Below are 227,365 nucleotides of genomic sequence, written 5' to 3'. Positions count from 1 at the left end.
CTGGTCGCGGTGATCGCCGTCGTCCTGGACCTCGCGCTCTCCGTCCTCCAGCGCTTCCTCGTCGTCCCCCGCTTCCGGCTCCGCTCGAGCGAGGGCATCCCTACCCGCACTGTCTAGGGAGTTCCCCTTGAACCGCAGGACCCTTCTCGGCGGCCTGTTCGCGGCCGCCTCCGTACCCGCCCTCTCCGCCTGCGCGAGCGGCATCACCTCCCTCGACAACCAGGGCACCACCACCGGTGGCGGCGGCTCCAGCAAGGGCGGCGTCACCATCGGCACCGCCAACTTCACCGAGAACCAGGTGCTCGGGTACCTGTACGCGGCCGTCCTGGAAGCGGCCGGTGTCCAGACCACCGTCCGCCCGAACCTCGGCACCCGCGAGATCCTCATCCCCGCGCTCAAGGGCGGCGACATCGACCTCCTCCCCGAGTACCAGGGGGCGCTCCTGCACTACCTCGATCCGAAGGCGACGGCGACCGAGGAGGGCGCGATGCAGAACGCGCTGACCATGGCCCTGCCGAAGGGACTCCAGGTCCTCCCGTACGGCATGGCCGAGGACTCGGACGCCTTCGCCGTCACCCGGGAGACGGCACGCAGGTACGGCCTGGCCTCCCTCGCGGATCTGAGGAAGCAGAACGGCAAGCTCGTCATCGGCGCCTCGGCCGAGGTGAAGAAGCGCCAGGTCGGTGTGGTCGGCCTCAAGGACGTGTACGGGGTGGAGTTCAAGGAGTTCAAGTCGCTCGACTCCTCCGGCCCGCTGGTCAAGGGCGCCCTGAAGAAGGGCGACGTGGACGTGGCCAACCTCTTCACCACCGACACGGACATCCGGGCCAACGACTGGGTGGTGCTGTCGGACCCCAGGAACCTGATCCCCGGCCAGCACGTCGTCCCCCTCATAGCCGACCGCAAGGCCGACTCCACCGTCCGCAAGGCCCTGGCCGCACTCGGCAACGTCCTGACCACCGCCCAGCTCACCGAGCTCAACCGCCAGGTGGACAAGGACAAGAAGGACCCGCAGGACGTGGCGGACGCCTACGCGAGGCAGCACGGGCTGATGAAGTGAGCGAAACCCCCGGCCCACAGGGGGGATATCCCCAGTGCGGCCGGTGCCCCCACTCCCTACCGTGGACCGCATGACCGGAATGGACGCGCGGGACACCGAGCTGAAGAAGGAACTCGACGCCACCCTGCACGCGCGCAGGGAGCTGGGCGAGGAGTACGAGTCCGCGCTGGTCGACTCGTTCCTGGAGAAGGTCGACCAGCGGATCGACGGCGCGGTGGACCGCCGGGTGCGCCGGCAGCTCGCCGAGCAGCAGATGCAGACGGCCCGGGACTCCCGGGCGCCTCGGCCCACGGACTCCTGGGGCGAGCGCTTCGGCTTCGGCATCGTCTCCCTGGTCCTCGCGGTGCCGCTGTCCGCGATCGGCGGGGGCGTGGCCCAGCTGCCCGGCATGCTCGTCGCCTGGGCCGGCATCGTGGGCGTCAACCTCGTCCAGGCCGTCCGCACCAACCCGGAACTGTTCGGCCGCAGCAAGTCCTCCCAGGCCGGTGGCTGGGAGGACTGAGCGGGCGCCCGCCGTTCAGGCCTGCCGGGTGGGCAGCGCGACGATCTGCCGCAGATTGACCCGGCGCGGCCGGCTGGTCGCGTAGGCCACCAGGTCGGCCAGCTCCTCGGCGGACAGCGCGCCCACCTGGTCCCGCAGCTCCGCCACCTGCCGGGCCAGTTCCGCGTCGCCGATGTGGGCGAGCAGCTCGCTCTCGACGAACCCGGGCTCGATGTTGGTGACCCGGACGTCCCGCGGCCCGAACTCGCCGCGCAGGGACTCCGACAGATAGGTGACGGCCGCCTTGGTCGCGCCGTAGACCGCGTAGTTCGGGAAGCTGACGTGCGCGGCGATGGACGAGATGTTCACGATGTCGGCCGTACGGCCGTCCGCGGCCGCGCCCACCAGGTCGCCGGTGAAGGCGCCGATGATCCGCAGCACACCGGCGACGTTGGTGTCGAGCATCCGCTGCCACTCGTCGGCGCGCCGGGCGTCGACGGGGTGCGGCAGCATCACGCCGGCGGAGTTGACGACCAGGTCGACGGGCCCGAACTCCGTGTGGATCCGGTCGGCGGCGGCCGCCACGGACGTCTCGTCGGTGACGTCCGCGACGACGGTCAGGGCCTGCCCGCCGTCGGCCCGGATCTTCCCGGCGAGCGCCGTCAGCCGTTCCTCACGCCGGGCCAGCAAAGCCACCCGGGCGCCCCGGTCGGCCAGCAGGACGGCGATGGCCTCACCGATCCCGCTCGCTGCTCCGGTGACGACGGCGGTACGGCCGGCCAGGTTCTCGTACGACATGGGAGATCCCCTCGGTGGTGGCCGGGGCGTCTCCCCGGCCTCGTCCACCACCCTCGGCACCGTCGGCCGCCCTACCCAGGGGGGCGCTTTTCCTGGGTCTGCCAGTACCAGGTTCGCCTCGCGCGAGGCGCCTAGGCTCGAAGGCATGGACGGAGAACTGGGAGATTTCCTGCGCTCGCGCCGTGCCCGTATCCAGCCGGAGGAGGTGGGGCTGCCCTCCTACGGCCGCCGACGTGTCCCGGGGCTGCGCCGTGAGGAGGTGGCGCAGCTGGCCGGGGTGAGCGTCGACTACTACGTCCGTCTGGAGCAGGGCAGGGGGCCCGGGGACCCGTCCCGGACGAAGTCCGGTGGCGTGTCGGACGCCGTGCTGGACGCGGTCGCGCGGGTGCTGCGGCTGGACGAGGCGGAGCACGCGTATCTGCGGGCGGTCGCCCGGCCCCGCCGGGTCGAGAGCGCACCGGCCTCGTCCGCTCGGCCCGGGCCCGGGGAGGCCGCGTCCCGGGTGCGCCCGGGTGTCCAGTTGATCCTGGACGGCATGGACCGCAATCCGGCGTACGTCCTGGACCACCGCATGGACGTCCTCGGCTGGAACGCGCTCGCCGACGCCCTGCTCGACTTCGGCGGACCCGGCTGCGAGGAGCTCAGCATCCCGCGCCGCGTCTTCCTCGACCCCGCCGCCCGCGAGATCTATCCGGACTGGGCGGCGATCGCGGGCCAGACGGTCGCCCATCTGCGGCTGCAGGCGGGCCACCACCCCGGGGACCCCGCCACCGGGGAACTGGTCGCCGAACTCTCCCGTGCCGACGAGGACTTCCGCAGCCTGTGGGCCGATCACCGGGTCAAGCCCTGCGACCACGGAGTGAAACAGCTGCGGCACCCGGTCGCCGGCCTGCTGACCCTCCCGTACGAGACCCTCGCGATCCCCGGGGCTCCGGACCAGACGATCGTCGCCTACACACCGGAACCGGGCTCGGAGACGGCGGAGCGCCTGGCGCTGCTGGGGAGTTGGGCGACGAGCCGGGCCGGCTGAGTCCGGGAAGAAAATGCGCGGGGACCGCCGCACCCCCTGTTCGGGGGGCGGGACGACGGCGGTCCCCGCGAGAGACGCGGGCCTGGTCAGGGCCGGGCTGGCGCGTCAGTAGGGTCCTTGGAGGTCCGGGAGCCGCTCCGGAGGTCCTTGACGCCTACGGCGTCGACCCGGGCGGGGAGCCGCTCCCGCCCTGCCGACACCCACCAATGTGCAGGACCCGTGTTAAGCGGGTGCTGCGCGAACGTGACACCCTCGTACCACTTCCGCGAAGTCCACGAAGATCACGGACGCCCCGAGTTCACCCGGTTCACGGGTGGTTCACCGGGTGTTCGCCGCCGCTTTCCCGGTCCTGGCGAGGAAGGACAGCAGGTCCTGCCGGCTGACCACACCGGTCGGCTTGCCCTCGACCAGGACGATCGCCGCGTCCGCCTTGCCCAGCACGGCCATCAGGTCCTCGACCGGTTCGCCGGAGCCGACCTGGGGCAGCGGGCCGCACATGTGCTTCTCCAGCGGGTCGTCGAGCGAGGCGCTCTTGCTGAACAGCGCGTCCAGCAGCTCGCGTTCGACGACCGAGCCGACGACCTCGGCGGCCATGACGTCGGGGTGGCCCGCGCCCGGCTTGACGACCGGCATCTGCGAGACGCCGTACTCACGCAGTACGTCGATGGCCTGGCCGACCGTCTCCTCCGGGTGCATGTGGACGAGGGAGGGCATGCGGTCGCCCTCCTTGTCGGCCAGGACGTCGCCGACGCGGGCGCTCGGGCCCGAGTCCTCGAGGAAGCCGTAGTCGGCCATCCACTCGTCGTTGAAGATCTTGCTGAGGTAGCCGCGCCCGCTGTCCGGCAGCAGGACCACCACGACGTCGTCCTCGCCGAGCCGGGCGGCGACCTCCAGCGCGGCGACGACCGCCATGCCGCAGGAGCCGCCGACCAGGAGGCCCTCCTCCTTGGCCAGGCGGCGGGTCATCTGGAAGGAGTCCTTGTCGGACACGGCGACGATCTCGTCCGCGACGGTCCGGTCGTAGGCGGTCGGCCAGAAGTCCTCGCCGACGCCCTCGACGAGGTACGGCCGCCCGGAGCCGCCGGAGTAGACGGAGCCCTCGGGGTCGGCGCCGACCACCCGCACCTTGCCGTCGCTGATCTCCTTCAGATAGCGCCCGGTCCCGGAGATGGTGCCGCCGGTGCCCACGCCCGTCACGAAGTGGGTGATCTTCCCCTCCGTCTGCTCCCACAGCTCGGGGCCGGTGGAGTGGTAGTGGGAGAGCGGGTTGTGGGGGTTGGAGTACTGGTCGGGCTTCCAGGCGCCCGGCGTCTCACGGACCAGCCGGTCGGAGACGTTGTAGTACGAGTCCGGGTGCTCGGGGTCCACGGCGGTCGGGCAGACGACGACCTCGGCGCCGTACGCGCGCAGCACGTTGATCTTGTCGGTGCTCACCTTGTCGGGGCACACGAAGATGCACTTGTACCCCTTCTGCTGCGCCACGATGGCGAGCCCCACGCCGGTGTTGCCGCTGGTCGGCTCGACGATCGTGCCGCCGGGCTTGAGCGCGCCGCTCTCCTCCGCGGCCTCGATCATGCGCAGGGCGATGCGGTCCTTCACGGATCCGCCGGGGTTGAAGTACTCCACCTTGGCCAGGACGGTCGCCCTGATGCCTTTGGTCACGCTGTTGAGCCTCACCAGCGGGGTGTTGCCGACGAGGCTGATCATCGAGTCGTGGAACTGCACCGTTGTCTCCGGATGCCGCAGAAGAAGTGGTCTGTGTGGTGCCGCCAGCCTATGTGCTGCCCGTGGTCCGTGACGGTCGTTCACTCCGCGTTGAGATTGGGCGACGGCCTGTACGGGGCAAGCACTGGGTGTACGGGTTCGAGGAGGTGGCGGCGACGCATGACGAGCATGTCGAGGGCGAGGGTGGCCCGGCGGATCGCGGCCGGCGCGGCGTACGGCGGCGGCGGGATCGGTCTGGCGGGGGCGGCCGCCGTGGGGCTTGTGCTGGCGGAGGTGCAGCTGGCGCGGCGCCGGGTGGGCAACGGCACGTCCGGGCACGTGCCGAACGCGGACGGGCTGTACGGCCGTGCGTACGCCGGCTCCGGTGAGTCGCCGCTGCGGCTGACGATGCTGGGCGACTCCACGGCCGCGGGCCAGGGCGTGCACCGTTCCGGGCAGACACCGGGTGCGCTGCTGGCGTCGGGGCTCGCGGCGCTGGCGGAATGCCCGGTGCGGTTGCGCACGGTGGCGACACCCGGGGCGCGTTCGGACGACCTGGACCGCCAGGTGGCCCTGGTGCTGGCCGACTCCGATCCGGTGCCCGACATCTGCGTGATCATGGTCGGCGCGAACGACGTCACCCACCGCATGCCCCCGACCCGCTCGGTCCGCTGCCTGGCGTCGGCGGTACGGCGGCTGCGCACGGCCGGCGCGGAGGTGGTGGTCGGCACCTGTCCCGACCTGGGCACCATCGAGCCGGTCCGGCAGCCGTTGCGCTGGCTGGCGCGACGGGCCTCCCGCCAGCTGGCGGCCGCCCAGACGATCGGAGTGGTCGAGCAGGGCGGCCGCACCGTGTCCCTGGGCGACCTGCTGGGCCCCGAGTTCGCCGAGAACCCGCGCGAGCTGTTCGGCCCCGACAGCTACCACCCCTCCGCCGAGGGATATGCGACGGCGGCGATGGCGGTCCTGCCGAGCGTCTGCGCCTCCCTCGGCCTGTGGCCGGCCGAGGAGGAGCGGCCGGACGCCTCCCGTCGCGAGGGCTTCCTGCCGGTGGCCCGGGCGGCGGCGGAGGCCGCGTCGGAGGCGGGCACGGAGGTCGCGGCGGCGATGCCGAGCGGGTCGCGGGGACCCTGGGCCCTGCTCAAGCGCCGGCGGCGCAGGCGGGTACCCGAGCAGGAGCCGGCGCCTGCCACGCCCTCGAACTGAAGGCAGGGAAAGCAAGCGCTTAGTAAACTGCGGCCAGGGTCACACCGCGAGACCCGTGACCCAGCCCATACGTACGGGTAACTTCCCAGACAGCCCAGCCAGACCACCCGGTACGTCAATGGAGCCGTGATGCCCGAAGCCGTGATCGTCTCAGCCGCCCGCTCCCCCATCGGCCGCGCCGTCAAGGGCTCCCTCAAGGACCTCCGCCCCGACGACCTGGCCGCCACGATCGTCCAGACCGCCCTGGCCAAGGTCCCCGAGCTGGACCCGAAGGACATCGACGACCTGATGCTCGGCTGCGGCCTGCCCGGCGGCGAGCAGGGCCACAACCTCGGCCGCATCGTGGCCGTGCAGATGGGGATGGACCACCTGCCGGGCTGCACCGTCACCCGGTACTGCTCCTCCTCCCTGCAGACCTCCCGCATGGCCCTGCACGCCATCAAGGCCGGCGAGGGCGACGTCTTCATCTCGGCGGGCGTCGAGACCGTCTCCCGGTACGCGAACGGCAGCTCGGACATCCCCGGCACGCACAACCCGCTCTTCGCCGACGCCGAGGCCCGCACCGCCGAGACCGCCCAGTCCGAGGGCTCGACCTGGCACGACCCGCGCGAGGACGGCCTGCTGCCCGACCCGTACATCGCGATGGGCCAGACCGCCGAGAACCTGGCCCGCGCCAAGGGCGTCACCCGCCAGGACATGGACGAGTTCGGCGTCCGCTCGCAGAACCTCGCCGAGGAAGCCATCAAGAACGGCTTCTGGGAGCGCGAGATCACCCCGGTGACGCTCCCCGACGGCACGGTCGTCGCCAAGGACGACGGCCCCCGCGCCGGCGTCACCCTGGAGGGCGTCCAGGGCCTCAAGCCGGTCTTCCGCCCCGACGGCCTGGTCACCGCCGCCAACTGCTGCCCGCTGAACGACGGCGCCGCCGCGCTCGTGATCATGTCCGACACCAAGGCCCGGGAGCTCGGCCTCACCCCGCTCGCCCGCATCGTGTCGACCGGCGTCTCCGGCCTCTCCCCCGAGATCATGGGCCTCGGCCCGGTCGAGGCGAGCAAGCAGGCCCTGGGCCGCGCCGGCCTGACCATCGACGACATCGACCTGGTCGAGATCAACGAGGCGTTCGCCGCCCAGGTGATCCCCTCCTACCGCGACCTGGGCATCCCGCTGGAGAAGCTGAACGTCAACGGCGGTGCCATCGCCGTCGGCCACCCCTTCGGCATGACCGGCGCCCGCATCACCACCACGCTCATCAACTCCCTCCAGTTCCACGACAAGCAGTTCGGTCTGGAGACGATGTGCGTCGGCGGCGGCCAGGGCATGGCCATGGTCATCGAGCGCCTCAGCTGAGCACCGCACCGTAGCCGCCATAGCACCGGCTGTGAGGCGTTGGCCCGGAACCCCGGAAACTCCAGGGTTCCGGGCCGTTTTGTGATCCAATCTCCCCCAGGATGTGACGTATCTCCCTCCGCCCGGGGAGAAGCGCAGGTCACAGCAGCCACACCCCCTCCCCCGAGGCCGAAGCCCTGTCCGTTTCGTGACGTTACGCAATGACAGCTGGTTAGTCCGCCCTTCAAGCTGATGTAGGAAGTCGGGGGTCGACTTTGAACCGGGAGTACGTCAGTGAGCGCCATGCCGATCGCGTTGCTGGTCACCACGGCCGCCACGGGCGCCGTGGGCGTTGCCGTCCTGCGCACCGTCCTGCAGCTGCGGCGACAGGTCGCGGCCCTGCACACCGCACTGGCCGAGAACCGCGCCGCCGCCACCCGCGCCCTGCTGCCGGCCGCCCGCACTGCCGACACCGAGGAGATACGCGCCGCCGTCGCGGCCGCGCTGGCCGAGGAACGGGAGCGGGAGCTCGCCGAGGCGCGGGCGTTCTGGGCCGCCCAGGAGACCCGTGACGCCTCCGACGCGCCCTCCCTGCTGGGCCTGCCCGAACACGATCTGTTCCTGCCCCGGCAGGCCGATTTCGCGGGTCTGGAGTCGGTGTCCGAGCCCGGCGCCGAGACCGAGGAACCGGCCGAGTCCCCGGAGCTGGCCGCGGCCCGCCGCCGTCACCCCTCCCACCCGGACTTCGTGCCGGCCCAGTCGCCCGTGGTGAACGACCACGAGCGCACGGTCGCCACCCTGGAGGAGCTGGCCTCCTCCCGCGTGGAGCTGACGGACGTCCGCCCGGGCCCGCTGGGGACCCTCGACGTCTACGTCTTCGCCGACGGCACGACCCTGTGCATGACCCCGGGCCACCGGGAAACCGCGGAACGCCTCGCCGCCGCCCTGCGCGCCGGCGAGACTCCGACCCTCCTGGGCGGCTCAGGCGTGTCAGGCGCGTACTCGCTCACGTTCGAGTGCGGCGAGGAGAACGTCTACATCCTGGCGGACAGGGTCATCTCGTCCCTGTAGTGGAGCGCCCCCTTCAGGGGCGCGGGGCTGTGTCGATGTGCGGCTCCGCCGCGTGGGCGCGAGCAACCACGACGCACCCCGCACCCGCGAACGACGCTCAGACCCCCGCCCGCTTCTGCGCCTCCTCCACCAACGTCACCGCTTCACCGACGTCGGCGTCACTGGGAACCACGACCGCCAGATCATGCCCGGCCACGGTGATCTGATCTGCGGCAGCAAACATCCCCGCATCCGGCATCTCCCGAGGCTCCACGCCCGGCTCCTCGAGCAGCTGCGCCCTCCGGGCCAACTCCCGGGCCAGCCCGAGAGCCTCAGCGGCAGCGCCCCGCTGCAGCCGGCTCTGGGGCGCGGCCCTCAAACGATCGGCGAAGTGATCCACCGCACGGGTCAGAGGCGTCGTATCAACCACGTCGCGAGCGTACGCGTCGCACCGGGACTGTTGCCAACGGGCGAACACTCAGGCACGGTGACCTGAAGGACCGGCTTACATCCCAGCGTCCGGAGGCGCCGATGTCCCAAGTCTTCTCCGAAGAGACCCATCGCAACCTGCTAGCCCGCATCCCCCACTGCACCGGTCGTGAGATCACCGACTGGCTTCGCACCGTCGAAGATGGCCCGGCGCTCTTCCGCTTCGAGGAAAAGGTCAGCTGGCTCCGGCACGAACACAACCTGGCCTACGGCCACGCCAAGGCGATCATCCACGAGTACGACCTGAGGAGGGCCGCGCGCAAACTGCTCTAGGCGCGGACAACGAGAAGGGCCCCGGCCGAAGCCGGGGCCCTATCGCGTACGACTGTCAGGACTGGCCGTACTAGTCGTTGCTGTTGAGGATCGAGATGAGCCTCAGGAACTCCAGGTAGATCCACACCAGCGTCAGCGTGAGGCCGAAGGCCGCGAACCACGCCTCCTCGCGCGGAGCCCCGTAGGCGATGCCGTCCTCGACCTGCTTGAAGTCCAGGGCGAGGAAGCAGGCGCCGAGGATGATGCCGATGACGCCGAAGATCACGCCGAGGGCACCACTGCGGAAGCCGAGGCCGTCACCGCCGCCGAACACCGCGAACAGCAGGTTCACGGTCATCAGCAGGATGAAGCCCAGCGCGGCCGCCATCACGAAGCCGTAGAAACGGCGGTTGACGCGGATCCAGCCGGCCTTGTACGCGACCAGCACACCGGCGAACACCGCCATGGTGCCGATCACGGCCTGCATGGCCGCGCCGTCGGCGATGCGGTTGTCGACGATGTTGGAGACGACGCCGAGGAAGACACCCTCGAACGCGGCGTACGTCAGGATCAGCGCGGGCGAGGCCTTGCGCTTGAAGGACTGCACGAACGCCAGGACCATGCCGATCAGCGCGGCGCCGATACCGATGCCGTAGCTACGGCCGATGTTGGCGTCGTCGATCGGCAGCAGGGCCCAGGAGAGCGCGGCGGTGAGGATGAGCACACCGAGCGTGCTCGCCGTGCGCAGGACGACGTCGTCGATGGTCATCCGGCCGGTGGTGGCCGGCGCCTGCGGCGGTGCGCCGTGCTGCAGGTCCTGCTGGGCGTAAGGGTTCTGCGCGTACGGGTTCTGCGCGTACTGGTCGCCCGTCGGCTGCGCGTACGGGTTGCCCTGCGTGGCGACAGCGGGACCCCCGGCCTGCGGCGCGGTGTTGAAGCCCGCGTAGCCGTTGTCGCGGCTGAACCCCCGTCGCGAGAAGACCGGGTTTCTGCTCCTCATTTCACTCCTCCATGGCCACCAGGCGTGGCCTTGGCTCAAGAGTAATAGGTAGGCAAAGGAATGACCCTACTGCTTGGGGAGGATCTTTCCCTCGTCATGCTGCGCAACACGCTACGTGGCTTCGTGATTCCCCTCACCGGAGGGGGTCATTCATCAGCTCGCCCGAACCTCGTCCGAGCCCGGCCCGAAGGGGAACCCCGTGTACCCCTCCGCCAGGTCGGTCTCGGCGGCCCGGTTGGAGGCGATCCGCTCCAGCCGGGCGAGCTGGAGCCGGTCCTCGAAGCCGGTCGCGCCCGGGGCGCGGTGCAGCAGGGTCGTCATGTCGTAGGAGAACCGCTCGGCCTGCCAGATCCGGCGCAGGCAGGTCTCCGAGTAGGCATCCAGCAGTTCCGCCGAACCGGTCACCTTGCGGTGCGTCAGGGCCCGCGCGAACGTCACGACGTCGCCGACGGCGAGATTCAGCCCCTTGGCGCCGGTCGGCGGCACGATGTGCGCGGCGTCACCGGCGAGGAAGAGGCGGCCGTGGCGCATGGGCTCGTGGACGTAGGAGCGCATCGGGGTGACGGACTTCTGGGTGATGGGGCCGCGCTCCAGAGTCCAGTCGTCGGCGGTCTCGAAGCGGCGCTCCAGCTCGTCCCAGATCTCCTCGTCGCTCCACGCCCCCGCGTCGGTGCCGTCGGGCACCTGGAGGTAGAGGCGCGAGACGGACGGCGAGCGCATGGAGAGGAGGGCGAAGCCGCGGTCGTGGCGGGCGTAGACCAGCTCGTCGTGCGAGGGGGGCACGTCGGCGAGGATGCCGAGCCAGCCGAAAGGGTACGTCCGTTCGAAGACCTGGGTCAGTTCGGCCGGGATCGCCTTGCGGGCCACGCCCCAGAAGCCGTCGCAGCCGACGACGTAGTCACACTCCAGGACGTCCTCGCGGCCCTCGTGCCGGAAGCGGACGCGCGGGGCGTCGGTGCCGGCGTCCTCCACGGCCAGCGCCTCCGCCTCGAACAGCAGCGGGCCGCCCTCCCGGAGCTGGAGGGCGATGAGGTCCTTGCAGACCTCGGTCTGGGCGTAGACCATCACGGACCGGCCACCGGTGAGGGCCGGGAAGTCGACGCGGTGGCGCCGGCGGTCGAAGCGCAGTTCGATGCCGTCGTGGCGCAGGCCCTCGCGGTCCATGCGCTCCCCGGCGCCGGCCGCGCGCAGCACGTCCGCCGTGCCCTGCTCCAGGATCCCGGCCCGCTGCCGCCGCTCGACGTAGGCACGGTCGTGGCTCTCCAGGACGACGGAGTCGATGCCGGCGTTGTGGAGCAGCCGGGCCAGAAGGAGGCCGGCGGGGCCGGCTCCGATGATGCCGACGGTGGTGCGCATCGGGCACCTTCTCTCGCTCTTGTTCGTGTGGTGAAAATTTTTTCACCAGTACCGGATGTGAGTTTCCGACGGCATGCTCCCGCTGTCAACGGGCATGCCGTGAACTCTTCAATGAACCATGCAGGAGTCGGAAGGGTGCCCGGAGCCGGACTCGAACCGGCACGCCCGCGAAGGGGCAGCGAGGTTTAAGCTCGCCGTGTCTGCATTCCACCATCCGGGCAGGCCATGGGCTCCGCGTCGAGGTCCCGAGACTATCGGGACGGATCCCCCGAACAGCGGAAGCACGGACCGATGTTGTCTTATTTTATTGACGTCTGAGGGTGCATCAGCACACGGAACGCGCCATCCGCACTTGCCAATAGCCTTGCGTGCGGCGTTGGGCGCCGCATACGGAATGACGGAATTTCACCGCCTGAACGAGGGCACTCCACCTGTTCTCGACATCCGCCCCTCACGGGCCCCCGACACCGGGCCCACTCAGGGGCGTTCGTCATCCCCAGGTATGACACCGCCGCTCGCGGTCAGACCGAAGTCGGCCCCCGGAACGGGAACTGCGGGTGACTACAGGGGGGCGGGGGACCCGGACGATGGATCACGTCCTCACGACACCATCGCCGTCCCGACAGGAGTGCCATCCCGTGACCACCGCTTCCCTCGCCGACCGGGCCACCGCCGTAGCCGCGCGCGCCACGGATCTGTCGAAGATCTACGGGCAGGGTGAGACCCAGGTGGTCGCCCTGGACCGGGTCTCCGCCGACTTCCGGCAGGCCGAGTTCACCGCGATCATGGGCCCCTCCGGCTCCGGCAAGTCGACCCTGATGCACTGCGTGGCCGGTCTCGACTCCTTCTCCTCCGGGTCGGTGCGCATCGGCGACACCGAGCTCGGCTCCCTGAAGGACAAGCAGCTGACCAAGCTGCGCCGGGACAAGATCGGCTTCATCTTCCAGGCGTTCAATCTGCTGCCGACCCTGACGGCCCTGGAGAACATCACCCTTCCGATGGACATCGCGGGCCGTAAGCCGGACAAGCAGTGGCTGGATTCCGTCATCCGGATGGTCGGCCTGGCGGACCGGCTGGGCCACCGGCCCTCGCAGCTGTCGGGCGGTCAGCAGCAGCGCGTCGCCGTGGCGCGGGCGCTGGCGTCCAAACCCGAGATCATCTTCGGGGACGAGCCCACCGGAAACCTCGACTCGCGCTCCGGCGCCGAGGTGCTGGGCTTCCTGCGCAACTCCGTGCGGGAGCTGGGCCAGACGGTGGTGATGGTGACTCACGACCCGGTGGCCGCGGCCTACGCGGACCGGGTCGTCTTCCTCGCGGACGGCCGGATCGTGGACGAGATGCACGGGCCGACGGCCGACTCGGTACTCGACCGCATGAAGGCGTTCGACGCCAAGGGCCGCACCAGCTGATCCCCCGTCAGGACCGACAGGACTGAGAAGAAGAACCCATGTTCCGTACCGCCTTGCGCAACGTGCTCGCGCACAAGGCCCGGCTCCTGATGACCGTCCTCGCCGTGATGCTCGGCGTGGCCTTCGTGTCGGGGACCCTGGTCTTCACCAACACCATCTCCGACGCCTTCCAGAAGAGTTCCGCCAAGGGCTTCGACCAGGTCGACGTCGCCATGACGGCGGACTACCAGGACGGCGAGGGCGACCGGGTCGGCAAGCTCCACGAGCTGGACCAGGCCGTCCTCGACAAGAGCGAGCGGGTCCCCGGGGCCGCGTCCGCCATCGGCGTCGTGCAGAGCTTCACCGCCATCGCCGACAAGGACGGCAAGCTGATCGGCGAGGGCTTCCAGTCGCAGGGCGGCAACTACTGGGGCGCCGAGGACCCGCGCTACCCGCTGGCGAGCGGGCACGCGCCCAAGGGCCCGGGCGAGATCCTCATCGACTCCGAGACGGCCGAGCGCGCCGGGTACGAGGTCGGCGACACCGTACGGATGTCGGTGGACGGCCCGGTGCTGACCCCGAAGATCAGCGGCATCTTCACCACCGACGACGGCAACGTCGCGGCCGGCGGCAGCCTCACCCTGTTCGACACGGCGACCGCCCAGAAGCTGCTGGGCAAGCCGGGCGTGTACGACCAGATCGTCGTCAAGGCGAAGCCGGGCGTCACCCAGGCCGCGCTGAAGGCGGAGCTGGACAAGGCGATGCCCGAGGGCACCGTCGCCACCACCACCGGCCAGCAGCTCGCCGACGACCAGGCGGAGTCCATCTCCCGGTCGATGAGCGGCATGCAGACGGCCCTGCTGGTCTTCGCCGGCATCGCCCTGTTCGTCGGCACGTTCATCATCGCCAACACCTTCACCATGCTGGTCGCCCAGCGCACCAAGGAGCTGGCGCTGATGCGGGCGGTCGGCGCCTCGCGCCGGCAGGTGACGCGGTCGGTGCTCATCGAGGCGTTCGTGGTCGGGGCGGTCGCCGCCGTGACCGGTCTGGCCGCGGGCATCGGCATCGGGGCCGGACTGCGCGAGCTGATGGGCTCGTTCGGCGGGACCGTGCCCGACGGGCCGCTGGTCGTCAAGCCCGCCACGATCGTCGCCGCGCTCGCGGTCGGCATCCTGGTGACCATGCTGGCGGCGTGGCTGCCCGGCCGCCGGGCCGCGAAGATCCCGCCGGTGGCGGCCATGAACAGCGTGCACGCCAAGGCCACGACCAAGTCGCTGGTGCTGCGCAACACGCTGGGCGCGCTGGTCTCGGCCGCGGGCGTCGCGGTGGTCCTGGTGGCCTCCACGATGGACGGCTCGGACGGCCAGCTGCCCATGGGCCTCGGCGCGGTGCTGCTGATCATCGGCGTGTTCATCCTGACCCCGCTGCTGTCCCGCCCGCTGATCGCCGCCGCGGCACCGGTGCTGCGCGTCTTCGGCGTCTCCGGCAAGCTGGCCCGGCAGAACTCGGTACGCAACCCGCGCCGCACGGCCGCCACCGCCTCCGCGCTGATGATCGGCCTGACCCTGATCACCGGGATGACGGTGATGGCGGGCAGCCTCCAGCAGGCGATCGAGAAGATGGCGTCGTCGTCGGTCAAGGCCGACTACGTGGTGTCCATGGCGAACGGCAACCCGCTGTCGCCGGACGTCGAGCGGAAGCTGAAGCGGACCGAGGGCGTCAGCGCCACCAGCCCGATGCTCAACGCCGAGTCCCGGATCGACGGCCAGAGCGAGTACCTGACCGGCGTCAATGGCGCCGCGATCGGCGAGCTGGCCGGACCGAAGGTCGACAGCGGTTCCTTCAAGGTCGGCGGCGGCCAGGTCGTCGTGGACAGCGAGACCGCCAAGAGCTACGGCTGGAAGGCCGGTTCCAGCTTCAGCGCCTCCTTCGAGGACGGCGAGAAGCAGAAGCTGACGGTCGCCGGGACCTACGAGAGCAACGAGTTCCTGCGCGGCATCCTGCTCGACGAGAAGGTCCTCGCCCCGCACGTGTCGGACCCGTACAACATGAAGGTCATGGTGAAGACCTCCGACGGCCCGTCCGGCGCGACGCAGGACAAGCTGGAGAAGGCCCTCGGCACCAACCCGGCCATCAAGGTCCAGGACAAGCAGGACATCACCAACGAGATCGCGCAGATGTTCACGCTGATGCTGAACATGGTCTACGGCCTGCTCGCCATGGCGGTGATCGTGGCGATCCTCGGCGTCATCAACACCCTGGCCATGTCGGTCTTCGAACGGTCCCAGGAGATCGGCATGCTCCGGGCGATCGGCCTGGACCGCAAGGGCATCAAGCGGATGGTCCGCCTGGAGTCCCTGGTGATCTCCCTGTTCGGCGCGGTGCTGGGCATCGGCCTGGGCGTCTTCTTCGGCTGGGCGGCCGGTGAGCTGCTGGCCACGAAGCTGGCGACGTACGAGCTGGTCCTGCCCTGGGCGCGGATGGGTCTCTTCCTGCTGCTGGCCGCGACCGTGGGTGTCCTCGCGGCGCTGTGGCCGGCCCGGCGGGCGGCCCGGCTGAACATGCTGGAAGCGATCAAGGCGGAGTAGCGCGACACCGACGCGAGGGCCCCCTTTCCCGCCGGGCGGGAAAGGGGGCCTTGGTCGTGTCAGTTCCAGGTACGGGCGCGCAGGGGCATGCCCGACTCCCCGGATTCGGGGACCCGCACGGCGAGGATCTGGTTGACGCCGATGCGGTTGCGCTCGAAGGCGACCGCGCTGGCGGCCATGTACAGACGCCAGACGCGGGCGCGGCCGGGGCCGGTGAGCTGGACGGCACGCTTCCAGTCGGCCTCCAGGCGGTCGACCCACCGGCGCAGCGTGAGGGCGTAGTGCTCGCGGATCGACTCGACGTCGCGCACCTCGAAACCGGCGCGCTCCAGCTGGGTGACGGTGACACCGACGGGCTGGAGTTCACCGCCGGGAAAGACGTAGGAGTCGATGAACGCGTCGACCTCGTACGTCGACTCGTCCCGCTGCGGGCGGCGGGCGATCTGGTGGTTCAGCAGCCGGCCGCCGGGCTTGAGCAGGTCGTACAGGCCGTCGGCGTACTCCAGGTACCGTTCGGCGCCGACGTGTTCGGCCATGCCGATCGAGGAGATCGCGTCGTACGGGCCGTCGCGGACGTCCCGGTAGTCCTGTACGCGGATCTCGATCCGGTCGGTGAGGCCCTCTTCCGCGACGCGCTTGCGGGCGTAGGCGGCCTGCTCCTGGGAGAGCGTGACGCCGACGACGCTCACGCCGTGCTCGCGGGCGGCGTGGATGGCCATGGAACCCCAGCCGCAGCCGACGTCGAGCAGCCGCTGACCGGGGCTCAGGCCCAGCTTGCGGCAGACGAGTTCGAGCTTGTCGTGCTGCGCCTGTTCGAGAGTGGCGTCGGGGCCGGGCCAGTAGGCGCAGGAGTACACCATGGACGGGCCGAGGACGATCTCGTAGAAGTCGTTGCCGACGTCGTAGTGGTGGCTGATGGCGCGTCTGTCGCTGCGCTTGGTGTGCAGGTGGCGGCGGGGGGCGCGGGCCTCCTCGGGGGGCGGGGCGGGCGGCAGCGGGGTCCCGGCGAGCTTGATGAGCCCGCGTACGGCGGAGCGGACCTCGGGGTCGCGCAGGGCCTGGGCGAGGGTGCGGGCGTCCTCGCCGCGCTCCCAGATGTCTCCGGCGAGCAGGTCGAGAGCGGTGTAGAGGTCGCCCTCGATGTCCAGGTCGCCCGCCACCCAGGCGCGGGCCAGACCCAGTTCGCCCGGCTTCCACAGCAGGCGGCGCAGGGCGCGGCGGTTGCGTACGACCAGGGTCGGCGCGCCCGGCGGGCCCGCCTGCGAACCGTCCCAGGCGCGGATGCGCACCGGGGGCGGTGCTCCCAGCAACTGTGCGAAGAGGCCCTGCAGCCGCTGCGCGGCGTCTGCCATGGTGTACACCTCCGTGACGGGGAATCCCGGAATGTCCGACACCACGTAAACACCCGCGGGGCCTCAGCGCAGTCCCCGGCACGCGTCATGTCTGAGCAAAACCGCCACTTCGCCCACCCGGCGGTGAGTTCGTACAACGCCGAAGGACCTCCCGCAACGCCGAAGGACCTCCCGCACCACGGATGGCGGGAGGTCCTTCGGTTCGGTGCGGGCGACCGTGGGTCAGGAGGCCTTGGCCTTCTCCTCGGTCTTCTCCTTCGGCGCGGCGGCGACCGGGGCCGGCTTGGCGGCCTCGTAGAACTCTTCGCGCGGCGTCTCCATCGCGCCGAGGGAGACGACCTCGCGCTTGAGGAACATCGCCAGGGTCCAGTCGGCGAAGACGCGGATCTTGCGGTTCCAGGTCGGCATCGCCAGACCGTGGTAGCCACGGTGCATGTACCAGGCGAGACGGCCCTTGAGCTTGATCTTCATCTTGCCCATGACGATCATCGCGACGCCCTTGTGGAGGCCGAGACCGGCCACCGCGCCCTTGTTGGCGTGGGCGTAGTCCTTCTGCGGGAAGCCCCGCATGCCGGAGACCACGTTGTCGCCGAGGACCCGGGCCTGGCGCAGCGCGTGCTGGGCGTTCGGCGGGCACCAGGCGTTCTCGTTGCCGGCCTTGCGGCCGACGAGGTCCGGGACCTGCGCGTTGTCGCCGGCGGCCCAGATGTAGTCGGTGCCCTTGACCTGGAGCGTCGGCTCGCAGTCGACGTGACCGCGGGGGCCGAGGGGCAGGCCGTAGCGGGACAGGGCCGGGTTGGGCTTGACGCCGGCGGTCCAGACGATGGTGCTGGAGTCGACCTCGAGGCCGTTCTTCAGCACCACGTGGCCGTCGACGCAGGAGTCCATGGAGGTGGACAGGTAGACCTCGACACCGCGGCCCTCGAGGTGCTCCTTGCCGTACTTGCCGAGCTTGGGACCGACCTCGGGGAGGATCTTGTCGGCGGCGTCGACCAGGATGAAGCGCATGTCCTCACGGGACACGTTCTTGTAGTACTTCGCGGCGTCGCGGGCCATGTCCTCGACCTCGCCGATGGTCTCCGCACCGGCGAAACCGCCGCCCACGAAGACGAAGGTGAGCGCCTTGCGGCGGATCTCCTCGTCGGTGGTGGAGTCGGCCTTGTCCAGCTGCTCGAGGACGTGGTTGCGCAGGCCGATGGCCTCCTCGACGCCCTTCATGCCGATGCCCTGCTCGGCGAGACCGGGGATCGGGAAGGTGCGGGAGACCGCGCCGAGCGCGATCACCAGGTAGTCGAAGGGCAGCTCGTAGGCCTCGCCGACCAGCGGGGAGACCGTGGCGACCTTGCGGTCCTGGTCGATGGTGGTGACCCGGCCGGTGAGAACCTCCGCCTTGGGCAGCACGCGTCGCAGCGGGACGACGACGTGGCGCGGGGAGATGTTGCCGGCGGCGGCTTCGGGGAGGAAGGGCTGGTAGGTCATGTACGACCGGGGGTCGACGACCGTGACGGTCGCCTCTCCGTAGCGCATCTTCTTCTGGATGCGCCGAGCTGCGTACAGGCCTACGTACCCACCGCCTACTACGAGGATCCTGGGACGCTCCGTGGTGCTCATGCCATCGAGTATCCACCCGCCTCAGGGGGGTGGCTCGTGCGCCCCTTCACAAGCTCGGGCAGGGTGTGTGTTATCCTCCGCGGCCCGCGTGATCCATGTCATGGTGACAACCGGGATCCTTTGTGCACCCCGGGCCGTTGTCAATGCCGCGTGAGCTGCCTCTCTGGGCGGAAAGGGCCTCCGTGAGGCCACCCCGGAGTCCCGCTCCGGACTCCTTCCCAGACCTCTCCATACCATGCTTCTGAACATGTTCAAAGGCGCCTTGGGGCCCCGGATGGGTCAACCGGACCCTTCTTGTCGCTCTCGCGGGCCGAATTCCTTGTGAAGAACTTCACGAACTTTTCCGACGAGCTGTCGCCGGAGGGTTCACCAGAGCCCCCCGGACGCGCTCAAACGTGATCCATGCCTGCTCAGAAGCCGCCTACGCGACCGACCACGCGATGCCGTCGAGGATGTCGTGCTCGCTCACGACGACCTCCTCGGCGCCGATCCGCTCCATGATCGACAGCAGCACGAGGGCCCCCGCCGCGATCACGTCGACCCGGCCCGGGTGCATGGAGGGCACGGCCGCGCGCTCGGCGTGGGTGGAGCGCAGCAGCCACTCGGTGATCTCGCGGACCTTCTCGTGGGAGACGCGGGAGTGGTGGATGGCGGCCGAGTCGTACTCGGGCAGTTCCTGGGCGATCGCCGACACGGTCGTCACGGACCCGGCGAGCCCCACCAGCGTGCGGGCCTCGCGCAGCGGGACCGTCTCCTCGGCGAGGTCGAGGGCGGCCTCGATGTCCGCCCGCATCGCCGCGATCTGCTCCTTCGACGGCGGGTCACTCACCACGCCGTCCCGGACCAGGTGGCGCTCGGTCATCCGGACGCAGCCGATGTCCACCGAGCGGGCCGCCCGGACATGGTCGTCGCCGACGACGAACTCGGTCGAGCCGCCGCCGATGTCCACGACGAGGTAGGGCTTCGGGAGATGGTCTGCCCCGGCGAGCTCCTTGGTGGCGCCGGTGAAGGAGAACTCGGCCTCCTGGTCCCCGGAGATCACCTCGGGCTCGACGCCCAGGATGTCCAGCACGCCGCGCACGAACTCGTCGCGGTTCTCGGCGTCGCGGGAGGCGGAGGTCGCCACGAACCGGAGCCGCTGCGCCCCGTGCTCCTTGATGATCGCGGCGTATTCGCGGCACGCCGCGAAGGTCCGCTGCAGCGCCTCGGGGGCGAGCCGGCCGGTGCGGTCGACGCCCTGCCCGAGCCGCACGATGGTCATACGGCGGTCCAGGTCGACCAGCTCACCGGTGGTCGGGTCAGCGTCCGCGACCAGGAGCCGGATGGAGTTCGTACCGCAGTCCACGGCGGCGACACGGGTCATCGGTCGTCCTCCTCGGCGGTCGTCGCGCCCGTCACGCACGGGCCCTTGCGCCACCACTCCGGCAGCATCTCGATCGCCTCGTCCCCCAGCGGGTTCACCCCGGGCCCCGCGGCCAGCGAGTGGCCCACGAGCACGTGCAGGCACTTCACCCGGTCCGGCATGCCGCCCGCGCTCGGGAAGTTCTTCAGCTCCTCGATCTCGTCGCGCCGCCGGATGTAGTCCTCGTGCGCCGCCCGGTACGCCGCCGCCAGCTCCGGGTCCGAGGCCAGACGCTCGGTCATCTCCTTCATCACGCCGTTCGCCTCCAGCGTGCCGATGGCCGAGGCGGCTCGCGGGCACGTCAGGTAGTACAGCGTCGGGAACGGCGTCCCGTCCGGCAGCCGGGGCGCCGTCTCGACGACGTCGGGCTGCCCGCACGGGCACCGGTGCGCGATCGCGCGCAGACCGCGCGGGGGCCGACCGAGCTGCTGCTTGAAGGCCTCGACGTCCGCGTCGGTGGGCTCGGTGCGCGGGGTGGTCGGCGGGGGCGTTTCCATGACTGTCTTCAGGCTGTCTTTCTTTGAGTCAGATATCTGGCTGGGGTCCGGGTTCACCGGGCGGAGGCGTCGGACTTGTCGACGCCGTCCCACACGTTCGCGTACCAGACGCGGTCGGCCGTCCCGAGCACGGCGTGCGACTGCCGCGCCGCGTGCGGGTCGACGACGATGAATCCCGTCTCCCCCGGCATGACGTAGTGCAACCGCTGCCGGATCTGCTGTTCCGCGTATGCGTCGTCCTGCCAGCGCGCCTTCTGATCGCGCAGCCGTTCGACACGTTGGCGGGCCTGCTGCTGTTCGCGCTGGAGGTCGTCGATCTCGGCGCGCTGGGAGACGTACTCCCGCATCGGGTAGGCCAGCGCCACGATCAGTGTGCACATCACCAGGGCGAGCAGCGCGGCCCGGCCGGTCAGCCGGGAGCGGCGGGCCTGGCGCCGGGTCTGGGAGCGGTAGACCCGGGCCGCGGTCTGCTCGCCGAGCAGCCGGATCCTGGTCGCGGTGGAGAAACGGTCCCGGTCCTTCACGGCCATGATCTCCCCGCTCTCCCGCTCTCCCGCTCCACCGTCCGACGCGCGTACGTCCCCGGACACGGTACGGGACCGAGTACGGGGACGTACGTACGACTGGCTCAGGCTTGACCCTTATCGGGTCAGCCCGGTCAGCCCTTGAAGCGCGGGAAGGCGCTGCGGCCGGCGTAGACCGCGGCGTCGTCGAGGATCTCCTCGATGCGCAGCAGCTGGTTGTACTTGGCGACGCGCTCGGAGCGGGCCGGGGCGCCGGTCTTGATCTGGCCGCAGTTGGTGGCGACAGCCAGGTCGGCGATGGTGACGTCCTCGGTCTCGCCGGAGCGGTGGGACATCATGCACTTGAAGCCGTTGCGCTGCGCCAGCTCGACGGCGTCCAGGGTCTCGGTCAGCGAACCGATCTGGTTGACCTTGACCAGCAGGGCGTTGGCGGCGTTCTCGTCGATGCCGCGGGCGAGGCGCTCGGGGTTGGTGACGAACAGGTCGTCGCCGACGAGCTGGACCTTGTCGCCGAGCTTCTCGGTGATGGTCTTCCAGCCGTCCCAGTCGTCCTCGAACAGCGGGTCCTCGATGGAGACGAGCGGGTACGCGTCGACGAGCTCGGCGTAGTACTCGGTCATCTCGGCGGCTGAGCGCGTCTTGCCCTCGAAGGTGTAGGCGCCGTCCTTGTAGAACTCGGACGCGGCCACGTCGAGGGCGAGGGCGATCTGCTCGCCGGGGGTGTAGCCGGCCTCCTTGATCGCCTCGAGGATGAGGTCGAGGGCCTCGCGGTTGGAGCCGAGGTTCGGGGCGAAGCCGCCCTCGTCGCCGAGGCCGGTGGCCAGGCCCTTGCTCTTCAGGACCTTCTTCAGCGTGTGGTAGACCTCGGCGCCCCAGCGCAGGGCCTCGGAGAAGGACTCCGCGCCGATCGGGGCGATCATGAACTCCTGGATGTCCACGTTGGAGTCGGCGTGCGAGCCGCCGTTCAGGATGTTCATCATCGGCACCGGCAGCAGGTGCGCGTTCGGGCCGCCCAGGTAGCGGAACAGCGGCAGGTCGCTGGCCTCGGAGGCGGCGTGGGCGACGGCGAGGGAGACGCCGAGGATGGCGTTGGCGCCGAGGGAGCCCTTGTTGTCGGTGGCGTCCAGGTCGAACATCGCCTGGTCGATCAGGCGCTGCTCGGTGGCGTCGTAGCCGACGAGCTCCGGGCCGATCTGCTCGATGACCGCGAGGACGGCCTTCTCCACACCCTTGCCGAGGTAACGGTTCGAGTCGCCGTCACGCAGCTCGATGGCCTCGAAGGCGCCCGTGGAGGCGCCGGACGGGACGGCGGCACGACCGGTGCTGCCGTCGTCGAGGCCGACCTCGACCTCGACCGTGGGGTTGCCTCGGGAGTCCAGGATTTCCCGGGCTACGACGACGTCGATGGACGGCACGAGCATCTCCTTCTTATGTGACGCGGGTACGCGGGTCGCGGGGACCCGGCGAGGGCGGGCCGTGGTGGCTCGCGACATGAGCCTAACCGGCTCCGGCCGATCGGCCACCGGGTCGCCCACCCCATGGACAGAACCGAGCGTAAATTGTTTCCGAACGGAACAAAGACGGTTGTGGAAAAGCGGGGCAGAAAAAACCCCGCCCCGGCGCGTACGGGGGAACACGCACCGGGGCGGGGAGCCCGTGGGGACGGGGGCCGCCCCCCGAGGGGGGCGGAGGGCCGCTGCTTACTTCAGGTGCAGCTGCTGGCCCGGGTAGATGAGGTTGGCGTCCGAGACGATGTCCTTGTTCAGCTGGAACAGCTTCTCCCAGCCGCCCTCGACCTTCTCGTCCGACGCGATCGAGCTCAGGGTGTCGCCCTTGACGACCTTGTACTCGCCGTCGCCCTTCTTGACCTTCTTGCCGGTCGGGGTGGTGACGGTCTTCTTGGCGGCCGGGCGGTCCTCGGAGCGCGAGGCCGGCTGCTGGGTCTCGCGGGACTCGGTGCTCTGCTCGCTCTGCTGCGAGGAGCTGCCGGAGTCGTTCGAGGAGGAGCCGCCGCCGTTGTAGCCGGCACTCGACAGGCCCTTGCCGCAGACCGGCCAGGCACCCTTGCCCTGGCCCGCGAGGACCTTCTCGCCGATCTCGATCTGCTGCTCCTTGGTGGCCTGGTCGGCGGTGGCGGCGTACTTGGTGCCGCCGTAGCCGGACCAGGTGGAGGCGGAGAACTGCAGACCGCCGTAGTAGCCGTTGCCGGTGTTGATGGACCAGTTGCCGCCGGCCTCGCACTGGGCGACGGCGTCCCACTCGGAGGCGGTGGCGGCGGAGGCGCCGCCGGCGGCCATCAGCGGGGCGGCGACAGCGGCGCCGGTGACACCGGCGACGGCGATGGCACGGCTGGCCTTGGACGGACGGCGGTGCTTGCCCTTGCTGGAAAACAGCATGGAAGGATCCCCTCACCGACGCCTGCGAGGTGAGCTGTCGGGTTCGGGCCGGTTGAGTTGCCCGGCCGCGCCCCTCCCGGGACACGGCTTCACCCCAAGCCCTTCCGGCGCAACTGGCCGGTCGGGCACCTACCTTGGGTCCCCCGCTCCTGCCTACGGCGCTTGACGCGACGACTGTTCCCGTACGGCCGCTGGCAGGATTCGGCGTTGCGGCAGCCGGGGCTCGTGGTGACGAGCGGTCCCGACCGTAGCCACGCGATCCGCCGAATTTCAAAGACGATCAGGGCTTCTGAGATCTATCTCTCACGGACCCCAAACGGGACATTCACTGCGAAACAGGACGCGAACTCGAGCGGTTTCGGGGCGACTTCCGCCCCCGTTTCCGCACTGCCCGAACAACTACTTCCCGTCCGCTTCGCCCTCTACCGTGAGCTTCTCACCGGGGCGAATGAGGTTCGGGTCGGCACCGACGGCCTTCTTGTTGCCGTCGTAGAGCTCGTGCCATCCGCCGCTGATATCAAGGGAGTCGGCGATGGACCAGAGACTGTCGCCGATACCCACGATGTAGGCACCCTCGGACGAGTCGTCGGAGCCCTCGTCGCCGCGCGAGGCGTGACGGCCCGTGGACTCGCCCGTACGGCCGTTCTCGGGCGTGGGGGTTTCGTCGGCACTGGGACCACGGTGACGGCCGGAGCCGGTGTCGGTCCCGGTCTCGGTGCGCGCCGAAGAGTCTTCGTCCTGCTGGGAGTTGCCGGACTTGTCAGGCTCGGGCGTCGCCGACGGGGAACCTGACTCCTGGTCCCGCGAAAAGGAGTCCTCGGAGTCGGGCGACTTGTCCGAGTTGCCGCTTTCATCCTGCGAGGTCGACGGCGCGTCAGGAGACGGCGAGGCGGACGACGAAGGGGACGAACCGAGAGAGTCGAGCAATCCGTATGATTCCGAAGAATCGGATGAGTCACTCGAGTCGGACGACTTCTTGTCCTGCTCGAGGCCGGAGAGCAGTCCGCAGGTGCGCCAGGCACCGGCTCCCTGCTCGGCGAGGATTCTCTCGGCCACGGCTATCTGCTGGGAACGGCTGGCCAGGTCGGCGCTCGGGGCGTAGTCCAGGCCGCCGTGGCTCTCCCAGTCCTCCTGCGACAACTGCAGGCCGCCGAAGTATCCGTTGCCGCTGTTCTGGCTCCAGGCGCCGCCGGTCTCACAGTCCGCGACCCGGTCCCAGGTCGTGCCGTCGGCAGCGCTGGCGCCGGAGGCTCCGAGGAGCGGGATCGCGATGGCGGAGCCGGTCACTCCTGCCGCGACGAGGAGAGCCGGAGCCTGGCGGGGGCGACGGTGCCGACCGTTCCCGGAGAGCATACGGAGACCTTTCGCGAAGACAGCAGTGACCTGCGCGGCGCAGGTTTGACTGGCTCGCGCTGATGATGGGTGAACGTATAGGCAGACGATCACTTGTCACAAGTTAATGCCGCGTAGATCACGTGAAGATCACAACCCTGACGGCGTGTCACCTTTGGATGCGGGCGTGAACTCCACCGGCAGGGTGCGCAGCCCGCGCATGATCAGCCCGCCGCGCCATCTCAGCTCGGCCGGGTCGGCCGCGAGCCTCAGGTCCGGGAGACGGGTGAGGAGCGTGGCGAGGGCGGTCTGGCCCTCCAGGCGGGCGAGCGGGGCGCCGAGGCAGTAGTGGATGCCGTGGCCGTACCCGAGGTGCTGGTTGTCGCGGCGGGCGAGGTCGAGCACGTCCGGATCGGCGAACCGCTCCGGGTCCCGGTCGGCGGCGGCCAGGACGACGAGGACCGGGTCGCCGGCGTCGATGTGCTGCCCGCCGATGGTGAGGGGCTGTGTGGCGAAGCGCCAGGTGGCGAGCTCGACGGGGCCGTCGAAGCGCAGCAGCTCCTCGACGCCGGTCTCCAGGAGGCCCCTCTCCCCGGCGGCGAGGGACGCCTGGAGCCGGGTGCGCTGCTCGGGGTGGGTGAGCAGGGCGTAGGTGCCGTTGCCGATCAGGTTCACGGTCGTCTCGAAACCGGCGAACAGCAGGATGAAGGCCATGGCGGCGGCCTCGTTCTCGGTGAGGTGCTCGCCGTGGTCGGAGGCGCGGATGAGACCGGAGATGAGGTCCTCGCCGGGGGCGGCTTCGGCGGGGAGCGCCTCGCGCTTGCGGTGGATGAGGTCGGCGAGGTAGCCGCGCATCTTCTTCACGGACCGCGCCACGCCGCCCCGGGGCCCGCCCTGGTGACGGATCATCATGCCCGCCCAGTCCCGGAAGTCGTCCTGGTCCTCGCGGGGGACGCCGAGCATGTCACAGATGGCGTAGATGGGGAGCGGGAAGGCGAACTCGTGGATCAGGTCGGCGGACCCCTGCTCCGCGAACCCGTCGATGAGACCGTCGGTGAGCTCCTGCACCCGCTGCTCGAACTCGGCGACCCGGCGGGGCGTGAACGCCTTGGACACCAGCCGCCGCAGCCGGGTGTGGTCCGGCGGATCGATGTTGAGCAGATGCGTCATCAACTCGGCCTTGCGCTCACCGGGGATGCCGGTCTTGCCCTTGGCGTGCGCGGGTTCGTGATGATGCGCCGGGTCCTTGGAGAGCCGGTTGTCGGCGAGGGTCTGCTTGGCGTCGGCGTACCGCGTGACCAGCCAGGCCTCGACGCCGCTGGGGAGCTTGGTCCGGTGCACGGGGGCGTGTTCGCGGAGCCAGGCGTAGGCGGGGTAGGGGTCGGTGGCGAACTCCCACGAGAACAGTTCGGGCACCCCGGGCACATCAAGTCGCATGCCTCAGCCCTCGGTCTCCCTGATCGCGTCCCGGTACGCGCGGGCCGCCGCTCTCAGGGCCGCCTCCGGGTCCACGCCCTCCGACTCGGCGCGGACCGCCAGGGCCAGGAGGTCGTAGCCGATGCCCTCGACGGGTGGGAGCGGTATGTCCAGCTTCGCTGTGCGGGCCCGGGAGGCCAGCTTGGCGGCGAGGGCCAGGCCGGGCTGGCCGAGGGGGATGCCCTCGGTGACGGAGGTGCGCTGCTTCTCGACCGCCTTGGTGCGCAGCCAGTGCTCCTTGACCTCCTCGGGGGTGGTGGCCGTCTCCTCGCCGAAGACGTGCGGGTGGCGGTGGATGAGCTTGGCGACGATGCCGCCGGCGACGTCGTCGATGGAGAAGGGCGCCTGCAGGTCCTCCTCGGCGATGCGGGCGTGGAAGACGACCTGGAGGAGGACGTCACCGAGCTCCTCGCGCAGTTCGTCGCGGTCGCCCTCCTCGATCGCCTCGACGAGTTCGTACGCCTCCTCGATGCCGTACTTCGCCAGGCCCTCGTGGGTCTGGCGGGACGACCAGGGGCACTCGGCGCGGATGCGGTCCATGACCTGGACGAGGTCGAGGAGGCGGGCGCCCGGCAGGTCGTAGGAGGCGGGGAGCAGCTCCAGCTCGGGCATGTCGACGCGGCCGGTGCCGGCCAGGCGCGCGAGGCCGTCCGTGAGGGCCGGCTCGCCCTCGCCCGTCGCCACGACGACCACCGTGCGGCCCCCGGCGCAGGCGTCGATCAGCTCCTGGGCGGCCGGGGAGGCCTCGTCGACGGTGATCCCCGCCTCGCGCAGATACGGCAGCTGCGGGTGGGTGCCGTCCGCGCACAGCACCTGGTCGGCCGCGTGCAGCGCCTGCCAGGCGGGCCAGGAGAGCAGGCCGGGGGCGACGCGGTGGCTGGTGGTGAGCAGGACGACGCGGCCGGGGGCGGTGGCCGTACCGGGGGCGGCCTGCTCGGGTCGCGGGGTGGCTTCGGGGCTGTTGGCGTTCACGATTCGAAGCTATCCCACGTCGCCGACAGCCCCCGAAGTTATCCACAGGCCCCGCAGCGGGGGGCGCGCTACATGCCCTGCTGCGTCTGGGCCGTCGTCACGTCCCGCACCCACGGCGTCTTCGCGTCGGCGCGGCTGCTCTTCTGGACGTCCCAGGTGCCGTAACGCGGGTTGAGGTCGACGTTCAGGTCCTTGGAGGCGTCGGACAGGGCCTTCCAGAACTCGGGACGGCTGGTGTCCGTGTTGAGCTTCTCGGCGAGCTTCTGGGCCTCGAGCTGGAGGCGGAGGTTGTCGTCCAGGCGCTCCGGCGGGATGCCGTACTGCTGGAGCCAGGTCGTCTCCAGCGCCTTGGCGCCGCCGGCCTGCTCCTCCAGGCCGGACCGCATCTCCTGGATCTCCTTGCGGGTGACGGTCACCCCGGCGTTCTCGGCGGCGCGGTGCAGCACCCGGTCGAGGATCATGGTGTGCAGGGTGTCCCGGGTGAGGGTGCCGGTCCGGGCGATGGCCTGCTGGTACTGGGCGTCGTTCGGCACGGTCGCCCGCTGGGCCGCGCGTACCTCGCCGACCCGCTCCTCCAGCTGGGAGACGGTGATCCGCTGCCCGCCGACCACGGCGGCGGCGCCGGGATGCGCGTCGTTTCCGCAGGCGGTGAGGAGGGGCGCCGCTGCGGCGATCGCGGCGGTGAGGACGAGCGCGGTGCGACGGCGGCGGTGCAAGGAAACCTCCCGAGGAGATTGTGCGACGGTGCACAAGGTCTTGCGTTGATCGATGTTAGGCAGTGAGCAGGCTCTGGCCAACCCATTCGACCAACGATTCACCAGGACTTCCGGCACCGCCGCGCCGCCCCTGGGCCGGTGGTCAGCCTCGGACCTGTCCCAGCCACTGCAGCGTCCGGCGGATCTCCGCGCCCAGCGGGTGCCCGGGGCCGTGGGTGCGCTCCACGTCGTGCAGCAGCCGGGCGAGGGTGTCGTGGGCGGCGCCGCGGTCACCGAGGGCGAGCAGGAGGTGGCCGATGCGGCGGCGGACGTCGTGCGCCAGTTCGGGGCCGCCGGCGGCGACGTACTGGTTCTCGTAGTAGGGCAGCACCGCCCGGTACTCGGCGAGCGCGGCGGCCGGTTCGCCCAGCTGTTCAAGGCACTGGGCGGCCTCGTAGCGGAAGCGCAGGGACTGCGGGTCGGCCTGGCCGGCCTCGGCGGCGCGTTCGTCGGCGAGGCGGCGCAGCTCGGGCAGGGCGCGCCGGTACTGGCCGTCGTCGAGGAGCGTGGCCGCGTACTGCTTGCGCAGGGTGCGTACGACCGGGGAGTGCTCGCCGTGCTGTTCGGCGGCGGCGGGCAGGGTCGCGCCGAGGATGTCGACGGCCTGGGTGATGCGGCCCTCGCCGAGGAGCCGTTTGACCTCGTCGACGGCGCGGGCGATGTCCGTCTTGCCGGGCGCCTCGGGGACGGGCGTGGCGGGCGCGGGCTGGGGCGCCGGGGTGCGCGCCCGGTCCGGCCAGGGGGCGTGCGGGCGCAGGAACGGGCGGGTGGGGTCGAGGGGTGCTCCGCTGGGCGTCCCGCGCGCGGGCAGGAGCGGCTCCAGATGCTCGTACACCTCCTGCGCGGACGCCGGCCGGTGCTGCGGGTCCTTGGCGAGGAGTCGCAGGACGAGGGCCTCCAGGGCCTCGGGGACCTCGGGGCGGACGCGGCGCACGGGCAGCGGGGGCTCGTACAGATGCCGGTGCAGTACGCCGAGCGCGGTGGAGCCGGAGAAGGGGACGTCGCCGCTGAGCAGTTCGTGCAGGACGACACCGAGTGCGTACAGGTCGGTGTACGGGCCGACCGCGCCGCCCATCGCCTGCTCGGGGGCCATGTAGGCGGGCGAGCCTATGGGGGTTCCGGTGTGGGTGAGGCGGGTGGTGTCCGTGTCCATCACGGAGGCGATGCCCAGGTCGAGGACGGTGACCGTGCCGTCCTGCTTCACCATCACATTGCGCGGCTTGAGGTCGCGGTGGACGATCGGCACGGCGTGCACGGCGCTGAGCACGGCGCACAGTTGCGCGGCGACCGCCACCGCCCACTGCCAGGGGTACGGGTCGTGCTCGGCGAGATGGCCGGCGAGGTCGGCCCCGTCGATGTACTGCATGACGAGGAACAGCTCCTCGCCCTCACTGCCCGCGTCGTGCACCGTGACCAGGCCCGGGTGGTCGACCTGCGCCGTCACCCGGCACTCGCGCACGAAGCGGCGGCGCAGTTCCTCCGCGTCCTGCCCGGCCACCTTGTCGGGGCGCAGCAGCTTCACGGCCACGCGCCGGTCGAGCCGCTGGTCGTACGCCGTCCAGACCTGGCCCATGCCGCCCTGGCCGAGGAGCGTGGACAGCTCGTAGCGGCCGGCGACGACACGTCCTGCCGCCGCGCTCACCTGCCGCCCTCGGGGGTGCCGTCCCGGTGCCCTTCGCCCTCGTGCCGGCGCAGGTAGTCGCTGAGTTCGTCGAGTTCGGCGCGTACCTGGTCGATGCGGGCGGGGGCGGGGCGCTGCGGTGACGGCGGTACGGGGCCGGACGGCGGGGTGTCGCCGGTGACGGGTGGGTGCGGCGGCTGCCGCGGGACGGGCGTGGACGTGGGGGCGTAGGGCGGCGCGGGGTGCGGATAGCCATACGGGGTGTGCGTCGCCGTCTGCGCGTGGGGCGAGGGGTAGCCGGCGAACTGCCGGGGTGCGCTGTGGTGGCCGATGTCCACGATCAGGAAGTAGATGGAGGAGCCCAGGCCGAGCAGCAGCATCACGGCCAGCGCGATGTCGGTCCGGTAGTCGCCCTCCGGCAGTACGCCGATCACCGCGAAGCACGCGATGGACAGGGGCAGGCTCACCCAGGCCAGCGCCCAGTCGAGGCCCCGTCCGCGCAGGACGGCCACCCGGAACAGCGGTACGCAGGCCAGCACCCCGCACGTGAGGAAACCGGCGGCGGCGAACAGCACGCGCAGGGAGATGACCGTTGCCGCGCTGCGAGGAGGCGGCGCCGCGCCGTGGCCGTACATGACTGCTCCTGGACCGGTGTAGCCGATGGGGACGGGTGTGCGAGTGACAGAGCCCGGTGGGGAGTCCGAGCGTATAGCCCGACACGGACAACCCGTCACGGGTTGTACCGAACCGTTGTCGTGCTGATCACTTCGCGCCGGTCACACCTCCCTGCCGGCACTCACAAGGGGTGCCGCATCCACACGTTGGGCTCGACGTACACCGCGTACCCGCGCGCCGGCTCGCAGCGCACCGGCACCAGGCCGCCGGGCACCTCGATGTCGCCCTCGGTGTCGAAGGGCAGCCCCGTCCAGCGGCGCCAGTGGCCCAGCGAGGCGGCCACCGTCATGGACGCGGGCGCCACGGAGTCGATGGTGGCTCCGGCCCGGGCGTGGACGCGCAGCCACGGGTCCTGCGGCAGGCCGTCGGGGCGTACGCGGCGGGCGTACTCCTCGATGGGGGTGTGCGGTTCCAGGTGCTTGGCGCTGGGGCGGACCGGGGCGACGACCTCGCAAAAGCCGCGGGCCCGGGCGGTTTCGCGCATGGCCGAGAGCATCACCGCGGACAGGCCGCGGCCCTGTGCGTGCGGGGCGACGGATATCGAGATCGCGCTGACCGTGTCGGGCCGGACGCCGCGACGCAGATCGGAGAAGGCCCATACGAGGACCGTGTCCCAGCCGCCCGCGGGCAGTTCGCCGCGGCCCTCGACGCCGAGAGCGAAGGGCACGCTGTAGGCGTTCGCGACGATCTCGCCCCGCTCGTCCTCGGCGAAGAGGACGTATTCGGGGAGTTCGGCGGCGATGCGCGGGAAGTGCGCGGCGCCCACGAGGTCCTGGATCACGAACTCCGGCCAGCTGTCCGCCATTCCGACGATCCGCTCCAGCATGTCCGGGCGCTCGGCAAGGCTCGATGTCTTCGTCTGCATGCGGGTCACGCTAGGCGTCCGGGCGCCCACCCGGAACCGAATTAGCCGGTGGGGACCCGGTCCGCTGTCCGGGGCGACCTGGCCTGGCGTGCGGCGACCGCCATGACGGCGACCGAGGTCAGCGCGATCCCGGCGCCGACGTAGAGCGGTGCGGTGTAGCCGAGGCCCGCCGAGATGGCCAGGCCGCCGAGCCAGGCGCCGAGGGCGTTGCCGATGTTGGACGCCGAGACGTTGGCACTGGCGGCCAGTGCCGCCCCGCCGGCGACGTCGGTGACGCGGGTGATCATGCCGGGCACACTGGCGAACCCGGTCACCCCCATCAGGAACACCAGGACGACGGACGCGACGGCGCTGTGGGCCAGCAGCCCGAACAGGGCCAGGGTGAGGGTGAGTCCGAGCAGGGCCAGGAGCAGGGCACGGTCCCGGTCGCGGTCGGCCGCGCGCCCGCCGACCAGGTTCCCGGCCACCAGGCCGACGCCGTACACCATCAGCAGCCAGGCGACGTCCGCCGGGGCGAAGCCGCTGACCTCGGTGAACGTGTACGCGATGTAGCTGAACGCGCCGAACATGCCGCCGTAGCTCAGCGCGGTGGCCGCCAGGGTCAGCCAGACCTGCGAGGACCGGAAGGCGCGGAGCTGCTCCCGCAGGCCGCTGGGCGGTGCCGACCCCTGCTCCCCCGCCCGGCCTGGGACGAGTGCGGCGATTCCCGCCAGTGCGAGCACGCCGATCGCGGTGACCGCCCAGAACGCCGCCCGCCAGCCCCAGCGTTCACCGACCAGCGCGCCGAACGGCACACCCAGCACGTTGGCGACCGTCAGCCCGGCGAACATGACGGCCACGGCCCGGGACTTCTTCTCCGGTGCGACCAGACTCCGCGCGACCAGCGAGCCGATCCCGAAGAACGAGCCGTGGCACAGCGCCGCGACGATCCGCCCGAGCAGCATCACCGGGTAGCTCGGGGCGACGGCGGAGAGCAGGTTGCCGATGACGAACAGCGCGACCAGGCCGACCAGGACCGGCTTGCGGGGCAGCCGTGCCGTCGCCGCGGTCAGCGCGATCGCCCCGACCGCGACACTCAGCGCGTACCCGGAGATCAGCCATCCGGCGGCCGCCTCGGACACCTCGAAACTCGACGCCACCTGGGGCAGCAGGCCGGCGATCAGGAACTCGGTGAGCCCGATGCCGAAGCCGCCGAGGGCCAGGGCTATGAGTCCGGTCGGCATCCTTCGCCCCCCTCCCTGCCGTACGCACTAGCGCGTGCGCACGAATCGTGCCCGCTCGCCCGCCGGAAGAAGCTCGGTAGCGTACCGCACAGTGACGCGCGGCAGTTCGGCCTGGTGGCGTTCGAGGAACGCCACCAGCAGGGGCGCGTCCCGGCGGCCGATCTCGCGCAGCATCCAGCCGAGCGCCTTGTGGATCAGCGGTTCCGGATCCCGGCACAAGACGCGCACCAGGCGGAGCGTCGGCTCGAAGCGTCCCTCGCGGATCAACGCCAGCGTGGCGACCACGGCGATCCGGCGGTCCCACAGCCACGCCGACCCGGCGAGCCGGTCCAGGATCTCCGTGGCGTCCGGCGGCCCGTCCACCAGCCACGGGCCGAGCACGACATGCGCGGAGCCGTCCACCAGGTCCCAGTTGTCCACACAGCCGGTGTGCGCCAGATAGAAGTCGACCAGCGCCGCACGCTCCGCCCCGCGCGCCGTCCGCATCCGCTCGGCCAGGACGAGGAGTCCGGCGAGCCGCTCCTCGTGGACGCGGCTGCGCAGCAGCACCTCCACGTCCGCCTGCGCCAGGTCCCGGTGGGTCCGGGCCATCCGGCGCAGCACGGGCACGCGCACGCCGAGCAGTTCGTCGTCCTCCGCAGGACGGAGCACCCGCAGTTGCTGCGCTCTGACCCCCGGCTCCGCCAGGCCCCGGAGCTCGGTCCGCAAGCTGTCGAGCGAATCGGCCGTCATGCCGAAGGACGGTAGCCCGTTCACCCCCCGCACTGCCGCAGCATCATCTCCTTGTCGGCCGCCGTCACCGGCAGGTCGTACTTCAGGGACACCTGGGCGAAGCGCACCGAGTAGGAGCAGCGGATCGCCTTGTGGGGCGGCAGCCAGGACGCCGGGCCGGAGTCGCCCTTCGCGCTGTTGGTCGGGCCGTCCACCGGGACGAGATTCAGCGGGTCGTTGGCGATGGACTCCCGCTTGTCCTTCGTCCAGCGCGAAGCGCCCATCTGCCAGTCGTACGACAGCGGCATGACGTGGTCGATCTGGACCTTCGTGGCACGGGACTTGGTCCACTCGATGACGTTCCCGGTGTACGGGTCGTGCAGCGTCAGCGCCATGACGACGCAGTCCGAGCCCGACCGGAAACGGAGGTCCTGCCCGTCACGCTTCAAGAGGTCGTTCCGCGAGTCACAGCCGTTGTGCGAGAAGGGGACTTCGCGGGGCGCCGAGTCCATCCAGGCGTAGCCGAACTTGTCCCGTTCGTATCCCGTCCTGGGGCCGCGCCCCTTCGTCGCCACCTTCTCGATCACGGCCCGCGCCCTCGCCCGGTCCGCGGTGGACGTGATCGCCGCGAGCCCCGGCTTGGTGCCGTCCGGGTTGTCCAGCGGGTTCACCGCCCGTCCGTCGCCGTCGGCCGGGACACCGGAGCCGGAGGGTCCGCCGCCGTCCGCGGGCGGGGCCAGGCCCTCGCAGCCGACCAGCGTGGAACCGGCGAACACCATCGCGACAGCCAGTGCCGCCCCGCCCCTCAGACGCGTCACCGTGCGCCCTCCCCTGCTTGTCCGTGCCTGGCTTCCACGGTAGCCGGGAGAGGTCCAGACCACATCAGGCCTAAACGGGCATTCATCGCATGTCGCGCGTATCGTCGGTTTTGAATCACCTTCTGAAGGAGTTCTGCATGGGCATCTTCGACAAGTTCAAGAGCCAGGCGCGGCACAAGGGCAAGCAAGGCTCGGACACCGCGGAACAGAAGGTCAACGAGAGGACCGGCGGCAAGTACGAGGACCAGGTCGACTCCGGGCAGCAGCGGGTGGAAGGCTCCCTCGGCATGGACCGGGACCGCGACCGGCCCGACCAGCAATAAGGCCCCTCCTCCCGAAGAGGCCGCCCGGGGAGACGCATACGCGCCTCCCGCCGGGCGGCTTCCGGTGTTCCGAGGGCGGTTTTCCACGCGGCGCTTGACCTTGACACCGGCGTCAGGGTCGGACGATCCCCGCATGACATCCCCCGATCCGAAGATCTCGCGCACCGTTCTCGTCACCGGCGCCGGCACCGGCATAGGCCGGGCCACCGCCCACGCGTTCGCCGAAGAGGGCGCGCGGGTCGTGGCGGTGGGCCGCCGCGAGGCACCCCTCGCCGAGACCGCCGCCCACGACCCGTCCCGCATCACCCCGCTCGCCGCCGACATCACGGCCGACGACGGCCCGGAGAGCATCGTGCGTACCGTGCTCGACCGGCACGGCCGTATCGATGTGCTGGTGAACAACGCGGGCATCGTCAACGCCCAGTCCCTGCGCACGTACACGCGTGCCGCCGTCGAGCCGCAGCTCGCGACGAACCTCCTCGCCCCCGTTCTGCTCACCCAGGCCGCGCTCCCGGCGCTGGAGGACAGCCGCGGTGTGATCGTCAACGTGACGACGTCGGTAGGACAGCGCGGCTGGCCCGGCAACTCCCTGTACGCGGCCGGAAAGGCGGCCCTGGAGGTGCTCACGCGCAGCTGGGCGGTGGAGCTCGCCCCGCTGGGGATCCGGGTCGCCGCCGTGGCCCCGGGCGCGATCGACACGCCGATCGGCGACCACGCCGGTCACACCCCCGAGCAGCGCGCCGCGATCCGCGCCTGGCAGCTCGAGCACACGCCGCTCGGCCGGGTCGGCCGCCCCGCGGAGGTGGCGTGGGCGATCGCCCGACTGGCCTCGCCACAGGCCTCGTTCATCACCGGCGTGGTGCTTCCGGTGGACGGCGGCGCGCTCGTCACATGAGACTGACGCGCATGACGGAACCCCGTATGCGGATCGGCGAACTCGCCGAGGCGAGCGGCACGACACCGCGCTCCCTGCGCCACTACGAGCAGGCGGGGCTCATCACCTCCGAACGCGCCGCCAACGGCTACCGCCTGTACGACGCCGCCGCGGCGGTCCGCGTCCGCAACATCCGGAGCCTGCTCGACGTGGGGCTGACGCTCGACGACGTACGGGTGTTCCTGCCGTGCCTGGACGGCGACGTCCTGGCCGGGCCCCCCTCCGACAGGGCCGTCAGGACCGCCGCCGAGCGCCTCGCCGTGCTGGACGCGCGCATCGCCGCACAGGTGGCGGTGCGCGACCGGCTGGCGGCGGTCCTTCGCACGCGGGGCGTCAGGACCCCAGCACCGACGTCAGGAACTCCCCGACCCACGCCAGCAACTCCCGCCCGACCAGCGGCTTTCCGCCGACCTTCGCGGTCTTCGGGCGTGGCACCAGCACCTGGTGCACCGCCGGCTTGATGACCGTGCCGGGATAGAGCCGCTTGAGCCGCAGTTCCTGCGATTCGCGCAACTCCACCGGGGCGAAGCGGATGTTGGTGCCCTGCAGCACGATCTCGCCGACCCCGCACGCGCGCGCGAGCATGCGCAGGCCGGCGACGAGCAGCAGGTTCTCCACCGGTTCGGGCAGCTTGCCGTAGCGGTCGACGAGTTCCTCGCGGACGCCCTTGACGTCCTCCTCCGTGTTGGCGGAGGCGATGGCGCGGTACGCCTGGAGACGGAGCCGCTCGCCCGGCGCGTAGTCGTGCGGGACGTGCGCGTCGACGGGCAGCTCGATCTTGACCTCGAGCGGCGGCTCCTCCTCGATCTCGCCGGTCTCCAGCTGGCGCCGGTAGTCGGCGACGGCCTCGCCGACCATCCGTACGTACAGGTCGAAGCCGACGCCCGCGATGTGGCCGGACTGCTCGCCGCCGAGGAGGTTGCCCGCGCCGCGGATCTCCAGGTCCTTCATCGCCACGTACATGCCGGCGCCCATCTCGGTGTGCTGCGCGATGGTCGCGAGCCGCTCGTGCGCGGTCTCGGTCAGCGGCTTCTCCGGCGGGTAGAGGAAGTAGGCGTAGCCGCGCTCGCGGCCCCGGCCCACCCGGCCGCGCAGCTGGTGCAGCTGCGAGAGCCCGAAGTTGTCGCCGCGCTCCACGATGAGCGTGTTCGCGTTGGAGATGTCGATGCCGGACTCCACGATCGTCGTGGACACCAGCACGTCGAACTTCTTCTCCCAGAAGTCGACGACGACCTGCTCGAGTGCCGACTCCGACATCTGGCCGTGGGCGGTGGCGATGCGCGCCTCGGGGACGATCTCGCGCAGCCGGGCCGCGGCCCGGTCGATCGACTCGACCCGGTTGTGGATGTAGAAGACCTGGCCCTCGCGCAGCAGTTCACGGCGGATGGCGGCGCCGATCTGCTTCTCCTCGTACGGGCCGACGAAGGTCAGCACTGGGTGCCGCTCCTCCGGCGGGGTGGTGATCGTCGACATCTCCCGGATGCCCGTGACCGCCATCTCCAGCGTCCGGGGGATCGGGGTGGCGGACATCGTCAGGACGTCGACGTTGGCCCGGAGCTTCTTCAGCTGCTCCTTGTGCTCGACGCCGAAGCGCTGCTCCTCGTCGACGATGACCAGGCCCAGGTCCTTGAACTTCGTCTCCGACGAGAACAGCCGGTGCGTGCCGATGACGATGTCCACCGAGCCCTCGCGCAGGCCCTCCAGGACCGCCTTGGCCTCGGTGTCGGTCTGGAAGCGGGAGAGCGCCTTCACACTGACCGGGAACTGCGCGTACCGCTCGCTGAACGTCCCGAAGTGCTGCTGCACCAGCAGCGTCGTGGGCACCAGGACGGCCACCTGCTTGCCGTCCTGGACGGCCTTGAAGGCGGCCCGGACCGCGATCTCGGTCTTGCCGTAGCCGACGTCGCCGCAGATCAGCCGGTCCATCGGGACCGTCTTCTCCATGTCGTCCTTGACCTCGGCGATCGTGGTGAGCTGGTCGGGCGTCTCCGCGTAGGGGAAGGCATCCTCCAGCTCGCGCTGCCAGGGGGTGTCCGCCCCGAAGGCGTGCCCGGGGGCCGCCATGCGCGCGCTGTACAGCTTGATGAGGTCGGCGGCGATCTCCTTGACGGCCTTCTTGGCGCGGGCCTTCGTCTTCGTCCAGTCGGCGCCGCCCAGGCGGTGCAGGGTGGGGGCCTCGCCGCCGACGTACTTGGTGATCTGCTCCAGCTGGTCGGTGGGGATGTAGAGGCGGTCGCCGGGCTGGCCGCGCTTGGCGGGGGCGTACTCGACGACCAGGTACTCGCGGGTCGCGCCCTGCACGGTGCGCTGCACCATCTCGATGTAGCGGCCCACGCCGTGCTGCTCGTGGACGATGTAGTCGCCCGGCTCCAGGGTGAGCGGGTCGATGGTCTTGCGGCGGCGGGCCGGCATCCGGGCGCCGTCGCGGCCCGCGGCCCTCTGGCCGGTCAGGTCCGTCTCGGTCAGTACGGCGAGCCCGAGGGCCGTGTCGACGAAGCCGTGCTCGATCGAGCCGCACGCCACGTGCACCAGGGACGGGGAGATCTCGGCGAGGTCGGCGTCGAGGCGGGCCGCGATGCCCTCGCCGCCCAGCACCTCGACCGTACGGGCCGCCGGGCCGTGCCCCTCCGTGACGAACACCACGCGCCGGCCCTCGGCGAGCCAGCCCTTGGTGTCGGCGAGGGCCTTGGCGGTGTCCCCGCGGTAGGTCTCCGGGGCGTGCATGCCGAGCTTGAGGGTGTCCCCCGCCGCGTCAGCGGCAAATGTCTCCGTGAGCTCCTCGTCCGCGGCGAACGGCGACACCGACCACCACATCATGTCCAGCTCGCGGGCCCGGTCCCGGACGTCCGCGATGCCCCACAGGGAGGCCGCGCCGACGTCGATGGGTGCCTCTCCGCCACCGGCGGTGGCCGCCCAGGAGGCCTGGAGGAACTCCTGCGAGGTGGCCACCAGGTCCGAGGCACGCGTGCGGACCCGCTCCGGGTCGCACACGACCGCCATGGCGCCCTTGGGCAGCACGTCGAGCAGCAGCTCCATGTCGTCGACGAGGACCGGAGCGAGGGACTCCATGCCCTCGACCGCGATCCCCTCGGCGATCTTGCCGAGCAGTTCACCGAGCTCGGGGTGCTGTTCGGCCAGGGCACGCGCCCGCGCGCGGACGTCCTCGGTGAGCAGCAGTTCGCGGCACGGCGGCGCCCACAGGCCGTGCTCGGCGATTTCGAGGGAGCGCTGGTCGGCGACCTTGAAGTAGCGGATCTCCTCGACGTCGTCGCCCCAGAACTCGATGCGCAGGGGGTGTTCCTCGGTGGGCGGGAACACATCGAGGATGCCGCCGCGCACGGCGAACTCGCCGCGCTTCTCGACCAGCTCCACGCGCGCGTACGCGGCGGCCCCGAGAGCGTCGACGATCTCCTCGAGGTCGACGGTCTGCCCCGGCTTCAGGGCGACCGGCTCCAGGTCGCCGAGGCCCTTGACCTGCGGCTGGAGCACGGACCGGACGGGCGCCACGACGACGGAGACCGGGCCGGTCTCGGGGTCGTCGGGGCGGGGGTGGGCCAGGCGCCGCAGCACGGCCAGGCGGCGGCCGACGGTGTCGCTGCGGGGGCTGAGCCGCTCGTGCGGCAGGGTCTCCCAGGAGGGGTACTCCACGACCCCCTCCGGCGGGAGGAGGGAGCGCAGGGCCGCGGCCAGGTCCTCGGCCTCGCGGCCCGTCGCCGTCACCGCCAGCACCGGGCGGCCCGTGTCCCGCGCCAGAGCGGCGACCGCGAAGGGGCGGGCGGCTGGGGGGCCGACCAGGTCGACGTGCATGCGGTTGCCGTCTGCGGCCGCGCTGATCGCTTCCGCGAGGGCGGCGTCTCTGACTACGGCGTCGAGCAGACCGTGCAGGCTCATACGGGTCTTTTCCGTCCAGGGGTGGGCAACACGACGGGCCCGACGCGCGCCGCGGGCCGGGGGTCTCCAGCGTACGACGCTGCGCGGCCGGGCGGCGGGGGCTGTGGACAACGCCCGGGGTGTGAGGTGCGCGGTGTCGGTGTCCTGGCCCGAGCGGGGCTCCCGGGTCACGACAGCGCCCGGCGCCGGGAAGTCCTGGACTTCCCGGCGCCGGTCCCCCGCTACCCCCGTGTGCGGTGGTTCTCGGTGAGGCTGGGCTACTCCGTCGCGATCGCGTTCAGGACGTTCATCCGGCCCGCCCGGAACGCCGGGATCAGTGCGGCGAACAGGCCCACGAACGCCGAGCTGACGAAGACGCCGATGATCGTCGGCCAGGGGATCTCCAGGACCATCAGGCCCTCCAACGCGAGCAGCTGCTGCGCGGTGGCGCCCCAGCCCATGCCGAGGCCGAGGCCCAGGAGGGCGCCGAAGAGGGCGATGACGACGGACTCCATGCGGATCATGCGGCGCAGCTGGCGGCGGGACAGGCCGATCGCCCGCATCAGGCCGATCTCCCTGGTGCGCTCCACCACCGACAGGGCCAGGGTGTTCACGACACCCAGGATGGCGACGATGATCGCCAGGGCCAGCAGGCCGTAGATCATGTTGAGCAGCTGGCCGATCTGGTCCTTCAGGGCTTCCTTGTAGTCGGTCTGGTCGCGCACGGTGTACTGCGGGTAGTCGTTCATGGACGACTTCAGGGACTTGTAGGCGGCGTCCTGCTGTCCGTCCTCGGCGGTGACGAAGAGCAGCGAGTCCAGCGGCATCTTGTCGGCCGGGACGTACTTGGCCATGGTCGAGATGGACGTGTACATCGCGCCCGCGTCGATCACGACGTCACTGCTGGTGATCGCGCGGACCGTCAGGTCGGCCGTACGGCCGTCCTTGAACGCCACCTCGATCTTGGAGCCGAGGCTGATGCCGTGGTCCTTGGCGAACTTCTCGTGGACGGACATCGAGTCGGGCTTGTAGGCGTCGGGGAGCTTGCCGGAGACCGTTTCGGTGCGCAGGTCGGTCGCGTAGGAGGGGTCGGCGGCCGTGATCGCCGTGTCCTTGAGCGTCTTGCCGTCGGGGGTGGTGAAGTCGGCCTTGGTCCACTTGTATTCGGTGACCCGCTCCACGTCCGACGCGGACTTCGCCGCCTTGACCGCCTGTGGGGTGATCAGCTGGCCGCTGTCGGACTGGATGATGAAGTCCGTGCCGACGGTCTTGTCGAGCTGGTCGGTGGCGGAGGCCACCATGGAGGAGCCGACCACGGACAGGCACGCCACCAGGGCGAGGCCGATCATCAGCGCGGCGCCCGTCGCGCCGGTGCGGCGCGGGTTGCGCAGGGCGTTGCGCTCGGCCATGCGGCCCACGGGGCCGAACATGCGCAGCAGGACGGCACCGAGGACCCGGACCACACCGCCGGCGAGCAGCGGGCCGATGACGACGAAGCCGATCAGCGACAGCACCACGCCGAGGCCGAGCCACAGCGAGCCCTCCTTGGCCTGGTCGGCCGCCGTCGCCAGATACAGGCCGAAGGCGCCGCCGCCGGTGAGGACGGTGCCGATCGCGGCGCGGATCCAGCCGGCCTTGGCGTCCGCGGGGGCGCCGGCGTCGCGCAGCGCGGCCATCGGGGAGATCTTGCCGGCGCGCCGGGCGGGCAGGTAGGCGGCCAGGACGGTGACGATCACGCCGAGGACCAGGCCGACCACCGGGGTCGTCCAGGCCACCGTCAGGTCGTCGGTGGACAGCTCCATGCCCATCTGGCCCATGAGCTTCATCAGGCCGATCGCGAGGCCGACGCCGGCGCCCACGCCGAGCACCGAGCCGACGAGGCCGAGCAGCAGCGCTTCGGCCAGCACCGAGCGGTTGACCTGCTTGCGGGAGGAGCCGATCGCCCGCATCAGGCCGATCTCCCTGGTGCGCTGGGCGACCAGCATGGAGAAGGTGTTGATGATCAGGAAGATGCCGACGAGGAAGGCGATCCCGGCGAAGCCGAGCATCGCGTACTTCATGACGTTCATGAAGCCCGCGACGCCCTTCTGGTTGGCGTCGGCGGTCTCCTTGGCGGTCTGCACCTGGAAGTCGCCACCGAGCGCGGTCGCGACGTTCTTCTTCAGCTGCGCGTCGCTGACGCCGGCGGCCGCGGTGACGTTGACGTTGGTGTAGACGCCGCTCTCGCCGACCAGGGTCTGCTGGGCGGTCTTGGTGTCGAGGTAGAAGATCGCGGCACCGGGGTTGGTGACGGTGAAGTCGGCGATGCCGGAGACCTTCGCGGTGTGGGTGCCCGTCGCGCTGATCACGCCGATCGGGTCACCGAGCTTCAGGCCGTGCTTGTCGGCGGTGTCGGCGTCGACCATGATCTGGTCGGAGCTCTTGGGCGCCGCACCGGAGGTGATCTTCATGGTGCGGGCTTCGTTGCTGTTCCAGCCGCCGACGATGGTCGGGGCGCCGCTGGAGGGCGACAGATTGTCCTTGTCGGCGTCGACGACGGTCACCGACGTGGAGAACACCGCGCCCTCGGCGGACTTCACACCCTGCGCCTTGCGCACCTCGGCGAGCACGGAGGCCGGCATGACCGGCGGCTTGCCGTTGTCGGCGGTCGTCTCCCCGGTGTCGGAGGCCCCCTTGGGGCTCACCGTCACGTCCGAGGAGGTGGCCGCGAAGAGCTTGTCGAACGTGGTGGACATGGTGTCCGTGAAGACGAGCGTCCCGCAGACGAAGGCCACCGACAGCAGGACGGCGATCGCCGACAGCGCCATGCGGCCCTTGTGCGCGAGGAAGTTGCGCATCGAGGTCTTCATGACGGTCATGACGTACGCCCCCGGGCGTCGAAGTCCTTCATGCGGTCGAGGACGGCGTCCGCGGTCGGCTTGTACATCTCGTCGACGATCCGGCCGTCGGCGAGGTACAGGACACGGTCCGCGTAACTGGCGGCGACCGGGTCGTGGGTGACCATCACGATGGTCTGGCCCAGCTCGTCGACGGAGCGGCGCAGGAAGCCGAGCACCTCGGCGCCCGCGCGCGAGTCGAGGTTTCCGGTCGGCTCGTCCCCGAAGATGATCTCGGGCCGGGCCGCCAGCGCCCGTGCCACGGCGACGCGCTGCTGCTGGCCTCCGGAGAGCTGGGTGGGCCGGTGCTTGAGACGGTCGGAGAGCCCGACGGTCTCCACGACCCGCCCGAGCCACTCCTTGTCCGGCTTGCGGCCGGCGATGTCCATGGGCAGAGTGATGTTCTCTATCGCGTTCAGCGTCGGCAGCAGGTTGAACGCCTGGAAGATGAACCCGATCCGGTCCCGGCGCAGTCGCGTGAGCTTCTTGTCCTTCAGGCCGGTGATCTCGGTCTCGTCGAGGTAGATCTGCCCGCCGGTGACGGTGTCGAGCCCAGCAAGGCAGTGCATGAGCGTGGACTTGCCGGACCCCGAGGGGCCCATGATCGCGGTGAACTGGCCGCGTGCGATGTCCACGTCGACGTGGTCGAGGGCGACGACACGGGTCTCACCGGATCCGTACGCCTTCACGACCTGCCGCGCCCGCGCGGCAACGGCCGTACGCCCTCCAGTACCCCCGTGCCTGGGAATGGTCACAGCCGATGTCACGGTATGTCTCCTATGTCGGTCAGCAGATGGTGAAGTGCCTCAAGTCTTCCGGCGGGAGTGGTCCCGCGCCCTGGTGCTCAGCGCAGTCTTTTCCTGTGGAAAACCCCACCCCCGCCGGTGTGCGACGCCGCCCCCCGACGGCGTAAAGCCAGGTTAAGGAGCGGCCCCTGCGCGTCTCGTCCTCCGCCGGTACGAACCCTCCCCAGGTCGTAGTACGGAGGTACCCCTAGGGGCAGTCCACCGAAGGGTGGAGACCGTCTCAGGGTTCGCTCCACCCGACGGCCCATTCAGGCTCCACCCTCCCGCGACGTCAGGGTCAAGTGGGAAGCTGTCGGGGCGGTAGATAGGTGCAAGGGGCAGGCAGGCGCGAGGGGGAGGCACCCGGGTGGGAAGCACCAGTTCCGCGGCACGTGAGACAGCGCCTCCCGCCGCGACCGGCCGACGCGGAGCCGTCGTCGCCGCGCTGATGCTCTCGATGGCGCTGGCGGCGCTCGACTCCACCATCGTCTCGACCGCCGTGCCGCAGATCGTCGGGGACCTCGGCGGATTCTCCGTCTTCTCCTGGCTGTTCTCCGGCTATCTGCTGGCCGTGACCGTCACCCTGCCCGTCTACGGCAAGCTCTCCGACACCTTCGGCCGCAAGCCGGTCCTCGTCGTGGGCTCGGTGGTCTTCCTCCTCGGCTCCCTGCTGTGCGCGCTGGCCTGGAACATGGAGGCGCTCATCGCCTTCCGCATCATCCAGGGCCTGGGCGGCGGCGCCCTCCAGGGCACGGTGCAGACGCTCGCCGCCGACCTGTACCCGCTGAAGGACCGGCCCAAGATCCAGTCGAAGCTCTCCACGGTGTGGGCGGTGTCCGCGGTCGCCGGGCCGGGGCTCGGCGGGGTGCTCGCCGCGTACGCGGACTGGCGGTGGATCTTCCTGGTCAACCTGCCGATCGGCGCGGTCGCTCTGTGGCTGATCGTGCGTCATCTGCACGAGCCGGAGCGCGAAGCCCGTACGCACGGGCGCGTGGACTGGGCGGGCGCGCTCGCGGTGTTCGCCTGCGGCGGGGTTCTGCTCGCGGCCCTGGTGCAGGGCGGAGTGGCGTGGCCGTGGCTGTCGGCGCCCTCGCTCGCCCTGTTCGGTACGGGACTCGCCCTGGTCGCTGTGGTGGTGCTGGTGGAGCGGCGGGCCGCGGAGCCGATCATCCCGGGCTGGGTGTGGCGCCGCCGTACGATCGCCGCGGTCAATCTGGCCCTGGGCGCGCTGGGCCTGCTGATGGTGGCGCCGACGGTGTTCCTGCCCACCTACGCCCAGGGCGTGCTGGGCCTGGCGCCCGTGGCCGCCGGATTCGTGCTCTCCGTATGGACGTTGAGCTGGCCCATATCGGCGGCCCTGAGTCAGCACGTGTACCGCAGGATCGGCTTCCGCAACACCGCGATGCTGGGCATCGGCGCGGCGGCGCTGATCCTGTTCGCGTTCCCCTTTCTCCCCTACCCGGGACAGGCCTGGCAGCCGACCCTGCTGATGCTGCTGCTCGGCGCCGCGCTGGGCCTGTTCCAGCTGCCGCTCATCGTCGGGGTGCAGTCGACCGTGGGCTGGGCGGAGCGCGGTACGACGACCGCGTCCGTGCTCTTCTGCCGCCAGACCGGCCAGACGATCGGCGCGGCACTCTTCGGCGCGGTCGCCAACGGGGTGCTGGCCGCACGGCTCGGCGGGGCGAGCGACCTCGACTCGGTGACCCGGGCACTCGACTCGGGCAGCGCGCCCGAGGCGACCCGGCGGGCGATCGCCGACGCGGTGCACGCCGTCTACCTGGGCGCTTCGTGCGCGGCGGCACTGGCGTTCCTGGTGCTGCTGTTCCTCGCGCCCCGGAAATTCCCGGTGCTCAAGGACTGACCGTCCGTATCCTCCCGCCCATGGTGACCTTGGAACCACTCCGAACCGATCACGCGGACGCACTGCTGGCCTTCGAGCGGGAGAACCGGGCCTACTTCGCCCGCACGGTGCCGGACCGCGGGGACGCCTACTTCACGCCGGCGGGGTTCGCCGAACGCCACCGGGCGCTGCTGGCGGAGCAGCACGCGCGCGTGTGCCGCTTCCATGTCGTCCTCGGGGAGGAGGGGGACCTGATAGGCCGGGTGAACCTGATGGACCTGGTGGACGGCAGCGCCGAACTCGGCTACCGCATCGGCGAACGGGCGGCGGGCCGGGGCGTGGCGACAGCGGCCGTCGCACAGGTGTGCCGTCTGGCCGCCACCGACTACGGCCTGACCTCCCTCACCGCGGCCACGACCCTGGACAACCCGGCCTCCATGACCGTCCTGGCCCGCAACGGCTTCACGCGGGTGGAGGAGGCAACCGTGGGCGGCCGCCCGGGAGTCCGCTACATACTCCGGCACCTCGGCACCGCCCCCGACAGCCCCTAGGGCGCGACCCCGACCCGTTTCCGGGACCGGGCACTCTTGCGGGTGACGCGCTGCGGAGGGCGGTGCGTGTCTGCTGGTGGCATGGACTTCAACAGGCGCACGGCGATGGCGGCGGGACTCGGAGCGGTGGCGGCGGCGAGCGGCGCCACCGCCTCGGCAGGCGGCGGCAAGGCCCCGGCGGCCACGCCCACGACGGTGACAGTGACGGTGCAGGGCGAGGCCGCGGCGCGGACGAACATCCCCGTCCGCCGGGACCGCCGGGCTTCGGGAGGGCGCTATCTCGGGTTACGAACGACCGAGACTCCCCCGGCCCGGACCGGCTGGTACGCGACGTACACCGTGCGCGTCCCGCGGGCCGGGGTGTACGCGCTGACGGCCGTGGCCACGGCGCCGGTCGAGACACCGCACACGGAAGCCGTGGCCTCCTACCCGCACCTGTCCGTGAACGACGGCCCGTTCACGGAGATCGCCCGCTCGCAACCGCACTGGTACGAGTCCCCGCCGGCCTGGGGCGACCTGTCCGTCCTGGACCTGGGCGTGGTCGAACTGCGGGGCGGCACCGACTCGCTCACCTTCCGCGTCACCGAACCGGCCGTCCTCGACGACACGATCGCGTACGTCCTGACCCTGGACCGCTTCACCTTGCGCCGCCTGGAGGGGCACCCGGCCCTGCGCGAACTGTCGGTTCCCCGGCACCGCGAGGGCGAACCGGCCCGGCTGCGCCTGGCACTTGACGGGCACGCCACGCACCCGCACCGCGTGCGGTACGCCGTCAGCGACCACCACGGCCGCCAAGTGGCCACCGGCCGGGCCACCATCGCCGCCGGTGACGCGAGCGCGACGGTCACGCTCCCCGAACTGCCCCCGGGCCACTACCTCGTGAGGGCGGACGGCGTGACGGGCCGGTTCGCGCGTCTGCCGGCCCGGCCCCCCGTCACCGGCCCCACCAGCCGCTTCGGTGTGAACCTCTGGGCGTCCTCCCTCGTCCCGCCGTCCCGGCTCGCGGACTTCGCCGCCGCCCTGCGGGACATGGGAGCCGGCTGGGTACGGGACGGGCAGTCCTGGCCCGCGGCCGAACCGGAGCCCGGCGGGTACGACACGGCGCAGCACGATGGCCGCACCCGCACCCTGCGCGCCCACGGCCTGGCCGTCCTCGACGTGCTCTCCCCCGCCCCCGAGTGGGCCATGACCGACACCTCGCTGCCGCTCCCGGCGGACCTCAGGCATGCCTACCGCTACGCCCGCCGTCTGGCCGCGGCCGCCCCCGAGGCCCTCCAGTTGTCGAACGAACCGGACGTCGACACCACCCGCAGCACCGGCGACGCCCACGCCGCGTTCGTGAAGGCCGCCGCGCTCGGCATCAAGGACGCGGCGAGGGAACCCTGCCTGGTCGTCCTGCCGGGCATCGCGCAGACCGGCCCCTTCCAGGACCTGATGCTGGCCAACGACGTGGTGCGGTACGCCGACGTGTGGGCCTTCCACGGCTACCCGGACCCCACCGAACCGGGCGAACCCCGCTTCCCGGGCGCCGCGGACGAGCAGCACGAGCTGGCCCGCCGGCACCAGGCGGACATACCGCTGTGGATGACGGAGTGCGGCGCGTTCCAGAAGGCCCGGCCGGGGGAGGACCTGACGCCCGGGCAGGAGATCGCGCAGGCCCGGTACGTGGTGCGCTCGACGGTGGAGGGCCTGGCGGCCGGGAACGACCGGCAGTTCTGGTTCGCGGGCCCCCCACTGCACGACGACGGCGTCTACTTCGGCCTGCTCGACCGTGGCTTCCGGCCCCTGCCCGCCTACAGCGCGTTCGCGGCCCTCACCTCGCTGCTCGGCACGGCACACTTCACCGGTCCCACGCCCCGGCTGCCGGACGGAGTGCGGGGCCTCGACTTCGACAGCGGGCGCGGCGAGCGGGTCACGGTCCTGTGGGCGGAGCGGCCCGTACGCCTGGACCGGCACGTGAGGGGGACGGCCTACGACATGATGGGCCGCCGCCTGCCCACCGGGCGGCCGGTGACCGCCGCACGCGACCCCCTGTACGTCGTCACCCCTGCGGACGCGCCCGCCCCGCCGGCCGCCACCCGCCCGAGGGCCCGCCTCTCCCCCGCCGAACACATCGTCCTCGCCCAGCGCTTCTCCGTCCGTGACGCCGCCCCCGGCAAGGACGACGGGGACGCGCCGCCGCCGCACGGCTACCGTCTCGGCCGCCGTACGCGGATGACCGTCGACGTCTACAACTTCGACGACACCGCACACCGTGTGACGGTCACGGCACGGCCGATGGGCGACGGGTGGACCGTGCGGGCGGAACAAGGGCGGAAAGGGCAGAAAGGGCACATACGCGTCCCCGCCGGAGGGCGGATCGGGGTCGACTTCACGATCCGCGCGGAGAGTTCGGTCCCACGCCGGATCGACCGGCGGCTGGCGTTCGGCGCGGCGCTCGATGATCACACCGAAGTTCCGGCGTCCGTGGCGCTGATCCATCTCAAGTAACCCACCAGGGACGCTCAAAAGCCTGAGTTAACGGAGGTAACACCCAAGGTCAAAAAGGTAAGCGCATACCGACCAATCAGTTTGGCCAAACCCTCGCGCTGCCCCGGTACTCCGAAGTAACGTGCGTGGCCGCCCGCCCCCCACCTCCCTGCGGCCCGCCGCACCGGATCCAACCCTCGCAAGGAGCACCGGGATGTCCTACGACCCGCCACCGTCCTACCCCTACCCACCACCCGATTCCTCGCCCTCCTACCACACGTACGACACCTACCCCTGGCAGCCGCAGCAGCCGTCCGAACCACCCGAGCCGCGCGCCCAGCGCCACACCGCGCTCGGGCACCACAGCGACCTGCGGGTGCTGCGCAGCGCCTACCGCTGGCAGCGCCGCGTGGCCACGCTCACGGCGCTCGGCTACTTCACCCTGTTCCTGATCCTGTCGGCGTTCGCACCGTCGTTCATGACGAGCACCGTCACCGACGGCCTGCCCACCGGCCTGCTGCTCGCCCTCATCCAGGTGCCCGTGACCTGGCTCGCCATCGCCCTGTACGAGCAGACGGCCCGCCGTCGCGTCGACCCGATCGCGGACCGGATACGCAAGCAGGCCCAGCTGGACGCCAAGCGGGAGGCGGCACGGTGATCAGCGAGTTCAGCGGCAACGCGCAGGCGATGTCCCTGGTGGGCTTCACATCGGTCGCGACGATCACCCTGCTGCTCTGCGTGATGACGGGCCCGGACCGGGACGACCTCGACGAGTTCTACACCGGCTACAGCTCGCTGTCCCCCATGCGCAACGGCCTGGCGATCGCCGGCGACTACATCTCCGCCGCGACGGTCCTCGGCACCGGCGGCGTGATCGCCCTCTTCGGCTACGACGGCACCGTCCTGGCCATGAGCACGGCGCTGTCGCTGATGCTGCTGATGTTCCTGCTGGCCGAACCGCTGCGCAACGCGGGCCGGTTCACCATGGGCGACGCGCTGACCCGCCGTATGCCGGGACGCGGTGTGCGGATCGCGGCCTGTGCGGTGACGCTGGCGGCGCTGGTGCCGCTGATGCTGGTGCAGTTGGCGGGGACCGGGCAGCTGATGGCGTTCATCCTCGGCTTCTCCGGCGAGTCGATGCAGACGGGCTGCATCATCGGCGTGGGCGCGCTCATGATCAGTTACGCGGCGATCGGCGGCATGAAGGGCACCGCCCTCATCCAGATCCTCAAGATCGTGATGCTGCTCGGTTCGGGCATGGTGGTCGCGGTACTGATCCTGAACCGGTTCGACTGGGACCCGGGGGCCCTGTTCGGCGCGGCCGCCGACAACAGCGGCGTGGGCTCGGCGTTCCTCTCGTCCGGCCTGCAGTTCGCGGGCGGTCCCAGCCCCGGCCTGGACATGATCACCTCGCAGCTGACCGTGGTCCTCGGCGGTGGCGTCCTGCCGCACGTCACCATGCGCATGTACACCGCCTCCAGCGCCCGGCAGGTACGGCGTTCGATGTCCTGGGCCGTGTCCGGCGTGGCCCTGTTCGTGCTCGTCATCACGGTCATCGGCTTCGGCGCGACCGCGCTGATCGGGCGGGAGACGATCGCCCAGGTCGACCCGCAGGGCAACACGGCCTATCTGCTGGGCTCGCAGGCGGCGTTCGGCGCCGAGGTGTCGACGGCGGAGACATTCCTGTTCACGACCGTCACCACGGCCGTCTTCCTCACGCTGCTCGCCTCCGTCGCCGGCATGATCCTCGCCTGCGCCAACTCCCTCGCGCACGACGTGTTCGCGGCCCGGGTGCAGGAGATGTCACCGCGCCGCGAGATGACACTGGCCCGGCTCTCGGCCCTGGCGGTGGGCATCCCGGCGATCCTGCTGGCCACGCTCGTCCAGCACCGCAGCCTCCAGCCGCTGGTGACGCTGTCCTTCTGCCTCGGCGCCTCCGCCATCGCGCCCGCGCTGGTCTACAGCCTCTTCTGGCGCCGCTACACCCGGACGGGCCTGCTCAGCACCCTCATCGGCGGCTCGCTGGCCGTCCTGCTGCTGATGCCGGGCACCAACCTGGTCTCCGGCTCCCCCGTCTCGGCCTTCCCCGACGCCGACTTCAACTGGTTCCCGTTCACCACCACGGGCCTGCTCTCCATACCCCTGGGCTTCGCCTGCGGCTGGCTGGGCACGATGGCCTCCGGCCGCCGGAAGTCGGAGGAACAACGCCACCAGTACGAGGCGGTGGAGGGCTGGATCCTCGCGGGCGCGGTACGCAGGAACCACTGACCGGAAGCGGCACGGCACGACGCCCCGCCGGCCTCGCGAGAGCGGCGGCCGGGGCGTCACCCGCATCCGCCGGCACACGACACCATCGCCCACGCGCGACGGCCCGTGTCACTCCCCCGCCGGCCCCGCCGGCCCCGCCCACGCCGCCAGGCTGGCGTGGACGCGGTCGATGTGGGCCCGCACGTCCTCGCCCTGCTCCGCGTGCGCGCGCAGCAGCCGCTCCGTCTCGTCTTCGACGCGGTCCGCGTGTTCCCGGGCCTGGGCGATCAGCTCCGCGGCACGCTCCTGGGCCTCCTCCTGCCGGCTGCGGGCCGATTCCTCGGCGTCGGCGAGGGCCTGCTCCGCCTCGGACAGGTCCCGCTCGGCGCGCGCCACCGCCTCCGCGTGGCGCGCGTCCAGCTCCTCAGCCCGCGCCGCCTCCTCGCGCTCCACCTCCGCCCAGCGCTCCGCACGCTCCTTTTCCCGCTCGGCGAGCATCCCGGAGGAGCGCTGCCGCATCTCCCGCAGCGCGGCCAGCGCCTCACCCCGCTGTTCCTTCGCCCCGCACCGGACCGAGACACGGATCTCCTCGGCCTCCGCGCTCGCCACGAGCAGCCGCTGCCGGGCACGTTCGTCGGCGTCGGCGCGTACGGCGTCGGCGTGCGCCTGCGCGGCCTCGCGCATCTCGGCCGCGGCGGCCTGCGCATCCTCGACGATGCGCCGCGCCTCCTCCCGCGCCCTGTCCCGAACGGCCTCGGCCTCCTCCCGGCCGAGTTCGAAGAGCCGCCGCGCCCCCTCCCCGAGCGACGCGTAGTCCTGCGGCGCGAGCCCCGCCACGGTCTCCCGCAGCAGGGCCAGTTCCGCGTCCATCTGCCGGGCGAGCACCGTCAGCCGGGCGGCCCGCTCCCAGGCCGCGTCACGATTCTGGGAGACGGCCTCGGCGTACCTGTCCACCTGCTCGGGACGGTAGCCACGCCCCCGCCCGGCCACGAAGCCGTGCGGCGACACCGACGCGCTGCTCATCCTGGAACCCCTCTCCACCTCACCGACGCGAAGCCGCACAAGAAACGGGATGATTTCGCGCACATCTTGGTGGATCAGGCAGAAGTGTTCATAACGCGACACTCCGCACAGAGGTCACGGGCCCACGACCGGCCCGTACGGCCGTCAGCCCCATGTGGTGCCCGCGGGCTCCTGGATGGTCGTGTTGATGCGGTTGAACATGTTCGTGAGCGAGACGGTGAGAATCAGCCCGGAGAGTTCCTTCTCGTCGAAGTGATCGGCCACCTCGTCCCACAGGGCGTCCGGCACCGACTCCTCCGAAAGGTCCGCGAGCCGCGTGATCGCCTCCGTCAGTTTCAGCGCCGCACGCTCGGCGTCCGAGAAGAAGGGGGCGTGACGCCAGGCCGCGACGGCACTGATCCGCTCCTCACTCACCCCGGCCTTGCGGAGGTTGACGGTGTGCCCGTGCACACAGGCGCCACAGCCGTTGATCTGGCTGGCGCGCAGCCCGACGATCTCCGCCAGCTCCTGCCGCAGGCCGCCCTCCCCGATCGCCTGGAAGATGCCGCCGATGCCCTTCATCGCGCCGGGAAGGACGTACGCCGGGTTCGTCATCCGTGCCTGCATGATCTCTGCCTCCTGTGTCGGTGCGTCGCTGTCACTTCACTGACGAAGCGGCACGAGGAGATGTGACAGCCGGACACGAAGAAGCCGGGCCCGGTCGTACGACCGACCGGGCCCGGCTTCTCTTTCCGCACGTCAGCGGCGGTGTGTCACAGCAGTCCGTCCCACATCTGCTCCAGCAGCACCGACCACCAGCTCTCCGGCGACCCCAGTGCCGCCGGGTCGAGCGCGGCCAGCTGTGCCTGGAAGTCGACGGTCCAGCGGCCCGCCTGCTCCTGGTTCAGCCCGAACCGCAGCCGCCACATCCGCCCGAGCAGCGCCAGACAGCGCGCGAATTCCGGCAGCCCGGTGTTCACGAACTGCGGCGGCACGGGCGCCCCGCCCGGCCCCGCCTCCACCGGCACGGCGACGATGTTGGCCGTGCCGTACTGCACACAGATCGCCTTGCCGAAGTCGCTGCCCATCACCAGATAGGAACCCGCGTCCGAGGCCGGCTGCACACCGCGCTCGGCCGCCAGCTCCGCCAGCGTCGGAACGGGCCGGCCCGGCTGCGCCTGCGCCCAGAAGAACGGGCCCATGTCCATCGGCAAACCGGCCGCCACCAGCGTGTGCGCCACGACCGGCGGCACCCCCTGACGCGACACCGCGGCCTGCTCGAACCGGAACACACCCGGCCCGAACGCGGCCCCCAGCTCCTGCGCGACGGCCTCCGGCGGAACCGGCGGCGCCGGCTGCACCGGCGGCAGCGGAGCACGCACCGGAGCCGGACGCGCCGGGCCGTCCGCCACCTGGTGCAACTCGCCCTGGTGGGCCAGCAACTGCCGCATGCCCTGCTGCCGGCTCGCGTGGTCCGTGCCGTACGGCGCGATGCTCGTGATGCGCGCCTGCGGCCACTGCTCCCGGATCATCCGCGCGCAGTACGCGCCCGGCAGCTCGCACGACTCCAGCTCGGTGTGCAGCTCCAGCACCTGGTCCGGGGGCACGTTCATGGCCCGCAGCTCATGGAAGATCTGCCACTCCGGGTGCGGCGTACCCGGCGCCGAACGCCGGATCAGCTGCTGCTCGGAACCGTCCTGCGCGCGGTAGCGCAACACGGCCTGGTAGCCGGGACCGACCGTCGGCTGCCCGGCGGGCGGCTGCGGATAGCCGTACGCCGGCGGCGGCCCGGGGACGGGCTGACCGGGCGGCGGCACCGCACCGGGCGGCACCGCACCCGGCGGCACCGCACCGGGCGGCACCGCACCCGGCATCGCGCCGGGCGGCGGCATCGGCGGCGCGGCGGGGGGTGCGCCGGGAGCCTGCGGCGGCGGAGGCACGCCGGGACCCCCCGCCGGGGGCGGGGAGGCCAGCATGGTCTCGGCGTGATGCACAGGCCCCGCGCCGGCTCCGGGCACACCCGGGGCACCGGGAGCACCGGGAGCACCGGGAGGATGCGGAACACCCGGAGGCTGGGAGGCACCAGGCGCACCGGGCGGTCCCGGAGGCTGCGGCGGCTGAGGCGCGCCCGGGCCCGGCCGGCCGGGATCGGCCAGCATCGTGGCGGCATGGTGGACACCGCCCGGGGGCGTACCACCGGGGGCACCAGGAGGCTGCGGCGCACCAGGGGCGCCAGGAGCACCCGGCGCGCCCGGCGGCTGCTGCGGAGGCAGCGGCGCACCCTGGCCCGTCGGCACCCCGGCCCCCGAAGGACTCCCGGCACCACCGGGACCCTGAGGAGCACCAGGAGCACCAGGAGCACCAGGAGGTCCGGGAACCCCGGGAGCCCCAGGCCCTTCAGGCCCAAGCGCAGACACCATCTGCGTCGGCACATACCCACCCGCCGGAGTCCCCGGCGCACCGGGCCCCGACGGCGGAGGCGTATCGCCCGGCCGCGCACCCGGCGTACCCGGCGCGCCCGGCGGAGGCGGCGTGGTCGGACCCGCGCCCCGGCCACGACCCGGCGGCGGAGTCGCCTTGCTGGTCGCGGCGTCGGCGATGTCCCCGGCGTTCGGCGCGAGCGGCCGCTCCGGCGCACCCGGCCCGGCAGGCGGCTGCGGATAGCCGTACGGCTGCCCGCTCGGCGACGCGGGCGGCGGCGTACTGCCCTGCGGCACACCGGCGGGGGGCGTGCCCGGCACACCACCGTGCGGCGAGGTACCCGGCGCCCCGGGAGCGGCGCCCGGCCCCGCCGGATAGCCGTACCCCGGACCGGCCGGAGTCCCGGCGCCCTGCGCGTTCGGCGCGTCCGCCGGAAGCCCGTCGGCCGCCGGCCCGTCCACCGCCGGCGTGACCGCCGTCCGCGGCAGCTGGCTCCCGCCCGCGATCAGCGCGGTCTTGGCGTCGGACGTCGTCGAGGGCGGCGACGGGTTCTCGTCGGCCTCGCCCAGCGGCGGCGCGAAAACCGTCGCGGGCAGCGGTACGGAACGGTCGTCTCCGCCATCGCCGTTGGTGTCCGTGCCGGCCCAGGGCGTCGCCCCGGCAGGCGCGGCCGGAGCCACCGGGCCACCCGGAGCACCCGGCGCACCCGGCGCACCCGGCGCACCCGGAGCACCGGAAGCGTCCGAGTCACTCCCCCCAGCGGCCGGCCACGACGCCCCGCTCCCGGAGCCGGAATCACCCGCGGAACCGGAACCGGAAACAGAAGGAGACGCGGACGCAGACGCAGCCGACTCGGCGGCGGACCCCGCCCCGGCCCCCCGCCGATCCGGAATCCCCAGCTTGTCCGCCGCGTCCTGCAACCACTCCGGCGGAGTCAGCAGGAAGGACGTCTGATTCAGATCCACCCGCGCGGGAGGCGCCGGCGCCGGCTCGTCCACCGCGTCCGGACGGCCGTACTCCTCCTCGTACCGGCGGATCACCTCACCGACCGGCAGCCCGGGCCACAGCGTCGCCTCGCCACTGTCCCGCGCGATCACCAGCCGCTGCGCGCCCCCGTCCGAGCGGGGCCCGTCCGCACGGTCCTCGGCCCACACCACGAACCCGAGGTCGAACTCCCGCACCCGCACCTCACGATGCTGGTACGACGGCAGGTCGCCGTTGATCCACTCTTCCGCGCGCTCCTGCGCCTGAGCGAAGGTCACCATCGCCGAAGTCACTCCCCCACAGCCGAGGACGACACCGCACCCACCGGCACCACACGCGCGAACCCGCCGTCCACCATCAGGTTCGCCACCGTCTCCAACTCCGGCGGATTGCCGGCCAGCCGCGACAGGAAGACGTCGAAGTCGTCCCCGCACGGCAGCAGCAGCCGCTCCACCCGCTCCGCCGGCGGCGTCGAGGGATCCACGTCCCGCGCGTCGTCGTACGAGCAGAACCACACGGAGCCGATCCGCTCGCCCTTCACCTTCACGGCGAGCAGCCCGCCCTGGACGAAGGAGACGCCCAGGTAGTCCTTGGTCAGATGGTCCCGCAGACACTTGTTGACGTACACCAGGTCATTGACCGCGGCCTCGTCCCGCACCGTGAAGAACGGCTGGTCGACCAGCAGCCCCAGCTCCGCGTCGAGCGCGGCACCCACCGGCGCGCAACCGCCCGCCGCCTTCAGGAACGACCGGTACGCGCCCGGCAGCCGGTAGCCCAGCTCCTCCTCGACGTTCTGCACCTGCGACTCCGTCACGGCCACCCCCGACTTCGGCAGCCCGAAGTGCGCCGGACGCGTCTCCTGGAGCGGCCGCGTGCCCCGCTTGCCGTGATCGACACCCGACGTGGCCACACCGCCGTGATGCCGCAGCAGCGCCTTCACCTCGACCGGGACCAGCTCGAGCCGCCGCGAGGCGACCGCGTGGTGCCAGGTCCAGCCGTGCGGTGTCGCCACCGCCGGCACCGTGTCCCACAGCTCGTGCCCGGACGCCGACAGCGCGCTGTTCGCCGACACGTAGTCCGTCAGCCGCAACTCGTCGACACCGAAACCCTCCGGCGGCTCCGCGATCTCCGCGACCGCGCGCGCGTAGGGCGAGAAGTCGGGGTAGCCACGCTCGTCGACCCGCACCCCTCTCGGGTGACGGGCCGCCCGGACCGGGTCCGGGAAATGCACGACCTGCCCGGCGTAGGCCGCGTTCGGCGGCGCGGCTTGCTGCCCGAGCCGACCTGTCGTCATGGCGGTTGCCCCCTGCGGCACTCTGTACGAACCGTATTGACCACCTTTGGCGCACTACGGCCCGTATCGACTGTCACGTCTGTCCGTCTCGACTGTCCGTCTCGACTTCTCTGCGCTTCCCTGCACGCGCCGACCCGCGGATCACCCTCCGGTTCACTGCATCGATCTCCGAACGGATCACCGCATCGCCCGCGGTGCCGACAGCCTATGCGGTACGACGACACCGGTCACCGGCACCGGCCGGCACCCCCTCCGCTTCCGTGACCAGCCGTCACCCCACCGTGACGGCGCAACCCGGAACGGGCGTGTCGCCGCGCCCCAGCTTCCGCACCAGCCACGGCATTTGGCAGTCTGTGACCCCCGGGGGGATGCACGGAGGGGAAGACGATCATGAACGCGACACAGACGGGACCACACACCGGCCGGTCCGCCGACCCACGAAACGGCGATCCCCGGCACGGCGACCCGCGCCACGGCGACCCAAGAGGCGGCGATCCCCGCAACGGCGGCCCGAGAGCCGGCGACCCCCGCAACGGCGACCCCCGCATCGGCTGGAGCGCCACCGAAGCGGCCCACGCCCCCGCCCTCCACCACCGCCGCGACGGCATCCTCCCCACCGTCGCCGCCGCCCTCTCCGTCCGCGGCGCCACCCTCACCGGCACCGCCGCCCGCGGCGACACACCCCCGGGACTGCACCCCCTCGTCCAGGACTTCCTGGACACCCTCACCAGCGCCCAGCGCGACCGCTTCACCGGCCGCTGCGCCGAAACCATCCTCATCTCCCGGCACATCGCCGCGGCCGACACCGCACGCAGCAAACGCGCCGCACGAAAACCCATGACCAACGGCGAGGCCCGCAAAGCCCTCAAGCAGGCCAAACTCACCGCCCGGCACATCCGCGAGGACGGCGACCCCCTCCACGGCACCTTCGCCACCCCCTGCCGCGCCTGCACCGCCCTCAGCGCCCACTTCGGGGTCCGCATAGTCGACCCGGCGTCCCAGAACGACTGACGCCCCGCCCCGACCCACCCCGGAACCACCCGGCACCGCGGCGCGCCCTCACACCCGCCGCCCCCTCCCCCCAGCACCTCGACGAGACGAAGGGCAGATGCACACCGACCGCACCTCCACCACCCGCTTCCCCGTACCCGTCGACGCCGCCCTGCGCGCCGCCGGCTGGCAACCCGGACGCTGGGACATCAAGCAGGCCGAATACTGGGCCGACGCCCTGCGCGACCACGCCTCACCCGCAGGCCACCGGCACACCGTCTTCCCCGCCGCCGTCGAAGCCTGGGCGGAATTCGGCGGACTCCACCTCGCACCCACCGGCCCCGGCCGCCAGGTCGCCCCCGCCACCCTGCACCTCGACCCCCTGCACGGCCTCCACATGGCCCGCACCCTCGGCGACCTCGGCCGCGCCCTCGGCACCGAGGTCTGCCCCCTGGGCGCCGAGACCGACAGCCAGTCCCTCGTCGCCATCGACACCGACGGCCGCGTCTACACCCTCGACCACACCGGCGACTGGTACCTCGGCCCCGACATCGACCAGGCCCTCTCCACCCTCATCGCCGGCACGGAACCCGTACGCCTCACAGCGAGCTGACAACACCGGGACCGAAGACAACCAGGACCGAGGACAACCGGGACCGAGGACAAGCGGGACCGAGGACAAGCGGGCCCTACGACGCCGGAATCACCGCCGACACCCGGAAACCCCCCGCGTCCGTCGGCCCGGACACGAACACCCCGCCCAGCGCCGCAACCCGCTCCTTCATCCCCACCAGCCCGTTCCCCCCGGACGGCAACCGCGCCGACGACGCCGCCTCCTCGGGCGGCTCGTTCTCCACCTGCATCGCGATCTCCGACACCCGATGCGCCAGCCGCACATAGGTCTTCGCCCCGGCCGCGTGCTTGTGGACGTTCGTCAACGCCTCCTGCACCACCCGGTAAGCCGTCTGCTCGACCTCCGGCGCATACGACCGCTCATCCCCCTCCACCGACAGATCCACCACCATCCCCGCGGCGGCCGACTGCCCGACCAGCTCCTCGATCTCCGCCAGACACGGCCCCTCGTCGTCAGCGGCCCGCGAAGCCGCCGCGGCCGCGGCCGCCCCCACCGCCGCCAGCGGCACCGACGCCGCACGCTCACGCCGCTCTTCCCCACCACTGCGCAGCACCCCGAGCATCTCCCGCAACTCGGTCAGCGCCTGACGCCCCATGTCCCCCACCAGCGCGGCGTTCCTGACGGCCTTCTCGGGATCCTTCCGCGCCACCGCCTGCAACGCCGCGGCATGCACCACCATCAGACTCACCCGGTGCGCGACCACGTCGTGCATCTCCCGCGCGATCCTGGTCCGCTCCTCGTTCCGGGCCCACTCGGCCCGCTCCTCCGCACGCTCCGCGAGCAGCTGCAGCTCCCGCTCCAGATCGTCAGCCCGCTCCCGCAGGCTCTCCATCAGCCGCCGCCGGGCTCCCACATACAGCCCGAGCAGCACGGGAGGCGCCGTGAACCCCACCGACATCGTGATGGCCGCGAAGGGCACGAACCAGTCCCCGATGTCCAGGTCCCCCCGCGACATGTCCTGCCGCGTCTTCACGAACGTCACGATGAGCGTCCCCAGCAGCGACATCCCCGCAAGCGAGGCGAGGATCCGCCGGGGCACCTCGCACGCGGCCAGCGTGTAAAGGCCGACGACGCCCATCAGGAAGCCCATCTCGGCGGGCGTGATGGCGATCGACACCAGCACCACCGCGATCGGCCACCGCCGCCGCACGAGCAGCACGGAACCGGCCAGCAGCCCGAACACCACCCCCGCCGCCACCGGGATCCCCGCATCCCTGGCGAACGGAACACCCTCGAACCCGCACTCCAGCGCGGACGCCACGGCCAGACTCACATCGAACACGGCACTGCGCCGCCTGGCCCACCACCACGGCCCTCCCCGGGCCGTCACATGGTCTTCCCCCGTCGCGGTCATGCCCTCCAGCCTAAAGGCGCCCACCGCCGCTTTTCCGGTGAGTTTCCCGGACTGGCCTACACCACACTCCGTGACCGTTCAGCCGCGATACGGCCCGATATCCCTCGAACTGCTGAATCGCGCACCGTTCGATCCCGGAGGCCTCCATTCCGCCCGGACGGTATGCGTATGACACATGCCAACGGCAAATACGCCGACTTCGAGGGACTGCGGGAAAGGGCGGTGGCGTTGCGCCGCGCGGGCCTCAGCCGACGCCAGATCCGCGACCGCCTCCAGGTCGACAACAACGACATCCTCAACCGCCTCCTGGAAGGCGAACCGGCCCCCGCCTGGACGAAGCGCCCCAACGCGAAGGACGACCTCCGCGAGAGGGCGAGGGAACTCCGCCTCCAGGGCTGGACGTACGACCAGATCCAGGTGGAGCTGGGGTGCTCGAAGAGTTCGATCTCGCTGTGGGTGCGGGACCTGCCGAAGCCGGAGCGCAAGCGAACCCCCGAGGAGGCGTCAGCGATCGCGAGGCGGGGCTGGGAAGCCACCATGCGCCTGCGCGACGAGGAACGACAGCGCACAAAGGAGACCGCCAGACAAGCCGTCGGCGACCTGTCGACACGGGAGCTGTTCCTGCTGGGCGTCGGCCTTTATTGGGCGGAGGGTGGCAAGGACAAGCCCTACGACCGCCGCGAGAACGTCTGCTTCGTCAACAGCGACTCCGGCATGATCGAGGTGTTCCTGGCCTGGCTCGACCTACTGGGAGTGGAACGCGAGCGGCTCAGGTTCACCGTGATGATCCACGAGTCCGCCGACGTGGCAGCAGCCGAGCAGCACTGGTCCGACCTCGTCGGTGCCGACCGCGCCGCGTTCAACAGGACGACGCTCAAGAGGCACAACCCCAAGACCCGCCGTAAGAACGTCGGCGATTCCTATCGCGGTTGCCTAGTGGTCAAAGTCCTGAAGGGTGCCGATCTGTACCGTCGCATCGAGGGGTCCTGGTACGGCATAGTGGACTCCGCGCGCAAGGCCGATCTTTCCAATCGGACATAACGCGTGATCCATCCCGGATCGTCTAAGGGCAGGACAAACGGTTTTGGTCCGTTGAATGAGGGTTCGAATCCTTCTCCGGGAGCTCACAGAACACAACGGTTCGGTTCGCGTCCTGACTGGCAAACTCCCGCTCGGGCCCCACACCCCCACCCCCCACAAAACCCCCCGGTATCCTGCGGATGAAACCCCACCCCATCCACAGCCGAAGGGCATCCCGTGAGCGCCAACCGCCCGGCAGCCGTCGTCGTTCTCGCAGCGGGTGAGGGCACCCGTATGAAGTCGGCCACACCCAAGGTCCTGCACGAGCTCTGCGGCCGCAGTCTCGTCGGGCACGTGCTCGCCGCCGCGGGCGAGCTGCACCCCGAGAACCTGGTCGTCGTGGTCGGCCACGCCCGTGAGAAGGTCACCGCCCACCTCGGCGAGATCGCCCCCGCCGTCCGCACCGCCGTACAGGCCGAACAGAACGGCACCGGGCACGCCGTACGGATGGGTCTCGAGGCACTCGGCGGGTCCGTCGACGGGACCGTCGTGGTGGTGTGCGGGGACACTCCGCTGCTCACCGGCGCGACCCTCGACGCCCTCGCCGCCACCCACTCCGCCGACGGCAACGCGGTCACCGTACTGACCGCCGAGGTGCCGGACGCGACCGGCTACGGCCGGATCGTCCGCGACGACACCGGCGCCGTGACCGCGATCGTGGAGCACAAGGACGCCACCGACGCGCAGCGGTCGATCCGTGAGATCAACTCGGGTGTGTTCGCGTTCGACGGCCAGCTGCTCGCCGACGCGCTGAAGAAGGTGCGCACGGACAACAGCCAGGGCGAGGAGTACCTGACCGACGTGCTCGGCATCCTGCGCGAGGCGGGGCACCGGGTCGGGGCCTCCGTGGCCGGCGACCACCGGGAGATCGCCGGGATCAACAACCGGGTGCAGCTTTCCGAGGCCCGACGGATCCTCAACGACCGGCTGCTGACCGGGGCCATGCTCGCCGGTGTGACGGTCGTCGACCCGGCCACGACCTGGATCGACGTCACGGTGACGTTCGAGCAGGACGCCGTGGTGCACCCGGGCACCCAGCTGCACGGCTCGACGCATCTCGGCGAGGGCGCGGAGGTCGGGCCCAACTCCCGGCTGACCGACACCCGGGTCGGGGCGGGCGCGCGCGTGGACAACACCGTGGCCGTGAGCGCCGAGGTGGGCCCGGGCGCGTCGGTGGGGCCGTACGCGTACTTGCGTCCGGGGACGCGGCTGGGTGCCAGGGGCAAGATCGGGACGTACGTCGAGACGAAGAACGCCACGATCGGGGAGGGCACGAAGGTGCCTCATCTCTCCTATGTGGGTGACGCGACGATCGGTGAGCAGTCGAACATCGGTGCCGCGAGTGTGTTCGTGAACTACGACGGCCGGGAGAAGCACCACACGACCATCGGGTCTCACTGCCGTACGGGCTCGGACAACATGTTTGTGGCGCCTGTCACGGTGGGGGACGGTGCGTACACCGCGGCCGGGTCGGTGATCACGAAGGACGTACCGCCCGGTTCGCTGGCCGTGGCCCGTGGTCAGCAGCGGAATATCGAGGGTTGGGTGGCTCGAAAGCGTCCGGGGAGCGCGGCCGCGAAGGCGGCTGAGGCGGCTTCCCGGGAGTCGGCCGAGGAGGGCTGACCGGAAAGCGGTGCCTCAAACACGGCGTACGGTGATAAGTGCACACCCGCACCCCCACCAGTTGAGACGCCCTCTCGCGAGCCGGCTGAGAGGTCTCTCGACCCCAGATCGAAACCCCAGCTGCGACACCTCTGAGGAGACAGTGCTGTGACCGGGATCAAGACGACCGGCGAGAAGAAGTTGATGTTCTTCTCCGGCCGCGCCCACCCCGAGCTTGCCGAGGAGGTTGCCCACCAGCTGGGTGTCGGGGTCGTCCCGACGAAGGCCTTCGACTTCGCCAACGGTGAGATCTATGTGCGTTACCAGGAGTCGGCGCGTGGCGCCGACTGCTTCCTGATCCAGAGCCACACGGCTCCGATCAACAAGTGGATCATGGAGCAGTTGATCATGATCGACGCGCTGAAGCGCGCGTCGGCCCGGTCCATCACGGTCATCGTGCCCTTCTACGGTTACGCGCGGCAGGACAAGAAGCACCGCGGACGTGAACCGATTTCGGCGCGTCTGATCGCGGACATGATGAAGACGGCGGGTGCGGACCGCATTCTCACCGTCGACCTGCACACGGACCAGATCCAGGGCTTCTTCGACGGGCCGGTGGATCACCTGTTCGCGCTGCCGCTGCTGGCGGACTACGTGGGCCGGAAGGTGGACCGGGAGAAGCTGACGGTCGTGTCTCCGGACGCGGGCCGGGTGCGGGTCGCGGACCGCTGGTGCGACCGGCTGGGCGCGCCGCTGGCGATCGTGCACAAGCGGCGGGACAAGGACGTCGCGAACCAGGTCACCGTCCACGAGGTCGTGGGTGAGGTGAAGGGGCGCGTGTGTGTCCTGGTGGACGACATGATCGACACCGGTGGGACGATCTGTGCCGCTGCCGACGCGCTGTTCGCGCACGGCGCGGAGGATGTGATCGTGACGGCGACGCACGGTGTGCTGTCGGGTCCGGCGGCTGACCGGCTGAAGAACTCGCGGGTGAGCGAGTTCGTGTTCACGAACACGCTGCCGACGCCGGGTGAGCTGAGCGGGGACCTGGACAAGATCTCGGTGCTGTCGATCGCGCCGACGATCGCGAGCGCGGTGCGTGAGGTGTTCGAGGACGGTTCGGTGACGAGCCTGTTCGACGAGCAGTGAGGGCTCTTCCGGAGTTCCTGTAGATCGTTTTGGGTGCGGCCTCCCCTGCCGAGTAGACTGCTGCAGTTGCTCGGCGAGGGAGGCCGTTTCCTGTTGTGGGATGCGGTGGTCCGTTATCGACGCGCTCTTCGTAGCAGGCCGTTCGTGGCCGGGTGACCACGTCCGTTCCTACTTCGAGGAGTGACTATGTCCGAGGTGAAGATCTCCGCCGCGACGCGCACCGAGTTCGGCAAGGGTGCCGCGCGCCGTATCCGTCGTGAGTCCAAGGTTCCGGGTGTCCTGTACGGGCACGGTTCGGACCCGCTGCACGTGACGCTGCCGGGCCACGACCTGCTGATGGCGCTGCGTACGCCGAACGTCCTGATCGCGCTGGACATCGACGGCAAGACCAAGGAGCTGGCGATTCCGAAGGCCGTGCAGCGTGACCCGCTGAAGGGCTTCCTGGAGCACGTCGACCTGCTGCTGGTGAAGCAGGGCGAGCGCGTCAACGTCGACATCTACGTCCACACCGAGGGTGAGCTGGCCCCGGGCGGCTTCCTGCTGGAGCACGTGCTGAACGCGCTGCCGGTCGAGGCCGAGGCCACGCACATCCCGGAGTCCGTGACGGTCTCCATCGAGGGTCTGTCGGCCGGTGACTCGATCCTGGCCAAGGACATCACGCTGCCGAAGGGCACGACGCTGGCCGTCGAGGAGGACACCGTCGTCCTTCAGGTCCTGGCCGCGCAGGCCGAGGAGGCCGCTGCGGGTGAAGAGGCCGAGGGTGAAGAGGCCGCTGAGGCCTGATTCTCTTCGTCGTCGTTTCGTCGGCCGCTGTTCCGGTGCGGAGCAGCGGCCGACGCGTATGAAGGAGACATGGACGTGACGACCGATGCCGCCGCTCCCTGGCTGATCGTGGGGCTGGGCAATCCGGGGCCGGAGTATGCGGGGAACCGGCACAACGTGGGTTTCATGGTGGCCGATCTGCTGGCGGATCGGGTCGGGGGGAGGTTCAAGCGGGCGGGGAAGGCGCAGGCGCAGGTGATCGAGGGTCGGATCGGGCCGCCTGGGCCGGCGAATCGCCGGGTTATCCTGGCGAAGCCGATGTCGTACATGAACCTGTCGGGCGGGCCGGTGAACGCGCTGCGGGATTTCTACAAGGTGCCGGTCGCCCATGTGGTGGCGATCCATGACGAGTTGGACATCGATTACGGGACCTTGCGGCTGAAGCTGGGCGGTGGGGACAACGGGCACAACGGTCTGAAGTCGATGACGAAGGCGTTCGGGGCGGATTATCACCGGGTGCGGTTCGGGATCGGCCGGCCGCCGGGGCGGATGCAGGTCGCCGACTTCGTGCTGAAGGACTTCTCCTCGACGGAGCGCAAGGAGCTGGACTACTTCGTGGACCGGGCGGCGGACGCGGTGGAGTGTCTGGTGATCGAGGGGCTGGAGCGGGCGCAAGGTACGTACAACTCCTGACTTGTCACCCCAGGGAGTTGACCGGCCGTACGGGTATGGCCAATGATCCCGGCCATGCCCCCCACTGCCATCGCCTCTCACCAGAGCTCTCATGCCGTGCTGCGGTTCGGACGGTTCGCGGCGATGGGCACGGTCGCCGCGCTGATCCTGATCGCGGGTGTGTGGGCGTCGTGGGGTACGGCGCAGCATGTGATGCTGACGAAGGGCCGGGAGAGCGGCACGGTCGAGGTGACGCGGTGCGGGCCGGACACGTGCACGGGTACGTTCACGCCGTTGTCGCAGGGTGCGCAGCCCCGGCCGAGGGTCGAGCTGGAGAAGTCCGTCGCGGTGGAGAAGGGCCGGACCTACACGGTGGTCCTGAAGCCCGGCAGTGATCACGCGGTGCGGTCGGGCCCGGCGGGGGTTCTGTACGCGTGGATTCCGCTGGGTGGCGCGCTGTTGCTGGCGTCGGTCGTGGTGGCGGGCGGGCTGTTGCGGACGCGGGTGGCGTGGGTGCTGGCCCTGTCGGGGGTGGCGGTGCTGACGGCGGCTTTCGTGACCGTCTGAGGGGTACCGGCGTTCTCCTCTCATGCGGAGGGGGCCGAGCGTTGTGTGTTCGTGATTGACGTGACTTCGGGCGAGGCTGGATGCTGAGCCGCCCCCTCCACATCTTCCCGGTCACTTCTCGAAGATGGACGAATTCTCGATGCGAACCCTCTCCCGCGCCGGCACTGTGTCCGCCGCCGCTTCCGCGGTCCTCCTGCTCGCTCCGGCCGCTCACGCCGCCCCTCCCGGTGACAACGGCACGGTCAAGATCCATGACGCCTCGACGGGCGAGGAGCTGCGCCGCAACGAGCCGCATGTGTGCGCCTTCTACCTGGATGCCTTCGGTTTCGACGCTGGTCAGCGGGTGGACTGGCGCATCGACGCCATTCCCCCGAGTGAGAACAAGGGGGAGACGGTGGATTCCGGCTCGCTGACGCTGGACGGCAAGGGTCACGGCCGTTCGGAGGACCTGTCGCTGCCCGACGGGCACTACAAGCTGTTCTGGAACTTCGACGGTGAGAAGGGTGCCGCCAAGCACAAGGTGTTCTGGACGGACTGCGAGGACGAGCAGGAGCCGGGCGGTTCGACGCCGTCCGGGTCGGCGTCCGCGTCGCCGTCGTCCGGGGCGTCTGAGGAGCCGTCGGGTGCGCCGGAGACGTCGGGGTCACCGAGTTCGCCGGCCGGCGAGGTCGCGGCGTCCTCGTCGCCGTCGCCGCAGGGGGTCGCCGACGGTGACCTCGCGGAGACGGGCAGCGGGGCTCCGGTGGGTCTGCTGTCCGGTGTGGCGGCGGTGCTGGTCGGGTTCGGCGGGTTCCTGGTGTTCAGGCGCCGGCGGCTCGGCCGCGGCTGACGTGGAACGAGACGTGCCCCCGAGCCTGTACGGGCTCGGGGGCACGGTCGTGTCCGGGGAGCGGCTCAGCCGGTGTTGCGCAGGCCCGCTGCCACGCCGTTGACGGTGAGGAGCAGGGCGCGGGCGAGCAGCGGGTCGGGTTCTTCGGCGGCGCCGACGGCGTCGCGCTGCCGCTTGAGCAGGGCGACCTGGAGGTAGGAGATGGGGTCGAGGTAGGCGTCGCGGATGGCGAAGGTCTGCTTGAGGACGGGCGCGGCGTCGAGAAGTTCCTCTTCGCCGGTCACGCGCAGCACCTCACGCACGGTCAGTTCGTGCTCGGCCTTGATGGTGTCGAAGACGTGCTTGAGCTCGTCGGGGACGAGGGTGTCGACGTAGTGCTGGGCGATCCGCAGGTCGGTCTTGGCCAGGGTCATCTCGACGTTGGAGATGAAGTTGCGGAAGAAGTGCCACTGTCCGTGCATCTCGTCGAGGACGGTGTCACCTTCTTGCCGCAGGCCCGCTTCGCGCAGTGCCTTGAGGCCGGAGCCGACGCCGAACCAGCCGGGGACGATCTGCCGGGACTGGGTCCAGCCGAACACCCACGGGATGGCCCGCAGCCCGTCCAGGCCGGCGCCGGTGTCGGGGCGGCGTGAGGGGCGGGAGCCGAGGTGGAGGTCGGCGAGCTGGTCGACGGGTGTGGAGGCGAAGAAGTACGCCGGGAGGTCGGGGTCCTCGACGAGCCTGCGGTAGGCGGCCTCGGCGGCCTCGGAGACGACGTCCATCGCGGCGTCCCAGCGGGCCAGGGCCTCGTCCGACTGGCGCGGGGCGGTGTGCAGGGCGGATGCCTGGAGGGTGGCCGCGACGCTCAGTTCCAGGTTTTCCCTGGCCAGGGCGGGGATGAGGTACTTGTCGGAGATGACCTCGCCCTGCTCGGTCACCTTGATCTCGCCCTCCAGGGTGCCCCAGGGCTGGGCGAGGATGGCGTCGTGGGTGGGGCCGCCGCCGCGGCCGACGGTGCCGCCGCGGCCGTGGAAGAGCCGGAGCCGGACGCCGTAGCGGTGCGCGACGTCGCGCAGGCGGCGCTGGGCGCGGTGGATCTCCCACTGGCTGGTGGTGATGCCGCCGAACTTGGAGGAGTCGGAGTACCCGAGCATGACCTCCTGGACGTCGCCCCGCAGCGCCACGAGCCTGCGGTACGACGGGTCGGAGAGCATGTCCTCCAGGATGGTGTCCGCGGCCTTGAGCTCGTCGGTGGTCTCCAGCAGCGGCACGATGCCGATCTTGGCCCAGCCGGCGTGCAGGTCGATCAGGCCGGCCTCGCGGGCGAGGACGGCGGCGGCGAAGACGTCGTCGGCGCCCTGGCACATGGAGATGATGTAGGACTCGATGACCTCGGGCCCGAAGACCTCCAGGGCCCGCTTCACGGTCTGGAAGACGCCGAAGGTCTTCTCGCCGGGCGCGTCGACGGGCGCCGGGGTGGGCGCGAGGGGGCGGCGGGAGCGCAGTTCCTTGGCGAGCAGTCTGGCGCGGTAGTCGCGGGGCATGTCCGCGTACCGCCAGGACTCCTCGCCGAGCCGGTCGAAGAGCTGGCCGAGGGCGTGGTGGTGGGCGTCCGCGTGTTCGCGTACGTCCATGGTGGCGAGCTGGAGGCCGAAGGCGGCGAGGGTGCGGATGGTGCGGGCGAGGCGGCCGTCGGCGAAGAGGCCACCGCGGTGCTCGCGCAGGGAGCTCTGGATGATCCGCAGGTCGTCGAGGAGCTGGCTGGTGCCGAGGTAGTCGCGGCCCGGGACGTGTGCGGTGCCCTTGGCGAGGCGCTTCTTGGTGTTCTCCAGCTTCTGCCGGATGCAGGTGGCCTTGAGCCGGTAGGGCTCCTCGGCGTTGAGGCGCTTGTAGCGGGGGCTGATCTCGGGGAGGTTCTCCAGGTCGGTCTGGAGGGAGGTCAGCAGTTCCTCGGTGGCGCCGGCGTAGCGGATGGAGTTGGACAGGAAGCCGCGCAGCTCGTCGATCGTCTCGAGGGCGTCGTTGATGCCGTGCTCGTGCTGGAGGATGAGGACGTCCCAGGTCACCTGGGGTGTGACGTTGGGGTTGCCGTCGCGGTCGCCGCCGATCCAGGTGCCGAAGGTGAGCGGGCGGGTGTCGTCGGGGAGCTTGACCCCGGCGCGCTCCAGCTCGGCGGTGAGGTCCTCCAGCACGTCGCCGACGGCGTTGGCGTGCAGTTCGTCCAGGTAGTAGATGGCGTTGCGGGCCTCGTCGGCGGGCTCGGGGCGGACGACGCGCAGTTCGTCGGTCTGCCAGACGAGGTCAATGTTCTCGGCCAGCCGGATGTCGAGACGGCGTCGGTCGGACTCGATGACGGGGGTGTCGAGGAGCGCGGCGACGCGCCGGAGCTTGTTCAGGACCGACCGGCGCGCGGCCTCGGTCGGGTGGGCCGTGAACACGGGACGAATATTGAGGTTCCGAACCGTCTCGCGCAGGTGTTCGGGGTCGGCGTCCTTGAGCCGGTCGGCCGTACGGGCGAGCAGTCCGCCCTCGGCGGCGCGGCGGGCGCGCAGCTCGCGGCCGCGGTGGACCTGCTCGGTGACGTTGGCCAGGTGGAAATAGGTGGAGAACGCGCGGACCAGCTTGGCCGCGGTCTGCAGTTCCGTGCCGCGTAGCAGCTCGGCGGCGGCCTCGCCGTCCTCACGGGTGAGGCGGCGGACCTTCTCGACGAGTTCCAGGAGCTCAGGGCCCTCCTGCCGGACAAGGGTCTCCCCGAGGAGGTCACCCAGCCGGCGGATGTCGGCACGCAGCTCACTGCTCGTCGTCGTGGTCTGGTCGTCGGCACTGCTCACAGGTGCGGCTCCTTGCAGTGTTGAAGCTCGTCTGGGAGGGGAACCCGGACGGCGTCTCGCGCGGCGTGCGCCGCATACGGGCCGGACATCCGGGAAGAAATCAGAGCGGACCGCGCTGTCCGACCGACTCCAGGATAGGTGTCAGCGGGGACGCGCAGGCTCTCGGGCTCTTGCCGCCGGGCGGCGCACTGCCATACTTACGAAGCCGTAGGTTACGGAACCGTAGGAAGCAGCCGTACGGGTCCCCGTGCCCCGGCTACCCCCACTTCTTCATCCACATACCCCCCAGGGGACGCGTATGACCAGTAGTTCCGACGTGATCGAGGACGCCCCCGAGGCGCCCGGTCAGGCCACCGACCCCGCAGCCCCCTCCTCCGCCACGCTGGGCGGCGAGCAGAAGCGGTCCATCGAGCAGATCACTCTCCTCCTCTTCATCATCGTCCCGTTCGTCGCCGTGCTGGCGGCGGTGCCGCTGGCCTGGGGCTGGGGTGTGAGCTGGCTGGACATGGGCCTGCTGGTGTTCTTCTACTACCTGGGGTGCCACGGCATCACGATCGGCTTCCACCGCCACTTCACGCACGGTTCCTTCAAGGCCAAGCGGCCTTTGAAGATCGCGCTGGCCATCGCCGGCTCCATGGCGGTCGAGGGCCCCCTGGTCCGCTGGGTGGCCGATCACCGCAAGCACCACAAGTTCTCCGACGCGGAGGGCGACCCGCACTCGCCGTGGCGTTTCGGTGAGACCGTCCCGGCCCTGATGAAGGGCCTGTGGTGGGCGCACATCGGATGGATGTTCGATGAGGAGCAGACTCCGCAGGACAAGTACGCCCCGGACCTGATCAAGGACAAGACGCTCCGCACGATCTCCCGCCAGTTCATCCTGTGGACGGCCCTCTCCCTGGCGCTCCCGCCCCTGATCGGCGGCCTGGTCACGATGTCCTGGTGGGGTGCCTTCACGGCGTTCTTCTGGGGTTCGCTCGTCCGGGTGGCCCTGCTGCACCATGTGACGTGGTCGATCAACTCGATCTGCCACGCGGTCGGCAAGCGCCCCTTCAAGTCGCGCGACCGGTCGGGCAACGTGTGGTGGCTCGCGGTGCTGTCCTGCGGCGAGTCCTGGCACAACCTGCACCACGCCGACCCCACCTCCGCGCGGCACGGGGTGATGCGCGGCCAACTGGACTCCTCCGCCCGGCTGATCCGCTGGTTCGAGATGGCCGGCTGGGCGTACGACGTGCGCTGGCCGTCACGCTCGCGTATCGATTCGCGCCGTAACGACGGGGAAGGCGGCTCCCGGCGCGGGAAGGAACCCGTCGAGGCGGCATGATGGTCGCTGTGGCGACCGACTCGAGCAGCACCCCCAGCAATGACAAGCCGCGGCGAGTGCGTCGCACGCGGATGACCGGCGCCGAGCGCCGCCAACAGCTGCTGGAGATCGGTCGCACACTCTTCGCCGCGAAGGGGTTCGAGGGCACGTCGGTGGAGGAGATCGCGGCGAAGGCCGGGGTCTCCAAGCCGGTGGTGTACGAGCACTTCGGCGGCAAGGAGGGGCTGTACGCGGTGGTCGTGGACCGCGAGATGCGGTGTCTGCTGGACATGGTGACGAGTTCCCTCACGGCCGGTCACCCTCGCGAACTCTGCGAACAGGCCGCCTTCGCCCTCCTGGACTACATCGAGGAGCACACGGACGGCTTCCGCATCCTGGTCCGGGACTCCCCCATCCCCCAGTCGACGGGCTCCTTCGCCTCCTTGATCTCGGACATCGCCACCCAGGTCGAGGACATCCTCGGCAAGGAGTTCAAGAGCCGCGGCTTCGACCCCAAGCTGGCCCCGCTGTACGCCCAGGCCCTGGTCGGCATGGTCGCCCTGACCGGCCAGTGGTGGCTGGACGTACGCAAGCCGAAGAAGGCCGAGGTGGCCGCGCACCTGGTGAACCTGGCCTGGCACGGCCTGGACGGCCTGGAGCCGAAGCCGCATTTGATAGGGCGCCGCAAGAGCTAGCACATAACAGAACCTGAAGAAATGAATCACTAGATTACTCTTGTGGCATCATGTAGCCATGACTGAGATCACGATCAGCTCCGCCCGTTCCCAGCTCGGCGACCTGGTCCGGCGCGCGGCCCACAGCCGCGAGACCATCGCCATCACCGACCACGGCCATGTGGCCGCGCTGCTCGTGTCTCCCCAGGTGATAGAGGATCTCGAGGACGCCCTCGCGGTCGCGGACTATCAGCGGCGCAAGGCGGAGGGCACGCTGGGCGAGGGCATCCCGCACGAAGAGGTGGGGCGCATGCTGGGGCTGCGTCCGTGACCTACCGCATCATCTGGGAGCCGAACGCCACGAACGCGGCCGTGCGCTTCCCCAAGGACGATCCGACCGGCCTTGCCGCCGTCTACGAGGCCGTCGACGCCCTCGCCGAAACACCCCGCCCCGCTGCCTCCACCCCGTATGGCTGGGACTTCCGCCGACTCCGCGTCGGCGACTACCGCGTCCTCTACGCCATCGACGACGAGGTGATCCACATCCTCATCACCCACCTCGGCCGCACCACCTGAACCACCCCTCACCCCCGTTTCCGGGCCACCGCGAAAACCCGGCGGAACGGAAACGGGGTGCCCTTCGCTCCGGCCGGATACGCCTCGCGCAAAGCCGCCCGGTACTCGGCGACGAAGTTCTCCCGCGCCCCGGGGTCGCCGGCGAGGGCGGTCAGCACGGGTCGCAGGCCGGTCCCCTTCACCCAGTCCAGCACCGGGTCCTCGCCGTGGAGCAGATGGATGTACGTCGTCTCCCACACGTCGGCGGTGCAGCCGAGGGCGGTGAGGTGCTCCAGGTAGGCCTCGGGTGCGAGGACGGCGTCGGCGTGGCGCAAGGTGCCGGCGAGCCGGTCGCGCCAGCGCGGGGAATCGGCGAGTTCGCGCATGAGCCGGTGGCTGGGGGCGTCGAAGTTCCCGGGCACCTGGAAGGCGAAGGTGCCGGACGGCTTCAGCCCGGCCACCCAGTCGGCGAACCGCTCGACATGCCCCGGCACCCACTGCAGCGTGGCGTTGCTGACGATCAGGTCGTACGGCTCGGCCGGCGCCCAGGTGCGCACGTCGGCGAGGGCGAAGTCGAGGCGCCCGCCGCCCTCGGTGGGGCCCTGGTGATCGACGTGGGCCGCGTCGAGCATCTCGGGCGAGTTGTCGTAGCCGGTGATCCGGGCGGTGGGCCAGCGATCGGCGAGCAGCGTGGTGACGTTGCCGGGGCCGCAGCCGAGGTCGGCGATGCGGGGTGCGCCGCCGGGCGGCTCGGGGACGCGGGCGAGGAGGTCGGCGAAGGGGCGGGCGCGGTGGCCGGCGTGGCGGAGGTACTGGGCGGGGTCCCAAGTAGGGGCGGCTGCGGGCATGGAGTCCTCCAGGTGTCCCGGTGGTGGCCGTCGGGGCGCACACCCAAGGTGACATCGCAGGTATCTCGACGTCAAGAAAATGGATGTCAAGAGACTCTACGTCGACACAACCACTACACTGATCGTCATGGAGGACGAGGTCGATCGGCTGGTCGCAGCGTGGCGCCGGGAGCGCCCGGACCTCGACGTGGAACCGCTCGAGGTGCTCAGCCGTGTGAGCAGACTGGCCCGGCATCTGGACCGGGCGCGCCGGCTGGCCTTCTCGGAGCACGGTCTGGAGCCGTGGGAGTTCGACGTCCTGACGGCCCTGCGCCGCGCGGGCACGCCATATCAGCTCTCTCCGGGGCAGCTCCTCACCCAGACCCTGGTCACGTCGGGCACGATGACGAACCGCATCGACCGCCTGGCGAAGAAGGGCCTGGTGGAACGCCTCCCCGACCCCAGCGACCGCCGAGGCGTCCTGGTCCGGCTGACGGACGAGGGCAGGGACCGCGCGGACCAGGCCCTGGCGGGACTGCTGGACCAGGAGCGCGCGATCCTCGCGGAGCTCTCCCGGGCCCAGCGCGGCGAACTGGCGGGGCTGCTACGCCAGCTGACCGCCCCGTTCGACAACATCCCCGGCTAGGTCGACGGGCCCGACCCCGGCCCGCCGGGCCAGGGCGACGGCGGCGAGCGTGGAATGCACGCCCAGCTTGCCCAGCACGTTCTGCATATGGGTCCGCACGGTGTGCGGCGACAGATACAGCCGCTCGGCGACGGCCTTCCTGCCCAGCCCCGCCACCATGCACCGCAGCACTTCCCGCTCCCGCGGCGTCAGCGACTCGACCAGCCGCTCGCTCTCGGTGCGGTGCTTGCGCGCGGCGGTGAGCTCCCGTAGTACGCCGGTCAGCAGGGCGGGCGGCAGATGGGTCTCGTCGCGCAGCACCCCGCGGATGACGGTCAGCAGCCGGGACAGCGAACAGTCCTTGGCGACCCACCCGGAGGCCCCGGCCTGCAGGGCGAGCGCCGCCCGCCGGGGGTCGTCCTTCTCGGCGAGCACGACGATCCGTACGTTCGGCTGCGCGGACCGCACGCCCGTGACGAGGGAGATCCCGTCGACGAGGCCGTCCTCGTTGCTTTCCTGCACCGGTACGGCCGGCCGTATGCCGGGCACCATGCCGCCCAGGTCGGCGTCCACGAGCAGCACGTCGAAGCGCCGCCCCTCGGCGACCGCCCGCTCCAGGCTGCGCAGCGCGGCGGGACCGCTGCCGGCCGCGGAGACGTCGACGTCGGGCTCGGCGGCCAGGGCCGCGGCGAGTGACTCGGCGAAGATGCGATGGTCGTCGACGACCAGGACTCGGATGCGAACCACGTAACCCCCTTCCCCAGGCTCCTGAGAGCAGGGGATTCCCCATCGTCGGAACACGAACCTGCACGGGTACGACGCCGGAGTGCCCGGCCGCTGCGTCTGTCCGTCCGTCTCGCAGCGGTCTGACCGGGTTGCCGCAGCCGCACGGCCGCCGCCGTGCAGAAACCGGTACCCCCACTCCGGGCGTCGTACCCGGCTGTCTCGCCCCCTGATCGGCACCGGCCCCCACCGGTGCTGTTCATCAGGGTACGGCCGGGGGCCGGGAGCGGAAGGTTATTTGCAGAACTGACTGTCCAGCGCGTTTATGGTGTGCCGCATGTTCCGTCTTGAGACAGAAGTCGACAAGGCCCGACGTGATCTGCTCCGCACACGCCTGCGGGAAGCGAACACAACCGCCTCTCCGATCCTGCGAGCCCTGCGCGGAACCCCGGACGAAAGGGACGTCCCGTTGCACGTGTGGGCTGTGAACGACGCGGACGGCGAACTGGCCGGCGGCCTCGTCGGCTACACCTGGGCGACCTGGCTCCACGTCACCTACCTCTGGGTCGACGAACGCCACCGCGGCAAGGGCCTCGGCACCGCCCTGCTCCACGAGTCGGAACGCATCGCGTCCGACGACCGCGGCTGCCGCTCCTCCCGCCTGGAGACATGGGACTTCCAGGCCCCGCGGTTCTACGAGAAGCAGGGGTACGAGGTGGTGTGCGTGGTCCCGGACTATCCGCCGGGGATCACGGAGTACACGCTGACGAAGAGCCTGGGCTGAGCGGCGGACTCAGAGTTCGTCCAGCGCGTCCGAGGTGATGTCGATGTCCATGTCGAACGGCACACCGAGCTTGAGCAGGTCGCGATGGGTTCCAGTGAGCGCGTACACCTTCGACACCGGATCGAGCTCGTAACTGCGCACGACAGGTTGCTGCTTGGCACCGCTCGTCTCGACGAGCCAGAAGTGCGGGATACCGGCGGCCGCGTACTTGTGCGGCTTGGTGTCACGGTCGCGGGCTTCGGAGTCCGGGGAGACGACCTCGACTGCGAGCAGGACGTCGGAGGCCTTGAAGCGGGTCTGCTCCCTGCCTGTGACGGCGTCGGAGCGCACGACGCTGATGTCGGGCTCGGGCCCGTTGCGCCGGTCCAGCACAACGGTCATTTCTCGACGAACCTTCACGCCCTTGGGTGCCGTGCGGCGCAGGCCGGCCACCAGCAGGTCGATCATGGTGCTGTGAAAATCCCGCTGCGGACTCACGAAAACCAGGCTCCCGTCGATCAGCTCGGTGTGCGGCGGGAGGTCGGGCAACGTGAACAGGTCGTCCACGGTGTATCCGTCCCGGGGCGGCACCGGCCAGCGGCAGCCGGGGTCGGCAGTCGGCTCGGCGGTCATGATTCCTCCCATGGGCGGGATTTTCGGCCTGCTTCCTCACCGTAGCTGCCGGATTCGGCGGACGTCATCACAAAGAGTGATCAAGGGTCCAGTGCGGCACGGAGGCTATCTCCGGTCCTCGACGGTTCAACCGTTCAGGCCACCGACAGCGTTGGTTCGTTCGAGCTAACGCGAAAGGCGCCATCGTTCACCGAGGACCGGGGCTCGCGGCAGTGTCGGCCCTGACCCGGTGCGCAAAGGCCGCGGGACAAAGGAGCAGGGGAGCTCGGATAACGTTGGTTCGCTTGAGCTAACTTCACCTCAACGGGAGTCCAACGTGAATCGCCCCGCCCGGCTCGCAGCAGCCGTGCTCACCGCATCCATGACCGTGTTGATGACCGCATGCGGGTCGGGAGGGGGCGCCTCGTCCTCCGACCCGATCAAGGGCGCGGGCAGCGGAAACGGGAACACATCGGCCAGCCCCTCCGCCTCGCCTTCGCAGGGCGGTGTCAAGCGGCCGGAGATCACGCTGTCCAAGGACTTCCAGGCGGACTTCGAGAACTGGACCAACAGCGATCCGAAGCTTCAGGCGATCCTGAACGACGGCCGCGAGCAACTCCGGGCGAAGTACGCCGCAGTCATCAACGCGGATCTGGACTCCGAGGCGGTGACCTTCTACAGCTCGGAAGCCACCCAGGTATCTGCTCGCAAGTGGATCAAGCAGTTCGTCGAAGGCGACAACGACATCATCGGCAGGGTCACTGCCTTCAACGCCAAGGCTCTCATCAGCGACACCGGCTCCGGCGTCCTCTTCTACTGCGTCGACGAGCGCCAGGCGTCCACGAAGAACCGCAAGACCGAAAAGGTCGTCAAGACTCCGGACAAGCCCGAATCTGTACTTCAGTATCGAACCCGGCTGGACAAATCCGCGCAGGGCGTGTGGAAGACGACGTCCGTGACCGTGGTGGCGGGGGGCTGCAGCCGATGAGGCCGGCTGCGAGGTCGGGTGTATTGATCGCCATCTCACTCTGCGCAGTGGTCTTGTCCTCCACAGCGGCGTACACCCTCGGCGATGAGGAGATCGAGCCGCCATCCTCGGGGGACGCATCCGGCGATGCATCCGGCACCACGCTGACAGCTTCGGCTACCACCACAGGTATCAAGGTAAAGCAGGTCAGCGGCGGTACCTCGGACGGCCCCACCAAGTCGCTCGCCCCGGTTGACCCCAACTGGGAGCCCCCGGCGTGCTGGTACGAGCCTGTGGCGACGTCCCAGCAGCTCAAGAGCGCCGTGGACCGTCTGAAGAAGAACCCCAACGAGAATCTGGTGCCGGTCACCCCCACGCTCAGTTGGGGGGAGGAATTGATGGTGGACCACTACGAGAAGGGACAGGACAACACCGACAGCGGGTACAGCTACAAGAACTACAACCTGGGCAAGAAGGGCAATTTCTGGCGCGGGGTGATCAACAAGAACCGGGAAGACGACCCCGAGTCCGCCGCATGTGAGCGGAACCTGTTCTGGCAGAACGCCAACACTCTCCCTGACGACGACCACGCTCCCACCCCGGACGTCCTCGCCGGCTACGCGTACGACAAGGTCAACGTCCCGCAGACCGAGGTCGAGTTGAAGCCCGCGGCCAGGTCGACCGTGAACCTGCCGACCTGGGTGTGGCTCGACAAGGCAGCCTTCAAGGAGGTCAGAGTCCGCGCCGAGCTGCCCGACGCCGGTGTCTGGGCGGAGACCACGGCCAAGCCGGTCGCCCTGCACCTGAGTCCCGGCACCGAGGACGCCGAGACCTACCCGGCCTCCGGCGACTGCGCGATCAACGACGACGGCTCCATCGGCACGCCGTACGCCAAGGGCGATGCGAGCCGGACTCCGCCGTGTGGCATCCGGTATCTGCGGGCCACGAACGGCACGCCGTACGAGCTCAAGGCGTCGGTGACGTGGCAGATCTCCTGGGAGGGCTCCGGCGGCACGCGGGGCGATCTGCCGGACGGGACCTTCGAGACGACCCAGGCGATGACGGTGCGGGAGATCCAGTCCGTCAACCGCTGAAGCCATGCGAGAAGATCGGGCGCCCTCCTGGTGAGGGCGCCCGGCTCTGGGCCTTACTGTCAGCGCACCCGCCGCGCACCCGCCGACGGGACCGCCTCGAACACCCGCGGTGCCGTGAAGCCCGCCGCCGCGAAGGCCTCTGTCACCGCCTTGGTGATGGCGTCGACGTCCGTCTCCTCCGCGAGGACGATCGCCGAGCCGCCGAAGCCGCCGCCGGTCATGCGGGCGCCCAGGGCGCCGGAGGTGAGGGCCGTGTCGACGACCAGGTCGAGTTCGGGGCAGGAGATGCGGAAGTCGTCGCGGAGGGAGGCGTGGCCCTCGACGAGGATCGGGCCGATCGCCCGGGTGTCGTCGCCCGATTCCAGCAGGGACACCACCCGTTCGACGCGCTCGTTCTCCGTGACGATGTGGCGAACCAGGCGGCGGACCTCCTCCTCGTCGCCCAGACGGGACAGCGCCGCGTCCAGTTCGCCGTAGGGGACGTCCCGGAGCGCGTTGACGCCCAGCAGGGCCGCGCCCTTCTCACAGCCCGCGCGGCGCTTGCCGTACTCGCCCTCGCTGTGGGAGTGCTTGACCTGCGTGTCGACCACGAGGAGGCGCATGCCCTCGGCCGCCAGGTCGAAGGGGATCTGCTTCTGGGAGAGGTCGCGGGTGTCGAGGAAGAGCGCGTGGCCCGCCTCGCAGCACGCCGACGCCGTCTGGTCCATGATGCCGACCGGGGCCCCGACGTAGACGTTCTCCGCGCGCTGGCACAGGCGGGCCAGCTGCCAGCCGCGCAGGCCGAGCGAGAACAGGTCGTTCAGGGCCAGTGCCACCACCACCTCCAGGGCCGCCGAGGAGGAGAGGCCCGCGCCCGAGGGGACCGTGGAGGACAGGTGGATATCCGCGCCCGTCACCGCGTGGCCTGCCTCGCGCAGGGCCCAGACCACACCCGCCGGGTACGCCGTCCAGTTCTTGTCCGACTCCGGAGACAGGTCGTCCAGACGGAGTTCGGCAACCCCGCCCTCGACGTCCGCCGAGTGCAGGCGCAGGACGCCGTCCTCGCGGCGTGACACCGCCGCCACCGCCGTGTGCGGCAGGGCGAACGGCATGACGAAGCCGTCGTTGTAGTCGGTGTGCTCGCCGATGAGGTTGACGCGGCCCGGTGCCGCCCATACCCCGTGCGGTTCAGCGCCGTACAGCTCGCCGAACCGTGCGGCGACCGTCTCCGCCACAGCCTCGCTCATGCCTGTTCCCTGACCCTTCGTACGTACTAGTTGCCGCGCCGCTGCGCGAAGTCCCACGCGTCCGCGACGATTCCCGCGAGATCCGCGCGGGACGGGTTCCAGCCCAGCTTCTCGCGGGCCGTGGCGGCCGAGGCCACCAGGACCGCCGGGTCGCCGCCCCGGCGGGGCGCGACCACTTCCGGGATCGGGTGGCCGGTCACGCTGCGGACCGTCTCGATGACCTCGCGGACCGAGAAGCCGTTGCCGTTGCCGAGGTTGCAGATGAGGTGCTCGCCGGGGGTGGCCGCCTTCAGGGCCAGCAGGTGGGCTTCGGCCAGGTCCGCCACATGGATGTAGTCGCGGACGCAGGTGCCGTCCGGCGTCGGGTAGTCGTCGCCGAAGACGGAGATCGCCTCACGCCTGCCCTGCGCGACCTGGAGGACCAGCGGGATCAGGTGGGACTCGGGGTCGTGGCGCTCGCCGTGCTCGCCGTAGGCGCCCGCGACGTTGAAGTAGCGCAGCGAGACCGCGCCCAGGCCGTGCGCCGCCGCCTCGCCGGTGATCATGTGGTCGACCGCGAGCTTCGTGGCGCCGTACGGGTTGGTCGGGGACGTGGGTGCCGACTCGACGATCGGGACCTGCTCCGGCTCGCCGTACGTCGCGGCCGTGGAGGAGAAGACGAGCCTGGCCACGCCCGCCTCGCGCATCGCGGCCAGCAGCGCCATGGTGCCGCCGACGTTGTTGTCCCAGTACTTCTCCGGCTTCACGACCGACTCGCCGACCTGCGAGAACGCGGCGAAGTGCAGAACGCCGTCGTACGAGGAGTCCAGCCATTTGGCGGCATCGCGGATGTCGCCCTCGATGAAATTGACGCCCGCCGGGACGCCCTCACGGAAGCCCGTGGAGAGGTTGTCCAGGACGACGACCTCGTGGCCCGCCTCCAGCAGGTGCTGGGCGACGACGCTGCCGACATAGCCCGCACCGCCTGTCACCAGGTACTTCCCGCTCATGAACTCGCTACCTCTCGCAGTCGCTCGGCCGCGCGCTCCGGCGGCACGTCGTTGATGAACACGTTCATGCCGGACTCGGAACCCGCGAGGAACTTCAGCTTGCCGGAAGTGCGGCGGATGGTGAAAAGCTCGAGGTGAAGCGCGAAGTCCTCACGCACGACCCCGTCGAACTCCTCCAGCGCGCCGAAAGGTGCCTGGTGCCAGGCCGCGATGTACGGCGTCGGAGGCTCGCCCTCACCGAAGATCCGGTCGAAGCGCCTCAAGAGTTCCAGATAGACCTTGGGAAACTCTGTGCGCGCGGCTTCGTCCAGGCCGAGCAGGTCGGGCACACGGCGCTTGGGGTAGAGGTGGACCTCGTAGGGCCAGTGCGCCGCGTATGGCACGAATGCCACCCAGTGTTCACCCTCCAGGATGACTCGCTCGTCGGCGAGTTCACGCTCCAGGACGGCGTCGAAGAGGTTCTCCCCGCCTGTCATCTCCTTGTGGGTCGCGACGGAGCGGAGCATCAGGGCGGTGCGCGGGGTGGTGAAGGGGTAGGCGTAGATCTGCCCGTGCGGGTGCTGGAGGGTCACACCGATCTCGGCACCGCGGTTCTCGAAGCAGAAGACCTGTTCGACGGAGGGGAGATGCGACAGCTCCGAGGTGCGGTCCGTCCACGCCTCCAGTACCAGGCCCGCCTGCTCCTCGGTGAGGCCGGCGAAGGAGACGTCGTGGTCGGAGGTGAAGCAGACGACCTCGCAGCGGCCCGAGTCACCGGCCAGCGAGGGGAAGCGGTTCTCGAACACGACGACGTCGTACGACGAGTCCGGGATCTCGCTCAGCCGGTCGCCCTCGGAGGGGCACAGGGGGCACTCGTCGGCCGGGGGGTGGTAGGTGCGGCCCTGGCGGTGCGAGGCGATGGCGACGGAGTCGCCGAGCAGGGGGTCGCGGCGGATCTCGGACGTCGTGACGGTGCGGTCCAGCGGGCGGCGGTCGACCGCGCCGCGCACGCTGTCGTCGCGCAGGTCGTAGTAGATGAGCTCGCGACCGTCGGCCAGCCGGGTCGAGGTCTTCTTCACGCCGGACTCCTCATCCTTCAAACATAACCAAACATATCAAAACATGAGTCCCCTCAAGCGTCAACATCACAATCCAACAAAGAGCATCAACGGGAGTGTTCAATAACTGAACACGGAGGCGTAGATTCCGCGGCGTATCGGTTCGCGCAACGAAGCGAGGGCTCATGCAGACCCCCACATATCTGTCGGCCGAGCTGCGACTCCCCACGAACTGGCTCGACTACACGCTCCTCGGCATCTACTTCGTCGTCGTCCTCGGCATCGGCTTCGCCGCCCGCCGTTCGGTGAAGACGAGTCTCGACTTCTTCCTCTCCGGCCGTTCCCTGCCCGCCTGGGTCACCGGTCTGGCCTTCATCGCCGCCAACCTCGGCGCCACCGAGATCCTGGGCATGGCCGCCAACAGCGCGCAGTACGGCGTCTACACGACGCACTGGTACTGGATCGGGGCCATCCCGGCCATGGTCTTCCTGGGCCTGGTGATGATGCCCTTCTACTACGGCTCCAAGGTCCGCTCGGTCCCCGAGTTCCTGCTCCTGCGCTTCGACAGGCCGGCGCATCTGCTGAGCTCGATCCTGTTCGCCTTCGCCGCGATCCTCATCGCCGGCGTCAACCTCTACGCCCTGGCCATCGTCGTCGAGGCGCTGCTGGGCTGGCCGGAGTGGGTGGCGATCGTCGTGGCCGGCTTCTTCGTCCTCGCCTACATCACCCTCGGCGGCCTGTCCTCGGCGATCTACAACGAGGTCCTGCAGTTCTTCGTCATCCTCGCCGCGCTCATCCCGATCGCGGTCCTCGGCCTGAAGAAGGTGGGCGGCTGGGACGGCCTGTCCGACTCCCTGACCGAGTCCCGCGGCGCCGACTTCATGACGTCCTGGGGCGGTACGGGCATCGGCAGCGACAACCCGCTGGGGGCGAACTGGCTGACGATCGTCCTCGGCCTCGGCTTCGTCCTCTCCTTCGGCTACTGGACGACGAACTTCGCCGAGGTGCAGCGCGCCCTGTCCGCCAAGAACCTCTCGGCGGCCCAGCGCACCCCGCTCATCGCCGCGTTCCCGAAGATCTTCATCGTGTTCCTGGTGATGATCCCGGGGCTGGTGGCCGCCGTCCTGGTCCCCAAGATCGGTACCTCCGGCTCGGACCTCCAGTACAACGACGCGATCCCGTACCTCATGGCGCAGCTGCTGCCGAACGGGGTGCTGGGCATCGCCGTCACCGGCCTCCTCGCGGCGTTCATGGCGGGCATGGCGGCGAACGTGTCGTCGTTCAACACGGTGTTCACGACGGACATCTGGGCGAAGTACGTCGTGCGGGGCCGCGAGGACGAGTACTACGTACGCTTCGGCCGCCTCATCACCGCGATCGGCGTCCTGGCCTCCATCGGCACGGCGTTCCTGGCGCGGTCCTTCTCGAACATCATGGCCTACCTCCAGACGCTGTTCTCCTTCTTCAACGTGCCGATGTTCGTCGTCTTCATCATCGGCATGTTCTGGAAGCGGGCGTCGATGAAGTCGGGCTTCTGGGGGCTGCTGGTGGGCACCACCGCCGCGATGATCAACTACTTCGTCCTCTACAAGCGGGACATCGTCGACATCCCCTCCGACCAGGGCGCCAACTTCGTCTCGGCGATCGCGGGGTTCGTCGCGGGCGCTGTCGTCATGGTGGCGGTGTCGCTCTTCACCGCGCCCAAGCCGGCCGAAGAACTCCAGGGGCTGGTCTACGGCACGACCTCACCGGGCATGGCGGAGCCGCCGGCGCCGGGGGACGAGGCCTGGTATCGCAAGCCGGCGCTGCTCGGGTGGGGCGCGGTCGTGCTGGCCGCGGCCTGCTACATCCCGTTCTCGTTCTGACCGTTCCCGTTCCGACCGAGGGAGGATTGACGTATGTCCGAGTTCTACTCCGACAAGGACGTGCAGCGGGAAGTCACCGAGCTGCAGAGCAAGTCGGCGACGGCCGCGCGGCTGTTCGACATCCGGCGCATCATCGGTGGGCTGTTCGTGGTGTACGGCGTGATCGTGACGATCGCGGGGTTCACGGCGTCCGACGCCGACATCGACAAGGCGGAGGGGGTCAACATCAACCTGTGGACCGGTCTCGGCATGTTGCTGCTCGGTCTGTTCTTCCTGGCGTGGCTGAAGCTGAGGCCTGCGGCTCCGGCGCCGCCCGGGGGTGAACCGGAGGACGAACTGAGGGGGTGACGGCGGGACGTCGGTGCTGGATGCACCGATGTGAACGCCGGCCCAGAGGCCAGGCCGTGTGAGAGCCGGGGGCGGCGGCTGAGTGCGATCCGCCCCCGCCAGCACATGGCCGGCAGGGGCGGGTCGGCGGGCCAGTCCACGGGCACGAGGAACGTCACCGAGACGTCAGGAAGCCGCTCCCAAGAGCGCGGTCGAGAGCGCCTCGCCCGTCATCTCAATGATGACGGCATCGTCCTGCATGCCCGCAGGGAGCTGACTGCGCTCCTCCTCGCGGCACACGATGCGGCCGGTAGTCGGATCGATGACGACCGCCCCCAGCCGGGAAACCAGCTCGGCAACGATGGCGAAGACGCCCCCTGCGTGAGGGCGCTCCACCAGAAGGCCGGTTTCGTCGGCCGAGATCTCGGCTTCGCTGCCGTCGGATGCCCGGATCCAGAACCGCAGGCTGCCGTCCTCGGCCACGGTGAGTCGCGGGTCCCCGACGTCGTGGGGCTCCAGAACTGCCCGCACCACGTCGAGGTCCGGCGGAACAGGTACGTCACCGCCGTCGACGAATTTATAGATCGACGGGCTGTAGCCCATGACCCTCCTTTCGACGTCCGGCCACCGAGATGCCCGGACTCCGGTTTTCTCAGCCTGTTACGGGCACGGGCCTGAACACGAACTTGATGCCTTCGATGCCGTTCAACCAGGGGATTTCTTCGGCACGAGCGCGGTGTGGCAGGAAAGAAGTCATGGGGTTTACCGGCCCGACAGTCACTAGCCCCGTGACATACCTAGGGGTTTCCTGTGTGCACCTCGTGGAAGTGACCTTGGGTCGAATGCCGCGCAGGGCTGAGATCGACCAGAAACCGACCTGCACCGCAACGTACGGCGCACAGCCGTCTCAGGCCTCCGGCCCCGGCTCCCGCGACACCGGCCCCGCCCGGTCCAGCAGCCCCGTCCGTGCCGCCAGGGCCGCCGCCTCCAGGCGGGAGCCCACGCCCAGTTTCATCAGGACGCGCTGGACGTGCGTGCGGGCCGTCGACGGTGCGATGCCCATGCCTGCCGCGATCAGGCGGGTGTCCTCGCCGTCGGCAACGCGGACCAGGACCTCCACCTCCCGCGGTGTGAGCATCTGGAGCAACCGCTGGCCCTCGTCGTCCGGTTGGGCCGCAGGGTTGAGCAACTCGCTGAACGCGCCCTGCAGAAGCTGGGGCGCCACCGCCGCCTCGCCCGCCCGGGCCTTCATGATCGCCCGTTCGACGCCCTCTATCCGCTCGTCATGCCGGACGTACCCGGCCGCCCCGGCCGCGAACGCCGCCGCGATCCCCCGCGGACTGGGCACAGGACCCAGCACCAGCACCGCCACCTGCGGCCGCTCCCGCTTGATCCGCACCACCGGGTCGAAGATGCCCGGCTCCGCCGGCGTGGCCGTGCCCAGCAGGCACACCTCCGGCGCCCGTGTGATCACCAGCTCCGCCGCCCCCGCGGCCGGCGCCGCCGCGGCCAGCACCCGGTGCCCCCGCAGCTTCAGCGCGGACGCCAGCGCCTCGGCCAGCAAACGGTGGTCGTCGACCACCATGAGCCGCACTCCCATCGAGTAACCCCCCAGTCACCCCGGTCCCCCAGATGGAAGCCCCCCGGCTCCCCGCCTTCATGCCCCCGGAAGCTACACGCTTGTTCGACGTTGCGCTCCCCTACCCGCGAGAATCGCCCCGGATCGCCGAAATTCCTCTCATTCGAGGTTGACTGAGCCAAACGCGAACGGTCCCGCCCCTGAACAGGGACGGGACCGAAGGCAACCTCAGTCGATCACCAGATGATCATCGGACGATCAGCCTGTACCGAACCCGACCGCCAGGTACTCCTTGTCACCCGACGAGGGCCGCTTGCTCGCGTACACCTTGGACATGTACAGGTGCCCCTCGGCGTACAGGAACTCCGAGTAGTCCGGCGACATGCTGGTCTCCACGTCGCGCACCTGCTCCGTCGCGGGGTTCTCCAGCAGCTTCGTCTGCTTGAAGCTGCCCCCGTCGATGCTCACGATCTGACCGCCCTTGTCGTACGGCGGCCGCTTGTACGCGATCAGGTTGCCGCCGTCCATGCGCAGCGGCGAGATCGTGTAGCCGTCACCCGCGTCGGCCCGCTGCCCGGTCTGCTTGCCGGTGGCGAGGTCGAAGGCGACGATCTCGTTGGTCTGGCTGTACTCGCCCTTGCCGTCGTGCTCCTCGGTCGGGATGTACAGCCGGTCGCCGCCGACGGCCAGCTGGTTGCAGTACTCGATGCGGGTGATGCCCTCGCAGCGCGCCGCGAACTGCTCGCCCGGAGCCGAGATGCGCGTCCGCAGCTTGCCGGTCTTGTTGTCGATGGAGAAGAAGTCCGAGATGCCGCTGCCGTCGCCCGCGGAGTCGCCGACGTCGGCGGCCACCACGAGCGGGTTGGTCGACACGATGCTGGCGTACTCGATGCCCTCGGCCATCTTGTACTCCGAGATCACCTTCCCCGACTTCGGGTCGATGGTCTGAATGTGCAGCTGCCGCTGCTCGTACGAGCCGCACTTGCGCACCGCGACCAGCTTCTCGCCGCCGCCGTACCCGGCGTCGTAGCAGGAGTCGCTCGGCTTTGGGCTCCACAGCGGCTTGCCGGAGATGTCGAAGGCGGCGCCGCCGCTGCTGCTGCCGACGGCGACGGTCTTGCCGCTGATCGTGACGTTGTCGAAACTGATCAGCTGGTCACCGGTCTTGGCCGTCTTCGTCCACAGCTCCTTACCCGCGTCGAGATCGATCAAGGCGACCTGGCTGCACCCGTGCGAGGGGTCGGCCTTGGTCGGCATCGCGGGCTGGTAGAGGATCGCCGTCTTGTTGTCCTCGGTGACATGGCGGCTGGCCTGGCAGACGGGGCCGTCCAGCGGGATCGTCCACTGCTTGGTGCCCTTGTCGCGGTCGTAGCCGACGATCTGGGCGATGCCGCTCTTGGCGTACGTCTTGTCGGTGAGCCAGGAGCCGGAGACGACGACCGTGCTGTCGTTCTTCACCTCGGGCGCCGGGACCTGGAAGAGGACCTTGGCGCCGGGGTCGGAGGGTGCCTTCTCCTTGCCGCCGGAGGTGGTGCCGCCGTTGCCGTCGTCCGTGCCGCCGGTGGTGCCGCCGGAGCTGGCGGTGTCGTCCTTCTTGCCGTCGTCCTTGGACGAGGAGTACCAGACGCCGCCGCCGATGATCAGGGCGATCGCCACGACCGCGGCGACGATGATCGCCAGCTGCGCGTTGAACTTCTTGCCGCCGCCGGGCTGTCCCGGCTGTCCCGGCTGCCCCGGCTGCCCCGGATATCCGGGCTGCGGCTGGAGCGGCATGGTCCCCTGCGGATAGCCGTAACCGGGCTGACCGTAGCCCGGCTGCCCCGGCTGCCCCGGCTGCCCCGGTTGTCCCGGCTGCCCCGGCTGTCCGTACGGCGCCTGCGGCGGCTGACCGGGGTAGCCGTAGCCGGGCGGCGGCGGTCCTTGCGGAGCCTGCGGCGGCTGGGGCGGCGTCTGGGGAGCCTGCGGATAGCCGTACCCCGGCTGCGGGGGCTGGCCCTGGGGCGGCCCGAAGCCTCCACCGGAGGGGGGCTGCTGGGGTGGCGGGGGCGGCGGCTGGGTCATGACGTGAGCACCTCGGGGATGGGGAGGGAAGACGACGAAGAGGGGAGAGAAGCGGGGAGAGGAGTCACTTGCCGTAGGCCAGCATCAACTTCTCCTTCGTGTCGTCGTTTCCGCTCAGCCGCGTGGTCGAGATGTAGAAGCGCCCGCCGGCCCAGTCGAGGTCCTTGGAGAAGAAGCCGTTCTCGATGTCCGCGGCGCCCTGCGGGTTCTGCAGCAGCTTGACCGGCTTGTGGGCGCTGCCGCCGGTCGGGATGGACACGATCTGGCCGCCCGCGTCGTACGAGGGCTCGACGTAGGCGATGAGCTTGCCGCCCTCGACCTTCATCGGCAGCATCGACTCGTCGGCCGGGGACTTCACCCGCCACTTCTCCTTGCCGTTGGCGAGGTTGACCGCGACGATCTCGTTGGCGCCGGTGGTCGCCTCGGTCGGCAGGTAGAGCGTGGAGTCGTCGACGGCGACGCCCTGGCAGCCCTGGAGGTCACGCTCGAGGATGGCCCAGCCGCACTCGGGGGCGAAGTCCTCGTCGAAGCCGACCTGGGAGCGGAACTTGCCGCCCGAGGTGAAGGTGGAGATGTTCCAGGACTTCTTGTCCTCGTTGGTGCTGTAGATGACCAGCGGGCTCACGGAGTAGGCGCGCGCGACCCGCCAGCCCTTGTCGAACTTCTGGGTCCACTGGACCTTGCCGGTGCGCGGGTCGAGCTGCTGCACCTCGTCGTGCTCGTTGTTGCCGCCGGCGCCGCAGGAGGAGACGGCGATCAGCTTCTCGCCGCCCGCGAACGCGGCGGGGAAGCAGGACTCGCCGTAGCGCTTCTTGTCGAAGAGCTTGTCGCCGTTGGTGACGTCGTACGCCGTGCCGGACTGGGAGCGGCCCACCATCAGCGTGTTGCCGGTGACGGACAGTTCGACGGAGAGCGTGGAGTCGAACAGGGCGCCGTCGGCGACCTCTTCCTTCCAGCCCTTCTCGCCGGTGCTGAGGTCGATCTCCTGGAGCTGGTTGCACTTGGCGCGGTCGCTGCTGCCGCTCATATAGGCGACGACGATCTTGTCGTCGGCCGTCTTCTCCGGAGTGGTCGCGCAGATCTTCTGGGGGAAGGTGATCGTGTCCCAGGCCGGCTTGCCGTCGCCGACGTTGTAGGCGAAGAGCTGCTTGTACGCGGCCTTTACAGCGGTCTTGTCGGTGATCCACATGCCGGCGGCGTCGGCGCCGGACTTGGGTGCGTCGGGCGCCTCCTTGTACCAGAGGACCTTGGACTCGCCGGCCTGGCGGCCCTCGTTGAGGTTCTCCGGGTCCTCGCCGCCGTCGCCGCGGCCGTCACCCGGGTTGACCGGGTCGGAGGCGCCGCCCTTGGAGTCGTCGCTCTGCTGGGCGACCGGCTTCTTCTTGCCCTTGCCGCCGTCGCCGCCGGTGACCGCCCACACCGTGCCGCCGACCACGAGCAGCGCGGCGACCGCGGCGCCGATGATCAGGGCGGGCTTGCCCTTGAAGGGGTTGCCCGAGCCGCCCCCGGGCGGGGTGCCAGGTGCGCCGGGGTACTGCGGCTGGGGCGGGTAGCCGTAGCCGGGCTGGCCGTACGGACCCGGCTGCTGCGGCTGGCCGTAGGGGCCGGAGTTGTACGGGCCGGGCTGGCCGTAAGGGCCCGGCTGCTGCGGAGGCTGCTGCGGATAGCCGTACCCCGGCTGCGGAGGCGGCGGCATCTGCGGCGGGCCCTGCGGGGGCGGCGGCGTCTGGGGCGGGCCCTGGGGCGGCGGCGGGGTCTGCGGTGCCCCGAAGCCACCTCCCTGCGGCGGCTGGTTCTGCGCTCCGAAGCCACCCTGCGGTGGCTGACTGGGCGGCTGAGTCATCAGCGGCTCCCCCGTTCGATCACTGATTTTTAGCCACGCCCTGAGGTACGCGATCGGCTCAGAGTCGTTTCATAAAGTTCTAAGACGGCTCTTTCTATCACCCCGTTCCAACAACGGACCGGGCCGTATCGCCCCCTGTTCCCAAGGGAGGACCGGCCCGTGATGCCGTCGTTATGCGCCTTCACGCACCCTTCACGCGTCCTCGGCGAGTTCCAGCCAGCGCAGCTCCAGTTCCTCGCGCTGCCCCGCCAACTCGCGCAGTTCGGCGTCCAGTTCCGCGACCTTCGCGAAGTCCGTGGCGTTTTCGGCGATTTTGTGGTGAAGCTTGGCCTCCTTCTCGGAGACCTTGTCGAGCTGCCGCTCGATCTTCTGGAGTTCCTTCTTAACGGCGCGCTGGTCGGCGGCGCTCTTCTCCGGGGCGGCGCTCTGCTGCGCGGCGGGGGGTGCCGAGGCGGCCGCCGCCTCCTCCATGCGCTGCCGTCGCTCCAGGTACTCGTCGATGCCGCGCGGCAGCATCCGCAGGGCGCCGTCGCCGAGCAGGGCGAACACCCGGTCGGTGGTGCGCTCGATGAAGAACCGGTCGTGGGAGATGACGACCATCGAGCCGGGCCAGCCGTCGAGCACGTCCTCGAGCTGGGTCAGCGTCTCGATGTCGAGGTCGTTGGTGGGCTCGTCGAGGAAGAGGACGTTGGGCTCGTCCATGAGCAGGCGCAGCAGCTGGAGCCTGCGGCGCTCACCGCCGGACAGGTCGCCGACCGGCGTCCACTGCTTCTCCTTGGTGAAGCCGAACGTCTCGCACAGCTGCCCGGCCGTCATCTCGCGTCCCTTGCCGAGGTCGACCCGCTCGCGCACCTGCTGCACGGCCTCCAGCACCCGTGTGCTCGGGTCGAGTTCGGCGACCTCCTGGGACAGGTAGGCGAGCTTGACGGTCTTGCCGACCTTGACCTGCCCGCCCACGGGCTGCGTCTCCCCGTCGGTCCTGGACGCCTCGGCCATGGCCCGCAGCAGGGAGGTCTTCCCTGCGCCGTTGACACCGACGAGACCGATCCGGTCGCCGGGCCCGAGCTGCCAGGTGACGTGCTTGAGAAGGACCTTGGGGCCGGCCTGGACGGTGACGTCCTCCAGATCGAACACGGTCTTGCCGAGCCGCGACGACGCGAACTTCATCAGCTCGCTGCTGTCGCGGGGCGGTGGTACGTCCTTGATGAGCTCGTTGGCGGCCTCGACCCGGAAGCGCGGCTTGGACGTACGGGCGGGCGCCCCGCGCCGCAGCCAGGCCAGCTCCTTGCGGACGAGGTTCTGCCGCTTGACCTCCTCGGTCGCGGCGATGCGCTCGCGCTCGGCCCGGGCGAAGACGTAGTCGGAGTAGCCGCCCTCGTACTCGTAGACGGCGCCGCGCTGGACGTCCCACATGCGGGTGCAGACCTGGTCGAGGAACCAGCGGTCGTGGGTGACGCACACGAGGGCGGAGCGGCGGACCTGGAGGTGCCGGGCAAGCCAGGAGATGCCCTCCACGTCGAGGTGGTTGGTGGGCTCGTCGAGGACGAGCAGGTCCTGCTCCTCGATGAGCAGCTTGGCGAGGGCGATACGGCGCCGCTCACCGCCGGACAGCGGCCCGATGACGGTGTCCAGGCCCGCGGGGAACCCCGGCAGGTCGAGCCCGCCGAACAGGCCGGTCAGCACGTCCCTGACCTTGGCGTCGCCCGCCCACTCGTGGTCGGCCATGTCGCCGATGACCTCGTGGCGGACGGTTGCCTCGGGGTCGAGCGAGTCGTGCTGGGTGAGCACGCCGCTGCGCAGCCCGCCGGAGTGCGTGACGCGCCCGGTGTCGGCCTCCTCCTGCTTGGCGAGCATCCGGATCAGGGTGGTCTTGCCGTCGCCGTTGCGGCCGACGACGCCGATGCGGTCCCCTTCGGAGACGCCGAGGGAGACGCCGTCGAGCAGGGCGCGGGTGCCGTACACCTTGCTGACGTTCTCGACATTGACCAGGTTGACGGCCATTACTCTCCTGACAGGGGGGATGATCGACCCTCCAGGGTAGTCGGGCGGTGGGGTGCTCCGGCCGGGGTGTTCAGGAGGGAGCGGCGGCCTCCTGGCGGCACTGGTACCGCCACACGTCCAGCAGCCTCTCGTCCTCCCGCAGCTCCTCGCCGACAGGGCCGATCCGGTGCTCGGCCTCCACACAGCGCGGGTCGTCGTGCCAGGCCAGGCCGGACTTCGCGCAGAGGCGGACCGACTGCCGCTCGTCCTGGGTGAGCGCGACGCGGGTGTCCCCCACCTCGGGCTCGCCGCCCCGGTGGTACGCCAGCCACCGGCACGCCGCCTCGCGTACGCCGGGGTCCTCGTCGCGGGCCAGGGTGAGAACCGTGGTGAGGCTTTCGGGACGGACCAGGGACGTGCCGTCCTCGGACAACTCCAGAGTGTCCGGCACCGGGCGCGCACCGCCGGATCAGGATGGGTGAGGTGCGACAGGCCGACGGCCTCGATCTCCGGGGCGTCGTCGTGGGTCATCGCGTGCAGGAGGACCGCCAGCACCTCCGGGCCCTCCTCCTGCTCGGCCCAGGGCACGAGTTCCCGCCCCCGTCCCGGCTCCACCGCCAGGTCACCTCGTCCAGCCGCCGGTAGAGGGTGGACACGGATTCCGACCAGACGACGTCGCCGCGGTCGGGCCGCACGAGCGCCCGCGCGAGCAGCTCGTCGAACGGCGTGCGGATCTTGAACTCCGCCTCCAGGTACGACAGGACCCCCGCGTGTCCGTCCCGGACGGTCAGGCCGCCGAGTGTGACCTGGTCGTAGTGGCAGAACCAGTGCCGGTCCTCGACACGGGTCCGCTCGGCCGGTGCCGTCGCGCCGGTCCTGCTCCGCAGCTCGGCCTCCACGCCGGTCCGGGTCCAGTGGCGGGCCCGCTCCATCAGCTCTTCCCGGTCGGTGGAGGCCAGATCGACCAGCTCGGGCAGCAGCTCCAAGGTCATTCCCACGGAGCCTCCGTCCACCGCCCGCAGCAGCGGCGTACTCCCGTCGGGCAGTCGGCGCAGGGGGTCGGCGCCGCCCTGGAGCAGTGCCTCGGCGACGGGTTCGTCGTAGGCCGCCACGGCCAGACAGAGGACCGGGAGGCTGTTCTCGAGGGTGTCGGGGTCGGCGCCGGACTCCAGCAGGGCCCGGACCTCGTCCGCGTCTCCGCGTCGTACGGCCGCGACCAGTTCGCGCACGCCTGTGCCCCCTTTTGAAGATCGACCGGGGGAGCCTAAGCGTCCCTCGGCGACCGGGCACGCGATTAAAGTCCGGCGACCATCGCCCCGGGCGTCGGCCCCGAGGCCGTCCGCACGGTCCGGCAGGTGCCGGAGGACACCAGCGCCTGCGCCACCGCGGCCGCCGACTCCGGGTCGCGGACGAGGAACGCCGTGGTCGGGCCGGAGCCAGAGACCAGGGCGGCGAGGGCGCCCGCTGCGCGGCCGGTGGCCAGGGTGCCGGCGAGTTCCGGGTAGAGGGACAGGGCGGCGGGCTGGAGGTCGTTGGAGACGGCGGCGGCGAGGGCGTCCGGGTCGCCCTTGGCGAGGGCGGCGAGGAGTTCCTGGGAGGCGACGGGCTCGGGGATGTCCGTGCCCTCGCCGAGCCGGTCGAACTCGCGGAACACGGCCGGGGTGGACAGGCCCCGCTCGGCCATGGCGAACACCCAGTGGAAGGCGCCGCCGACCTCCAGGGGCGTGAGCTGCTCGCCCCGCCCGATGCCGAGAGCCGCCCCGCCGACCAGGCTGAACGGCACGTCGCTGCCCAGCTCGGCGCAGATGGCGAGCAGTTCGTCACGGGAGGCGCCGGTCTCCCACAGCGCGTCGCAGGCCACCAGGGCGGCGGCACCGTCCGCGCTGCCGCCGGCCATGCCGCCGGCGACGGGGATGTCCTTGGCGATGTGGACATGGACGTCGGGGCTGCGGCCGTACCGCTCGGCCAGCGCGATCGCCGCCCGGGCGGCCAGGTTCGTACGGTCCAGGGGGACCAGGTCGGCGTCCGGGCCCTCGCAGGTGACGCGGAGCTCGTCGGCCGGGGTCACGGTGACCTCGTCGTAGAGGCTGACGGCGAGGAAGACGTTGGCCAGGTCGTGGAAGCCGTCGGGCCGGGCGGGGCCCACCGCCAGCTGGACGTTGACCTTGGCGGGGACGCGGACCGTGACGCTCACACGGGCTCCTTCTCCTGGTGCTGGTTCGCCTTGTGCTCGGCGATACGCGCGAACTCTTCCACGGTCAGTGACTCGCCCCGGGCCTGCGGGGAGACCCCGGCGGCGACGAGGGCCGCCTCGGCGGCGGCGGCGGACCCGGCCCAGCCGGCGAGCGCGGCCCGCAGCGTCTTGCGGCGCTGGGCGAACGCCGCGTCGACGACGGCGAACACCTCCTTCCTGGAGGCCGTCGTCTTGATCGGCTCGGTCCGGCGGACGAGGGAGACCAGACCGCTGTCGACGTTGGGCGCGGGCCAGAAGACGTTCCGCCCGATGGCGCCCGCGCGCTTGACCTCGGCGTACCAGTTGGCCTTCACGGAGGGCACGCCGTACACCTTCGAGCCGGGTTCGGCGGCGAGGCGGTCGGCGACCTCCGACTGGACCATGACGAGCGTGCGGTCGATGGTCGGGAAGGTGGCGAGCATGTGCAGCAGCACCGGGACGGCCACGTTGTAGGGCAGGTTGGCGACCAGCGCGGTCGGGGCGGGGCCCGGAAGCTCCGTGACGTGCATCGCGTCGGAGTGGACCAGGTCGAACCGGTCGGCGCGCTCGGGCATACGGGCCGTGATGGTCGCGGGCAGCGCGGCGGCGAGCACGTCGTCGATCTCGACGGCGGTGACGCGGTCGGCAGCCTCCAGCAGCGCGAGGGTGAGGGACCCGAGCCCCGGGCCGACCTCGACGACCACGTCGTCGGGGTGGACCTGTGCGGTGCGGACGATACGGCGGACGGTGTTCGCGTCGATCACGAAGTTCTGGCCGCGTTGCTTGGTGGGGCGTACGCCGAGGGCGGTCGCGAGTTCGCGGATGTCGGCGGGGCCGAGGAGGGCGTCGGGGGTGGGGCTCGTCACGGGACAAGGGTACGGGGGGTCTGACGGGGGCCGGTTTCCTGGTCGCTCGGCGTACGGGCTGAGGGCGGGTTCGTGCGCAGCCCGGCGTTGCGGGGTGCCTCCCCCCACTCTCGGCTTCGCTCGAGCGGGGGGACCCCCACCGCCCACCCGTGCCGCCCCTAGCGGCACGCATGCCCGCAGCGGGGGGGCGGCACACATGCCCGCAGCTAGGGCGTCACCCGTGCAGCCGCCCCCCGCAATGCGGCCACGGACTCGCGCCCCGTCGCACGTACAGCTTCTTCGCGCGGTACGTCTGTTCCGCCGCCGGGGCGTCCTGGGGGCGGCCGCTGCCGCCGAGGGACTGCCAGGTGTGGGTGTCGAACTGGTAGAGGCCGCCGTAGGTGCCCGAGGAGTCGACCGCGTCGGGTCGGCCGCCGGACTCGCAGGCGGCGAGGCCCTGCCAGTTCAGGTGGTCGGCGCCCTGCACGGACGTCGGTCGCGGCTTCGTGCCGACCTTCACCACCTGCGGGCGCGGCTCGCGCACCACCTCGGACCTGATCCGGCGCGGTTTCTGCTTGACGCCGTTGACGGTGCGCAGGGAGTACGTGACCCGGCGCAGGCCGGCCTCGCCGGCGCGCTCCACGACCTCCGTGCCCTGGAACAGGGTCGGGTCCTCGCTCCGCCGCACCTGGAAGGGGATCGGCTCCTCGCGGACCTCCTTGCCGCCGGTGATCCGCAGCACCGTGACGGTCTGCCCGTCGCGCGGGAAACTTCCCTGCGGGACGGACGTGGTGTCCTGGCCGCGCAGGGTGATCCCGGCCTCGTCCACGGCCTCCCGCACGGTCGCCGCGTTGGTGCGGATCGTGCGGGCCCGGCCGTCCGCCATGATCGTGACCGTGCGCTCGGTCCGCACGTCCAGGGCGAGCCCCTCACGGCCGATCTGCCGGGAGCGCGAGGTGGACAGGTACGCGCCCTCCTGCCGTACCCCCAGCTCTCGGAGCGCCCCCGCCACCGTGTGTGCCGTCGTCCACACCTCGCGCCGGTGCCCGTCGAGGGTGAGCCGCACGGGACGGGCGTAGTGCACGGCGACCTCGTCGCCGCTGGCGATCTCCGTGCCGGGGCCGGGGGCCACCACGTCGTGGGCGCCGACCTCGACACCCTCCTCCGAGAGCAGCTCGGTGACGTCGTCGGCGAAGGTGTGCAGCGTGCGTGCCTTGCCGTCGACGTTCAGCTCGATCGCCTTGTCCTTGGCGACGAACGCCGTGGTGCCGCCCGCCAGGAAGGCGACGACCAGGGCCTGCGGGAGCAGCCGCCGCATGGAGCCGTCCGGGCGCTCGGCGTAGCGGGCCTTGCGTCGGCGCGCGGACCTGCGATGTGAGCCGGTGCGCGCCGCGGCGCGCGAACCGGCGCGGGCTTCGGCACGTGACTCGGCCCGCGACTCCGCGCGCGTGGGGCGCGGGACGGGCGCCGGTGCCGGATCGGCCTGATCGTCCTCCGGTGCGCCCTGCCGGGGCAGCCCGGGCAGGGGCGGCGGCACCTCGTAGGCGGGCCGGTAGGTGTCCTCGTAGGCACCGTCGAAGCCGCCACGCACCGGCTCCCCGTGGGCCGGGCCATATGCCTCGTACCGCTCGTACGTCTCGTACGTCTCGTACTGCGAGTTGCTCACGCCGACACGCTCCAGGGGCCGGAGGGGGTCCAGAGGGGTCCGGATCGGGCCCCCAGAACCTAGCGGAGCGGCCGTCACTCTCCAAAGCGACGCGACTACGCACAGTCGTGCGGTGAGGTGGTGGGCGGGTCAGTAGCCGAAGGCGCGTGCCGTGTTCGCCGCGAGTGCCGTGGCCAGCGTGTCCTCGTCGACGCCGCGCACCTCGGCCATGGCCCGCACCGTGATCGGCACCAGGTACGGGGCGTTGGGCCGCCCGCGGTACGGCGCCGGTGTGAGGAAGGGGGCGTCCGTCTCCACCAGCAGCAGCTCCGGCGGGGCCACCGCCACCGCGTCCCTCAGGTTCTGGGCGTTCTTGAAGGTGACGTTGCCGGCGAAGGACATGAAGTAGCCCGCGCTCGCGCAGATCTCCGCCATCTCGGCGTCGCCGGAGTAGCAGTGGAAGACGGTCCGCTCGGGGGCGCCCTCCTCCTTCAGCACGCGCAGGACGTCGGCGTGGGCCTCGCGGTCGTGGATGACCAGGGCCTTGCCGTGCCGCTTGGCGATCTCGATGTGGGCGCGGAAGGACCTCTCCTGCGCTTCCTCGCCCTCGGGCCCGGTGCGGAAGTAGTCGAGGCCCGTCTCACCGACGCCCTTGACCTGCTCGAGCCCGGCCAGCCGGTCGATCTCGGCGAGCGCGTCGTCCAGGGCGGTCTGGCCGCCCGGTTCGCGCGCGCCCTGCCTGGACCAGCCGTCGGGGTCGCCGTGCACGATGCGTGGGGCCTCGTTCGGATGCAGGGCGACCGTCGCGTGGACGGCGTCGTACGCGGCTGCCGTGTCGGCCGCCCATCGCGACCCCTTGAGGTCGCAGCCGACCTGCACGACCGTCGTCACTCCGACCGAGGCCGCCTTCGCCAGCGCCTCCTCGACCGTGCCGGACTGCATGTCCAGGTGGGTGTGGGAGTCGGCGACCGGCACCCGGAGGGGGTCCGGGAGCGGGGGCGCGGCGTGCTTGCCGGAGTCGTTCGAAGGCATGCCCCGATCCTACGAAAGGGGTACGCCCTCCCCGATGGGGGAGGACCGGGGAGGGCGTCGAACAAGGTGAGCCGGACGGGTCAGCTCGCCTTGCGCTGGAAGGGGTGGAGCAGATCGGACAGATGCCAGTGGTGATGCCCGGGCTCCTCGCGCCCGTCCGCTCCCCTGTCCTCGGCGTCCGACGCCGGTGCCTCCACCGGTCCGCCGGGCGGCGGCACGCGGTGAGGCCTGCGCGCGGCGTTGCGCGCCGACTCGACCCGCCCGGGCCGCATGATCCGTACGACGTGGCCGTCGCAGTTCTGGCACGTGGGCTTGGACAGGGGTGAGGGCACGACCTTGCCGTCCGCCACGTAGAGGACGAACTCGTGCCCGGCGGCGTCCGTGTGGTGCTCTATCTCGTACGACTGCTCCCAGCCGTGCCCGCAGCGCATGCAGGCGAAGGAGTACGACTCGTTGACGACGGCGGTCGCACCGGCGCGGAGCCCGGTCTGCCCTGCGATCTCACTCATGCCAGCTCCTGTTCCGCTGTGGCGTGAGGACGATTCCGTCCCCGCAACCCAGTGGACTCCTCAGCCGGACCGAAGGCAGCAGACCTGTCGACTATTGGCGCCGATTTGGGCGTTCCTTGCCCCAGGACCGGGGCGCTTTTGCCCACCCATGGGGCGCACGGACGCGCCCCGAAGGGGCGCGGGGAACTGCGCGACCAGCCACAGACAACCGTCAGCCGGAATTCTTCGCGGCGACAACGGCATCGAACACCACCCGCTTCGGCACCCCGGCCTCCACCGCGACCGCGGCGATCGCCTCCTTGCGCCGCTCCCCCGCCTCCTCCCGCACCCGGACCCTCCGCACCAGCTCCTCGGGCCCGACGTCCTCCGCCCCAGGCGCCGGCGCCCCCTCCACCACCACGGTGATCTCCCCGCGCACCCCGTCCGCGGCCCACGCGGCAAGCTCCCCCAGCCCGCCCCGCCGAACCTCCTCGTACGTCTTGGTCAGCTCCCGGCACACCGCGGCCCGCCGCTCCGTGCCGAACACCTCGGCCATCGCCGCCAGCGTGTCGTCGAGCCGGTGCGGAGCCTCGAAGTACACGAGGGTGCGCCGCTCCCCGGCCACCTCCCGCAGCCGCCCCAGCCGCTCCCCCGCCTTGCGCGGCAGGAACCCCTCGAAGCAGAACCGGTCGACGGGCAGCCCCGACAGCGCGAGCGCGGTGAGCACGGCGGACGGCCCGGGCACGACGGTGACCCGTATGTCCCGCTCGACGGCGGCCGCGACCAGCCGGTACCCGGGGTCCGACACCGACGGCATCCCCGCGTCCGTGACCAAGAGCACCCGCGCCCCGCCCGCCAGCTCCTCGACCAGCTCGGGCGTCCGCGCGGCCTCGTTGCCCTCGAAGTACGACACCACCCGCCCCTTGGGTGTGACCCCCAGCGCCTGGGTGAGCCGCCGCAGCCGCCGCGTGTCCTCGGCGGCGACGACATCGGCCCCGGCCAATTCGTCGGCGAGCCGGGGCGGGGCGTCCGCGATGTCGCCGATGGGGGTGCCTGCGAGTACGAGGATTCCAGTCACCTCACCATCCTCCCAGGGGCGGAGGATGCGGACGCATACCGGCCATGCACGGGACTCACACAGAACGGTTCCCTACGATGGCGCGGTGACCAGTACCGCGTCCTCCACGGACACCCGGCAGGGCCAGGCGCCGCTCGAGCAGCGGCCGTCCTGGCAGCAGCGGCTGCGCCGCTTCGGCTACCAGGGGCAGCCCAGAAGCGACGCCCGCGACGTCCGTGACCGCCTGGTACCGCCGTACACCGAGCCGAGCCCGCGGCTGTGGGCGGCGCTCGGCGTCCCGCACACCCTGGCGGGACGGCTGGTGCGCTGGTCGGCCTGGATCGGCCCGCTGCTCGTGACGCTGCTGGCGGGCATGCTGCGGTTCTGGAACCTGGGCAACCCCAAGGCGGTGATATTCGACGAGACGTACTACGCCAAGGACGCGTGGGGTCTGGTCCACCGCGGGTTCGAGGTCAACTGGGACAAGAACGCCAACGATCTGATCCTGTCGGGCGGGCACGTCACGATCCCGACGGACGCGGCGTACGTCGTGCACCCGCCGGTCGGCAAGTACGTCATCGGGATCGGCGAGCTGCTGTTCGGCTTCGACCCCTTCGGCTGGCGCTTCATGACGGCGGTGCTCGGCACGCTCTCCGTGCTGCTGCTGTGCCGGATCGGCCGCCGGCTGTTCCGCTCCACCTTCCTGGGCTGTCTGGCGGGCGCGCTGATGGCGGTGGACGGCCTGCACTTCGTGATGAGCCGCACGGCGCTGCTCGACGGCGTGCTGATGTTCTTCGTGCTGGCCGCGTTCGGCTGCCTGCTCGTCGACCGCGACAAGGCCCGCGAGAAACTCGCCGCCGCGCTCCCGGTGGACGCCGACGGCCGGGTCAGGCCCGACCGGCACACGGCCGAGACGGCCCGGCTGGGATGGCGTCCCTGGCGCTGGGCGGCGGGTCTGATGCTGGGTCTGGCCATCGGCACGAAGTGGAACGGCCTCTACATCCTGGCCGCGTTCTGCGTGATGGCGGTCCTGTGGGACGTCGCCTCTCGCCGGGTGGCCGGCGCCCGGCACCCGTATGCGGCGGTACTCAAGCGCGACCTGGGCCTCGCGTTCCTCGCCACGGTCCCGGTCGCCGTCGTCACCTACGTCCTGGCCTGGACCGGCTGGATCCTCTCCGCCACCGACGGCTCCGGCGGCTACTACCGCAACTGGGCCGCGACAAGCGGCAAGGGCGGCAGCTGGACGTTCCTGCCCGACTGGCTGCGCAGCCTGTGGCACTACGAGCACCAGGTGTACGAGTTCCACGTCGGCCTGTCCTCGCCGCACACCTACCAGTCCAACCCGTGGAGCTGGCTCGTCCTGGGCCGCCCCGTGTCGTACTTCTACGAGTCCCCGACACCCGGCAAGGGCGGCTGCCCGGCCGACGCGGGCGGTAAGTGCGCCAGCGAGGTGCTCGCCCTCGGCACGCCACTGCTGTGGTGGGTCGCCTGCTTCGCGCTCCTCTACGTCCTGTGGCGCTGGCTGCTGCGCCGCGACTGGCGCGCCGGCGCCATCGCCTGCGGCATCGCGGCCGGCTATCTGCCCTGGTTCATGTACCAGGAGCGCACGATCTTCTTCTTCTACGCCGTCGTCTTCCTGCCGTTCCTGTGCCTGGCGGTGGCGATGCTCCTCGGCGCGATCGTCGGCCCGCCCCGCTCCTCCGACACCCGCCGCGTCGCGGGCGCCACGGGCGCGGGCGTCCTGGTCCTGCTGATCGCCTGGAACTTCATCTACTTCTGGCCCCTGTACACGGGCACCGCCATCCCCATAGACGACTGGCGGGCCAGGATGTGGCTGGATACCTGGGTCTGACGCACGTTTCGGTCAAGAATCGAAAACGTCCGTCCCTGTGGTAACCGCTTCCCCATAGAGTGCTCCCGGGATCGAGCTTTCTGAACACGTTCAACGGAGCGTGTGGAGGCTCGAACGGGGAGAGGACGGCCTGATGGCCAAGGGGGTCAAGGTCGCTGTCATAGGCGGCGTGTTCGCGGTGATGGTGGGCGGGGCCGGGTACGGCGCCTTCAACATCGTGAGCGCGCTGACCGGCGACGGGGGCACGAGCGGGGTGGCCGCGGAGCAGAAGTCGGGGCCACCCGGCAAGGACGAGGTCGAGGAGACCACCGCCAAGTTCTTCGCGGCGTGGGAGAAGGGTGAGGCAGCGACGGCGGCGTCGTACACGAACAACGACGCGGCCGCCGAGCGGCTGCTCACCGCCTTCGGGGACGACGCGCACATCACCGACGTGAAGATCACGCCCGGTACGGCGCGCGGCACCACCGTGCCGTACACGGTGAAGGCCGAGGTGGCCCACGACGGGAAGTCCGAGCCGCTCGGCTACAAGAGCGAGCTGAAGGTCGTGCGCGGCCTCACCACCGGGCGGGCCCTGGTCGACTGGCAGCCCGCCGTCGTCCACCCCGGGCTGAAGAAGGACGACACGCTCGTCACGGAGAAGTCGGCCAATCCGCCGATCGAGGCCGTCGGCCGTGACGGCACCGAGCTGACGAAGGAGAAGTACCCCTCCCTCGGCCCGGTCCTGGACGCCCTGCGTGCCAAGTACGGCAAGGAGGCCGGCGGCACACCCGGCGTCGAGCTGGTGATCCGGCACGCCGGCGAGGGCGTCGCCGACACCCCGCTGCTCACCCTCGCCAAGGGCAAGCCGGGCAAGCTGACCACCACGATCAGCCCGGGCGCGCAGGCGGCGGCCGAGAAGGCGGTCAAGCGGTTCGCCCAGTCGTCGGTGGTGGCCGTCAAGCCCAGCACCGGTGAGGTCCTGGCGGTGGCCAACAACCGTACGGACGGCTTCAACGCGGCCTTCGAGGCGCAGGCGGCCCCCGGCTCCACGATGAAGATCGTCACCGCCGCGATGCTCATCGACAACGGCGTGACCTCGATGAACGGCCCGGCGCCCTGCCCGGACACCGCCGTGTGGCAGAGCCAGACCTTCAAGAACCTCACCGGCATGAAGCCCGACGAGAACGCCACGCTCGCCAACAGCTTCATGCGGTCCTGCAACACCGCCTTCATCAAGCTCATCGACGAGAAGCCGCTCACGGACGCCTCGCTGGCGCAGGAGGCCGAGCGGCGCTTCGGTCTCGGGCAGGACAACTGGAAGACCGGCATCGTCTCCTTCGACGGCAGCGTTCCCGCGGTCGGCGGACCGGACCGGGCGGCCGGCGCCATCGGGCAGGGGCAGGTCCAGATGAGCCCGCTGAACATGGCCTCGGTGACCGCGACCGCGATCACCGGCAGCTTCCGCCAGCCCTACCTGGTGTCGCCGGACCTGGACGGCAGGGAGTTGGCGCGGGCCGAGGGCCTGCGGGCCGGCACCGCCGCCCAGTTGAAGCAGATGATGCGGCTCACCGCCACGCAGGGCACCGCCACGCAGGCCATGCGAGGGCTGGGCGGCGACATCGGCGCCAAGACCGGTTCCGCGGAGGTCGACGGCAACGCCAAGTCCAACAGCTGGTTCACCGGATTCCGGGGCGACATCGCGGCGGCGGCCATGACCGAGGAGGGCGGTCACGGCGGCGACGCGGCCGGGCCGATTGTCGCAGCCGTGCTACGAACGGGTGGCTGATCTCACCCACGCGGGACGGGACCCTAGGGTGGTGGGCGTCGTTGGGACAGCTGAGGGCAACGGGGACCCTGGGGATTCGCGGAGGAACGGACTAGCAGTGGGCAACAGAAGGCGCGTCGCCGAGCGACGGAAGACGAGACCCGCCGTGATCGGCGGGGTGATCGCCGTGGTCGTCGGTGGCGCCGGGTTCGGCGCCTACGCGCTGTTCGGCGGCGGCGCGGCAGCCGACGACGGTACCCGGGCATCATCGGACGAGAAGCCCAAGGTGAAGACGGGCCCCCTGTCGGCGGCCGAGGTCACCACCACCGCCCGTGCCTTCCTCACCGCCTGGCAGTCCGGGAAGGTCCCGCAGGCCGCCGCGGCCACCGACGAGGCGGCCGCGGCGACGGCCCTGCTCACCGGCTACACCAAGGACGCCCGGATCAAGGACGTCACCCTCACCCCGGGCAAGCCCACCGGTGACAAGGTGCCGTTCTCCGTCAAGGGCACGGTGGCGTACAAGAACACCGAGAAGCCGCTGGCCTACGAGAGCGCGCTGACCGTCGTCCGCCGCACCAGCGACGGAAAGCCGCTGGTGGACTGGCACTCGGCGGTCGTCCACCCGGATCTGAAGGACGGCGACAAGCTGGTCACCGGCGAGGCGGGCACGCCTCCGGTCAAGGCGCTCGACCGGGACGGGGGCGAACTGACCAAGCAGAAGTTCGCCTCGCTCGGCCCGGTGCTGGACGGCCTGCGCGAGAAGTACGGCAAGGAGGCCGGCGGCAAGGCCGGCATCGAGCTGCGGGTCGTGCGCGGGAAGTCCGCCAAGTCGGACGACCTCTCCGACAAGACGCTGCTGGAGCTGAGCAAGGGCACGCCCGGCACGGTGAAGACCACGCTGGACCCCGCCCTCCAGGCGGCGGCCGAGAAGCAGGTCGCGAAGAAGGCCAAGTCCTCGGTGGCCGTCATGCGGGCCTCGACCGGTGAGATCCTGGCCGCCGCCAACGCCTCGCCGGGCTTCAACACCGCCTTCCAGGGCTCGCTGGCGCCCGGCTCCACGATGAAGGTCATCACCGCCTCGCTGCTGCTGGACAAGGGCCTGGCCTCGGCGGACAAGAAGCACCCGTGCCCGAAGTACTTCACGTACGGGCACTGGAAGTTCCAGAACGACGACAAGTTCGAGATCAAGGACGGCACGTTCAAGGCGAGCTTCGCCCGCTCCTGCAACACGGCCTTCATCAGCCAGGCGCCGAAGCTCAAGGACGACGACCTGACCAAGGAGGCCCAGCAGGTCTTCGGCCTGGGGCTGAACAACTGGGCGATCGGTGTGCCGTCCTTCGACGGCGCGGTGCCGGTGCAGTCGGCGGCCCAGATGGGGGCCTCGCTGATCGGGCAGGGCGGGGTCCGGATGAACCCGCTGAACATGGCGTCGGTGTCGGCGACGGTCAAGACCGGCACCTTCCACCAGCCGTACCTGGTCTCCCCCGACGTGGACGGGCGCAAGCTCGCCAAGGCCGCGCGCCCGATGCCGGCGGGTACGGCCTCCCAGCTGCGTGAGCTGATGTCGTACACGGCCGCGGCCGGGACGGCGGCGGAGGCGATGTCCGGGGTCAGCGGCGATGTCGGCGCCAAGACGGGGTCGGCCGAGGTCGACGGGCAGAAGAAGCCGAACGGCTGGTTCACCGCCTACCGGGGTGATCTGGCGGCCGCGGGCGTCGTCCAGCAGGGCGGGCACGGCGGCGAGACGGCCGGGCCGATCGTGGCGGCGCTGCTGAAGGCGGGGGGCTGACCCGCGAGGTCAGTGGGTGACCGGTTCCGCGGCGGCCATGTAGGTCCGCCGCAGGAACCGCAGCAGCGCCTGCCGTTCGAACTGCACCACCAGCACTCCCTGCGCGGAGTGGAACTCCACCACGGCCTGCACCCGGCCGCACGGCCACACCCGCACCTCGCCGCTGCCCGCGGGGGCCCGCAGCCCCTCCTCCAGCAGCTCACGGCCGAAGGTCCACTCGCTCGCCCCGGGCCCGGGAAGCTTGATGCCCACCGACCGGGGATCCCGGTCGGGGTCGTACCGCAGAGTGACCGGAACCGCCTCCAGCTCATCGATCAACGGGACGGCCGCGTCCGTGACGATGTGGGCTCGCGCGTACTGCTCGACTACGGACATCGGACGGCCCCTTCACCGTGCGTCAGCTGTGTGGAGACTGTGCGTCCACTTATCTCCAATGTCGCATATTTTCCGGATTGCGCCCTCGGGGCCCGGACATATCGCGGCGACATCGCGGGTGAGATAAGACAAGCGTCACGCTCTTGCAAACCGTTCGCATCAAGCCACATCATCGAAGCGTGCATGTACCTGACGGATTCATCGACGCCCCCACCTCCGCCGCCACCGGTGTGATCGCCGCGGGCGCCATCGCCGTGAGCCTGCGCGGCGCGCGGCGCGAACTCGACGAGCGCACCGCCCCGCTGGCCGGCCTCGTGGCGGCGTTCATCTTCGCGGTGCAGATGCTCAACTTCCCCGTGGCGGCCGGCACCAGCGGCCATCTGCTCGGGGGCGCGCTCGCCGCGATCCTGGTAGGCCCCTTCACAGGGGTCCTGTGCGTCTCCGTCGTCCTGCTGATGCAGGGCCTGCTCTTCGCGGACGGCGGCCTGACCGCGCTCGGCGTGAACATCACCAACATGGCGATCGTCACGACGGTCGTCGCCTACGCCCTCTTCCGCGGCCTGGTGAAGGTGCTCCCCCGCACCCGCCGGTCGATCACCGCGGCATCCTTCGTCGCCGCCCTCGTCTCCGTCCCGGCCGCCGCGCTGGCCTTCACGCTCATGTACGCGATCGGCGGCACCGCCGACGTGTCGATCGGCAAGGTCGCCACCGCCATGGTCGGCGTGCACCTCCTGATCGGCATCGGCGAGGCCGCGATCACCGCGCTGACCGTCGGCGCGGTGATCGCCGTACGCCCGGACCTGGTCTACGGGGCGCGCGGCCTCACGCGGAAGCTCAAGCTGCGGGTGCACGGCGAACTGGTCGACGCGCCCGGCGCCGAGCCCGCCCCCGTGGCCGCCCGGACCTCGCACCGCCGGGTGTGGGCCGCGGGCCTGGTCGCTTCCCTCCTCCTGGCCGGATTCGTCAGCTTCTACGCCTCGGCCGACCCGGACGGCCTGGAAAAGGTCGCCACCGACCACGGCATCGACAAGAAGGCCGAGGAGCACACCGCGGCCGACTCCCCGCTCGCCGACTACGGCGTCAAGGACGTCGACGACGCCCGGCTGTCCGGGGGGCTGGCGGGCGTCATCGGCGTGGGTGCCACGGTCGCCGCGGGCAGCGGGATCTTCTGGGCGGTGCGCCGTCGCCGTACGGACGACACCTCCCCGTCGAACACGACGGACGCGACGAGCAGCACGGGCGTCTGACGTGGGTGCGGGTCACGGGCACAAGCTCTACCGGCACGGGCACTCGCCCGTGCACGCCCTGCCGCCGCACACCAAGCTCGCCGCGGTGTTCGCCTTCGTGCTGGTCGTGGTGTCGACGCCGCGCGAGGCGATGTGGGCGTTCGGGGGGTACGCCGTGCTGCTGGGCGTCGTCGCGGGCGTCGCGCGCGTGCCCGCCGGGTTCCTGCTCCGGCGGCTGCTGATCGAGGTGCCGTTCGTGGCGTTCGCGGTGCTCATGCCGTTCGTGGCGGAGGGCGAGCGGGTCGACGTCCTGGGGCTGTCCCTGAGCGTCAACGGCCTGTGGGGCGCCTGGAACGTGCTCGCCAAGGGCACGCTCGGTGTCGCCGCCTCCGTGCTCCTCGCCGCCACCACCGACCTGCGCGAACTGCTCCTCGGCCTGCAGCGCCTCAAGCTCCCGCCGCTCCTGGTGCAGATCGCGTCGTTCATGGTCCGCTACGGCGACGTCATCGCCGACGAGATGCGGCGCATGCGGATCGCCCGGGAGTCCCGCGGCTTCGAGGCGAAGGGCGTCCGGCACTGGGGCGTGCTCGCCAAGTCCGCCGGCGCGCTGTTCATCCGCTCCTACGAGCGTGGCGAACGCGTGCATCTGGCCATGGTCAGCCGCGGCTACGCCGGTGCCATGCCGGTCATCGACGAGGTGACCGCGTCCCGGGCGCAGTGGTCGTACGCCCTGGCCCTCCCGGGCGCGGCCCTCGTCGTCTGTCTGCTGGGATGGTCCCTGTGACTGATGTGACCCCTTCCCTCGACGTGGCCGGACTGGCCTTCGCCTATCCCGACGGGCACCAGGCCCTCTTCGGCGTCGACTTCTCGATCGCGCGCGGTGAGCGGGTCGCGCTGCTCGGGCCGAACGGCGCCGGCAAGACGACCCTCGTGCTGCATCTCAACGGCATCCTGACCGGCGGCACGGGCACGGTGAAGGTGGCCGGGCTGCCCGTCGGCAAGCAGCACATGGCCGAGATCCGGCGCCGGGTCGGCATCGTCTTCCAGGACCCGGACGACCAGCTCTTCATGCCGACCGTCCGGGAGGACGTGGCGTTCGGGCCCGCTGCGGCCGGGCTGAAGGGGCCGGAGCTGGAGGAGCGCGTGGACCGGGCCCTGGAGCGGGTCGGCATGGCGGACTTCAAGGAGCGGCCGCCGCACCACCTCTCCTTCGGGCAGCGCCGCCGGGTGGCTGTGGCGACGGTCCTGGCGATGGAGCCGGAGATCCTCGTCCTCGACGAGCCCTCCTCCAACCTCGACCCCGCCTCCCGCCGCGAACTGGCCGACATCCTGCGCTCGCTGGACGTGACGGTCCTGATGGTCACGCACGACCTCCCCTACGCCCTGGAGTTGTGCCCGCGCGCCCTGGTCCTCAGCGAGGGCGTGATCGCCGCGGACGGCCCGACCGGCGAACTGCTGCGTGACGAGGAGCTGATGCGCGCCCACCGGCTGGAGCTGCCGTTCGGCTTCGATCCGCGTTCCGTGCCGGCCGCTCCGGCCCGTCCGTGACAATGGGCGCGTGACGAACGAGAAGCCCCCGAGCGGGGATGCTTCACTGCTGCTGGACGATCAGCTGTGCTTCGCGCTGTACGCCGCCCAGCGCGCGGTGACGGCCGCGTACCGTCCGCTCCTCGACGAACTCGGCCTCACCTATCCCCAGTACCTCGTGCTGCTGGTCCTCTGGGAGCGCGGCGAGACCACGGTCAAGGACCTGGCCGCGACCCTGCGCCTCGACTACGGCACGGTCTCGCCGCTGCTCAAGCGGCTGGAGGCGGCGGGTCTGCTGCGGCGTGAACGGTCGGCGCGGGACGAACGGTCGGTGCTCGTGGCCGTGACCGGGCGCGGTGAGGAACTCCGGGAGCGCGCGACGTGCGTGCCCGGCGCCCTGCTCACGGCGACGGGCCTGGACGGCACGGAGATCGCGCGGCTCCGCGAGGAGCTGTGGCAGTTGGCCGAGAAGGCGGATTCGGCCGCCGACCGGGCCCGCTGATCGCGGGTTACCCCGGGTTGCCACCCCCTGGTGGCGCAGGCCTGTTACCGGCCAGTACCTTGTGCACGATGTGTTTGTGCACACTTGTTTCCGGGGGAGGACAGCATGACTGACGGCACCGCCGTCGACAGCCGCCCGACGAAGATCATGTACGTCGCCGAGGCCACCGCCCACGGCGGCCGTGAGGGCTACGTCACCAGCCAGGACGGTCAGATCGACCTCAAGGTCGCGATGCCCCCGCAGCTCGGCGGCGACGGGAACGGCACCAACCCGGAACAGCTGTTCGCGGCCGGCTACAGCTCCTGCTTCCACAACGCCCTGATCCTGGTCGGCAATCGCGAGGGCTACGACCTGACCGGCTCCACCGTCGCCGCGAAGGTCGGCATCGGCCCCAACGCGCAGCACGGCTACGGCCTCGCGGTCGCCCTGAGCGTCTCCCTCCCGGTCGTCGACCCCGACCTCGCGACCAAGCTGGTGGACGCGGCCCACGAGATCTGCCCGTACTCGAACGCGACCCGCGGGAACATCGACGTGACCATCCTGCTTGGCTAAGGGGGAGCACCGCAGCGGCGCAGCAGGACGAGGAGTACGGACGTGGATGTGAACGGCACGGTCGCCGAAGGCTTCGAGCCGGTCAGGGAAGCGTTCGTACGGAACTTCGAGACGCTCGGCGAGCGGGGCGCCGCGGTCGCCGTCCACCGGGACGGGCAGCAGGTCGTCGACCTGTGGGCCGGCACGAAGGACGTCGACGGCACGACCCCCTGGGAGCACGGCACCGCCCAGGTCGTGCGCTCGGCGACGAAGGGCGTCGCCGCCGCCGTACTCCTGCTGCTGCACCAGCGCGGGCAGTTGGACCTGGACGCGCCGGTGGGCCACTACTGGCCGGAGTTCAAGGCGCGGGGCAAGGAGCGGGTGCTGGTCCGGCACGTCCTGAACCACCGGGCCGGCCTGCCGGTCCTGGACCACCCCCTCACCCCCGAGCAGGCCCTCGACCCGCTGCGGGGACCCGAGGCGGTCGCCGCCCAGGCCCCCGCGTGGGAGCCCGGCACCGACCACGGCTACCACGCGCTCACCTACGGCTGGATGCTCGACGAACTGGTGCGGCGCGTGACCGGGCAGGGCGCGGGCGAGTGGCTCGCGGCACAGATCACCGGCCCGCTGGGCCTGGACCTCTGGCTGGGCCTGCCCGAGGCGGCGGCCCACCGGGTGGGACGCGCGGGCCGCGTCGAGGGCCCCGAGCCGGCCGGGGGCCTGCGCGCCCGCCCGAAGCGCTCGGTCACCGAGGCCTACGAGGACCCGGCCTCCCTCACCCGCCGGGCCTTCGCGGCGATCACCCCGTTCCCGGACCAGAACGACCCCGCCTACCGCGCGGCGGCCCTGCCCGCGACCAACGCCATCGCGACGGCGGACGGACTGGCCCGCTTCTACGCGACGCTGATCGGCGACACGGCCGGCGCCGCACGCCTCTTCACGCCGGAGACGGTCGAGCTGGCCCGGGCCGAGGAGTCGGCGGGCCCCGACCGTGTCCTGGTGGTCGGCACCCGCTTCGGCCTCGGCTACATGCTGCACGGCAGCGCCTCGCCCTTCCTGGCCCCGGGCTCCTTCGGCCACCCGGGCCGGGGCGGCGCCCTGGGCTTCGCGGACCCGGAGTCCGGGATCGCCTTCGGCTACGTCACGAACGGCTTCCGCAAGACGGTCACGGCGGATCCGCGGGCGCAGGGGCTGGTGCGGGCCGTACGGCAGTCCCTCGGGGCCTGAGACTCCCGATCGGCCTGCTGGCGCTAGACGTGGATCGGGTGGGAGACCCGCCCGGAGGCCTGGTCGATCTCCTCATGGGCTTTGGTCAGCAACTGCATGGCGAGTTCGTTGAGCGCCCGGGCCCCGGCGATCTCCTCTCCGACCCTGGGCTGGTTGACGTCGGACCGGTGCCGGCTGGCCGCCCCGTGCGCCCGTACCTCGGCGCCGTCGGGCAGCCGGACCATGGCGACCGCGCGCGTGTGCTGGTCGTCCTCCATGAACTCCATCTCGACGTGCCATCCCGCTCGGGTGTGCATCATGACGATCACCTCCGGAAGACCCATGGCCTGTCGTTCGGATCACGCCGCAGACGCGGGGCCTGGCACGCGCACCGGCGCTGACAAGGTGCCGCCGATTCTCTGCGACCTGATCCGAACGACAGGCCCTGGTTCCAGGGTGCTCCTCGCACCGGCCGGACGCACCCGTCCCGACGCGTCTATCCCGCGTGCAGCATCAACCCGATCCCGACGACGAGCAGCCCGGCCGCCGCGATCCTCGGAACGCCGAACCGCTCCTTGAAGAACACGGCCCCGATCGCCGCGCCCACGATGATCGACGACTCGCGCAGGGCGGCGATGGGCGCGAGCTCGGCCTTGGTCTGGGCCCACAGGACGAGGGCGTAGGCGGCGACGGAGAGGGCGGCCCCGATGAGACCGATCCCGGCGAACGGCCGCAGCAGGGCGACGGTCCGCCCGCGCAGGCGACTCAGGGCGTAGGCAGGGATGACGACCCCTTGCACGGCCATCAGCCAGGCGATGTACCCGAGCGAGGAGCCCGACGCGCGCACGCCCAGCCCGTCCACCACGGTGTACGCGGCGATCGTCAGCCCGGTCGCCAGGGCCGCCCCGATCGCCGCCCAGTCGGGCCGGCGCCCGCGCAGCCCCCACAGGGCGACGCCGGTCAGCCCCGCGCACGACACGGCGATCCCGGCGGCGGCCCACCCGTCGGGCACCTCGTGTGCGAAGAGCGCGGCGAGCAGGGTCACGACGAGGGGCGCGGTACCGCGCGCGATGGGATAGGCCTGCCCGAAGTCGCCCAGCCGGAAGGACTTCATCAGCAGCGCGTAGTAGGCGATGTGGATGGCGGCCGAGAGGAACAGATACGGCCACGCCCCGGCTGCCGGGAACGCCACGAACGGCGCGAGCGCCAGCCCGATGAGCAGCCCGCCGCCCGAGATGAGCGCGAAACCGGCGAGCTTGTCCGTGATCTTGTGCGCGATGGCGTTCCAGCTTGCGTGGGTCACGGCGGCGAGCAGCACGGCTGCCGTGACCAGCGGTGTCACGAGGTGCTCTCGCGCACGTCCACCAGGGTGGCGCCGGCGTGGGCGACGAGGTCGCGGGGCGTCATGGGGAACACGGTGTACGGCGTCCCGGCCGCCGCCCACACGGTCTCGTGGCCGAGCAGGGACCGGTCGGCGAGCACACGCGTCTTCGTCCGGTGCCCGAAGGGCGGCACGCCGCCGATGGCATAGCCGGTCGTCTCCCGCACGACCTCGACCTTGGCCCGGGTGACCTTGTCCGCACCGAGCTCCTTGCGCACCAGCTCGACGTCGACCCGGGAGGCCCCGTCCATGAGCACCAGCACGGGCACCCCGTCCGCCGCGAAGATCAGCGACTTGCAGATCTGGCTCAGCTCGCACCCGAGAGCGGCGGCGGCCTCGGCTGCGGTGCGGGTGGCTTCCGGGAAGCGCCGGACGAGCGGCACGACCTCGTCGAGACCCAGTTCCCGCAGGGCCTGGGCGAAGAGGGGGTGTACTCCGGAGCCATCGGCGTCAGTGGCGGCTGTCGTCGTCATGGGGGGCACGCTAGCGGTCCGTGTATCGGGCACGCGAGGGGGATTCAGCGCACGTCGTCCCCCGGCGCGACATCCGCGAACTCCCACCACGCGAGCGGCAGCCAGTCCCCGTCGACGAAGCCGTCGACGGATCCTCCGGTGCCCCTGATGGCCACACGGGTGCCCACCGGGTAGGTCGTGCCGGACAGGCCGGAGACCGATACGAGCAGTGTTCCGATACGTCGTGACAAGGCAGTCAGTCCTTTTTCTTTCGAGTGTCTTCTCTGAGTGCAAATCGTCCCATCATGTACCAGCCTGGTATATGAGCCAGGGCACAGATGGAGGTGCTGACGATGAGGGCTGTCGTATACAAGGGCCCCTTCGAGGTAGCGATAGAGAAAGTGGAGGATCCCCGCATCCAGCACCCGAACGATGTGATCGTGCGGGTGACGTCGACGGCGATCTGCGGTTCCGACCTGCACATGTACGAGGGCCGTACCGCCGCCGAGCCGGGCATCGTGTTCGGCCACGAGAACCTCGGGGTCATCGAGGAGACAGGAGAGGGAGTAACCTCGCTCAGCCGCGGCGACCGGGTGGTCATGCCCTTCAACGTGGCCTGCGGCTTCTGCAAGAACTGCACGGCGGGCTTCACGGGCTTCTGCCTGACGGTGAACCCGGGCTTCGCGGGCGGCGCCTACGGTTATGTCGCGATGGGGCCTTATACAGGGGGCCAGGCGGAGTACGTACGGGTTCCGTACGCCGACTTCAACTGCCTCAAGCTCCCCGAGGGCACCGAGAAGGAAACGGACTACGTCCTGCTCGCCGACATCTTCCCGACCGGCTACCACGGCAACGAACTGGCCGATGTGCGTCCCGGTGACAGCGTCGCCGTGTACGGCGGAGGTCCGGTCGGGCTGATGGCCGCCTACTCGGCGATGCTGCGCGGTGCGAGCAAGGTGTTCGTGGTCGACCGGGTGGCCGAGCGGCTGCAGAAGGCGCGGGAGATCGGCGCGGTGCCGATCGATTTCACGCAGGGCAATCCGGCCGAGCAGATCAAGGACCAGACCGAGGGCCAGGGCACGGACAAGGGTGTCGACGCCGTCGGCTACCAGGCCCAGGCGCAGGGCGAGGACCGCGAGGAACCGGCGATCGTACTGAATTCGCTCGTCGACACGGTCAGGCCGACGGGTGCTCTCGGAGTGCCCGGTCTGTACGTCCCGCGCGACCCGGGCGGACCGGACGAGCAGGCCAAGCAGGGCATGCTGATGGTCTCCATCGGGCGCCTCTTCGAGAAGGGGCTCCGCATGGGCACCGGGCAGTGCAACGTCAAGCGGTACAACCGCCACCTGCGCGACATGATCATCGAGGACCGTGCGAAGCCGAGCTTCGTCGTCTCGCACGAGCTGCCGCTCGACCAGGCCCCGTCGGCGTACGACAAGTTCGACAAGCGGATCGAGGGCTACACCAAGGTCGTCCTGCATCCGCACGCCTGAGACGGGGTCGCGTTCCCGGTGGACGAGGCCCTGGCTGTCCAGGAACGCGTGAGACCGCCGATGCCGGTCAGGGTGAGGCAGGCCATCACCCGGGCCGGCATCGTCGTCATGCCCGAGGCCATGAGGACGGTGGTGAAGACCTCCAGCATAGCGTTCACCTTCATTTCATTGCAACGAAAGCCTAGAGCATGTTGCGTTAAATCAGAAGCCATTGCAATGAAATTCCTTCTTTCACCTGCAACTACGCACTTAAAGCGCAACAGATGCATTGCCAGATTCATGAACGCAACGTAGCGTTTCCTTCATCAGAAACGAAGAGCCGAAGGAGCGCACGATGCAGAAGTTCACCACCCCCGCCCCGGTCTCCGCCGTCCTCGACATCCCGGCCGGGCACGTCCGGTTCATCGCCGCCGACCGGGCCGACACCACCGTCGAGATCCGGCCCGCGGACAGCTCGAGCGGCCGCGACGTGAAGGCGGCGGAGCGGATCACCGTCGCATACGGCGACGGTGTCCTGCGGATCGAGGCCGCACCGGCGAAGAACCGGATCCTCGGCAACTCCGGATCCGTCGAGGTGACCGTCCAGCTGCCCGCCGGCTCCCGTGTCGAGGCGAAGGCGGCCAGCTCCGAGTTCCGGGGCGTCGGACGGCTCGGCGATGTCGCCTTCGAGGGCGCGCACGGCTCGGTCAAGCTCGACGAGACCGAGGGCGCCCGTCTCACCCTCCTCGCCGGCGACGTCTCGGTCGGCCGCCTGGGCGGGCCCGCGGAGATCAGCACCCAGAAGGGCGACATCCGTGTCGCCGAGGCCCTGGGCGGCACGGTCGAGCTGCGCACCGAGCACGGCGAGATCTCGGTCGGCGCCGGCCGCGGCGTCTCGGCCTCGCTGGACGCCGGCACCGGCTTCGGCCGGATCCACAACACGCTGATGAACGCCGACGGCGCCGCCGCCGGCCTGACCATCCGCGCGACCACCGCCTACGGCGACATCACCGCCCGCAGCCTGTAGGCGGGATGAGCAGGGAAAAGCCGGTGGGGGCACCCGTTCCCACGGAGCCCTCACCGGCCGGTTTCACTACAGAAAGCGGAGCGTCAGGCGCGTACCAGCTCCCGGTCGTCCCCGCGGTCGGAGTCCGAGCGCAGGCCCTCGCCCTCGACGTCCACGTTGGGCAGCGCGCGGTCCAGCCACCTGGGCAGCCACCAGGCCTTGCGGCCGAGGAGGGACAGGACGGCCGGGACGATCGCCATGCGGACGATGAACGCGTCGAAGAAGACCGCGATGGCGAGGCCGAAGCCGATCATCTTGACCATCGACTCGGACGAGCCGATGAAGCCGGCGAAGACCGCCATCATGATGACCGCCGCGGCCGTCACCACCCGGGCGCCGTGCCGGAAGCCCGTCACGATCGCCTGGCCCGGCTTCTCGCCGTGGACGTAGGCCTCCCGCATCCGGGTCACCAGGAACACCTCGTAGTCCATCGCCAGGCCGAAGACCACGCCGACCATGAAGATCGGCATCATCGACATGACCGGGCCCGTCTGCTCCACACCCATCAGGTCCGACAGCCAGCCCCACTGGAAGACCGCGACCACCGCGCCGAGGGCGGCCATCACCGAGAGCAGGAAGCCGAGGGCCGCCTTCAGCGGGACCAGGATCGATCGGAAGACCACGATCAGGAGGAGGAAGGCCAGGCCGACCACCAGGACCAGGTAGGGGATCAGCGCGTCGTTGAGCTTCTCACTGACGTCGATGTTCATCGCCGTGCTGCCGGTGACCAGGACGTTCGCGTCCGTGTCGGCCTTGATGCCCGCGCCGGCGTCGCGGATGCCGTGCACCAGGTTCTCCGTCGTCACGGAGGACGGCTGGGAGCCCGGGATCACGGTGATGGTGGCCGTGTCGCCGGCCTTGTTGGGCGCCGGCGGCGTCACCGTGACGACGTCCTTCAGGCCCTTGATCTCGTCGCCGACCTGTGTGAAGGCCGCCTTCGGGTCGTCGCTGCCCTTCGCGTCGACGACGACCATCAGTGGGCCGTTGAAGCCGGGGCCGAAGCCCTCGGACAGCAGGTCGTAGGCGCGGCGCTGGGTGGTGGAGGTGGGCTGGGAGCCGTCGTCCGGCAGGCCCAGTTCCAGGCTCGACGCCGGGACGGCCGCCGCGCCGAGGCCGATGACACCGAGCAGCAGCACCGCGATCGGGCGGCGCACGACGAAGCTCGCCCAGCGCGTGCCCAGGTTGGGACGCTCCGGCTTCTTCGGCGCCCGGCCGAACCGCTTGCCCTTCTCCCCCATCGGCTTCACCCTGCGGCCCGCGTATCCGAGCAGCGCCGGGATCATGGTCAGCGCGATCAGCACCGCGATGGCCACCGTGCCCGCCGCGGCGACGCCCATCTTCGTCAGCATCGGGATATTGACGACCGACAGACCCACCAGCGCGATCACGACCGTCAGGCCCGCGAAGACCACCGCCGAGCCCGCGGTGCCGGTGGCCCGGCCCGCCGCCTCCTCGCGGTCGCGGCCCTCGGCCAGTTCAGCGCGGTAGCGAGAGACGATGAACAGGGCGTAGTCGATGCCGACCGCCAGGCCGATCATCATCGCCAGGGTGGAGGTCGTCGAGCCCAGATCCAGCACACTGGCCAGGGCCGTGATCGCGGAGACGCCGATGCCCACGCCGATGAGCGCCGTCAGCAGTGGCAGACCGGCCGCGACCAGTGAGCCGAAGGTGATGACGAGGACGACCGCGGCGACCGCGATGCCGATGATCTCGCTGCTGCCGGTGTGCGGGACCGTCTGGAGCGCGTCACCGCCGATCTCGACGGTCAGCCCGCTTTTGCGCGCGTCCCGCGCGCTGTCCTGAAGGGCGTCGCGGGAGGAGTCCTCCAGCTCCATGCCGGAGACCTTGTACGACACCTGCGCGTACGCGATCCTGCCGTCCTTGCTGACGGCCTTCGCCTGGTACGGGTCGGTGACGCGGGCGACCTCGGAGCCGTCGGCCAGCTCCTTGACGGTCTCCTGGACCGTCGCCTTGTTGCCGGGGTCGGTCATCTTCTCGCCGCTCGGCGCCTTGAAGACGACGCGTGCGGTGGCTCCGTCGGCGCTCGCGCCGGGGAAGCGCTGTTCCAGCAGGTCGAAGGCCTTCTGGGCCTCCGTGCCTGGGATGGAGAACGAGCTGTTGCCCGCGGCGGGGGCGCTGGCCGCGCCGACCCCGGCGAGGGTCAGCAGGGCCACCCATATCAGGGCGACGAAATGCCGGCGCCGGAACGAGAGCCGGCCGAGTTTGTAGAGGAAAGTGGCCACGAGGGCGTACTCCCGGTCAGTCGTGGGGTGGTCAGGGCAGGGGTGATCGGCCCGACGACGTGAGCGGATACGTCAGGTAAGGGCTGGCTGAGGGGGACTACTCGGTGGGCACGCCGAGGGCGGGGAGGACCACGGCGTCGATGTACGATATGAGGAACCGCTGCGTCGGAGGCTGGTCGTCGATCAGCGTGCGCGTCGCGAACGCGCCGATGAGCATGTGGACGACGTAGTCCAGCGCCGGGCAGTCGGCGCGGACCTCGCCTCTGTCGACGGCCCGCTGCACCACCCGGTGGAACTCCGCCATCTCCGGCTCCACGAGGAGTTCCTTGAACGCCTGGAGGAGGTCGGGGTTGGCGTGCACCGCCATGAACAGGCCCCGCATCAGCGCGGCGTTCTGCTGCATGGCGCAGTCGTCCTCACGGGAGGTGAGGGCGTGCAGGTCACCCCGCAGGGAACCGGTGTCGATGTCGGCGATGTTGCCCGGCTTGTTGTGCCGGATCGCCTTCGCCACCAGCTCCGGCTTACCGCCCCACTGGCGGTAGAGGGTGGCCTTGCTGGACCGGGTGCGCGCGGCGACGGCGTCCATGGTGAGGGCGTCGTAGCCGACTTCGCGGAGCAGGTCGAGCACGGCCGTGTAGAGCTCGGCCTCACGCTCGGGGGTGATCCGACTGCGACGCGCGGCGGCGACCTCAGTCATCTCGCTCACCTTCCTGACTCCGAACGACACGGTTTCGTACGTCACGAATGTAGCGCACCGCTCATGGAAACGAAACCGTTTCGTACGTGTGCTGGGTCACGGCGGGCTTTTGCCTTGAGTTGCCCTGGTCCGTCACCCGGCAAAGCATGAGGAAGTGACCTATCTGCGTCTGCCGCACCTCCATGACGACCTACTGTGCTTCGTGGCCGAGGACGACCTCTGGCTCGCCCCGCTCGACACCCCGGGCCGCGCCTGGCGGATCACCGTCGACCGCACCAAGCTGGGACACCCCCGCTTCTCGCCCGACGGCCGCCACCTCGCGTACACCAGCTGGCGCACCCTCGTGCCCGAGGTCCATCTCGTCCCGGTCGACGGCGGCCCGGGCCGCCGGCTGACCCACTGGGGCAGCGCCGACACCCGGGTCTGCGGCTGGACCCCGGAGGGCGAGATCCTGGCCGTGGCCTCGCACGGCGAGCCCTTCTCCTTCTTCACCTGGGGCTACAAGGTCCCCCTCGACGGCGCCCCGGGCCGCAAACTGCCCTGGGGGCCGGTCTCCGACATCCAGGTCGCTGACCTGGACGGCGAACGCAAGAGCCTTCTCCTCACCGGCACCCCGCCGCACGAACCCGCCTCCTGGAAGCGCTACCGGGGCGGGGCCACGGGCCGGCTGTGGCTGCACGGCGAACGGCTGCTGGCCGGCCTCGGCGGCCACCTGCACTCCCCCATGTTCGTCGGCGGCCGGATCGCCTTCCTCTCCGACCACGAGGGCGTCGGCAACCTCTACTCGTGCGCCTACGACGGCTCCGACCTGCGCCGGCACACCGACCACGAGGCCTTCTACGCCCGGCACGCCTCCAGTGACGGCACCCGGGTGGTGTACCAGTGCGCGGGCGACCTGTGGATGGTCGACGACCTGTCGCCGGGCTCCGAACCGCGGCGGCTGGACGTACGGCTGAGCGGGCCGCGCGCGGGGCGGCGCCCGTACCAGGTGGCGGCGGCCCAGCACATCGACGGGATCTCGGTCGACGAGACCGGCCGGGCCAGTGCCGTCGTCGTACGCGGCAGCCTGTACTGGCTCACCCACCGCGACGGGCCCGCCCGCACCCTCACCGACACCCCGGGCGTCCGGGTGCGGATGCCGGAGATGCTCGGCGCGAGCGGGCGGGTGGCGTACGTGACGGACGCGGAGGGCGAGGACGCCATCGAGATCGCCTCGCTGCCCCGGGCGTCCGGCGCCCGCGAGCCGCGACGGCTGGCCTCGGGCGCGCTGGGCCGGGTGCGCGAGCTGCTCTCGGACCCGGAGGGCGAGCGGCTCGCCGTCGCCTCGCACGACGGGCGGCTGCTGCTCATGGACGTGAGCGAGGACTCGGACGGCGGGGTCACCGAGCTGATCCGGTCGATCAACGGCCCCGTGCGGGACCTGGCGTTCTCCCCGGACGGGGCGTGGCTGACCTGGTCGCATCCGGGCATCGGGCGGACCCTGCGGCAGATCAAGTTGGCCAGGATCGAGGGGGGTGTCGTCATCGACGTCACCAACGGCCGTTTCGAGGACGAGAACCCGGTGTTCACGCGCGACGGCCGCTACCTCGCCTTCCTGTCCTGGCGCGGCTTCGACCCCGTCTACGACGTGCACACCGGCGACCTGTCCTTCCCGCTGGGCTGCCGCCCGTACCTCGTGCCGCTGTCCTCCGCGACACCCTCCCCGTTCGCGGTGAACCCGGAGGGCCGCCCGGCCGCCGGAGGTCTCGACCCGGTGGAGGACGACGAGAACGGCGAGGGCGGGGCGGTGATCGTCGAGGCCGAGGGGCTGGAGAGCCGGGTCACGCCCTTCCCGGTGACGGCCTCCAAGTACTCGGCGCTGCACCCGGTCGCGGGCGGCGGGCTGGTCTGGCTGCGCTGGCCGATCTCGGGCGCGCTGGGCGAGACGTTCGCCAACCCGGACGACACCAGCGGCCGGCCGACCCTGGAGCACTTCGGCATCACCAAGGCCAGGAAGTCCGAACTCGTCGACCACCTAGACTGGTTCGCGGTGAGCGGCGACGGCAGCCGGCTGGTCGTGGTGGACGAGGGCGAGCTGCGCGGGGTCCCGGCCACCGAGTCGGGCGACGCCGACTCGACGGTGTGGATCGACGCGCGCCGCATCCTGCACGTGGTCGACCCGGCGGCCGAGTGGCGGCAGGCGTACGAGGAGGCCGGGCGGCTGATCCGGGCGTACTTCTGGGAACCGGGCATGTGCGGCATCGACTGGGCCGGGGTGCTGGACCAGTACCGGCCGCTGGTCGAACGGGTCGCTTCCCCGGACGAGTTCGCGGACCTGCTGCGCGAGGTGCTGGGCGAGCTGGGCACCTCCCACGCGTACGTCTCCGCCGCCCGGCGCAACGAGGGCCCGTCGCACTACCAGCGCCGGCAGGGCCTGCTGGGTGCCAACTTCGTACGCCGGGACGGCGGCTGGACGGTGCTGCGGATCCTGGCCGGCGACTCCTCCGACTCCAAGGCCCGCTCCCCGCTGGCCGGCACGGGCATCCGGGAGGGCGCGGTCCTCACCCACGTCGACGGCCGCCCGGTCGATCCGGACGCGGGCCCGTATCCGCTGCTGGCGGGCGCGGGCGGTACGACGGTGGAGCTGACCTTCACGCAGGCGGAGAGCGCGGGCCCGCCCCGGCGGGTCGCCGTCGTCCCGCTGGTGGACGAGCGGCCGCTGCGCTACCAGGACTGGGTGGCCAAACGCCGGGCGGTGGTCCGGGAGTTGAGCGGCGGGCGCTGCGGCTATCTGCACATCCCGGACATGGGCGGTTCGGGCTGGGCGCAGTTCAACCGCGATCTGCGCATGGAGGTGTCCCGCCCGGCACTGATCGTGGACGTGCGCGGCAACGCCGGCGGCCACATCAGCGAGCTGGTCATCGAGACGCTGAGCCGCACGATCCTGGGCTGGGACCTGACCCGCGACGCCCAGCCCGTGTCGTACACCTCGAACGCGCCGAGAGGCCCGGTGGTGGCCCTGGCGGACGAGGCGACCTCCTCCGACGGCGACATGATCACCGCCGCGTTCAAACTGCTCAAGCTGGGCCCGGTGGTGGGGCAGCGCACCTGGGGCGGTGTCGTCGGCATGACCGGCCGCCACGAGCTGGGGGACGGCACGGTGATCACGGTGCCGATGAACGCGGCCTGGTTCGACGCGTACGGCTGGTCGGTGGAGAACAGGGGCGTAGCCCCCGACATCGACGTCCTGCGCACCCCGCTGGACTGGGCGGAGGGCCGGCACGCCCAGCTGACCGACGCGGTGGAGCTGGCCCTCGGGCTGCTGGAGACCGACCCGCCCGCGAAACCGCCGACCTACAGCGACGTACCGGACCGCTCCCGGCCGAAACTGCCACCCCGGGCCTGAGAAGGACGAGGACGTGAGGAAGGGGTGCCCCGCGCGAGGCACCCCTTCCGTTCAGCACGCGTCGTCAGGCGTCGAAGTCCTGGTCGAAGCGGTCCTCCTGCTCGCGCTCCCGCTCCCGCTCACGGTCACGCTGCGGGTGCTGCGGGTGCTGCGGGCGCTGCGGCGAGTCCATGTCCTCGTCGCGCCGGCGACCGCGGCCCTGCATCTGCTCGCGGGCCTGGTCGGCCTTCTGACGGGCCTGGTTCTGCCACTGCTCGGACTTCTCCTGGAACTGGTCCTTCATACCCATGTGGGTTCACTCCCGTTGGGGGTGAGGGGATCTGGCTCGATCAGATTCACACGGGTCGTGACCCTGCGCATGTCGATCACTTACGCAGCGTAGTCCGCTGCTGCTCGTCGGCCGCTCCGCCCGCCCCGACGAGGCCCGTGCGCATGCCCGTCAGCCGGTCCGCGAACCGCCGCATCTCGCGCTGCCCCACCGTCCCGATGACCCCGGGCAGGTAGCCGCGCACCCCCTGCATGCCGCGCAGCCACCACTGCCCGTACACATGGCTCGACCGGTTCTCTATCCCGGCCACGAGCCGGTCCACGGCCGGGCCCAGCGGGTAGGTCTTGTTGGACGGCCAGGGCAGCCGCTGCCTCAACTCCCGCATGACGTCGTCCTGGTCGGCCCCGCGCACCATGTCGGTGTCGGTCCACGACAGATACCCGACGCCCACCTTCACGCCCCGGTGCCCGACCTCGGCCCGCAGGCTGTGCGCGTACGCCTCCACACCGGACTTGGACGCGCAGTACGCGGTCATCATCGGCGCCGGGGTGATCGCGGCGAGGGACGCGATCTGGAGCAGATACCCCCGGCTCTGAAGCAGCGACGGCAGAAAGGCGCGGCCGGTCACCGCCGAGCCGATCAGATTGACCTCGATCACCCGCCGCCAGGACTCCGGGTCGGAGTCGGCGAAGGGACCACCGGTGGCGACACCGGCGTTGGCGACGACGATGTCGACCCGCCCGAAGCGCTCCTCGACCTCGCTCGCGACCCGGGCCATCGCCTCGTGGTCGGTGACATCGGCGTGCCAGTGGTCGCTGTCGCAGTGCAGCCGCCCGGAGACCTGCTTGAGCGCGTCCGGCTCCAGGCCGACCAGCGCCACCTTCACGCCGCGCGCGGAGAGCTTGCGGGACAGCAACTCCCCGACGCCGCGCGCCGCCCCGGTCACCACGGCGACCTTCCCCTCGAGGCTCACCCTGCTCATGCGCTCTCCTCGGATACGACCCGGATGGGTGCGTGGACGACGTGTGCGTGGACGAGTTCCCGTATCTTGCCGCCGACCAGCCCCGGCGCCTCGATGGGCGTCATGTGGCCGATGCCGGGCAGCTCGGTGAGCCCGGTGCACTGCGGCAGCGCGGCGGCCAGGGCCCGGGCCTGCACCGGCGGCGTCAGCCGGTCCGCCGTACCGACGACGACGGCCGTGGGCACCCGCAGTTCCCGTACGCCGTGGTCGAGGTCGAGCAGGTCCAGGACCTGCGACCAGGAGTGGCGGACCTTGCGGGGACAGGCGTGCACGATACGGGCGCACGCCTCGACCATGTGCGGGGCCGAACCGGCGCCCATCGTGCCGTACTTGAGGATCCGCCGAGCCGGCGGTGTGACCGGGCCGAGCGGAGCCCGGGAACCGAGGATCCGCCGCGTCAGCCAGGTGCGCAGCCGCCCGGCCCGGATCGGTACGACGGTGGAGGCGGCGACCAGCTGCGAACTGCCGGTGCTGCACAGCAGGACGGCGGCCGCGTGCGCGTGGAAGGCGGGCCTGGCCGAGGCCGCCATGACGGTCATGCCGCCCATGGAGTGCCCGGCGATCACGGCCTGTTCGCCGGGCGCCAGGGTGGCCTCGAGCACGGCCTCCAGATCGTCGGCGAGCGCCTCGGCACTGCACGCGGGGCTCGCGGGGCTGCGCCCGTGGCCACGCTGGTCGTAGGCGATGACCCGGTGGTCGGTGGCCAGTTCGCGGATCTGCGCCGCCCAGAAGGCGGTGGAGCAGGTCCAGCCGTGGGCGAGGACCACGGCCGGGGCACCGTCGGGGCCGTGGATCTCCACGTGCAGCCGGGCGCCGTCGGCGGAGACGGCGGTCAGTTCGCGCGCGGGGGCCGGCGGGGCGTAGGGGCCGGAGTCGATGCGCAGGAGGCGGCTCACGCGTCCACCCCGGCCTTCTCGGCCTCCGCCCGCACGGGAACGCGCAGGACGTCGTACTCGGCGAGGTCGACGCGTCGCGTCGCCCGCCGGAACTCGCCTGTCGTGCCGGGCCAGACGGTGGTGTTGCGGCCGCTCGCGTCGAGGTACCAGCTGGTGCAGCCGCCGGTGTTCCACACCGTGCGCTTCATGCGCTCCTGCACCCGGTGGTTCCAGGCCTGCACGGCGGCCGGGCGGGCGTCCAGGGCGACCCGGCCGCCGAGGACGTCGAGCTGACGGATGTAGTCGGCCAGGTAGTTGAGCTGGGACTCGATCATGAGGATCATCGAGGAGTTCCCGAGGCCGGTGTTGGGCCCGATGATCGTCATCCAGTTGGGGAACCCGGCGGCGGAGGCGCCGCGCAGGGCCTCCATGCCGCCCTTCCAGGTCTCCGCGAGGGTCCGCCCCTCGACGCCCACCACCCGGTCCGCGATCGGCATGTCGGTGACGTGGAACCCGGTGCCGAAGACGATCGCGTCCACCTCGGCCTCACTGCCGTCGGCCGCGACCAGGGTCGATCCGCGAACCTCGGCCAGCCCGCTCGCGACCACGTCCACATTGGGCTGCGCGAGCGCCGGGTAGTAGTCGCTGGACAGCAGGATCCGCTTGCAGCCGATGCGGTAGTCCGGGGTGAGCTTGGCCCGCAGGGCCGGGTCCTTGATGGAGCGGGCCATGTTGTGCCGGGCCATCTCCTCGACGAGGCCGAGCTGTTTCGGGTGCTTGGTGAACGCCTGCACCTGCAACTCCCGGATGCCCCACAGCAGTCCGCGCCGCAGCTGCGAGGTGAAGGGCAGCTGCCGGTGCAGCCACCGCTCGGTGCCGCTGATGTTCCGGTCGACGCGGGGCATGACCCACGGCGGGGTCCGCTGGAACAGGGTCAGGCGCGAGACGTCGGGCTGGACGGCCGGCACGATCTGGGCGGCCGAGGCCCCGGTCCCCACCATCGCGACGCGCTTGCCCCGCAGGTCGTAGTCGTGGTCCCAGCGGGCCGAGTGGAAGACCCTGCCGGGAAAGGACTCCAGCCCCGCAATCTCCGGCACCTTGGGGTCGGACAACGGCCCGGTCGCCGACACGACCAGGTCCGCCGACAGGTTCCCACTGCTGGTCTCGATGTCCCAGCACAGCCGCTCGGCGTTCCAGCTCATCCGCTTCACCTCCGAGTCGAAGCGGATGTGCGGCCGCAGCCGGAACACGTCCGTGACGTGCTCCAGATAGGCGCGGATGTGTTCCTGCCCGGAGAAGGTGCGCGGCCATTCGGGGTTGGGCGCGAAGGAGAACGAGTACAGATGCGAGGGCACGTCGCACCGGCACCCCGGGTAGCTGTTGTCCCGCCAGGTGCCGCCGACGCCGCTCGCCCGCTCCAGGACGACGAAGTCGGTGACGCCCTCGCGGCGCAGCCGCACGGCGGCCCCCAGCCCGCCGAACCCGGACCCGACCACCGCGACCCGTACATGCTCGCGCTCGTGTTCGCGTTCGCCCATGCCGACACCTCCACACACCACGAGAACCATGCCAGTGAACACTGGCGCAATGGGAGCGTAGGGCAGTGGCGTACTGATGGGTAGGGGGTGGAACGAGGAAGTTACCCCTGGTACGCCTTAAGGTGCCCAGGTGGCCGAGAAGCGTGAATACCGCATGGAAGAGCTGGCCCGCCTCGCCGGGATCACGGTGCGCACCCTGCGCTTCTACCGCGAACGCAAACTGATCCCGCCACCCCGCCGGGAAGGCCGCATCGCCTGGTACGACGACCACCACCTCGCCCGGCTGCGCACGATCACGGCCCTGCTGGAACGCGGCCACACCCTCAGCGGCATCGCGGAACTCGCGGAGGCCTTCGACAACGGCCGGGACGTCGGCGACCTGCTCGGCGTCGGGGGCACCCCCACCGAGGAGGAACCGGTCCACCTCACCCCCGAGGAACTCGCCGACCACTTCGCCGGCGAGACCACGCCCGAGAACCTCGCCGCCGCGATGGAACTCGGCTACCTCGGCACCGACGGCGACGAGATCGTCCACATCAGCCGCCGCCTCCTGGACGTCTCCTCGGCCCTGGTCCACGAGGGCATCCCCCTCGCCGAGGTCCTCGACGCGGCCAAACAGGTCCGCACCCACGCCGACGCCCTGGCCGAACTCTTCACGAACCTGGTCCTGCGCCACGCCTCCCCCCAGGACCTGCCCCGCCTGCGCCCGCTGGCACGCAGCGTGGTGGAGGCGGAACTGTCGCTGGCGCTGGACCGGAGGATGCGCAGGCCGTCCTAGCGGTCGTACACCACGGTCACGGGCGCGTGATCGGACCACCGCTCCGCGTGCGTGGCGGCCCGCTCGACGAAGCCCTTGACCGCCCGCCCGGCGAGCCCGGGCGTGGCCAGGTGGTAGTCGATCCTCCAACCTGTGTCGTTGTCGAAGGCCCGCCCCCGATACGACCACCACGAGTACGGCCCCTCGACCTCGGGATGCAGCGCCCGTACGACGTCGACGTAGCCACCGTCGGCCGGGTCGAGCACGCGTCCCAGCCACTCGCGCTCCTCCGGCAGGAACCCGGAGTTCTTCTGGTTGCCGCGCCAGTTCTTCAGGTCGGCCCGCTGATGGGCGATGTTCCAGTCGCCGCAGACCACGACCTCACGTCCCTCGGCGGCGGCCCGCTCCCTGAGCCCCTTCAGATAGGCGAGGAACTCGCCCATGAAGCGCTCCTTCTCGTCCTGCCGCTCGGTGCCGACCTCGCCCGAGGGCAGATAGAGGGAGGCGACGGTGACCCCCGGGAAGTCGGCCTCCACGTACCGGCCGCTGCCGTCGAACTCCTCCGACCCGAACCCGATCCGGACCCGGTCGGGCTCGCGGCGGCTGTACAGGGACACCCCGGCCCGCCCCTTGGCGGCGGCCGGCGCGTGCACCACATGCCACCCCTCGGGCGCGCGGACGTGCTCGGGCAGCTGCTCCGGCTCGGCGCGCACCTCCTGCAGGCACAGCACATCGGCGTCGGTCGCCGCCAGCCACTCCACGAAGCCCTTCTTCGCGGCGGCACGCAGCCCGTTCACATTCACAGAGGTCACAGTGAGCACCCCGGCACGATACCGGCACACTGGACGAGGTCCAGTTCCGGATCGAACACACTCCCGTATGACACGTGTGCTGACATACGGTACTCAGCATGCATATACGCCGGGTCCCCTTCGACCACCCCGACGCCGTGAAGCTGAACGACCAGGTCCAGGCCGAGTACGCGGTCCGCTACGGCGACGACGGCGACGCCACCGTCATGGCCGCGTCGGACTTCGTCCCGCCGAACGGCACCTACCTGATCGCGTACGACGCGTACGACTCCCCTGTCGCCTCCGGCGCCTGGCGTACTCAGAACGCGAACGACGAGGGCAACCTGGACGGCGACGCCGAGATCAAGCGCATGTATGTGGTCGACGGCATGCGCGGCCGGGGGCTGGCGCGTCGCATCCTGGCCGAGCTGGAGGAGGACGCCCGCGCGGCGGGCCGGACCCGCATGGTCCTGGAGACCGGCACGAAGCAGCCGGAGGCCATAGCGCTGTACACGTCCAGCGGCTACGAGCCGTGCGGGAAGTTCGGCTACTACCGGCACTACGAGTCGAGCCGCTGCTTCGCGAAGAGCCTCTGAAGCGTGGGGTGCTGAACATACGTCAGAGCCCCGGTCGGGATACCCGACCGGGGCTCTGAGCTGCGTGGACCTGAGGGGATTTGAACCCCTGGCCCCCTCGATGCGAACGAGGTGCGCTACCGGACTGCGCCACAGGCCCTTGCAACGAGTGAAACTTTAGCACCCCGATCGGCCTGCTTGGAAATCCGTTCCCCAGGGGCGGTCACCTGCGGGTTCGGGGGCTACTCGTTGGCGGCTCGCGGCCGGTCCCCGTCCTCGTACTGGTCGAACAGCGGGGTGCGGCCGCGCTCCCGGGCCCGCCGCGCGGAGGCCGCCCGGCGGGCGTCGGTGCGCCCGTCGCCGTCCGCCCGCTCCTCGGCGTGGGGTTCCGGCTCGCCGGGGACCGCGGCGTCGGCCTCGTCCTGGCGGTCCGGGGTGACGGCGCTGGAGCGTGCCGAGCTCCACGTGTCGGGAGCCCCGAGGTCGACGTCGCTGGTGGCCCGGGGGGCGACCGGTGCGGTCACGTAGGTCGGCAGGGGCACCGGCACCGGGTCCCAGCTGTCGCCCTGCCCGGGGCGCCGCTGCCGCTCGCGCTGCTGGTCGACCCACTCGGCGTGGTCGGTCTGCTCGACGAGTGCGCGCCGGTCGGCCGCGAGGGCGGACAGGCCGGGGTCGGTCACCGGCTCGGGTCCGTCCTCCGGTTCGTCGGCCTCCTGGTCGGCGGCGCGCCGGCCGGGGTGGCGCTGCCGCTCCCGCAGCCGCTGGGCCGCGAGCTCGGCCCGGCGGCGGTCCATCTGGTACGTGAAGCGGCGGCGCTCCTGCGTGCGCAGGTACGCGATGTACACGCTGAGCATGACCGCGGGCACGCCTGGCGCCCACAGGAACGCGAGGCCTCCGACCGCGGCGACGATCGCGCCGAGGGTGAAGGCGAGGAACAGCATGGTGGTGGTGCGCCGGCGGCGTGCGAGCACCTTCGAGCGCCGGGCACGTGCCGCGGCCGCCTGGGCCTGCGGCGACGGTCGGCGCCGGGCGGCGGGCACGCGGCCCTCCGCACGACCCTCCCCACGCCCCTCTCCGCGGGCCGCGGACGCCGCGTTCGGTGCGGGTGCCGGGCGGGCCGGCTGCTCCGAGGCGGGCGACGGTACGGGCGCCTGGGTCTGCGGACGCGTTTTGGACACGGCGAAGGCCCGGACGTCCACCGAGTCGGTGATGGCGTCCAGGTCGTCGGCGCCCTGCTCCCCCTCCTCGGTGGAGCGCGCCCGCAGGTCCTTGGCGTACCGGCGCTCCATCCCCGCCCGGCCGGAAAGCAGCCGGATGGCGGTGCTGAAGCGTTCCGTCGGACGGGCCTCGTTCAGCTCGTCCTGCCTACGGAGCCACATCGGCACCAAGTAGGCGGCCCAGGCCCCGACAATGACTGCGTAGATGAGGCCGCTGCTGCTCACGTCTCACACCGTAGAGGGGTTTGCGTGAGGCCATCTGCCAATTGAGCCGGTGTGTCGCACGATCTGGCTGATATTTCGAACTTTTTTTGTGACCGATGCGATCAGCAGACCGCCCAGGCCGGGAATTCATTGCCCTGAGACGGTCACTGGCCGATCATTTTCGAACACATATTCAATTTCCCGGGCGATGCCGGATTCCCGGATTACTCTGCGATCGTGCCCGGTGCCAGCGCCTCAGCAACCCGTCCGGCACCTCTTCCGCGGTGAGGGCGAACACGAGGTGGTCGCGCCAGCCCCCGTCGATGTGGAGATAACGGGGCCTGAGCCCCTCCTCACGGAATCCGAGTTTCTCCACCACCCGGCGGCTGGGCCCGTTCTCGGGGCGAATGCAGACCTCGATGCGGTGCAGCCCGACGGTGCGGAAACAGTGGTCCACGACGAGCGCCACCGCCGTCGGCATCACCCCGCGCCCGGCCACCGACTCGTCCACCCAGTAACCGACGTGCCCCGAGCACATCGAGCCCCAGGTGATCCCGGCGACCGTCAACTGCCCCACCAGCCGCCCCTGGTACTCGATGACGAAGGGCAGCATCCGGCCCGCGTTCGCCTCCGACCTCAGATGCCGCACCATCTGGCGGAAGGTCGGGCGGTGCGCGAGCGGCCCGCCGGGCGCGGGCGGCGGAATGGTCGCCTCCCAGGGGCGCAGCCAGTCGCGGTTGCGCCGGTTGACCTCGCGCCATGCCCGCTGGTCGCGCAGCTTTATCGGCCGGAGGACGATGTCGCCGTCCACCAGCTCGACGGGCCAGGATGCGCTGTTCAGCTCGCACCCCCCGGGCCGGGTCTGGGGTGGTCGCCGCCGCGGAGCTGCTCGACGGCGTGGACCAGCAGCGGCTCCAGGACGGCGAGCCCGTCCTTCACGCCTCCGCTGGAGCCGGGCAGATTGACGATCAGCGTTCGACCGGCCACTCCGGCCAGGCCCCGGGAGAGCGCCGCGGTCGGCACCTTCTCCCGGCCGTAGGCCCGGATGGCCTCGGCGATGCCGGGCACCTCGTGGTCGATCACCCGGCGTGTCGCCTCGGGGGTGTGGTCGGTGGGCGAGATGCCCGTACCGCCGGTGGTGACGATGACGTCGTAGCCGGTTTCGACACCGGCGCGCAGGGCCGCCTCCACGGGATCGCCGTCGGGGACGACCTGCGGGCCGTCGACCTCGAAGCCGAAGCCCTTCAGACCGGCGGAGACCATCGGGCCGCCCTTGTCCTCGTAGATCCCGGCGGCGGCCCGGTTGGAGGCGGTGACGACCAGGGCGCGATACGTCATGCCCGGCTCCAGTCGCCCGACTTACCGCCCGTCTTCTCTTCCACCCGTACGTCCGTGATGACCGCTCCCTTGTCGACCGCCTTGACCATGTCGATCACGGTGAGCGCGGCGACGGAGACCGCGGTGAGGGCCTCCATCTCGACCCCCGTACGGTCCGTGGTCTTCACGGTGGCCAGGATCTCCACGGCGTCGTCCGCGACCGACAGGTCCAGTTTCACACCGGAGACCGACAGGGGATGACAGAGCGGGATCAGGTCGGGGGTGCGTTTGGCACCCATGATCCCGGCGATCCGCGCGGTCGCGAGGGCGTCGCCCTTGGGGACGCCCTCGCCGCGCAGCAGTTCGATCACGCGGGGCGAGACGAGGACGCGTCCGCTGGCGCGGGCGGTGCGCGCGGTCACGTCCTTCTCCGACACGTCGACCATGCGGGCGGCGCCGGCGTCGTCGATGTGCGTCAGTCGGTCCTGCGGAGGAGTGTCCTGCGTAGGGGGATCCTGCGTGCTCATGCTGTGTGGCGCTCCCGGTCCGGGCCTGCTGTGCGCGACACGGTACCCCCAACCAGCGGCTATCGGCCGAGCAGGACCACCTCGACCTCGGCGTCGGGCTCGACGGACTCGGTGTCCTCGGGGACGACGATCAGCGCGTCCGCGTGGGCGAGGGCCGCGACCAGATGGGATCCGGCGCCGCCGACCGGGGTCGCCCGTCCGTCGGCGAAGGTGGCCCGCAGGAACTGCCGGCGACCCTTCGGGGAGGTCAGGGCCTTGTCGGCGACCAGGGTGGCCCGGGTCGTAGGCCGGTGGACGTCGTCCAGGCCCATGAGGGTGCGGATCGCGGGGCGGACGAACAGCTCGAAGGAGACGTACGACGACACCGGGTTGCCGGGCAGGGCCAGCAGCGGGGTGTGGTCGGGGCCGATGGAGCCGAAGCCCTGGGGCTTGCCGGGCTGCATGGCCAGCTTGCGGAACTCGATGCCGCTGCCCGCCTCGTCCTCGTCGCCGACGTGGGACAGAGCTTCCTTCACCACGTCGTACGCCCCGACGCTGACACCGCCCGTGGTGACCATCAGGTCGGCGCGGACCAGTTGGTCCTCGATGGTGGAGCGCAGGGTCTCGGCGTCGTCGGCGACGGCGCCCACGCGGTAGGCGATGGCGCCGGCGTCGCGGGCGGCGGCGGTGAGGGCGAAGCTGTTGGAGTCGTAGATCTGACCGGTGCGCAGTTTCTCGTCCGGCTGGACGAGTTCGCTGCCGGTGGAGAGCACCACCACGCGCGGGCGCGGGCGGACACGTACCGTGCCGCGGCCGATCGCGGCGAGCAGGCCGATCTGGGGCGGGCCGAGGATGGTGCCGGCCCGCAGGGCGCGGTCGCCGGCCTTCACGTCGCTGCCCTGGGCGCGCACATGCGCGCGTGCCTCCGCCGGGCGGTACACCTGCACGTGGCCCGAGGCGCCCTCGGGGCCGAGGCTGCGGGCGCGCATCCCGCGCACCGGGCCCTCGCCGAGCCCTCCGTCGGTCCACTCGACGGGCACGACGGTCTCGGCGCCGGGCGGCAGCGGGGCGCCGGTCATGATGCGGGCCGCCTGGCCGGGGCCCACCTGGAGCAGGTCGGCCTGGCCGGCCGCCACGTCCCCGACGACCTCCAGGGCCGCCGGGTACTTCTCGCTCGCGCCCGCCACGTCCGCGACCCGTACCGCGTAGCCGTCCATGGAGCTGTTGTCGAACGGCGGCAGGGACACCGGCACCGTGATGTCCTCGACCAGGACGCAGCCCTGGGCGTCGAGCAGCTGCAGCTCGATGGGTTCCAGGGGGCGGACGGTGGTGAGGATGTCCTCCAGGTGCTCGTCCACCGACCAGAGGTGGTCGGGGCCCGAGTGGTCCTGGACCGGGGTGCGGGACGCGGCGCTGCTCAACGGGTTACATCTCCTCGGCTACGTAACTGCGAAGCCAGGTCCGGAAGTCCGGGCCCAGGTCTTCACGTTCGCATGCGAGTCGGACAATGGCACGCAGGTAGTCGCCGCGGTCGCCGGTGTCATAGCGGCGGCCCTTGAAGACGACGCCGTGCACCGGGCCGCCGATCTTCTCGTCGGCCGCGAGCTGCTGGAGGGCGTCCGTGAGCTGGATCTCGCCGCCGCGGCCGGGCTCGGTCCGGCGCAGTATGTCGAAGATGTGCGGGTCGAGGACGTAGCGGCCGATGACCGCGTAGTTCGACGGGGCGTCGGACGGGTCGGGCTTCTCGACCAGGCCGCCGACCTTGACGACGTCGCTGTCCTCGGTGGTCTCCACGGCCGCGCAGCCGTAGAGGTGGATCTGCTCGGGGGCGACCTCCATGAGCGCGATGACGCTGCCGCCGCGCTGCTCCTGGACCTCGACCATGCGCTGGAGCAGGGGGTCGCGGGGGTCGATGAGGTCGTCTCCGAGGAGGACGGCGAAGGGCTCCTCGCCCACGTGCGGGGCGGCACACAGGACGGCGTGGCCGAGGCCCTTGGGGTCGCCCTGGCGGACGTAGTGCATGGTCGCGAGGTCGCTGGACTCCTGGACCTTGGCGAGGCGGCCGGCGTCGCCCTTCTTCTGAAGCGCCGACTCCAGTTCGTAGTTGCGGTCGAAGTGGTCCTCGAGGGGGCGCTTGTTGCGGCCCGTCACCATGAGGACGTCGTCGAGACCCGCGCCGACGGCCTCCTCGACCACGTACTGGATCGCCGGCTTGTCGACGACCGGCAGCATCTCCTTGGGAGTGGCTTTGGTGGCCGGCAGGAACCGGGTGCCGAGGCCTGCTGCGGGAATGACAGCCTTGCTGATCCGAGGGTGTGCCTGAGTCATGCCCGCCACCATATCCGGTGCCTTTGGACGGAATCTGCGACTCCGGTTCATAGGCGCTCATATGAGCGTATTAGAACGGTACGGGAGCAACCTTTGAGTCACATCGGACGTCCGGGTGAGCCTGACAAGCGGATGTTGCGGCGAGAGCTCCTCTCGGTGAGGAACAGGTTGACGGCGGATGACCTGCGGGAAACCTCGGCAGCACTGGGCGGGCGGGCGCTGGAGCTGCCTGAGTTGGCACGGGCCGGCACGGTCGCGGCGTACGTCTCCGTGGGGAGTGAACCGGGGACGCTCGCGCTCCTGGACACGCTGCGCGCCCGGGGCGTGCGCGTCCTTCTTCCGGCCCTGATGGCCGACAACGACCTGGACTGGGGCGTCTACGAAGGCGAGGGCTCGCTCGCGCGTGTCCGGCACGGCGGCGGCAGGATGGAGCTCTTCGAGCCCTCCGGCGAGCGCCTCGGACCGGACGCCGTGACCACCGCCGACGCCGTGCTGCTGCCGGGGCTCGCGGTCGACGCGCGCGGGATGCGGCTCGGGCGTGGCGGCGGCTCGTACGACCGGGTCCTGGCGCGGCTGGAGCGGGCGGACGCCCGGCCTTCCCTGGTGGTGCTGCTGTACGACTCCGAGGTGATCGAGCGGGTCCCGGCGGAGCCGCACGACCGGCCGGTGCACGCGGTGGTGACTCCCTCCGGGGTGCGGCGGTTCGGGGAGCGGACCGGCTGAAGACGGAGCGGACCGCCCGAAGACGAGGACGGCCTTCCACGCGCGCGTGGAAGGCCGTTTCTCATCGTGCGGGCGTCAGCGGCTCACGGTTTGAGCACCAGCTTGTCGGTCGCGCTGTCCTCGACCGCCTTGTCCGAGTAGGACCACGGCAGCAGTTCGCCGTCGGCCCACTTGTCCGTCTGGTCGACGTAGTGGGCGCTGTAGGCGTGCCCGGACGCGCCGGAGAGGTTGATCCACTTCGACTTGTCGAGGTCGCCGAGGTTCACGACCATCCGCATGGACGGCACCCAGACGACGCTGTAGCCGCCGGCGGCGTTCCAGCCGGTCGCGTTGACCGTCGCCTCGCCGCCGCCGAGCCTCCACGGGCCGCGGTTGAGGGCGTATTGGACGAAACCGGGGCCCTCGGTGCCGAGGGTCTGGTTGTCCAGGAACAGGCGGTGCAGCCGGCCCCAGCTCCAGCTGTCGATGTCCTTGCCGAGCTTGGCGGTCAGCTCCCAGCGGGCGTCGATCATGGCCCGCCTGAACAGCTGGTCGCGGTTGGCGGCCGGGGGACGGGTGCCCGCCTCGGGCGTCTTCCACCAGTCGCTGTCGGGCTGCTCCATCAGCTTGCGGACCACCTCGAACCAGCGGTCGCCACCGTCGGGCTGCGCCTGGTCGGGGTCGCGCTGGCCGCACTCGCGGACCTCCTCGGTCTCGTCGGCGGGCCCGGTGGTGTTGACCGGCTTGACCCACAGGCACTGGCCCTTGGGCCGCAGCTCCTTGGGCAGCTTGTTGCCGAAGGCGAGCTTGAGGATGTTGCGCCAGACCGCGTTGAAGTAGGCCGCGGCGGCCGAGTCGGCGTCCTGGGTGTAGTCCCAGCCCTCGAGGAGCTTCTGCGCCTCGCGGACGTCCTTGTTCTCGGGGTCGATCTTCAGCAGCGTGGGCACCAGCAGCCGGGCGATCTCGCTGCTGTTGTCCAGCTGCATCTGGCGCATGTCGTCCGTGGAGACCTTGCCGCCGTCCTTGATCTTCGACTGGATCAGGTCGCTTATCCGCTGGCTGCGCGTGCCGTAGCCCCAGTCCTCGGTGAGCGTGTAGGGGTACTTGTCCGGGTCGATCACGGCCTGGTTGGCGGTGACGATGTAGCCGCGCTTCGGGTTGTACTCGTACGGCAGCGCGTCCTGCTCGATGTAGCCGGTCCAGCGGTACTCGGGGTCCCAGCCGGGCACCGGGAGCGAGCCGTCGTCGCCCTCCGCGCGCGTGGGGATCCTGCCCGGGAGGGTGTAGCCGATGTTGTCCTGGGTGTCCGCGTAGATCAGGTTCTGCGAGGGCACCTCGAACTGCGCGGCGGCCTTGCGGAAGCCGTTCCAGTCCTTCGCCTTGTCCATGGCGAATACGGCGTCCATGGTGGTGCCCGGCTGCAGCGCGGTCCAGCGCAGCGCGACGCCGTAGCCGTCGCCTCTGTCGGGTGCGGCGGCGTCGACGCCGGCCTTCTTGCCGACCTTCACCAGCTCTTCGTCACGGTCCGACAGCAGGGGCCCGTTGTTGGTCTCGCGGACGACGATCTTCTTGGGCTCGCCGCCGGCGACCTTGATGGTCTCCTCGCGCGTCTCGAACGGCTTGATCTTGCCGTCGTACTGGTAGCCGTCCCCGGTGATCTTCTCCAGGTAGAGGTCCGTGACGTCGACACCGGAGTTGGTCATGCCCCAGGCGATGTCCTGGTTGTGACCGATTATCACGCCGGGCATGCCGGCGAAGGTGTAGCCGGAGACGTCGTACTGGCACGCGCTGGAGACACTGCGGCAGTGCAGGCCCATCTGGTACCAGACGGACGGCAGCGAGGGGCCCAGGTGCGGGTCGTTGGCCAGCAGCGGCTTGCCGGTGATGGTGTGCTCCCCGGAGACGACCCAGGAGTTGGAGCCGATGCCGTCGCCATTCACGCCGACAGCCGACGGGAGGTCGTCCAGGACCTTGGTGAGGCCGGTGAGCTGGCTCTGGAGGCCCTGCGCGCCGGAGCCCGCGGAGCTGCCCGAGGCGCTGCCGCCCGTGCCGGTGGAGGCACCTGCGGTGGATCCGCCGCTCGTGCCGGACGTGCCGCTGGTGCCGTTCTGTTCGAACGTGCCCGTCAGCTCGTTGTACTGGCCCTCCTGGACGATCGCCTTGTTGCGGCCGGACGGATACTCCGGGTACAGGTCGGCGACCTCCTTCGGGCCGAGGCGGCTGGTCAGCAGGGCGCGGTCGACCTCGTCCTGCATGTTGCCGCGCAGGTCCCAGGCCATCGCCTTCAGCCAGGAGACCGAGTCGACCGGGGTCCAGTTCTGCGGCTTGTAGTCGTTGGTGAAGCCGAGTGCCGCGTACTCCAGGGAGATGTCCTTGCCGTCCTTGCCCTGGAGGTAGGAGTTGACCCCCTTGGAGTACGCCTGGAGGTACTTCTTCGTGGAGGCCGACAGCTTGGTGTCGTACTCCTTCTTCGCGACCCGGTCCCAGCCGAGCGTGCGCAGGAACTCGTCGTTGTCGACCTGGCTCTTGCCGAACATCTCCGAGAGCCGCCCGGAGGCCATGTGGCGGCGTACGTCCATCTCGTAGAACCGGTCCTGCGCCTGGACGTAGCCCTGCGCCATGAACAGGTCCGCGTCGGATGAGGCGTAGATCTGCGGGATGCCGTAGTTGTCCCGTTTGACCTCGACCGGCCCCGAGAGGCCCTTGAGCGTGAGGGTGCCCGTGGTCTGCGGGAAGGAGGCCCGGACGGTGCTGACGGACCAGTACCCCCCGAAGGCCACGCCCCCGATGAGGGCCAGCACCAGGACGAGCAGGACCAGTCGGGCTTTGCGCCCCTTTCTCCTGCCGGACTTGCCGGGCTGCTGGCCCGTGGAGGCGGTGGTGTTGGGGGGCATCGCTGTCCTTGCTGTCCTAACGCGAGCGGCAGGTTCGGCTGTGCTTTTAACTGAGCGCTGGAGCAACGATAGGCGCAGGGCCTTGCGCCCCTTGACGCGGAGTCGGGAACCGGCACGGACGAACGTTCGATCTTGCCCTCGGAAGCGTCAAGAAATCGTCAAGAGTTAGGTAAGGTAACGAAGTAGTTGGCGCGGTGCGCCACAGCTTCATGTGCGATGTACGTGAGCCCACGCGCGCGTGCGTGCGGGCCAGGGAAGGATTCGGCCGCTGACTGTTCACCACCTCAACCAGCTCTTGCTCGTCTGCTCGCTCGTCCTGCTCGTCGCCGTCGCAGCGGTACGGATCTCCTCGCGCAGCGGGCTCCCCAGCCTGCTCGTCTACCTGGGCATAGGCGTCGCCATGGGCCAGGACGGCGTGGGCGACATCCACTTCGACAACGCCGAACTGACCCAGGTCATCGGATACGCGGCCCTGGTCGTGATCCTGGCCGAGGGCGGTCTGGGCACGAAGTGGAAGGAGATCAAGCCGGTCATGCCGGCCGCCACGGCACTGGCGCTGGCCGGTGTCGCGGTGAGCGTCGGGGTCACGGCGTCGGCGGCGCACTACCTGATCGGGCTCGAATGGCGGCAGGCGCTCATCATCGGCGCGGTCGTCTCCTCGACCGACGCGGCGGCCGTCTTCTCCGTGCTGCGCAAAATCCCACTCCCCGCGCGCGTGACGGGCACCCTGGAGGCGGAGTCCGGCTTCAACGACGCCCCGGTGGTCATCCTCGTGGTCTCCCTGTCCACGGCGGGCCCGGTCGAACACTGGTACGTACTGCTGGGCGTGATCCTGCTGGAGCTGGCCATCGGCGCGGCCATCGGACTCGCGGTGGGCTGGCTGGGCTCCTGGGGGCTGCGGCATGTGGCACTGCCCGCCTCCGGCCTCTACCCGATCGCCGTCATGGCGATCGCCACCGTGGCCTACGCGGCGGGCGCGCTCGCCCATGGCAGCGGCTTCCTCGCGGTGTACCTCGCCGCGATGGTGATGGGCAACGCGCGACTGCCGCACTGGCCGGCCACGCGCGGCTTCGCCGACGGGCTCGGCTGGATGGCGCAGATCGGCATGTTCGTCATGCTCGGCCTGCTGGTCACCCCGCACGAGCTGGGCGACGACATCGTGCCCGCGCTGGTCATCGGGCTGGTCCTGACCGTGGTGGCACGTCCGCTGGGCGTCTTCGCCTGCCTGCTGCCCTTCCGGGTGCCCTGGCGGGAGTCGGCGCTGATGTCGTGGGCGGGCCTGCGCGGGGCGGTACCCATCATCCTGGCGACCATCCCGATGGTGAAGGGCGTCGCCGCCAGCGACCGGATCTTCAACATCGTCTTCGTCCTGGTCGTCGTCTACACGCTGGTCCAGGGCCCGACTCTGCCGTGGCTGGGCCGCAAGCTGCGCCTCGGCGACGGTTCGGAGGCCGCCGACCTCGGCATCGAGTCGGCCCCGCTGGAGCGGCTGCGCGGGCATCTGCTGTCCGTGGCGATCCCCGAGGGGTCGAAGATGCACGGCGTGGAGGTGGGCGAGCTGCGGCTGCCGCCCGGCGCCGCCGTGACCCTCGTCGTGCGCGCGAACGAATCGTTCGTTCCGCTTCCCACGACGGTGCTGCAACGCGGGGACGAGCTGCTCGTCGTGGCCACGGACCCGGTCCGGGACGCGACGGAGAAGCGGCTGCGGTCGGTGGGCCACGGCGGCAAGCTGGCCGGATGGCTGGGGACGGACGGGGCCGGTCAATAAAGACCGGTTCGCGCCGATTCGTATGCGCAAGGCGGGTTTACAAGGCCAGCGGACCCCTGGTGCTCGCTTTCACAGGCACGCAGCCCCTTGACCCCTGTACGATGAAGGCGTACCCAGATCGAACCAACTCTGCCTGACGCAGAGCTGGCGCGACCGTATGGCGGTCGGGTCGCCCCTCCTCACCGGGCCCCGGCATCTACCGCAGTTCCGCGCAAGAGGACAGCTCTCGGCTCCGCCCGCTGACCGGGCCGTGCTACCAGGCGGCAGAAAGGCACGGGCCGTGGCGTCCACGGTCACCTCGAAGAAGCCGAAGAACTCGAAGAACGCGAAGACCTCGCAGAACTCGACGGCTTCCGCCCGCCCCGGATACGGCCGGCTGCTGCGCACCCGCGGCGCCTGGACGTTCCTGCTCCCCGGCTTCGCGGCACGCCAGCCGTTCGCGATGCTGACGATCTCCATCGTGCTGCTGGTGCAGCACACCACCGGCTCCTACGGAGCGGCGGGCGCCGCCGCGGCCGCCACCGGTGTCTCCATGGCCCTGTTCGCGCCCTACAGCGGCCGCCTCGCCGACCGCTACGGGCAGCGTGCCGTACTGATCCCCGGGGTGCTGCTGCACGCGGTCTCCGGGCTGACGCTGACGGCCCTCGCGCTGCTGGACGCCCCACTGTGGGCGGTGTTCGTCGCGGCCGTCCCGACCGGTGCCTCGGTGCCGCAGGTCGGGCCCATGGTGCGGGCCCGCTGGGGCGTGAAGCTCAAGGACTCGCCCCTGATGACCACCGCGGCGGCCTTCGAGTCCGTCACGGACGAACTGACCTTCGTCGTCGGACCGCTGCTGGCCACCGCCCTGTGCACGGCGATCGACCCGGCCGCCGGACTGGTCACCGAGGCCTCTCTGACACTGATCGGCGGTCTGCTGTTCGCCGCCCAGAAGAGCACCCAGCCCTCGGTCGAAGCCGGCGGCCACGCGCGCGTGGAGCACACCTCCGCGCTGCGCGTCCCCGGCGTGCGCGTGCTGATCGTGACCTTCCTGGGCATCGGTGCCGTCTTCGGCGGCATGCAGGTCTCGCTGGCCGCGTTCACCGAGTCGATCGGCGAACCGGGCCTGAACGGCGTCCTCTACGGCGTCTTCGCCGCGGGCAACATGCTCTCCGGCCTGGTCTGCGGCGCGATCGCCTGGAAGGCGGCCCCGCAGCGGCGCCTGGTCATCGGCTACACGGCTCTCGCCCTCACCGCCTCGGGCCTGTGGGCCGCCCATTCGGTGCCGGTCCTGGCCGGACTCGGCCTGCTGGTCGGCATGTGCGTCGCGCCCGCCCTGATCACCGGCTACACCCTGGTCGACGGACTGGTCCCGGCCGGTGCCCGTACCGAGGCCTTCACCTGGCTGACCGGCGCGGTGGCACTCGGCCAGGCGGCCGCCGTCACCGTCGCCGGGCAACTGGAGGACCGCCTCTGGGACGGTGCCGGTTTCCTGGTGCCCATGGGCGGCACCGTGCTCGCCCTGGCGACCCTCCTGGCCCTGCGTTCCCGGCTGTCGGGGCGTGCCCACGGGCGGACGGTCGCACGTGGCGTGGGTCACCGCGTGCCGGTGGCAGTGGACTGAGCGGCTGGAATACGTCACTATGGACCGTCGTTAGCACTCATCGAGTGAGAGTGCCAGGAGGAAGACAGTGCCGACCTACCAGTACCAGTGCACCGAGTGCGGCGAAGGCCTCGAGGCGGTGCAGAAGTTCACCGACGACGCCCTCACCGAGTGCCCGAACTGCCAGGGCCGCCTGAAGAAGGTGTTCTCCGCGGTCGGCATCGTCTTCAAGGGCTCCGGCTTCTACCGGAACGACAGCCGCGGCTCCTCCTCGAGCAGCTCCCCGGCGAAGTCGTCGAGCTCCTCCTCGTCGTCCTCCGACTCCGGTTCGGGCTCTGGCTCGGGTTCCGGTTCGAGCTCGTCTTCGAGCTCTTCGTCGAGCACGGGCAGCTCCACCAGCAGCAGCACCACCGCCGCGTAACACCTGATTCCTCCGGGACCCTGCCGCCCTTCGGGCGACGGGGTCCTCGGCGTTTGTGCGTGCGGTTAGGGTGCGGACATGGCGAACAAGGCGAACGTGGCGGGCTCGGCGGGCAGCTCTGCGGGCAGCTCTGCGGGCAGGGAGAGCGCCGGGATCGGCGTCATAGGCGGCTCCGGGTTCTACTCCTTCCTCGACGACGTGACCGAGGTGCAGGTCGACACCCCGTACGGGCCGCCCAGCGACTCCCTCTTCCTCGGTGAGGTCGCCGGCCGGCGGGTCGCCTTCCTGCCGAGGCACGGGCGGGGCCACCACCTGCCGCCGCACCGGATCAACTACCGGGCCAATCTGTGGGCCCTGCGGTCGGTCGGCGTGCGCCAGGTGCTCGCCCCGTGCGCCGTGGGCGGCCTGCGTCCCGAGTACGGGCCCGGCACGCTGCTGGTGCCTGACCAGCTGGTCGACCGCACGAAGTCCCGCGCGAACACGTACTTCGACGGAGAGCCGCTGCCCGACGGGTCGGTGCCGAACGTGGTGCACGTGTCGCTGGCCGACCCCTACTGCTCCGCGGGGCGGGCCGTCGCGCTGAAGGCGGCGCGCGGCCGGGACTGGGAGCCGGTGGACGGCGGCACGCTGGTCGTGGTCGAGGGGCCGCGCTTCTCGACCCGTGCCGAATCGTTGTGGCACCAGGCCCAGGGCTGGTCGGTCGTGGGGATGACCGGGCATCCCGAGGCGGCACTCGCCCGTGAGCTGGAGCTCTGCTACACGTCCCTGACCCTGGTCACCGACCTCGACGCGGGTGCGGAGAGCGGGGAGGGCGTCTCGCACGACGAGGTGCTGCGGGTGTTCGCGGCGAACGTGGGGCGGTTGCGGGACGTGCTGTTCGACGCGGTGGCGGGGTTGCCGGGGGAGGACGAGCGGGACTGCCTGTGTGGCGGGGCGTTGGGTGGGATGGATCCGGGGTTCGCGTTGCCGTGACCGGCAGGCCCATCGGCAGGCCCCCTTCTCTGAGGGGGCGGAACTCGCCGTTCGGGTGAGGGAGTTGTCCACAGGCTGGGGGTGGCTCCACAGGCCTGAGCGGGCGGCGGCGGGAAGCCTCATCGTGGGGAGCGCAAGCCGGTCCTCGTCGCAGGTGGTGGTTTCCCGTGTCCCTCGCTCCGCTCACGTCTTCCCTGTCCGGCGGCGCACCCGTCGCCGCGCTCCCGCCCGGCCCTGAGGTGCCCGCGACGCGGGAGGTGCCGCGCTTCGATCCCGTGCGGGTGCGCGGGGGCCTGTACCGGTCGGGCCGGCTCGGAAGGCACCGTCGGCGGGCTCTGGCCGTCGGGCTCGCGGTCACCGCGACCGCGCTGGTGGCGGCGGGACCGCGAGACGGTGACGGAGCCCGTGGTCAGCCCCGGGATCAGTCACCCGCGCACACGGCCTCGGTGTCCGGGGAGCGGTCCGCGGGGACGCGCGGTGCCGCAGGGGCGGCGGGGGCGGTGACGGCCCCGATCCGGATCGCCGACGCGGCGACGGTACGGCTGCTGCGGCCGGGCGACCGGGTCGACGTCATCGCCGCCGAGGGGACGGTGGCGGGCGGCGACGCCCGGGTGGTCGCGCGCGGGGCCAGGGTCACGAAGGTGCCGGAGCCCTTGGAGGGCGCGGCCGACGGCGGGGCGCTGGTCGTGCTGTCGGTGCCGCGTCCCACCGCCGCCCGGCTGGCCGGGGCGAGCGCCACCGCGCGGTTGGCGGTGACGCTGTGGTGATGCTGTGCACGATCTCGTCAAGGCCCTCGTTCGAGGGGCCCGGATGCTCTGTTCGGCCCAGCGTTGACGTAGGTTGCGGAGCGTTTTGTTCCACAAGCTGCTCGTGCGAGGAGAGACCCCGAGGTGAGCGAGAAAGAGGAACCGAGCGTCTGGCAGGGCTTCAAGGCCTTCCTGATGCGCGGGAACGTCGTCGATCTGGCTGTCGCGGTGGTGATCGGCGCCGCGTTCACGAACATCGTCAACGCCATGGTGAAGGGAATCGTCAACCCGGTCGTGGGAGCCATCGGGACCAAGAACCTCGACCACTACAGCTCCTGCCTGAGCTCGACGTGCGAGGGCGAGCAGGGCATCCAGATCCTGTGGGGTTCCGTTCTCGGCGCCGCCCTGAGCTTCGTGATCACCGCGGCGGTCGTCTACTTCCTGATGGTCCTGCCCATGGCGAAGTACCTGGCCCGGCAGGAGGCCCGCCGCAAGGCGAAGGAGGGCGCGCAGGAGGTCATCGAGGTGACCGAGCTGGAGGTCCTGAAGGAGATCCGGGACGCCCTGGTCGCCCAGCGTGGTGCGGGGCACGACCGGGAGTAGTGCGACGGCTTCAGAGGTGGTGGGGCGGCTTCTCGTCGAGGAAGCGCTTGAGGTCGGCCGCGCCGCCGCCGGAGTCGGTGCGCTCGCCCCAGCCGCGGTCGGTGTCGTCGGAGGACTGCTGGTCGAGCGGGTCGTCGAAGACCAGCGCGGGCTTCGGCGCGCGCGGCTCGGGATCGGGGGCGCTACTCATGCGTCCAGGGTACGGTCGCGGAGAAAATCCCCGCGCCTTCTGCTGTGCTGGGAATCATGACGTCCAGCCCCACTCCCCCGCCCGTCCCCTCCGGGCCGCCCGGCGACCGGGGACCGCTGCGCAGGCTCAGGGCCCGCGGACGCGACGAGGCGCACCGGACGGCTTCGCCGCTGGAGCTCTTCTTCGACCTGTGCTTCGTCGTGGCCGTCGCCCAGGCGGGCATCCAGCTGGTGCACTCCGTCGCCGAGGGCCATGCGGGCGAGGGGATCCTCGACTACGCGATGGTGTTCTTCGCCGTGTGGTGGGCGTGGATGAACTTTTCCTGGTTCGCCTCGGCGTACGACAACGACGACGTGCTGTACCGGGTCGTCACGCTGGTGCAGATCGCGGGTGTGCTGGTCCTCGCGGCGGGGGTCTCGCGGGCGTTCGAGGAGCACGACTACCTCGTGGTCTGGCTGGGCTACGTGATCATGCGGCTGGCCCTGGCGACGCAATGGCTGCGGGCGGCCCGCGCCGCCGAGGGCCCGGAACGGACGACGGCCCTGCGCTACGCCGGCGGTGTGCTGCTGTGCCAGGTCGGCTGGCTGGGTCTGCTGTTCCTGCCCGAGGACGCCCGGCCCTGGTGGTTCCTGGTGATGGCGCTGCTGGAGATGTGTGTGCCGCTCTTCGCGGAGCGGGGCCATCCCACGGCCTGGCATCCCCGCCATATCGCGGAGCGCTACGGACTGTTCACCATCATCGTGCTCGGCGAGACGATCGCCGCGGCCACGATCGCCGTGAAGTCCGGTATCGACGAGAACGACGCACTGGGCGAGCTCCTCCCCATCGCGTCGGGCGGGCTGCTGATCATCTTCGCCGCGTGGTGGATCTACTTCGTGGTGCCCATCCACGGCCATCTGCGCTCCAACCGGCAGGCGTTCGTGTGGGGCTACGGCCACTACGTGGTCTTCGCCTCGGCGGCCGCGATCGGGGCCGGACTTGAGGTGGCGGTGGAGCAGACGGTCGGCAAGGCGCACATCTCCACGCTGGCGGCGTCGGCCGCCGTGACCCTGCCGACGGCCCTGTATCTGCTGACCGTGTGGGCCCTGCACTCGCGTCACTTCAAGGCGGGCATCACCCAGCAGCTGGTGCTGCCGACGACGGCACTGCTGGTGATCTGCTGCACGTTCCTGGGTGACTGGGCGGTGCTCGCGGCCGGCGTGGTCTGCGCGCTGTCGGTGGTGGCGGGAGAGACACTGGCCGCGCGCCCGGCGAGGGCCCAGGGGGCTTCGAGCCGGACGGCCTGACGGCGCCGACGGGCCCGGTGAGAGCCCAGGAGTCGTCGAGCCCGGCCCACTGACCGCGCCGACCGGCCCGGTACGCCCACACGGGCCGGCGGCTGGACAACACTGGGCGCCATGACAGTTGACGCATCGGTGGACGCTCTGACGGATGTCTCCGGCCTGCGCGTGGGGCACGCGACCCGCGCCGGCGACGGCTGGCTCACCGGCACCACGGTCGTGCTCGCCCCGGAGGGCGGGGCCGTGGCCGCCGTGGATGTGCGGGGCGGTGGCCCCGGGACCAAGGAGACGGACGCGCTCGACCCGCGCAACGTGGTGCGGAAGGTCGAGGCGATCGTGCTGACCGGCGGCAGCGCCTACGGGCTGGACGCCGCCTCGGGGGTGATGGCCTGGCTGGAGGAACGGGGGCGCGGGATCCGGGTCGGGGCGGACCCGGCGCATGTCGTGCCGGTCGTGCCCGCCGCCTGTGTCTTCGATCTGGGGCGGGGCGGCGACTTCCGGGCCCGGCCGGACGCGGCCACCGGCCGGGCCGCGGTCGAGGCGGCTGCGGCGAGCGAGCTCGGCGCGCGGGTGGCCCAGGGCTGTGTGGGCGCCGGCACGGGGGCGGTGACCGGGGTGGTGAAGGGCGGCATCGGCAGCGCGAGCACGGTGCTCGGCTCGGGTGTCACGGTGGCCGCGCTGGTGGTGGCCAACGCGGCGGGTTCGACGGTGGATCCGGAAACGGGGGTGCTGTACGGGGAGTTGTTCCAGGGACGGGTGGAGTACCCGGAGGCGGAGGTCCACGCGGCCGCGCGGCGACGCCTGGCCGAGACGGCGGCGAGGAGCGCGCCGCCGCCGCTCAACACCACGCTCGCGGTGGTCGCCACGGACGCGGATCTGTCGAAGGCCCAGGCGCAGAAGCTGGCCGGCACAGCTCACGACGGGATCGCCCGCGCGGTGCGGCCGGTGCACCTCCTCAACGACGGGGACACGGTGTTCGCGCTGGCGACGGGAGAAAGCGCCCTGGACGCCGCGAACCCGCTCGCCCTCAACGAGGTCCTCGCGGCGGGCGCCGATGTGGTGACCCGCGCGATCGTGCGGGCCGTGCGCGCCGCCGAGTCGGTCGACGGTCCGGGCGGGGCGTGGCCGTCGTACGGGGAGTTGTACGCGGGCCACAGAGCAGGGGGCCGCTGAGCGGGCGGGCTCCCACAGCAGCCCCACAGCGATACCGGACATTGTCGCGGCCATGTAACGGTGATGTCGTTCCTGGCGGTCGGACGCAACCCGAACGGCCGCCCGGTCCCTCTTCCTTCACGTACTGGAGCGGATCACTCACATCACACGAACTGGGAGCAGCCCGTGACAACGCCGGACATTGCTGCGCGGCGCACACTGGGGGCCTGTGCCGCCCTGATGGTCGGCGCCCTGACGCTCACCGCCTGCGGGGGCAGCGCCAACGCCGATGACGACGCCAAGGGCGGCAAGGGCTCGGGCAACACGTCCGTCGCGAAGATCGCCATCTCGGCGAAGGACGGTTCCACGGGCGCGTCCATCAACTCGACCGGCGTGAAGGTCAGCGACGGGAAGCTGACCGACGTGAAGATGACGGTGGCGGGCGACGGTCAGGCCGTGCCGGGCTCGATCTCCTCCGACGGCAAGGCGTGGAAGCCGAAGGAGCAGCTGGAGCGCGGGACGAAGTACCAGATATCGGCGACCGCGAAGGACACGGACGGCCGGACGGCCGCGGCCAACTCGATCTTCACGACGGTGTCGTCGTCGAACAGCTTCATCGGGACGTACACGCCGGACAACGGCACCACGGTCGGTGCGGGCATGCCGGTGTCGTTCACCTTCGACAAGGCCATCACCGAGCGGAAGGCCGTGCAGTCGCGCATCAAGGTCACCTCCAGCAGTGGGCAGGAGGTGGTCGGGCACTGGTTCAACGGACAGCGGCTCGACTTCCGGCCCGAGGAGTACTGGAAGGCGGGCTCCAAGGTGACGATGAAGATCGACCTGGACGGGGTCGAGGGCGCGAAGGGCGTCTACGGCGTGCAGAAGAAGACGGTCACCTTCACCGTCGGGCGCTCGCAGGTCTCCACGGTCGATGTCAACACGCAGACCATGACGGTCGTCAGGGACGGCAAGACCATCAAGACGATCCCGATCTCGGCGGGCAGCCCGGAGCACACCACGTACAACGGGCAGATGGTGATCTCGGAGAAGTTCACCCAGACCCGGATGAACAGCCGCACGGTCGGCCTCGGCGGTGAGTACGACATCCCGGACGTGCCGCACGCGATGCGCCTGACGACGTCCGGCACGTTCATCCACGGCAACTACTGGTACAACAAGGGCAACCCGCCCTTCGGGCGCCAGGGCACCAGCCACGGCTGTGTCGGCCTCGCGGACGTCCAGGGCGCCGGGGGCAGCACGCCCGCCAAGTGGTTCTACGACAACTCGCTCATCGGCGACGTGGTGATCGTGAAGAACTCCCCCGACAAGACGGTGTCGCCGGACAACGGGCTCAACGGCTGGAACATGGCATGGAGCCAGTGGGTCGCGGGCAGCGCGTCGTGAGCGGCTGAACAGCCACCCCAACTGGGGTTTTTGACGGACCGACCGGGCCGCGCCGGAACTTTTCGCGCGGCCCGCGCGTTTTCCCGGACGTACGTTTTCTCGGTTCCCGGACATGATGTCCGACCGAGGGGCTACGGTATGCACCCACAAGGTGACATGCAGCAACGCCGGGAGAAACCTTGAGCGTTCCGTACGAGACGGCAGCGTACGAACCCCACGACTCGCCCGAGACTCCGGAGGAACACCTCGCGCGACTCCTCGGCCGCGCCCTGAACTCCTTCGAGTTGCCGGACGAGACGATAAGGCGCCTGGACTGCGCTCTGGCCCACGACGGTTCGCTGCACTCCGCGCACCACAGCGCGGGCCTGCACCGGGAGACGTACCGGCACACGTGGCTGCTCGCCGACGGTTCGGCGCTCACCCTGTGGGAGCTCGTCCACAACACGGCATCGGGCAGCGAACCGCAGCACGAGGTCTATGTGGACGAGGAGGAGCTGCGGGCGGCGACCGCGCGTCTGCCGCTGCCCCCTGACACGCCCGACTTCGAACTGCCGGTGATGGTGCAGCTGTCACCGGTCCCCGCGCCCCGGCACGCCTATGCCGCCGACGACTCGGCGGACCACGCGCGCCGTTTACTGCGCCGGGCGGAGAACACGGACCGGCCGGGAGCGGACACGGCGGCCCTGCTGGCCACGGCGTCCGGCCATCAGATCACCCAGGCCTTCGGCCGCCCCTGCCGCGCCGGGCGGGCGGGGCTGGGCTTCTCGCTCTACGAGCACGCGTTCCTGCTGCGGGACGGCGCGGAACTCTCCCTGTGGGAGGTCGAGCACACGGCGACGCCGGACGGGCGGCACATGTGTGAGGTGTACGTCAGCGAGGACGCGGCGCGCGAGGCGATGGAGCGGCGGGCGGCGCAGCTTTCGTAGGCGCGGGCGCGGCTTTCCTAGATGCCCCGGTCTCCGCCGAACTGCTGGCGCACCAGCTCGGTGAAGGCGTCTCTCTCCTCCGTGGTCAGCTCCACGGACTCCAAGCGGGGGCCTGTCTGCCGCTGTTGCGGGAGAGCGGGGAGGGAGTGGCCTTCGGGCCACCCGGAGAGGTGCTCAGGCATGCGCTCCAGTAGACACCACGGCCCGGGACTTCGGTCCCGGGCCGTGATTTTCGTGATCTATCTCGCAGGTGGCATGAACGGTTCACACGCCACGAAAGGGACGGACCGCTACGGGTGTCACGCCGCCACCGGCTGCTTGCTCTCCGCCGCCGGCGCCGAAGTGCCCTTGCCGGGTGCCGCGGTGGTTCCCGGGGCCTGCTTGCGCATGCCCTTCAGGACGATCACCAGGGCCGTCGTGACGCAGACGCCCGCGGCGATGGCGACCAGGTACAGGAGCGGGTTGCCGATCAGCGGGACCACGAAGATGCCGCCGTGCGGGGCGCGCAGGGTGGCGCCGAAGGCCATCGACAGGGCACCGGTGATCGCGCCGCCCGCCATGGAGGCCGGGATGACGCGCAGCGGGTCGGCCGCCGCGAAGGGGATCGCGCCCTCGGAGATGAAGGAGGCGCCGAGGACCCAGGCGGCCTTGCCGTTCTCGCGCTCGGTCTGGTTGAAGAGCTTGCCGCGCACGGTCGTGGCCAGGGCCATCGCCAGCGGGGGCACCATGCCGGCCGCCATGACCGCCGCCATGATCTTCATCGCGGAGTCGCTGGGGTCGGACACCGCGATGCCGGCCGTGGCGAAGGTGTAGGCGACCTTGTTGACGGGGCCGCCGAGGTCGAAGCACATCATCAGGCCGAGGAGGGTGCCGAGCAGGACGGCGTTGGCGCCGGACAGGCCGTTCAGCCAGTCGGTCATGCCCTTCTGCGCCTCGGCGATGGGCTTGCCGATGACGACGAACATCAGGAATCCGACGATCGCCGAGGAGATCAGCGGGATCACCACCACCGGCATGATGCCGCGCAGCGCCGCCGGGATGTTCACCTTCTGGATCGCGATCACCACGCCACCGGCGATCAGACCGGCCGCCAGGCCGCCGAGGAAGCCGGCGTTGATGGTCAGGGCGATCGAGCCGCCGACGAAGCCGGGCACGAGTCCGGGCCGGTCGGCCATGCCGTAGGCGATGTAGCCGGCCAGGACCGGGACGAGGAAGCCGAAGGCGACGCCGCCGATCTGGAAGAGCAGGGCCGCCCAGCTGTCGGCCTGCGTCCACAGGAAGTGGTCCATCACCGACGGGGCCTTGTTGACCTTGTAGCCGCCGATCGCGAAGCCGAGGGCGATGAGCAGACCGCCCGCCGCGACGAACGGGACCATGTAACTGACGCCGGACATCAGCCACTTGCGCAGCTTGGTGCCGTAGCCCTCACCGGAGTCGCCGGTGCGCTCGACGGGCGTGGCGCCCGGGGAGCCGGAGGTGACCTCGCCGCGCGCGGCCTTCTCACGGACCTCGGCGATGAGTTCGGCGGGGCGGTTGATGCCCGCCTTCACCCCGACGTCGACGGTCGGCTTGCCGGCGAACCGGTCCTTCTCCCGCACGGAGACGTCGTGGGCGAAGATCACGCCGTCCGCCGCCGCGATGACCTCCGGGTCGAGGCGGGTGAAACCGGCCGAGCCCTGTGTCTCGACGGTGACCTCGACGCCCGCCTCACGGCCGGCGTTCTCCAGCGACTCCGCCGCCATGTAGGTGTGGGCGATGCCGGTGGGACAGGAGGTGACGGCGACGATGCGGAACGGGCGCTCCTCGGGAGCGCCGGCGGCGTCATCGGTGGTGGTGCTGACCGTGGCGGCGGCGGGAGAGGCCGCTCCCGCCGACGCCACGGTGTCTTCGGAACCCGCTTCCGCGGCAGGCTCGGCGGAGTCGGGCTCGTCGCCCCGGATCAGCGCCGCCGCGGCCGCCGCGTCGCCCACCGAGCGCAGCGCGTCGGTGAACTCCGTGTTCATCAGCTGCCGGGCCAGCGACGACAGGATCGTCAGATGGGCGTCGTCGGCGCCGGCCGGCGCGGCGATCAGGAAGATCAGGTCGGCGGGGCCGTCCGTCGCGCCGAAGTCGATGCCGTCGGAGCTGCGCCCGAAGGCGAGCGTCGGCTCGGTGACGTGCTCGCTGCGGCAGTGCGGGATGCCGATGCCGCCGTCGAGGCCGGTCGGCATCTGTGCCTCGCGGGCGGCCACGTCGGCGAGGAAGCCGTCCAGGTCGGTCACCCGGCCCAGGGCCACCATGCGCTCGGCGAGGGCACGCGCCGCGGCTTCCTTGGTGTCCGCGGACAGGTCGAGGTCGACCAGGTCCGCCGTGATCATGTCGCTCATCGCGGGCTCCTTAGCACGCGTATCGCCCGGTCAGCGGGGTGGGCGGGGGTGGGGACAGGGGTGCGGTGGGGGGTGACGGGGGTGGCGGCGGGGAGTAACGGGGAGCCCCGTCGCCGAGAGTCCGGTGGGAACGGCTCGGGGTACGTCATGACACCGGCTCCTTCAGGACACGGTCCGCCGGGACCTCCGCCGTGACCGTCACCGCCGCGGGGTCCAGGTCGCCCGGCGTCGGCATGACGCTGCCGGGCAGCTGGACGGCCGCCGCGCCATGGGCGACCGCGGAGGCGAGGGCGTCGGGGCCACTGCCGCCCGCGATCAGGAAGCCGGCGAGGGAGGAGTCACCGGCGCCCACGTTGCTGCGCACAGCGGACACCCGGGCGCTGCCGAACCAGGCGCCCTCGTCGGACACCAGCAGCTGCCCGTCGGCGCCGAGGCTCGCGAGTACGGCCCGGGCGCCCAGCGCGCGCAGTTCCTCGGCCGCCTTCACGGCGTCGCCGACGGTGGCGAGGGGGCGGCCGACGGCTCCGGCGAGCTCCTCGGCGTTGGGCTTGACCACGTCGGGCCGTTCCCGCAGCGCCTCCAGCAGCGCGGGCCCCGAGGTGTCCAGGGCGATCCGGGCACCGGCGGCGTGTGTGCGGGCGACCAGTTCGGCGTACCAGGAGGGGGCGAGGCCGCGCGGAAGGCTGCCGCAGCAGGCGATCCAGGCGGCGTCGCGGGACTGCTGCCGTACGGTCTCCAGGAGCAGTTCCCGCTCGGCCTCGGTGAGTTCCGGACCCGGTGCGTTGATCTTCGTCAGGACGCCGTCGGCCTCGGCGAGGGCGATGTTGGAGCGGGTGGCCCCGGCGACCGGGACCGGCGCGACCTCGATGCCCTGCGCGTCGAGCAGGTCGGCGACGAGCGCGCCCGGGGCGCCGCCCAGGGGCAGGACCGCCACGGTGCGCTGTCCGGCCGCGGCGACCGCGCGCGAGACGTTCACGCCCTTGCCGCCCGGGTCCATCCGCTCGCCGGTGGCGCGGATGACCTCGCCGCGGTCGAGGGACGGCACCTCGTAGGTGCGGTCCAGTGACGGGTTGGGGGTGACGGTGAGGATCATGCGCGCACTACTTCCGTGCCGCCGCGCTCGATGGCGACGGCGTCTTCGGGGCTCAGCCCGCTGTCGGTGATCAGCAGGTCCACATCGCTCAGGTCGCCGAAGCGGGCGAAGTGCTCCTGGCCGTGCTTGGAGGAGTCGGCGATCAGGACCACCCGGCGGGCGGCGGCCACGGCCGCGCGCTTCACGGCGGCCTCGGCGAGGTCGGGGGTGGTCAGACCGTGTTCGGCGGAGAAGCCGTTGGCGGCCACGAACAGCACGTCGGCGCGGATCTCGCCGTACGCCCTGAGCGCCCAGGCGTCCACGGCGGCGCGCGTACGGTGCCGTACGCGCCCTCCGATGAGGTGGAGCTGGATGCCGGGGTGGTCGGCGAGGCGGGCCGCGATGGGCAGGCTGTGCGTGACGACGGTGAGGGAGGCCTCCAGCGGAAGGGCGGCGGCCATCTTCGCCACCGTCGTACCGGCGTCGAGGATCATCGTGCCCTCGGTCGGCAGTTCCGCGAGGGCCGCCTTGGCGATGCGGTCCTTCTCGTCGGCCGCCGCGGTCTCGCGCTCGGCGAGGTCCGGCTCGAAGTCGAGACGCCCGACCGGGATGGCTCCGCCGTGCACCCGGCGGACCAGGCCGGCCCGGTCGAGGGCCTTCAGATCCCGGCGGATCGTCTCCGCCGTCACCTGGAACTCCTCGGCCAGCGACACGACATCCACTCGGCCGCCGTCACGGGCGAGCCGGAGGATCTCCTGCTGCCGCTCCGGTGCGTACATGTCTGTTCGCCTCCGCCTCATGCCCGAACGTGTGGTTTCAGCGGGAGGCTACGCCGAGATTTCCGGGAAGTAAACAGGTTCGGGCTCAATCGGGCATGATCGGAAACAGCGGCGGGCCCGGCACCCTGTGAGGTGCCGGGCCCGTCCCCCGCTGTCAGACCAGCGCCGGTTCCTTCCCCTGCGCCGGCAGCGACTCACCCTCCACGTGCTGCGCCGGCCGCTTCGGCAGGGCGAACATCAGCAGGAAGATGACGGCCATCACCGCGGCCACCCAGCCGAGCGCGTTCTCGAAGGCGTCGGCGAAGGCCGGGCCCACCTGGTCCCGGTTCAGGTGGTCGCTGATCGAGCCGAAGAACACGACCGACACCAGCCCGAGCCCGAGCGCGTTGCCCATCTGCTGCACGGTGTTGATCAGGCCGGAGGCCGAGCCGGAGTGCTCGCGCGGCACCTCGGAGAGGATCGCGTCGGTCAGCGGCGCGACGATCAGGCCCATGCCGACACCCATCACGACCAGCGGCAGGGCCATCTGCCAGGAGGTGATGGCGAGGCCGTAGTGCCCGGACTCCCAGATGTAGAGCAGCACCCCGGCCGCCATCACCAGGGCGCCCGCCTGGAGCACCTTGCGCCCGAAGCGCGGGACCAGCTTCTGCACCGACATCCCGGCGGCCACGGACACCGCGATCGAGAACGGCACCCCGGTCAGCCCGGCCTTCAACGGGCTCCAGCCCAGCCCGAACTGCATGTACAGCGTCCACACCAGGAAGAAGATGCCGAGCGCGACTCCGAACACGGTCTGCACGGCGATCCCGGCCGCGAAGCTCTTGACCCGGAACAGCGACAGCTCGACCAGCGGGGAGCCGTCCCGTGCGCTCTTGCGCCTCTCGAACACCACCAGCACCGCGAGGACGACGAGCGAGCCGGCCATCGAGACGTACCCCCATACCGGCCAGCCCAGCTCGCGGCCGCGGATGAGCGGGTAGAGCAGCATCAGCAGGCCCAGCGTCACGAGCGCGACACCCACCAGGTCCAGCTTCAGCGCCCGGGGCGCCTTGGACTCGGTGATGAACCGGCTGCCGAGGATGAGGCCCGCGACACCCACGGGCAGGTTGATCAGGAAGATCGAGCGCCACTCCCACCCGAACAGGTTCCACTCGGTCAGCAGCGCGCCCAGCAGCGGACCGGACACGGCCCCGAGACCGACGACCGCGCCGAACAGCCCGAACACCTTGCCCCGCTCGTGCGCCGGGAAGGTCGCGTGCACGATCGACAGCACCTGCGGCACCATCAGCGCCGCCATACCGCCCTGCAGGAACCGCGAGGCCACCAGCATCTCCGGGTTCACCGCGAGGCCGCACAGCGCGGAGGCGACGGTGAAGCCGCCGATGCCGACGAGGAAGATCCGTTTGCGGCCGTGGATGTCGCCGAGCCGTCCGCCGGTGATCAGACCGGCGGCGAAGGCGAGGGCGTATCCGGCGGTGATCCACTGGATCTCGCTGAAGGACGCGCCCGACTCGCGCTGGATCGACGGGATGGCGATGTTGACGATCGTGACGTCGACGAGGTCCATGAAAGCCGCGGTCATCACGATCGCGAGGGCGAACCAGCGGCGGCGGTCGGTCCCGCCGCCCGTGGTGCCGAGGGTGGTGTCGGTGGAGGTCATGTTTCGAAGCTAGGGGGTCATTAGGTCAGATCATGTCCTAGTGGTACGGCATCCTCGCCGGTATGACGACGGACACACCGGCCCGGCTGCTTACGCTCCTCTCCCTCCTCCAGACGCCCCGTGAATGGCCCGGCGGCGAGCTGGCCGGCCGGCTCGGGGTCTCCCGCCGCACGGTCCGGCGGGACATCGACCGGCTGCGCGAACTGGGCTATCCCGTGCAGGCGACCAAGGGGGCCGACGGCGGCTACCGGCTGGTCGCCGGCAAGGCCATGCCACCGCTCGTCCTCGACGACGAGGAGGCCGTGGCCATCGCGGTCGGGCTCCGCGCCGGGGCGGGGCACGCGGTGGAGGGCCTGGACGAGGCGTCGGTGCGGGCGCTGGCCAAGCTTGAGCAGGTGCTGCCGGGCCGGCTGCGCCACCGCGTGACCACCCTGCAGGCCGCGACCACGCCGCTGACCAGCGGAGACGGCCCCAGCATCGCACCCGAGACGCTGACCGTGATGGCCTCGACGGTGGCCGGGCACGAGCGGCTGCGGTTCGCCTACCGGACCGCGGACGGCACCGAGTCACGGCGCCTGACGGAGCCGTACCGGCTGGTCTCGACGGGCCGCCGCTGGTACCTCGTGGCATACGACATCGACCGCGACGACTGGCGTACGTTCCGCGTCGACCGGGTGAGCGAACCGTTCGCCACGGGCGCCCGCTTCGTACCGCGCGAGCTGCCGACCGGGAGCGCTGCGGAATTCCTGCGGCAGTCGATGCAACGGCAGCAGCAGACCTACGACTTCGAGGTCACCTTCGCCGCCCCGGCCGAGTTCGTCGCCGCCCGCCTGCCGAGCTGGCTGGGGGCGCCCGAGCCGTTGGACGACGGCACCTGCCGGCTGCGGGGGTCCACAGGGGACCAGGTGCAGTGGGTGGCGTTCCGGCTGGCGATGCTGGAGTGCGACTTCGCGGTGCATGGGCCGGAGGAGCTCGTGAGGGCCGTACGGGAGATGGGGTCCCGGTTGAGCAGGGCGGCGGGGGAACGGAGCGCGACGTGAAGCGCCCGTTACCGGGGCGGCCGCACCGAACGGCCGGATGGAGCAAGCGAGGCTGCACATTGTCCGTTCACCATCAAGGCTGGCCCTCATGGAGAAGACTCCCAGGGTGATCGTGGAGCCGCCGGACAGCAGGGGCCTTCGTGCAGTCAACGTGGGTGGCACAACGGTGGGCAGCGCCTGGTCCCCGAAGGATCTGCGCAGGATTCTCCGCAGACTCGGCTGCCCGGAAGACATCGATCTGGACGACCGGAGAGTCATGGTCTGGCGCGGGGCCGGCAGCGGGACATGGCCCGACCTCACGTGGCGAAGACGCACGGCCACGGCACTCATGATGGCGGGACTCGTCCTGTCCATGGGCCTGCTCACCGTCGTCGGAACACCGGACGCCATGGGGGCCCTGACTTTCGCGCAGCGCATCACCGGGTTCCTCTTCATCCTGTCCGGCGCGGTGCAGGGCCTCGCGGCGCTGGCGGCCCTCGACCATGAGGGAAAACGGCAGGTCAGGTACTCCGGGGCCGTGGTACTGGTCGGGGCGCTGATCGCCTTCATCACCGAGAGCATTTTCCTGTTCACCTGGCTCCAGGAAAGAGAACCGACACCCTATCTACCCGTATACCTGCTGCTCTTCGCATGGTCACTCTGGGCACTGTGGCGACTTTTCCAGGAGCAGGTGTGGAGAGTAATTCCCCACCCCAAAGGATTTGCCACCGGGGTGGCCATTTCCGGCCTTCTGGCCGCCACGAACTTCGCATACTCCGCCGTCTACCAGCCCACATCCGCTCCCTTCTATGTCACTCTCACGGCAAAATTCGGCACCCCTCACCCCGACCCCGCCCGCCCATTCATCCATGTGCCTCTCACGTTCCAGGTGGAGAACACCGGAAAGGTTCCGGCATACATCATCATCGATAAATACCTGGTGTACGGACGCTCGGCCGACTACTCGAAGGACGACGGCGGGCTAAGGGGCTGGAAGAAGGCTCTGGAAGAAGAATCCGACGCGGAGCTCCACGTCGCCGAAACAGACAGCAAGACGATAAGCGCCGGACAGTTCGCCGGCCCGGGCTACTGGCTTCATCCGGGGGAGGGGCACGTCAAGGAAAAAGTCATACAGCTCCCCAGGAGCGTTGAATACGATCTCCTGGAAGCGACCTTGGGCGTGGTGGCGATGAGGATGGATCGCGGGAAGATCAACCTCATGCAGCTACAGCAGGCGCACCCCTCCTGGCACAAGAAGGAGGGGGGATTCTACTGTTCAGAGTGCAGCGAGATGATCATCCATCAAGGGGTGGTGCGCCACAACAATAACATCATCAATGTCACCCGCAAACCCCGGTACGTGATCGTACTCTGGTACGGCACAGGGGAGGATTTTGATTACTCGTACGCCATCTCGTCCTACAAATTCAACGGCGGAGAAAACCCTGACCTGAAAGAATTGAGAAGGGAAATGGCGAGAGAAGAAGACCGGTACGGCGTGGAGTCGCGCTCGACTTCGACCAGAGTATCCGTCGCGGCATTGATGGCGTCGTTGCAGCCGTTGTAGCGGGCCGGGCCGTCGAGTTGCACGAGAGCACAAATGAGCCGAAAATAGCCATAAGTGGTTGTTGTGACTGCAAGGGCAAATCCCGCACGTCCCACAGTGCATCTGGATGCGCCATGGCCCGAAACATTCGACGACGAGTCTCCCGTTCCAAGGGCTGCACGTACTGCCTGGTTGCGGCACTCTCGCTTTCGGGAGGCGTGGCCGGCTCCACAGCGACGGGAGTCTTCGGCCAAGCCGCGGCCGTGAAGCCGGCCCAGACCCCCAGCCCACCTCCGGAGCCGGGCACACCGGATTCCGGCACACCGACCGGGCCCGATACGACGCCGACCGGACCCAGTACAACGCCCGATCCCAGCTCGCCGTCGGAGTCCGGAACGACAGGATCCGACCAGCAGACCGGGCCGAGCGAGCCGACCGACTCCGGCGAAGCGACCGGCTCCGGCGAAGCAAGCGACTCCGGCGAAGCGAGCGACTCCGGCACCGAGTCGAAGCCCTCGTCACCGGCCGCCTCCTCGGAAGAAATGAAGCGCCTGGAGCGGCGCACGGCGGCGTTGCAGGTGCCGGAGGAGGTGAGGGAGCAGGTCGAGAGGGAGCTTGCCGGGTTGCTGAGGATGAGCAGGAATCCAGACATCCCGTCCGGCGAGCGGGCCGCCTACGCGAGGATCGTGTCTCGGCTCACCGACGCGTTGGGGACGATCCAGGATCCCAAGACACCCCGCAAGCAGCGGATCGCCTACACCCACATCGTGGACAGGTCGACCGAGACGCTGGGCGTGATCCAGGATCCCAGGACGCCCCGCGAGGAACGGTCCGCCTACACGAGAATCGTGGACGGGACGGTCGGAACGCTGGCGACGATCCAGGATCCCGGGACGTCCCGCGAGGAACGGGCCACCTACACGGAGCTCGCTGACGAGATGACCGAGCGCTACGGCCTGTTCACGGTCCCGGAGCCGGCGGAGGGCTCGAGCCCTCCGGAAGCAACGGACGGCCGGACCCCTAGGTACTTCTCCCTCAACACTTCGGAGCAGGACGTCGGAACGGTGAATGACGCTCAAAGCCAGTCGACGCCGCCGGCTGATCGCGAGCGCCTTGTGCGCGGCATGCAGACCATGGGGACAACCCATCAGATTCTTCGCGACCGGACCCTTTCGAAGGAGCTGCGGGCAGAGCTCGAGGGGAACGTGGAGCAGCTGAGCGAAGCTCTGCTGAAGTCCTACGACCGTTCGGCATCCCGCGACGACCGGGACAAGGCGAAGGGCAAGGCAGATGACTTCCTCAACAAGCTCGGCGGCGACAACGACAAGCACGCGGACAAGCCTCTGCTGGAGATCAGGGACACACCCTTGAACCCTGCGGTCGCCCCGGGCGAGTTCCAGTCCTTCACCATCAAGGTGACCAATCACGGGGATGACGACGTCACCGATGTGACGGTGGAGGACAAGTTCGAGTCGGCCTCGGGCGGTGCCGAGGGAGGCGTCATCCGCCCCGTGTTGCACGCCCAGATGATGAGGGATTCGGGTGACAAGACCGACTGTGACATCACAGCGGGGGACACCGCGGTGAACTGCCCCACGGGCGGTGACACCAAGATCGTGCCGGAGGAGACGGTCACGGTCGCCATCCGTGCGGTGGTGAAGGCGTCGCAGGTGTTTTACGGGGAGAAGGAGAACGTCACCCAGGTGAAGTACGAGGAAGGTGCGGAACAGGCCAGCGCCAAGTTCGCCGTCGTCAGGTCTCCGAAGCTGTCCAAGCAGGACCTCGAAGACGAACTGCGGGCCACCCGGCAATGCACCGCACGCTTCGAGTCGTCCGGCGTCTCGAAGGAGGCTCTGACCGTTTTCACCGAGGTGATGGGTGAGGAACTCGAGCAGAGGACGTCTCCCGCTCAGGCCAGCGCCGAGGGTTACAAGGCCGCTCTGCGCAGAGCGGGACCCGACGAAGCGGTGACGCTCGCGGACATACACATGTTCGACGTGTCTCTTCGCGACGCCGCGAAGGCCTTCAAGTCGGGAGAGAACTGCGACGAGTTCGTCGACAAGGCCCTGTCGCAGGAGTGACCGTACGTCCTGTCAACGGCGTCACCGTCCCTCGTCGAGCCTTCGGCTGTCCCAGGGGAAATCCCTCAGCACCCCCAGATTCCGCAACGCCGCTTCCGCCGGCGTCTCCGGCCCGTCCAGCCCGTCCAGCCCGTCCAGCCCGTCCAGCCCGTCCAGCCCGTCCGCGGGGACGTCTCCGGCCGCCCAGCCCTCCATCGCCACACGTACGGCGGCACTCGCGACGGCGGCGGCGAAGCGCAGGTGTGCGGGTACGGCAACGTTGTCGGGGTCGGTTGTCGAGCCATCGCCCGCAGGTCCGGCGGCGGCCAGCCGCGCGGCGAGCACCTCCCCCAGCATCCTTTCCGACGTCTGGCACACCTCCGCCCACACCCTGCGCAGGGACGGATTCGCCTCGGCGAGGCGCAGGAGTGTGCGCACCCACTCCCAGGAGGCCGCCGAGACGCCGATGCCCGGGGTGAGGGTGTGGCGGACGCCCTGTTCCAGGGCCTGGAGCACGCTCGCGTCGGGGGGAGCGGCGCGTACCGCCGCCACCCAGCGCTGGGCGCCGGCCGCGTAGAGCGGGGCGACGGCCTCCTCCTTGGTGGCGAAGTACCGGTAGAAGGTGCGCGGGGCGATGCCGGCGGCCTGGGCGATGTCCTCCGCGCGGGTGGCGCGCAGGCCGTGCCGGACGAAGAGGCCCGCCGCCGCCCGGGCGATCTCCATCCGCGTCTCGGCCTTCCGCCGTTCGGTCAGCGAGGCCTGTGGCGGGGTCGGGGTGGTGCTGCTCACGCCCGGCAGGCTATGCCCATGTGACACAATCTGCCATCTGGCGGGCCACCCCGTGGTTCAGGTACGGGGTGCCCCGCCCTCCAAGCACCCCGCGGTGCGTGAGACGCTGGCAGGAAAAGAGCCGGACCCCGGCGCCCGGGGGGAGGGGCGCCGAAGCCCGGCCTTGGGAGAGTCCCGGCGCCGGGGGGAGTGCGACGGGACTTGGTTCTCGGGGGCCGAGGGGGTGTGGCCCCGGGCCCGAACTGGTGGACCCGGAAGTCTTGTTCCCCGAGTCCTGCGGGTTAAGCGGCGATACAACGCCATGTTTGCGCGGTCTTTCGCCACCCGGCGTACGCGGTGTCACCCATCACGCAGCCGGGTGGAACCAGCGTCACGCCGCCGCGTCGAAACCGGTGCTGCGCGCCAGCTTCTTCAGCTCCAGCAGGGCGTGCTTCTCGATCTGCCGGATGCGCTCGCGGGTCAGGCCGTGCTCCTTGCCGACCTCGGTCAGCGTGCGCTCCCGGCCGTCCTCGATGCCGTAGCGCATCTTGATGATGGAGGCCGTGCGCTGGTCGAGGCGGCCGATGAGGTCGTCGAGCTCCTCGCTGCGCAGCAGCGTGAGCACCGACTGCTCGGGCGACACCGCGGAGGTGTCCTCCAGGAGGTCGCCGAACTGGGTCTCGCCCTCGTCGTCCACCGACATGTTCAGCGAGACCGGGTCGCGGGCCCAGTCCAGGACGTCGGTGACGCGCTCCGGGTTGGAGCCGAGCTCGGCGGCGATCTCCGCGGGCTCCGGGTCCCTGCCGTGCTCACGGTTGAACTCGCGCTGCACACGGCGGATCCGGCCGAGCTCCTCCACGAGGTGGACGGGCAGGCGGATCGTACGGGACTGGTCGGCTATCGAGCGGGTGATGGCCTGGCGGATCCACCACGTCGCGTACGTGGAGAACTTGAAGCCCTTGCGGTAGTCGAACTTCTCGACCGCGCGCACCAGGCCGGCGTTGCCCTCCTGGATCAGGTCCAGCAGCGGCAGACCGCTGCGGGGGTAGCGGCGGGCGACGGCGACGACCAGGCGGAGGTTGGAGCGGATGAAGATGTCCTTGGCCCGCTCCGCGTCGGCTATCAGGGCCTCGAGTTCGTCACGGGTGGCGTCGGCCTTGGTCTCCTCGAACCCGTCGAGGACCTGCCGCGCGAACACACCCGCCTCGATGACCTGTGACAGCTCGACCTCCTTGGCGGCGTCGAGCAGTGGTGTGCGCGCTATCTCGTCGAGGTACATGCCGACCAGGTCGCGGTCGGCGATCTCGCCGCCATGGGCGCGAACACTGCTTGCCGCGTCGGCCGTCTCGCCGGTGGCGGACTTACGACGGGCGACGGCACGGGTTGCCATGCGAGCTCCCTTGCGATGATGAGGTCAGCGGGCGGTCCTTCGGACGCTGGACTCCGTCTCCGGGACTCTCCGGACTCTCCTCGGGTGCCCTGCATCCGATGGAAACAACGACTGGAATCAGGACAGAATTCCCAACCCGCCCCCCGATTTTTCTGATCATGCAGTACCCTGTCGGACCACACGGGGAGGCGCGGTGCCGTCGGAACGCACAGAGGTGCAGGTCAGGCCGGGAGTCGAGGGTGACCTCGAGGCCCTCACGGCCCTCTACAACCACTATGTACGTGAGACGGCGATCACATTCGATACCGCGATCTTCACTCCGGAAGAGCGCCGCCCTTGGCTGCTCTCCCACCCAGTAGACGGCCCGCACCGCCTGATGGTTGCCACGGGCACCAACTCACAGGAAATTCTGGGCTACGCCACATCAAGCCCTTTCCGGCAGAAGCCCGCTTATGCCACCTCGGTGGAGACGACCGTGCACGTCGCCCCGCACTCCGGCCGCCGCGGCATCGGCACGCTCCTGTACCGGGCCCTCTTCGAGGCCCTGGCCGGGGAGGACCTGCACCGCGCCTACGCCGGCATCGCGCTGCCGAACGAGGGCTCCGTCCGGCTGCACGAGCGCCTCGGCTTCCAGCACGTCGGCACGTACCGGGAGGTCGGCCGCAAGTTCGACCGCTATTGGGACGTGGCCTGGTACGAGATGCCGCTGTAGCACCCGGTAAGCGAGCCCCGGTCTCCATGAGGGCGGTTTCAGCCGAACTGCACCGACCGCTTGGCGAGCCCCATCCAGAACCCGTCGATCACCGACTTCTGCGCGTCCAGCTCCCCGGCCGCGTCGGCGGCGCCCATGGTCACGAACAACGGGGCGAAGTGCTCGGTGCGCGGGTGGGCGAGCTGCCCAGCGGGCGATGTGCGGGTGAAGTCGAGCAGGGCGTCCACGTCCCGCGCCTCCAGCGCCCGCCGGCCCCAGTCGTCGAACTCCGCCGACCAGCCGGGGATGCCGCCCTGCCGGAGCGCGGCCAGATTGTGGGTGAAGAAGCCGGAGCCGACGATCAGCACGCCCTCGTCCCGCAGCGGGGCGAGCTTGCGGCCGATCTCCATGAGCCTGACCGGGTCGAGCGTCGGCATGGAGACCTGGAGGACGGGGATGTCGGCCTCCGGGTACATCTCGACCAGCGGGACGTACGCGCCGTGGTCGAGGCCGCGGTCGGGGACGTCCTGGACGGGCATGCCGGGGGCGCGCAGCAGCTTCCGTACCGACTCGGCGAGCTCCGGTGCGCCGGGAGCCTCGTACCTCACCCGGTAGTAGTGCTCGGGGAAGCCCCAGAAGTCGTAGACGAGGGGGACGGTCTCGGTGGCGCCGAGGGCGAGCGGGGCCTCCTCCCAGTGGGCGGAGACCATCAGGATCGCCTTGGGGCGCGGCAGTCCGGCGGACCAGGCGGCCAGCTCACCGGGCCAGACCGGGTCGTCGGCCAGCGGCGGGGCGCCGTGGCTGAGGTACAGAGCGGGCATGCGCTCCTGGGTGGCGGCGGACATGCTGCGACTCCCTCCACAATGGTTCCCTGACAAACTGTACGGGCCATTTGTTTAATCTTCAAGAAGGGGCCACGTAAAGTGGAAGGCATGAAGGCACCCGCATCCGCACCGACACCGGGCCCCGCCGAAGGGCCCCACGAACCGCGCTGGCTCACCGGCGAGGAGCAGCGCGTCTGGCGCTCGTTCATGGAGGGCGTCACCCTCCTCGACGACCATCTCGACCGTCAGCTCCAGCGCGACGCGGGCATGCCGCACGTCTACTACGGCCTTCTGGTCAAGCTTGCCGAGGCGCCCCGGCGGCAACTGCGGATGACCGAGCTCGCCATGCTGGCGAAGATCACCCGCTCCCGGCTCTCGCACGCCATCGCGCGCCTGGAGAAGAACGGCTGGGTGCGCCGCGAGGACTGCCCCGACGACAAGCGGGGCCAGTTCGCCGTGCTCACGGAGGAGGGCTACGAGGTGCTGCGGCAGACCGCCCCGGGCCATGTGGAGGCCGTACGGCAGGCGGTCTTCGACCGGCTCTCCCCGGAACAGCAGAAGTCCCTCGGCGAGATCATGAGGATCGTCGCCGAGGGACTTCAGCCGACCGAAGCGGGTGCGGACCTGCCCTGGCTCCGCTGAGCCGGGGCAGGTCCTGGAATCCATAGGCACGAGGCGTCCCCTTCCTCGTGCCTACGGGTGGCCCGAAGGGGTTTCCCGGGTGGTGACCCGAAGGGGTCATCCGGGTGGTGACCCGAAGGGGTCATCCGGGTGGTGACCCGAAGGGGTCATCCGGGGGGCGCCGTCAGTGGGCGACGACCGGCACCTGCATCTCGTCCGCCGCGCCCTCCTCGGAGGACGCCACCGTCGTGCCGTCCGGTCGGCCGGCGTTGACGAAGGTCAGGGCGATCGCGGCGGCCACCACGAGGATGCCGACGGCGAACCAGATGGCGCTGGTGTAGCCCTGCACCATGGCCTCCAGCTGGACCAGCTGCTGCTGGGACCGGCTGGTCGCCCCGGCGATGTGGTCGGCGACGTACGCCGTCGTCGCCGAGGCGGCGATGGTGTTCAGCAGGGCCGTGCCGATCGCGCCGCCCACCTGCTGCGAGGTGTTGACCATCGCGGAGGCGACACCGGAGTCCCGCGGCTCGACGCCCTGGGTGGCCAGCGACATGGCCGGCATGAACGCCGTACCCATGCCGAGGCCGAGCAGCAGCATCGCCGGCAGCAGCAGGGCCGCGTACGAGGAGCCGATCTCCAGCTGGGTCAGCAGCAGCATGCCGAGCGCGGCGACCAGGAAGCCGGGGCCCATCAGCAGACGCGGCGCGACCCGGGTCATCAGACGGGTGCCGATCTGGGTGGAGCCCGTGATCATGCCCGCGATCATCGGCAGGAAGGCGAACCCGGTCTTGACCGGCGAGTAGCCCTTCACGATCTGCAGGTAGTAGGTCAGGAAGAGGAACAGGCCGAACATCGCGATGATCGCGAGTCCGAGGGAGAGGTAGACACCGCCGCGGTTGCGCTCGGTGACCACGCGCAGCGGCAGCAGCGGGGCCTTGACCCTGGACTCGACGAGCACGAAGGACAGGAGCAGGACGGCCGAGGCGACGAACATGCCGACGGTCACGGAGTCGCTCCAGCCGTCGGACTCGGCGCGGGTGAAGCCGTAGACCAGGGCGACCAGGCCGAGGGTGGACAGGATCACGCCGGGGATGTCGAGCGGCGAGCGGTTGCGGCCGCCCTCCGGCTCACGGATGACGAAGTACGCACCGGCCGCGGCGACGATGGCGAACGGGATGTTCACGAAGAACGTCCAGCGCCAGTCCAGGTACTCGGTGAGGAAGCCGCCCAGGATCAGACCCACGGCGCCGCCACCACCGGCGATCGCGCCGTAGATGCCGAACGCCTTGGCGCGCTCCTTGGCGTCGGTGAACATCACGGCCAGCAGCGAGAGCGCGGCGGGCGCGAGCAGGGCACCGAAGACGCCCTGGAGGGCGCGGGCGCCGAACATCATCACCTCGTTGGTGGCCGCGCCGCCGAGCGCGGAGGCCACGGCGAAACCGCCCAGACCGACGACGAAGGCCTTCTTGCGGCCCCACAGGTCGGCTATCCGGCCGCCGAACAGGAGCAGACCGCCGAAGGCGAGGGCGTAGGCCGTGACGACCCACTGCCGGTTGCCGTCGGAGATGCCCAGGTCCTGCTGGGCGGAGGGCAGGGCGATGTTCACGATGGTGGCGTCCAGGACGACCATCAGCTGGGCGAGCGCGATGAAGACGAGCGCTTTCCAGCGGCCCGGATCCGGTTCGGCCGGGGCGTTGAGGGCCTTTGAGGCTGTTTGAGACATGGAGGTACCCACTTCGGGACTTCGTGACGGAAAAAGGTGACGAAAAGTGACGGCTCGTCCTCGGGACGACCGCAGGGACTGTCGTTCAGGTTTCAGACCGGTGGGGCGGCCTGAACTCATCGGGCTGAACCGATCGGCCTGAACTCATCGGGCTGAACCGATCGGACGGAACCGATCGGGCTGTGCGGGTCGGTCAGGGCGGGTCGGTCAGGGCGGGTCGGTCGGGGCGGGTCGGTCAGGGCCGGCGCAGGTCCTCCAGGGTCACGGCCGTGCCCGGGAGGGTGGAGCGAGCCGGAGCCCGCAGACCGTCCAGGAACAGCTGAAGATGGCGGTGGACGAAGCGGTCGGCGCGGAAACAGTCCGTACCGGCCGGAGGCCGGCTGAGCTGGGCCACGGCGATCATGACGTCTCCGACGTCCACGTCGGAACGGAGCTGTCCGGCAGCCCTGGCCCGGTCCATGACCTCGGCGACCTGGCTCTCGACCCGTTCGCGCGCGGCCTCCAGATCCGGGTGGTGCTTGTCGAACGTGCTGGAGACCATCGGGCACAGCGCGCTGATCCGCTCGTCGGCGGCGGCGTGCACGAAGCGCTCCAGCGCCTCGAACGCGTCACCGGTCTCGGCGAGCGCGAGCTCGGCCGCGGCGGCCGTACGGTCCATGACGGAGCAGACGACCTCGCGGACCAGCGCGTCGCGGTCCGGGAAGTTGCGGTACACCGTGGCGTTGCCCACGCCGGCCCGGCGGGCGACCTCGTCGAGCGGCACCTCGGGGCCGTGCTCGACGAACATCTCCCGGGCGGCGGTGACGATCCGCTCCCGGTTGCGCAGGGCGTCGGCGCGAGGCCGGGGCGCCTTGCGCTGTTCGGGGGTGGCGGTCTGCACGGCGTACTCCTGGATGGCTGAGGTGGGTGTGCGCTTGTGGGCGTGCGGTGCTTTGCGATCCGGGGAGCGGGTCCCCGTTTCGCTCTGACACATGGCTAAACGGGGAGTGGGTCCCCGGTATTTCCCGTAGCTGGGGTTTTTTCTTTGTGACCTGGCTCACAAGTGTCTCTGGCTTCTGGCGGGGCGCCTCTGCTGGCTTCTGGCAGGGCGCTACTGACGGGAAACCCACGATCGGTCTCCTCCAGCGCGCGCCCCCATCCGCCGCAACGCAGGGTGAGCGAAAGGGTGCAGCCGGAGACCGGCGGCTGCCGTGGCGCGGGAGGTCCCCTGCATGCAGCCCCAGCCGCAGCCGCAGCGACCCCGGCCGGGCGCGGCGGGGTCGTCCGGCCCGGGCCGGACGCGGCGTCCGGGCGCGGGGCGGGCGGGGGCGGCGGGCGGAACGGGGTCGGCCGGGGCGGCCGGGGCGGCGGGCCGAACCGGGTCCGCCGGGGCGCCGGGCCGAACCGGGTCCGCCGGGGCGCCGGGCCGAACCGGGTCCGCCGGGGCGCCGGGCCGAACCGGGTCGGCCGGCTCGGGCCGGATTCAGCAGCCCCGCCGTCGGATACCCTGGCGCCGTCTGGCGGCCCTGGCCTGTGTGACCGCCCTGACCTTCTCGGTCAGCACCTCGGCCGGCACGGGCCATCTCGCCCCCGGCGCCACGGCGGCCGGAGCCGGCCCGATCTCCCTGTCCCGCACCTCCTCGCACGCCCCCTGCCTGATCCACGGCGGCCGCGAGGTCCAGATGTCCGAGGGCATCCCCACCTCCGACGGCTACTCCCGCTCCACCGGCACCGTCCGCGCCCTCACCCTGATGATCGACTTCTCCGACGCCCCCGGCGACGGCGACGCCCTGGAGCGCTTCCGGGAGTTCTTCCCGCAGACCCGCGAGTGGTTCCGCACCAGCTCCTACGGCCGCCTCGACTACCGCCCCGAGACCCCGATCCCGGAGTGGCTGCGGATGCCGAAGTCCTTCCGCGAGTACGGCATAGAGCGCGGCGCCCCCTTCGACCCCGGCTACCGCACCCTGGTCCAGGATCTCGTGGCCGCGGCCGACCCCAAGGTGGACTTCCGCGCGTACGACCTGGTGAACGTGCTGGTCACCCCGAACGCCGGCCCCTCCGCCCTCGACACGGTCCTGTCCGTCACCTTCGCCGGCAACCCCGAGGCCCCGACGGCCGACGGCATCCCCGTGGCCAACGCCTCGTTCGTCTACTCCCGCCAGGACGACGGTTCCGGCTCCTACGACCGCAACGGCTACCGCGTACTCCCCCACGAGAACGGCCACGTCTTCGGCCTGCCCGACCTGTACACCGCAGAGGGCGGGGGCGCGGTCGGCCACTGGGACATCATGAGCGAGGACTGGGGCGCCAACAACGACTTCCTCGGCTGGCACAAGTGGAAGCTGGGCTGGCTCGACGCGACGCAGGTCCACTGCGTGGCGACCCCCGGCACCAGGGAGTACACCCTGACCCCGCTGGCCGGCGCCGGCGGCTCCAAGCTGGTCGTCCTCCCCCTGGACAGCGCAACCGGCTACGCCGTGGAACTGCGCACCCGCGCCGGCAACGACGAGGCGGTGTGCCGCCCGGGCGTCCTGATCTACGAGGTCGACGCGAAGGTGGACACGGGCATGGGCCCGGTCACCGTCCACGACTCCCGCCGCGACAGCGGCGGCTGCACCCGCGCGCCGAACGTCCACGCGGAACTGTCGGACGCGCCGTTCACGCCCGGGGAGACGTTCCGGGATCCGCGCAAGGGGGTGGAGATCGAGGTGACGGGGGTGGATCTGGAGGGGGGAGGTGGGGATGAGGGCGGGTACCGGGTGCGGGTGACGAGGGGGTAGCGACGCCAGCGGGAACCCGTCCCGGACTCCGGATTACCGTAAGGCCTGCCGCGACCGCCGTACCGGAGAGCCGATGCCAGCGAAGCCACCCATGAACGACGACCCCGAGGGGTCCGCCGCCTCGGCCGACGAGGACGGGGGGCCGGTGCATGACGACGGGACGCCGGCCGAGGCGGGTGGCACGGCGACGACAGCCATCAGGTCGAGCACACCGGAAGCGATCGGGTCGCCCACACCGGACGAGGCGGTCACACCACTCATACGCGGCATCGCGGTGCTGCGGGAACTGACCGAGGCGGACGGCACCCTGAGCCTGAGCGGCCTGGAACGGGCCACCCGACTCGCCCGCTCCACGGTCGACCGCATCACGGCCACGCTGGCCCGCATGGGCTACGTCCGCGTGGACGGCCGGGACGTACACCTCTCCCCCCGCCTGATGGAACTGGGCAACGCCTACCTCGCCGCCCTGCGTCTCCCGGCCCTGCTCGCTTCCCGGGCGGACGCCCTGGCCGACGAACTGGACGAGTCGGTCTCCCTGGCGGTCGCCGACCGCGACGGCATCCGCTTCATCCACCAGGCGACCCGCCGCCGCGCGATGTCCCTGAGCTTCCGCATCGGCGACCTGCTCCCCGCCGAACGCACCGCCCCCGGCCCCCTGTTCGCGACGGAGTGGACGGCCACCGACTGGCAACGCTGGCGCGAACGCCGGGCGGCGGACCCGAGGGACCTCTCCTTCACGGCCGTACCACCGCGCAAGTACGGAGCGGACGCCAGAGACGACGACATGTTCGTGAGCCGCACGGAGCAGGCGGCCGCGAACGGCTGGGCCTTGGACGACCAGTTGATCGAACCGGGCTTGGTGGCGGTCTCGGTACCGGTCCGCTCCCCTCACCCCGTCGGCGATCACCGACCCCCGGCATGCGTGGCCAGCGTCGTCAGCCACACGAGCCGCCACACGGCACACAGCCTGCGCACCACGCTGCTGCCGAGGTTGCGGTCCGCGGTGGCACAGATGGAAGAGGAACTGCTCCGCACCCCACCCCCGACCCCCGGCGCACCACCCTCCGACCTGGCACTCTGGACAGGCGCGTCGAAACAGCGACTCGGCCGCGACTTCATCGAATCCCTGGCGCGGGGCCTGACGGTCCTCACGGCCTTCGGCGAGGGCAGGCCGGAGCTGACACTCACGGAGGTGGCCCAGGCGACGGGCCTGGCCCGGGCGACGGCCCGCCGAGCCCTGATCACCTACGAACACCTGGACCTGGTGACGCCGACAGGCGACCGCACCTTCGCCCTGACCCCCCGGGTCCTCTCCCTGGGCTTCCCGCCCCTCTCCCGCACGACACTCCCCGACATCGCCCACCCCCACCTCTACGACCTGACGTCCCGCATCCACGAGTCGACGTCACTGGCGGTGCTCTCGGACTCGGGTGAGGAGATCCAGTACACGGCGAGAGTGGCGACGGGCCGGGTGATGAGCGTGAACATCACCCTGGGCACCCGCCTGCCGGCGTACGCGACGGCGCTGGGCCGAGTCCTCCTCTCGGACAGGACCACCGCCCAAGCCCCCCTCCCCCACGACCTACGCCCCCTCACTCCCCACACGATCACGGACAGGGCGCAACTGGCCCAGACCCTGGCCTCGGTCCGCTCCCAGGGCTACGCCCTGGTGGACGAGGAACTGGAAGAGGGCCTCCGCTCCATCGCGGTCCCGATCCGCGACCGTTCCGGCAGGGTCGTCTCCGCCCTGAACACAGCGATGCACGCAAGCCGCCACAGCCTCCGGGAGTGCGTGACGGACCTCCTCCCCGAACTCACGACGACAGCCACCCGCATCGAGTCGGACCTCCACACCGCAGCGCGCTTCACCCACGTCGCCCTGACCTGACCCCCACACCCACCCGACCCGTATCCGGTACGCTGACGCCTGTGGTCCTCCCAGACCACAGGCACGCCGCTGCTTGCGTCCGATGCCACTGCCTTCGTAGCTCAGGGGATAGAGCACCGCTCTCCTAAAGCGGGTGTCGCAGGTTCGAATCCTGCCGGGGGCACCAGCACAAACGGCCCGGACCGATCATGGTCCGGGCCGTTTTGACGGCACAGTTTGACGGCAGTCACGCGGACGGCGCCTTTCGTACCGGGTTACCCGCGTCCACAGGTGCTGGAGCAGGGCGACGAGACGGCCCCGCACCCCACTTCGCGCCTGAGGCTTCCGGGGTCGTTGGTTCGGGTGTGCCGTTGCCTGACGTGCAGCGGGCAATACCGCCTGCACCGGCCGGCGGGAGCCGGCATGTCACACGGCGTCGACGTTACGTCGGCGGTATCTGTGGGCACTTGCGAACGCGGGGGCAGCCGACGAGAAGGGTCCAGGCATGCCGGTGTCGTCGCAGGTCGTAACGGTCGTGGCTCTCCTCGCGGACCCGGACGCGCCGACGGAGATCGGGCAGCGCATGGCCCGGGCACTTCCTGATCGGCTCGCCGACAAGTCAGGCCAGGGGCGACGATTCGACGTCGAGGTGATCAGTGAGCCCTTCACCGCAGGGACCGAAGACCCGCCCACCTTGATGCGCCGGATCATGGACCGCGCAAGTGCGGAGAACTGGGACATCGTCGTGGCCCTCACCGACCTTCCGCTGCACTCACACAAGCGCAAGCTCGTTGTGGATCTGAGTCACGAACACGGCTTGGCGCTGCTGTCCCTTCCTGCGCTGGGGGGCTGGCGGCTGCAGACAAAGGCCCGGCGGGCCGTGGAAGAAGCCGTGCTCAGTTTGGCGGGCCCGCGGGCCACTGGGGCTGAGGGAGCTCCGCGAGGTCAGCCGCTGCTGGGGTCCTTCGTCGGTCGTCTCGCGCCTGTCCATCCGGGCCCGGTCGATGAGGAGGAGACCGCCGATCTGCGGTACGTCGCGAGCGGGCCGCGCGGTTACCTCAGGGTGCTTGTCGGGATGGTCCGCGCCAACCGGCCGTGGCGGTTGGTGCCGGGTCTGTCCAAGGCCCTGGCGGCCGCACTCGCCACGGGAGCCATCGCCACCGTGAACTCCACCGTCTGGAGCCTGGCCTCGTCCCTGAGCGCGCCACGCCTCGTGATCGCCATGGTCGGGTCTGTCGCGCTCATGATCGGCTGGCTGATCGTGGACGCGAACCTGTGGCATCGAACAGCAGATGTCTCGCCGGAGGCGAGGAAGAGGGCGGCTCTCTACAACGCCTCGACCGTCGTCACCGTGGGTATCGGGGTGCTCGTCTGCTACGTGGGTTTGATGGTCATCAACTTGCTGTGGGCCCTGTTCATCCTCAACGACCGAGTTTTCGCCTCCGTGACACGAACCCCGCTTCAGGCCACGGAGTACTGGACGCTGTCCTGGTTCGTCGCTTCGATCGCCACGGTGGGCGGCGCACTGGGATCGGGCTTGGAGAGCGACGAGGCGGTCCGGGCAGCCGCCTACTCCAAGCGCGAACAGGAACGTCGCAGCGTGCTGCAGGACGGCCACGGTGACTAGGCAGTTTTGTCGCTGCTCGTGTGGACCGCATGCAAGGTCCACACGAGCGTTGCAACGTCCCCGGGTGTTCTCCCTACGCAGCGGGCGAGCGGCGCTTGAGTAGCCGGTCCATGTGACTGATCGCTTCCCGCTGGGTGTCGTGTACGACGTGTGTGCATACGTCCATCGTGATGCTGATCTGGCTGTGCCCGAGGATCTCCATGATGACGCGCGGCGCGACACCGGCCGCCGTCAGCAGCGTGGCGCAGCCGTGGCGGGCATCGTGCAGTCGAACCGCCCGCAGCCCGGCATCAGCAGCCACCCGCGTGAACGACCGGTAGACGTTCCGGGGCTCTACAGGCCGACCGTTACGCGTGGCGAACACGTAACCCTTCTCTGACCACGCGACGTGCTTTACCGGGCAGGTCAACAAACTGCCCGACGCGCCGAAAGCTTTCGAGGCCATGATCACTCGCCCCAAAGGGGCTCCCGGTCAAACCCGCTCCGTCGAGCACGTGGCTGGCCAACAGGTCAGGTCGCGTGATGGCCGAGCCTGGAGGGAAGGATGCACCTGCACGACCAACGGTCGCTTACAAACCCGACTGGTTCCTTACCGGCAGCGCTCACATTTGGGGACTCTCATGATCGAGTTAGGCATCCTGTTCGGCGGGCTGGTGGCGACAGCGCTGGCTTTGATCTTTGTACTCCTGCGACGGAACAACAGCAGGACCGAGAACGCCGACGGACTCCTCATCGAGCAAGCACGGCGGATACAGGCACAGAACGATCGAGCGACCTACGGAACTGGGGCAGTGAACGGCTACCTGCCAACTGTGCACGACCCTTACCGTCGCTAGTTGCAGACAGGCCGCGAGGCGAGGCGCTCACTGCTCGCGTGAGCACCCGCCTGGGCCCGGTGCCGGTGTGTCAAAGGCCCGGCCCTACGACTGACAGTGCGGCAGAGGGCACACGTGCCTCCTGCGTGCCCGATCAGGAAGCAACCGGCGGGGAGCGACGGGGAACCTCAGACAGCGCCTCGAAAACGCCCAGGTCAACGTCTCGCCACATCAGGCACCCATCCGCATGCGCGATCTTCCAGACAGGTGCTCCAGTCGAGGCCGGCCACGCTTGACTTGCGACTTTACGACCGCTCGTTTGCTCGCTCTGACTGTTCGACCTCAGGCACCTTCTGCGCCATCCCTCGGCCATCGCCTCCTCTGCTCTCCCGTCCCTACGCCATGCGTACCCAGAAGTCCGGTGGCACACGAGTGGGGGGCATTTCCGCGAGGCCGAGCCCTTCTGGAATTCCGTCAGCGTCGGCGTGCCCGGCGGCTCCACCCAGCGGCCAAGGTGCCATCACGTGGAGGCGGGACCAGAGCCGGGTACAGCCCACGATCAAGCCGCCCATGAACGCAGATGAACACCCGCGTACGCGAGCCCCGAGGCCACCACCACAGTTGAAAGCGGGCGCCCTCAACGCCTGATGGTCCTTGAGTACGCGATGCTTTGGTATGGCCCCTGAACCTAGCGATGCTCCGTCGATGACGACTCACGTAAGCGCGGTGACCGACGGCACCACCAGAACCTTCACGTGGGAGGAGGGCGCGCGCATCGAGGTCCGCAACCTAGGTGGAGAGATCGTCATTGAGGCCAACGCCGCCGGGCTTAAGACCCTGGCCGACCACCTCCTCACACTGGCCCAGGACGGCACACCTGATGGCGCTCATCTCCATCTGGAGGAGAGCCATGGACTCGAAGCGGGCTCTGTGAGCCTGGTCTTGGAGAGGTGCGAGGATGAATGACTCGTGCCAGAAGCGTGCCAGATCGGGCGGGGAACCACGGGGAACAGAGGGGAACGCACTGAACCGCCCACCAGGCGTCTGTGTGCCTCCACCGCAAGCCAGGTCCGGAACAAGCCCAGAGCCCCTTAGCTTCCCAAGCTGATGCTCACCAGCCGGCCGCCTGCCCAGGACTGTTCCGGCTATTTGATCTTTCGTGCCTCACCCAGGACGACCAGCTGGACACCAGGCGTCTGTCACCGAAGTTTCGTGACGCTCGTGTGGGATGACGACGACTTGGTACTCATCCTCATAGATGATCTTTCCGGGGTCGGAAGAATCGACGCGTCGGCATTCGACTCCATGTGCGGCTAGCAGTTCCAGGTATCCGTCCACCCGCGTGATGAGTTCCAGGGACGAGGACTTGAACCAGGCGACGGCACCAGGGTGTGTTTCGTGGTCATAGACGAGGGGATCGACGTCTGAGGGGTTGGGATAGTTGGTGTCGTACCAGTCGTTGTTGGCTCGCCAAAACCGGTACTGCTCTGTGCTGAGCTTGCCCGCGCGTGCTAGTCGGTTGGCCAGACCGAACACGCCGGGGAAGGCGCCCTGTTCGTTGCGGACCGTTCCTTGGAACCTCACGTACGACACGTCCGTCACTGGAGTCCCTTCCCTGCGGTCGGTCTCGGGCAAGAGGCTGATCGTACTGGCGTGACAGCGAAGCCCATGGATGGCAGTACAGCAGCGAAGTACAGCAACCTCAGCAACCAGCCGCGTTCAGTAGCGCCCTCGTCGGGCCGGCGGTGGCCGGACGGCGGTGCTGGTGTGCGCCCCTCGCGCCCCTCGCTGATCGCCTCCGTCATCGCCGAGCTGGAAGGGGCGGACCTCGCGCGTGCAGCCTCTCTGGCGGTGTGGCACGACTCGCAGGAGACCCGCGCGAACCGGCCCGCTATCCGGCCCATGGCCACCTTGAACGCCTCCCGCCAATGCGCGGGATCTATGCTGTGGCCCGCGGCCACCGTCTCTTCGTCAGTCCACACAACTCACATGATCAACGGTGGCCGCGCCCCTGCGGCGTCCCGTGTCAGTGCCGGACGAGACAGAACGGGTGTCCTGCCGGATCCCCGAAGATGCGCCAACTCCGCTGTCCATCACCCGTGTCGAGCAGTGTGGCACCCCGCTTGAGGACGTCTTCCTGCGCTTGTTCCAGGTCCTTGACCTCCAGGTCGAGGTGGAACTGCTGAGGGTGCGCGGAGTCCGGCCACCGCGGCGTGAGGTGGAACAGCCCACCCGAACCGGTGCCCCTGTCAAAGCGGCCGCCCGACTGAGCAGCGTCTCTGATTGGGCACAGCATCACTTGAGTTAGGACATCGGCGCAAGGACCAAGCGGCCAAGGCCTCACGCCGGGAACGCGCGAGGCGGTACACATGGGCGTGCCAGTGGTCGCGATGCCGTATTTCAACCAGGCGCAGGGTGCGCAACCGGCAGTAGCGCGGTTGATCGCCGTCCTGCGCGAACAGGGCGTTCTGCTCCTCGACGGCCCGGACGGGTACGAGCCGCACCCTCCGAAGCGAGGGAACCCACAGGCGTATCCCTCGGGTAGGGGGCTTGCCGGGGTTCGGCTGGGCGATAGCGGTCACGGCCAGGACCATCAGCGCGGCACTGGACACCGCGGCATGGACGAGGCCGAGAGCTCACCGACGGGCCATCAGCGTCCCTGATGGCCCGTCACGAGAGTTGTATTAGTGATCGTTGAGGAACTGGAAGTGGTAGGAGCCCGAATTGTCCGAGGGCTCATGCGAGACGATGACGTCGAATTTGCTGTTTTCCGCGAGGTTGTACTTGCCGCCGTCCGAGGCACCCCGGTAGCTGCACTTACCGTCGTTCTTCGTGTCGGTGAGGCTGTACACGAGATCGCCGCTGTAGTAGTCGAAGACGTTCACCCACGCCTTCTTGCCGTCGCTCTTGGTGTCACAGACCCTGAGGCGGTCGCCGTGCTCCTCGATGTAGGCCGCCGCGTGCTTGCCCCTGTCGTACAGCGGTCCGTGGTCCCAGTCCACCGCCTGCGCCGAGCCCGGCACCATGGCCACCGCGACAGCACCCATGGCCAGTGCGGACATTCCGCCCTGAACTATTCGCTTGATGCGCAATTCGATCCCCGTAGTGTTATGTGAGTAGCAGTCAGAGTCGTATGAGGCTAGCAGTGGGTGTCGGTCCCCGGCTGCCGCGTGCGGGCTCAGCTCCGCGCCGCCCCCGCTAGGGACAGTTCCCAGTACGCGGCGTACCGGCCGGCGCGTCGTAGCAGCTCCTCGTGGGTGCCCTGTTCGATCACCCGCCCGGCGTCCAGGAAGGCGACGCGGTCGGCTCGGCGCACGGTTGCCAGGCGGTGGGCCACCTGCAGCACGGTCCGGCCCGCCGTCAGCTGCTCGATGCCGGCGTGTACGGCCGCCTCGTTCACCGGGTCCAGGGCCGAAGTGATCTCGTCGAGCAGCACGATCGGGGCGTCCTTGAGCAGCGCGCGGGCGATGGAGACTCGCTGCCGCTCGCCGCCCGAGAGCAGCGCCCCGCCCTCGCCCACGTCCGCCGACCAGCCGCCGGGCAGCCGCTCGATCACCTCGTCGAGACGGGCCGCGGCGGCCGCGGCCCGTAGCTCGGCGTCGGTGGCGTCCGGGCGGCCGAGGCGCACGTTCTCCTCGATCGTGCCGTCGAAGAGGTAGACGTCCTGGAAGACGATGGCGATCCGCGCCATCAGTGCCGCAGAGTCCATCTCCCGTACGTCCACGCCGCCGATCCGCACCGCGCCCGCGTCGACGTCGTAGAAGCGGGCGAGCAGCTGCAGCAGCGTCGTCTTGCCCGCGCCCGACGGGCCGACGACGGCGAGCCGCCGGCCCTCGGGTACGGACAGCGTCACGCCGTCGGCGACCGTGCGGTCTCCATGCCGGAAGGTGACCTCGTCGAACTCGATGTCGTGGCAGGACGGTTCGCGCGGTGCGCGGGGCTCCGGCAGCGGCTTGGTGTTCAGGACGTCGTCGAGGCGGGTCAGTTCGGCGCGGGCGGCGCGGATGCCGCCGCTCATCTCGGCTAGGGACAGCAGCGGGTCGGCGCAGCGGGCGGCGAGCACCAGGACTGCGAGTACATCGGCCGTGCTGATGTCCCCGCCGAGGGCCATGTACGCGCCGAGTGCGAGCAGCGCGGTGAAGGCCGCCTGCACGGTGACCGCGAGGCCCAGCACACCTGGCAGCGCCGTAAGGGTGGAGCGGCGGGAGGCGCGGCTCAGTTCCTTCAGGGAGTCGTCCAGCAGACCGAATCGCTCGCCGGTGCGGCCGCCGGCTCGCAGCACCGGCTGGGCCTGGAGGTACTCGATGACACGGCCGGTGGCCGCACGCTCGCGTTCCACGCGCACCGCGTCGGTCACCGTCGTCGCGCGGGCCGTACGCAGCTGGACCGCGGCCACCAACGGTACGGCGGCCAGGCCGGCGAGCCCCAGCTGCCAGTTGAAGGCGAGTATCACGGCGACGATCGTCAGCGGCGTCACACAGGCGGAGATGAACGGCGCCAGCAGGTGCGCGATCACGCTCATCGCCTGCAACACGCCTTGACTGGCGAGGACGGACACCTCGCCGGTGCGGCCGGGTCGGTACCAGCCGATGGGCAACCGGGCGAGGTGTGTGCCGAGGCGCTCGTACATGCCGTGCAGCAGTGTGGTGCCCACGCGGAAACCGGAGCGGTCGCTGACGTACCGCAGCACCGCGGACACCGCGACCGCCGCGCCGAAGGCGGCCAGCCAGGGCCGGGCGTCCTCGGGTGTGCTGCCGAAGAGTGCGCGCAGTACGGGCACCATCAGGGCGTAGGACAGTCCCTCGGCGAGGGCGGTCGCCGTCATCAAGGTGATGGTGCGGCGCACCGGCCCGGCGTACTCGTGGCCGAGCACACGCAGCAGGGCGCTGATCATCGGGCCTCTTCCCCTTCCACGGCAGCGACACCGGCACCGGCACCGGCACCGGCACCGGCGTGGATCTTCCAGAATTCGGCGAACGCGCCGTTCCGCGCGAGGAGTTCCGTGGTCGTGCCCCGCTCCACGATCTCGCCGTCGCGCAGCATCACGACGGTGTCGGCGTCGGCGATCGTCTCCAGACGGTGGGCGATGACCAGCGTCGTCCGCTTCTCCCGGGTCTGCGCCAGCGCCTCACGCACCGCCCGCTCGGTCTGCGGGTCGGCGAAGGCTGTGGCCTCGTCGAGGACCAGGACGGGGGCGTCCGCGAGCAGGGCGCGGGCGATCGAGACGCGCTGTGCCTCGCCGCCGGAGAGGCGGGCGTCCTCGCCGATCACCGAGTCGTAGCCGCGGGGCAGTTCGAGGATGCGGTCGTGGATGCTCGCCCGGCGGGCGGCGCGGACCACGGCGTCGCGATCGGCGTGCGGGACGGCGAGGGCGATGTTGTCCGCAACCGAGGCGCGCAGCAGCCGGACGTCCTGGAAGACGAAGGACACCCGCCGGTACAGCTCCTGGCTGCCCACCTCGCGCAGGTCGACGCCGCCGAGGAGCACGGAGCCGTGCGTCGGGTCGTAGAACCGTGGCAGCAGTTGCACCAGCGTGGACTTGCCGCTGCCGGACGGCCCGACCACGGCGGTGATCGTCCCCGGCTCCAGCACCAGGTCGATCCCGCGCAGCACCTCGCGCCCGGCCCCGGCACCGTCGTACCCGAAGCGGACGTCCCGCAGCTCCACACGGTGTCCATCGGGTACCACCGGCCGTACGGGCTCGGGCAGCGACGGCTCGGCGAGTACGTCCCGGATGCGGCCGACGGCTCGCCGCGCGGCCTGCAGGTCGTCGAAGCCGTGCCCGAGCGCGGCCACGGGCGCGGTCAGACCGAGGCCGAGGAGCAGGAACGGCAGCAGATCCGCCGGGGCGAGCCCGCCCCCGGTGATCCGGTACGCGCCGCCGGCCAGCACCGCCAGCAGCACGAACGGCGGCGACAGCGCCACCTGCATCCCGGCGGCCACCCCGGAGAGACCGCGCACCATCCGGTAGAAGCTCCGGGTGAAGTCATCCACCGCTGTACGGAACTTGCCGTGCGCCCGTTCCGACCCGCCGAACGCCTTCACCACCGCGATGCCCTGCACGAACTCGACCACCGACGCCGAGATCCGCCCCATCGCGGCGTCGAACTCCTTCTGCTCGCGCAGCCGCGTGGGGGTCATCATCAGCGGCACCAGCGCGATGGCCAGCAGCACGGGGATCAGCGTGATCAGCGTCATCCGCCAGTCCACGGTGAGGAGGTAGCCGAGCGAGACCAGCGGCACCACGAAGGCGGAGACCAGCTCGCCCGGCGTGTGGGCGATGAGCGGGTGCACGGCGCTGACGTCCTCGCCCACCAGCTTCGCCAGCTCCCCGTTGCGCCGCCGCGCAAGCCAGCCGATCGGCACCCGCCCGAGCCGCGCGGCGAGTTGCCGGCGCAGTGACAGCTGCACCCGGGTGTCGAGGAGGTGTCCGACGCCGGACGAGGCGGCGGTGAACAGCAGCCGTACGAGGAGCCCGGCCGCGCCCGCGATCACGACGCCGCGCACGTGCCCGTCGTCGGCCGGTCCCGGCGCCAGCAGCGTACGGCCGAGCTCGACGACCGCGAGCAGCGGCGCCAGGCCGGCGACGGCGCCGATGACCTGGAGGACGATGACGACGGCGAAGCCGCCCGCGTACGGGCGCAACAGTCGGGCCGCGCCCGGTGGTGGCGGCGCGGTGGTTCCGGTGGAAGTCATGCGCTCACCTTCACCGCGGCTGCGGCCCGGTGGCTTGGAGAAATGTTCCGCCCAGACGTTCCGTCCAGATGTTCCGTCCGGATGTTCCGTCCGGGCGGGCCGTAGCATGGACGCATGTCAACTGCCGTGCGCCGGCGCGTCGCTGTCCCCGTGTGGGAGGTCACGCGCCCGGCCCGGCCGAGCCGCGTACCCGGTGTCGTCCTGGCAGGGCTGCGCGACCGCGGACCGGCTCCGGTCGACCACCGGCTCGACCCGCACCCCGTGCTGACGCTGGCGCTGGCCTGCGGCGAGGCGGCGCTCGGCATCGACGAGCCGACGGGGCGGCGGCATCGCGGCAGCCTCGTCACGGGACTCGGGTTCGGCGTCGGCGGTGCGGCGCGGGTGCGAGCCGCGAACGTGGAGTGGATGCAGGTGCGCCTGTCCCCCGCCATCGCGCGCGCCGTGCTGGGCGTGGGTCCTGCTGAGCTGGAGAGCTCAGTGGTGGCCCTGGACGACCTGTGGGGAGAGCGGCGGGCATCCCGGCTGCGCGAGCGGCTGGCCGGGACCGCCTCGTGGGAGGAACGCTTCGCGCTCGTCGAAGCGTTCCTCGCCCGGCTGTCCCCCGCGGGGCCCGCGATCGAGCCGGAGCTGGCCTGGGCCTGGGACCGTATCGTCGCCGGGCACGGCCAGGTGAGGGTCGAGGAGCTGGCCGACGAGCTGGGCTGGAGCCGTAAGCGCCTGTGGTCCCGCTTCCACGCGCAGCTCGGAATGCCGCCCAAGCGCGCCGTGAAGCTCGTCCGCTTCGACTGGGCCGCCACCCGCCTGGCCGGGGGCCAGGAGGCGGCCAGGGTCGCGGCCGACTGTGGCTACGCCGACCAGTCGCATCTGCACCGGGACGTCGTGGCGTTCACCGGCGTGACCCCCGCGACCGTGGCCGACGGGTCGCTCATCGCGGAGGCCGACATGGCGTGGGTGGATCACGTGCCGCGCCTCTCGGCACGATGGGGCAATGCCCCGGCCTCCCGTTTCGACGGGCACAACCGCCCCTCCTCAGTCCCACTTCCGGTCGACCGGAAGCCGGACTGAGGAGGGGCAAGCCAAGCGCAGCGTCCGCCGCTGCTACTGAGGCGCGACCGCGTCCTTGGCGTTCACCGGGCGCCTCCGCTCCCGGACCAGCGCGATCGCGATCACCAGGGCGGCCACGAGCAGGGAGAGCAGTACCTGGCTGCGTCCGCCGCCCTCCTTGCCGTCGGTGAGCATGTAGAGGAGCACGAACGCGATCATCGCGATCGTCACCCACGTCAGATACGGGAACAGCCACATCCGGACGACGAGCTTCTCCGGGTTCTCGCGCAGGATGATCCCCCGCATCCGCAGCTGCGAGAAGCAGATGACCAGCCACACGAAGAGCGCGACCGCACCCGAGGAGTTCAGCAGGAACTGGAACACCGTGTCGGGCCACAGGTAGTTGAAGGCGACCGCCACGAAGCCGAAGGCCACGGAGGCCAGGATCGCGGGCTGCGGGACACCTCGCGCGTTCGTCCGTACGAAGGACCGCGGGGCGTCGCCGCGCTGCCCGAGGGAGAAGGCCATACGGGAGGCGGTGTAGAGGCCGGAGTTGAGACAGGACAGCACGGCGGTCAGCACGATGAAGTTCATGATCTCGCCGGCGTGCGGGATGCCGATCGAGTCCAGGGCCGCGACGTACGACCCCTTCTTCTCGATCGCGGGGTCGTTCCACGGCAGCAGGGCGACCACGACGAGGATGGAGCCGATGTAGAAGACGCCGACCCGCCAGATCACGCTCCGGGTGGCCTTCGCGACCGCCCGCCGTGCGTCCGGGGACTCGGCGGCGGCGAGGGTGACGATCTCGCTCCCCATGAAGGAGAAGACGACCAGCAGGATGCCGGTGAGGATCGCTCCGGAGCCGTTCGGCAGGAAGCCGCCGTGTTCGGTGAGGTTGCCGAAGCCCGTGGCGGCGTGGTCGGTGCCGGGAAGCACACCGAAGATCGCCAGGACGCCCAGGAGGATGAAGCCCGCGATGGCGACGACCTTGATGCCGGCGAACCAGAACTCGAACTCGCCGAAGGAACCGACCGAGATCAGGTTGGTGGCGGTGAGGACCACCATCACGATCAGCGCCCAGGCCCACTGCGGCACGGCCGGCACCCATCCTTCCAGGATCACGGCACCCGCCGTCGCCTCCACGGCGAGCACGACGACCCAGAAGAACCAGTACAGCCAGCCGATCGAGAACCCGGCCCAGCGGCCCAGCGCCCGGTCCGCGTAAGCGGAGAAGGAGCCGGAGGTCGGGTAGGCCGCGGCCATCTCGCCGAGCATCCGCATCACGAACACGACCAGGGCCGCGACCAGCGCGTACGACAGCAGGATGCCGGGCCCCGCGGCGGCGATACCGGAGGCGGAGCCCACGAAGAGGCCCGCGCCGATCACACCGCCGATGGCGATCATGGACAGATGGCGGTTCTTGAGACCGGCCTTCAGGCCTGCCTGCTCCGGGGACGACTGACCGTCCGCAGGTGGGGCGGTGTCAGGGGCCGGAGCATCTGGGGGACGTGTGGTCATGTCGACATCCATCCGTTGAGGGGTTGGGAAGCCGTGGGGGGAGCGGCTGCCGTGGTTGCTGGGGCAGCAGGCCGGTACAGCAGGGGGAGGGGTCGGCCTTGAGGGATCCGAAAGCGTTCAGGGTGCGCGCGCGGTATCCGGATGCCGTGCAGGTGAGGGGGTCGTCACCGCACGTCCGCGCTGCGCTCCGCCTCCTCATGAGAGGCGGGCCGTTTCACTTCCGGGAGGAGATTTGCGTCAGCGTATGAGGCGTCGTGGGGCGGCAGGCTTGTCCAGTAGAACGAATTCGTCGTCGATGGCTGTACGCCCCGCCAATGCGGAGGGGAAGCGGGATCAGCTTCCGGGCGGCAGCCGCAACTGGAGCATGGCGAGCAGACGCTGGTCAGGACGGCTCAGGTCGAGGCCGGTCAGCTCCTCGGCCCGGCGCAGGCGGTAGCGCAGCGTGTTGGGGTGCACATGCAGCTGGGCGGCGGCCGCCCTTACGTCACCGAAGGAATTCAGGTAGGCCAGAAGGGTCTCCGCCAGGCGGCCCTGGTGCCGGCTGTCGTGGGCGACGAGGGCGGTCAGCCGTGGATCCCGTATCTCGGGATGGCCGGAAAGCAGCGTCAGCACCTCACTGACCAGTACTTCCGACTGGATGTCCGGCAACGCGGCGACCGTGGTGGGTACGTCGGCTCCCAGCATGGCGTCGAGGATGCGGTCGGCCTCCCGGCGCGACTCCGTGACCTCGCCGAGCGTGGACACCACACAACCGACCGAGCCACGCAGCGGCAGGCCCAGGTGCCGGCGTACGGCGTCGGTGATCTCCTGACCCCAGCCGCGCAGCGTGTCTATGTCGATGCTGCGCGGCAACTGGGGCAGGAGCACGTAGATGCGGGGATCGACCTGCGCGACCAGCGCGCTGCGATGCCGGGCGGCTATGTGCACGGAGACCAGGTTGGTGACTTCCGCATGGGTCAGCTCCGCCGCGGCGACGACCTCCGCGGTTCCGTACGAGAAGCCCAGGACGGCGGCCGGGCGGGTCGCGTCGAATCCCAGGTGGGTGGCCAGCGGCTGTGGCCCGGTGTTCCCCTCCAGCAGTCCGGCCAGCAGGGTCCGGGTGAACGTCAGGTCCTCGGAGAGCTCCCGGCGGCGGCGCACCAGATGGAGCGCGGCGACCCGGGCGGCACCCAGCAGTGCCTGGCCCGAGCGTTCGGCCAGCGGAGTCGGGCCCTCCTGCACCCAGATGGTCCCCAGCTGCCGGTCCCCGGACCGGATGGCCACCGCGAGCCGACGGCGGATCCCCAGCTCGGGGTGACTGTCGATACTGATCACCTCGTCGCTGGAGTGCAGGTGCTGGAACACACCCCACTCGCGCAGCTTCGCCAGATACGCCTCCGGTCCCTGCCAGCCGAGGATGGACCGCCGCCGCAGGTCGTCGATCTCGTCGGAGTCGGTGGAGCGCGAGTACGCCAGCACCCGGTTGGCGGTGTCCTCGATGCTGACGATGCCGCTGGTGAGGATGGCGGTGGTCTGGGCGAGCGAGAACAGGTCGCTCTCCTCGGCTTCGCCGAGGTGGCCCGGGGGCGCGTCGTCGAGGGCGGCGCGGGCCAACGCGTTCACCTGTTCCCAGCGTGCTTCTCCGCGCAACGAGAGCAGGGCGACCCCGGCCTCGGTGGCGGTCTCGCTGAGGGCCGCGGCCTGGCCGGGACCATCCAGTTTGACCACGACGCCGGCGGCTCCGTCGCGCCCGGCGGCCCGCAGCGCGGGATAGGCGGCTCGGCCACGAGCGCCGATCACGAGCACCAGCTCGCCCGGCCGGCTGGCCGGCGGCTCCTCGGGATCGAGCAGGGCCACGCCACGGATCTCGACGTCCAGTCCGGCGGGAGCGGCCTGCACCTCCACCAGCGAATCGCCCAGAGCCATCAGCAACTCGCGCAGGCTGATGCCGGCGGGAAGCGGAGTCACCGCGGCCGGATCCATGATCGTCGCCTTTACATCGTCGCCTTCACTGGGAGGCACGCCGGAGCCTTGATGCTATCTGTCCGGTGACAGGCACCGCCCTGGAGCATTCGTGGGCCATGGCCGTGGCTCTCGCCGGCCGTTCAGCGAGTGGCCTTGGCCGCCTCGATGATGAGGTCGGCCACCGCGTCGGGCTGCGAGATGGACACCGCGTGGGACGCCTCCACGCGTACGACGTGCGATCCGGCGCGCTCGGCCATGAACTCCTGTGCCCGGGCGGGGATCGCGTTGTCCTGGGTGGCGACCACGGCCCAGGAGGGCAGGGTGCGCCAGGCCGGGGTGCCGGAGAGTTCGGCGGTGAGAGCCTGCACGCGTACCGAGCGCTGGGTGACCGCGAGGACGTCGGTGGTCTCCGCGGGCAGGTCGCCGGCGATGACGTCCTGGTAGTGCTCGGGCAGGATGCGCAGCTCGGGTTCGCCGTCGTACTCGGTGGCGATGGTGGTGTCCGGGCCCATCTTGGCGCCGGGGAAGCGGGAGGCGTTCTCCAGCGCGCTCTCGCCCTCGTCGGGCTGGAAGGCGGCCACGTAGACCAGGGCCTCGACGTTCGACGCCTCGCGGGCCGCGCGGGTGATGATCGCGCCGGCGTAGGAGTGGCCGACCAGGACGACCGGGCCGTCGACGCTCTCGGTGACGGTGGCGGCGTATCGCGCGTCGGACTCCAGGCCGCGCAGCGGGTTCGAGACGGCGAGGGTGGTGTAGCCCTGCCCCTGGAGCTTGGCGATGACGCCCTTCCACATGCCGGAGTCACCGAAGGCGCCGTGGACGAGAACGATGGTGGGAGTGGTGCTCATGAGTTCCGTACCTCTCAGGGAGAATGATCGGTCTTTCTGCAAGAAAGACTAGTCGTTCTCCCTGAGGGGGACAACGTGACGAGGGCGACCATCCAGAACGACTGGTCTTTCTCTACGATGGGTGTATGACGACCGCCTCGGAGCTCCACCCCAAGGACCGGCTGCTGCGCACCGCGTCCCGCCTGTTCTACGCGGAGGGCATCCACGCAGTCGGTGTCGAACGGCTCATCACCGAGGCCCAGGTCACGCGCGCCACCTTCTACCGGCACTACCCCAGCAAGGACGACCTGGTCTCCGCTTACCTCACGACGACCGCCGAGGGGATCCGGGACGCTGTCGGCCGCGCGCGCGACGGCAAATCGCCGCGCGAGGCCCTCCGCGCGGTGATGGCCGTCCTCGGCGACGCGACCCTCGAAGACGGCTTCCGCGGCTGCCAGTTCCTCAATGCCGCCGCCGAATACCCGGACCGCACCCACCCGGTACGCGCGGTCATCGACGACCAGCGCACGTGGCTGTTCAACGTGCTGCGCGACCTCTCGGCCGACATGGGCCACCCCGCGCCCGACCACGCCGCGCGCGTACTCGTCCTGCTGCACGACGGTGCGTTCCAGGCCGCGGAACTCGACGACCCGAGGGTCATCCGCGAAACACTGCGCCGAGCCGTCGACGAGGTGTTCCCCGCGGAGGTCTGACCGAGACGCCGACGCTGGTTACCGAACCGGCACCCTCACGCGACGGCGGTGCCGCGGCCACCGCGATCGCCATCCGCTACGGAGACTCGTCCCTGCGGCAGTAGGTCTCACCTTCCGTCGGCTCAGGGCTTCTTCGTCGCCGACCGCTTCGCGTTCCTGGGCTTGCTCGTACTCGGGCTCGGGCTCTTCCGAGCGGCCTTGGTGGGGGGCTCCTTCCGCTTCGGAGTGGTCGGCCATTTGAGTTCGATTTCCAGCTCGATCTCCCCATTGTCGATCTCGACCTCCACCTCGCTGCGGAGGTCGTCGGGGATCCTCAGGCTCAGCGTTCCGGTGCCGAGTTCCAGTTCGGTGTCGCCGCCTTCCCTCAGCGCGGCCGCGAGTGCCGTGAGCTGGTCGGCCGCCTCCAGCCGTGACAGCGAGCGCTTCTGCTCAAACTTGAGATCTGCCATGCGGGTCTCCGATCCGGCACGAATAGCTGGATAACGCCCATTTTGGCGCCATGTGCGGGATCGGACCTCCTGGGCGGTCACTCGGCGACGCGGTCGGCATGACGGTGGGCCACCCTCCACTCGCCGTCCTCGCGGCGGTACACCTGGGTGGCCCGCAGTGTGTAGGTGCGCGGCTCTCCATTGACGGAGGCGGAGGTGTGTTCGAGGCCGACCGTGTAGGCCATGTCGCCCGAGACGTCGTACGTCTGCAGTTCGAAGGCGTACGACGTGCAGTCGGAGAAGCTCTCCCCGAGGGTGGTGAAGAGCTTGTCGAGGGCCTGCTGGCCGTGGGCGTCGCGCCACGCCCCCATGACGCTCACGGGCTCGTCGCGTGACCAGAGTGCCCGGCGAGGGGCCGAGTCGCCGTTGTGCAGCGCGCGCTCCGCCTCGTACAGGGCGGTCCTGACCCACGCCAGGAAGTCGTCGCGGTCGGTCATGCCTTCATCATGCGCCCGCTGATCGGGGGCGCCCACTCGGCGGCGCTTCCCGTACGCGGCGGTCAGTACGGCCAGCATCGGACCCCAGAGGACCAGGACCTGGGTGACGAGGGTCAGGGCGGTACCAAGCGTGAGGATCGTGGCGGCGGTGGCTGACGTGACGACCGTCGCCCTCGCCGGCACCCTACGGCCCTTGAGGAGGGGCAGCCGGCGCGGGAACACCTCGCCCCAGCGGGCGATCAGCCCGATCGCCGTGAACGCGAGCGCTTCGGACAGGATCGACAGGAAGACGATGTACGCCTGCTCGCCGGGGCCGATTCCGTCGTCGAGCACGGCCGGCAGACGCCAGATGCTGGAGGGCAGCACGGCCAACGGCACGGCACAGGCGAGTAGTTGAAGCCGCCGCGACACTCCGTCGGTCGGCCTGTGGGCCGCCTGCCACGCGGCGCGGAGTCGCTCGGGCGGGTCGCGGCTGGTGGCCTGCCGGGTCATGTCACGAGAGTCGCAGCCGCGGGGCCGCCGAGGATCGGCCCACGGGGCAACTCGCCTCCGCCGTACGGGGGATGGAGCATGCTCCGGGGGGCGTCGGGGTTCCGGAGCTCCCCTGAGGCCGCTACCTAGAACGTTCCGCCGAGGCTCCTCGGGGCACGGGGCTCTGGGACGTTCTGTACGTTCACGGGCTCCACATCAGGCGCCCCGAAGCATGCGGTGATGCGCGCGCGGAGGGTTTCGACCGTCTTCTGCCTGGCGGCAACCACGTGGTGGACCAACCCACTGGCCAGCGGGCCGACACAGGAAAAGTCACTGCTGATGATGCAGGCGAGGATGCCGCCCAGGCTGTCGTGCGGCACTCCGCACGCGACCAGCTGCTTGTACGCATAGCCGATCTCGCTGTCGTCGACCCGGGCGATTTCACCCCGCCGCAGAGCGGGTTTGACCTTCCCCTGCGGGGTGGCCAGGTTCTTCCCCTCCTCTTTGGGCCAGCCGATGCCGGCTTGCAGAGCGCCGAGTGCGTTAGTCAGGTCCTGCATGTTCTGAGCACGCGGCGGCGCTCCACTCTGTACCTTCCGGGCGGCACCCAGCAGGTTGGCGGCGAGCCTGTCAATGTCCGTGGTATTGCCACCGAAATCGGTCACGGTGATCGCCAGAGGGCATGGTGGGCTCGCCGGCCCGCGGGGTCAGTCCGTGCCGAGGCCGTCGATCAGGCGGTTGAGGAAGCGAGTGAACGTGGCCTCGGAGGTCAGGGGGCGGGTGGGGGCCGAGAGGGCTTCGGCGAGTTCCGGGTGGTGGCCGTCCGCGGCGACGATCGCGAGGTAGCGGGCCTCGGCCGCGGCCCGGTCGGGGGAGCCGGCGGCTGCCGCCTGGGTGAGTTCGTGGGTGACGTGTCCGGCGACGAAGGCCGTGAGCTGGGCGAAGATCTCCAGCTTGGCCGCGCCGTCCAGGCCCGTGGGGCGCAGGGCGGCGAGGGCGTGTTCCAGGAAGGCCAGGGTGTTGGGGCCGAGGCTGCGGCGGGTGGACAGGGCGGTGGGCAGCCAGGGGTGGCGCAGCATGTTGGCGCGCTGGAGGTGGGCGATCGTCTTCACGTCGGTGCGCCAGTCGCCGCTGAGGTCGGCCGAGGCGGGCAGTTCGCCGACGACGTGGTCGATCATCAGGTCCAGCAGCGTGTCCTTGTCGGGGGCGTAGCTGTAGAGCGACATGACCCCGGCGCCGACCTGTGCGGCGACGCGCCGCATGGTGACCGCTTCCAGGCCCTCCGCGTCCGCCAGGGCCACCGCGGCCGCCGTGATCGCCTCCCGGCTGAAGGCGGGCTTGCGGCCCCTGCGGGGCTGACCGGGGCTCAGCCACAGCTGTTGCGGGTCGTGGCCCGGGGTACCGGAACCGTCCTCACGCGTCACGGTCGCCTACTCCTGTTCACCGAGGGCCGCTGTCGTCGTATCCAAGCATCCTCTATTCTCGTACAACGTACGGAAAATCGAGGAGGGGAACCGCCCATGGCCGCACGCACCCACGACCCCGCCGCAAGGCCGGCCTGGACGCCGTCCGCCCGGAAGCCGCCGCTGTCCTCGCGGATGATGAGGGCGATCTGGCGCGGGCTGCCGGAGAAGCGGTACGACATCGGGTGGGAGCCGGGGCTGGAGGTGCCGGCCGACGACGGCAGTCCGCTGGTCACGGACCACTACTTCCCCCGTACCGACACGGGCGGCGACTTTCCCACCCTGCTGGTGCGCTCGCCGTACGGCAGGGGGCTGCCCTGGTCCCCGCAGTACGGGATGCTCTTCGCCGAGCAGGGCTTCCATGTGATCCTGCAGAGCTGCCGCGGCACCGGCGGCTCGGGCGGTGCGTTCGATCTGTGGCGCAACGAGGCCGCCGACGGCCGGGCCACCGTGGCCTGGCTGCGCGAACAGCCCTGGTTCAACGGGACGCTGGGGACCATCGGCCCCAGCTACCTGGGGTACGTGCAGTGGGCTCTCGCCCTGGAGCCGCCGCCGGAGCTGAAGGCGATGGTGGTGCAGGTCGGGCTGCACGACCCGTACGCCCTGTTCTACGCGGACGGTGCCCTGCGGCTGGAGAACGCCCTGCTCGTGGGCCTGGGCATGACGTACCAGCACCAGGGGATCATGCCCGTCGCCAAGGCGACGCTGCGGCTGCAGCGCCGTATGCGCGACATCGTCACGGCACGGCCGCCGCGCGGGGCGTACGCCTCCGCTCTCGGGGACGTGCCGTGGCTGGACGACGTGATGACGCACCCGGACGCCGGGGACACCTACTGGGACGGCGCCTCCCTGGCGCGGGCGGCCGAGGGGCTGAGCGTCCCCACGAGTCTGGTCACCGGGTGGCACGACGCCCTGGCCGACCAGACCTTCGAGCAGTACGCCCGGCTGCGTGCGGCCGGATGCGACACCGCCCTGCTGGTCGGTCCCTGGACGCACACCTCCGCGATGCAGCAGGGCTGGCCCGAGGTCTTCGCCGAGAGCCTCGCGTGGCTGCGTGCGCACCTGTGCGGCGATCCCTCCGGGCTGCGTCCCACGCGGGTGCGCGTGCACGTCGGCGGCGAGGACGTATGGCGGGACCTCGACGACTGGCCGTCGGCCCCGGCCGCCCCCGTCACCACCTCCCTCACCTCTCCCGTCACCACCTCTCTCCCCTCCCCCGTCACCACCTCATGGGTTCCCGCGGCGGACGGGCGTCTCGACGAGCGCGCTCCTACGGCTCCCGGTGACGGCGCGGAGCCCCCGCCCCTCGCGTCCCTCCACTACGACCCGGCCGACCCCACGCCGTCCCTCGGCGGTCCGCTGCTGTCCCGGACGGCCGGTGCCCGGGACAACAGTGCTCTGGAGGGGCGGGAGGACGTCCTGACGTTCACCAGCCCACCCCTGGCCGAGGCCGTGGACGTCCTCGGTGCGGTCTCCGCGCGGCTGACCGTCTCCACGGACACCGGGTACGCCGATGTCTTCAGCCGCCTGTGCGATGTGGACGCGCGGGGCCGCTCCACCAACGTCTGTGACGGGCTGGCCCAGGTGGAGACGGTGAGGGAAGGGCCCTCACAGGTCACCGTGCCGATGAGCTCCACCGCGTACCGTTTCCCGGCCGGGCACCGGATCCGCTGGCAGATCAGCGGGGGTGCGCATCCGCGGTACGCGCGCAACCCGGGAACCGGCAAGTCGGGGGTGGAGGCCGTCGACTTCACGGCGATACGCATCACGCTCCACGATGGCTCCGTGCTGGAGCTGCCCGACGGCTCCCGGACCGTGTGACGCCGGGCGGCCCCCGGATCGGCCGTTCGTATGCGGGTGCGAGGATGGCGGACATGTTCGTACAGCTGCTCGCGGCGGTCGGCGTGCTCGCCGTCCTGACGATGGTTCCCGGGCCGGACATGGCGGTCGTGACGAAGCGGGCGGTGGCCTGCGGCTGGCGGGACGGTCTGCGGACGGTCGGCGGTATCACGGCCGGACTGCTCGTCTGGGGCGTGCTCACGGTGGTCGGGCTGGCGGCCGTCCTGGCGGCGTCCGCCACGGCCTACACCGTCGTCAAGCTGGTCGGGGCCGCGTACCTCGTCGTCCTCGGGGTCCAGTCGCTGCTCGGCAGCCGGAAGAAGCGGGCGGGTGGACAAGGGGGAGCGACACCGGCGGCGGCACCGGCGGGGAATCCCTGGCGGACGGGGTTGGTCAGCAACGTCTTCAACCCCAAGATCGCCGTCTTCTACACCGGCCTGCTGCCGACGCTCGCTCCCACCGGTCTGTCGCCCCACGCCGGTATGGCACTTCTGGTGCTGCTGCACGCGGGGCTCACCGTCGTCTGGCTCAGCGGCTATGTGGCGCTGCTGTCCAAGGCCCGTGTCTTCTTCGAGCGGCCCGCCGTGCGCCGGGCCATGGACCGGGTGACCGGAGTCGTCCTCATCGGCTTCGGGGTCAAGGTGGCGGCGACGCAGCCCTGACGGTCGGGAGCGGATCTCAACGGGTCCGCTCCGCGATCCACCCCGCCATCGCCCGTACCCCGATGCCGATGGCCCGCTCGTCCGGGGCGAAGTCGGGGAAGTGCGGGTAGCTGGTGGTGACGGGGGCGCCGGGGGTGCGTACGCCGAGGAAGGTGTAGGTGCCGGGGACGCGGTCCAGGTAGAGGGCGTAGTCCTCGCCGCTGAAGGGCGGGAACGCGGCGTGGAGTGTGGTGACCGAGTCGCGGCTCAGTCGGCGGCGCAGGTGGTGGGCCAGGGCGCGGGCGTCGGGTTCCGGGCAGAGCAGGGCGGGGAACGGCTCGGCGGGGAAGCGGACTTCGGTACCGGGGTAGGGCTCGGCCAGTCGGCGGATGTTCTCGCGTACCTCCGTGTACCGCTCCTCCGGCCAGCAGCGGTAGGACACGCTCACGTCGGCCTCCTGCGCCGAGGCCCGCAGGGCCACGAAGCGCGCCAGCGGACCGTCGGGGGTCTGGGCGTCGGTGACCATCCGCTCGATGTCCGCGGGTGACTGCGGGGGCGTCACCGTGGCGAGCGCGCTGATCTCGGCGGCCAGTCGCCGCGCGGCGTCCGGTGCGTCCGGGCCCTGGAGAGTCACCACCGCCTTGTCCTGCCCCGGCATCCCGTAGCCCGGGGTCACCGCGAACCGGCCTACGGGGAAGGGCCCGCAGTGCAGCGCGTGGATCTCCTCGACGCGGGTGCGCTCCAGCACGCCGGCCTCGAGCATGGCGCGGGCTCCGGACAGGCTCTCCTCGGCAGGCTGGAAGAGGAACACCACCGTGCCGCTCAGGTGCCGCCGCAGCCGCGCCAGGACCCTCGCGACGCCGAGGGCCACGGTCGTGTGGATGTCGTGCCCGCAGAGGTGGGCCGCGGCCAGGCCGCCCCCGACGATGTCCTTGGGCGGCACCGCGTCCATGTCCGCCCGGTACGCGACCGTCCGGCCGGGACGCGCGCCGCGCAGGACGCCGACCACGCCGTGCCCGCCCACTCCGGTGGTGACGGCCAGTCCGGCGGCTCGCAGCTCCCGGGCGACCACGCCGGCGGTACGACGCTCCTCCCCCGGCAGCTCGGGATGCCGGTGGATGTCCCGCCTGAGCCGGATCAACCCGTCCTCCAGGCGAGCCACCTCGGCGTCCACCGGTCCTTGCCCCAACGGTCCGCCGCGCCCGCCGGCGGCGGCCGTCCCCGCGGTACCCCACACCGTTCCCGTGCCGGCTGCCGCGGCCATACCGGTCAGCAGCGTACGTCGTGCGAGTGTGTTCTTCGTCGGACGCTTCACTTTCCGTTCCCCCTGCGTGATCGTCGAGTGGTCGCCCCCCGCGAGCGGGCGACCCGTCCGTACACGATCACCGCATGGGCATGCCGCCGCCCATCCGGCAGGCCACCGTTCGTGGGTGGGGAATACCCGTGAGTACGCCACCTACGGGCACCCGCAGCGGGCAGGATTCATATGACTCGTGGTTTCGAGCGACACGTGGTTTCAGGCGACTCGTGGTGTCGCGTGACCGACCGGCCGGGGGAGCCTGCCATGCCGTACAGCTCCGCGGAGTGGCCCGCGCGCAGTCTGCTGGGGGCCGTACCGCCGGAAGCGCGCGGTGAGTTGCTCGAGCTGGGCGTGCCGGCGCGGTTCGAGGCCGGGAAGGTGCTGCTGAGCGAGGGCGCCCGGGACCGGCATGTACTGGTGCTGCTGTCCGGCTTCGCCAAGGTGACCGCACGGGTGGAGAACGGCGAGGAGTCGCTTCTCGCGGTTCGAGTCGGCGGGGACAGTGTCGGCGAGATGGCCGCGTTCGACGGTGCCCCGCGATCGGCGACCGTGACGGCGTGCGGCCCGCTCACCGCACGGCTGGTGCAACCGGGCCCGCTGCACGCCCTGTTGTTACGCCGTCCGGAGGTGCATCTGGCGCTGACCGGGATCATCGCCCAACGGCTGCGCTGGGCCAACCGCAGGCGTCTCGACTTCAAGGGTTACCCGGCGAAGGTACGGCTGGCCCGGCTCCTGGTGGAACTCGCCACCTCCTACGGTCGTCCTGGCGAGGGCGGCATGGTGCTCGGCTGCCGGCTGACCCAGCCCGAGCTGGCCGCGCTCACCGGGGCCGCCGAAACCACGGTCCACAAGGGGCTGCGCGAGCTGCGCCGGGACGGGCTGCTGGAGACGGGGTACGGGTCCACCGTCATCCGCGACCTGGAACGGCTCAGGGAGATCGGGGACCTCGCCCCCGAAGACTGACCCAACCTCACTCCGAGGCCTGACCGGACCTCACTCCGAGGCCTGACCGGACCCACTCCCAAGACGTACCGCCGGGCCGCGCACGTCAGTTCAGCACCGGCCGCAGGACGACCAGCAGGCCCGCGCTCACCCCCATCACCGCCGTACAACCCACCGCCGCCGTCACGCACCGGTACTTGCGCACCGCCACCTGGGACAGGAACCGGATCGTCTGGGACAACTCCTCGCGCTCCCGCTCCGGGTCGCCCTCGGCCGAGTCGCGGGCGGGCAGGATGTCGGGCCCCGAGGCGAGGTGGACGAAGCTGTAGCGGTTGGCACCGGCGGGGCGCAGCACCCGGGGGCGCAGGGTGGCGGCCAGGAAGCCCGCGCCGCCGAACATCGCGCAGAGGAACAGGGCGAGCAGGATGGCGGCGAGTATGCCCGCCGGGCCGCCCGCGGACGCGGAGCGCAGGGCTGGAGGGGACCAGTAGCCGGCCGTGCCGACGAGGGCGGCCTGGGCGGCGGCGAGGATCCCGGCCTTGGTGTCGGCGTGCTGGTGGGTGGTCTGCAGGGCGGTGAACATGAACTGCGCGGGACGGCTGTCGGGGCGGGCACCGGTGGACGACGGCATGCTGCTCCTTCTGGGGCCGGTGGGCTGTTCCATGCCTCCAGTACGCCCCGGAACCGGCCACGCAACCTGGGATTTCTGCGGGATTGCGGACGTCGATCGGCCACCGACCGCACCAACTTCCCGAACCCGTCCGTAACGTGCGGCTACCGCTGTATGTTTCCGCACCTTTCCGCATCCCGTATTTCGACGGGGTTCGCGGCGGACGGCGCGTGTAGGACTGGCCTACCGGCGTCCGCGCGAGGGGAGCGGACGCCGGTGTCTGCCGGAGTGCGCCCCCGTCCGGATCCGATCCCGGGGTGCGGCTCCACATCAGTGAGCGGGGAGTTCAGGCATGGGAACGTTCGGTCGCAGACTGCTGCTGGCGGTCGACGCGAAGGGATACGGCGGCGTCGACGTGGTGACGCAGCGCGAGTGGCAGGAGGCGATCCGGCGGTTGCTCGAGGAGGCGGCCGGCGCGGCCGGGCTCGACTGGGAGCAGTGGGCGACACAGGTCGGCGGGGACTCGGTGTTCGCGGTCCTGCCGAAAGGGGCGTCGGAGCCGGATCTCGTGGACCCCTTCATGCGCCAGATGGAGGCCGGTCTGCGCACCTTCAACCGCAACCGGCGCGACGAGGCAAGGCTGCGGCTGCGGGCCGCCGTGCACTTCGGGACCGCCTCACCCGCGGCCAACGGCTTCGAGGGCCGCGCCCCGGTCGAGATCGGCCGGATGCTGGACAGCCGCGTGCTGAAGGCGGCGCTCGCCGCGGCGCCGGCCGCTCAGCTGGCGCTCGCGGTCTCCGCGACGGTCTTCAACGACGTGATCGGCGAGGCGTACACGACGATCCAGCCGCAGGAGTTCCGCGAGGTGCGTATCGCGGAGAAGGAGTACGCGGGGCGGGCGTGGATCCGGGTCCCGGGGTACGACGTGACGTCCCTGGACCTCGGGGAGACGGAGCAACCCGGCGCGGGAAGCAGCGCAGGGGGCGAGGGAAACACAGGGGGCGCGGGGAACGCAGAGGGCGCGAAAGCGGTCGGCGCGCGCCCCCTGAGCGCTCCAACTGCTCCTGGCGACACGGTAGTTCAGGTCATCACCGGAACCGTCAGTGCCCAGGGTGCCGTCTTCGGGATCTCCAAGTGACCTGAGTGACGGCCGAGGATGAACGAGGAACACGAGGAACACAGCGAGCAGCGCGTCCAGGACACACCGGAGGCGCACCACGCGGACGAACCGCAGCCCCAGAACCAGACCCAGAACCAGGCCCAGCAGGACGCGCCCGAGGAGACGGGCCCACCGGCCCCGGCCGGCCCCGCCCCCTCCTCGGAGCAGGTCCATCACAACAACGTCAACCAGTACTTCTACGGCGAACTCGACGCCTCCGGGGCCCAGTTCGGCATCGGCACGGCCGGCTCCGACAACGCCCGGCGCCGCGCCGTGGGCCGTCTCGACGCGGGCGAGGCGGACGCGATCCTCGCGCCCTACGTCAAGCCCGCCTGCTTCGAGGAGGCCGTGCTCGCCCTCGAACAGGACGGGGTGGTGGTCCTGGTCGCGCCTCCGGGAAACGGCAAGCGGTCCGGGGCCGTGGCGCTCGTCGACGCCCTCGCGGAGGGGTCGGAGTACGTCGTGCTCTCCCCCGGCCGCAGCCTCGACGACCTCGCGAGCGGGAAGGTCGCCTTCGAGAAGGGCGTCGGCTACGTCCTGCTCGACCGGATGAGCGAGGACAGCTCCCAGACGGCGGACTTCGACTGGCGGCGGGTGCGCGACACCGTCCGCGAGCACGACGCCCACCTGGTCGTCACCACCGTACGCCCGGTCGAGAGCGGGGTCGTCGAGTCCGTACGGCACGTGCCCTGGCGGCTTCCGGACCTCACCGCCGTACTGCGCGTGCGGCTGGTGCGGGCCGGGTGTGCGCAGGACGCCGTGGAGCGGGCCGTGTCGCTGATGCCCGGCGGGTGCCGGATCGCCGAGGTCGCGGTGGCCGCCGAGCGGATCGCGGGCGGCGCGGCGCCGGACGAGGTCTGGCGGGACTACGGCAGCAGCGCGGCACAGCCCGTGCGCGACTGGTTCGACCAGGACCGTACGCCGCAGGAGTGGGCCGAGGTCACCACGCTGGCCTTCGTCAACGGCGCCGGCTACCGCGACTTCGAGACCTGCCAGGAGCGGCTGGAGGGCTGGGTGGCCCCGGCGTTCCCGGAGCCCGTCACCCAGGAGGAGCAGGCCGAGGCGGCCCGGCGTGCCGTCGACCGCCGGCTGTCGCTGTCCCGCAACGAGCTGATCGCCGCGGAGCAGCGGAAGAACGGCGCGCTCACCCGCACCGCGCTGGTCTTCCCCCACCCCCAGTACCGGCAGTGGGCGCTGGAGGAGCTGTGGACCAAGCGCTCCACGCCGTACTGGAACGGCGTACGGGACTGGCTCACCGAACTCGTCGCCGCCCAGCCGGGGCTCGGGCTCCAGCTGTCCGTCGCGCAGGGGCTCGCGCTGCTCACCCGGCCCGCCTTCGACGAGGTCGCCGACAACTACCTGCATCCCTGGGCGGGCGGCGCGGCCGGTCCCGCCGGGCAGTCGACGGCCGTGCTGGTGCTGCAGTGCATGTGCCTGGACGAGAGCCTCGCCGCCACCGCGCTGGGCGTGGCCCGCGGCTGGGCCCGCTCCTACGACCCGGTGCTGCGGTCGACGGCGGCGGCGGCGTTCAGCGGGGCGCTCGGCGTGCGCTTCCCCACGGACGCGGTGACCAACCTGCTCCGGATGGTCCGCGGCGGCGTCCGGTCCGTGGACGCGGCGTTCGCGCTGGCCGGTCTGGTCGCGGTGCTCGCGGAGTGCGGGCAGGACACGGGCGCGGTGTTCCGGCCGCTCGCGTACCGGCTGCGGGCCCAGCGCGAGACGCTGACCGGGCACCCCAAGGAGAACGTCCTGGGTGCCACGCTGACCGTCCTGCGGGCCCGTGACGCGCGGACCGGGCGGCTGGTGTGCGCGTCGCTGATGGAGCGGGACGACCGGCAGACCGCCACCATCGGCGAGCTGTGGGCGGGCGTACTGGACAACCTGCCGCGCCGGGGGCGGGCCCTGGCGGCCCTGAACGCCACCCTCCGCGAGCTGCCGGCCGTGTCGGAACAGCCCGAGCGGGTGGCCGAACGGTTCGGCAGGGCCCTGGGCGAGGTCCTGCCCCCGGACGACGGCCCGCCGCTGGCCACGGCCCTGCGGCGGGTCGCCGCCCGCGCCGACGAGGCGGCCGCCGCCCTCGTCGAGACCTTCCTTACCGCTGTACTGAGCACGGAGGACTGACAGCCATGGCTGAGAAATACCCGCTCGTCGAGCAGCGGGAGTACGGACGGCCGGACCGGCGCGGCGGCATCTGGCGCAGGCGCGTGACGCGCGGCGACGACGAGCTGCCCAGGGTCGCCGCCCACCATGTGCGGGTGTTCCGGGTCGGCGAGGAGTACGTCGAGGACCACGGGCAGCTGCGGGCCGACGACCCGGTGGTGACCGGGGCCAGCTCGGTCACGGTCGTGGACCGGCGGATCGAGGTGCCCGTCGTCGTGGAGACGCGGATCCCGTCGGCCGAGGCGGGCGACTTCACCGTACGGGCCTGCTTCTACTGCACTGTCACCGACCCGAGCGCGGTCGTGCGGGACGGTGTCACCGATGTGGAGGCGCTGCTGCTCGCCCATCTGCGCGAGGTGCCGGGGCTCACCGAGGACGGCAGCGACCTGCCGGTCGTCGACACGGCCGCCGTGCGCGCCCGGATCGACGCCCGGCTCACCGCGTACCACGAGATGCGGCCGTCCCTGGTGTCGGGGATCCGGGCCCGGCACGGTTCGATCGAGGTCCTGACGCCCGAGGAGATGTCGGCGCACGTCGAGGAGATGGAGCGGGCCCGCCGGGATCGCACGCGCCTGCGCCACCAGGAGGAGATAAAGCAGCAGGCGGCCCTGGACCGGGCCCTGCGCGAGGCCGAACTGGAGCTGAAGCACGAGGAGATCCGCAACCTCCAGGCCATGCGCAAGGAGCGCAACCGGCAGGAGGAGGAGACACTGCGCACCGGCTACGAGCGTGGCGCCGGCGCCGAGCAGCAGGACTACGAGCTGGAGATCGAGCGCAGGCGCAACCGTTTCACCCGGGCCGAGATCGAGGACGACATCAAGCTGATCGGCTCCGACCCGGTCGCCGCCGACTATCTCGCCTGGCGCAACGGCGACATCAGCGCCGACGAGCTGTCCAAGCGGCTGCACGCGGCCGAGGAGCGCTGGGACTCACGCAAGGACGACCGGCTCCGGCTCGACCGCGACTACGAGATGACGCGCCGCGGCCTGGACCGGGACGATCTGCGCTGGCAGGTCGAACGCGAGGACCGGCGCCAGGAGCTGTCCCGCGGCGAGGAGCGGGACGAGGCCTCCGCCCGGCGTCACGAGGCCGCCCGGCGCTGGGACCTGGAGCACGAGGACCGGCTGCGGCAGCGTCACGAGAAGCGCGAGGACGCCAAGGAACTCCAGCGGGACCAGCACGAGCTGGCGAAGCAGCAGCTCAACGTCCGGGCCACGCTGGGCAAACAGGCCATCGACCGGGGCCTGTTCGACAGCACCATGTACGACGCGGGCGCCTTCATCAACAGCGTCGGCGACGTCCCGCCGACCCCGGCCTCCGCGCAGGGGGAGCTGAAGGGCGGGGCGAAGGGCGAGCTGCGCCGGGCGCCCGGACGGACCGCCGAAGCCCCGCCCGCCCCGGCCGACGGCGATGACGCCGACGACTTCGACCCCGTGAACCAGGAGGGGAGCCTTGGCAACTGACACCCCGCTCCGCCCGGCCGACAGCGCGGCCATCGACGAGAACCGGAGCCAGGACGAGAACCGGAGCCAGTCCCGCCCGGCGCCGCCCGCCTCCGGGTGGACACCCCGGCTGCGCCGGCTGATCGGCATCGACGAACCGCTGCTGGACTGGGTGCCGGAGGAGCGTGCCCGCTACACCTGGTACGGCGCGCTCGTCGTCAACACGGCCCTGCTGGGCGCGATCTCCATGGTCCTGGCGCTCTCCAGCTTCCGCTCCGACCTGCCCCTCGCGGCGGTCATCGGCGTCGCCGCCGTCTGGTTCTGGGTGGTCCTGGCCCTGGACAGCTGGCTGGTCTCCAGCACCCACGGCACGACGGTCCGCAAGTGGACGCTGCTGGTGCGCTTCTTCCTGTCGGTGCTGCTCGGCCTGTTCATCGCCGAGCCGATCCTCTTCCAGATCTTCGACAAGGAGATCCGCCAGTCGATAGCCGTCGGCAATGAGCAGAAGGTCGCCGACTACCGGGGCATGCTCGTCTCCTGCAACCCGACTGACGGCGCCTCCACCACCGGCCGCCCCGAATGCGCCCGCTACCAGCTCAAGGTGGAGGGTTCCCCCGCCGAGCTGGCCCGTCAGATCAAGAGCAACGGCGACCGCGTCAAGACCCTGAGCACCCAGGTCGCCGGCATCAACAAGACCCTCAGCGCCAAACAGTCCACCGAACAGCGCCTGTGCGGACCGAAGTACTGGATCTGGCGGGGCGGCGTCCGGGACGTCACCATCACCTGCGAGCGGGCCCGCGCGGCGACCTCGGAGTACGAGAAGAACAGCAAGGTCAAGACGTACGAGAAGCAGCTGGAGGACCTGGTCGCCCAGGGCCAGAAGCTCGCCGCCCGGAAGGACGGGGCCGCCGACGACTACCAGCCGCTGCTCCAGAAGGCCGTCGACGACAAGACCCGGCAGCGGGCCGCCGATCTGGACACCGACGGCATCCTCACCCGGGCGGCCGGCCTCAAGCAGGTCGCCGAGTCGGACGGCTTCGCTCTCTTCCTGACGATCGTGCTGCACCTGCTCCTGCTCTGTCTGGACGCCATGCCCGTCCTGGCCAAGGTCCTCAGCGGCGCCACGACCTACGACACCCTCCTCGGCGCCCGCCACCGGGCGAGCCGCAAGCTGTACGCCGAGGAGCTCCAGGTCCAGCACACCTGCGCCCGCATGGAACACGACGTCCAGCGCCACCGGGTGGAGTGGGACACGAACGACCGCATGCGCCGCCTGGAACAGCAGCACCAGCGGGCCCAGGCCGAGCGGGTGGCCCAGGAACGGGCGGAGCTGGAGGCGAGGATGGGGCGGATCATGCGGGCGCGAGGGGTGTGAGGCCCGCTTGATCCGGAAACGCTTCGAAAGATTCGAGTAACGGAATCCACGAATCCGGCTGGAATGCCACCCCTTCCCCCATCACGCCCGACTCACCCAAGCCCCTAACTGGCCTTCCACCAGCGCGAATACATCACCACCCCACCACACCTCCCAGCGAACCTTTCGCAACAAGCAACGAAACTATTGACAGTTGGCAGGGCCAGGCCAACACTCCCGGGTGACGAGCACCCCCGTCCACCCCACGAGGACGATGGAGGAAGCACACCCATGAGCAACGCACTCAGCCGCTTACGGCTGCTCATCAGCAGCGCCTGCACGATGCTGCTGGTCACGCTGGCCGTCCTGGCCCTGCCGGGCACCGCCCACGCCGACACGGTCGTCACCAGGAACCAGACGGGCACCCACAACGGCTACTACTACTCGTTCTGGACCGACAGCCAGGGCACGGTCTCCATGAACCTGTCCGCCGGCGGCAGTTACAGCACCTCATGGCGCAACACCGGGAACTTCGTCGCCGGCAAGGGCTGGGCCACCGGCGCCCGCCGCAGCGTCACCTACTCCGGCACCTTCAACCCGTCCGGCAACTCCTACCTGACCCTCTACGGCTGGACGGCGAACCCGCTCATCGAGTACTACATCGTCGACAACTGGGGCACGTACCGGCCCACGGGAACGTACAAGGGCACCGTCACCAGCGACGGCGGCACCTACGACATCTACAAGACCACGCGCTACAACGCCCCGTCCGTCGAGGGCACGAAGACCTTCGACCAGTACTGGAGCGTGCGGCAGTCGAAGCGGACGGGCGGCACGATCACCGCGGGCAACCACTTCGACGCCTGGGCCCGGGCCGGGATGCCCCTGGGCAACTTCAAGTACTACATGATCATGGCGACCGAGGGTTATCAGAGCAGCGGCAGCTCCAGCATCACGGTGCGCTGACGATGGCCGCCACACACCGCGTCGCGCTGCTGACCGCCCTGGTGACGGCGGCGGCAGCCACGCTCACCGCGACCACCGCCACCGCCGCCCCGGCGCGAGCCGCCGCCTGCGGCGGATACGTCGGACTCACCTTCGACGACGGCCCCTCCGGCAACACGACAAGACTGCTCAACGCGCTCCGGCAGAACGGGCTGCGGGCCACCATGTTCAACCAGGGCCAGTACGCCGCCGCCAACCCGTCCCTGGTGCGGGCCCAGGTCGCCGCCGGCATGTGGGTCGGCAACCACAGCTACACGCACCCGCACCTGACCCGGCTCGGCCAGGCGCAGATCGACTCGGAGATCTCCCGGACCCAGCAGGCGATCGCCAACGCGGGAGGCGGCACCCCGAAACTGTTCCGCCCGCCGTACGGCGAGACCAACGCGACGGTGAAGTCGGTCGCGGCCCGGCACGGCCTGACCGAGATCATCTGGCACGTCGACTCCCAGGACTGGAACGGCGCGAGCGCCGACGCGATCGTCCAGGCCGCAGGCCGCCTCACCAACGGCCAGATCATCCTCATGCACGACTGGCCCGCCAACACCCTCGCGGCCGTCCCCCGCATCGCCCAGAACCTGACGGCCCGCGGCCTGTGCGCGGGGATGATCTCCCCGCAGACGGGACGCGCGGTGGCGCCCGGCTGAGGGCCCTCCAGGAACGGCGCGATGGCGCACCCGGGCCATCGCGCCACTCTGGCCGTAGGCGCGCGTACTTGAGTACGCGTGCTCATGACTGGCCCGCCCCGCCCCCGTGACCATGGGCGTATGAAGAATCGGGGAATGGTTTCCGCAGGGGTCGCGCTCGTGCTCGGTGTGCCTGTTGCCGCTTGGGGGCTGATGGGGCAGCAGAACTACGACGGGTTGCCGGCGAGTGAGCTCGACTACGCCTACCGGCCGTGGGACATCGGGGACGGTGTCGCGGCGGTCGTCGGCGGGCTCGCCCTGGTGCTGGCGGGGGCCGGTGCCGCGGTGCTCGTGCGGGCGGCGCGGAGTGGGGCGCTGGACCGGCGCTGGTGGGGGGTGCTCGGGCCGCTCGTGGTCGTCGGGCTGCTGGCCGGTGTGGGCTGGCGGATCCTGACCGCGGGGGTGATCGGCGCCAACATCGGAGCCGGGATGCTGGTCATCTTCGGTACGCCGGTCGCCGCGGGGCTGCTGCTGTGGGCTGTAGGACGCGGTGTGTGGCTGGCGACGCGGGGGCACGGGGGCGGCGACGGCGGGTCCGGGCGTCTGGGCGGGATCTCACCGCGCGGCGTGTGACGGCCGGGCGGGTGGCCGAAACGCCACGGTGGTGAGCTGCGGGGACGGACAACTTCACTGTCCGGCCAGGAGGTTCGCCTAGGTTGGTGAACCGGACCCCCTTCCCCACCCCCCAGGAGGCCCTGCCGTGCTCGACGACAGCGTGCGTGCCCGCATCGACACCTCCAAGCCGCACTCGGCCCGCTTCTGGAACTACTTCGTCGGCGGCAAGGACAACTACGAGGTCGACCGCGAGATCGGTGACCAGATCAAGTCGATCTTCCCGGGCCTGGTCGACGTGGCGGTCACGAGCCGCCGCTTCCTGGGACGGGCCGTCCGCCATCTCGCCGAGGAGCAGGGCATCCGGCAGTTCCTGGACATAGGCACCGGGTTGCCGACCGCCGACAACACGCACGAGGTCGCCCAGCGCGTCGCACCGGACGCCCGGATCGTGTACGTCGACAACGACCCCATCGTGCTGGCCCACGCCAACGCGCTGCTCACCAGCACGCCCGAGGGCAGGACCGCGTATCTGGACGCCGACCTGTACGACCCCGATGCCGTCCTGGAGGCCGCGGCGGGCACGCTCGATCTGTCCCGGCCGGTCGGGCTGATGATCCTCAACACGCTGGGGCATGTCGCCGAGTACGAGCGGGCGCATGAGCTGGTGCGGCGGCTGATGGCGGGGTTGCCCGCCGGCAGCCACCTGGTGATCAGCGACAGTACGGCCACGAGTGAGGGCATGATCGCGGCGTCGGAGGCGTACAACTCGAGTGGGGCGGTGCCGTATTACGTCCGGCCTGTTGCCGAGATCGCCGGATTCTTCGATGGGCTCGAGCTGGTGCGGCCGGGGGTGGTGCGGGTTTCGGAGTGGCGGCCTGAGGTGTCCGACGTTGATACGGCTGTGGATGCGTACTGCGGTGTTGGGCGCAAGCTGTAGCGGTTCGTGGCCCAGTGACGCGCCGTGGGGGCTGGTCGCGCCCACGCGGCGGAGCCGCATATCGGATACAGCCCCGCCCCTGAAAGACAAGGGCGTTCGCCCATCCGAGGTCTTTCACCTCAGCCACCCACAGACCCCGGACGATAATCAGGGAATGATCGCCCCTCCCCCCGCCCCCGAGCCGCGCAGCCGTCTGGTCGGGGATCTTCTCGCGGTCGGTGAGGCGTACTCGCTCGTGCTCTCGGGCGGGTACGCGATGCTGGCGCACGGGCTGGTGGAGCGGGCCGGGCCGGATGTGGACGTGGCCACCGAGCACCCCGCCTGGATGGACGCCATCGCCGGCACCGTCCGGGCCGGGCTGGTGGCGCGCGGCTGGCTCGTGCAGACCCGGGAGACCGAGCCGCTGTCCGCCCAGTTCCTCGTCACGGACGCGGCGACCGGGCAGGAGTACGACGTCGGCGTCCACAAGGAGGTGCTGTGGCGCCCGCCCGTGCGGACGGAGCTCGGGCCCGCGCTCGCCCTCGACGACCTCGTCGGCACCCGGGTGCGGGACCTGGCCGACCGCGGGCTCGCCCGCGACCTGGTCGACGTACACGCCGCCTCGGTCCGCTGGAGCCACCCCGAACTCGAGGAACTCGGCCGCCGCCACGCCCCCGACACCTTCGACCTCGCCGACCTCCAGGCCCGGCTGACCGGCACGGACTGGATCGACGACCGGGCGTTCACCGTCCATGGTCTCGAGGTCTCCGCCGTCGCCGGACTGCGCCGCTGGGCGCAGGAGTGGGCCGACGACATCGCGGAACGGCTCATCGAAGGAGAGGCCCCGGACGAGGAGTGACCGGTACGCCGTCGATCGGGCCGAGGGCTGTCCGACCGCTCGGTACCCTGACCCGATGGGGAACGGGGCAGGCGGGCAGGTGGGTGTCGTCGCCGCGCTGGTGCGGGCGGCGTTCCTGGTGGACGGTGTCTACGCGGAGGCCAGCCGGGCGTACGGGCTGACGCCCCAGCAGGGACAGCTGCTGTGCGTGCTGATGCCGCAGCCGTACGGGATGGGAGAGCTCGGGGACACGCTCGGGCTGGCGAAGTCGAGCCTGACCGGCCTGGTGGACCGGACGGTGCGGCGGGGGCTGGTGCGGCGGGAGGCCGATCCCCGGGACGGCCGGGCCGTGCGGGTGGGGCTGACGGAGGAAGGGGCCTCGCTCGCCGGGAGGTTCTACGCCGAGACCGTACGCCGGATGGAGGCCCTGCCGTCGGGGCTCAACGGCGTCGAGCGGGAGCGGCTGGCCGTGCTGCTGTCGCGGGTCGTCGTCGACAACGAGGTTCCCGAGGTGTTCGTGGAGGCGGAGAGGGGCCTCGGCGCCGAGTAGCCGAGTAGCCGAGATCCCGGATCCCCGATCCCCGATCCCCGATTCCCCCGGGTCATGCCTCGCGCGCCATGGCTGCGACCGCCCGGTCCTCGCGCCTGCCCGCCGCCATCAGGGACAGCGTCACCGCCGTCGACATCGTGGCCATCGCCGTCATCGCCACCGCCGGTGAGGCCAGTTGGGCCACGGAGCCCGCGAGCGCGGCGGCCACACCCTGCATCGTGAGCATGCCCGCCGAGTGCAGGCCCAGGGCATGGCCCGTCAGGGCGTCCGGGGTCAGGGCCACCAGGCGCTCCTGCTGCACGAGGCTCGCGCCGAAGCCGACGGAGGCCAGCGTGACCGCGGCAGCCGCGAGCGGGAGCTGAGGGTTCAGGAGGAAAGGCACGTACGGGACGGCCAGGAGCAGCAGGAGCGGGAAGCCGAGACGGGGGCGCAGCCGCGGTGGGACCAGACGGCCCACCAGTACGTCCCCGGCCAGCATGCCCAGCGCGGCACAGGCGAACAGGGTGCCCGCGGAGGCGGGGGCGTAGGAGACGTAGAGGGATTCGCAGCCGACGATCAGGCCGTTGGGGATCCACAGGGCCAGATAGACCTGGCGGCGGGGCGCGGACGACCACAGCAGCGCGTTGGCGCGCCAGGTCGCCGCGACCGAGGGGCGGCCCGTCGTACGGGGCGGGCGGCGGGTGAGGCCCAGGCGGACGACCGCGGCCGCCACGGCGTACAGCGCGGCGGCCACCAGCAGGGACACCCGTGGGGACAGCAGCGCCACCAGGGCGCCACCGGTCGCGTAGCCGGTGATCTGCATCAGGCCGCTCATCATGTTGAAGACCGAGCGGCCCAGCAGATAGCCGTCCTTGGCGAGGATCTCGTTCAGCAGACCCCAGCGCACTCCCCCGCCCACCGACTCCACCAGCCCCTTGGCCAGCACGATCACGAAGAGCGCCCAGACCGGAAGGCCGGGCAGGGCCAGGGCGGCCGTGGCCGCGGCGAAGAGCAGGGGCAGGGCCGTCAGGGCCGCGCGCGGGGGCAGGCGGTCGGCCGCTGAGAGCAGGAACGTCGCGCCCAGCACCTGCGCCAGCGACGAGCCGAACATGCTCACCGCGGACAGCAGCGGCGACTCGGTCGCCCGGTACACCAGAGTGCCCAGGGCCAGGCCGCCCATCGTCTGGGCCACCGTCTGGGCGGACGCGGCCAGGAAGAACGGGGTGAACTCGGGCGTGCGGAACAGTTCGCGGTAGCTGCGCATGCGCGGAGTCTCCGACGGCCCGGAAGGCGCGGTTATTGTTTCGCGCAGGGGCGAAACATCGGGGGGCGCGGTGGGCTGGTGGCAGGTCAACGCCGACACCCTGGCCGGGAGCCGGTTCGTGCTCTCCCCGCTCGCCGAGACCTTCGCCTGCCTCCAGTTGCTGCACCGGGGCACCCCCGCACACCCCGGTGAACGGGCCTGGCTGCGTGACCATCTGCCCGGCTACCGGGCCCGTCTGGCCGCCGACCCCGTGACCGCGCTGCTCGTCCGCGCCGGACTGGGCCGGTCCTGGATCGCCGACTTCCTCACGCCGACCCCGAGGAGCGGGGAGACCTTCGAGGAAGGGGTGGCACGGGTGCGGGCGGCCCGTCCCGGCGAGTCCCGGGCCAACCTGCGGATCTCCCTCGCCGGCCCGCTCCCCGCGGCCTTGGACCGGGACGACCTCCCCGAGCGGGCGGCCGGCCTGCTGTCCTACGTCTGGACGGAGGCCGTACGACCGGACTGGGACCGGCGCCGGCGGGTGCTGGAGGCGGACGTGGTCGCCCGGACCGCGCAGGTGAGCCGGGGCGGCTGGGCGGCGGCGCTGGACACACTGCGACCGGGCCGGACCCGGTGGCTGGGCGACAACCGGCTCCAGGTGAATCTGCACGAGTACCCGCCTCGCGAGATCTCGGGCGCCGAGCTGCTGTTCGTGCCGGTCACGCCGAAGACCGGCTGGGTGTCCTGGGAGGAGCCCGACCGGTACGCGGTGGTCTACGCGTGCGCGGGCGCGCTCGCCGACCCCGGCGGCAGTCCCGTGCCCGCGAGCCTCGGCGCGCTGCTCGGCACGGCCCGCGCCGGTGTGCTGGTCCGGCTCGGCTCCCCCTTGAGCACCAGCCAGCTGGTCGCCGTGACCGGGCAGGGGCTCGGCTCGGTGGGGCGGCATCTGCGGGTGCTGCTGGATGCCGGCCTGGTGGAGCGGCGGCGGGCGGGCAGGTCGGTGCTGTATTCGCGGACGGCGGCGGGGCAGGTCCTGGTCGACGCGGTGGAGGCCGGGAACCGGGCCGGCACGCGGCGGAGCTAGGCTCCGGGCATGACGACTACCAACGGTTCCTCTCCCCTCGATGTCGAGATCGGTGCGCTGCAGGGCGGTTCCGCCGACCTGTCCCAGTACGCGGGCAAGGCCGTGCTCGTGGTGAACGTCGCCTCCAAGTGCGGCCTGACCCCGCAGTACACGGGGCTCGAGAAGCTCCAGGAGCAGTACGCGGAGCGCGGCTTCACCGTCCTCGGCGTGCCCTGCAACCAGTTCCTCGGGCAGGAGCCCGGCAGCGCCGAGGAGATCGCCGAGTTCTGCTCGGCGACGTACGGCGTGACCTTCCCGCTGACCGAGAAGGTCGACGTCAACGGCGACGACCGGCACCCGCTGTACGACCGCCTGACCGGCTTCGCCGACGCCGAGGGGCACAGCGGCGACATCCGCTGGAACTTCGAGAAGTTCCTCATCGGCCGGGACGGCCAGGTCGTCGCCCGCTTCTCGCCGCAGACCGAGCCGGAGTCGGCCGAGGTCGTGACGGCCGTCGAGGCCCAGCTGGGCTGAGGCCCGACCCGGTTGACCTTGCCCCTGGGGCAGGCCCGAGCGTCCTCGTCACCGGGCGGAAGAGCCGCCCGGTGACGGAGGATGCCGTGGTGGACGTACCGGACCGGGAGCTGCTCACCATCGGGTCGTTCGCCGCGCGCGCCCGGCTCTCGGCCAAGGCCCTGCGGCTGTACGACCGGCTGGGGCTGCTCGCCCCGGCGCATGTCGACGAGGCGACCGGCTACCGCTACTACCGTGCCGGCCAGGTCGAACGGGCCCGGCTCGTGGCGATGCTGCGGCAGCTGGACATGCCGCTCGCCCGGATCGCCGAGGTGGTCGCGGCGGATGACGGGCCCACGGCGGCCGCTCTGCTCGGCGCGTACTGGGCGGACGTCGAGGCACGGGTCGCGGGGCAGCGGACGCTCGCCGAGTACCTCCGTGGACGACTGTCGGGGAGGAGCTCCGAGATGTACGAGAAGTTCGCGGTCGAGACGGTGGAGGTGCCCGGGCAGGTGGTGATCACCGAGACCCGGCATGTGCTGGCGGGCGAGCTGCCCACCTGGATCGGGTCGTCACTGGGCCGGCTGGAGTCGGCGGCACGGGAGTGCGGCGGCATCGCTGCGGCGCCGTTCGTCGTCTACCACTCCGAGGTGTCGATGGAGAGCGACGGGCCTGCCGAGGCCTGTGTGCCCGTGGCCGACGAGGCGGCGGCCCGGGCGTGGGCCGAGAAGCACGGCCGGGCCTGGGGGACGAAGGTGCGGGTGGACCCCGCCCAGCGGCTGGCCTACACCCGGATCACCAAGGCGCAGGTGGCCCATCCGCAGATCATGGCGGCCTTCGAGGCCGTGGAGGAGTGGATCGCCCGGGAGGGTCTGGAGCAGGCGGGCCCGTGCCGGGAGGTGTACTTCGCCGACTGGGGGGCGGCGGGGGCCGGGGATCCGGTGTCCCGGTGAGCTGAGCCCTCTTCGGAGCCGGGCACGAGCGGAGCCCTCTCGGCAAGGACGGCGATGCTGGTCGAGAGGGCTCTGTCGGTGGTGCTTGTGCGGTTGTCGAGCGCGAGGTCAGGCCTTGACCGAGGTCACGAAGGCGTTCCACGCGTCGGCGGGAAACGCCAGCTTGGGGCCTTCGGGGATCTTGGTGTCGCCGAGCTCCAGGGCCGCTTCGACGGTCGACCTGACCATCACGCACGCGCCGTTGTTGTTGGTGTAGGAGGACGTCGTCCACGTTTCCGTGGCGCCCAGACGAATTGCCATGTTCGCTCCGTAGCCAGTTGCGTTTACGCCAACCCGTGCTGGTGGTTGGCGTGATCGACGCTACTCGCCAACATCCTCGTTCGGAGCAGCCATTCACTCGACTGGATGGCATATTCCAGGGGAGACTTCCAGTCAGGCGTGTCAGGGGTGTAGCATCCCGCGCTTTGCCCGATGGAAGGTCACTTCTCCCCGAGTCAGCCGCGCGCGTACTCCTTCGCCACCCGCTCGATGAGCTGCCGCGACTGGTCCACGTTCAGCGACTGGGCGCGCAGATGCTCGTACATCACCGTGTACTTCTGCACGTCCAGCGGCTTCTCCAGGTACAGGTCGCTGGTGACGCCCTCGATGTAGACCACGCTCGAGTCGGCCGCGTCGGCGAACTCCAGGATCGAGTACTGGCCGTTGATGCCGGCGTGCGCCCCGACCTCGAACGGCAGGACCTGCACGGTGATGTGGGGCAGCTGGGACATCTCGACGAGGTGCTCAAGTTGTTCGCGCATCACCGGGCGGCTCCCGACGATCCGGTGCAGGGACGCCTCGTCCAGGACCACCCAGAGCCGCAGCGGGTCCGTCTCGGCGGTGATACGGCCCTGGCGGCGCAGCCGGACCTCGACGCGCTTGTCGTTGTCGGCCTCCGACGCCTCGGGCGAGCCGCCCCGGATGATGGCCTCGGCGTACGCACGCGTCTGCAACAGGCCGGTGATGATCTGGGGTTCGTAGACTCTGAGCGACTCGGCGTCCGTCTCCAGGCCGATGTAGACGCTGTAGGGGATGTCTCCGAAGGCGTGCCACCAGCCCTGCTGCCGCGAGTCCTTGGCCATCTGCATCAGCGAGTCGACGATGCGCTGGTCCTCGACCTCGTAGACCCCGCACAGATCGCGCACGTCACGCTGGCTGATGCTGCGCCGGCCGTTCTCCAGCCTGCTGATCTTCGACTGCGACACCAGCAGCCGCTCGGCGACCTCTTCGGCCGTCATGCCCTTGAGCTCGCGGAGCCTGCGGAGCTCCTGGCCCAGCCGGCGCCGCCTGACGGTGGGATTGACATTGGACGCCACGGGACGTGCACCTCCGGCTGCGTGCCTCTACTTTGCGTATCTGCTGTTGAGCAGACTGCCACCAAGGTGCTTACTACCGCTGGGAAACGGTGGATATGCGACGGGTACACGCCAGTTCGGACAGGCACGCCGAGCGGGGCGGGGAGAGTGTGTGCTCTCCCCGCCCCGCTCGGACAGCGGCTCCCGTGACCGGGTCGTGGGTGCGGCGGCGTGACTGTGGTGTGGCGTCGTGCCGGTGGTGCGGCGCGGCTCAGTGGGCCGGGACGCGGGCCATGCTTCCGCGGTGCGGCTGCATCGGAACACCGCGGGCGGGTTCCGCTGCGGACCTGGCTCCGCCGGCGGCCTGGCGGCCGGGCGGTGCCGGGTTGCGGCGCGGCTGCGCGGCCGCGCCGTTCTGGACGTCCATCACGGCGTGCGCGACGAGACCGCCCATGGGGTCGTGCCTGATCAGGTCCCGCAGCCGGGACCGGGACGAGCGTCCCTCGTTCCCCGGGTACAGGTGCTTGCCGAGGCCGACCGCGTGTGCCAGGGCGGCGAGCGCGGCGGTCCGCGGGTCCGGCGGTACGCCGGTGCGGATCGCGGAATCCAGCCTGGCCCTGATCTCCCGGCTGATTTCGGTGTCCGTCGCCTGGTAGCGAGTCGTCGGCAGCACTCCGCACATCTGGCCGGCCACGGCATGCACCATGCCGCACCGCTCCAGATGCGAGAGGTAGGTCTGGCGCAGCCCGAGACGCGGCCCGCCAATCCAGTGGACGGCCCGCACGGGAGCGCCACGCCTTCGCAGCAACTCCAATGCGCAGTCCAGTGTTGGATCTCCAGTCGGCCGTGGTGCCACCACGGCGATACGATCCCCGTCTGGGGCTATCCGTCCGGCCAGCGCCAGCTCTACTAGCTGTGCTCCGGCCAGACCGAGGTCGAGCGACTGCGGCTGTGCAGTGGTACCCGTGGTCGGGTCCAATGCCAGCAGCAGAAGCTCCTCCGGAAGTGTTCTGCGGCTCCTGCCCATCCATGCCTCCCCGCGTGGATGAAAGACAGGGTGACCCCTCTCACATTGGTCTGTCGAGGGTGCGTGACCGGTTCGTAGTGGAACCAGTAGGTATGTCGTTCTCGTCTACCGGTTCGGTTCGACCCGTACACAGGACACTGGTACATGGTTCGGACAGCGCCGGGGAGCGGTGTCACGGCGGCGGTTCACGGTTCGTTACGCGTACGCGGGGAGTGCGGCGCGAGGAGGAGGCATCGGTGGCGGGCGAGTCCCCCGACAGGTCGAAGAAGCGCGAGTCGTCGGAACGAAAGACGTCGGGGAGCGCGAGTCCGGTTCCGGAAGCCAGGAGCGAGGCGTCCGGCGAAGCGCGTGATCCGCGCCTCGCGGTGGCCCGGGACGCGGAGAAGTCCTCCGCACGCGGTGGCGTCGATACGGCGACCCGCGTGTTCTCCGTACGCACCTCGGACGAGCCGACGGACACGCCGCCCGAGGCCGCCGATCCCAAGCAGCCCACGGACGCGACGCCTGACGCCGAGGAGGGCGCGGCGGGTGATGAGTCCCAGGAGCCCGCGGAGGCGTCCGCGGAGGACGGGGACGCCGACGGGGACGTCGGCTCCGGTCGGGGTGACGACACCGCGGGCAGTGACGGGCGGCTGCGGGACGCGGTGGCCGCGTGGGTCGCGTCGGCGGACGCGGACGAGGACAAGGAGCCCGTCGCCGCCGAGGATCGGGACGAGCGCGCTGAGAGCGCCGGGAAGGACTCCGGGGACGACCGGGAGGCCGCCGAGAGCACTGCCGAGCCCGCGAAGGCCACGGAGGCCGAGACGGACGACCAGGAGGCCGAGAGCTCGGACGAGCTTGCCGAGGCCGACGCGGACGCCCGGAACGCCGAGAGCGCGGACGAGCCCGCGGAGGCCGAGACGGACGACCACGACGCCGAGAGCGCGGACGAGCCCGCGAAGGCCGACGCGGACGCCCGGGACGGCCAGGAGGCCGCTGAGAGCGCGGACGAGGGCCCGGACGGGTCTGCGGACGCCCCTGGGGACCTGGAAGCCGCGGAGGAGGCGTCCGAGGACGCCGAGGCGAGCCGGGACGAGGACGCCGAGGACGCCGAGCCCGAGGCGGACCGTTCCTCCAGCACCGGCGACACGGACACGGACGCCCCCGAGGCCGACACCGACAGCGAGCCGGACACCATCGCGCCCGGGGCCGACACGGAGCCCGACGAGGCCGAGGAGTCCGACGGGACGGCGAGTGACGCCGACGGCACCACGAAGGCCGACAGCGCGGCGGACACCGACGACGAGACGGCCAAGCCCAAGGACCCGCGCGCGACCGAAGACACGGCTGACAGCGACGACAAGGCCGCCGAGCCCAAGGACCCGCGCACCACCGACGACGACGAAGCCGCGGCGAAGGCCGACAAGGCCGACGACGCGACTGACACCGACGACAAGACCGCCACGCCCAAGGACCCGCGCACCACTGACGACGACGAAGCCGCAGCGAAGGCCGACAAGGCCGAAGGCGCGGCGAAGGCCGACGACGCCGAAAGCGAAGGCGAAGGCGAAGGCGAAGGCGAAGGCACCGGTAAGGATTCGGAGAAGGATCAGGAGCCGGGCGACGGCGACAGCCCCGCCGAGCCTGTTGTCGATCAGCCCACCGCCGTCTTCAAGGCGCCGCGGCCGGCGGTCGATCAGCCGACCACGATGTTGAAGATCGGGGGCGCGGCCAAGGGCAAGGACGCCCCCGAGAAGGACGCCGAGCGGACCAGTAAGTTCGTCGCGCTCAAGCAGCTGGACGACCCGGCGACGAAGAAGCCGGCCGCGCCCGCCCCGGCCCCCGCCGAAGCCACCGCCCCCGTCCCCACCGTCAGCCCCGAGCGGACCACGCAGCAGCCGTTGCCGCCGCGGCCGCCGCTCGACATGCTGGCCGAGCTGACGAACACCCCGCCGCCCCCGGACACCCCGCTGCGGACGGCCGTACGGCGGGTGAAGATCTGGACGCCGCTGGCGCTGCTGCTCGTGATCGTCTTCGCGGTCGTGCAGAGCGTGCGCCCGCTGCCGACGCCCACGCTCGAGCTCACCGCGAAGGACAGCTACACCTTCGAGGGCAGCAAGGTCGACATCCCCTGGCCGGCGGACGGCCAGGCCGCGCTGGACGTGCAGGGCATCGGGACGTTCGGCTCGTCCGGCGAGCAGAAGCCCGTGCCGATCGCGAGCGTCGCCAAGGTCATGACCGCCTATCTGATCCTGCGCGAGCACCCGCTGAAGAGCGGTGAGGACGGGCCGAAGATCGAGATCGACCAGGCCGCCGAGGACCAGTCCGACGCCGGCCAGGAGTCCACCGTCAATGTGACGAAGGGCGACAAGATCACCCAGCGGGAGGCTCTGGAGAGCATCCTGATCGCGTCCGCGAACAACGTGGCGCGACTGCTGGCCCGCTGGGACGCGGGGTCCGAGAAGGCGTTCGTGCAGAAGATGAACGACGCCGCCAAGGACCTCGGCATGAAGAACTCGACGTACACCGACCCCTCGGGCCTGAACAACACCACCGTGTCCACCGCCGTGGACCAGGTGAAGCTCGCCCGGGCCGCCATGGAGCAGCCCGCCTTCCGCGAGGTCGCGGCGATGATGTCGTACGTCGACTACAAGGGCGTCAAGCACGACAACTGGAACCGTCTGGTCGGCTCCAACGACGTCACCGGCATCAAGACCGGCACCACCACCTCGGCGCTCGGCAACCTCGTCTTCGCGGCGAAGAAGGACGTCGACGGCGAGACCCACCGGGTCATCGGCGCCGTGGTGCGCCAGCCGGCCGGCGGTCCGGACAACACGATCCTGGGCGCCGCGCTGCACGAGGGCGACCGGCTGATCCGGGCCGCGCAGGGCGCGCTGGAGTCGGCGACGATCCTGAAGAAGGGCGACATCGTCGGGTACGCCGACGACGGTCTCGGCGGCCGTACTCCGGTCGCCGTCACCGAGGACGTCACGGCCGTCGGCTGGGCGGGCCTGTCCGTCAAGCTGACGTTCGCCGCGGACGAGCTGCCGCACACGGCCAAGGCAGGCCAGAAGGTGGGCACGCTCACCGTCGGTGACGGCAGCACCAGCGCGGTCAAGGTTCCCGTCGCCCTCCAGAAGGACCTCGTGGAGCCGGGCTTCGCCGACAAGCTCACGCGCATCGGCTGAGCCGGGACACCCGACCGCACCACCGCACCCCGCCGACGGCGGCCCGTCCGGGCTCCGCTCGGCGGGGTGCGTGCTAGCGTCCCGAATCGGGGCAGGTCGCCGTCCGCGGCGGCGCGGCCGCGAACCGAGGGTGAACGGTACGCGGCCGGGAAGCAGAAGCTGAGAACAGAAGACGGGACACGGGGAGTGCCTTTCAGTGGCCACTGCGGAGCCGACACGCACCGAGAACGCCGATCCGGGCCCGGGATCCGGCCCGCGAATAGGCATGCCCACGACGCGGGAGACCGACGAGCGGGACGCTGACGGCACGACCGGCCGTGAGCGCGACACCCGGCTGCGGACCGCCGTACTGACGCTGCGTGAGCGCATGCTGCGCCACCCCGTCCTGTCCGTCACCGGCCTCGCCGGAGTGCTCCACGTCGTCTGGTTCTTCACGTTCGCGAACAGCGGCGGTGACCTCGCCGCGCAGGACGCGTGGGCCGAGTTCGTCGGCCGGCACCCTGACTCGGCGTACAACCTCGCCTGGTACGGCGGGATGCACCCGGTGTCGTACAGCGTCGTGTCGCCGTATCTGATGTCGGTGCTCGGCGTGCGGACGACGATGATGATCGCGGGGACGGTGTCGGCCGGGCTGCTGACGCTGCTCCTGCTGCGCAGCAGGTCCGTCCGCAACCCCCTGTGGGCGTCGCTTGCGGGCGTGTTCGGGCTGTTCTGCAACGCGGTGTCCGGGCGGGTGACGTTCGGTCTCGGCATGATGTTCGCGCTCGGCGCGGTCGCCGTCGTGTTCTGCTGGCCGTACAGGTGGCGTTACAAGCGCTGGGCGAAGGCCCTGGGCGCGGCGCCGCTGGCCGCGCTGGCCACCATGGCGTCGCCGGTCGCGGGTCTGTTCGTGGGCCTGGTGGCGGTCGCGCTGTTCCTGCAGAAGCGGCGGCCGGGCGCGTGGGCGCTGGGGCTGGCGCCGACTGCGGTGGTGGCGGTGTCGGCGCTGCTGTTCCCGTTCTCGGGGACGCAGCCGATGATATTCGGCTCGGTGATCCTGCCGGTCGCGTTCTCGGCCTGCGCCTACTTCCTGGTGCCGAAGGACTGGAAGACGGTCCGGCTGACGGCGGCGGTGTACGGTCTGGGCGTGGTGCTGGTGTGGCTGATCAGCTCCCAGATCGGGTCCAACATCACGCGTCTCGCGATGCTGTTCGCCGGGGTCGCGCTGGTGGCCGCGCTGCCGTACACGGTGCCGCGCGGCCGCAGGTGGTACGCGGCCGTGGTCGCGCTGGCCGGCTTCACCGTGTGGATCGGCTTCAAGACGGTCGACGACATCGTGCACACCGCCCCGGCGGCGTCCTGGTCACGCGAGCTGGCGCCGCTGCTCAACGAGTTGCAGGAGGTCGGCGCCGAGAAGGGCCGGGTCGAGGTCGTCCCCGCCCGCTCCCACCGCGAGGCTTCCGCCCTGGCCCCCTACGTCAACCTGGCCCGCGGCTGGAACCGCCAGGCCGACATGGAGCGCAACCCCCTCTTCTACGACGACACGCTCAACTCGGCGAATTTCCGCGAGTGGCTGCAGCGCTGGGCGGTGCACTACGTCGTGCTGCCCAAGGGCGAGCCGGACGGCGACGGCGGGGTGCGGGAACGGGCGCTGGTGCAGCGCGGGCTGCCGTATCTGACCCAGGTCTGGGGCGACGCCAACTGGCAGCTGTTCAAGGTCACCGACCCCACCCCGCTGGCCGAGCCGAACACGGTCGTCGAGCGGGCCGAGCAGGGCGAGATGGTGCTCCGGGTGAAGAAGCCGGGCCGGATCCTGGTCCGTATCCCGTACACGCCGTGGCTGAGCGTCGTCGACTCCGAGGGCAAGAGCCTGAAGCCGCCGCGGGAGACGGAGGAGTCCAGGAACCGTCCCGAGGACGAGCCGAAGACGTACGTCAACGTCAACGGCTGCCTGATGGACACGGAGGAGGACGAGCAGGGCGTGCGCTGGACGGAGCTGCTCGCACCGAAGGCGGGGACGTACCGGCTGGCGGCGCCGTACCAGTTCCCCCGGGGGCTTCCCTGCCCGCAGGAGCTGCGCTGACCGGCTGATTTCTCAGCGGAGCCGGTCCACGTAGGTGTCCGTGCCCGGCACCGTGGGGATGAACGGTGCCAGCAGTTCCAGCCTGCCGAGTCCCGACTCCGCCACCGCCGCGTCGAGGCCCGTGAAGTGGGCCTCCCAGCATTCCCTCGGGTCCGTCTGGAGGAACCACAGGAGGGTCAGGCGGGTGTCGACGCCCTCGACCTGCTTGACGTAGGTCATGCGGTCGCCGGGGAGCGGGGTCGGGCGGAAGGCCGTCACCATGGCCGCCGGGGAGCCCGCCAGGCGCTTGGGAAGGTGGCGCGAGCGCAGCCACTCCAGGAGTTCGGAGCGTTGCTCGGGGGTGTCGGCCTCGACGACCTGGAGGACCAGGCCGGCGTAGGGGTGGTCGAGGGCGTGCTGGTCCCTCGGGCCCGCCGCGCCGTCCCGGTACACGGTCGCCTCGTGGTCCTGGAACGCGGTGAGGACATGGGTGCGGTCCTGGTAGACGCGGCCGTCGCGGTTGAGGCGCTTGTTGATGGCGACCGTCCAGCGCATGTGGTCGTCGTAGCGGCCGGCGGTGATCCAGTACGTGGAGAGGTAGCAGCCCGTGGTGACGGGCTGGGCGATCGCCGACTTCTCGGGGTAGCGCAGGAGTTGCAGGTCCCGGGTCGCCACCCAGCGGCGGCCCGCGTACATCCAGGGCATGGCCATCGCGCCGGCGTAGTAGTGGTCGTCCTCGTACCAGCGGTTGTAGGCGTACTCGTGGCCCGGGTGCGGTTCGACCATGGTGATCAGGGCGTGGCCGGGGTGGGTGCCGTAGGGGCCGACGGCGGCCAGTTCGGCGTACAGCTCGCTGCGGGTGTTCTCGCTCATGCCCTTCCCCTTCGTCGGTGACAGGCCCATACTCTGACGTTCCGTCAGATAAAGCGCCAGGGGTCCGGTCCGGCTTCGGGGAGGTCCTGCCATGTCATTGCTCGCGGGGAAGACGGTCGTGGTGTCGGGGGTCGGGGCCGGTCTTGGACGGCAGGTCGCGGCGGCCGTCGTGCGGGACGGCGGGCGGGCCGTGCTCGGCGCCCGGACGGAGGCGAACCTGGCGAAGACGGCCGCCGAGCTCGATCCGGACGGGGCGCGCACGGCGTACCGGGCGACCGACATCGCCGACGAGGCGCAGTGCGAGGCGCTGGCGGGGCTGGCGGCGGAGCGGTTCGGGCGGATCGACGCGGTGGTGCATGTGGCCGCGCTGGACAGCTACTTCGGCGGTGTGGAGGACGCGGACTTCGAGACCTGGCGTGCGGTGCTGGACGTGAACCTGCTGGGCACGCTGCGGATGACCCGGGCCTGTCTGCCGGCGCTGAAGAAGGGCGGCGGCGGTTCCGTCGTGTTCGTCGGGACGCAGTCGGCGGTGGCGGCTCCGTCCCAGGTGCGGCAGGCGGCGTACGCGGCCTCGAAGGGGGCGCTGACCAGCGCGATGTACTCGCTGGCGCGGGAGCTGGGGCCGTACCGGATCCGGGTCAACACCGTGCTGCCGGGCTGGATGTGGGGGCCGCCGGTGCAGGCGTACGTGCGGTTCACGGCACAGACGGAGGGCGTGTCCGAGGCGACGGTCCTGGAGCGGCTGACCGGGCGGATGGCGCTGCCCGAGCTGGCGGCGGACTCGGATGTGGCCGACGCGGCGGTGTTCCTGGCGTCGGACCGTGCCCGGTCGATCACCGGACAGTCATTGCTGGTCAACGCAGGGGAATTGATGCAATGAGTTCATGTAGGTGAACCAAGGCCATCATGCCGAACATTTTTACCCCTCCTTGACCTGACCGTCACTTGTCGTGTTCACGCAGCAGCGCCCACGATGAGCGCCGGGCCGACCCCTGGGAGGGCGCACATGAACGGTCTCGACTGGGCCGTGCTTTTAGGCTATTTCGCCGTGATGGTCGCGATCGGCGTCTGGTCGCACAAACGCGTGGACAACGTCAGCGACTTCTTCACCGCCGGCGGCAAGATGCCGTGGTGGCTCTCCGGCATCTCCCACCACATGTCGGGCTACAGCGCGGTGATGTTCACCGGGTACGCGGGCATCGCCTACACCTACGGCGTCACCTCCTTCGTCACCTGGTCCTTCCCGATCGCCCTCGGCATCGCCATCGGGTCGAAGCTGTTCGCGCCGCGCATCAACCGCCTGCGCTCGCGCCTGCATGTGGCCTCCCCGCTGGAGTACCTGAAGAACCGTTACGACCTGAAGACCCAGCAGGCCCTGGCCTGGTCCGGCATGCTGCTGAAGATCGTGGACGTGGGCGCGAAGTGGGCGGCGATCGCGACGCTGCTGTCGGTCTTCACGGGCATCTCCCTGAACCAGGGCATCCTCATCACCGGCTGCATCACGGCGATCTACTGCACGATCGGCGGCCTGTGGGCGGACGCGCTGACCGAACTCGGCCAGTTCATCATCCAGTTGCTGGCGGGCATCGCCATGTTCGTGGCGGTGTTCGTACGGCTCGACGACCACGGCGGCTTCTTCGGCGTCTGGGACTCGCCCGAACTCCAGGGCCACGAGAAGCCGCTGGTCGGCGAGTACGGCACGGTCTTCCTGCTCGCGTTCCTCTTCATCAAGCTCTTCGAGTACAACGGCGGCATGCTCAACCAGGCCCAGCGCTACATGGCCACGCCGAACGCCAAGGAGGCCGAGCGGTCGGCGCGGCTCTCGGCGATCCTGTGGCTGGTCTGGCCGCTGGTGCTGTTCTTCCCGATGTGGATGTCGCCGCTGCTGGTCGAGTCGCAGAAGCCGGACGGCTCCGACTCCTACGCCCTGATGACCGAACAGCTCCTCCCGCACGGCCTGCTGGGCCTGGTCATCGTCGGCTTCTTCTCGCACACGATGGCCATGTGCTCCTCGGACGCCAACGCCATCGCCGCGGTGTTCACCCGGGACTGCGCGCCGGTGATCTGGGCCAGGGCACGGACGTGGAACCAGGGGCAGGGACTGCGGGTCGCCCGGATCGCGACGGTCGTCTTCCTCGGCCTGTCCATGGCGGCGGCGACCCAGGTCAACTCCCCCGCGTTCAAGGACATCATCACGGTCGTCATCAAGTGGGTGGCCGGTCTGATGGGACCGATGGCCATCCCGATGATGCTGGGTCTGCTGCGGGCGTTCCGCCGCTCCGGACCGACGGCGGCGCTCGTCAGCTGGTCGATGGGCCTGCTCGCGTTCTGGCTGGTGAACTACCCGATCAACTGGAACGTCGAGGGCGGCGTCCCGCTGCAGTACCAGGTCTCGATACCGCTTGCGGTTTCCCTGGTCCTCTACATCCTCATCGGCTTCATCAAGCCGGAGGACACCCCGGAGCGGCTGGCGCTGATCGAGAAGATCAACACGGACGGGGACGGGGCGGCGGCCGCGGCGGTCCCGGCCCCGGCCGGACCGGCGGACGAGGTGGTACGGACGACGACGAGGGAGTGAGCCCGCTCTCGGGGTCAGGCGCGGGGATAGCGGGCGAGCCACCCCGGTGACGATCCCCCGGGCCCGTGCAGGGCGGGCCCCTGGGTCATTTCCATGGCGAAGTCGTCGGCCAGCTCCAGGACGGTGGGACGGCCCTCCAGCTCGGCCAGCCAGGCCGGGGGGAGGGCCGTTTCGCCGTGCAGGGCGCCGAGCAGGCCGCCGGTCAGCGCGCCGGTGGCGGCGGACGGGCCGTCGTGGTTGACGGCGAGGCACAGCCCGTGCCGGACGTCGGCGGCGACGAGGGCGCAGTACACGGCGGCGCCGACGAGGCTCTCCGCCGTACCGGCCCCGCACAGCTCGCTCACGCGCTCCGGGCCGGGCATTCCCTGCCGTACGGCGCCCAGCGCGTGCTGCAGGGCGTCCGACACGGGCTGGTGCCCGGGCCGGGCGGCCAGCATCGCGAAGGCGCGCTGCACGGCACCGTCGAGGCTCTCGCCGAGGGCGAGGGCATGCACGATCACGGCGTACGCGCCCGCCGCGAGCGAGGCGGTGGGGTGTCCGTGGGTCTGCGCCGCGCACTCGACGGCGAGCTGCGCGACCAGCTGCGGCTCCCATCCCACGAGCAGCCCGAACGGGGCGGACCGGGTGGCGGCCTCGGGCCCGGCCTCGCCGGGGTTCTTGGGGGTGTCCGGGGTGCCCATGATCTCGTCGCCGAGCCCCAGCAGCAGGGAGCGGTGGGGGTCCCGCCGCGCGTACAGCCACTCCTCCCGCGCGAGCCAGCCGTCGTCCTTGCGGCGTTCGTCGGGTCCCCAGTCCCGCTGGGTGGCGGCCCAGCGCAGATACGCGCGGTGCACATCGGTCGGGGGGTGCCAGGCTCCGGTGTCCCGCCGCACCTGGGCCCGGATCAGTCCGTCCACGGAGAACAGGGTGAGCTGCGTGATGTGCGTGACAGCACCGCGTCTGCCGTAGGCGGGGGCCAGATCGACCAGCCCCTCCGCCCCGTGCGCCTCCCTGATCCCGTCGATCCCCAGCCCGTCCACGGGCGTGCCCAGCGCGTCCCCCACGGCCACGCCGAGAAGCGTCCCGCGCACCCGGCTGCGGAAGTCCTGCTGCTCCGTACGGCCCCAGACGGCGCCGGCAGTCGCACCCACCTTGACCTCCCAGGGACCGTCCATACGTACGACAGCTCAGCACTGTAATCGAACGGGGACGGTGGGTTCAGTGGGCGGAATACCGTCTTCACGGGCGGCTTACGGACCGTCGCTCTCAGCACTCGACACATCGGACAGGCGTGCGACGATCCCCGAGTGAATGATCTACACGCCCGCCCGGCCACCGAGGCCGATCTGTCCACCCTCGTCCGTCTCCGCGACGACGCGGCCCGCTGGATGCTGACCCGGGGCGTCACCGGGCAGTGGCAGCCGGGAGAGCTCGACGAGTCCCACTTCCGCCGGGTGATGACCCACGGCGAGGTCTGGCTCGCCGAGACCGACGGGCGCGTCGCCGGCGCCTGGGAACTGTGGTGGGAGGACGAGGCCGCGTGGGGCCCGCAGCCGCCCGTGGCCGGGTACGTGCACCGGCTCATGGTGGACCGGAGCGCCGCGGCGCCCGGGACGGGGCGGCTGCTGCTGGAGACGGCGGAACATCGCGTGGCCGCGACCGGACGGACCCATGTACGCCTGGACTGCCTGGCGGGCAACGCCCAGCTCACCGCGTACTACCGCGACGCGGGCTACCGAATAGTGGGCCACAAGGAGGGCAAACCGCAGCCGGGCGGGAGGCCCAAGTCCTTCACGCTGCTGGAGAAGGAACTCGGGCGGGCTGCATGAGGTACGGCGAGTCGATGTCAGCCGTACCAGGTCACATTGCAGACGTAGACACACTCGTGGCGTGGTACGGCCAGAAAACTGATGAAGCCACGCCCGCCGAGCAGATCGAACTCGCGCAGCCCGGCCTCCCGATCGAACGGTCTACCGACCTTCACGGAATCATGGCCCAGCGCTGCCAACTCGACTGCGAGTCGTTCGACCTCCGCCACCACTCCGGGCGGCAGCCCGTTCGTCACGTACTCGGCACTCGGGTTGTAGTCCCAGGACCAGTCAGTCACAGCCCTGCCTCTGCCTCTGCGGCCTCCCGGATGGCGCGGATCTCGGCGATGGCGTCAGAGGGGTCCTCTTCGCCGACGTCCACGATCCGCTCCAGCTCCCGCAGCCGCTCGGCCCGCGCGGGGTGCCGTTCGATCGCGACGAAGACCGCCCAGGAGTGCACGAAGGCGCGCAGGGGGGCGAGACTCTGGGTCTGCTGTGCGTTGGTCGTGGCCTCGAAAAGGTGCTGCGTGAGCGTGGGCAGCCGGCTCGGGGCGATCCGGGCGACGGCATCACGCAGCGCGTCCGGGGTCAGCTGAGGCATGGGGATCAGCGGTCCGTACGGGCCGTCGCTCTGAGCACTCACGGTGACCTCCGGTGCTGGTGCTTCGCTCCTCGTACGGTACCGGCGAACGCCTTGGGGAACCGTTGAGACGGTGCACGTCACATGACTCGACCTTGGCACGCCTAAGCAGCCTTGCGGCAATCTCGGCAGGAGCCGGGGTGAGGAGCTCGGAAGGCTCGTTCGCAACCGTCGCAGGTCTGGAACGGGTCCGGACGGAGGGCCGACTCGGCGTGCGCCGGTGCCGTGGGGAGGGGCGGTGGGAGGAGGGTGGTCAGGCGGTGGGCGAGGAGGGCCGCCGGGTGCTTGATCGGGTCGTGGGGCAGGCCAGACGTCAGGGTCCGTTCCACCGCCGTGGCGGGGACGCCCCGCTCCAGCCAGGCCGACACCTGCGGGGCCAGGCGGTGCACGTCGCGCTCGCTCAGCAGCAGGCGCGAGTCGGCCGCGCGCAGACCGGTGAGGAGGTCGGCGGCGGTGCGGTGGGGCTTCGCGGCCGGGGGTTCCGTCCGGGGCGGAGGGGAGGCCGGGCGGTGCTCCAGGATCGTCGGCCGGGGCTTGTTGTACGAGACCGTGCGGGTTACGACTCGGCCGGATTGAAGACGCTCCCTGGCGCGCGTGAGGTAGCCGTGGGTCTCCAGTTCCCGCAGGGCTGCGGCGATCCGGATCTCGCCCTCCTGGAACTTGGCCGTCAGTGCCTTGATGCCGATCGGGGTTCCGGCGGGCAGCGACTGGATGTGGACGGCCAGGCCGATCGCGGTGAGTGAGAGGTCCGGGTGCTGGGCCAGGTGGTTGCCGACCACCGTGAAGTTGTCCTCGTGGCGTTCCGTCACGTGCTGGACACCGGAAGTGCCGGACTGTGCGCGTGCGGGCGCGCTAGGGTTCTTGTCAGTCATCGGGAAGGTTCCGCTTCCTAGGTGATCAGGCCCTCGCAGTGGGATGGCAGTCCCGGCGGGGGCCGTATGCGTTTGTGGGGTTGTCTGCGCTGACGCTGCACCATCGACTGCCCTCCACGCCAGCCGAGTTGGCGATGTTCACCCCTGCGGGTGAGCCGCGGGGGCGGTGGGGGCGGGTTGGTTCTTTGCCCGGTTCTTTGGTTCTTGACGTCGGGACCGGCCGGGTCATGAGGGGCCGCGATCCGGCTCCTCGAAGTCGCGGGTGACGGCTTCTGGGTCGTCGGATGAGCGCAGTCGCACCCCGGAGCCCGTCACGTCCAGATCCCGCCGCATCGCTTCCCTCGCGACGCCGATCAGAGACCAGATGCCGTGCTGCGCCACAGCAGCCGCGTGCAGGGATTCACCGGGTCGCGGGTTCCCCTGCTCCAGGCGTTTGACCCGGCCGTAGACCGCGTTCAGGGCTCGATTCACCTCCCCGGCCGGTGTCAGCACCGCATCCGGCGCGATCATCAGCGCCTCGGACCAGCGGTCGCGGTAGGTGTCCTTGGCGGCCTCCAGGGACTTGATGTCCTCGTCGCCGGGGGTGCGGTCCCGCAAGACGTACAGCTGTCGGCTGAGTGCTGTGCAGAACTGGCGGGCGTCGCGGTGGAGTTCCGTGTAGCAGCGGCGCCGCAGCTCGCGGTCTTCGCGAACCTCCTGGATGACCTGTGCCATCTCCAGCTCGCGCCGCTTGGCCTTCTCGGCGGCCCGTTGAGTGAGCAGCGCGCCCCCGAGCGTTCCCGCCACACCGGCCACCGCTATCAAGACCGCCCCCACGTCCATCAAGTCACCCTAGATCTCAGGGTCAGTTCGGCCCACACCGTCTTGGCGTGGGCCGGTGCCTCCGCCACGCCCCAGTGGTCCGCGTACGCCGAGACGATCCGCAGGCCACGGCCGCCCTCCGCGTCGTCCGCCGCCGGGTCCGGGACTCGCGGGACTCGGTCGCCCCGCGCGTCGGTCACCTCGACGCGGAGCGTGCGGTCGGCGTGCAGCTTGAGGCCGAGGCGGAAGTCCCTGCCGCGGACGTGGCCGTGCAGTACGGCGTTGGACGCCAGCTCCGCCACCACCTGCGCGGCAGCCTCGTAGGGCTCACCCCACTCGTCGAGTTGGCGTTCGGTGAGCAGGCGAGCCAGTCGAGCGCCTCTTCGGGTGGCGGACAGCTGGATCGTGAAGTGGCGTACGGGGGTGGTGATTTCCGCGAGGGATTTCTGGCTCATGTCACCCAGCGTGGTCGTCCGGTCCCTAATCTGAACAGCCATGACCCCGGTACGGAGCGTGACTGTCCGGACACCTCGCGGGGTCGTACGGCTGGTACGTCAGGAGGGGAAGGCGTGGAGGACGAGGAAGCGGCGGCCGTGCTCAGGACGGTCGGGCGGCAGATCAGGATGTGGCGCGAGGCGGCCGGGCTGAAGCAGGTGGAGCTGGGGTCGGCCATCGGGTACGGGGAGGAGATGGTCTCGTCCGTGGAGCGGGCGCGGCGCGTTCCCAAGCCGGACTTTCTCGACAAGGCCGATGAGGTGCTCGGTGCGGGCGGCAAGCTCTCCGCGATGAAGGAGGACGTGGAGAAGGCTCGGTATCCGAAGACCGTGCGGGACCTGGCCAAGCTGGAGGACCAGGCCGTCGAACTCGGCGCATACGCAGCCCTGCACATCCACGGGCTGCTGCAGACGCCCGAGTACGCCCAGGCTCTGTACGCGATGCGGCGGCCGGCCTACGCGGAGGACGACATCGAGCGCCACGTGGCAGCGCGTATGGCACGGAAGGCCGTCTTCGATCGGGTACCCCGGCCGCTGGTCACCTTTGTCCAGGAAGAGATGACACTTCGGCGGCCCTTCGGAGGCAGAATGGTGCTGCGCCGACAGCTCGAACACCTGTTGGAGATCGCTGGGTTGCGGCACGTCGAGATCCAGGTGATGCCCATGAACCGGGAGGACCACGCGTCCGTGATGGGCTCGTTCCGCCTGCTGAAGCTTCAGGACGGCAAGGCACTCGGGCACACGGAGAGCCAGCTCTACGACCGAGTGATCAGCGATCCGAAGGACGTCCAGGTCCTCGATATGCGCTATGGCATGATCCGGGCGCAGGCCCTCTCGCCCCGCGAGTCGCTGACCTTCATCGAAAAAGTGCTGGGAGAAGAGACATGACGCCCACCCCTCTGACATGGGTCAAGAGCAGCTACAGCGGCAATGACGGGCCGGACTGCGTCGAGGTCGCCATATCCACCCCCACCATCCACATCCGCGACTCCAAGAACAAGAACGGCGCCCGACTGGCATTCACCGGAGACGCCTGGTCCGAGTTCCTGGGACAGATGCGCGCGACGGCGTGAACTGGGGCGCCGTACCGGGCCACCCCCGCTGGTACGAACCGGCTCGTGTCGCCGATGGTCTGCGCGCCCTGGCCGATGCGGCGAACCTGGTACAGGCAGCCGAGGCCGGCTCGCTGCTCGGCGGTGGCGGAATCGTCCACGGCCACAGTGCCGCGGTGTTCCCAGCGGCCGCGGTCGCGGCGCCGCTGCTTCTGGACATCGTCCAGCAGGGTCACCCGGCGGCGAGGGACACCGCGTTGGGGCTGCTCGACGAGGCCCTGTCGTGCTACCCCCACGCCGGGTACACGCGGGTGACGACACCCGACGGCACAGCGGTCCCGATCTGCTGCGCCATCGCCCAGCACCTGCGTGCCCGCACCGTTCTCCTTGTCGGGCTGGGCAAGAGGGGCAAGGCGCTGCTTGCCGATGCTGCCGAGCACTGGCGCTTCGAGATCCGGGAGTGCGTCGACGACGGCAAGGACACGGCAGTCTTCGGATCCTTGGCAGGCTGTTTCCCACCTGGCGTGCAGGTGGCGGAACTGCACCTCGCCGGTGAGTTCACCGTCCTGGACGGCGTTGCCCTCGAATACCCGCCTGCGGACGGCTCCGGCGAGGCATGCCTGCGGGTGACGGGACGGCATCCGGGAGAACTGCCGTCCGGCGCCGTCCTGCTTCCGGCGGAGTGCGGGGAACGCGTGCACTGACCGGCTTCGCCGCTTCAAGGGGGCAATCTGGCGCAGGAGGTCAGCCAGATGCACGCTTGGCGCAGAGCGCCGTGTCGACCGCTTCGATAAGGGCCGTGGTGCTCGCGTCGGTGGTCGGGGCCTCGTTGATGACGAGGGTCACCTGACGGCCGTCGGGGGCGACGGCAGCGAGGTTGTTGTGGCCGCCCCGTACGGAGCCGGTGTGGCCGGTCCAGTGGCCTCCGCAGGACAGGGGTGAGGTGATCAGGCCGAGTCCGTAGCGGCCGTCCTGGCCCAGTCGGTCCGGGTCGCCCGGCACCGTGTTCCGCATCTCGGCCAGCCGGGCGCCGGAGAGCAGACGGCCGTTCAGCAGGGCAGCGAAGAACCTGTTCACGTCCCGGGGCGTGGAGATCAGTGCGCCGCCCACACCCCCCGCCGAGGTGTTCCACTCGGTGCCGTCCACGCGCTCGGTCATTCCATTGCGCTCGGTCGTGAAGTAGCTGCGGGAGTGGCGGCCTCGGATGTGCTCGGAGTTGCCGGGCCAGTAAGTGTCGCGCAGTTTCAGCGGCTTGATGATCCGTCGTGAGATCTCCTCTTCCGCCGGGTTGCCCGTAACCTTTTCGATGACCAGGCCGGCGAGGATGTAGTTCGTGGTGGAGTAGTGCCATGTGCCCTTGGGGGGCGGCAGTTTCAGTGCTCGTTGCACCAGTTCCTCCGGCGTGAACCGGTGGTGGCGCAGCCAATCGATGTCGGCACCGGCCAGCGAGTCGCTGTGGTCGGGCAGTCCGCTGGTGTGCTGGAGAAGCTCCCGCACGGTGATGTCGCGGCCGTCGTAGCCGTTGCCCCGGACAAGTCCGGGCAGGTAGTGCTCCACGGACGCGTCGAGAGAGAGGCGTCCCCTGTCCGCGAGTGGAAGGACCGTGGCAGCCGTGAACGTCTTGGTGATGCTGCCGATGCGGAGACGGTCCTCGGCGCTCATCGGCCGCCCGGTGCGCAGATCGGCCCGGCCGGCGGCGTAGGTCCACCGGCCGCACTTCGGGTCGGCCACTTCGACCGCCGCTCCGGCGAGTCGGTGTCTTCCGGTGAGCTGGTCCACTGCGTGTCGCAGTCCCACAGGAGCGCCGCAGTCCCGGGGTGCGGCGGCGGCCGTCGGGGCGGTGAAACCGACGCCCGTGAGAAGGGCCAGGAGTAAGGCAGGGATCTTCATGGCCCAGGACGCTACGGGGAGGGGTGGTGATTCTCGCTCCGGCTGGCCTCCGTCTCAGGGGTGGAGTCATGTACACCACCGAGACGGGGGCGACGGTCACCCGCCGAGGAACGGGCCCAGCAGCGAACGGTCCGTGTCCGAGAGGCGTTCCAGTGCCCCGGGGTCCAGTTCGCGTGCGCGTTCCACATCGGCCCGGGCCTTCTCGGGCCGTGACATGGTCGCGTGGAGCACGGCTCGGCGGCACAGCGCCCAGACGTAGCCCGGCCGGAGGTCCACCGCCCGGTTCAGGTCGGCCAACGCATCGTCATGGCGGCCCAGGTTGGCCAAGGACGTGCCCCGGCTGGCGTACGCCGAGGTGTAGGCGGGGTCGAGGGCGAGCGCGTGGTCGAGGTCGGCGACGGCCTCCTCGTCACGGCCGGCCGCACGCAGCGCGTCACCGCGTTCGCAGCGGGCCCACGGCCAGTCGGGGGTCAGGGCGAGGGCGCGGTCGAGGTCGGCCAGTTGGCGGCCGGAGTCGCCCAGGGCCCGCCACACCCGGGCGCGGCGGGCGAGCGCCCAGGCGTAGTCCGGCTTGAGGTCCAGTGACCGGCCCAGGTCGGCGAGAGCGGCGTCCAGGTCCCCGCGGCGTTCGTGCGTGGCGCCCCGGGATGCCCAGGCGAACTGGTTGGCCGGGTCGAGGCGGATCGCTTCGCTCAGGTCCCGGATCGCCTCCGTGTCGTGCCGGGCGATGCGGTGGTGTTCGCCGCGCAGGGCGACGTACCAGGCATTGTCCGGCTCCAGCGTCACGGCCCGGTCCAGGTCGGCGATCGCCGCGTCGTGGTCGCCCAGGTCCCCACGGACTCCGGCCCGGTAGCGGTAGGCGACCGCGAGCCCGGGATCGAGGGCGACGGCCCGGTCGTACTCGGCGAGGGCCTCCGCGTAAAGGCCCTCGCCACGCAGTTCGTCGCCCCGGACGACCCGTGCCCGGGCCTGGGCCGGCGCGTCGAGTACCGCACGGCTCAGGAGCAGGCCGAGCGCCGCGCCGATCCCCTGCGCGCCGAGTGCCTCCGTCAGCTTCGTCCCCCACTCGGCCACCGTCTCCACGTCGGCGTCCTGTCCGGCGTCCACCAGGACACGTGCCCAGCGCACGGCCATGACCTCACCGGCGTCACAGGCGTGGACGAAGTCCCCCAGCGCCCGCGGCAGTTCGTCCCGCTCACCCGCGCAGAGGAGGTGGTACGACTCGGCCTGGCGCAGGTCCCGCCAGGTGTCGTCCGCCCAGAGGTCGTCCACCCCCCGGCCGGCCTCCTCCCGCCATTCCCGGAACGTCCGCGCCAGCCGTCGCTGCCGTTCGGCCCATCCGCGTGGCGACCGTCGCCGTTCCGCGCGCAGCATCGGCGCCCGTACGACGTCGTGGTAGCGCAGCCGTCCCCCGCCTCGCTCGACGACGAACGGCATGCCCCGCAACCACGCGTAGAGAGGCGCCAGTTCCTCCTCCGGGCAGTCGGCGGCCGCCCGGAACACATCCGCGTCCAGCCACCTCGGCAGCGCGCAGGACAGCGCGGCGGCCCGGCGTGCCGGGTCCTGCTCCCACTTCAGGAAGCGGTCGACCGCCGTGGCACTCGGGTCGCCGACGTCGCCCGCGTCGGTGGGGCGGGACTCGGCGAGGGTGGAGACCAGGACGGGGAGGCCGCCACTGAGGCGCAGTACCTCCTCGACGACCGGTTCGGCGGTCACCCCCTTGCCGGCCAGCAGGCCGCGGGCCTCGGCCTCGGTGAAGGGGGCCAGCGGGACGTCCGCCACGAAGTCCCGCACACCGCCCCAGCGGGTCGCGCCCAGGGGGCGCTGGCCCGCCGTGACCACGACGGCTGTGGCGGGCGCGGCACCGTGGCGGTCGGTCGTCATCGTCTCGTGCAGCCAGTGGTCCAGGTACGGGGCCGTCCGCTCGTACGTGTCGAAGAACAGGGCGATCCAGGGGGCCGAGGCCGCCGCGTCCGTGAGTTCACGCAGCAGCACGGGTGTCAGCACCTGCTCCGGGGCGAAGACCAGCTGGACGTCCTCGTGGTTGCGGAAGCGGGCCATCACGCTCTCCCGGAGCCGGTCCACTCCGCCCGCGAACTGCTCCGTGTCGAGCATGCCCGCGAGGGGGCCGACCACCGGGACCATCCCCAGCGCGATCATGCCGCCCCGGGCCACCACTCGCCCGCCCGTCGACGGGCCGGTGTCCTCCGCCTGCCCGTCCAGTGCGGTGAGCGCGGCCAGGGTCGCCTCGTGGCGGCGCTCCTCGTGGGCGGCGAGCAAGCGGTTCAGTTCCTTCAGCCTGCGCCCCTGGGCCGCGAACTGCCGGCTGATCTCCGCCATCACCTCCGGCACGCTGCCGGCGCTGTCGTCCACGTACGCGGTCAGCGCGCCCTGTTCACGGGCGATCTGCTCCAGCTCCCGCAGCAGGAAGGTCTTTCCGACGCCCGCGTTGCCGTGCACGTGGAAACGGAAACGGTGGCGTTCGTCGTGCGGGGCGGTGGCGAAGTTCGCGCGGAACAGGGCCCGTTCGGCGCTCCGGCCGACGAAGCCGGCCCGGGTGCGTTGCCGTATCAGGTCCTGCATCGACGGTCCCGGCTGCGCCATCCGTACGTTCCCCTCGTCTCGCCCGGTCGGCTTCCGTCGTCATTGTCTCGCGCTCGCCCCGGCCTCCGGGGAGAATGATCGGCATGGCCACCTCCCCAACTTCACGCGGCACGCTGCCTCTTGCCGCCATGCTGCTCACCGGCACGATCGCCCTCTACATGGCGCTCGTCGCCTTCGGGAACATCACCGACTTCGGCACCAATCAGCAGTTCGTCCGGCATGTGCTGGCCATGGACACCACGTTCAAGGACGAGGACCTGATGTGGCGTGCCATCACCAGCGAGACACTCCAGGACGCCGCCTACATCGCGATCATCGCGTGGGAGACCGTCGCCGCGTTCGCCCTCATAGCCGGGACCTGGCTGTGGGCCAGACGTGATCAGCGGCGGGCCCGGCAGTTGTCGACCTACGGGCTGCTGATGGTGATGCTGCTGTTCGGGGCCGGGTTCATCGGGATCGGCGGCGAGTGGTTCTCGATGTGGCAGTCGAAGAGCTGGAACGGGCTGGACGCGGCGACCCGTGTCTTCCTGTTCAGCGGTGTCGTGCTGATCGTCAACCAGCTGTCGGACCGGGGGACGCAGGCTCCCGCTACTTGACCACAGCCACGGTCGTGCCGACCGTGCCGAACGCCCACAGTGCCGTGCCGTCCGCCTTCCGCATCCGGACCCCGCCCGTCTTCGTGCCGGAGGCGGCGGGCGGCGGCGAGGCACCGTCGACCGCGTTGGAGAACGCGACGGAGACGCCGTCCTTCGCGGCGAAGTACAGGATGTGCTCGATCTGGACACCGTCCGAGCCGGTCGTGCCCTCGTTGCGTGACGACACCGTGTACGAGCCGGGGTCGGGGCTGACCGTGCCCGGCCACACGGTGAACGTACGGCGGCTCGCCTCGCTCGCGTCGACCAGCCACACCCGCTTCTCGCCCAGGGAGTAGACGACGCGCCGGCCGCTGCCGGAGCCGTCGGGCACCCGGGTCGGGGTGGAAGCGGAGGGGCTGGGCCGCACGCCCGCCGACGCCGCACTGCTCGGCTTGGCCGAGGTGGCGGTGGGGTGCGGGCCCCGGTCCGCCTGCACGGCCAGGACCGTCACCGCGGCTATCGCTCCCACGGTCAGCCCGGTCGTCCAGGCCCACGAAGGAAGTCGGGCAGGCACGGGCACGCATCTCCTCAGTCACGGGACCCCGCGCGGACATCGGGGTTCCGATCATCGTACTGCGAGCGCGCTCCTCCCCCGGCGGTCTCAGGGGGTCTTGCGGACCGGTACCGGGCCGGTGCCGGCGCCATGGGCGGTGTAGTGCGGCGCGCGGGCGGGGGCCGGATAGGAGAGGTGCACGAGCCGGGACTGCTCCTGCCGCATGTGCATGAGGGACTCGAGGATGTAGCCCACGAGCAGGACGAGCGCCGCGATGGTCATGATGGCGGCGGCGAGGATGGCCGTGGGGACCCGGGGCACGGTGCCCGTCTCGATGAAGTCGGCGATGACGGGGATGCCGAGGACGACCGAGACCAGGGCCAGTACGCCCGCGATCACGGTGTGGACGAGCGAGGGGCGCTCGCGCCGCGCCAGGTCGAGGATGACCCGCAGGATGCGCCAGCCGTCCCGGTAGGTGCGCAGTTTGCTCTCGCCGCCGGCGGGCCGTTCCCGGTAGTCCACGACGACCTCCGCGGTGGGGAGCCGCAGGTGCAGCGCGTGGATCGTCATCTCGGTCTCGGTCTCGAACTCGCGGGCCAGCGCCGGGAAGGACTTCACGAAGCGCCGTGAGAAGACCCGGTAGCCGCTGAGCATGTCGGTCACGTCGTTGCCGAACAGGGACCGCACGGCCCCGGTGAGCAGCTTGTTGCCTGCCGCGTGTCCCGCCCGGTAGGCCCCGTCGACCGTCACCCGGCGGGCGCCGACGACCTGGTCGTAGGGCCCTTCGAAGAGCAGGTCCACCAGGTCCCGGGCGCGTGCGGCGTCGTAGGTGTCGTCGCCGTCGATCAGGAGCAGCGCGTCGGCGTCGACGTCGGCGAAGGCACGCCGGACGACGTTGCCCTTGCCCTTACGGGGCTCCTCCCGGACGATCGCGCCCGCTTCCCGGGCGATCTCCACCGTGCGGTCGGTGGAGGCGTTGTCGTACACGTAGACGACGGCCTCGGGGAGGGCGGCCCGCAGGTCGCGGACCACCTTGCCGATGGCCGCCTCCTCGTTGTGGCACGGCACGACACACGCGATCGTCGGTTCCACGGCTGCTCCTCCCGGACCGGTACCGAATATGACGAAAATCATGCGATATGGGCGGGTCTGGGTGGTGAGGGCGCGCCGGGTCGTTACGCTCACCGTGTGCCGGTCCTCGCATCTGCCGCGCTGCGTGCGCGTGACGCCGTCAAGGGCATCTGGCGGGAGGCCGCCAAGTTCGGCGTCATCGGGGCCCTGGCCTTCATCGTGGACAACGGCGGCTACAACCTGCTCGTCTTCGGCCTGCCCGGCGGCGCGGAGGGCGGGCCGATGAGCACGTCACCCGTGCGGGCGTCCGTCGTCGCGACGGGTGCCGCCGCGCTCTTCAGCTGGGCCGGGAACCGCTACTGGACCTACCGCGGCCAGCACCGCGAGAGGGTGACCCACGAACTCGTCCTGTTCCTGGTGGCGAACGGCGTCGGGCTCGCCATCACCGCGGGCACGGTCTTCGCCTCCCGGCAACTGCTCGGGCTCGACTCGGCGCTCAGCGACAACACCGCCCGGATCTTCGGCTGGGTGCTCGCCACCCTGTTCCGCTTCTACGCCTATCGGCGCTACGTCTTCGTCGCCCCCTGAGCCGTTAGCATCCGACTTATGGGACAAATGGGATGGATGCCGTGTGGGCAGCGCTGGGTCTGGGTACTGGCCGCCGTCGCCGCCGTCTGCTGCCTGGGCACGATCCTCGTCTTCGCCCCCGGCTATCTGAGCCCCGACAGTCTCGAGCAGCTCCGGCAAGCCAGGCGGCTGACGCCGCTGACCGACTGGCACCCGCCGGTGCTGAGCCTGGTGTGGCGTGCGCTCATCGCCGTGACCGGGTCGTTCGCGTCCATGGCCGTCGTCCAGTCACTGCTCTTCTGGGGCGCGCTCTGGACGCTGGCCTGGTGCGTCCACAAGCTGACCGGGAGGCGTGCCGGTTCACTCGCCGTGCTCGGGCTGGGACTGGCCCCTTTCGTGCTGACGTTCGTCGGGGTGGTGTGGAAGGACGTCCACGCGGCGTTCGCGCTGCTCGCCGCGTGCGCGGTCGCGTTCACCGGGCTGCGGCTGCGGGACGGCGACCTGCGCCGTCCCGCCCTGCGGTGGGGGCTGCTCGGGCTGGGCGTGCTGTTCCTCGCGTACGCCATGCTGGTGCGCAAGAACGCCTTCTTCGCCGCGATCCCCGTCTTCGTCATGCTGGTCCTCGCGCTGTGGCGCGGTCCAGGCCGCCGTACGTGGGTGACCTGCACGGCGGCGCTCGTGGCCGCCCTGGTCGT

Annotated in this window: 208 protein-coding genes, 4 tRNA genes, 3 pseudogenes and 1 riboswitch (2 of these 216 cut by a window edge); of the genes and pseudogenes, 103 read left to right on the top strand and 112 right to left on the bottom strand. The window is 70.8% G+C overall.

Translation table 11 applies throughout. The features are described from left to right. The 3 genes from AC07DF_RS29250 to AC07DF_RS29240 form a co-directional block, all read left to right on the top strand. A protein-coding gene (locus AC07DF_RS29250) for an ABC transporter permease (protein ID WP_478977731.1) crosses the window boundary here: on the top strand, positions 1-117 show its end. Its footprint begins 582 nt before the window's first position; the window shows 117 of its 699 coding nt (coding positions 583-699); the start codon falls outside the window, past its left edge; the stop codon is at positions 115-117. A gap of 10 nt (positions 118-127) precedes the next feature. Next, positions 128-1,060 (top strand): ABC transporter substrate-binding protein, encoded by a 933-nt coding sequence (locus AC07DF_RS29245; protein WP_478977728.1) that lies wholly within the window; start codon positions 128-130, stop codon positions 1,058-1,060. Between the two features lie 79 nt (positions 1,061-1,139). Continuing rightward, the gene (locus AC07DF_RS29240; RefSeq protein WP_478977955.1) at positions 1,140-1,562 is read left to right on the top strand and encodes a hypothetical protein; all 423 of its coding nucleotides are present in this window, start codon (positions 1,140-1,142) and stop codon (positions 1,560-1,562) included. Between the two features lie 15 nt (positions 1,563-1,577). Here AC07DF_RS29240 and AC07DF_RS29235 read toward each other — a convergent pair whose 3' ends face one another. Continuing rightward, positions 1,578-2,339, bottom strand: a complete 762-nt coding sequence (locus AC07DF_RS29235; RefSeq protein ID WP_478977725.1) for an SDR family oxidoreductase — start codon at positions 2,337-2,339, stop codon at positions 1,578-1,580. 145 nt (positions 2,340-2,484) lie between these two features. On the opposite strand from AC07DF_RS29235, the gene AC07DF_RS29230 reads away from it, so the two are divergent. Further along, on the top strand, positions 2,485-3,369 hold the full coding sequence (locus AC07DF_RS29230; RefSeq protein ID WP_478977722.1) for a helix-turn-helix transcriptional regulator: 885 nt from the start codon (positions 2,485-2,487) through the stop codon (positions 3,367-3,369). 318 nt (positions 3,370-3,687) lie between these two features. Here the strand turns inward: AC07DF_RS29230 and AC07DF_RS29225 are convergent, their stop codons facing one another. Next, positions 3,688-5,094 (bottom strand): cystathionine beta-synthase, encoded by a 1,407-nt coding sequence (locus tag AC07DF_RS29225; RefSeq protein ID WP_478977719.1) that lies wholly within the window; start codon positions 5,092-5,094, stop codon positions 3,688-3,690. A 159-nt stretch (positions 5,095-5,253) separates the two neighbouring features. Here AC07DF_RS29225 and AC07DF_RS29220 point away from each other — a divergent pair, with 159 nt between their 5' ends. The 3 genes from AC07DF_RS29220 to AC07DF_RS29210 all read left to right on the top strand — a co-directional run bounded on the left by AC07DF_RS29220 (position 5,254) and on the right by AC07DF_RS29210 (position 8,676). After that, positions 5,254-6,279 (top strand): SGNH/GDSL hydrolase family protein, encoded by a 1,026-nt coding sequence (locus AC07DF_RS29220; protein WP_478977715.1) that lies wholly within the window; start codon positions 5,254-5,256, stop codon positions 6,277-6,279. A 129-nt stretch (positions 6,280-6,408) separates the two neighbouring features. Further along, the gene (locus AC07DF_RS29215; protein ID WP_478977712.1) at positions 6,409-7,626 is read left to right on the top strand and encodes an acetyl-CoA C-acetyltransferase; all 1,218 of its coding nucleotides are present in this window, start codon (positions 6,409-6,411) and stop codon (positions 7,624-7,626) included. A gap of 273 nt (positions 7,627-7,899) precedes the next feature. Further along, positions 7,900-8,676, top strand: coding sequence for a hypothetical protein (locus AC07DF_RS29210; protein ID WP_478977709.1), 777 nt, complete (start codon positions 7,900-7,902; stop codon positions 8,674-8,676). A 97-nt stretch (positions 8,677-8,773) separates the two neighbouring features. Here the strand turns inward: AC07DF_RS29210 and AC07DF_RS29205 are convergent, their stop codons facing one another. Beyond that, positions 8,774-9,085, bottom strand: coding sequence for a hypothetical protein (locus AC07DF_RS29205; protein ID WP_478977706.1), 312 nt, complete (start codon positions 9,083-9,085; stop codon positions 8,774-8,776). 101 nt (positions 9,086-9,186) lie between these two features. On the opposite strand from AC07DF_RS29205, the gene AC07DF_RS29200 reads away from it, so the two are divergent. Then, positions 9,187-9,417 (top strand): DUF4287 domain-containing protein, encoded by a 231-nt coding sequence (locus tag AC07DF_RS29200; RefSeq protein WP_382495775.1) that lies wholly within the window; start codon positions 9,187-9,189, stop codon positions 9,415-9,417. A 70-nt stretch (positions 9,418-9,487) separates the two neighbouring features. On the opposite strand, the gene AC07DF_RS29195 is transcribed toward AC07DF_RS29200, so the two are convergent. From AC07DF_RS29195 to AC07DF_RS29185, 3 genes are all read right to left on the bottom strand, one after another. Then, entirely contained in the window at positions 9,488-10,396 is a 909-nt protein-coding gene (locus tag AC07DF_RS29195) for a Bax inhibitor-1/YccA family protein (protein WP_478977702.1), read from the bottom strand. 153 nt (positions 10,397-10,549) lie between these two features. Next, a complete protein-coding gene (locus AC07DF_RS29190; protein ID WP_478977699.1) occupies positions 10,550-11,752 on the bottom strand; it encodes a 4-hydroxybenzoate 3-monooxygenase in 1,203 nt (400 codons plus the stop codon). Between the two features lie 136 nt (positions 11,753-11,888). Then, positions 11,889-11,972 (bottom strand) — tRNA-Leu (locus tag AC07DF_RS29185). Between the two features lie 418 nt (positions 11,973-12,390). Between AC07DF_RS29185 and AC07DF_RS29180 the strand changes: the two genes are divergently transcribed. Both AC07DF_RS29180 and AC07DF_RS29175 read left to right on the top strand, forming a co-directional pair. Further along, entirely contained in the window at positions 12,391-13,161 is a 771-nt protein-coding gene (locus AC07DF_RS29180; RefSeq protein WP_399018174.1) for an ABC transporter ATP-binding protein, read from the top strand. Between the two features lie 38 nt (positions 13,162-13,199). Next, positions 13,200-15,728: an ABC transporter permease gene (locus AC07DF_RS29175; protein WP_478977694.1), complete on the top strand. Its 2,529-nt coding sequence runs from the start codon at positions 13,200-13,202 to the stop codon at positions 15,726-15,728. Between the two features lie 59 nt (positions 15,729-15,787). On the opposite strand, the gene AC07DF_RS29170 is transcribed toward AC07DF_RS29175, so the two are convergent. From AC07DF_RS29170 to AC07DF_RS29090, 17 genes are all read right to left on the bottom strand, one after another. Then, the gene (locus tag AC07DF_RS29170; RefSeq protein WP_478977691.1) at positions 15,788-17,080 is read right to left on the bottom strand and encodes a class I SAM-dependent methyltransferase; all 1,293 of its coding nucleotides are present in this window, start codon (positions 17,078-17,080) and stop codon (positions 15,788-15,790) included. Positions 17,081-17,302: 222 nt separating this feature from the next. Continuing rightward, a complete protein-coding gene (locus AC07DF_RS29165) occupies positions 17,303-18,691 on the bottom strand; it encodes an NAD(P)/FAD-dependent oxidoreductase (protein WP_184598197.1) in 1,389 nt (462 codons plus the stop codon). A 421-nt stretch (positions 18,692-19,112) separates the two neighbouring features. Then, on the bottom strand, positions 19,113-20,054 hold the full coding sequence (locus tag AC07DF_RS29160) for a Ppx/GppA phosphatase family protein (protein ID WP_478977686.1): 942 nt from the start codon (positions 20,052-20,054) through the stop codon (positions 19,113-19,115). After that, a complete protein-coding gene (locus AC07DF_RS29155) occupies positions 20,051-20,590 on the bottom strand; it encodes a DUF501 domain-containing protein (RefSeq protein ID WP_469416918.1) in 540 nt (179 codons plus the stop codon). The genes AC07DF_RS29160 and AC07DF_RS29155 overlap by 4 nt, the downstream gene beginning before the upstream one ends. Before the next feature lie 53 nt (positions 20,591-20,643). Then, positions 20,644-21,120 (bottom strand): FtsB family cell division protein, encoded by a 477-nt coding sequence (locus tag AC07DF_RS29150; protein WP_454364087.1) that lies wholly within the window; start codon positions 21,118-21,120, stop codon positions 20,644-20,646. 128 nt (positions 21,121-21,248) lie between these two features. Further along, on the bottom strand, positions 21,249-22,529 hold the full coding sequence (eno, locus tag AC07DF_RS29145; protein ID WP_382832273.1) for a phosphopyruvate hydratase: 1,281 nt from the start codon (positions 22,527-22,529) through the stop codon (positions 21,249-21,251). A gap of 285 nt (positions 22,530-22,814) precedes the next feature. Then, positions 22,815-23,510 (bottom strand): transglycosylase family protein, encoded by a 696-nt coding sequence (locus AC07DF_RS29140; RefSeq protein ID WP_478977680.1) that lies wholly within the window; start codon positions 23,508-23,510, stop codon positions 22,815-22,817. Positions 23,511-23,514: 4 nt separating this feature from the next. Then, a riboswitch (cyclic di-AMP (ydaO/yuaA leader) is annotated at positions 23,515-23,681 on the bottom strand. A gap of 228 nt (positions 23,682-23,909) precedes the next feature. Then, on the bottom strand, positions 23,910-24,863 hold the full coding sequence (locus AC07DF_RS29135) for a transglycosylase family protein (RefSeq protein WP_478977677.1): 954 nt from the start codon (positions 24,861-24,863) through the stop codon (positions 23,910-23,912). 129 nt (positions 24,864-24,992) lie between these two features. Further along, positions 24,993-26,279 carry a cytochrome P450 family protein gene (locus AC07DF_RS29130; protein WP_478977674.1) on the bottom strand — a complete coding sequence of 429 codons (1,287 nt, stop codon included), beginning with the start codon at positions 26,277-26,279 and terminating at the stop codon, positions 24,993-24,995. Positions 26,280-26,282: 3 nt separating this feature from the next. Beyond that, entirely contained in the window at positions 26,283-27,290 is a 1,008-nt protein-coding gene (locus tag AC07DF_RS29125; RefSeq protein ID WP_478977671.1) for a nucleoside triphosphate pyrophosphohydrolase, read from the bottom strand. Positions 27,291-27,358: 68 nt separating this feature from the next. Beyond that, entirely contained in the window at positions 27,359-28,006 is a 648-nt protein-coding gene (locus AC07DF_RS29120; RefSeq protein WP_478977668.1) for a SurA N-terminal domain-containing protein, read from the bottom strand. A 142-nt stretch (positions 28,007-28,148) separates the two neighbouring features. Then, the gene (locus AC07DF_RS29115) at positions 28,149-29,645 is read right to left on the bottom strand and encodes a protein kinase domain-containing protein (protein ID WP_478977952.1); all 1,497 of its coding nucleotides are present in this window, start codon (positions 29,643-29,645) and stop codon (positions 28,149-28,151) included. 38 nt (positions 29,646-29,683) lie between these two features. Then, on the bottom strand, positions 29,684-30,301 hold the full coding sequence (locus tag AC07DF_RS29110) for a hypothetical protein (protein ID WP_478977665.1): 618 nt from the start codon (positions 30,299-30,301) through the stop codon (positions 29,684-29,686). Positions 30,302-30,462: 161 nt separating this feature from the next. Next, positions 30,463-31,206, bottom strand: coding sequence for an N-acetyltransferase (locus AC07DF_RS29105; protein ID WP_478977663.1), 744 nt, complete (start codon positions 31,204-31,206; stop codon positions 30,463-30,465). Between the two features lie 41 nt (positions 31,207-31,247). Next, positions 31,248-32,429 carry an MFS transporter gene (locus AC07DF_RS29100; RefSeq protein WP_478977660.1) on the bottom strand — a complete coding sequence of 394 codons (1,182 nt, stop codon included), beginning with the start codon at positions 32,427-32,429 and terminating at the stop codon, positions 31,248-31,250. A gap of 27 nt (positions 32,430-32,456) precedes the next feature. Continuing rightward, a complete protein-coding gene (locus tag AC07DF_RS29095) occupies positions 32,457-33,161 on the bottom strand; it encodes a DNA alkylation repair protein (protein ID WP_478977657.1) in 705 nt (234 codons plus the stop codon). Between the two features lie 20 nt (positions 33,162-33,181). Beyond that, on the bottom strand, positions 33,182-33,958 hold the full coding sequence (locus tag AC07DF_RS29090) for an HNH endonuclease family protein (RefSeq protein WP_478977654.1): 777 nt from the start codon (positions 33,956-33,958) through the stop codon (positions 33,182-33,184). Between the two features lie 137 nt (positions 33,959-34,095). Here AC07DF_RS29090 and AC07DF_RS29085 point away from each other — a divergent pair, with 137 nt between their 5' ends. The 3 genes and pseudogenes from AC07DF_RS29085 to AC07DF_RS29075 all read left to right on the top strand — a co-directional run. Continuing rightward, positions 34,096-34,281, top strand: coding sequence for an antitoxin (locus AC07DF_RS29085; RefSeq protein ID WP_478977651.1), 186 nt, complete (start codon positions 34,096-34,098; stop codon positions 34,279-34,281). 133 nt (positions 34,282-34,414) lie between these two features. After that, positions 34,415-35,176: an SDR family NAD(P)-dependent oxidoreductase gene (locus AC07DF_RS29080; RefSeq protein WP_478977648.1), complete on the top strand. Its 762-nt coding sequence runs from the start codon at positions 34,415-34,417 to the stop codon at positions 35,174-35,176. A gap of 26 nt (positions 35,177-35,202) precedes the next feature. Beyond that, positions 35,203-35,544 (top strand): annotated as a pseudogene (locus AC07DF_RS29075) (MerR family transcriptional regulator); the annotation flags it as partial. Between the two features lie 4 nt (positions 35,545-35,548). On the opposite strand, the gene mfd reads toward AC07DF_RS29075, so the two are convergent. The 3 genes from mfd to AC07DF_RS29060 all read right to left on the bottom strand — a co-directional run bounded on the left by mfd (position 35,549) and on the right by AC07DF_RS29060 (position 42,728). Then, a complete protein-coding gene (gene mfd, locus AC07DF_RS29070; protein WP_478977645.1) occupies positions 35,549-39,106 on the bottom strand; it encodes a transcription-repair coupling factor in 3,558 nt (1,185 codons plus the stop codon). Between the two features lie 257 nt (positions 39,107-39,363). Further along, a complete protein-coding gene (locus AC07DF_RS29065) occupies positions 39,364-41,943 on the bottom strand; it encodes an ABC transporter permease (RefSeq protein ID WP_478977642.1) in 2,580 nt (859 codons plus the stop codon). Further along, positions 41,940-42,728, bottom strand: a complete 789-nt coding sequence (locus AC07DF_RS29060; protein WP_193480003.1) for an ABC transporter ATP-binding protein — start codon at positions 42,726-42,728, stop codon at positions 41,940-41,942. The genes AC07DF_RS29065 and AC07DF_RS29060 overlap by 4 nt, the downstream gene beginning before the upstream one ends. A gap of 385 nt (positions 42,729-43,113) precedes the next feature. Between AC07DF_RS29060 and AC07DF_RS29055 the strand changes: the two genes are divergently transcribed. From AC07DF_RS29055 to AC07DF_RS29035, 5 genes are all read left to right on the top strand, one after another. Next, entirely contained in the window at positions 43,114-44,607 is a 1,494-nt protein-coding gene (locus AC07DF_RS29055) for an MFS transporter (RefSeq protein ID WP_478977637.1), read from the top strand. Positions 44,608-44,627: 20 nt separating this feature from the next. Further along, positions 44,628-45,137 carry a GNAT family N-acetyltransferase gene (locus AC07DF_RS29050; RefSeq protein ID WP_478977634.1) on the top strand — a complete coding sequence of 170 codons (510 nt, stop codon included), beginning with the start codon at positions 44,628-44,630 and terminating at the stop codon, positions 45,135-45,137. An 81-nt stretch (positions 45,138-45,218) separates the two neighbouring features. Next, positions 45,219-47,627 (top strand): hypothetical protein, encoded by a 2,409-nt coding sequence (locus AC07DF_RS29045; protein ID WP_478977631.1) that lies wholly within the window; start codon positions 45,219-45,221, stop codon positions 47,625-47,627. A 193-nt stretch (positions 47,628-47,820) separates the two neighbouring features. Next, a complete protein-coding gene (locus AC07DF_RS29040; RefSeq protein WP_478977628.1) occupies positions 47,821-48,264 on the top strand; it encodes a DUF485 domain-containing protein in 444 nt (147 codons plus the stop codon). Beyond that, positions 48,261-49,874 (top strand): sodium/solute symporter, encoded by a 1,614-nt coding sequence (locus AC07DF_RS29035; protein WP_478977625.1) that lies wholly within the window; start codon positions 48,261-48,263, stop codon positions 49,872-49,874. The genes AC07DF_RS29040 and AC07DF_RS29035 overlap by 4 nt, the downstream gene beginning before the upstream one ends. Before the next feature lie 108 nt (positions 49,875-49,982). On the opposite strand, the gene AC07DF_RS29030 is transcribed toward AC07DF_RS29035, so the two are convergent. From AC07DF_RS29030 to AC07DF_RS29015, 4 genes are all read right to left on the bottom strand, one after another. After that, entirely contained in the window at positions 49,983-50,876 is an 894-nt protein-coding gene (locus AC07DF_RS29030) for a cellulose-binding protein (protein ID WP_478977622.1), read from the bottom strand. A 144-nt stretch (positions 50,877-51,020) separates the two neighbouring features. Then, positions 51,021-51,482, bottom strand: a complete 462-nt coding sequence (locus AC07DF_RS29025; protein WP_382588920.1) for a carboxymuconolactone decarboxylase family protein — start codon at positions 51,480-51,482, stop codon at positions 51,021-51,023. A 146-nt stretch (positions 51,483-51,628) separates the two neighbouring features. Then, positions 51,629-54,541 (bottom strand): SUKH-4 family immunity protein, encoded by a 2,913-nt coding sequence (locus AC07DF_RS29020; RefSeq protein ID WP_478977618.1) that lies wholly within the window; start codon positions 54,539-54,541, stop codon positions 51,629-51,631. Positions 54,542-54,549: 8 nt separating this feature from the next. Beyond that, on the bottom strand, positions 54,550-55,554 hold the full coding sequence (locus AC07DF_RS29015; protein ID WP_478977615.1) for an SMI1/KNR4 family protein: 1,005 nt from the start codon (positions 55,552-55,554) through the stop codon (positions 54,550-54,552). A 390-nt stretch (positions 55,555-55,944) separates the two neighbouring features. Here AC07DF_RS29015 and AC07DF_RS29010 point away from each other — a divergent pair, with 390 nt between their 5' ends. Continuing rightward, positions 55,945-56,565: a YwqJ-related putative deaminase gene (locus AC07DF_RS29010; protein WP_478977612.1), complete on the top strand. Its 621-nt coding sequence runs from the start codon at positions 55,945-55,947 to the stop codon at positions 56,563-56,565. A gap of 97 nt (positions 56,566-56,662) precedes the next feature. After that, on the top strand, positions 56,663-57,157 hold the full coding sequence (locus tag AC07DF_RS29005) for an SUKH-3 domain-containing protein (protein ID WP_478977609.1): 495 nt from the start codon (positions 56,663-56,665) through the stop codon (positions 57,155-57,157). Positions 57,158-57,233: 76 nt separating this feature from the next. Here AC07DF_RS29005 and AC07DF_RS29000 read toward each other — a convergent pair whose 3' ends face one another. After that, entirely contained in the window at positions 57,234-58,532 is a 1,299-nt protein-coding gene (locus AC07DF_RS29000; RefSeq protein ID WP_478977606.1) for a sensor histidine kinase, read from the bottom strand. A 168-nt stretch (positions 58,533-58,700) separates the two neighbouring features. Between AC07DF_RS29000 and AC07DF_RS28995 the strand changes: the two genes are divergently transcribed. The 8 genes from AC07DF_RS28995 to AC07DF_RS28960 all read left to right on the top strand — a co-directional run bounded on the left by AC07DF_RS28995 (position 58,701) and on the right by AC07DF_RS28960 (position 65,193). Then, on the top strand, positions 58,701-59,573 hold the full coding sequence (locus AC07DF_RS28995) for a hypothetical protein (RefSeq protein ID WP_478977603.1): 873 nt from the start codon (positions 58,701-58,703) through the stop codon (positions 59,571-59,573). Positions 59,574-59,584: 11 nt separating this feature from the next. Further along, positions 59,585-59,655: transfer RNA gene (locus AC07DF_RS28990), tRNA-Gln, on the top strand. Positions 59,656-59,789: 134 nt separating this feature from the next. Beyond that, positions 59,790-61,235, top strand: coding sequence for a bifunctional UDP-N-acetylglucosamine diphosphorylase/glucosamine-1-phosphate N-acetyltransferase GlmU (gene glmU, locus AC07DF_RS28985; protein WP_478977600.1), 1,446 nt, complete (start codon positions 59,790-59,792; stop codon positions 61,233-61,235). A 147-nt stretch (positions 61,236-61,382) separates the two neighbouring features. Further along, on the top strand, positions 61,383-62,363 hold the full coding sequence (locus AC07DF_RS28980) for a ribose-phosphate diphosphokinase (protein WP_215120928.1): 981 nt from the start codon (positions 61,383-61,385) through the stop codon (positions 62,361-62,363). A 186-nt stretch (positions 62,364-62,549) separates the two neighbouring features. Next, complete coding sequence (locus tag AC07DF_RS28975; RefSeq protein ID WP_478977596.1) at positions 62,550-63,146, top strand: 50S ribosomal protein L25/general stress protein Ctc; 597 nt, start codon at positions 62,550-62,552, stop codon at positions 63,144-63,146. Between the two features lie 69 nt (positions 63,147-63,215). Continuing rightward, positions 63,216-63,818 carry an aminoacyl-tRNA hydrolase gene (pth, locus tag AC07DF_RS28970; RefSeq protein ID WP_478977593.1) on the top strand — a complete coding sequence of 201 codons (603 nt, stop codon included), beginning with the start codon at positions 63,216-63,218 and terminating at the stop codon, positions 63,816-63,818. A gap of 42 nt (positions 63,819-63,860) precedes the next feature. After that, positions 63,861-64,364 (top strand): hypothetical protein, encoded by a 504-nt coding sequence (locus AC07DF_RS28965; RefSeq protein ID WP_478977590.1) that lies wholly within the window; start codon positions 63,861-63,863, stop codon positions 64,362-64,364. A 139-nt stretch (positions 64,365-64,503) separates the two neighbouring features. Further along, positions 64,504-65,193, top strand: coding sequence for an LPXTG cell wall anchor domain-containing protein (locus tag AC07DF_RS28960; protein WP_478977587.1), 690 nt, complete (start codon positions 64,504-64,506; stop codon positions 65,191-65,193). Positions 65,194-65,258: 65 nt separating this feature from the next. Here the strand turns inward: AC07DF_RS28960 and ppc are convergent, their stop codons facing one another. Beyond that, the gene (gene ppc, locus AC07DF_RS28955; protein ID WP_478977584.1) at positions 65,259-68,003 is read right to left on the bottom strand and encodes a phosphoenolpyruvate carboxylase; all 2,745 of its coding nucleotides are present in this window, start codon (positions 68,001-68,003) and stop codon (positions 65,259-65,261) included. Positions 68,004-68,301: 298 nt separating this feature from the next. Between ppc and AC07DF_RS28950 the strand changes: the two genes are divergently transcribed. From AC07DF_RS28950 to AC07DF_RS28935, 4 genes are read left to right on the top strand one after another with little or no spacing between them, the layout of a single operon-like run. After that, positions 68,302-69,324 carry an acyl-CoA desaturase gene (locus AC07DF_RS28950; protein ID WP_478977581.1) on the top strand — a complete coding sequence of 341 codons (1,023 nt, stop codon included), beginning with the start codon at positions 68,302-68,304 and terminating at the stop codon, positions 69,322-69,324. Further along, positions 69,321-69,998 (top strand): TetR/AcrR family transcriptional regulator, encoded by a 678-nt coding sequence (locus AC07DF_RS28945; protein WP_478977578.1) that lies wholly within the window; start codon positions 69,321-69,323, stop codon positions 69,996-69,998. Before AC07DF_RS28950 ends, AC07DF_RS28945 begins: the two co-directional genes overlap by 4 nt. A 58-nt stretch (positions 69,999-70,056) precedes the next feature. Continuing rightward, positions 70,057-70,308 carry a type II toxin-antitoxin system Phd/YefM family antitoxin gene (locus tag AC07DF_RS28940; RefSeq protein WP_382832214.1) on the top strand — a complete coding sequence of 84 codons (252 nt, stop codon included), beginning with the start codon at positions 70,057-70,059 and terminating at the stop codon, positions 70,306-70,308. Next, entirely contained in the window at positions 70,305-70,553 is a 249-nt protein-coding gene (locus AC07DF_RS28935; protein WP_478977575.1) for a type II toxin-antitoxin system RelE family toxin, read from the top strand. The genes AC07DF_RS28940 and AC07DF_RS28935 overlap by 4 nt, the downstream gene beginning before the upstream one ends. Positions 70,554-70,561: 8 nt before the next feature. Here the strand turns inward: AC07DF_RS28935 and AC07DF_RS28930 are convergent, their stop codons facing one another. After that, positions 70,562-71,380: a trans-aconitate 2-methyltransferase gene (locus tag AC07DF_RS28930; protein WP_478977572.1), complete on the bottom strand. Its 819-nt coding sequence runs from the start codon at positions 71,378-71,380 to the stop codon at positions 70,562-70,564. 127 nt (positions 71,381-71,507) lie between these two features. Between AC07DF_RS28930 and tamR the strand changes: the two genes are divergently transcribed. Then, the gene (tamR, locus tag AC07DF_RS28925) at positions 71,508-72,005 is read left to right on the top strand and encodes a MarR family transcriptional regulator TamR (RefSeq protein WP_030242768.1); all 498 of its coding nucleotides are present in this window, start codon (positions 71,508-71,510) and stop codon (positions 72,003-72,005) included. Here tamR and AC07DF_RS28920 read toward each other — a convergent pair. Beyond that, positions 71,964-72,731, bottom strand: coding sequence for a LuxR C-terminal-related transcriptional regulator (locus tag AC07DF_RS28920; RefSeq protein ID WP_469416858.1), 768 nt, complete (start codon positions 72,729-72,731; stop codon positions 71,964-71,966). The two genes, tamR and AC07DF_RS28920, sit on opposite strands and share 42 nt — an antisense overlap. A gap of 301 nt (positions 72,732-73,032) precedes the next feature. Between AC07DF_RS28920 and AC07DF_RS28915 the strand changes: the two genes are divergently transcribed. Next, entirely contained in the window at positions 73,033-73,491 is a 459-nt protein-coding gene (locus AC07DF_RS28915; protein ID WP_478977567.1) for a GNAT family N-acetyltransferase, read from the top strand. Between the two features lie 9 nt (positions 73,492-73,500). Here AC07DF_RS28915 and AC07DF_RS28910 read toward each other — a convergent pair whose 3' ends face one another. Next, entirely contained in the window at positions 73,501-74,103 is a 603-nt protein-coding gene (locus AC07DF_RS28910; RefSeq protein ID WP_478977949.1) for a Uma2 family endonuclease, read from the bottom strand. 346 nt (positions 74,104-74,449) lie between these two features. Here AC07DF_RS28910 and AC07DF_RS28905 point away from each other — a divergent pair, with 346 nt between their 5' ends. Together AC07DF_RS28905 and AC07DF_RS28900 are read left to right on the top strand one after the other, a co-directional pair. Then, positions 74,450-75,070: a hypothetical protein gene (locus tag AC07DF_RS28905; RefSeq protein ID WP_478977564.1), complete on the top strand. Its 621-nt coding sequence runs from the start codon at positions 74,450-74,452 to the stop codon at positions 75,068-75,070. After that, on the top strand, positions 75,067-76,143 hold the full coding sequence (locus AC07DF_RS28900; RefSeq protein ID WP_478977561.1) for a hypothetical protein: 1,077 nt from the start codon (positions 75,067-75,069) through the stop codon (positions 76,141-76,143). The genes AC07DF_RS28905 and AC07DF_RS28900 overlap by 4 nt, the downstream gene beginning before the upstream one ends. A 59-nt stretch (positions 76,144-76,202) precedes the next feature. Here AC07DF_RS28900 and galK read toward each other — a convergent pair whose 3' ends face one another. Genes galK through galT form a run of 3 tightly spaced genes read right to left on the bottom strand, consistent with a single transcriptional unit; the run spans position 76,203 to position 79,416 of the window. After that, a complete protein-coding gene (gene galK, locus AC07DF_RS28895) occupies positions 76,203-77,369 on the bottom strand; it encodes a galactokinase (RefSeq protein ID WP_478977558.1) in 1,167 nt (388 codons plus the stop codon). Between the two features lie 26 nt (positions 77,370-77,395). After that, positions 77,396-78,358 carry a UDP-glucose 4-epimerase GalE gene (gene galE / locus AC07DF_RS28890; RefSeq protein ID WP_478977555.1) on the bottom strand — a complete coding sequence of 321 codons (963 nt, stop codon included), beginning with the start codon at positions 78,356-78,358 and terminating at the stop codon, positions 77,396-77,398. Beyond that, positions 78,355-79,416, bottom strand: a complete 1,062-nt coding sequence (gene galT, locus AC07DF_RS28885) for a galactose-1-phosphate uridylyltransferase (protein WP_478977552.1) — start codon at positions 79,414-79,416, stop codon at positions 78,355-78,357. Before galT ends, galE begins: the two co-directional genes overlap by 4 nt. Positions 79,417-79,580: 164 nt before the next feature. Between galT and AC07DF_RS28880 the strand changes: the two genes are divergently transcribed. Further along, positions 79,581-81,260, top strand: a complete 1,680-nt coding sequence (locus tag AC07DF_RS28880; RefSeq protein ID WP_478977549.1) for a sodium:solute symporter family protein — start codon at positions 79,581-79,583, stop codon at positions 81,258-81,260. A gap of 33 nt (positions 81,261-81,293) precedes the next feature. Beyond that, positions 81,294-81,608, top strand: a complete 315-nt coding sequence (locus AC07DF_RS28875; protein WP_478977546.1) for a hypothetical protein — start codon at positions 81,294-81,296, stop codon at positions 81,606-81,608. A 165-nt stretch (positions 81,609-81,773) separates the two neighbouring features. On the opposite strand, the gene AC07DF_RS28870 is transcribed toward AC07DF_RS28875, so the two are convergent. From AC07DF_RS28870 to rsmI, 13 genes are all read right to left on the bottom strand, one after another. After that, on the bottom strand, positions 81,774-82,190 hold the full coding sequence (locus AC07DF_RS28870; RefSeq protein ID WP_478977543.1) for a hypothetical protein: 417 nt from the start codon (positions 82,188-82,190) through the stop codon (positions 81,774-81,776). 304 nt (positions 82,191-82,494) lie between these two features. Beyond that, the gene (locus tag AC07DF_RS28865; RefSeq protein WP_478977540.1) at positions 82,495-83,187 is read right to left on the bottom strand and encodes a helix-turn-helix transcriptional regulator; all 693 of its coding nucleotides are present in this window, start codon (positions 83,185-83,187) and stop codon (positions 82,495-82,497) included. A gap of 237 nt (positions 83,188-83,424) precedes the next feature. Then, on the bottom strand, positions 83,425-85,227 hold the full coding sequence (locus AC07DF_RS28860) for an outer membrane protein assembly factor BamB family protein (RefSeq protein WP_478977537.1): 1,803 nt from the start codon (positions 85,225-85,227) through the stop codon (positions 83,425-83,427). Positions 85,228-85,291: 64 nt separating this feature from the next. Continuing rightward, complete coding sequence (locus AC07DF_RS28855; protein ID WP_478977534.1) at positions 85,292-87,070, bottom strand: outer membrane protein assembly factor BamB family protein; 1,779 nt, start codon at positions 87,068-87,070, stop codon at positions 85,292-85,294. A 192-nt stretch (positions 87,071-87,262) separates the two neighbouring features. Further along, positions 87,263-89,071 carry an ABC-F family ATP-binding cassette domain-containing protein gene (locus tag AC07DF_RS28850; RefSeq protein ID WP_478977531.1) on the bottom strand — a complete coding sequence of 603 codons (1,809 nt, stop codon included), beginning with the start codon at positions 89,069-89,071 and terminating at the stop codon, positions 87,263-87,265. A gap of 70 nt (positions 89,072-89,141) precedes the next feature. Beyond that, positions 89,142-89,501, bottom strand: a complete 360-nt coding sequence (locus AC07DF_RS28845) for a HEAT repeat domain-containing protein (protein ID WP_478977527.1) — start codon at positions 89,499-89,501, stop codon at positions 89,142-89,144. A 76-nt stretch (positions 89,502-89,577) separates the two neighbouring features. Further along, the gene (locus AC07DF_RS28840; RefSeq protein ID WP_478977524.1) at positions 89,578-90,279 is read right to left on the bottom strand and encodes an ankyrin repeat domain-containing protein; all 702 of its coding nucleotides are present in this window, start codon (positions 90,277-90,279) and stop codon (positions 89,578-89,580) included. A 65-nt stretch (positions 90,280-90,344) separates the two neighbouring features. Beyond that, positions 90,345-91,244, bottom strand: a complete 900-nt coding sequence (locus AC07DF_RS28835; protein ID WP_478977521.1) for a 4-(cytidine 5'-diphospho)-2-C-methyl-D-erythritol kinase — start codon at positions 91,242-91,244, stop codon at positions 90,345-90,347. Further along, the gene (gene rsmA / locus AC07DF_RS28830; RefSeq protein ID WP_478977518.1) at positions 91,241-92,128 is read right to left on the bottom strand and encodes a 16S rRNA (adenine(1518)-N(6)/adenine(1519)-N(6))-dimethyltransferase RsmA; all 888 of its coding nucleotides are present in this window, start codon (positions 92,126-92,128) and stop codon (positions 91,241-91,243) included. The genes AC07DF_RS28835 and rsmA overlap by 4 nt, the downstream gene beginning before the upstream one ends. A 214-nt stretch (positions 92,129-92,342) precedes the next feature. Further along, positions 92,343-93,773, bottom strand: a complete 1,431-nt coding sequence (locus tag AC07DF_RS28825; protein ID WP_478977515.1) for a ubiquitin-like domain-containing protein — start codon at positions 93,771-93,773, stop codon at positions 92,343-92,345. 129 nt (positions 93,774-93,902) lie between these two features. Further along, positions 93,903-94,784: a TatD family hydrolase gene (locus AC07DF_RS28820; protein ID WP_478977512.1), complete on the bottom strand. Its 882-nt coding sequence runs from the start codon at positions 94,782-94,784 to the stop codon at positions 93,903-93,905. 80 nt (positions 94,785-94,864) lie between these two features. After that, a complete protein-coding gene (locus AC07DF_RS28815) occupies positions 94,865-95,293 on the bottom strand; it encodes a hypothetical protein (RefSeq protein ID WP_478977509.1) in 429 nt (142 codons plus the stop codon). A gap of 211 nt (positions 95,294-95,504) precedes the next feature. Continuing rightward, positions 95,505-96,350, bottom strand: coding sequence for a 16S rRNA (cytidine(1402)-2'-O)-methyltransferase (rsmI, locus tag AC07DF_RS28810; RefSeq protein WP_478977506.1), 846 nt, complete (start codon positions 96,348-96,350; stop codon positions 95,505-95,507). An 85-nt stretch (positions 96,351-96,435) separates the two neighbouring features. Between rsmI and AC07DF_RS28805 the strand changes: the two genes are divergently transcribed. The 3 genes from AC07DF_RS28805 to AC07DF_RS28795 all read left to right on the top strand — a co-directional run bounded on the left by AC07DF_RS28805 (position 96,436) and on the right by AC07DF_RS28795 (position 101,714). Further along, positions 96,436-98,181 carry a dolichyl-phosphate-mannose--protein mannosyltransferase gene (locus tag AC07DF_RS28805; RefSeq protein WP_478977503.1) on the top strand — a complete coding sequence of 582 codons (1,746 nt, stop codon included), beginning with the start codon at positions 96,436-96,438 and terminating at the stop codon, positions 98,179-98,181. 133 nt (positions 98,182-98,314) lie between these two features. After that, positions 98,315-99,946: a penicillin-binding transpeptidase domain-containing protein gene (locus tag AC07DF_RS28800; protein ID WP_478977500.1), complete on the top strand. Its 1,632-nt coding sequence runs from the start codon at positions 98,315-98,317 to the stop codon at positions 99,944-99,946. Positions 99,947-100,043: 97 nt separating this feature from the next. After that, the gene (locus AC07DF_RS28795; RefSeq protein WP_478977497.1) at positions 100,044-101,714 is read left to right on the top strand and encodes a penicillin-binding transpeptidase domain-containing protein; all 1,671 of its coding nucleotides are present in this window, start codon (positions 100,044-100,046) and stop codon (positions 101,712-101,714) included. A 9-nt stretch (positions 101,715-101,723) separates the two neighbouring features. Here AC07DF_RS28795 and AC07DF_RS28790 read toward each other — a convergent pair whose 3' ends face one another. Next, positions 101,724-102,089 carry an SsgA family sporulation/cell division regulator gene (locus tag AC07DF_RS28790; protein WP_478977494.1) on the bottom strand — a complete coding sequence of 122 codons (366 nt, stop codon included), beginning with the start codon at positions 102,087-102,089 and terminating at the stop codon, positions 101,724-101,726. A 179-nt stretch (positions 102,090-102,268) separates the two neighbouring features. Between AC07DF_RS28790 and AC07DF_RS28785 the strand changes: the two genes are divergently transcribed. The 6 genes from AC07DF_RS28785 (at position 102,269) to AC07DF_RS28760 (ending at position 107,102) form a co-directional block, all read left to right on the top strand. Then, positions 102,269-103,336, top strand: a complete 1,068-nt coding sequence (locus AC07DF_RS28785) for an energy-coupling factor ABC transporter permease (RefSeq protein ID WP_478977491.1) — start codon at positions 102,269-102,271, stop codon at positions 103,334-103,336. A gap of 1 nt (position 103,337) precedes the next feature. Continuing rightward, positions 103,338-104,099: a cobalt ECF transporter T component CbiQ gene (cbiQ, locus tag AC07DF_RS28780; protein ID WP_478977488.1), complete on the top strand. Its 762-nt coding sequence runs from the start codon at positions 103,338-103,340 to the stop codon at positions 104,097-104,099. After that, entirely contained in the window at positions 104,087-104,863 is a 777-nt protein-coding gene (locus AC07DF_RS28775) for an energy-coupling factor ABC transporter ATP-binding protein (RefSeq protein WP_478977485.1), read from the top strand. Before cbiQ ends, AC07DF_RS28775 begins: the two co-directional genes overlap by 13 nt. 10 nt (positions 104,864-104,873) lie before the next feature. Beyond that, positions 104,874-105,344 carry a MarR family winged helix-turn-helix transcriptional regulator gene (locus AC07DF_RS28770; RefSeq protein WP_478977482.1) on the top strand — a complete coding sequence of 157 codons (471 nt, stop codon included), beginning with the start codon at positions 104,874-104,876 and terminating at the stop codon, positions 105,342-105,344. A 105-nt stretch (positions 105,345-105,449) separates the two neighbouring features. Further along, entirely contained in the window at positions 105,450-105,896 is a 447-nt protein-coding gene (locus tag AC07DF_RS28765; protein ID WP_478977479.1) for an organic hydroperoxide resistance protein, read from the top strand. Positions 105,897-105,938: 42 nt separating this feature from the next. Beyond that, positions 105,939-107,102 carry a serine hydrolase domain-containing protein gene (locus AC07DF_RS28760; protein ID WP_478977476.1) on the top strand — a complete coding sequence of 388 codons (1,164 nt, stop codon included), beginning with the start codon at positions 105,939-105,941 and terminating at the stop codon, positions 107,100-107,102. Positions 107,103-107,125: 23 nt separating this feature from the next. On the opposite strand, the gene AC07DF_RS28755 is transcribed toward AC07DF_RS28760, so the two are convergent. The 4 genes from AC07DF_RS28755 to AC07DF_RS28740 form a co-directional block, all read right to left on the bottom strand. Then, the gene (locus tag AC07DF_RS28755) at positions 107,126-107,401 is read right to left on the bottom strand and encodes a DUF1876 domain-containing protein (protein WP_478977473.1); all 276 of its coding nucleotides are present in this window, start codon (positions 107,399-107,401) and stop codon (positions 107,126-107,128) included. A 176-nt stretch (positions 107,402-107,577) separates the two neighbouring features. Beyond that, positions 107,578-108,423 carry an EamA family transporter gene (locus tag AC07DF_RS28750; RefSeq protein WP_478977470.1) on the bottom strand — a complete coding sequence of 282 codons (846 nt, stop codon included), beginning with the start codon at positions 108,421-108,423 and terminating at the stop codon, positions 107,578-107,580. Further along, on the bottom strand, positions 108,420-108,935 hold the full coding sequence (locus AC07DF_RS28745; RefSeq protein ID WP_478977467.1) for a YbaK/EbsC family protein: 516 nt from the start codon (positions 108,933-108,935) through the stop codon (positions 108,420-108,422). Before AC07DF_RS28745 ends, AC07DF_RS28750 begins: the two co-directional genes overlap by 4 nt. A gap of 44 nt (positions 108,936-108,979) precedes the next feature. Further along, a complete protein-coding gene (locus AC07DF_RS28740) occupies positions 108,980-109,165 on the bottom strand; it encodes a hypothetical protein (protein ID WP_478977464.1) in 186 nt (61 codons plus the stop codon). Between the two features lie 102 nt (positions 109,166-109,267). Between AC07DF_RS28740 and AC07DF_RS28735 the strand changes: the two genes are divergently transcribed. Further along, positions 109,268-110,407, top strand: a complete 1,140-nt coding sequence (locus tag AC07DF_RS28735; RefSeq protein WP_478977461.1) for a glutathione-independent formaldehyde dehydrogenase — start codon at positions 109,268-109,270, stop codon at positions 110,405-110,407. Positions 110,408-110,741: 334 nt separating this feature from the next. Beyond that, positions 110,742-111,413: a DUF4097 family beta strand repeat-containing protein gene (locus AC07DF_RS28730; protein WP_478977457.1), complete on the top strand. Its 672-nt coding sequence runs from the start codon at positions 110,742-110,744 to the stop codon at positions 111,411-111,413. Positions 111,414-111,496: 83 nt separating this feature from the next. Here the strand turns inward: AC07DF_RS28730 and AC07DF_RS28725 are convergent, their stop codons facing one another. Both AC07DF_RS28725 and AC07DF_RS28720 read right to left on the bottom strand, forming a co-directional pair. Next, on the bottom strand, positions 111,497-113,695 hold the full coding sequence (locus AC07DF_RS28725) for an MMPL family transporter (RefSeq protein ID WP_478977454.1): 2,199 nt from the start codon (positions 113,693-113,695) through the stop codon (positions 111,497-111,499). Positions 113,696-113,792: 97 nt separating this feature from the next. Further along, positions 113,793-114,392: a TetR/AcrR family transcriptional regulator gene (locus AC07DF_RS28720; RefSeq protein WP_478977451.1), complete on the bottom strand. Its 600-nt coding sequence runs from the start codon at positions 114,390-114,392 to the stop codon at positions 113,793-113,795. Positions 114,393-114,546: 154 nt separating this feature from the next. On the opposite strand from AC07DF_RS28720, the gene AC07DF_RS28715 reads away from it, so the two are divergent. Further along, entirely contained in the window at positions 114,547-117,777 is a 3,231-nt protein-coding gene (locus AC07DF_RS28715) for a S41 family peptidase (RefSeq protein ID WP_478977448.1), read from the top strand. A 64-nt stretch (positions 117,778-117,841) separates the two neighbouring features. Here the strand turns inward: AC07DF_RS28715 and AC07DF_RS28710 are convergent, their stop codons facing one another. The 4 genes from AC07DF_RS28710 to AC07DF_RS28695 all read right to left on the bottom strand — a co-directional run bounded on the left by AC07DF_RS28710 (position 117,842) and on the right by AC07DF_RS28695 (position 121,479). Then, the gene (locus AC07DF_RS28710) at positions 117,842-118,066 is read right to left on the bottom strand and encodes a hypothetical protein (RefSeq protein ID WP_478977445.1); all 225 of its coding nucleotides are present in this window, start codon (positions 118,064-118,066) and stop codon (positions 117,842-117,844) included. Positions 118,067-118,142: 76 nt separating this feature from the next. After that, positions 118,143-119,027, bottom strand: coding sequence for an SDR family oxidoreductase (locus AC07DF_RS28705; RefSeq protein WP_478977442.1), 885 nt, complete (start codon positions 119,025-119,027; stop codon positions 118,143-118,145). After that, positions 119,024-119,962, bottom strand: coding sequence for an alpha/beta fold hydrolase (locus AC07DF_RS28700; RefSeq protein WP_478977439.1), 939 nt, complete (start codon positions 119,960-119,962; stop codon positions 119,024-119,026). The genes AC07DF_RS28705 and AC07DF_RS28700 overlap by 4 nt, the downstream gene beginning before the upstream one ends. Further along, on the bottom strand, positions 119,959-121,479 hold the full coding sequence (locus AC07DF_RS28695) for a flavin-containing monooxygenase (protein ID WP_478977436.1): 1,521 nt from the start codon (positions 121,477-121,479) through the stop codon (positions 119,959-119,961). Before AC07DF_RS28695 ends, AC07DF_RS28700 begins: the two co-directional genes overlap by 4 nt. 130 nt (positions 121,480-121,609) lie before the next feature. On the opposite strand from AC07DF_RS28695, the gene AC07DF_RS28690 reads away from it, so the two are divergent. Further along, positions 121,610-122,257 carry a MerR family transcriptional regulator gene (locus AC07DF_RS28690; protein WP_478977433.1) on the top strand — a complete coding sequence of 216 codons (648 nt, stop codon included), beginning with the start codon at positions 121,610-121,612 and terminating at the stop codon, positions 122,255-122,257. On the opposite strand, the gene AC07DF_RS28685 is transcribed toward AC07DF_RS28690, so the two are convergent. Continuing rightward, on the bottom strand, positions 122,254-123,057 hold the full coding sequence (locus tag AC07DF_RS28685; RefSeq protein ID WP_478977430.1) for an exodeoxyribonuclease III: 804 nt from the start codon (positions 123,055-123,057) through the stop codon (positions 122,254-122,256). The genes AC07DF_RS28690 and AC07DF_RS28685 overlap by 4 nt on opposite strands. 89 nt (positions 123,058-123,146) lie before the next feature. Here AC07DF_RS28685 and AC07DF_RS28680 point away from each other — a divergent pair, with 89 nt between their 5' ends. Next, entirely contained in the window at positions 123,147-123,623 is a 477-nt protein-coding gene (locus tag AC07DF_RS28680; protein ID WP_478977427.1) for a GNAT family N-acetyltransferase, read from the top strand. A 65-nt stretch (positions 123,624-123,688) separates the two neighbouring features. Here AC07DF_RS28680 and AC07DF_RS28675 read toward each other — a convergent pair. The 7 genes from AC07DF_RS28675 to galU form a co-directional block, all read right to left on the bottom strand. Then, positions 123,689-123,762: transfer RNA gene (locus tag AC07DF_RS28675), tRNA-Ala, on the bottom strand. 82 nt (positions 123,763-123,844) lie between these two features. Then, complete coding sequence (sepX, locus tag AC07DF_RS28670; RefSeq protein ID WP_478977424.1) at positions 123,845-125,044, bottom strand: divisome protein SepX/GlpR; 1,200 nt, start codon at positions 125,042-125,044, stop codon at positions 123,845-123,847. Positions 125,045-125,216: 172 nt separating this feature from the next. After that, positions 125,217-125,837 carry a GNAT family N-acetyltransferase gene (locus AC07DF_RS28665; RefSeq protein ID WP_478977946.1) on the bottom strand — a complete coding sequence of 207 codons (621 nt, stop codon included), beginning with the start codon at positions 125,835-125,837 and terminating at the stop codon, positions 125,217-125,219. A 23-nt stretch (positions 125,838-125,860) separates the two neighbouring features. Beyond that, positions 125,861-126,361, bottom strand: a complete 501-nt coding sequence (locus tag AC07DF_RS28660; RefSeq protein WP_478977421.1) for a MogA/MoaB family molybdenum cofactor biosynthesis protein — start codon at positions 126,359-126,361, stop codon at positions 125,861-125,863. Continuing rightward, a complete protein-coding gene (gene moaC, locus AC07DF_RS28655; RefSeq protein ID WP_189726848.1) occupies positions 126,358-126,867 on the bottom strand; it encodes a cyclic pyranopterin monophosphate synthase MoaC in 510 nt (169 codons plus the stop codon). Before moaC ends, AC07DF_RS28660 begins: the two co-directional genes overlap by 4 nt. 59 nt (positions 126,868-126,926) lie before the next feature. Continuing rightward, positions 126,927-128,267, bottom strand: coding sequence for a molybdotransferase-like divisome protein Glp (gene glp / locus AC07DF_RS28650; protein WP_478977417.1), 1,341 nt, complete (start codon positions 128,265-128,267; stop codon positions 126,927-126,929). 4 nt (positions 128,268-128,271) lie between these two features. Continuing rightward, complete coding sequence (galU, locus tag AC07DF_RS28645; protein WP_215120866.1) at positions 128,272-129,174, bottom strand: UTP--glucose-1-phosphate uridylyltransferase GalU; 903 nt, start codon at positions 129,172-129,174, stop codon at positions 128,272-128,274. A gap of 132 nt (positions 129,175-129,306) precedes the next feature. On the opposite strand from galU, the gene AC07DF_RS28640 reads away from it, so the two are divergent. Further along, complete coding sequence (locus AC07DF_RS28640; RefSeq protein ID WP_478977943.1) at positions 129,307-129,897, top strand: 5-formyltetrahydrofolate cyclo-ligase; 591 nt, start codon at positions 129,307-129,309, stop codon at positions 129,895-129,897. Positions 129,898-129,980: 83 nt separating this feature from the next. Here the strand turns inward: AC07DF_RS28640 and AC07DF_RS28635 are convergent, their stop codons facing one another. Continuing rightward, positions 129,981-132,770 (bottom strand): penicillin acylase family protein, encoded by a 2,790-nt coding sequence (locus tag AC07DF_RS28635; protein ID WP_478977413.1) that lies wholly within the window; start codon positions 132,768-132,770, stop codon positions 129,981-129,983. Positions 132,771-133,008: 238 nt separating this feature from the next. Between AC07DF_RS28635 and AC07DF_RS28630 the strand changes: the two genes are divergently transcribed. From AC07DF_RS28630 to mscL, 6 genes are all read left to right on the top strand, one after another. Then, complete coding sequence (locus AC07DF_RS28630) at positions 133,009-134,538, top strand: potassium/proton antiporter (RefSeq protein WP_478977410.1); 1,530 nt, start codon at positions 133,009-133,011, stop codon at positions 134,536-134,538. A gap of 280 nt (positions 134,539-134,818) precedes the next feature. Continuing rightward, the gene (locus tag AC07DF_RS28625) at positions 134,819-136,138 is read left to right on the top strand and encodes an MFS transporter (RefSeq protein WP_478977407.1); all 1,320 of its coding nucleotides are present in this window, start codon (positions 134,819-134,821) and stop codon (positions 136,136-136,138) included. A 67-nt stretch (positions 136,139-136,205) separates the two neighbouring features. Further along, positions 136,206-136,538, top strand: a complete 333-nt coding sequence (locus AC07DF_RS28620; RefSeq protein ID WP_478977404.1) for an FmdB family zinc ribbon protein — start codon at positions 136,206-136,208, stop codon at positions 136,536-136,538. Between the two features lie 78 nt (positions 136,539-136,616). Beyond that, the gene (locus AC07DF_RS28615) at positions 136,617-137,510 is read left to right on the top strand and encodes an S-methyl-5'-thioadenosine phosphorylase (protein ID WP_478977401.1); all 894 of its coding nucleotides are present in this window, start codon (positions 136,617-136,619) and stop codon (positions 137,508-137,510) included. Between the two features lie 239 nt (positions 137,511-137,749). Continuing rightward, positions 137,750-138,277 (top strand): hypothetical protein, encoded by a 528-nt coding sequence (locus tag AC07DF_RS28610; RefSeq protein ID WP_478977940.1) that lies wholly within the window; start codon positions 137,750-137,752, stop codon positions 138,275-138,277. A 123-nt stretch (positions 138,278-138,400) separates the two neighbouring features. Next, positions 138,401-138,859 carry a large conductance mechanosensitive channel protein MscL gene (gene mscL, locus AC07DF_RS28605; RefSeq protein ID WP_478977398.1) on the top strand — a complete coding sequence of 153 codons (459 nt, stop codon included), beginning with the start codon at positions 138,401-138,403 and terminating at the stop codon, positions 138,857-138,859. A 10-nt stretch (positions 138,860-138,869) separates the two neighbouring features. Here mscL and AC07DF_RS28600 read toward each other — a convergent pair whose 3' ends face one another. Next, entirely contained in the window at positions 138,870-139,049 is a 180-nt protein-coding gene (locus AC07DF_RS28600; RefSeq protein ID WP_478977395.1) for a hypothetical protein, read from the bottom strand. 56 nt (positions 139,050-139,105) lie between these two features. On the opposite strand from AC07DF_RS28600, the gene AC07DF_RS28595 reads away from it, so the two are divergent. From AC07DF_RS28595 to AC07DF_RS28580, 4 genes are all read left to right on the top strand, one after another. After that, complete coding sequence (locus AC07DF_RS28595) at positions 139,106-140,335, top strand: low temperature requirement protein A (protein ID WP_478977392.1); 1,230 nt, start codon at positions 139,106-139,108, stop codon at positions 140,333-140,335. Positions 140,336-140,446: 111 nt separating this feature from the next. Then, positions 140,447-141,502 carry a P1 family peptidase gene (locus tag AC07DF_RS28590; protein WP_478977389.1) on the top strand — a complete coding sequence of 352 codons (1,056 nt, stop codon included), beginning with the start codon at positions 140,447-140,449 and terminating at the stop codon, positions 141,500-141,502. 165 nt (positions 141,503-141,667) lie between these two features. Beyond that, a complete protein-coding gene (locus AC07DF_RS28585) occupies positions 141,668-142,885 on the top strand; it encodes a L,D-transpeptidase (protein WP_478977386.1) in 1,218 nt (405 codons plus the stop codon). Between the two features lie 179 nt (positions 142,886-143,064). After that, complete coding sequence (locus tag AC07DF_RS28580; protein ID WP_478977383.1) at positions 143,065-143,811, top strand: DUF6227 family protein; 747 nt, start codon at positions 143,065-143,067, stop codon at positions 143,809-143,811. Positions 143,812-143,828: 17 nt separating this feature from the next. Here AC07DF_RS28580 and AC07DF_RS28575 read toward each other — a convergent pair whose 3' ends face one another. From AC07DF_RS28575 to AC07DF_RS28555, 5 genes are all read right to left on the bottom strand, one after another. Further along, on the bottom strand, positions 143,829-143,993 hold the full coding sequence (locus AC07DF_RS28575) for a hypothetical protein (RefSeq protein WP_478977380.1): 165 nt from the start codon (positions 143,991-143,993) through the stop codon (positions 143,829-143,831). Positions 143,994-144,110: 117 nt separating this feature from the next. Further along, complete coding sequence (locus tag AC07DF_RS28570; protein ID WP_478977377.1) at positions 144,111-146,177, bottom strand: PTS fructose transporter subunit IIABC; 2,067 nt, start codon at positions 146,175-146,177, stop codon at positions 144,111-144,113. A gap of 145 nt (positions 146,178-146,322) precedes the next feature. Continuing rightward, entirely contained in the window at positions 146,323-147,270 is a 948-nt protein-coding gene (pfkB, locus tag AC07DF_RS28565; RefSeq protein ID WP_478977374.1) for a 1-phosphofructokinase, read from the bottom strand. Further along, positions 147,267-148,028 carry a DeoR/GlpR family DNA-binding transcription regulator gene (locus AC07DF_RS28560; RefSeq protein ID WP_382495569.1) on the bottom strand — a complete coding sequence of 254 codons (762 nt, stop codon included), beginning with the start codon at positions 148,026-148,028 and terminating at the stop codon, positions 147,267-147,269. The genes pfkB and AC07DF_RS28560 overlap by 4 nt, the downstream gene beginning before the upstream one ends. Positions 148,029-148,182: 154 nt before the next feature. Continuing rightward, a complete protein-coding gene (locus AC07DF_RS28555; RefSeq protein WP_478977369.1) occupies positions 148,183-149,688 on the bottom strand; it encodes an MFS transporter in 1,506 nt (501 codons plus the stop codon). A gap of 62 nt (positions 149,689-149,750) precedes the next feature. Between AC07DF_RS28555 and AC07DF_RS28550 the strand changes: the two genes are divergently transcribed. From AC07DF_RS28550 to AC07DF_RS28540, 3 genes are all read left to right on the top strand, one after another. Continuing rightward, positions 149,751-150,728: a helix-turn-helix transcriptional regulator gene (locus tag AC07DF_RS28550; RefSeq protein ID WP_478977366.1), complete on the top strand. Its 978-nt coding sequence runs from the start codon at positions 149,751-149,753 to the stop codon at positions 150,726-150,728. An 88-nt stretch (positions 150,729-150,816) separates the two neighbouring features. Then, positions 150,817-152,274: a hypothetical protein gene (locus tag AC07DF_RS28545; protein ID WP_478977363.1), complete on the top strand. Its 1,458-nt coding sequence runs from the start codon at positions 150,817-150,819 to the stop codon at positions 152,272-152,274. Between the two features lie 197 nt (positions 152,275-152,471). Then, positions 152,472-154,334 carry a hypothetical protein gene (locus AC07DF_RS28540; protein ID WP_478977360.1) on the top strand — a complete coding sequence of 621 codons (1,863 nt, stop codon included), beginning with the start codon at positions 152,472-152,474 and terminating at the stop codon, positions 154,332-154,334. Positions 154,335-154,355: 21 nt separating this feature from the next. On the opposite strand, the gene AC07DF_RS28535 is transcribed toward AC07DF_RS28540, so the two are convergent. Continuing rightward, positions 154,356-155,102, bottom strand: coding sequence for a TetR/AcrR family transcriptional regulator (locus tag AC07DF_RS28535; RefSeq protein ID WP_478977357.1), 747 nt, complete (start codon positions 155,100-155,102; stop codon positions 154,356-154,358). A gap of 370 nt (positions 155,103-155,472) precedes the next feature. Then, the gene (locus AC07DF_RS28530) at positions 155,473-156,471 is read right to left on the bottom strand and encodes a sigma-70 family RNA polymerase sigma factor (protein WP_478977354.1); all 999 of its coding nucleotides are present in this window, start codon (positions 156,469-156,471) and stop codon (positions 155,473-155,475) included. A 193-nt stretch (positions 156,472-156,664) separates the two neighbouring features. On the opposite strand from AC07DF_RS28530, the gene AC07DF_RS28525 reads away from it, so the two are divergent. Next, the gene (locus AC07DF_RS28525) at positions 156,665-157,183 is read left to right on the top strand and encodes an N-acetyltransferase family protein (protein WP_478977351.1); all 519 of its coding nucleotides are present in this window, start codon (positions 156,665-156,667) and stop codon (positions 157,181-157,183) included. Between the two features lie 38 nt (positions 157,184-157,221). On the opposite strand, the gene AC07DF_RS28520 is transcribed toward AC07DF_RS28525, so the two are convergent. Next, positions 157,222-158,007 (bottom strand): dioxygenase family protein, encoded by a 786-nt coding sequence (locus AC07DF_RS28520; RefSeq protein WP_478977346.1) that lies wholly within the window; start codon positions 158,005-158,007, stop codon positions 157,222-157,224. A gap of 87 nt (positions 158,008-158,094) precedes the next feature. Between AC07DF_RS28520 and AC07DF_RS28515 the strand changes: the two genes are divergently transcribed. After that, a complete protein-coding gene (locus AC07DF_RS28515) occupies positions 158,095-158,628 on the top strand; it encodes a MarR family winged helix-turn-helix transcriptional regulator (RefSeq protein WP_478977343.1) in 534 nt (177 codons plus the stop codon). 163 nt (positions 158,629-158,791) lie between these two features. Here the strand turns inward: AC07DF_RS28515 and AC07DF_RS28510 are convergent, their stop codons facing one another. Both AC07DF_RS28510 and AC07DF_RS28505 read right to left on the bottom strand, forming a co-directional pair. Next, a complete protein-coding gene (locus tag AC07DF_RS28510; RefSeq protein ID WP_478977340.1) occupies positions 158,792-160,330 on the bottom strand; it encodes an MFS transporter in 1,539 nt (512 codons plus the stop codon). Positions 160,331-160,565: 235 nt separating this feature from the next. Next, entirely contained in the window at positions 160,566-161,210 is a 645-nt protein-coding gene (locus tag AC07DF_RS28505) for a TetR/AcrR family transcriptional regulator (protein ID WP_478977337.1), read from the bottom strand. A 634-nt stretch (positions 161,211-161,844) separates the two neighbouring features. Between AC07DF_RS28505 and AC07DF_RS28500 the strand changes: the two genes are divergently transcribed. The 4 genes from AC07DF_RS28500 to AC07DF_RS28485 all read left to right on the top strand — a co-directional run bounded on the left by AC07DF_RS28500 (position 161,845) and on the right by AC07DF_RS28485 (position 166,583). Next, entirely contained in the window at positions 161,845-163,089 is a 1,245-nt protein-coding gene (locus AC07DF_RS28500; RefSeq protein WP_478977334.1) for a M6 family metalloprotease domain-containing protein, read from the top strand. 91 nt (positions 163,090-163,180) lie between these two features. Next, positions 163,181-164,977 (top strand): IclR family transcriptional regulator domain-containing protein, encoded by a 1,797-nt coding sequence (locus AC07DF_RS28495; protein WP_478977331.1) that lies wholly within the window; start codon positions 163,181-163,183, stop codon positions 164,975-164,977. A 90-nt stretch (positions 164,978-165,067) separates the two neighbouring features. Next, positions 165,068-165,143: transfer RNA gene (locus AC07DF_RS28490), tRNA-Arg, on the top strand. Between the two features lie 318 nt (positions 165,144-165,461). Then, complete coding sequence (locus AC07DF_RS28485; protein ID WP_478977328.1) at positions 165,462-166,583, top strand: hypothetical protein; 1,122 nt, start codon at positions 165,462-165,464, stop codon at positions 166,581-166,583. Between the two features lie 73 nt (positions 166,584-166,656). Here AC07DF_RS28485 and AC07DF_RS28480 read toward each other — a convergent pair. After that, positions 166,657-166,965: pseudogene (locus tag AC07DF_RS28480) on the bottom strand (tyrosine-type recombinase/integrase); the annotation flags it as partial. A gap of 1,138 nt (positions 166,966-168,103) precedes the next feature. On the opposite strand from AC07DF_RS28480, the gene AC07DF_RS28475 reads away from it, so the two are divergent. Further along, a complete protein-coding gene (locus AC07DF_RS28475) occupies positions 168,104-168,364 on the top strand; it encodes an Imm32 family immunity protein (RefSeq protein ID WP_478977325.1) in 261 nt (86 codons plus the stop codon). A 198-nt stretch (positions 168,365-168,562) separates the two neighbouring features. On the opposite strand, the gene AC07DF_RS28470 is transcribed toward AC07DF_RS28475, so the two are convergent. Continuing rightward, positions 168,563-169,033, bottom strand: coding sequence for a hypothetical protein (locus tag AC07DF_RS28470; RefSeq protein WP_478977322.1), 471 nt, complete (start codon positions 169,031-169,033; stop codon positions 168,563-168,565). Positions 169,034-169,066: 33 nt separating this feature from the next. Between AC07DF_RS28470 and AC07DF_RS28465 the strand changes: the two are divergent. Further along, positions 169,067-169,276, top strand: a pseudogene (locus tag AC07DF_RS28465) (hypothetical protein); the annotation flags it as partial. 148 nt (positions 169,277-169,424) lie between these two features. On the opposite strand, the gene AC07DF_RS28460 reads toward AC07DF_RS28465, so the two are convergent. From AC07DF_RS28460 to AC07DF_RS28445, 4 genes are all read right to left on the bottom strand, one after another. Further along, complete coding sequence (locus tag AC07DF_RS28460) at positions 169,425-169,694, bottom strand: VOC family protein (protein WP_478977937.1); 270 nt, start codon at positions 169,692-169,694, stop codon at positions 169,425-169,427. Between the two features lie 388 nt (positions 169,695-170,082). Next, entirely contained in the window at positions 170,083-170,460 is a 378-nt protein-coding gene (locus AC07DF_RS28455) for a hypothetical protein (protein ID WP_478977319.1), read from the bottom strand. A 116-nt stretch (positions 170,461-170,576) separates the two neighbouring features. After that, positions 170,577-172,292 carry an ABC transporter ATP-binding protein gene (locus AC07DF_RS28450; RefSeq protein WP_478977316.1) on the bottom strand — a complete coding sequence of 572 codons (1,716 nt, stop codon included), beginning with the start codon at positions 172,290-172,292 and terminating at the stop codon, positions 170,577-170,579. After that, the gene (locus AC07DF_RS28445; protein ID WP_478977313.1) at positions 172,289-174,094 is read right to left on the bottom strand and encodes an ABC transporter ATP-binding protein; all 1,806 of its coding nucleotides are present in this window, start codon (positions 174,092-174,094) and stop codon (positions 172,289-172,291) included. Before AC07DF_RS28445 ends, AC07DF_RS28450 begins: the two co-directional genes overlap by 4 nt. Before the next feature lie 114 nt (positions 174,095-174,208). Between AC07DF_RS28445 and AC07DF_RS28440 the strand changes: the two genes are divergently transcribed. After that, positions 174,209-175,159, top strand: coding sequence for a helix-turn-helix domain-containing protein (locus tag AC07DF_RS28440; protein WP_478977310.1), 951 nt, complete (start codon positions 174,209-174,211; stop codon positions 175,157-175,159). 33 nt (positions 175,160-175,192) lie between these two features. Here AC07DF_RS28440 and AC07DF_RS28435 read toward each other — a convergent pair whose 3' ends face one another. The 3 genes from AC07DF_RS28435 to AC07DF_RS28425 form a co-directional block, all read right to left on the bottom strand. Beyond that, entirely contained in the window at positions 175,193-176,656 is a 1,464-nt protein-coding gene (locus AC07DF_RS28435) for an amino acid permease (protein WP_478977307.1), read from the bottom strand. A gap of 333 nt (positions 176,657-176,989) precedes the next feature. Then, positions 176,990-178,618, bottom strand: coding sequence for a helix-turn-helix domain-containing protein (locus tag AC07DF_RS28430; protein ID WP_478977304.1), 1,629 nt, complete (start codon positions 178,616-178,618; stop codon positions 176,990-176,992). Between the two features lie 122 nt (positions 178,619-178,740). Further along, a complete protein-coding gene (locus AC07DF_RS28425; RefSeq protein WP_478977301.1) occupies positions 178,741-179,448 on the bottom strand; it encodes an alpha/beta fold hydrolase in 708 nt (235 codons plus the stop codon). 125 nt (positions 179,449-179,573) lie between these two features. Between AC07DF_RS28425 and AC07DF_RS28420 the strand changes: the two genes are divergently transcribed. Next, complete coding sequence (locus AC07DF_RS28420) at positions 179,574-180,140, top strand: TetR/AcrR family transcriptional regulator (protein WP_478977299.1); 567 nt, start codon at positions 179,574-179,576, stop codon at positions 180,138-180,140. Positions 180,141-180,262: 122 nt separating this feature from the next. Here the strand turns inward: AC07DF_RS28420 and AC07DF_RS28415 are convergent, their stop codons facing one another. The 4 genes from AC07DF_RS28415 to AC07DF_RS28400 all read right to left on the bottom strand — a co-directional run bounded on the left by AC07DF_RS28415 (position 180,263) and on the right by AC07DF_RS28400 (position 182,960). Continuing rightward, a complete protein-coding gene (locus tag AC07DF_RS28415) occupies positions 180,263-180,589 on the bottom strand; it encodes an amphi-Trp domain-containing protein (RefSeq protein WP_478977296.1) in 327 nt (108 codons plus the stop codon). A 77-nt stretch (positions 180,590-180,666) separates the two neighbouring features. Continuing rightward, positions 180,667-181,557, bottom strand: a complete 891-nt coding sequence (locus AC07DF_RS28410; RefSeq protein ID WP_478977293.1) for a YybH family protein — start codon at positions 181,555-181,557, stop codon at positions 180,667-180,669. 125 nt (positions 181,558-181,682) lie between these two features. Next, on the bottom strand, positions 181,683-182,201 hold the full coding sequence (locus AC07DF_RS28405; RefSeq protein WP_478977291.1) for a hypothetical protein: 519 nt from the start codon (positions 182,199-182,201) through the stop codon (positions 181,683-181,685). A gap of 42 nt (positions 182,202-182,243) precedes the next feature. Next, on the bottom strand, positions 182,244-182,960 hold the full coding sequence (locus AC07DF_RS28400) for a TetR/AcrR family transcriptional regulator C-terminal domain-containing protein (RefSeq protein WP_478977289.1): 717 nt from the start codon (positions 182,958-182,960) through the stop codon (positions 182,244-182,246). Positions 182,961-183,056: 96 nt separating this feature from the next. Between AC07DF_RS28400 and AC07DF_RS28395 the strand changes: the two genes are divergently transcribed. Continuing rightward, entirely contained in the window at positions 183,057-184,820 is a 1,764-nt protein-coding gene (locus AC07DF_RS28395) for a CocE/NonD family hydrolase (protein ID WP_478977288.1), read from the top strand. A 53-nt stretch (positions 184,821-184,873) separates the two neighbouring features. After that, the gene (locus AC07DF_RS28390; protein WP_478977285.1) at positions 184,874-185,500 is read left to right on the top strand and encodes a LysE family translocator; all 627 of its coding nucleotides are present in this window, start codon (positions 184,874-184,876) and stop codon (positions 185,498-185,500) included. Between the two features lie 16 nt (positions 185,501-185,516). On the opposite strand, the gene AC07DF_RS28385 is transcribed toward AC07DF_RS28390, so the two are convergent. Next, positions 185,517-186,668, bottom strand: coding sequence for a M20 metallopeptidase family protein (locus tag AC07DF_RS28385; RefSeq protein ID WP_478977934.1), 1,152 nt, complete (start codon positions 186,666-186,668; stop codon positions 185,517-185,519). 375 nt (positions 186,669-187,043) lie between these two features. Between AC07DF_RS28385 and AC07DF_RS28380 the strand changes: the two genes are divergently transcribed. Then, a complete protein-coding gene (locus tag AC07DF_RS28380; RefSeq protein ID WP_478977282.1) occupies positions 187,044-187,742 on the top strand; it encodes a Crp/Fnr family transcriptional regulator in 699 nt (232 codons plus the stop codon). An 85-nt stretch (positions 187,743-187,827) separates the two neighbouring features. Here the strand turns inward: AC07DF_RS28380 and AC07DF_RS28375 are convergent, their stop codons facing one another. Next, positions 187,828-188,352, bottom strand: a complete 525-nt coding sequence (locus tag AC07DF_RS28375) for a Pycsar system effector family protein (protein WP_478977279.1) — start codon at positions 188,350-188,352, stop codon at positions 187,828-187,830. Between the two features lie 331 nt (positions 188,353-188,683). On the opposite strand from AC07DF_RS28375, the gene AC07DF_RS28370 reads away from it, so the two are divergent. The 10 genes from AC07DF_RS28370 to AC07DF_RS28325 all read left to right on the top strand — a co-directional run bounded on the left by AC07DF_RS28370 (position 188,684) and on the right by AC07DF_RS28325 (position 198,993). Beyond that, entirely contained in the window at positions 188,684-189,469 is a 786-nt protein-coding gene (locus AC07DF_RS28370; RefSeq protein ID WP_478977276.1) for a hypothetical protein, read from the top strand. Between the two features lie 18 nt (positions 189,470-189,487). Next, positions 189,488-191,611 carry a hypothetical protein gene (locus AC07DF_RS28365; RefSeq protein WP_478977273.1) on the top strand — a complete coding sequence of 708 codons (2,124 nt, stop codon included), beginning with the start codon at positions 189,488-189,490 and terminating at the stop codon, positions 191,609-191,611. A 5-nt stretch (positions 191,612-191,616) separates the two neighbouring features. Beyond that, positions 191,617-193,113, top strand: coding sequence for a hypothetical protein (locus tag AC07DF_RS28360; protein WP_478977270.1), 1,497 nt, complete (start codon positions 191,617-191,619; stop codon positions 193,111-193,113). Beyond that, positions 193,103-194,467: a DUF4407 domain-containing protein gene (locus AC07DF_RS28355; RefSeq protein WP_478977265.1), complete on the top strand. Its 1,365-nt coding sequence runs from the start codon at positions 193,103-193,105 to the stop codon at positions 194,465-194,467. The genes AC07DF_RS28360 and AC07DF_RS28355 overlap by 11 nt, the downstream gene beginning before the upstream one ends. Positions 194,468-194,737: 270 nt before the next feature. Continuing rightward, on the top strand, positions 194,738-195,412 hold the full coding sequence (locus AC07DF_RS28350; RefSeq protein ID WP_478977262.1) for a glycoside hydrolase family 11 protein: 675 nt from the start codon (positions 194,738-194,740) through the stop codon (positions 195,410-195,412). Positions 195,413-195,414: 2 nt separating this feature from the next. Then, entirely contained in the window at positions 195,415-196,095 is a 681-nt protein-coding gene (locus AC07DF_RS28345; RefSeq protein ID WP_478977259.1) for a polysaccharide deacetylase family protein, read from the top strand. 135 nt (positions 196,096-196,230) lie between these two features. Then, positions 196,231-196,707 (top strand): hypothetical protein, encoded by a 477-nt coding sequence (locus AC07DF_RS28340; protein WP_478977256.1) that lies wholly within the window; start codon positions 196,231-196,233, stop codon positions 196,705-196,707. A 127-nt stretch (positions 196,708-196,834) separates the two neighbouring features. After that, positions 196,835-197,626: an SAM-dependent methyltransferase gene (locus AC07DF_RS28335; RefSeq protein WP_478977253.1), complete on the top strand. Its 792-nt coding sequence runs from the start codon at positions 196,835-196,837 to the stop codon at positions 197,624-197,626. Between the two features lie 154 nt (positions 197,627-197,780). Next, positions 197,781-198,464, top strand: a complete 684-nt coding sequence (locus AC07DF_RS28330; protein WP_478977250.1) for a hypothetical protein — start codon at positions 197,781-197,783, stop codon at positions 198,462-198,464. Positions 198,465-198,519: 55 nt separating this feature from the next. Continuing rightward, entirely contained in the window at positions 198,520-198,993 is a 474-nt protein-coding gene (locus tag AC07DF_RS28325) for a MarR family winged helix-turn-helix transcriptional regulator (RefSeq protein ID WP_478977247.1), read from the top strand. Positions 198,994-199,045: 52 nt separating this feature from the next. On the opposite strand, the gene AC07DF_RS28320 is transcribed toward AC07DF_RS28325, so the two are convergent. Then, on the bottom strand, positions 199,046-200,236 hold the full coding sequence (locus AC07DF_RS28320; protein WP_478977244.1) for an MFS transporter: 1,191 nt from the start codon (positions 200,234-200,236) through the stop codon (positions 199,046-199,048). Positions 200,237-200,306: 70 nt separating this feature from the next. Here AC07DF_RS28320 and AC07DF_RS28315 point away from each other — a divergent pair, with 70 nt between their 5' ends. The 3 genes from AC07DF_RS28315 to AC07DF_RS28305 all read left to right on the top strand — a co-directional run bounded on the left by AC07DF_RS28315 (position 200,307) and on the right by AC07DF_RS28305 (position 202,744). Then, the gene (locus tag AC07DF_RS28315) at positions 200,307-201,299 is read left to right on the top strand and encodes an ArsR/SmtB family transcription factor (RefSeq protein WP_478977240.1); all 993 of its coding nucleotides are present in this window, start codon (positions 200,307-200,309) and stop codon (positions 201,297-201,299) included. Positions 201,300-201,308: 9 nt separating this feature from the next. Beyond that, positions 201,309-201,812 carry a glutathione peroxidase gene (locus AC07DF_RS28310; RefSeq protein ID WP_478977237.1) on the top strand — a complete coding sequence of 168 codons (504 nt, stop codon included), beginning with the start codon at positions 201,309-201,311 and terminating at the stop codon, positions 201,810-201,812. A 71-nt stretch (positions 201,813-201,883) separates the two neighbouring features. After that, positions 201,884-202,744, top strand: a complete 861-nt coding sequence (locus AC07DF_RS28305; RefSeq protein WP_478977234.1) for a MerR family transcriptional regulator — start codon at positions 201,884-201,886, stop codon at positions 202,742-202,744. Between the two features lie 108 nt (positions 202,745-202,852). On the opposite strand, the gene AC07DF_RS28300 is transcribed toward AC07DF_RS28305, so the two are convergent. The 3 genes from AC07DF_RS28300 to AC07DF_RS28290 all read right to left on the bottom strand — a co-directional run bounded on the left by AC07DF_RS28300 (position 202,853) and on the right by AC07DF_RS28290 (position 205,105). Then, positions 202,853-203,044, bottom strand: a complete 192-nt coding sequence (locus tag AC07DF_RS28300) for a DUF397 domain-containing protein (RefSeq protein WP_382495485.1) — start codon at positions 203,042-203,044, stop codon at positions 202,853-202,855. Positions 203,045-203,238: 194 nt separating this feature from the next. Beyond that, a complete protein-coding gene (locus AC07DF_RS28295; protein ID WP_478977230.1) occupies positions 203,239-204,099 on the bottom strand; it encodes a helix-turn-helix domain-containing protein in 861 nt (286 codons plus the stop codon). Positions 204,100-204,349: 250 nt separating this feature from the next. Then, positions 204,350-205,105, bottom strand: coding sequence for a GOLPH3/VPS74 family protein (locus AC07DF_RS28290; protein WP_382495481.1), 756 nt, complete (start codon positions 205,103-205,105; stop codon positions 204,350-204,352). A gap of 236 nt (positions 205,106-205,341) precedes the next feature. Here AC07DF_RS28290 and AC07DF_RS28285 point away from each other — a divergent pair, with 236 nt between their 5' ends. Both AC07DF_RS28285 and AC07DF_RS28280 read left to right on the top strand, forming a co-directional pair. Then, a complete protein-coding gene (locus AC07DF_RS28285) occupies positions 205,342-208,272 on the top strand; it encodes a D-alanyl-D-alanine carboxypeptidase family protein (RefSeq protein ID WP_478977226.1) in 2,931 nt (976 codons plus the stop codon). 196 nt (positions 208,273-208,468) lie between these two features. Then, positions 208,469-210,334, top strand: coding sequence for an MFS transporter (locus tag AC07DF_RS28280; protein WP_478977223.1), 1,866 nt, complete (start codon positions 208,469-208,471; stop codon positions 210,332-210,334). 12 nt (positions 210,335-210,346) lie between these two features. On the opposite strand, the gene AC07DF_RS28275 is transcribed toward AC07DF_RS28280, so the two are convergent. Beyond that, on the bottom strand, positions 210,347-211,186 hold the full coding sequence (locus AC07DF_RS28275) for a hypothetical protein (protein ID WP_478977220.1): 840 nt from the start codon (positions 211,184-211,186) through the stop codon (positions 210,347-210,349). Positions 211,187-211,277: 91 nt separating this feature from the next. On the opposite strand from AC07DF_RS28275, the gene AC07DF_RS28270 reads away from it, so the two are divergent. Both AC07DF_RS28270 and AC07DF_RS28265 read left to right on the top strand, forming a co-directional pair. Continuing rightward, positions 211,278-212,066: an SDR family oxidoreductase gene (locus AC07DF_RS28270; protein WP_478977217.1), complete on the top strand. Its 789-nt coding sequence runs from the start codon at positions 211,278-211,280 to the stop codon at positions 212,064-212,066. A 126-nt stretch (positions 212,067-212,192) separates the two neighbouring features. Continuing rightward, complete coding sequence (locus tag AC07DF_RS28265) at positions 212,193-213,764, top strand: sodium:solute symporter family protein (protein ID WP_478977214.1); 1,572 nt, start codon at positions 212,193-212,195, stop codon at positions 213,762-213,764. A gap of 14 nt (positions 213,765-213,778) precedes the next feature. On the opposite strand, the gene AC07DF_RS28260 is transcribed toward AC07DF_RS28265, so the two are convergent. Next, positions 213,779-214,894 carry an ADP-ribosylglycohydrolase family protein gene (locus AC07DF_RS28260; RefSeq protein ID WP_478977211.1) on the bottom strand — a complete coding sequence of 372 codons (1,116 nt, stop codon included), beginning with the start codon at positions 214,892-214,894 and terminating at the stop codon, positions 213,779-213,781. A 156-nt stretch (positions 214,895-215,050) separates the two neighbouring features. On the opposite strand from AC07DF_RS28260, the gene AC07DF_RS28255 reads away from it, so the two are divergent. Beyond that, a complete protein-coding gene (locus AC07DF_RS28255) occupies positions 215,051-215,572 on the top strand; it encodes an N-acetyltransferase family protein (RefSeq protein WP_478977208.1) in 522 nt (173 codons plus the stop codon). A 17-nt stretch (positions 215,573-215,589) separates the two neighbouring features. Here the strand turns inward: AC07DF_RS28255 and AC07DF_RS28250 are convergent, their stop codons facing one another. From AC07DF_RS28250 to AC07DF_RS28230, 5 genes are all read right to left on the bottom strand, one after another. After that, positions 215,590-215,850, bottom strand: coding sequence for a hypothetical protein (locus tag AC07DF_RS28250; RefSeq protein WP_478977205.1), 261 nt, complete (start codon positions 215,848-215,850; stop codon positions 215,590-215,592). After that, positions 215,847-216,194 carry a hypothetical protein gene (locus AC07DF_RS28245; RefSeq protein WP_478977202.1) on the bottom strand — a complete coding sequence of 116 codons (348 nt, stop codon included), beginning with the start codon at positions 216,192-216,194 and terminating at the stop codon, positions 215,847-215,849. The genes AC07DF_RS28250 and AC07DF_RS28245 overlap by 4 nt, the downstream gene beginning before the upstream one ends. Positions 216,195-216,295: 101 nt before the next feature. Next, positions 216,296-217,063 (bottom strand): helix-turn-helix domain-containing protein, encoded by a 768-nt coding sequence (locus AC07DF_RS28240; protein ID WP_478977199.1) that lies wholly within the window; start codon positions 217,061-217,063, stop codon positions 216,296-216,298. 225 nt (positions 217,064-217,288) lie between these two features. Further along, positions 217,289-217,885 carry a hypothetical protein gene (locus AC07DF_RS28235; protein WP_478977196.1) on the bottom strand — a complete coding sequence of 199 codons (597 nt, stop codon included), beginning with the start codon at positions 217,883-217,885 and terminating at the stop codon, positions 217,289-217,291. Beyond that, positions 217,885-218,319: an ATP-binding protein gene (locus AC07DF_RS28230; RefSeq protein ID WP_478977193.1), complete on the bottom strand. Its 435-nt coding sequence runs from the start codon at positions 218,317-218,319 to the stop codon at positions 217,885-217,887. Before AC07DF_RS28230 ends, AC07DF_RS28235 begins: the two co-directional genes overlap by 1 nt. 114 nt (positions 218,320-218,433) lie before the next feature. On the opposite strand from AC07DF_RS28230, the gene AC07DF_RS28225 reads away from it, so the two are divergent. Genes AC07DF_RS28225 through AC07DF_RS28215 form a run of 3 tightly spaced genes read left to right on the top strand, consistent with a single transcriptional unit; the run spans position 218,434 to position 220,114 of the window. After that, entirely contained in the window at positions 218,434-219,246 is an 813-nt protein-coding gene (locus AC07DF_RS28225; protein ID WP_478977190.1) for a helix-turn-helix domain-containing protein, read from the top strand. After that, positions 219,243-219,431 (top strand): DUF397 domain-containing protein, encoded by a 189-nt coding sequence (locus AC07DF_RS28220; protein WP_478977187.1) that lies wholly within the window; start codon positions 219,243-219,245, stop codon positions 219,429-219,431. The genes AC07DF_RS28225 and AC07DF_RS28220 overlap by 4 nt, the downstream gene beginning before the upstream one ends. After that, the gene (locus AC07DF_RS28215) at positions 219,428-220,114 is read left to right on the top strand and encodes a hypothetical protein (protein ID WP_478977184.1); all 687 of its coding nucleotides are present in this window, start codon (positions 219,428-219,430) and stop codon (positions 220,112-220,114) included. The genes AC07DF_RS28220 and AC07DF_RS28215 overlap by 4 nt, the downstream gene beginning before the upstream one ends. Positions 220,115-220,154: 40 nt before the next feature. Here the strand turns inward: AC07DF_RS28215 and AC07DF_RS28210 are convergent, their stop codons facing one another. Together AC07DF_RS28210 and AC07DF_RS28205 are read right to left on the bottom strand one after the other, a co-directional pair. Continuing rightward, on the bottom strand, positions 220,155-221,300 hold the full coding sequence (locus tag AC07DF_RS28210) for a serine hydrolase domain-containing protein (protein ID WP_478977181.1): 1,146 nt from the start codon (positions 221,298-221,300) through the stop codon (positions 220,155-220,157). A gap of 96 nt (positions 221,301-221,396) precedes the next feature. Further along, positions 221,397-223,904 (bottom strand): tetratricopeptide repeat protein, encoded by a 2,508-nt coding sequence (locus AC07DF_RS28205; RefSeq protein ID WP_478977178.1) that lies wholly within the window; start codon positions 223,902-223,904, stop codon positions 221,397-221,399. An 83-nt stretch (positions 223,905-223,987) separates the two neighbouring features. Between AC07DF_RS28205 and AC07DF_RS28200 the strand changes: the two genes are divergently transcribed. Then, positions 223,988-224,500 (top strand): DUF2165 domain-containing protein, encoded by a 513-nt coding sequence (locus tag AC07DF_RS28200; protein ID WP_478977175.1) that lies wholly within the window; start codon positions 223,988-223,990, stop codon positions 224,498-224,500. Here the strand turns inward: AC07DF_RS28200 and AC07DF_RS28195 are convergent. Both AC07DF_RS28195 and AC07DF_RS28190 read right to left on the bottom strand, forming a co-directional pair. Then, on the bottom strand, positions 224,493-225,053 hold the full coding sequence (locus tag AC07DF_RS28195; RefSeq protein WP_478977172.1) for a hypothetical protein: 561 nt from the start codon (positions 225,051-225,053) through the stop codon (positions 224,493-224,495). The genes AC07DF_RS28200 and AC07DF_RS28195 overlap by 8 nt on opposite strands. 87 nt (positions 225,054-225,140) lie before the next feature. Continuing rightward, on the bottom strand, positions 225,141-226,124 hold the full coding sequence (locus AC07DF_RS28190) for a glycosyltransferase family 2 protein (protein WP_478977169.1): 984 nt from the start codon (positions 226,122-226,124) through the stop codon (positions 225,141-225,143). A 96-nt stretch (positions 226,125-226,220) separates the two neighbouring features. On the opposite strand from AC07DF_RS28190, the gene AC07DF_RS28185 reads away from it, so the two are divergent. After that, entirely contained in the window at positions 226,221-226,691 is a 471-nt protein-coding gene (locus tag AC07DF_RS28185) for a GtrA family protein (protein ID WP_478977166.1), read from the top strand. A gap of 18 nt (positions 226,692-226,709) precedes the next feature. Beyond that, on the top strand, positions 226,710-227,365 hold the beginning of the coding sequence (locus tag AC07DF_RS28180) for a hypothetical protein (protein ID WP_478977163.1). 757 nt of this gene lie beyond the right edge of the window; the window shows 656 of its 1,413 coding nt (coding positions 1-656); the start codon lies at positions 226,710-226,712; its stop codon lies off the right edge, out of view.

The sequence above is a fragment of the Streptomyces sp. NPDC044719 genome (assembly GCF_056433405.1).
This window is presented reverse-complemented; position numbering and strand designations above follow the sequence as displayed.

Coding starts and splice junctions, on each gene's coding strand:
- AC07DF_RS29240 (WP_478977955.1), top strand. CDS start 1,140: ATGGACGCGCGGGACACCGAGCTGAAGAAGGAACTCGACGCCACCCTG.
- AC07DF_RS29235 (WP_478977725.1), bottom strand. CDS start 2,339: ATGTCGTACGAGAACCTGGCCGGCCGTACCGCCGTCGTCACCGGAGCA.
- AC07DF_RS29230 (WP_478977722.1), top strand. CDS start 2,485: ATGGACGGAGAACTGGGAGATTTCCTGCGCTCGCGCCGTGCCCGTATC.
- AC07DF_RS29220 (WP_478977715.1), top strand. CDS start 5,254: ATGACGAGCATGTCGAGGGCGAGGGTGGCCCGGCGGATCGCGGCCGGC.
- AC07DF_RS29215 (WP_478977712.1), top strand. CDS start 6,409: ATGCCCGAAGCCGTGATCGTCTCAGCCGCCCGCTCCCCCATCGGCCGC.
- AC07DF_RS29200 (WP_382495775.1), top strand. CDS start 9,187: ATGTCCCAAGTCTTCTCCGAAGAGACCCATCGCAACCTGCTAGCCCGC.
- AC07DF_RS29195 (WP_478977702.1), bottom strand. CDS start 10,396: ATGAGGAGCAGAAACCCGGTCTTCTCGCGACGGGGGTTCAGCCGCGAC.
- AC07DF_RS29190 (WP_478977699.1), bottom strand. CDS start 11,752: ATGCGCACCACCGTCGGCATCATCGGAGCCGGCCCCGCCGGCCTCCTT.
- AC07DF_RS29175 (WP_478977694.1), top strand. CDS start 13,200: ATGTTCCGTACCGCCTTGCGCAACGTGCTCGCGCACAAGGCCCGGCTC.
- AC07DF_RS29170 (WP_478977691.1), bottom strand. CDS start 17,080: ATGGCAGACGCCGCGCAGCGGCTGCAGGGCCTCTTCGCACAGTTGCTG.
- AC07DF_RS29165 (WP_184598197.1), bottom strand. CDS start 18,691: ATGAGCACCACGGAGCGTCCCAGGATCCTCGTAGTAGGCGGTGGGTAC.
- AC07DF_RS29160 (WP_478977686.1), bottom strand. CDS start 20,054: ATGACCCGTGTCGCCGCCGTGGACTGCGGTACGAACTCCATCCGGCTC.
- AC07DF_RS29155 (WP_469416918.1), bottom strand. CDS start 20,590: ATGGAAACGCCCCCGCCGACCACCCCGCGCACCGAGCCCACCGACGCG.
- AC07DF_RS29150 (WP_454364087.1), bottom strand. CDS start 21,120: ATGGCCGTGAAGGACCGGGACCGTTTCTCCACCGCGACCAGGATCCGG.
- AC07DF_RS29140 (WP_478977680.1), bottom strand. CDS start 23,510: ATGCTGTTTTCCAGCAAGGGCAAGCACCGCCGTCCGTCCAAGGCCAGC.
- AC07DF_RS29135 (WP_478977677.1), bottom strand. CDS start 24,863: ATGCTCTCCGGGAACGGTCGGCACCGTCGCCCCCGCCAGGCTCCGGCT.
- AC07DF_RS29130 (WP_478977674.1), bottom strand. CDS start 26,279: ATGCGACTTGATGTGCCCGGGGTGCCCGAACTGTTCTCGTGGGAGTTC.
- AC07DF_RS29110 (WP_478977665.1), bottom strand. CDS start 30,301: ATGTACGGCCACGGCGCGGCGCCGCCTCCTCGCAGCGCGGCAACGGTC.
- AC07DF_RS29105 (WP_478977663.1), bottom strand. CDS start 31,206: ATGCAGACGAAGACATCGAGCCTTGCCGAGCGCCCGGACATGCTGGAG.
- AC07DF_RS29100 (WP_478977660.1), bottom strand. CDS start 32,429: ATGCCGACCGGACTCATAGCCCTGGCCCTCGGCGGCTTCGGCATCGGG.
- AC07DF_RS29095 (WP_478977657.1), bottom strand. CDS start 33,161: ATGACGGCCGATTCGCTCGACAGCTTGCGGACCGAGCTCCGGGGCCTG.
- AC07DF_RS29085 (WP_478977651.1), top strand. CDS start 34,096: ATGGGCATCTTCGACAAGTTCAAGAGCCAGGCGCGGCACAAGGGCAAG.
- AC07DF_RS29080 (WP_478977648.1), top strand. CDS start 34,415: ATGACATCCCCCGATCCGAAGATCTCGCGCACCGTTCTCGTCACCGGC.
- mfd (WP_478977645.1), bottom strand. CDS start 39,106: ATGAGCCTGCACGGTCTGCTCGACGCCGTAGTCAGAGACGCCGCCCTC.
- AC07DF_RS29065 (WP_478977642.1), bottom strand. CDS start 41,943: ATGACCGTCATGAAGACCTCGATGCGCAACTTCCTCGCGCACAAGGGC.
- AC07DF_RS29050 (WP_478977634.1), top strand. CDS start 44,628: ATGGTGACCTTGGAACCACTCCGAACCGATCACGCGGACGCACTGCTG.
- AC07DF_RS29045 (WP_478977631.1), top strand. CDS start 45,219: ATGGACTTCAACAGGCGCACGGCGATGGCGGCGGGACTCGGAGCGGTG.
- AC07DF_RS29040 (WP_478977628.1), top strand. CDS start 47,821: ATGTCCTACGACCCGCCACCGTCCTACCCCTACCCACCACCCGATTCC.
- AC07DF_RS29030 (WP_478977622.1), bottom strand. CDS start 50,876: ATGAGCAGCGCGTCGGTGTCGCCGCACGGCTTCGTGGCCGGGCGGGGG.
- AC07DF_RS29025 (WP_382588920.1), bottom strand. CDS start 51,482: ATGCAGGCACGGATGACGAACCCGGCGTACGTCCTTCCCGGCGCGATG.
- AC07DF_RS29020 (WP_478977618.1), bottom strand. CDS start 54,541: ATGGTGACCTTCGCTCAGGCGCAGGAGCGCGCGGAAGAGTGGATCAAC.
- AC07DF_RS29015 (WP_478977615.1), bottom strand. CDS start 55,554: ATGACGACAGGTCGGCTCGGGCAGCAAGCCGCGCCGCCGAACGCGGCC.
- AC07DF_RS29010 (WP_478977612.1), top strand. CDS start 55,945: ATGAACGCGACACAGACGGGACCACACACCGGCCGGTCCGCCGACCCA.
- AC07DF_RS29005 (WP_478977609.1), top strand. CDS start 56,663: ATGCACACCGACCGCACCTCCACCACCCGCTTCCCCGTACCCGTCGAC.
- AC07DF_RS29000 (WP_478977606.1), bottom strand. CDS start 58,532: ATGACCGCGACGGGGGAAGACCATGTGACGGCCCGGGGAGGGCCGTGG.
- AC07DF_RS28995 (WP_478977603.1), top strand. CDS start 58,701: ATGACACATGCCAACGGCAAATACGCCGACTTCGAGGGACTGCGGGAA.
- AC07DF_RS28975 (WP_478977596.1), top strand. CDS start 62,550: ATGTCCGAGGTGAAGATCTCCGCCGCGACGCGCACCGAGTTCGGCAAG.
- pth (WP_478977593.1), top strand. CDS start 63,216: ATGGACGTGACGACCGATGCCGCCGCTCCCTGGCTGATCGTGGGGCTG.
- AC07DF_RS28965 (WP_478977590.1), top strand. CDS start 63,861: ATGATCCCGGCCATGCCCCCCACTGCCATCGCCTCTCACCAGAGCTCT.
- AC07DF_RS28960 (WP_478977587.1), top strand. CDS start 64,504: ATGCGAACCCTCTCCCGCGCCGGCACTGTGTCCGCCGCCGCTTCCGCG.
- AC07DF_RS28950 (WP_478977581.1), top strand. CDS start 68,302: ATGACCAGTAGTTCCGACGTGATCGAGGACGCCCCCGAGGCGCCCGGT.
- AC07DF_RS28945 (WP_478977578.1), top strand. CDS start 69,321: ATGATGGTCGCTGTGGCGACCGACTCGAGCAGCACCCCCAGCAATGAC.
- AC07DF_RS28940 (WP_382832214.1), top strand. CDS start 70,057: ATGACTGAGATCACGATCAGCTCCGCCCGTTCCCAGCTCGGCGACCTG.
- AC07DF_RS28930 (WP_478977572.1), bottom strand. CDS start 71,380: ATGCCCGCAGCCGCCCCTACTTGGGACCCCGCCCAGTACCTCCGCCAC.
- tamR (WP_030242768.1), top strand. CDS start 71,508: ATGGAGGACGAGGTCGATCGGCTGGTCGCAGCGTGGCGCCGGGAGCGC.
- AC07DF_RS28915 (WP_478977567.1), top strand. CDS start 73,033: ATGGTGTGCCGCATGTTCCGTCTTGAGACAGAAGTCGACAAGGCCCGA.
- AC07DF_RS28910 (WP_478977949.1), bottom strand. CDS start 74,103: ATGACCGCCGAGCCGACTGCCGACCCCGGCTGCCGCTGGCCGGTGCCG.
- AC07DF_RS28900 (WP_478977561.1), top strand. CDS start 75,067: ATGAGGCCGGCTGCGAGGTCGGGTGTATTGATCGCCATCTCACTCTGC.
- galK (WP_478977558.1), bottom strand. CDS start 77,369: ATGAGCGAGGCTGTGGCGGAGACGGTCGCCGCACGGTTCGGCGAGCTG.
- galE (WP_478977555.1), bottom strand. CDS start 78,358: ATGAGCGGGAAGTACCTGGTGACAGGCGGTGCGGGCTATGTCGGCAGC.
- AC07DF_RS28880 (WP_478977549.1), top strand. CDS start 79,581: ATGCAGACCCCCACATATCTGTCGGCCGAGCTGCGACTCCCCACGAAC.
- AC07DF_RS28875 (WP_478977546.1), top strand. CDS start 81,294: ATGTCCGAGTTCTACTCCGACAAGGACGTGCAGCGGGAAGTCACCGAG.
- AC07DF_RS28870 (WP_478977543.1), bottom strand. CDS start 82,190: ATGGGCTACAGCCCGTCGATCTATAAATTCGTCGACGGCGGTGACGTA.
- AC07DF_RS28865 (WP_478977540.1), bottom strand. CDS start 83,187: ATGGGAGTGCGGCTCATGGTGGTCGACGACCACCGTTTGCTGGCCGAG.
- AC07DF_RS28860 (WP_478977537.1), bottom strand. CDS start 85,227: ATGACCCAGCCGCCGCCCCCGCCACCCCAGCAGCCCCCCTCCGGTGGA.
- AC07DF_RS28855 (WP_478977534.1), bottom strand. CDS start 87,070: ATGACTCAGCCGCCCAGTCAGCCACCGCAGGGTGGCTTCGGAGCGCAG.
- AC07DF_RS28850 (WP_478977531.1), bottom strand. CDS start 89,071: ATGGCCGTCAACCTGGTCAATGTCGAGAACGTCAGCAAGGTGTACGGC.
- AC07DF_RS28820 (WP_478977512.1), bottom strand. CDS start 94,784: ATGCCTTCGAACGACTCCGGCAAGCACGCCGCGCCCCCGCTCCCGGAC.
- AC07DF_RS28815 (WP_478977509.1), bottom strand. CDS start 95,293: ATGAGTGAGATCGCAGGGCAGACCGGGCTCCGCGCCGGTGCGACCGCC.
- AC07DF_RS28800 (WP_478977500.1), top strand. CDS start 98,315: ATGGCCAAGGGGGTCAAGGTCGCTGTCATAGGCGGCGTGTTCGCGGTG.
- AC07DF_RS28790 (WP_478977494.1), bottom strand. CDS start 102,089: ATGTCCGTAGTCGAGCAGTACGCGCGAGCCCACATCGTCACGGACGCG.
- AC07DF_RS28775 (WP_478977485.1), top strand. CDS start 104,087: ATGGTCCCTGTGACTGATGTGACCCCTTCCCTCGACGTGGCCGGACTG.
- AC07DF_RS28765 (WP_478977479.1), top strand. CDS start 105,450: ATGACTGACGGCACCGCCGTCGACAGCCGCCCGACGAAGATCATGTAC.
- AC07DF_RS28755 (WP_478977473.1), bottom strand. CDS start 107,401: ATGATGCACACCCGAGCGGGATGGCACGTCGAGATGGAGTTCATGGAG.
- AC07DF_RS28745 (WP_478977467.1), bottom strand. CDS start 108,935: ATGACGACGACAGCCGCCACTGACGCCGATGGCTCCGGAGTACACCCC.
- AC07DF_RS28735 (WP_478977461.1), top strand. CDS start 109,268: ATGAGGGCTGTCGTATACAAGGGCCCCTTCGAGGTAGCGATAGAGAAA.
- AC07DF_RS28730 (WP_478977457.1), top strand. CDS start 110,742: ATGCAGAAGTTCACCACCCCCGCCCCGGTCTCCGCCGTCCTCGACATC.
- AC07DF_RS28720 (WP_478977451.1), bottom strand. CDS start 114,392: ATGACTGAGGTCGCCGCCGCGCGTCGCAGTCGGATCACCCCCGAGCGT.
- AC07DF_RS28710 (WP_478977445.1), bottom strand. CDS start 118,066: ATGGGTATGAAGGACCAGTTCCAGGAGAAGTCCGAGCAGTGGCAGAAC.
- AC07DF_RS28705 (WP_478977442.1), bottom strand. CDS start 119,027: ATGAGCAGGGTGAGCCTCGAGGGGAAGGTCGCCGTGGTGACCGGGGCG.
- AC07DF_RS28695 (WP_478977436.1), bottom strand. CDS start 121,479: ATGGGCGAACGCGAACACGAGCGCGAGCATGTACGGGTCGCGGTGGTC.
- AC07DF_RS28680 (WP_478977427.1), top strand. CDS start 123,147: ATGCATATACGCCGGGTCCCCTTCGACCACCCCGACGCCGTGAAGCTG.
- AC07DF_RS28660 (WP_478977421.1), bottom strand. CDS start 126,361: ATGACGTATCGCGCCCTGGTCGTCACCGCCTCCAACCGGGCCGCCGCC.
- moaC (WP_189726848.1), bottom strand. CDS start 126,867: ATGAGCACGCAGGATCCCCCTACGCAGGACACTCCTCCGCAGGACCGA.
- galU (WP_215120866.1), bottom strand. CDS start 129,174: ATGACTCAGGCACACCCTCGGATCAGCAAGGCTGTCATTCCCGCAGCA.
- AC07DF_RS28640 (WP_478977943.1), top strand. CDS start 129,307: ATGTTGCGGCGAGAGCTCCTCTCGGTGAGGAACAGGTTGACGGCGGAT.
- AC07DF_RS28635 (WP_478977413.1), bottom strand. CDS start 132,770: ATGCCCCCCAACACCACCGCCTCCACGGGCCAGCAGCCCGGCAAGTCC.
- AC07DF_RS28615 (WP_478977401.1), top strand. CDS start 136,617: ATGGCGAACAAGGCGAACGTGGCGGGCTCGGCGGGCAGCTCTGCGGGC.
- AC07DF_RS28600 (WP_478977395.1), bottom strand. CDS start 139,049: ATGAGTAGCGCCCCCGATCCCGAGCCGCGCGCGCCGAAGCCCGCGCTG.
- AC07DF_RS28595 (WP_478977392.1), top strand. CDS start 139,106: ATGACGTCCAGCCCCACTCCCCCGCCCGTCCCCTCCGGGCCGCCCGGC.
- AC07DF_RS28590 (WP_478977389.1), top strand. CDS start 140,447: ATGACAGTTGACGCATCGGTGGACGCTCTGACGGATGTCTCCGGCCTG.
- AC07DF_RS28575 (WP_478977380.1), bottom strand. CDS start 143,993: ATGCCTGAGCACCTCTCCGGGTGGCCCGAAGGCCACTCCCTCCCCGCT.
- AC07DF_RS28570 (WP_478977377.1), bottom strand. CDS start 146,177: ATGAGCGACATGATCACGGCGGACCTGGTCGACCTCGACCTGTCCGCG.
- pfkB (WP_478977374.1), bottom strand. CDS start 147,270: ATGATCCTCACCGTCACCCCCAACCCGTCACTGGACCGCACCTACGAG.
- AC07DF_RS28560 (WP_382495569.1), bottom strand. CDS start 148,028: ATGTACGCACCGGAGCGGCAGCAGGAGATCCTCCGGCTCGCCCGTGAC.
- AC07DF_RS28555 (WP_478977369.1), bottom strand. CDS start 149,688: ATGACCTCCACCGACACCACCCTCGGCACCACGGGCGGCGGGACCGAC.
- AC07DF_RS28550 (WP_478977366.1), top strand. CDS start 149,751: ATGACGACGGACACACCGGCCCGGCTGCTTACGCTCCTCTCCCTCCTC.
- AC07DF_RS28545 (WP_478977363.1), top strand. CDS start 150,817: ATGGAGAAGACTCCCAGGGTGATCGTGGAGCCGCCGGACAGCAGGGGC.
- AC07DF_RS28530 (WP_478977354.1), bottom strand. CDS start 156,471: ATGGCAACCCGTGCCGTCGCCCGTCGTAAGTCCGCCACCGGCGAGACG.
- AC07DF_RS28520 (WP_478977346.1), bottom strand. CDS start 158,007: ATGTCCGCCGCCACCCAGGAGCGCATGCCCGCTCTGTACCTCAGCCAC.
- AC07DF_RS28515 (WP_478977343.1), top strand. CDS start 158,095: ATGAAGGCACCCGCATCCGCACCGACACCGGGCCCCGCCGAAGGGCCC.
- AC07DF_RS28510 (WP_478977340.1), bottom strand. CDS start 160,330: ATGTCTCAAACAGCCTCAAAGGCCCTCAACGCCCCGGCCGAACCGGAT.
- AC07DF_RS28495 (WP_478977331.1), top strand. CDS start 163,181: ATGAACGACGACCCCGAGGGGTCCGCCGCCTCGGCCGACGAGGACGGG.
- AC07DF_RS28485 (WP_478977328.1), top strand. CDS start 165,462: ATGCCGGTGTCGTCGCAGGTCGTAACGGTCGTGGCTCTCCTCGCGGAC.
- AC07DF_RS28475 (WP_478977325.1), top strand. CDS start 168,104: ATGACGACTCACGTAAGCGCGGTGACCGACGGCACCACCAGAACCTTC.
- AC07DF_RS28460 (WP_478977937.1), bottom strand. CDS start 169,694: ATGCTGTGCCCAATCAGAGACGCTGCTCAGTCGGGCGGCCGCTTTGAC.
- AC07DF_RS28455 (WP_478977319.1), bottom strand. CDS start 170,460: ATGTCCGCACTGGCCATGGGTGCTGTCGCGGTGGCCATGGTGCCGGGC.
- AC07DF_RS28450 (WP_478977316.1), bottom strand. CDS start 172,292: ATGATCAGCGCCCTGCTGCGTGTGCTCGGCCACGAGTACGCCGGGCCG.
- AC07DF_RS28445 (WP_478977313.1), bottom strand. CDS start 174,094: ATGACTTCCACCGGAACCACCGCGCCGCCACCACCGGGCGCGGCCCGA.
- AC07DF_RS28440 (WP_478977310.1), top strand. CDS start 174,209: ATGTCAACTGCCGTGCGCCGGCGCGTCGCTGTCCCCGTGTGGGAGGTC.
- AC07DF_RS28435 (WP_478977307.1), bottom strand. CDS start 176,656: ATGACCACACGTCCCCCAGATGCTCCGGCCCCTGACACCGCCCCACCT.
- AC07DF_RS28430 (WP_478977304.1), bottom strand. CDS start 178,618: ATGGATCCGGCCGCGGTGACTCCGCTTCCCGCCGGCATCAGCCTGCGC.
- AC07DF_RS28425 (WP_478977301.1), bottom strand. CDS start 179,448: ATGAGCACCACTCCCACCATCGTTCTCGTCCACGGCGCCTTCGGTGAC.
- AC07DF_RS28420 (WP_478977299.1), top strand. CDS start 179,574: ATGACGACCGCCTCGGAGCTCCACCCCAAGGACCGGCTGCTGCGCACC.
- AC07DF_RS28415 (WP_478977296.1), bottom strand. CDS start 180,589: ATGGCAGATCTCAAGTTTGAGCAGAAGCGCTCGCTGTCACGGCTGGAG.
- AC07DF_RS28410 (WP_478977293.1), bottom strand. CDS start 181,557: ATGACCCGGCAGGCCACCAGCCGCGACCCGCCCGAGCGACTCCGCGCC.
- AC07DF_RS28395 (WP_478977288.1), top strand. CDS start 183,057: ATGGCCGCACGCACCCACGACCCCGCCGCAAGGCCGGCCTGGACGCCG.
- AC07DF_RS28390 (WP_478977285.1), top strand. CDS start 184,874: ATGTTCGTACAGCTGCTCGCGGCGGTCGGCGTGCTCGCCGTCCTGACG.
- AC07DF_RS28380 (WP_478977282.1), top strand. CDS start 187,044: ATGCCGTACAGCTCCGCGGAGTGGCCCGCGCGCAGTCTGCTGGGGGCC.
- AC07DF_RS28375 (WP_478977279.1), bottom strand. CDS start 188,352: ATGCCGTCGTCCACCGGTGCCCGCCCCGACAGCCGTCCCGCGCAGTTC.
- AC07DF_RS28370 (WP_478977276.1), top strand. CDS start 188,684: ATGGGAACGTTCGGTCGCAGACTGCTGCTGGCGGTCGACGCGAAGGGA.
- AC07DF_RS28365 (WP_478977273.1), top strand. CDS start 189,488: ATGAACGAGGAACACGAGGAACACAGCGAGCAGCGCGTCCAGGACACA.
- AC07DF_RS28360 (WP_478977270.1), top strand. CDS start 191,617: ATGGCTGAGAAATACCCGCTCGTCGAGCAGCGGGAGTACGGACGGCCG.
- AC07DF_RS28350 (WP_478977262.1), top strand. CDS start 194,738: ATGAGCAACGCACTCAGCCGCTTACGGCTGCTCATCAGCAGCGCCTGC.
- AC07DF_RS28345 (WP_478977259.1), top strand. CDS start 195,415: ATGGCCGCCACACACCGCGTCGCGCTGCTGACCGCCCTGGTGACGGCG.
- AC07DF_RS28340 (WP_478977256.1), top strand. CDS start 196,231: ATGGTTTCCGCAGGGGTCGCGCTCGTGCTCGGTGTGCCTGTTGCCGCT.
- AC07DF_RS28330 (WP_478977250.1), top strand. CDS start 197,781: ATGATCGCCCCTCCCCCCGCCCCCGAGCCGCGCAGCCGTCTGGTCGGG.
- AC07DF_RS28325 (WP_478977247.1), top strand. CDS start 198,520: ATGGGGAACGGGGCAGGCGGGCAGGTGGGTGTCGTCGCCGCGCTGGTG.
- AC07DF_RS28320 (WP_478977244.1), bottom strand. CDS start 200,236: ATGCGCAGCTACCGCGAACTGTTCCGCACGCCCGAGTTCACCCCGTTC.
- AC07DF_RS28310 (WP_478977237.1), top strand. CDS start 201,309: ATGACGACTACCAACGGTTCCTCTCCCCTCGATGTCGAGATCGGTGCG.
- AC07DF_RS28300 (WP_382495485.1), bottom strand. CDS start 203,044: ATGGCAATTCGTCTGGGCGCCACGGAAACGTGGACGACGTCCTCCTAC.
- AC07DF_RS28290 (WP_382495481.1), bottom strand. CDS start 205,105: ATGGGCAGGAGCCGCAGAACACTTCCGGAGGAGCTTCTGCTGCTGGCA.
- AC07DF_RS28275 (WP_478977220.1), bottom strand. CDS start 211,186: ATGAGCGAGAACACCCGCAGCGAGCTGTACGCCGAACTGGCCGCCGTC.
- AC07DF_RS28270 (WP_478977217.1), top strand. CDS start 211,278: ATGTCATTGCTCGCGGGGAAGACGGTCGTGGTGTCGGGGGTCGGGGCC.
- AC07DF_RS28265 (WP_478977214.1), top strand. CDS start 212,193: ATGAACGGTCTCGACTGGGCCGTGCTTTTAGGCTATTTCGCCGTGATG.
- AC07DF_RS28240 (WP_478977199.1), bottom strand. CDS start 217,063: ATGACTGACAAGAACCCTAGCGCGCCCGCACGCGCACAGTCCGGCACT.
- AC07DF_RS28235 (WP_478977196.1), bottom strand. CDS start 217,885: ATGGACGTGGGGGCGGTCTTGATAGCGGTGGCCGGTGTGGCGGGAACG.
- AC07DF_RS28230 (WP_478977193.1), bottom strand. CDS start 218,319: ATGAGCCAGAAATCCCTCGCGGAAATCACCACCCCCGTACGCCACTTC.
- AC07DF_RS28220 (WP_478977187.1), top strand. CDS start 219,243: ATGACGCCCACCCCTCTGACATGGGTCAAGAGCAGCTACAGCGGCAAT.
- AC07DF_RS28210 (WP_478977181.1), bottom strand. CDS start 221,300: ATGAAGATCCCTGCCTTACTCCTGGCCCTTCTCACGGGCGTCGGTTTC.
- AC07DF_RS28205 (WP_478977178.1), bottom strand. CDS start 223,904: ATGGCGCAGCCGGGACCGTCGATGCAGGACCTGATACGGCAACGCACC.
- AC07DF_RS28200 (WP_478977175.1), top strand. CDS start 223,988: ATGGCCACCTCCCCAACTTCACGCGGCACGCTGCCTCTTGCCGCCATG.